This is a genomic window from Floridaenema flaviceps BLCC-F50 (assembly GCF_041929275.2).
Taxonomy (GTDB): domain Bacteria; phylum Cyanobacteriota; class Cyanobacteriia; order Cyanobacteriales; family Aerosakkonemataceae; genus Floridanema; species Floridanema flaviceps.
This window is the reverse complement of record NZ_JBHFNR020000002.1, coordinates 1,457,798-1,688,483: the sequence shown is the minus strand read 5'-3', so window position 1 is coordinate 1,688,483 and position 230,686 is coordinate 1,457,798. Positions and strand designations below refer to the sequence as shown.

The window sequence follows — 230,686 nt, the reverse complement described above, 5'->3', positions numbered from 1 at the left end:
AAGTAAATTCCGTTAAACCCATACTGTTGCCGATAAGACTGAAGTTGCACTAATAAAGCTTTTTTGGCAATGCCATAAGGTGCATTTGTTTCTTCAGGATAACCATTCCAAATGTCGTCTTCTTTGAATGGTACTGGGGTGAATTTAGGGTAAGCACAAATTGTGCCGACACAGACAAATTTTTGGACTCCAGCTTGATAGGCGGCATGAATTAATTGCGTACCCATCATTAAATTGTCATAAAACAATTCGGCTGGTTTAATCAGATTTAAACCGATACCGCCAACGTGGGCTGCTAGGTGAATGACGATATCTTGTTGATCGACTGCTCTTTGACAAGCTTCTAGCGATCGCAAATCGTAATCACGAGATCTTGGTACTGTAATCTTTTGCGGATCTGCACCAGCTTGTGTTAATTTTTGCACCACTTGGCGGCCTAAAAAGCCTGCCCCGCCAGTGACCAAAATCCGTTTATCTTTCAAATCTAATTCTGTCATAATGTTGACCTCTGCTGTCGGGGCTGAAACTGCTTACTCAATCATCGCAACTGCATCTTGGCGAACGGTAGCAATATCTCGTGCTGCTTTATGTGAATGACCATTTGGTAATTCCAAACCTAAAGCTTGCAAATCTGCTTCTACCATTATCTCTACTAATTCTGGGAAAGTTACGGAAGGTTCCCAACCTAATTTTTGTTTAGCTTTAGTAGGATCGCCAATCAGGATATCTACTTCCGCAGGACGCAGATAACGTTCATCAAATTCTACATATTTCTGCCAATCTAAATTGACAAAGCCAAATGCTAAATCTAAAAACTCTTTGATGGAGTGAGTTTCTCCCGTAGCAATTACATAATCATCTGGTTGGTCTTGTTGCAACATCAACCACATAGCTCTGACATAATCTTTAGCGTAGCCCCAGTCCCGTTTAGAATCGAGATTACCTAAGTAGATTTTCTTTTGTTTTCCAGCTACAATGCGTGCGATCGCCCTGGTAATTTTGCGTGTCACAAAAGTTTCGCCACGACGTGGACTTTCATGGTTAAACAAAATTCCATTACAAGCAAACAAACCGTAAGATTCACGATAGTTTACAGTTTGCCAGTGACCATACACTTTAGCGCAAGCATAAGGGCTTCTGGGATAAAAAGGTGTTGTCTCTTTTTGGGGAATTTCCTGTACTTTACCAAACATCTCCGAAGAACCTGCTTGATAAAAGCGAACTTGAATCCCTGTCCGATGTTGATAGTCCCGAATCGCTTCTAACAGGCGCAAGGTTCCCATTGCCACGCTGTCAACTGTATACTCTGGAGAGTCAAAGCTGACGCGGACGTGGGATTGTGCTCCTAAGTTAAAAATTTCTACTGGCTGAACTTCTTCTAAAATGCGGCGTAGAGTCACGCCATCAGTTAAGTCGCCGTAGTGCAGAAATAACCGCGCTGACTCGTTATGTGGATCTACATAGATATGATCGATGCGATCGGTGTTAAACGTAGAAGTCCGGCGAATGATCCCATGAACTTCATAACCCTGTTCCAGTAAGAATTCACTTAAATAAGAACCATCTTGACCTGTAATACCAGTGAGTAGGGCCCGCTTTCTGTTAGTCATCTTCTTTAATTTCCTTGAACTTTATCTGATGGTTTTTCACTCCTTAACTTAAGTTAACCCAAACTCTGTGAGCAAATTAACAAGTCTATGTGTAAAATTTGCAAATTTTTTGCAAATTTCTTAAATTTTCATAGATTAGCCATTAAGCCTCAGAGCTTTTACGTAAAAATGAGTGAAAAATAATTACTTATTCTACCCCTACTTACAGGTAAACTCAATCGAAGGGGAAAAAAGAATATTTTAACCTTTCCCCTTTCACTTTTAACTTAGTCTCTACTGTCGAAAAAAGCTCAACTAATTTTTCAGTAAGCACCGTTATTTGTAGGAAACAGCACTACACCAATCGTCTTGAAAATCACCGATAAATCTAATAAAAGATTGCGGTTATTGACATAGTAAACATCAATTTTGACTCGTTTATCGTAAGGAATATCATTCCGTCCTGAAACTTGCCAAATCCCTGTAATTCCTGGTTTTATAGTCAATACCTTATCGATATATCTCCCATACATAAACAGTTCATCAGGTACTAGCGGTCTTGGCCCAACGACGCTCATTTCTCCTTTTAAAACATTCAAGAATTGCGGAAATTCATCCAAACTTGTGACTCGGAGAAATTTACCAATCCAGGTAATTCTTGGGTCATTTTTTAGTTTGAAATTATCTGCATATTCTTGGCGAAGTTCTGGGTGTCTGGCTAACATATCTTGCAAAACTTCATCGGCATTAGTAACCATAGTGCGAAATTTTATACACTTAAAAGGTCGGTGATTTTTACCAATGCGTGTCTGAAGATAAAAAATTGGCCCAGGGGAAATGATGGCTATCAACAAAGCCAAAAGCAGGTAGACGGGCGCAAACAAAATCAATACAGCGAGAGAAAAAACAATATCAAAGCTGCGCTTGGCAAGATCCCGAGAGAAAATCTTTACAGATAGATTTCGGTTTTCGCCTTCGAGCCGGAGTGGCTGGAAACTAAGCTTCCTCAACCCCCGAAATAATCTGGGGGAGACAAAAGGGCTTTCGGCAGTCATTGTACTCCTTACACTACTTCACACCACACACAGTCCACATCATAAAGCTAAGACTAGGAAATGGGAAATAGGTGGCAGGGAGCAGGGGGGCAGGGGGGCAGGGGGGCAGGGGGGCAGGGGGGCAGGGGGGCAGGGGGGCAGGGGGGCAGGGGGGCAGGGGGGCAGGGGGACAAGGGGACAAGGGGACAAGGGGACAAGGAGACAAGGGGACAAGGAGACAAGGGGACTCTTGAAATCAAAACTCAAAACTTAAAACTCAAAACTTTCTTGGAGCCTTTTGCTTTCGGCTACAACAACGATCGACATATTCCAAATAACGCTGTTTAAAGATGTCTGGGGAGAACTTGGCGGCTTGATCTCGCGCTACTTCAGGATTAAACTTCCCTTCGTAAGCAATAAAGGTCTTAACTGCGTCTATTATTGCTGTGACTGATTGTTCGGCAAACAATATCCCTGTGCCACTGTCAGGATGTTGGCGAATATCCCGCACTGTTTCGGAGGTACCTCCTGCGCCAAAAGCGATCGCTGGTGTGCCGCAAGCTTGCGCTTCTACGGGAGCAATGCCAAAATCTTCATAAGCAGCGTATACAAAAGCTTTAGCATTAGCCATATACTTTTCTACTACGTCATCTGGCTGAAAACCCAAAACCTGTACATTAGGCTGTGCTAGTTGGCGCATTTTTGGCAATTGGGGCCCGGTACCAATTACGATTAACGGTAGTCCTAGCTGATTGAAGGCTTGAATAATTAAACTGACTTTTTTGTAACTAACTAGGCGGGAGACTATCAAATAATAATCTTCTTTTTTGGTTTGGTAGGGGAAGCGATCGATATTTACAGGCGGATAAATCACTTCTGCTTTCCGGCGATAATAACGCCAGATTCGATTAGCTGTATGCTCAGAATTAGCAATAAAATAATCTACTCGATTTGCCGCTAAAACATCCCACTGGCGGAGTCTATGCAGCAAATAGCGTGTCATCATTCCCTGAATACCTTGCCCCATAAAACTTTGAGCCAGATAATCAAAAGTCAAATCCCAAGCAAAACGCATTGTGGCATGACAGTAGCAAATATGTAATTGTTGGGGAGTGGTAATTACTCCTTTAGCAACGGTATGGGAAGAAGAAAGAATAATATCGTAGTTTCTTAAGTCTAATTGTTCGATCGCCAAAGGTAAAAAAGGCAAATATTTCTGTACCCCATTTCTCGCCAACGGGAAATTTTGTAAAAAAGTCTTACCTATAGAACGCCCAAATAAATAACTTTCTGGATTTGTCGATTCAAAATCAATTAAGGCATAAAGATCGGCATCAATATACTTTAAAATTTCTTTAACAACTAGTTCTGAACCCCCAGTAGCTTTGGGTGTCAACCATTCATGGACAAGGGCATAAGTTTTAGTCATTTAAGTTGCTAGTAGAGGCAGCAGACAAGAAACTTTTGAGTTTTGAATTAACTTAAAACTTAAAACTCATAACTCATAACTCCGAAAGCGGGGGAGAGCGATCGCAAGAAATAGATGAGCAGAGAGAATCTGTTCATCTATTTAAAGTTTTATTGATAAATTCGGGCAACCGAAACCAGGGCTAAAGAAAAATGTATCCAGTAAAGAGTTACGGAGCAATTCTTCCACAGCCAGATCGTCGAACCAACAAGTCCTTAGAGCGATCTCAATAACCGACTCCTTACGGAGTCGGGAGCAAATTAAGGATTTGTGGTTTGTGCAGCCAAACGCTGCTTGAGCTCTTCCAATGCGGAAGCCCAGCGTGGATCGGGTTGGACAGCATCATTGTTGGAACTATAAGTCTGCGTATTACCACCGCCTCCAGAGGGACGACGAGACTTTTTATTCCGACGTTTGCCTTCACCAGAACCACCACCAGCATTATTGGTATTTGGTCTGGGAGTGCTGCTAGCTGCTGCTGGTTGTTGTTGTTGGGGTGCTGCATCCTCGTCACTTTGCCCTTTGGTGCGAGGTAGTGCCTTTTCGATTTTCAAAGCACTGTCTTTAAAAACAAAACCGTTAAACTTACCAATGATTTCATCGGCTTGTTCATCATTTTGGACGGTGACGAAACCAAAACCGCGACATTTTCCAGTTTTCCGGTCTTTAATGACTTTGGTAGAAATGTTGCTACCAGCTTCGGCAAAAACGGCTTGTAATTCTTGGCGATCGATTTCTTCTTTCGGCAAATTGCCTACATACAAACGAATTGACATATTAAAAATCCCTCCAGACTTTGGTTCAAACAAACTTGCTTGTCAGCGCTCCTATCTTGCTGGTTGAGGAGAAACTGGATTGACAAATGCTCACACAAAACTACTTCTGTGTCTTTCTGGCCAATTACCATTAAACAGCTCACCACGTCAAAAAACGCTTGGTTTCTCATTCGGTGCCCAAAATTTTACACCTAACTTTGCAGCATAGAAGTCTACATCACACATCTGATAATCAGATGTTTGGCTCGGATGTTGCTTTTCTAAGATGTTAACGCCATTCATTAAGGTATCACGACCAACGATCAGTAACCAGTTCTGTGGATAGATTTCCGTTCTAAATTTGGATTTCCCACAGGTGAAATGCAGTTACCCAGAACTCTCATCCTTTTAATAGGCACTGTTTCAAATTGTACCTGTATCCTGAGCTATGTTGCTCAAAAAGTAGCAAACAAAAACCAGCCTATGCTTCTCGGCTGGTTCAGCTTGCTGTGTTGGGAGGAGGAAATCCTGATACCAAGGCTTTCAAGCAATGTCAAACTAATCAATAAGACTACTTGAGTCAAGTCTTTGGTTAAGAAGTTCCTGTAAATAAATGTAACATTTTCTCTGGCACTTCGCAACTTTTCTTTACAATTCGTTGGTTTCTGCAACTAGCCGCCTTGATAAATTATGTAAGCACCCCAGAGGGCTGCTGCTAATGCCAGGATAAAAGACCAAGTTGGGTGGCTACTATTAATGGTTGTGCCTGTTTGGGTGCGTAAAGTTCTCACATCTAGCCAAGGGGTAGCGCCACGATGGAACCAACCTGTAATGGTGACGTTACGGTTTACCATTTCGCTAGGACGCGGTTGAGAGAATAGGTTTCCTAGAGGGCCAAACCAAGAGAAGTGATGTAATTTAATTAAGCCTGTGGCGGTTTGTAGAATTAGGTCTTGACAAAACCAGTTACTTACGCCGTAATGACCTAAAAGTTTTCCTTCCCAGGTAATTGGTTGTGTATCAATTGGGAGTGTGGCAGGATTAGCTAAAAGTTGAGGTAGGTTGGGGGATTTTTGTTGAGATGGGGTTTTGCGATCGGGAAAAAAAGCATTAAGCCGGAGTAAAATGCCTAAACTAATGCCGATTAAAAGACAACCGTAAATTAGTGACCAATCTCCCCACATCCAATCTAGTAAAATTTGTTTTAGTTTGATTCGATTACTAATTCCGCCTATTAGCCAAAGTGTACCGCCTAAAGCTAAGCCTAAAAAGATCCCCAAAAAAGGCAATCCTTGTAGTAAAAGCTGAAAAACTTTGCCTCTTGGTGCAGGTTCATTAGGAAAGTTTAGCTCAGTTTCTAGCTTCCAGTATTGAGCATAACGATTTAAGATTCGCAACCTTTCTCCTAAGAGAAGATGGGAGTTATTTATTGTTAGCCAACGTCGATAAGGATTGAGGTAATCCCAAGTTAAAATGGGTTCTAAGGGAGTCAGCGGATACAGACTACCAAAAGTGACTGCTTGCTGAGTTCCGACGATGTTTAATGGGGAAAAACTTTCTAATAAATAACTAGTTTCTCTTTGTTTTTTAATGTTTTCAGCGATGCCAATGCAGCTTTTTAGTAAGGCGCGTGTTAGTGCGTTGGGATTTCCGGTAATTTCGCAGGCTAGCCGATCGCTAAAGTTAATTCTAGCTCTAGATAACCATAACATCGGCCAGCGAAAACACCAATATAAACCGTAAGCTAAGGCTGCGATCGCACCACCAATAAACCGCACTATCCCATTCTCACTATCGTCAGCTGATTGACTAAATTGATAATAAACGACGTAAGGTAACAAACTAACTAAAACTCCCCAAGACATTAAGGCAAAATCCCAGTAAACGAGATGCGCTAATTGAGTCGCATAAATAACAGCTATTTCGTCATCTGTTAGTTGTTCGAGTAATCCCTGACTGACAACAATTCGCGCATTGATTCGGGAATTTCCGTAAGTAAAAGCTAATGGGGCGCTATCACGTAAAACAAACAATTGGGGTATGGCTAATTTTCTTTCTCGACAAACCCGTTGCATTACTCTGGATGCTTCTGGACTTGTTTCGCCAATACTTGTTAAAGGTAATGGTTCTAAACCGCCGATCGATTTTAGCAGTATATCAATGAGCCAAGGAGTTCCTACAATTAGCCCTATAATAATAATTACTGTGATTGGTGTTACATAGCGCAGATGGTTATATGGCTCGTTTTCATTATAATAATAAAACCTTAGTTTCAGGAAAATATCATTAATTTTGCCGAGCAGGAATGAAGCGGTATTACTGATTACCCAAAATAAGGGAATGGTGATGGCGATCGCGCTAAGTACCTGCACTCCCCAAAGTTGCGTTATATCGAATCTAAAACCCAGATTTACTGGCAATTTATGCCATTTTTTTGCCCTTCCTGCTAGTTTCCATTCTGGTTGATAAGCCGGAATATTTACTTCTTCTTGCTGATTGGAATTGACTGATTGGCGATCGCGAATCTCACTTTTAGCAACAGGATTTACAGGAGTTTTTTGTGGTTTATTTGGCTGTACCGCAGATTCTCTAGTTGGTGATGATTCTGATTTTTGACTTGGTTCAATTGGTGTAAAACCAGTCGAAACATTTGGGTTTGATTTAGGAGTTATATTTGATAAATTTGCCGATATTCTTTGTGTAGAAGGAGGCGGTAATTGATCTAAAGGTACAAAACCGCTGTTAGAATTTGGCGGAGTATAAGCTGTTTTTGGTTTTGTTTGTTGGGGGTAATTTTCCTGAAGATAATCCAACATTTTTACCGCCCATTCTTGTACTTTTGAGTTAGTACTTTCACTTAACTGCTGTGTTAAATTAAATGCTTTTTCTACTTCATTCACCCCTTCATAAGCAGCCACCAAACCCATCTGTGCTTTTAGGAGAATGATTTCATTGAGTTCATTTTGGCAGACGCTTTCTAAATGCGCGATCGCAGATAGATAATCTTTTTGTTTTAAAGCCGTTAATCCAGCTTCTAAAGGAGATTCAGGAACAGATGCCATAGTTTACTTTACTCGTTTACCCGGCTTTTCCCAAGATACCCAGATTTTAGCCTTTAGGTAACAGTTAAGCAGATCTAGTTAGAAAAAGAAACATTCAAATGGCTTTTGGCAGAAAGCAGTGATCTTTTTTACCTATAGCTTTCTGCTTTCCACCTTTTTTCTCTATAAAGATTCTGGTTCTTGTCCGGCAACTACGGGCGCAGTATTATTTAATTTTAGTGATGGGTGATCGCCGAGTACTTGTTGTAAATTCCACTCATTTTTAAACAACAGTACAGGTCTTCCCCAGCTATCTTTCACGGTGATGGTGTTAAATAAACGCCCCACTTTTTCTAAGGCTTCCCAACCACCAGCTACCCAACGAGCTAGACTATAAGGTAAATAATCTAGGGTAGTTTCTACGCCATATTCGTTTAACAACCGGAATTGCACAACTTCCAATTGTAATTGACCGACTGCGGCTAAAATTGGGTCGCGTTTTGCTTCATCAACGGAGTACATAATTTGGACTGCACCTTCTTCCCGCAGTTCGGAAACTCCTTTGCGGAATTGTTTAAATTTAGAAGGGTTGGGATTTCTTAAATAAGCGAATAATTCGGGAGAAAAACAAGGGATACCTTCGTATTCTAATTTTTGACCTGTGTAGATGGTATCACCGATCGCAAACACGCCCGGATTATTCAAACCGATCACATCTCCAGGGTATGCTTCTTCGATTGATTCTCTATCTTGGGCAAATAATTTTTGTGGTCGAGAAAGGCGTACAGTTTTTCCACTACGCGCATGATTTACGACCATATCTTTTTCAAATTTTCCGGTACAAACCCGGACAAAAGCAACTCTATCCCTGTGTTTCGGGTCCATATTAGCTTGTAGCTTAAACACGAATCCCGAAAACTCTGGATAAGTTGGCGGAATTTCACCGTTACTACTATTACGAGAACCAGGTTTTAAAGCATAGTGCAAAAAGTTGTTTAAAAACAATTCTACGCCAAAGTTAGTCATGGCACTGCCAAAAAATATGGGGGTCATTTGACCTGCGTGAACTGCTTCCAAATCTAAATCTAGACCTAATTCTTGGAGAACTTCTATATCTTCTTTTAGTTGATAGTAAAGGTCTTTTTCTAATAAGTCCTCAATTCTAGGATCGCCTAAATCCACAATAGTATCTTTGGCTTCTCTGCTACCATGTGCAGTACGTTCAAACAGGTGAATTTGTTGTTTTTGTCTGTCGAATACGCCTTTAAATCGATCGCCCATTCCTATAGGCCAGTTTACCGCATAAGTTTGTAAACCTAATTCCTTTTCAATTTCATCGAGTAATTCTAAAGGTTCTCTTCCTGGACGGTCTAACTTATTTACAAAAGTAAAAATAGGCAAACTTCGCATCCGACAAACTTCAAAAAGTTTGCGAGTTTGTGGTTCCAAACCTTTAGCAGCATCAATTAACATTACAGCATTATCCGCTGCTGCTAAAGTCCGATAGGTGTCTTCACTAAAATCTTGGTGTCCGGGAGTATCCAACAAATTAATCTGACAACCGTGATAAGCAAACTGCAACACCGTAGAAGTGATGGAAATACCCCGTTGTTGTTCCATCTCCATCCAGTCAGAAGTTGCTTTACGTTGTGCCCGACGCGCTTTCACTGCACCCGCTTCGTGAATCGCACCTCCGTAGAGTAACAGCTTTTCTGTTAGAGTGGTTTTACCTGCGTCTGGGTGAGAGATAATCGCAAAGTTGCGACGCTGTTCTACAGCTGTTTGGAGTTCTGGTTGAAGTTCTGTTGTCATGCTGGCTGGTGGTCAGAAATTAGAGTTGGGCAAACCTTAAGTTTAGCAAATTACCAATACTAGGATAGCGAGGGAAGCAAAAATATTCTTGTTTATTCCTGAAAACTATGATGGTTGAGATCCCGCAAATTTGGTACGGTAATTTCTTCTGTCAAGCAGTTTATTGGATATGATAACTTCAAATTAAGCTTAGACCTGACTAGATCAGGGGGTACTTAAATGTACGATAAAACATACGACATGGACAAACGCAAGTTACTTTCTGCATTGTCTCATGGTTCAATTTTCTTCAGCCTTTTAGGGATTTCTATTGGTATCCCGATCGCAATTTTATTTGTATCGGATGACCCAGTTGTCAAAGATAATGCTAAAGAAGCTCTGAATTTTCACCTGAATGTTTGGCTCTATGGCATCATCTTTGGGGTTCTGACTTTGATTTTAATCGGTTTCCTGCTGTTAGGCATTCTGCAAATTGTCAACATGGTAGTGCCAATTTTAGCAATTCTTCATTGCCTGAGTAATACTGAACAACCCTACCGTTATCCGTTTATTTTCCGTTTATTGTAGAAGGGGACTGGGGTAGGGGCGATTCATGAATCCCCCCTACGACAGGGGACTGGGAACTGAGAAATGTGTAAGTTCTAAGTTAAGAACTTTTCTTGCTCCTGTGTCCCCTAGCTTTTTTTGCTATAAAATAACCCTACGGCTTAATAGCAGTAGGGCTTTTAGGACAGTTAAACGCTTATCTTCTAGTGTCTGCAATTTCTAGGCTGGCGAAAGCGTGGTTTGTGACGATTTATATACTGTCTGTTGCGATCGCTAATCTAGAATTTTACTGTCCAGGCTGTCCAGATCCTCCAGATCCCCGACTTCTTCAAGAAGTCGGGGATCTAGAGGGATCTAGATTTAGCCTACAAGGATAAAGCAATATTTCGTGCAATCCACCCCAGTAGAAAGCCAGATAGAGAAACAGCAGATAAAATAAAAAAAGCTTGCCAGTCTTTCAACCCGATCATTGCCATATCTAGTCTAGCTCGCAGGGCGCTGGCAACCAAAAGAACTATATAAGCAACAAAATTAACCCAAATTATTAATATTGATGTCAAAAAAGCTAAGGTAATTAAGGCAAGAAAAGCTCTTGTGTCGGATTGAAAAGTCAAAGATAAAATTTTTCTCAAGTTGGAAAGGGGTGCAGCGAGAGTTTCAGCTAAAAGTAGAATTAAAGCTCCCGTTAATATCAGTACCCACCATTTACATTTAAAAAAAAAGGTTAATCCAAATAACTGACCATTACATAAACCCCATCCAGCCGTGTTTGTATGCAACACCCAGCCTAAAATCATGTAGGTAACAAAGAGCAGGAATAGGGATAGCAAGGGAGAACTTCTGACCTTCTGCATAGAATAGAGAGCCTCTTCAAGCCGAGTTGAACAAAGTCTAGTTCTTGATCGGGAAATTGCTGCAATCCAATTGTCCCGTGAAAGTGGCAAGCTGTAGCCCCGATCTCTTCGATTTCCTTCTGCCTCCTTGTAATAGTTGCAGAAACTGATAATCTTATGAGTAAATTTTAGTAAACATTTGTAAACTATTAAGAAGCGCTTTCCGAGTGTCACCTATCTAGAGGAGTCTTTATGAAGCAACTTGTTATAGTCGAGCGCTTTTGTCTAGCTGGACATATTTTATCGATGATTTTTGGATGGGCTGGGCTGCTTTACGTTTTACCGCGTCCAGAACTGATTGCCAGTTTACCAGATGCTGGACAAGCCTTCTTTGGGTTGAGTATGGCTTGGGGTGGAGTGATTAATATCATTCTGGGAGCGATCGCAGTATCTATATATGCTTATCGTACCTGGGGAGTTTGGCCTACTTTAAGCTTCATGTTTCCGGCGATGATGATTTCCGTAAGCAGCGAATTGTTAGGAACTAGTACCGGATTTCCTTTCGGGGATTATCATTACCTCAGTGGTTTAGGGTATAAAATTGCTGGATTAGTGCCGTTTACGATTCCGATTTCTTGGTTTTACATGGGGATTGTTTGTTATACGATCGCTCGTGCTGGAGTCAGATTAGCAGAAAATCCGAACTTTCTCCGTCAACTTGGTGCGATCGTCCTTGGTGCTTTAATGTTCACCTCTTGGGATTTTGCCCTAGAACCAGCTATGAGTCAAACGATCGTACCTTTCTGGTATTGGGAAAAAGCAGGAGCTTTCTTTGGTACACCTTACCAAAACTATGCCGGATGGTATGGCACCAGCTTTTTGTTCATGAGCGTAGCCGCAATTTTCTGGAACTTCAAGTTTGGCGCAGGAAAGCAAAACTTAACTAGCAACTTCACTCAAAATCAACTGGTTTTTCCCTTAGCTATTTATGTGAGCAACTTCGCATACGCTGCCGTGTTAAGCTTGGGTTCTGGTTTTGGGATTCCAGTTTTACTGGGCGTATTGGTAGGCGTGATTCCCACATTGGCACTTTATCAGTTAGCACCTAACGGCAAAGCTTTATTTGCTACTGAAGAATCAGCTACCATTAAAACCGAAATTCCAGTGGCGGCGGTAAAAGTAGGAATCAAGTGAATCAAGATTTGTCGATCGTGGCGGGTGCTGTTTGTTTTGGGTTGTTACTGTTACAAGTACCAGCCACATTAATTCTGCTTTCCCGCCTTTTCAAAGGGCCATTTCGTCAACCTCCCCTTTCCCCCCTTTCCCCCACACCAGATCTAGTCGGCGCAGTCAGTGTGGTAGTTCCCACCCTCAACGAAGCAAAGCGAATTTCTCCCTGTTTAGCTGGGTTAAGTCGTCAAAGCTACGAAGTGAGAGAAATTATTATTGTCGATAGTTACTCTCAGGATGCTACCCCTGATTTAGTCAAAGAAATTCAGAAAAAAGACCCTAGATTTCGGTTAATTAATGACGATCCTTTGCCAGAAGATTGGGTAGGAAGACCTTGGGCTTTACACAATGGTTTTCTGTACAGTTGTGAGCAAAGTGAGTGGATTTTAGGAATTGATGCGGATACTCAACCTCAACCTGGATTAGTAGCAAGTTTAGTCAAAACTGCCGAAGCGCAAGGTTATGATTTAGTGTCTCTTTCTCCCCAGTTTATTTTGCAATATCCTGGGGAGTGGTGGCTACAACCTGCGCTTTTAATGACTTTATTGTACAGATTCGATCCGGCAGGAACGAATAATCAAAGCCCGGAAAGGGTAATGGCAAATGGGCAATGTTTTTTGTGTAGGCGATCGGTTTTAGCAGCTTTGGGCGGTTACACTAGCGCCCGAAGTTCTTTTTGTGATGATGTAACTTTAGCCCGTTATGCTGCTGTTCAAGGTTACAAAGTCGGCTTTTTAGATGGTGCGAAAGTTATTAAAGTCCGAATGTATGAAGGGATGGCGCAAACTTGGACAGAATGGGGCAGAAGTTTAGATTTAAAAGATGCTGCTTCTTTTACACAAATATTGGGTGATTTATGGCTGTTGTTGAGTGTGCAAGCTTTGCCTTTAATAATAGTTTTCACCTATTTGTTGATTTCTTCCTTTTTCTCCTTCTCTGCTTTTCCCTTTGTGCTGTTGTTGCGGTTGAATTTATTTTTGGTGGTAATTAGGTTTGCTTTGTTGTTTGCGATCGCGCCATCTTACGATCGTACAAACAGCAAATCTAATTGGACTTTTTGGCTTTCCCCCCTAGCAGATCCCTTAGCTTTTTTACGAATTCTGCTATCCTCACTAAATAAACCTACTCAATGGCGAGGAAGGATTTATCAGAAAAAGCAGAAGGCACAATAAATCTCTGGTTTTAGTAATTGAAAATGTTCTGATTACTTTAGCTATATGTGGAACAATCCTTCAGTTGTATATGGGCTTTTGGGCAGTTTAGGTGCTGGTTTAGCAACAACAATTGGCGCACTGCCCATTTTTTTTATTAAGCAAGTTACTGAAAAAGTTCAAGGAGTAATGTTAGGATTTGGGGCAGGAGTAATGTTAGCTGCTACCTCTTTTTCTTTGATTATTCCAGGGATTGAAGCTGCTAGTTCTGCTACTGGAAATAATGTAACTGCTGCTTTAATTGTGGCGATCGGAATTTTATTAGGTGGGGCTTTTTTATGGTTTACTCATCGCAATTTTCCCCACGAACACTTTATTAAAGGTTCTGAAGGAAATCAGCCGAGTAATTTAGCGCGAGTTTGGTTGTTCATTTTGGCGATCGCACTCCACAACTTCCCCGAAGGATTAGCCGTAGGAGTGGGTTTTGCTAGCGGCGAAGTCAGTCAAGGATTAACTTTAGCAGCGGGAATTGGTTTACAAAATATCCCTGAAGGTATGGTAGTTGCTTTATCCTTAATTGCGGAAAGATACTCAAAATTATATGCTTTATGGATTGTATTACTTACTGGTTTAGTGGAACCTTTTGGCGGTTTAATTGGTGCTGGTGTAGTTTCTTTAGCTAAACCTTTAATTCCTTGGGGACTGTCTTTTGCTGCGGGTGCAATGTTATTTGTAATTAGTGATGAAATTATTCCCGAATCTCACCGTTTGGGTTATGAAAAGCAGGGAACTATTGGTTTGATGTTGGGTTTTGTATTGATGATGCTGTTAGATGTGGTTTTGGGATAGAAAATTATAGAAGTTTTATGGAAATTGTGAAATATTTTTTGCTTTGGAGGTTTAGCTGTAAGTAACAAAAGGAAATAAGCTATACTGACAAGAGAATATGGCTAAGGCGATCGCTATGGCTATGGAAATTAAACTTAACTTATCTGACAGCCTATTAGAGTCAGCGCAACATCTGGGAGAAGCAACCCAAGAAGATGTATCAACTATCCTATTGAATATTTTAGAGGTGTTATTACCCACTCTAGAAACTTTGGTAGATAATGACTTCTATCCAGTAGTAGCTAATCTTTCTGATTCTCAAGTAATGGCTTTAGCCGATGCTAAAATGGATCGGATTTCTCATCAACGACTAAGGGAACTGCAAGAAAAAGGGAAAATTACCGAACTTACCCAAACAGAACGCGACGAACTGCTAACTTTAATTTCCATTTATCAACTCGGACAACTGCGAAAATCAGAAGCCTTAGTTGAAGCTGTAAAACGTGGTTTGCTTTCTCCCTTGCACCCATGAGCAACCTTTCGGAAAATTTACGCGCCTCAGTCAGAAAAAGAGCAGGAAATAGGTGCGAATACTGCCTAAGTCATCAAGACTATATTATGGGTTGGCTTCAGGTCGATCATATTTATCCTGTTGCTAAAGGGGGAGAAGATACAGAGGATAACCTTTGTTTATCTTGTGAGTTATGCAATCAATATAAATGGACAAAAACAGAAGAATTAGACCCTGAAACTGGGGTAAAGATGCAATTATTTAATCCTCGTCAGCAAAAGTGGCAAGAACATTTTGCTTGGAGTGAAGATAGCACAAAAATTATAGGGATAACTGCCTGCGGTCGAGCAACAGTTTTAGCTCTAAAACTAAATAATAGTTTAGCGGTAACTGTACGTCGCAATTGGGTTAAGGCGGGTTGGCATCCACCAATTACATAAGATCAATGTAAGGAACCAATATTAACGCAAGTTGCTAGTTATGAATTATTTCCTGTTCCCCCCTTGAGTAAGGGGGGTTAGGGGGGATCTTCGGCTGTGATTACTAGGTTTTGATCCCCCCAACCCCCCTTATTAAGGGGGGCTAAGAAACAGCCAGACTTATAACTAGCAACTTGAGTTATTACTCAAATTAAACTCTATTGGCAATTATAAGAAATTCTGCATATTCAGGTGAGTTTAATCCCTCTTGTAACACTGTTAAAACTGTTGCCATATTTCCTGATAATAATTCATTGACTGCTAACCAAAGTCCCGGAAATACCTGACTTTTTATCACACCATTTTCATCAGGTTGCAATAATATATAGTCACCGTTTTGTAAAGAGAACCAATCTAATTTTTGCTCAAAAACTTGCCAAACTAAATATTCTTGGACAGCATTTCGCTGATAAGCTTGCTTTTTATCATATAAATCATAAGATGCACTACTAGCAGCAATTTCTACTACTAATTCTGGCGCACCTTCGATATAATCATCATCCGTAACGCGAGAATTTCCGCCTGTTTCAATTCGCAAAAAAGCATCAGGTTGAGGTTCATTATTTTCATCTAATCTAACAGTTGTGTTGTCACTCAAAGCAACACCAGAAGTTGCTGCTTCATAAACACCCAACCATGTAATAATTTTGCTATGTGGTTGACCGTGACTTTTGAAACGAACTGCTGCTGCCATGTAAACTACTCCTTCAATCAGTTCAGCTTTTTTAATGTGAGGAGATGCGGCATATCTGCGTTCAAATTCATCGCGGGAAAGGCGATCGCCTCCTTCCAAAGGCGGAACAATTAGCTTTTGAGTCACAGCCATTTTTGATTTCTCCCTTTGCTGACTGATTTTATTTTAAGGTATTCAAAAAAGTACGTTGTTGCGCTTTAGCGCTAGCTGGCGCTGAAGCGCAACAACGTACCTAGAAAATTCTTTAAGTACCGATCAACAATGCTGCTGGGAAATGTTGCAATGCTTCACCAATATAGAGGGTGTTATCGCACTTCACATCCTGCAAAGTAATCGCATTTTTCCAAGCTGTTGGCATTCCTTCCGGTAATTCAATGCTGGTGTCTTCCCAAATGTCTTTACCTAATGGTAGTTCTCCCGGTTGAATTACTTTTGTTAATAAGCGAGTTGCTAGGGTAATTGCTACTTTGTTTTCATGAATTCTAGCGAAGGCTATTATGCGATCGCTAAATTTACCCTTCACCATTAATGGTTTATAATCACCATCTAGGAAAAGTTGCAAATGTTCTTTTCTCGCTTGCAGCAATTGATAAGTCAAGAACATTTTAATTCTGCCATCTTCTTTGGTAGCAAACAAATCTTTAATTAATTGCGGAATATCTGCATTTAATCTCTCTTTGATTTCTTGCAGATATTTTACTCGCAGTTCGTAATCAACCGGACGACGATTATCAGGATCTACCAAACTTAAATCCCACAATTCATTACCTTGATAAAGGTCTGGAACTCCGGGAGAAGTGTTTTTCAAAAGGATTTGAGAGAGGGAATTGAAAATCCCATATTCAGCAATTTTTTGTTGGAAAGGACGCAGCTTTTCTAAAAACTCATTAGATTCTGGATCTGCTAAAAGCCGATCAACAAAATTGAGATATCCTTCTTCATAAGCGCTATCAGGTCTTAACCATGCCGTATGAACTTTAGCTTCTCTCACTGCTTTAATTACAAAATCTTTCACCCTTTGGACAAACTGGGGATACTCACTTTCATTGAATGGAAAAGCACCAATCAGTGTTTGATAAAGGAAATATTCGTCGTTTGTATCTGGTACAGGTTTGTTTTTAATTACAGTTTTCTTGGCGCGATTCATTTCACTCCAAGTCCAGATATTTTCTTCCCATTCTGATGCTAATTCCGGCAAAACGTTAATTCTAGCTCTGGTATCTTCACCGCGTTTGGTATCATGAGTTGCAGTAGCATTCATTGAATGTAACCAATGACTACTTCTTCTGAGATTAAACTCATGAAATTCTTCAGGAGTAACGCCAAAACTTCCGGGATTTCCTCCTACTTCATTGAGAGAAATTAGGCGATTATAGTTATAGAAAAGAGTATCTTCTACACCTTTTGCCATCAAGGGGCCTGTTAATTGCTGAAACTTCATGACAAAGTGATGGCGATCGGCTTTTTGTTCCTCATTCAAATAGCTTTCATCTTGGCGTAACAGCAATTTTTCTAAATACCCAAGTTCCTTCACCAACAAAGGTACACGACCTTTGGCTTTTTCAATTGTTTCTTTGATGTAAGTGGTATCTTCTGGTCGCACATCTGGCGAAGAAGTGTAAGTCCGATAAACTGGAAATAATGCCAATACCTCGGTTAATACTCTTTTCAAACCATTAGCAGTAAAGTCGCTTCCTTCCCTAGTTTGACCGGAAATATGTTTGAGCTTTTGGGCTAAATTATCTACATCACCCAACAAATTTTTCTCAATGATTAGATGCTTTTTCTCGGTTACTAAGTCGTGATATGGTGCATTCGATCCGGTGAAAGCAGAGTAAATATCTTGAAATTCTTGTTCGCGATCGCAACAGCAGAAAAGACCATTCACATAGTTAAGATAATCATAACCGCTCGTTCCTTGAATAGGCCAATGATGCGGTAAATCTTCACCAACTAATTCTAAAATCTTTTCCGCAGTAATGTAAGTATCTCCGACTTTTTCTCGGAGTTTTTCTAGGTAATCATTGGGGTTATAAAGACCGTCAATGTGATCGATTCTTAAACCCGTAAATTTCCCCTCTCTGACAAATCTTTCAATCAAGGAATGAGATCTACCCAATACTTTCATTTCTTCCACTTTTACAGAAATCAACTCGTTGACTGTAAAAAATCTCCGATAGTTGATTTCTTCTGCGCCAACTTTCCAAAAAGATAAACGATAAAATTGATCGGAAAGGATGCTATCTAGCATATTAAAGCTTTCCGATTTTCCTGGTTCTCCATTGAAAAAGTGAATATTATGATCGAAGAATTCTTTAACAGATTCGTTTTGGGTGTAAAGTTCCCACAATAACCCTTTAACAAAGGCAAGTTGGTCGTATCTTTCTCTTCCCTTGACTTCTGCTGGCAGGTTTTTAATTAGATAAACTACCCCCAGTAACTTAACAAAATCTGGATGTCTTCTGCCTAATTCTCTACCCAATTGTCCGAGATTTTGAGTCAAAAAACGGGTGTATGATTCGATTCTAATTGGCAAGTTTAAGCCAAAATAATCAATGCTTAATCCTGTTTCATCGTAGTTTAATTTGATATCGCCATTTTCTAGGCATTCTCCATAATAAGTACCGAGTAAAGGTGCGAGAATTCTGCCCCTAAAGCTTTCGTAAGCGTGATTCCATTCAATATCAAAGAAGTCAAAATATTCTGAATCTGGGCCATTTTCTAGCACATCCATCAGCCATTTATTTTCGCTATCATAAGCCATGTGGTTAGGTACAATATCTTGTAACCATCCCATATTATGACTTTGTAAATCGCTCAATAATTGCTCAAATTCTTCTGGTGTTCCTAACTCTGGATTTAATTGAGTTGGATCGACTACATCGTAACCGTGTGTGCTACCTGCCCTAGCTTTGAAAATGGGCGAAGCGTAGAGATCGGAAATGCCCAATTCTGCCAAATAATTGACTATTTTTTGGGCGGAGGCGAAGGGGAAACCGCTATGAAATTGAATGCGGTAAGTTGAGGTAGGAATTCTCATATTAATCTGGGTTTATGCTTGGTATAGTACGAAACTTTTGGCGGGCATTGTGAGTAATTCACCAGGGATTAGTTTGTCGGGCATGGTGGCACCTGGCCCCATCCATTTAATGTCAGCAGAATCGAGGAGTTTTTGCCAACTTCCGCTGGGTGTGTCAATATCGAAGGTGAGAGTGCGATCGCTAAAATTCATCACATAAAACACCTGATTTTCATCACTGTAGCGACGCATCAACAACAATTTTTCCTCTTCCCGACTCGATACTTCTAATTTCTTTTTATCCAGAACTTTCAAAGCTTCATTGATTCGGCGCAAGAAAATTAATTCTTGGTAAAAATCCCACAGAACTTTGTGTTTATCTTGATATTGTTGTTCCCAATTTAAAACGCACTTGTTAAACGTTCCCGGATCTTGCGGATCTTGGAAATCTTTCTCATGTCCAGCTTGTAAAAACTCATCTTTTTTGGATTTTCTCACTGCTTCAATTAAATCCGGGTCTGAGTGACTAATAAAATAAAAGAATGGTGCTTCTTCTCCATACTCCTCACCCATGAACAGTAAGGGAATAAAAGGCGAAAGGATCAGCGTTCCTGCCGTTAACTTTAACCCTTCAAATGAAGTGAGTTTTGTCATTCTTTCACCCAAAATTCGATTACCCGTTTGGTCGTGATTTTGAGCACAAACAATAAACTTATAAGCAGGTTCTTCCGCAGATGAATTTCCATGACGGCGTTTTCTATCCGGTGAATATTGTCCCGAATAAACAAAGCCTTCGCGCAAAGATTTTTCTAAGTCTTTACACTTGCCAAAATCCTTATAATATTTCTGTTGTTCACCAGTAATTAACGTATGCAGCGAGTGATGGAAATCATCGCACCATTGGGCATCAAGTCCATATCCGCCCACCTCTTTCGGACGAATGATTCGCACATCATTAAAGTCGCTTTCTGCTGTGAGATAAAGCTTCCTACCTTTTTGTTGTGAAAGGGCATGAACTCTCTCAGCTAACTCTTCTAAAAAGTGTTTGGCACTCAGATCGTAAATGCCCTGAACTGCATCTAATCTCAGGGCATCAACGTGAAAAATATCCAACCAATATAAGGCATTTTCGAGGAAATACTCTCGCACCCCATCGCAATAAGCAAAGTCTAAATTGGGTGCATCTCCCCAATCACCGAGATACTTTTTCGTAAAGTAAGGGCCAAAATTAGGTAGATAATTTCCCTCTGGGCCTAAGTGATTGTAAACTACATCTAAAATTACCGCGATTCCTTCTAAATGACAGGCATTAATGAGTTTTTTGAATCCATCTGGCCCACCATAGCTGTCCTGAACTGCGTAGGGATACACGCCATCATAACCCCAGTTTCGATCGCCTGGGAACTGTGATACTGGCATGATTTCAATAGCATTAATTCCTAACTCTTTTAACCGAGTTAGTCGGGGAATAACTGCTTCAAAAGTTCCTTCTGGGGTAAAAGTGCCAATGTGTAATTCGTAAATTATGTAATCTTCTAAACGAATGCCTTTCCAATCGCGATCGGTCCAATTAAATGTACTATGATCGAATACTTCCGAAGGTTTATGTACACCTTCCGGTTGAAAATAAGAAGCAGGATCGGGAAATTCTTGAGTTCCTTCTAATTGATAAACATAACGGCTACCTGGTTCTATATCTTCAGAGGTAACTTGCCAAAAACCATATTCCAACTGTTGCATTGGTAGCAATTGTTCATTAGGTGAAACAATTTTTACTGCTACTTCTTTGAGCAAGGGTGCCCAAACTGTAAATTGACAACGAGCATTTCCTAAGTAATTAGCGCCTACTTTTACCATTGGCTGCTTTTATCTCTCATTCGCTCTCCTTAAATTACAATTAACTCAACTGTGGGGAATCTGTCGCAGAGTTGATTTTATGAGTACGTTGTTGCGCTGTCTTCGCTCTTATTACTACTCTCGTTAAGTAGGTAGATCTAAATAAAGTAAAACAAGGGCGGGCAAGATGCCCACCCCACAAGAAAGCTGAAAATCTTGTGGGGTGGGCATCTTGCCCGCCCCATTGATAGATAACTATTTTCACTTTATTTATTTACACCTACATAAGAGCGCCCAAGCGCAACAACGTACCTAATCTTAATTTCAAAAATTAGCCCTCTTACACTATTTAGTGCAAGAGGGACAAATAGCAATTTATTTTTGACAGAATTACAGCTTTTCCAGATAACTGAGGAGATCTGCCATATCTTGTGTTCCTGGTTGAAATTGTGGCATTGGTGGAGTTTTGCCACTGATCACCTGCTGAATTAAGCTAATTTGTGATTTACGCTTGGAGATACCTTGCAAGCTGGGGCCAACTCGACCATCTGCTTCTAAACCATGACATCCAGCACAGTTCATTTGAAATATCGCATGACCCCTAACTGGATCTCCTGTCAGGGACATAACACTCTTAATATATGGATCGGACATTTGCCACTGATGAAAAATCACCATCCCTAAAAAGATTGCCAGCACTAGTGCGAGCACCCATAATGTGAGTTGTCCAATCAGGGCTTCTGGTTTAATCAATTGTTTATCCACATGGTTGCCTAGAAAAGTGAGAATTACAAACAATGTTTTTAATGATATACATAGCTTAAGATTTCTAGACAATTCAGGCAAGCTACCGGAATGGGCTAGAGGTCGCTTCCCGAAAGTGATTCAGCCTCATCCTCCCAGTTTTAAGTTAATTTTTGCTTTACATTTAGTTAATGCTAGTGGTCGCAGTCCCTAGTAGGATAATGAAATAGAAGTAATAAACGTTAACATTCAAGGAGATCTGACGTGGTAGAACCCCTACTTTCAGGAATTGTGCTGGGCTTGGTGCTAGTAACCCTGGCTGGGTTGTTTGTTGCTGCTTACTTGCAGTACAAGCGCGGTAATCAGTTGGGAATCTAAAAGCTGTTAGATTAGTCCGGTTAAGTAGGATAAATAAAGTGATAATAGTTATCTAAGAATGGAGCGGGCTCTCCTGCCCACCCCACAAGAGTTATAGCTTTCTTGTGGGGTGGGCAGGAGAGCCCGCCTTGGTTTTCACTTTATTTACCTATACTCAGATCTTGCACTCCTGAGCAGAGCCTCCATTCTTCGTTCCCAGGTTGAACCTGGGAACGAGGACAAAGGAGGTGGAACCTCCCTTGGTGCAATATCTGAGTATACCTACTTAATCAGACTTACTATCCTTAACCCAAAACTTTGTAGAGACGTTATATATAACGTCTCTACAATTTTGCTTTCATCTATTAACACAAAATTGTTTAGTGCCGCATCTAGCTAACGTTATGTTTTTGATTATGTTATAAATATCACTCTCGAAAGATCCTTTTTTACTCCTTAGTTATTCATAATAGCTGATGAAAGATTAAATCATTTTTTGGAGGTTATTATGAGCGTTGAAGATCGTTTGAATGCAGTTGCTAAAAATATTGAGGGCAAAGTTCAAGAAGGAATGAGCGAACTAACAGGTAATCCTCAAGATAAAGTAGAAGGTAGAGCTAAGCAAAAAGAAGCTGCTGCAATGCACGCTAAAGAAGATTTGAAAGATCAGGCAAAAAGAGTTATCGACAGAGCTTAATATGTTTTGTTAAGCTAGATCCCCGACTTCTTCAAGAAGTCGGGGATCTGTTAAGTATCTGTTAAAGGGTTTTTGCTATTCTTTTGAGGTACAGGGCTTTTACCATTCAAGCTGCGGAAGTAAAGTCCGCCAATCGAGAGTAAGAATAGTACGTAAGCGATCGCTTGAACCTGATAAAGTTTGTCGGTGTAACCGAAAAGAGTTCGTAAAATTAAACCAGGGAATTGACTTTGGGGGAGAATTTTACTCAGATCCCAAACCATTGGGCCTAAAATACAAGAGGGGTTTTTGGCAAATCTTTCATAGTAGAAACAAAAACCTTCTGATTGACGATTCATTTGGGAGAGAGTTCTCATTCCTTCGTTCAAATCTCCCAATGCAGAAATTACTAAACCTGCAACAATTAGGAGTAACAAAACTCCCATAATTTGAAAGAAGCGGCGGATATTAATTTTGATTCCCCACCTAAATAAAAGTACACCAATTCCAGCGGCTACTGCTAATCCGCTAAGTGCGCCAATGGCGGGAACTAAACCTTGTTGAAATTTGCCGATAATAAATAGAACGGTTTCAAAACCTTCGCGCAAAACGGCGATAAAAATTAAGGTGAAAACTCCCCATCCCGCAGCTGTGTTTTTTTGCAGGGCGGCGTTGACTGCGCCTTCTACTTGGGATTTCATGGATTTTGCTTGCTGTGTCATCCAGATTAACATCCAGCTGAGCATGGCGATCGCACCCAGCCCAAAACCCGCTTCTAAAAAAGGCTCAATTACAGCCCCATAAGGCGAATTAGAAGCACTTAATAATTGAAAGATCCAACCTATTAGTAAACCGACTAATCCACTGGCAATAATTCCTGCGCCAATGCCTAAATAAACCCAACGGTTAAGTTTAGTTTGTTTGGCTTTTTTCAACAAAGCCAGGACGATTCCCACTACTAAAGCGGCTTCTACTCCTTCTCTGAGGGTAATTACAAATGTTGGTAAAGCAGCACTAAAATCCATAATTTAATAATTGTTGTTGGTTATTCGTCATTTGTCATTTGTCATTTGTCATTTCCCTAACTTAATGACTAATGACTAATGACCAATGACTTGTGACTATTAGCTAAAATCCCGCAACATTTTTTTGATTTCTAAGTTGTGTAATTCTTCTTGTCCAATCATTGTGCGGGCGAATTCTTCCAGATAAATACTGGCATTCTCTACTGTTTCCAGGAGTGACTTATACAAATTTAGCGCTCTTTTTTCGTGATTGAGGCTTTCCTCCAAAATGTCTTTTACTGTGTGTTTGTAGGTTTCTTCAATGGGGGCAATTTTCAAGGTAGGATGACCTTCTAAGCCAGTGAGAATTTCTCCTACTTGTTGGGAGTGAAGTAAAGATTCTGTGGCTTGGGCTTTGAAAAATTGCACGATCGGGATTCGATTTGGCCCTGTTACCATTAGAGAGTAGTGAGTATAGCGCACTACGCCTGCTAATTCAAATTCCATGATCGAGTTGAGTATGCCGATCGTTTTTTCTTGGTCTAGTTCTCTCATCAGTCGTCGCTGTAATTTACTAGTTGTCACTTAATAATAAGTAATTGATAACTGAGAAATTGTATTTATTATTTTCAATTATCTATTACTTATTACCAGTTAACCATTACTAGTTATTTTTTGGCTATTTTGTTCTATTGTTTTAATTAATTGCGAGACTTGGGTGGGTGTTAATACTGGTGTAGCAGGGGGAATAGCAGCAGGCCAAGCTTTGAGCAGTTGTGCCATACTAGTTTCGATCGCTTTATGCACTTCGGGATTTTGTTTTGCCATTTGTGGGGCTATTCCCTGATAGAGGGTATTAGCGTAGTTAACAAAACCGCGAGAGTCTTGATATTCGATCGCTGCGGAAATTTTACCATTGGCGATCGCTGCCCCATACTCCGAATTAGCCGCATCTAGCAACCCATTGATTACCTTTAACACAAATTGCGGCGAATTTCTTTGAGTTTCCGGTATTCCTTGAATTGCGCCATCTACCGCTTGCATAGAATTAGTAAATTCCGTAGCAATTTTAGTATCTTTCGGTTTAGATTTTACTAAGTCTTGCAAAGTAACTAAAGTAGTTTTGAATTCTTTCACATTTCTTTCGTTTAGCTGATCTTCAACATCCACATAAATTTCTTCTACAGGATGTCCAATATGCGGTTCGGCTTGTTTTGGTTGTTGTTGATCTAATAGTTCTTTTGCTACCAAAAGATGCCCTTTCATTAACCCCAATTTGGTCAGATAATCTACATCTTTGGCTTCACCAGTGAGGACAACATCCTCGATTGTCACCATGTCTTTAATTTTGTCGAATTCTGGTTGAGTAATTACCTGTTTGGTGACTAATTCTTCAGCGCTTCCATAAGGGCGACTGGCTTGAATTTTATTAGATAATCCCGGAATTCCTAACTTGGCTTCTAACTTATCTAATTCTGACAAAATCGCGCTATTAATGTTAATTTTTGGCTTGTTACTGCTATGACCATTATGATTTGTAGCTTGGGTTGTAGTAGTGTTAGTAGCAACTGTAGTAGCTGAGGTATTTTCTTTACTTTCAGTAGTGCTACAGGCAGAGATAGCAATCAAACTGAGAAGAGAAACAGCAACGGACAAGGAACGTAAAACTTTCATGACTTTGTGTTAAATAGATGTTCGTTGTGAACACTTCAGTGTTCATTTCGATTGAGGAATGTACGACTAAAGTCGCTACAACAAACCGTTCGTTGTGAACACTTCAGTGTTCATTTCGATTGAGGAATGTACGACTAAAGTCGCTACAACAAACCGTTCGTTGTGAACACTTCAGTGTTCATTTCGATTTAGGAATGTACGACTAAAGTCGCTACAACAAACCGTTCGTTGTGAACACTTCAGTGTTCATTTCGATTGAGGAATGTACGACTAAAGTCGCTACAACAAACCTAAGTTTCAAGGACGTTAAATAAACCCATGCAGCCATTTTCTGCGAGGGTATCTTGATGGGGATGAAACATATATTTACCTGGATAACGATAGGTAAATTCCAAAATGTGACGTTCAGCTACTCCCATTGTGATGACATCGGTTGTTTCACTTGGTTTGCGAGTCATTCCGGTGCGATAAACGTCGAAAAAATTGGCGTGGATATGAAAGGTTGCTGCGGCTTCATATTCGATCATGTTGAGAACGTACAGCCGAACTAATTGATCTTTATAGATAGGAATTGGGTAGCGCATATAGTAATGTGGCAACCCATTAAAGGCGTAAATTTCATTACGACGATCGTCATTAATGTCGTAACCTCCCATTACCATTACCATTTCATCAGCAGGCGATCGACCTCCTGGCGGATCGACAATAAATAAACCGTAAAGTCCCTTGGCAATGTGACGAGTTATCGGTTCAATGTGGCAATGATAAAGGTGTAAACCGTAAGGTTCGGCATCGAATTCGTAAATTGTGGCTTTGCCGTTGAGAACAGGTTTTACACCATCGCTTTCGGCGCGGTGAGTGCCGTGAAAATGCAAGGAGTGGGAATGTCCACCTTGGTTGAAGAATAGTATCCGCACGCGATCGCCTTCGCGAGCACGTAAAGTTGGCCCTGGCACTCGCCCATTGCAATTCCAAGTGTTGAAAGAGACAGCGTTGTTTAGCTGGACGGTGGAACTTTTCGCAGTTAGCCGAAATTCGCGGATTGTTCGCCCATTTTCCCGTTTTACGGTGCCGTAATCGAAATCTCGCAGCGTCACCAGAGGGCTAACGCCGTTGCCAAAGTCAGGTGTGTCGCTGGGAATTGGTGGCACTAACACCTTTCCCTTCGATCTAACTATGGAAGTTTGCAGTGCCAGGGCTGCACCTGTGATTCCCACACCGCCCAGAAGTCCTAGTTTTAGGAGTTGTCGGCGGTTCCAAGGTTTTCCTTTCTCTGGCCAAAAACGATCGCTCATTCTCTATGTCAAAAGTTCCCAGTTCATTATTGCAAATAATTTGCAAAGAATTTCAACAATTTAGTTTTTCCATGATTGCCGCTATGTTCTTTGCCGTGAGATTTGATACTCAATGCTAGTTAACGTTTCCAGCCATGCCAAGGGCTTACTTGCAGAATGCCTTGACGGGTAAACACCACTTTAAATTTACCAATTGCTGTATTGGCAGCTGCTTTCACTTGGTTATTAGTTCCATGAGGAAGAGAAGACTGAAGTAACTTTGGTAAGGGAGTTTCTGGTAAGTAAGTTTCGGCGGCGGCAATGAGTGGTTTATAACTAGCGATCGCACCATCTGGAGTTACTATTACTTGATAAGCTAAATGCTGCTTTAGCGATCGACCACCTTGCCAAAGTTGAGCAATTCGAGCGTATACTTTTTGATTCAATTCCTTAATTTGAACCGGATCGGTAATTTCCTCTGTTACTATTTCCTGAGTTACAGGTGTCAAGGAAATAGCTGCAACAGAACTTTCCTGATTATTATTAGCAGCAGGCACAATAGCTATTGTTTGACTAGGCTGATTTTCTTCTATATTAGTTACGCTATCAGATTTGTATGGAGTACCAGCAAACTTTTCACTTTGACTGACTCGCCAGTAAGCAATGGGAAAGCTAATACCAAACAAAAATAAAACACCTGCTAGTGCCAAGACGTATTTGTGTAATTCTTGAGAATTTGAGAATTTAGTTTCCATTCGTGATGTCCTCCCTAACTAAAATTTTTTGGTTAATTTTCTGGCATTAATGGTAAGTATGGGAATAAAGGATGCCAAGTCATCACCGTTGCTGCTACGAAAAAGATAAACATCCAGAAAAACATTGTCCGGGGTTTAATGTTTTTTTTGTGCCAAATTAGATGAAGAAGTAACCAACTACCCAACCAGCCAATTAACAAGATAGTTTGTTTTCCTGTATAGCTGTCAATTGCGCCGTACATTTTATCATTGCTATGGCTTCCTGGTATCCAACTACCAATCTGACAAAGCATTCGATCGAATGATTCTGATGTCTCAACCAAATGATGAAATATCATCATTAAAAAAGAACCAAAACCAGCACTAATTAAAGCGGCAGCAGCAGGCCCAGAAACTTTTGGTGGGTTTGGCGAACCCTCTGCTAAAACCTTGGGGAAACTTTTCAAACCATCCCAAACTCGACTGTATATGGGTTTATTTGCTTGTTCATTACCTCGATTTAACGATCGATCGCTCACTCTTCACCCTCACAACTTGTTTACTTTAGAGATTTCTCGTTTCCAGGCTTTTTTTCCTTTAAGAATTATGGATTTACTTATAACCCGTGAACTTTAGACAACGCTAATCCGGTTACTAATCCACCTATATTGAAGAACATTATTGCCATTAAAGCAATACAACTACCTGCTAAAACTTGACTGTTTTGTTTTTCTAAAATAGCGTCACCATAAGAGAACAAAATCCAGGTACAAGCCGTTCCTAATGGCAAGGTAAACAACACGCTAAATATGTGATATTGCATGAATATATAGTGAGCTAAAGGTGTATTTTCTTCAAACCAAGCACGAGAACCACCGTATTCTGCGCCAGCAACATATCGCATATAAGCCAAATTACCAGAAGCGATAGATAAGAATGTAATTAAAGTTGTCCAAAATGTGAGAGTACGCATTTGGGGCAGAACTTTTACCGAACCTCTGAGTAAAGGAAAAGCTAAATGTCCGGCATAAACCGCGACAATGCTCGACAATATAGCAGCTAAACTGTGAATTGTACCTATATTTCGCTTCCAAGGATTCGGGTGCAATAAGTTAATTAATGGTAAAACTAGAAATAGTGCTGCCGACATAAAACTGAGTCCATAGACGCAGACTTTAGCAATATCTAACCGTTTCGGATATGTTGATATAACTGGCTCGGTATGTGGTTTTTCCACTAGAATTTGTCCTTAATTATGGTGGTCGCTTCAGAGTAATTAATAGGCACTCTAATTACCAAATTAGCAAATCATCCTTGGGATAGAGTTACCATCAATACCAAATAATGAAAATATTGATGGTGATTCGTTAATTGGTTTACTTGTTCAACGAGAAAAATAATTGGTCACGCGAAAAATGATTTTTGGCTAAACATAAAATTAGCTAAAAATCAAGGAATAAACTCTTAAGTTTGTACGCGCAAAGCCAAGAGTTTTCCTGAACTAATAGTCAACAATAAGGAATTACTTGGGTTACTCCTTACACTACTATTACTTCCGTGTCTTCTTTCCCATTAATGCAATTTATTTGCAATAAACAAATGATATAGCTCAGAAATTCTCCGTCAATAGCTCCTTTATATTTTTTAATATGTTGACAAATTTGTTAACAAATTTTCGGCCTAGCTTGTATTTAACTAGGGTTGCTGAATAAGTCTGTTGGTGAGGGTAGGGACACGGCATCATTAATATTTGCAACTCCTGCGTTATCTTTTGAATGCCGTGTCCCTACAATTTTCCTGAAAAAGGCAAGGTTTTTGCACTGAAAGATTGTGATAAACAAAGCACTTATTGTGGGCAAAAAATGGGTAAAACCCTTGCATATCTTACTCTCTACCTTTATTCAGCAAGCCCTAACTAAGCTTGGCTTCAAACCAAAGAAGAATTAATCAAAACTGACGCAGTACCTCTAAATGTAGGAGTAATTCATGAATTACCCCTACATTTGGATGTTTCTACATAACTACTGTTAATGTTGATGACGAGTCACTTCTTGCAGGGTTGGGGCGACTTTGTGAGGTTCATCTGCAAGTAAACAGTAGGGGCGACTGTAGCACAGAGGCGCTTCTAAAGAATGTTGAATTAAGAATTCTGAATTGCTCATTACTTGCTCAGTTTTGCCATCAAAAACTACTTCGCCTTGACTTAAAACAACTGTGCGATCGCAAATTTCCAACGCCAAATCTAAGTCATGGGTAGCTATTAGTTGAGTGATGGATAAACCTTTTAATAAAGTAATTAATTCCCGGCGAGAACGGGGATCTAATTGGGCGGAAGGTTCATCTAATACTAATACTTGGGGGTTCATTGCTAGCACTCCGGCGATCGCAATTCGTTTCTTTTCCCCACCGGATAAATTATCAGTATTTCGCTTGCCATAATATTCGGGATCGATGCTAACTGCTGCCATTGCTGTGAGGACTCTTTCGCTTAATTCGCGATCGCGCAAACCTTGATTCATTGGCCCAAAAGCCACATCTTCCCAAACAGTTGGCATAAATAGTTGATTATCGGGATTTTGAAATACCAACCCCACAAAATTTCGCACTTTTTGTAAATTTTCCGTGTTCACTAACCATTCCCCAATTTTTACCTGTCCTTCTTGGGGCAAAATAATCCCATTTAAGTGTAATTGTAAAGTAGATTTTCCCGAACCATTAGCGCCAATTAAAGCTACTCGTTCATTAGCTTTAATGGTTAAGTTAATGTTTTTTAGTGCTTGGGTGCCGTCAGGATAACTGTAGCTGAGGTTTTCAATGAAAATGGGATTGTGGTGCATTTGGAGAATTGTAAAACTAAGACTAAATGATATAAATTGCTTGTCCTAATAATGCCAAAATTATGGTGAAAGTTAAAGCTACAATATCGCGTTTGCCTCCAGCAGGTAAATCAAACACAGGCGGTACTCCCTGGTATCCTCGCGCCAACATTGCTTGATAAACGCGATCGCCTCTTTCATAAGTGCGAATAAATAAAGCCCCAATCATATTACCAATAACTTGTCTTTGCCAACTACTATTTCCTGCCAGATTTCGCGAAGCAGCAGCCCTACGCATCGCGTTAAACTCTCCCATTAATACATTAATGTAGCGATACATAGAAGCCAAGATTGCTACTAATAATGGCGGCGTTTTTAAAGCAATTAAACCGTTTAATAAAGCCGGAACAGAAGTAGTTAAAGTTAACATATTTAACATTAACAAAGATAGCAAAGCTTTAATTGTGACGCTACCCAACACATTCAGACCTTTAGAGGTAATTTGGATGATTCCCCAAGACCAAACAATTTCCCCGCTACTGTGAAATAAAGTGCTAAAAAGAATCACCGCAACGAAGGCAAACTCCACAGCTAAACGTTTAAATAACACTGGCAAAGTTACTTTAGTGATTAACACTAAACAAAGTACACCTATACCATAAATTGCCCAAGTCCACCATCTACCGTTAGGAGTTAAAGCAATAGCAAACACTGAGAGAAGAGTGCAGAGAACGCGAGTTTTTGGGGCTAGAGAATGCCAAAAACTAAACTGTTTGCTATCAATATCTAAGTGAAAGGCGTTAACGTGAAGTAGCATTGTTGATTAAAGATTTCGGATTTGTGAGTTTTAATGAATTGAAAATTTGATATTGGCAAAAAATCCCAAATCCAAAATCTGACAATTGGCTTAAAGGGAATTTTCGGAAGCATCAGGAGAATCAGGGGTTATGGCGATCGCTAATATCCCCCGAACCAGAACGGCGAACTACTAATTTACCGATGCCCCAAGCCAAACCAAAAGTTGCTAAAGTACCGATTAAACCTGCCAACGGAGTAGCCATTCCTTTTGGTACACCTCGGACGGCGTATTCATTGAAAACTCCATAGAAAGGTAACTTTTTCGCTGGGGCATCCTCAATTGCTTTATGGTCAAATTTTAAATCTTGAGAAACTCGATCCAAACCATCAGGATTGGAACTGGCAAAAGGGGAAAGGAAAACAGCAATTAACAGTGCTATCCCTAAACCACCTATGATTAAAGCCCGGTTACGTACTTGGGAATTGTTACTAGTCATAGCGCATTTATTAACGAGGTGTTAGAGAACGAGAAGCAGTAAATTTCCGAGGTGGATGGTAAATTAAATCTGGTCTAGTTCGCCAAATAAAGCTTACGGCTGCTAATGTGATTAAGGCTTCTCCAATGCCAATCAAAATGTGCCAAGAAGCCATTGCCGTTAAAGCAATTCCTAACGGTACAGTGCCAGATAAAGCTAATTCAAATGAAGTTAAAATTGCAGCTACAAACACACTTAACCAACTAGCAACTACAACACCAACGGCTACTCCTTTCCAAGTATCTCGACCTATGGCATAACGAATTGTGCGATACACATAATAACCGCCAAAAGTGCCAATTAAGCCCATATTAGTAATGTTGGCTCCTAATACTGTCAATCCTCCATCTTGAAAGATTGTTGCCTGAACAATAAACACTACTACCATTACTAAAGAGCCTGCCCAAGGGCCTAACAAAACACCTGCAAGCGTGCCTCCTAACAAGTGTCCAGAAGTGCCTCCCGGAATAGGAAAATTTATCATTTGTGCGGCGAAAATAAATGCGGCACAGACTCCCATTAACGGGACTGTTTTTTCTTGATATTGTACTTGGACTCTATTTAAGCATAAGGTAATTAAAGCGATCGCTAAAATCCAAGTTAGCAGACTAACGGGTAAACTTAAAAACCCATCGGGAATGTGCATGGCTAATTGTGGTTGGATTACCCAATGTAGCCAGCTGGAAAATGAAATACCAAAGGACGCGAATGAACCCATATTCAGTAACAAATTTTGTCACCCTGATTTTAAGGTGTAACTTCATTGATAAAAGCTTTTTTTTACAAAAAATTCAATCCTATGGGGGGGTATGTTGATTAAATGTATGCTGAATCACTAATAACCTTTGTAGTAAATATTCCCTAAGAAAGATGATAAATCTATTTAAAGAATTATTCCCTTATTTAGTGGGAAAGTGAGTCTTTCTTAAGGAAATCTTAAGTCCAAGCCCGGAAAAAAGTGTTATCTTCCCAAGCCGCTGCGGTTCGCTGTTCAATTTCTGCGATTTTACTTATACTTAACATTAGAAATTATTGTGCTACTTTCACATTGGATTCCAATTGTTCTACATTTTCCGCAGCAATAACAGCACAATTTACCCCTGGTTGCGAAAGTGTATAGCCAAAAGCTTGGTGCATTCCATCTAAAACAATGGGTTTAAATAAATTTCCATAAGCAGGAACTTTCATCGCCATAACAGTCAGATTCAAATGAAAGTAAAGAGCCTCGACAGGAGGTAGTTTCACCATTGAAAGCGTTAAGAGACGAATTGGGTTTAACTCAAGAGCAATTTTGTAGAGAACTTGACTTACGGTTGGCTCGGTAAGTCGCTGTGAAAGAGGTTGTCTGAGTTACTGCTAAATATGGGTCAAATCAAAAGGTTTGAAACTCTATTGAAGCGGCACGGCAAAAGCTTCAGCGATTTACCCGATTCGCTTAAAGATCCGATTATCCGTTTTAGAGCAGGTAAACAACGAAGCTGCTAATAAACCAGTGCAGCAGGGCGGGATTTTCCCGCATTTGAATATCTTCCCTAACCCCTAACCCCTAACCCCTAACCCCTATTGAATATTTGCGACCCGAAAACCCATTTGACACTGATACTGATCGGGTTGATTTTCAGAAAGTTTGCGAACTGCTTGACCACAACAAAGGCGATCGCCTCTCCAGCGAGGTTGACCACTGCGATCGGCTAGTAAACAGCTTTGGCATACTGTTTGCGGAGCAATAACTTGATCTTCCATCAAAATAACTAGCATTTGGCAACTCCAGCGATCCCCATCTGCACTGAATTTATTTTATGTCAAGTTTTTTGCCAGAAAGTGTGGAAACATACAGTCCTTAACAACTTGCAGCATAAGTTTAACTATTAAGTTGGTAGTTGGTAGTGGGTAGTGGGTAGTGGGTAGTGGGTAGTTGGTAGTGGGATTTCTACCTATTTATGGCGATTGAAATACGTGCTACGCACACGCTACGCGAACGCGGCTACACAAAACTTAGTCCGCTTGACAAGGACTAAAGGATAACGGGGGTATTTAAGCCGGATTTGGTATTAGATGCGTGAGAGCTTTCCCATTACCAACTACCAACTACCCATTACCAACTACCAACTACCCACTACCAACTACCCATTACCAAAGAATTTCCTAAAGCTGCCTTAGTCCCGATCGAACAGCGTTATGATCGAGTACGCATTGAATTTATAATGGAAAATTTTCTGGGAATTGCTTCGTGACACAATCTAACTTAGAATTTTTAGCTCAATCCGATCCCTTGGTTGCAGAATTAATTCAAAAAGAACTCCAGCGCCAACGCGATCACTTAGAATTAATTGCCAGTGAAAACTTTACCTCGGCTGCTGTTTTGGCGGCGCAAGGTTCAGTTTTAACTAACAAATACGCTGAAGGATTACCTGGGAAGCGTTACTACGGTGGGTGTGAATATATCGACCAAATTGAGCAAATAGCGATCGATCGCGCCAAACAACTCTTTGGTGCCGCTCATGCTAACGTTCAACCCCACTCTGGCGCTCAAGCAAATTTTGCTGTATTCCTGTCTTTACTGCAACCAGGTGACGCATTTATGGGGATGGACTTGTCTCACGGGGGACACCTGACTCATGGTTCGCCAGTTAACGTATCAGGAAAATGGTTTAAAGTTTCTCACTATGGCGTAAGTCGGGAAACTGAGCAGTTAGACTATGACCAAATTTTGGACTTAGCTAAAGAACATCGTCCTAAACTAATTATTTGCGGTTATTCGGCTTATCCCCGCATTATTAAATTTGACAAATTCCGCGAAATAGCAGATGCAGTGGGCGCTTATTTAGTGGCGGATATTGCTCACATTGCCGGATTGGTAGTTACCGGGCATCATCCTAACCCAATTCCTTACTGTGATGTTGTCACCACCACGACTCACAAAACTTTGCGCGGACCAAGAGGTGGTTTAATTTTGACTCGTGACCCTGATTTGGGTAAACAGTTGGATAAAGCTGTATTCCCTGGAAATCAAGGTGGACCATTAGAGCACGTTATTGCGGCGAAAGCGGTTGCTTTTGGGGAAGCTTTAAAACCTGAATTTAAGACATATTCGGGACAGGTAATTGAAAATGCCAAGGCGATGGCTAATCAATTAGTAAACCGGGGCTTTAAGATTGTTTCTGGTGGAACAGATAACCACTTGATGTTGGTGGATTTAAGATCGATCGGCATGACTGGCAAACGTGCAGATCAATTAGTCAGCGGTGTAAATATTACAGCTAATAAAAATACAGTTCCGTTTGATACTGAATCACCTTTTGTTACTAGTGGTTTAAGGTTGGGTTCACCTGCAATGACGACAAGAGGAATGGTTTCCGCTGAATTTACAGAAATTGCCGATATAATTGCCGATCGATTGCTAAATCCAGAAGATGAAGCAATCGCTCAGGATTGTCGCTTGCGGGTAGCATCGTTATGCGATCGCTTCCCCTTGTACCCTCACCTCTCGATTCCAGTACCAGCAATGGTTTAAAAGCAGAAAAGGTTTGCTAATTCTGCTTTGAGTCAAAATCCCTGGAACCGTGAAGCTCTGAAATGTAGTAGACTCTGCCTGACGCTTGTTTGTCGAACTCCTACTGATTTCAGATGCCTTACTTGTACCATCTGATTGCCTTTCTAGTCTCCGCTTTTGTTGTCCTCGGGACTACGCCAATTGTCAAAAAATTTGGCCTCAAAAGCGGATTATTTGACGTACCAGATAAACGTAAAGTTCATCAACGCCCGATGGTGCGCTTAGGTGGCGTTTCCATCTTTATCGGTACCTTAACTGCGCTTCTAGTTATTTGGTGGTCTGGAGGTTTTGTAGACGCGAAAGGCGCAATCCTACCTCCCAGTGAAGAATATGAAATCTGGGGAGTCACTCTTGGGGGTTTAGCTTTCTTCCTGATCGGTTTGGCAGATGACTTATTTGGTTTGTCTGCTTTTAGCCGATTATTAGTGGAAGTAATTGTGGCTGGCTTAGCTTGGAAAGCTGGTGTTCAAATCGCTTTCCTCTCTATGCCCTTGATCGGCATGGTGAATTTGCCTCCCTGGATTAGCTTAATTATCACTGTGATTTGGTTGGTGGGCATGGTAAATGCTACCAATTGGATCGATGGTTTGGATGGATTAGCGGCTGGCGTTTCCGCAATTGCAGCGGTGGTGATGTTGGTTGTCTGCCTATTTATGGGACAACCATCAGCAGCCTTAATTGCCGCTGCCCTCGCAGGCGGATTAATTGGCTTTTTGCGCTATAACTTTAACCCCGCCCAAATTTTTATGGGGGATGGGGGTGCTTATTTTGTGGGCTTTACTCTGGCTGGTGTGGGGGTAATTGGCTTAGTCAAAACTACGGCTGTAACTTCTGTGGTGTTGCCTTATTTGATTTTGGCGGTGCCAATTTTGGATATGTCAGCGGTAATTCTCGATCGCCTACGTCGCGGAAAGTCGCCGTTTAAACCTGATAAACGTCATTTACACCATCGGTTACTAGAAGTCGGTTTATCCCATCGCATGACGGTGGTATTTATCTATTCTCTGACTGTTTGGGCTGGTAGTCTGGCGCTGGCTTTTGCTGGCATACCTTTTGGAAAAATTTATGCGTTGGGTGCGACTTTGCTGCTAATATATTCGGCTCTTAAAGTGTGGCAACAGATCGCCAGAATGAAGAAAGAAGGGTGAAAAAAGCATGGCTGCGGAAATTATTTGTGTGGGAACTGAGTTATTGCTGGGCGATATTTTAAATACGAATGCCCAGTTTTTGGCGCAGCAGTTGGCTGATTTGGGTATTCCTCATTACTACCAAACGGTGGTGGGAGATAATCCAGAACGGTTAAAACAAGTAATAGCTATTGCTAGCGATCGATCGCAAATCCTCATCTTCACAGGCGGCTCGGGCCCAACTCCTGATGATTTGACTACAGAAACGATCGCAGACTTTTTCGGCAGCCCTTTAGAGGAAAAACCGGAAATCATTGCCGATATTACCCAAAAATACGCCCGTAGAGGGCGCGAAATGACCCCCAGTAACCGCAAGCAAGCCCTAATTCCCCAGGGTGCAGATATTCTACCTAATCGTTTGGGCACCGCACCCGGTATGATTTGGCAACCTCGCCCCCATCTAACTATCTTCACTTTTCCCGGTGTACCTTTGGAAATGCACCAAATGTGGCAAGAAACTGCTGTCCCTTTTCTCAAAAGTCAAGGTTGGGGAAAGGAAATTATTTACAGTCGTCATTTAAGATTTTGGGGAATTGCCGAATCTGCTTTAGCGGAAAAGGTTTACCATTTACTCAACCTACCTAACCCAACCGTTGCTCCTTATGCGAGTAAGGGAGAGGTAAAGTTGCGAGTTTCAGCGAAAGCGGCATCTGCTCAAGAAGCCGATCGCTTAATTCAACCAGTGGAAGCGGAAATTCGCCAAATTGCTGGTTTAAACTATTTTGGCGCTGATGATGATTCTTTGGCTTCGGTGGTTGGTGAGTTGCTACAAGCAAAAGGGGAAACTCTTTCTGTAGCTGAATCCTGCACTGGTGGCGGTTTGGGAAGTATGCTGACTAATATTCCTGGCAGTTCCGCTTATTTTATGGGCGGTGTGATTTCTTATGATAACCAGGTAAAAACTTCGCTGTTGGGTGTGAGTCCAGAGGATTTGGCGCAAGTGGGGGCGGTGAGTGATATCGTAGCCAAACAAATGGCTGTGGGTGTGCGAGATCGCCTGAACACTACTTGGGGACTGAGTATCACAGGCATTGCAGGCCCCGGTGGTGGAACCGAAACAAAACCCGTTGGTCTAGTTTATATTGGGTTAGCAGGGTCAAATGGTTTCGTGCAGAGCTTTGAACATCGCTTTAATTCCCTGCAAGACCGCGCTCTCATTCGTCACATTAGCGCTTGTACTGCGATCGATCGCCTGCGACGGCAACTTTTGTCCACAAATTGAGAAATTATTAATAAAGCTTAATCTAATTGAAATATTGGTTATCATGAAAGAAACCGCTTAAAACAGAGTTTACCTATTTTTTTTCGGGTAAGCAGAATTTAGTATAGTTGTATACTGAAAACTATCTCGTTTTGAGCAGATAAATACAGAGTTAACACCGCGTCTTCCCTGGCATCAAGCCAAGCACTAAATATAGTATCGAAGGAGTCATCGGTTCAATGGACTTAATAGAGGAACTACTGGAAACGTTGAAAGAATGGGCGCGTAAAATCATGGATTTGGTTCTAGGGCCCCAAGCAGAACCAGAACCGGAACCGATTCCCATTCCAGTAGAAGAACCATATCGTCGTCGTTAATCCTTATAGAAGTCAAAAGTCTAGACATTTGCAAGAGCTTAGTATATTAGTACTACACGGCCCCAACCTGAATCTCCTGGGAAAGCGTGAACCAGGAGTTTATGGGACTGTAACTTTGGATGAAATTAACCAACTGTTAGAAAGAGAAGCAGAAGCGCTAGAGGTGAAAATTTCGCCTTTGCAGTCCAATCATGAAGGCGCGTTGGTTGATGCGATTCATGGTGCAATGGGGCAGCATCAAGGGTTGTTAATAAATGCTGGGGCTTACACGCATACTAGTGTGGCGATTCGAGATGCGATCGCAGCCGTAGCAATTCCAACGGTAGAAGTTCATTTAAGTAACATTTACAAACGAGAAGAATTTCGCCATCATTCTTATATTGCGCCAGTATCAATTGGACAAATTAGTGGTTTTGGTGCCCAAAGTTATTGGCTGGGATTAATTGCGTTAGTGAATCATTTAAAAAAATCATAAACAAAAGTAAACTAGATCCCCGACTTCTTCAAGAAGTCGGGGATCTGGGTAAATTTGCCTGCTATACTTCCCCAGGAAAAGTTATTGTAAAGGTTGAAGCCAATACCTAGTTCGGAAACAACCTTAATTTCGCCTTGTAAAAGTTTGATTAATCGAGCAACGATCGCTAATCCTAAACCTGTACTTTGCTCATCTCGACGATGAAGATTAGAACTTGCTCGCGTAAAGGGTTCAAATATCCGAGTTAAATCTTCTTGGGGAATACCAATTCCGGTATCACTGATAATAATAGACCATTGCCGATCGACATTGCTTAAACATTCTAATTGGATGAAACCTTCGTCTGTGTAGCGAACTGCATTACTAAGAAGATTAGTTAAAATTTGTTGTAAACGAAAGATATCTGTGGTTACTTTATTCGGGGTGCGATCGCAATCTATTTTTAATTCTAAATTCTTAGCTTGAGCTAATGGTTCAATGGTGGCAACTACATCTTTTATTACTTGTTTAACATCGATACAAGCAAGATTTAACTGGATTTTCCCAGCCTCCGAACTAGACAATTCTAACGCATCATTAATTAAGCGCAACAATAATCTACCAGATTGTAATACTCGCTCAATATTCCGCAGATTTGGCACTGTGAGTTGAACATCTACAGCTTGCTTTTGCTGACGCAGAAATAAGTCTGAATAGCCAATAATTGAAGTTAAAGGTGTTTTTAATTCGTGAGCCATATAAGCTAGACTATCTTTACTAGTACGGAGCAAACGAGTCAGTTCTTGGTTAGTCAGAATTAGCTGACTTCTTAGCTGTTCTAGCTCTTTAACTCGCTGTTGCACATAACTTGTATAACATTGAGAAATTGCTTCATCTATTACGGCATCAAGGGTGCGAATAGTTCTGAGAATTTCTTCAGGAGAACCTTGCAAAAGCTGAGGTTCTAAAACTGAAAAAATAATTCGGCGCAATATTTGGTATTCCCAGGCAATTTCTGCGGCATTATATCCTTCATTAGCACGGGCACTACCATGCTCTAAACTAGCAGAAGCAACGATTTCATAACTCTCGCTTCCCTGATGAGCTAATGCTTTTACCATTCCGTTTAAAAGTACTGGCATAGAGTCTTTTAATGCTGTTTCTGATAAATCGGCTGAACTTTCTATGCGCGAGTCTTGACGAACAGCAGCTTCCCAACGTTCTAAAATTGTATCAATTTGGTCAGTGAGTATTTCGCTTGCGTCAAACATTTCCCCTGTATTGATTTTAAATTTCTGTGTAATTTTAGGCTAAACTGTGGAAATAAGAGAAAACTTCTGGCAAAAGATAGGTCTTTGCCAGAAGTAGATGAGCTAGGATAAGTGCAGTGTCTTCTAAGAGTTGCTAGTTAAATAAGATTGATGCGGTACTCTCTCTTAAGTAGGTTTCGAGGTGCTTTTTTGGGCACTGTATTTGGAGAAATTTTGGGTGCTTATGGTGATTGTTGGCAACTAGGCACAACACAACAGAATCAAAAACCCTCCAGTACAGGACGCTTGGTTGTGCGTGGTACTGAAGGTTTGATTCGGCGTGGCAGATTGGATTTAGCTGATTGGTGTGAAGCTTCAGAATCAACTAATCAGAATGAGTCAGAAAAACGCCAGGGAATTTTGGTAAAGGAAACTAATTTGGCGGGTGTTACTACTCCTGCTTATCCGGGAATCAAAAGAACTACTGGTGATATTAGGGCGATTATTTCCACAGTACCAGTGGCGCTGTTTTTTCATGAAGATGAGGCGAAGTTAAGGCAGAATTTGCAACAGGTGGCGGATGTTTGGCAAGATGATTCGGTGTTGAAAGATGGGACTTTAGCGATCGGATATGCGATCGCTCTAGCCTTAAAAGAAAAACTTAATCCCGACACCTTAATTACGGAAACTATTAATTATTTGGATGTGGAAACTTCCCTAGTTCAGCAACTTAGACAAGTAGAAGTTTTATTAGCCCAAGGTGCGGGATTAGAAACTACTTTAAAAACTTTAATTCCTCGCGGTTCAACTGCGCCAACTCATACTCCAGTAGCGTTAGCTTTTTATTGTTTTTTAAGTACGATTGAAGATTTGAGACTTTCGGTAATGCGTGCGGCGAGATGTCCGAAAGCACAGGTGACAAGTGCGATCGTAGGTGCATTATCTGGCACATTCAACAGTATAGCAGGCGTGCCTGTAGCATGGCGCTTGGCATTAGGAAAACAACCCGTAGATAACTCGCCTTTAATGCAACTTTGGGGACTAAATTCGGAAGCTGAATTATTAAGATTGGCGGCGCGTCTTTTAGCAGCTTGGTCAGGGGTTTATAATGCAGATAAGTTTCTTATCGATCCCACACAAGTTCCCGCTATCGCTGCACCAAAAGTAATCAAACCACGTTAGAAAGGGCAGAAGGTTAGGAATTTACTTTTAGATTTACAATTTAATTGTTGAGTGTTTTTTAAAGGAAAAGAGTTACTGTGTCAGAAGAAAGAAATCCACAACTTCCTCCTACTACTGCTATCCAAAACTTGCTTCAGATGACTCCTGGCGCTTGGTTTGAATATCCGGTAAGAGTGCAACCACATCATACTGATTATAGTGGGGTTGTCTGGCATGGTTCTTATATTGCTTGGCTGGAAGAAGCTAGGGTAGAATGTTTGCGATCGATCGGCGTTGATTTTGCTGATTTAGTTGCTTTAGGTTGCGATTTACCAGTTGTAGAACTTTCGATTCGCTATCATCGACCATTAAGATTAGGAATGACCGCAGTTGTCAAAGCAAAAATGGCAGAAATCGATGGTGTAAGGTTGAATTGGGATAACCAAATTCAATCTTTAGATGGCGAAGAATTGTATGTTACAGCGAGGGTAACTTTGGTAGCAATTGACAAAGAAAAAGGTAAGATTATGCGTCAATTACCTCCGGCTGTAGAAACTGCTTTGGCGAAGTTGACTGGAAAGGTTTAATTTGAAAAGGGCAGAAGGCAGAAGGATTTATACTCATATCTTGCACCTGCCGTTTTAGCCCGCCTGCGAATCAATTCGCAGGCTAATAGCTTAAGTCCACTTAAGTGGACTGAAAGCAAATTAATTGTAAATATTTAGTCCTCTTCAGAGGACTTTAGCTATTAGCCAGGGACTTGAGTCCCTGGCGGACATTGCAACAGGTGCAAGAGATAAGTCTTGTTATTTTATCTACTGTTTTATGCGGTTAATTATTGATTTGGTTGCTGCCAAATTAGTTGGGGAAGTTGGATAATTTTTTGCCAAATTTGATTAGGACCAATACCAAAGACTATTTGTAAAATTAAAACAAGTAGGGCAATAGTAAGGGCAGTTTGAACAGTTGCTTTGACAACTTTAATTAACCAAGTAAATACTAAGAATGTAACGATTAAGGCGGCGATTAAAACAATTAATTCTATTGGCATGGGAATTTTTTAATTAATTCTTGTACTTGTTGATAGAAAGTTATTGGCTAAGAAGTACATCAGCTTCCTGCATAGTCGGGATTTGCTGTGTTAATTGCTTCTTCAAGGGATGAATATTGCCCATGCTTTACCAAAGCTTCAAGGATTTGGGTTTGCTCTTGGCTTAATGTAATTTGCATTTTACCTCTGATTGCTTCTGCTTAAAGTTTTGCCAAAATAGCGATCGCTCTTTCCCCATTTTACTCTGGATAAAAGCGATCGCTACTCTTACCCCATAATCTCAGTAACTTCTTGCAAAACTTGAGTGATTCCAGGTTTAAGAGAAAAGATTACGTCATTTAGTGGTAAAGATAAATCATTAGGGACTTATCAGGAATGTGCAACTATGGCAAAATTTCCGAATGAACTTGAGGAAATTATCTGGCAGTTGAAACGCCAGCTGTTAGATATCATTGATACAGCAACAGCAGCAGAATTGAATCTATTTGAAATGTTTGGAGAAACGAGTGACACGATGCCATTTTTGGATGAACTCAAAAGTGTTGCTGAACGTGCTGCACCTTGGTTTTCTCGGTTGTCTAATTTTCAGTTACGCATTGCTGAGGCTCAACCAACGATAACGGCTGATATGCTAAACTTAGTAAACCAATCTATTGAACGCATCCAAATGGAAATTCCAGCGATGACGCGGAGCATTCAAGAAGTAAAAACTGAGTGGAATTTGCCATGACTAACCAACCCCACATTCCTGATGCTGAAACAGCTAAGAGATTATTAGCTAATTTGCGCCGCAGTCGGTTAGCAATGGAAGCAGCTACCTTGGAATTAGAAAACATCACGATGCAGTTGGAAAATGAGAACAGACAAAGGCGTTTAGTACGACTAAAGCAGGCGATTAAGAATGCTGAAAATGGGCTGATTGTTTGACATTAATTAAGCTCTAATTCCTGATGCAAAGCTAAGTAATGACGGTAATCATTTGCCCATTCTATAAATAGAGCATCATCTGGCAATAATCCCTGATTATATAGGTTAAAGAATTCTTCTGAGTTCATTTTTTGCTGATTCTCGTACAAGCTTAGTCGTTTGGCAACAGCAACTAAGGCATCTAATGGTGATGTATATTGAATAGTTTGTTTACGCATTGGCTTTTTTCAATTTATCTCTAAAATAGCGATCGCTCTTTCCCCATTTTACTCTGTAGAAAAGCGATCGCTATTTTAAAACTACTTATTAATTTTCATCTCGAAGATATCTGTGCAACAATTGGCTGATTTTGACTGACTAACTTACTAGCTGCCAAAACTTCTTGTCTCGCCCATTGATCTGCTGCTAAAATGTCATCTAACGAGGGGTTTTGTTGATGATCTGTGCGATGGCGATCGCAAACCCACTCAATACACTTGGGAATATCTAAAAAGCCAATCTTTTCATCTAAAAATAACGCCACAGCTTGTTCATTTGCCGCATTTAAAACCGCAGGCATTGAACCACCAGCACGACCAGCCGCATAAGCTAACTGCATACAAGGATATTTTTTATGGTCTGGTTCGCGGAAAGTTAAACTGCCAGCTTTTACCAAATCTAATCTTTCCCAATCTGTATAAATTCTCTCAGGCCAAGACATCGCATAAAGCAAAGGTAAACGCATATCAGGCCAACCTAATTGCGCTAAAACCGAAGTATCTTGTAACTCAATTAATGAGTGAATAATACTTTGTGGATGGATGACAATTTCGATATCATCGTAACCCAAACCGAACAAATAATGCGCTTCAATTACTTCTAAACCTTTGTTCATTAAAGTGGCAGAATCAATGGTGATTTTGCGACCCATTGACCAGTTAGGATGTTTCAAAGCATCGGAAACTTTTGCTTCTGCTAATTTTTCTACAGGCCAATCTCGAAACGCACCACCGGAAGCTGTTAAAATAATTTTCTTTAATCCGCCTTTGGGAACTCCTTGCAAACATTGGAAAATTGCCGAATGTTCTGAGTCTGCTGGCAACAGTTTTACGCCGTGTTTCTCGATTAAAGGATTTACTACAGGGCCGCCAGCAATTAAGGTTTCTTTATTAGCTAAAGCGATGTCTTTGCCTGCTTCAATGGCAGCAATTGTGGGTAACAAGCCAGCACAGCCAACTATTCCTGTAACTACTGCTTCTGCGTCGCCGTAACGTGCAACTTCAATGATTCCGGCATCCCCAGCTAATAAAATCGGTTGGGGGTCGAGGTCAGCGATCGCCGCTTTTAGTTCGGGGAGTTTGTCTTCGTCGCAAATTGCTACTATTTCCGGTCGAAATTGGCGAACTTGCTGCGCCAACATTTCCACATTCCGTCCAGCGGCTAACCCGACAAGGCGAAATTTGTCCGGGTGCTGGGAGACGATATCGAGTGTTTGAGTACCGATCGAACCTGTTGAACCAAGAAGTGTAATCGCTTTCACAATGTTTTAATAAACCGCAACTTCAATCCACTATAAAGGTTATTGTGTCCAGATCCCCTCCAGATCCCCGACTTCTTGAAGAAGTCGGGGATCTAAAGTGTCCAGATCCCCGACTTCTTGAAGAAGTCGGGGATCTAAAGATCTAAAGCACAAAGTTACTCGTTGACAAGTGACGCTTGATACGAAAATCTTTAACTTATGTCAAGATTTAGTGAAATTTTTAATCTTTTCTCATATCCTGACAAATATCTCTCATTTATTTTTGCCGGATTTAGGGTAGGTTATAGCACCTACACCAACAATTGAGTCGCCAGTAATTAGCGACTTCAGGAAGATTTTTTGCACCAAAATTTAACAAAGGCGAGGTAAATTATGTCTCAAGAATGTGCCATTAACTCTCAAGAATGTGCCGCACGCTTTTTTAAAGCTATTCAACAAGATGATGCTTTGAAAGCAAAACTCAAGGCTACAGATGATCCAGAAACCTTTGTAAGTATTGCCGCAGAACGGGGTTATAATTTCACAGTTGAACAACTGCAAGCGGAAATTGAAAATTTGTCACCTGAAGAAATGGCATCTGTAATTAATCCTGGTGTTGGCCCTCGGCGGCATTTAGTACCAAGATAATTTGTAAAATATTTTAGAATTCAGAATCTAGAATCCAGAATTTTTTCGCTTGTGAGTTTTAGATTCTGAATTCTTTAGTAAATGCCAGGAATTGCTTATGTCAGTGATGACTAAAGAGGTAAATCATTGCCTAAATTATCGGGTTGTTCACGCAATACCCGGACGCATTCGCATTCGCATTCCGCGATTAGTTGATGATGCGGAATATGCGAATAAACTTAAACATTTAATCGAGGCGTTGGATTTTGTTAGTTATGTGAGGATTAATCCGACGGCTAGTTCTTTGGTAGTGGAATACAATTATAATTTTCATCAAAGCTTTGTAGAGAAAATTGAAGAACGAATTTTGAGGACGATCGCTTCCGTTGAACAATTACCAAATCAAGTGGAAGAAATTGCATCGGAAGAGTTAGCTGCTGTAATTAATCCCGGTGTTAGCCCTAGACATCATTTGAGGCGAAGATAAAAGTAATGGTACGTTGATGGTACGTTGTTGCGCTTGGGCGCTAAAATTTAGCGCCCAAGCGCAACAACGTACTTAAGATTTACTAATTTTTGACGATCATTTTCTCTAATGCTATTTGTAAATCTTGAGTGAGATCGTTTACAGCTTTGCGACGACTAGCTTTATAAGCATCCCAACGATCGGAAACTGAAAGAGGATTTCCGATCGCTATTTCCACTCTTTGTTTACCTAATTTGGGACGTTTAAAAGGATTACCTCCTTTGATGCGAGTTAACATATCCCATAATAGTAAAGTTGTTTCAGCAAACCTTTCTACAGAAGGTTTTTCGTAAACATATTTACCTGTGACGGCGACAAAACTTTCTACTAATCTCATGTGCCACATTCGTCGAGATGCTTCTTCAGCAATGCGATCGGCTAAACCTTTTTCTAGGGGTGATAATGCTTCTAAATTCTTGATATCTTCGCGATAAATCCAATCCCATCCTGCTTGTTCTAATCTGCGACAGCGATCGATCACATTGCCTTTAGTGGGGATGTTAAAACTTTCCTCTGCTACTTTCAACGCTGTGTCTAATAATGCTTGTAACTTCAAAAATAAAAGTTCACTGGGGTTACTAACTGAAGATGGGGGAATTTCCGGGAGACTTTTATGATAAAACTTGGTGTAAAAATCCTCCATTAATCCAAGTATATGAAATCCCAAACGATACAATCTTTTATATAAAATCGCTTCTCTTTCGCTAGTAAATTTTACCCCATCTGTGGGAACATCAACTGCTGAATTTTCGGATAAACCGCTATCAATTTCTAATTGAGTCAGCAACTTTTCTAAAGATGCCCAAGGCGGATTTATATAGTGATATTGAATTCCTATTGGCACCAGGAAAACTTCTTCAGTACGTTTCGCTGCTAACAAGTCTTCTACACACCAAAAACCCATTTGGGCAATTCCGGGTTCAATGGGACTAACAATTTCATTATGCCCATTTGTCGCCCCTTCTGGAGATGCCATCATGGGAAATTGTCCATCAACAAATAGTTGTCTAATTGAACGTAACGCCGCCCGATCTAATTTACCTCGATGGATAGAAGTTCCACCTAATTGAGAATAAAGCCAACCGACAAAAGAACCCGCCCAAAGGGGAATTCCGCGATCGTAAATAAAATGTGCGATCGTCGGTTGTTTTAATGATATACCCTGTTGTTTAGCTGCTTTGGGCAACAATTTGGTTAGGAGATACATTAAAGAGTAAGGATCGTCAACGCTGGGGTGACGAAATGCCATTAAAAAGCGAATTTTGTTTGACTGAAATTTCTGGTATAAATCAATTAAAATATCTAAGTTTTCGGCTTTGATTTCGGCTATATTGGTGCGCGATTGCAACCATAATGGCAATACTAATTCGCAACTTTGGAAAACCAAAGGATTGAAGTTTGGCGGAATAAATTCTAAGGGTGGTTGAACTTGAATATTAGTAGTCATTGCTAGTTTTAATGTAAATTATTCCCAGTTTTGTAATTCAGTAATCCAGTTTCTTAATAAAGTTGTTAGCTGTTCTCTACGAGTTTCAAAGTTAGCAGCTATCCAAATAAACACAATGCCAACCAATAAACCGATTAACCATTTAAAAAATGAGTAACGGAAGTTAAGAATTACTAACTGATTAAAGGCATTGATTAAAAAGGTGATAGTTCCAATATACAGAAAAGCGCGGGTTCTGAGAGCTAATCCGGCGAAAATTGCTACTATACTTAGGATACCAGAACCTAGCCCCGTCCATTGTTCTGTCCACAGGGAAACTAAACAAATTGTACCAATTCCTAAACAGCGTAAGTAATGACGGTTTTCTCTTTGTTCTGGTTGGTTTAAAGTTGGATCGACTTGGGCGATATATAGCAAAGATAAACCAACAGGAATAACATACCACAAAGCATTTGTAAGTCGTAAATCTAAAAACCAACGCCACAATGTCCAGTTAATTAATGCTGCGCTAATGTAAGAAAAACGGATTTGGCGATCGAGCCAAGCAATGATAATATAAAATCCGGCAGCAACCAGTAAACTAACTGGGTGGACAATTAAGCGAGTTTCCCAAATAATTACTAAAGGCCAAACAATTGCTGCTACTAACCAAGGTCTTTTAGACCAACCCCAATTTTGCCAAGGTAAGATATAGAAAAAGTATGCCACAATACAAGCGATCGCCACTCGAAAAGGTTTCAAAGGATCGGAAAATAACACTTCTACTGGCGTACCTTGCCAATAAAATCTAATCGCCGCCGCTTCTAAAAGTCCCAAATAAACCCAAGCTTCTGCCAATTTTAAGTTAGGATTATTGCGCCCTTGTAAGATTGCATATTGAATCAAAAACAAACCTACACCTAATCCGATAAATCTGCTACCTTGAATTGGGTTTATAATAGCAAACATTAATAAAAAGCTACTCCAAACCCAATGCAAATGAGCAATTATTTTTAATTCTTCAGGTGTAATTGGTAAATAACGCAACAACCAAGGCGATAACACTCGATAAGCGTACATAATACCAGTACCAAGCGCCGCCATTGCAATTAAACCATCGCCAAATCCTCCTTTATCTGATTGTAAAAGTTGATAAAATAGTAATTCATAAGCTGAAGCGGAAACACCGAATAAACCCAAATAAAGTAAAGGTTTGAAATCTGCTTTGCGTCTACCGATTCCAATAGCAATTAAAGAAATTGCCATTGAACTTAAACCTGTCCAATTTGCCAAATTACCCGAACGTAAAACACCGCCTAAAATGCCATAAATTAACGGAACGATATGCAAACTTACAGGGAATCTTTCTGCGCCAACTTTGCGTCGCCACCAATCACCTAAAAGCTGAGTTGTTAAACCTAATGCAATATTAGCTATGCTTAAATTGATTAATGAACGACCAACAAAACCAATGATTTGGGCGGTTAAAAGTTCCAAACTCCAAGCTAAAGCAAAGATTGCCAAATTAGTAGGTTGTTGCCAATTTCGATAAGCAATAGCAATAAAAATGAGAATTATGGCGATTAAAACGGGGATTGAAGGGGGAAGAAATCCTGAATAAAGGCTGGCGGAATGGAAAGTTAGCAGCAATAGTTCAAAACCACAAAGAACAGTTGCCCATTTGTCAGTTGCTTCGGTGTAAACTCTGGCTAAAGTAGTGCTTTTCTTAGCAAGAAAGCTGCGATATAACCATAGTATATTAATAGCGATCGCAACAGCAATCAACCAAGCTGGTATCGACTCTCGAAATCCTAAAACTCTATCCCAAAGCAATTGGGTACAGAAAATTAATCCAAAACCAATAGTAATTATTGCTGCTAATAAATATTGTAAATATCGAGTATTTACAAACATCAATACAGTCGCTAAACCTAAACCAAATAACCTGGTTTCGGGAAAGGGAAACAGTAAAACTTGCGCCAAAACATTAGCAGCTATACTTAACGAAGCAGCTAATTCTCGGCGCGAACTTCCGCCAAAAGTTGCCACGCCAGTCAACGCCAAAGGTGTAATTAACCATAGCAAACTCGGTATAGGATTACTGTCATTAATATTAAGGGGAATTACATAAGTCAACGCTGCTAAACTTAAACCTAAATCCCACGAACTGCGCCGCCAATTTTGTTGGGGACTGGGGATTGGGGATTGGGGATTGGGGACTGGGGTATTGTTGATGCTAAATATAAATTCTGTTACCATTAAACCTTGTAAAATTGCCATCCAGATATTTACATTTAAATTTGGCAATAGATAGTCAATGGTTGAGGTTATTGTTAGTAACCCAGAAATGTGAGTTAGGTAAACTAAAGCTGTGCGGGGGCGTTTTTGAGTGACAAATGCTAAGGTTAGGGTGGAGGCTAGGAGGTTTAGCGATCGCAACAAAGGATTGAGTAAACTAATTAAAGTCAATATCAAACCTAAAAATAAAGCTATTCCTTCGCCAAACCTTACTAAATCGGGCTTCTGACGTTTATCTAACCAATTAGTCACTCCCACAATAAAAATTACATAAGGGAATAACACCACACCTAACAAAGTGTAAGAGTGAGTTTCTGCATTAGCTAATTGCAGGGCTGTATTAACTAAAGTTTGTTGAATGTTGACAGGAACTAACCGCCAAAACAAGAAAATTGCCTGAAAACCGATTAATAAAAAAGCTGCTAAACTAAACCTGCCCCAAAAGCGTTTTAACCGATTATCAAAAAACCATAAACCAATTCCACTTACTGCTAAAGCTTGTCCGGGAAAGTCAATTACTGAAACCAGCCAACCTAAAAATAATAAAATTCCTCCCAATAATTCCCAATTTACTTGCGAAAAAGGCGGTGCAGAAGTTAAAGGATTTGGTCTTTGTTGCGACAGCCAAGCTAAAAGCCAGCCACAAATTCCTATTGCTAAACCTAACTGAGTAATTTCTACAGGAGTTCTGCTTAAGAAAATTGCCCGAATTAACAAAACCGCCACTGCATAAATTACCGCTGTAGTTACTCTTTGAATATTGGCGATCGCTAACTGATTATTCTCCCCTGATTCTTCTCGCCTTCCCCAATTCCGATAAGTATAAACTGTCGCCAAACTAGTACCACAAATCCCTAAATAAACAGCAATTAAGGGAAAGCCGGAAAATCCCCAACCCCAGTGTAAATAACTTAATCCTAAATAGTTAATTAATCCCAAACGGTTATGATAGGAACGCTGAGGTTGTAAAATTAAAATAGTAATTCCTGTAAGGGCAACAGAAGCAATTCCTACTGTTAGCCATTCCCATAAATTTCCCCACAAACGAAAACCATCCATTGCCCAAAAATTTACAGGTACTAAACACAAAGTTACCGCCTGCAAAGTTTGGGCTGTTAATCGTAAATTACTTTGTTTACCCGCCCAAAAACTGACTAACCAAAAAATCAAAGTATAACCTAGTAAAATTCCGTACTGTCCAAAAGAGGGAAATTTTTCCCATTGAGTAGCCGCCAACAGCCCGGAGGAAACTACCACCATGAAAACACCTAAAAATAGCAGCCACCTGACGCTAAGTTCCGCCATGAGTGACTGTAAAATGAGGTTAATTCGGCTTGGTGGTTCCTGAGTCGTCGCTTTTGTTCTGCCAGTTGCAGTTTCCGCAGCCACAGGAACAACCAGATCTGACTCATTGCGGCTGTTCGTTGCAGGAACGGTTGCTGTCGCAGTTACTTGTGGTAAACGACAACTCAAGTATTGCCGAGATATTTGTAGGACTTGGGCATCAGTCAGCAAACCCAAGCGCAACAAAGCATCTAAACCTGCCAAAAGTTGTGGATCGGAGGAACTGGCGGTGATTTCTATTTTTACAAAGCGGGGATTTGAGGATGACATGAGATGGCTACCACAGCTAGAAACCCAATCATGACCTTATATCAAAAGATATTGGCTGTCTTTTGGGAGAGCGCGACTTTTACTATGCCAGTTACATAGCTGTCTGAAATTTAGTTTCAGGATAAATTGGGGAAAATACGTATAAAGTGAGCATAGTTATCACACTTCGTTGCATCAGTATTATCTATGCGTTACCAAAGTCTCCCTATAATTACCCGGATTGTAGAGTTAATCATTTGAATACTTACGATAAATAACAGCATAATTATCTAGACTCTTCTTAGCAAAATCTTTATAAAGCTCGGTAATCCGGGAAAAATATTTAAAGTTTTCGTAAAATCTCACCTTTTAGTGATTGTGAAACTTTGGGGAATGTAGTACACCTTTATCTATACTGTTGCACCTGAAGGTTGAAATAGCATTACCTATTGTGCAAAGGTGCATCTGTGTATTATTTTTGGCACGTTTTGTAGAGAATCGGTATGCTTTCAGACCTAACTTATCCAACCCAAAATACAGATAAAGCGTTCAAATTCTTAGAAAAGAATACTTCTTTTTTACGCTCCTTGGTAGCCAACTGCCAAAATGATATAGATCAATTAACAACAATTATAGAGCCAATTTTAAATGCTCCTAAACGTTGTGAAATAGCGCCTTTTTATATTCAGGCTGTGAGTACAGGGAAGTCAACTTTTTTAGTAACTAATCTTTCCCATGCGGAAACTGTTCAGATTATCGATCATTCTGAACGATGGATAATTGGACGGAGTAAATCGGATTGTTCGATCGCCATTCCCGAACTCTCCATCTCTCGTTGTCATGCTATTCTAGGTCACGAAGCTGGAAACAAATTTTTTATTAAAGATGCTGGCAGCAGAAACGGGACTAAAGTTAATAATCAAAGGTTAAAGAGTCTAGAAAGTTGCTTGCTTAAAGACGGCGACTTAATCGAATTTGGATTAATTCAAGTAGAATTTTTTATCACTAGTTTTATAGAAGAAAATGATGATGTTTGGGTGAATAGTGAAAATGTTATAAATGAACGTTTATTGGTATAAAAGCAAAACGCAGAAGGTCGCTGTTAAAGCTTTTTCTGCGTTGGCTAACTACTTTGTATAACCAAAGTTTTCATCATAAATTTTGTTAACTAGCGGTTGCTTGTGCTGTTTGATCGCTGGTTTCTTCAAACTTGATTACATCAAGGCGCGGATCGACGTAGCTGACGCGAACATCTAAGCGATCGCCCAACTGAACCGATCGCCTAAAGCCCATTGGCAACTCTAAACCCAAATCTTCCAACAAAATCAAACCTAACCTGTCATCTTCCCTTAACCAACGCAACAACAAAGCCTGCCAAACTTGTCCAGGGTTACGCCGCAAATATTCTAACGCCCAATAACGATGAGTTTGCCGTTCCACCAAACTAGCTTCTTGCGTCACCATTGACACACTCATCATCACTTCCCTTAATTCATCTGCGGAAAAAGGCAAGGGTTCCCCCCGCAAATGCGCTTTAATTTGGAAATGCGCCAACAAATCGCTGTAACGGCGAATCGGAGAAGTTACCTGACTGTAGGTATTCAACCCTAAACTAGCGTGACGTGCCGGAGTAATGCTAATCTCGCTGCGAGGCATACAACGCCGCATTGCACAAGCACGGGCAGGCCCAGCCGGAAGCAGCAATAACTCTTCTTCTGAGGGTAATTCTGGTTGTGGCTGACCGCGAAAAGGCAAAGCTAACCCATGTTCTTGACCATAACGGGCGGCTACTTCCCCAGTCAAAATCATCATTTCCGCGACCATAACACGAGATTGCGAGTCATCCAACACATGAATATGGATCTCGTCATCTTCCACCTTAATCAGTCCTTCGGGCAAATTAATTGTAATTGCCCCTTGAGACTGTCGCCAAGCTTGCCTGATTTGGGCGGCTTTGGCGATCGCAGTTAATTCCGGTTCTGCTGGTACTGCCAGATCCAGCATCTCATCCACATCTTCGTAAGTCAGCCGATAAGTAGGCTTAATAATTGCCGGATGAATACTGTACTCTTGCACTGCGCCAGTTTCATCCAAAATTACCCCAAAACTGAGGGCGTTACAAATTTTCCCCTGTACCAAACTCATTGGCCCTGTCGCCAACTCTGTCGGGAACATGGGAATCATTCCTGTAGGCAAATATAACGTAGTGCTACGCCGTCTTGCTTCCAGGTCTAATTCATCACCTGGCATTACCCAACGACTAGGGTCAGCAATATGTATCCACAAACGTCCCCTACCATCGGGAAGTTTTTCCCAACTTAAACCATCATCTATTTCCGTAGTACTCTCATCATCAATGGTATAAACCTTGAGATGGACCAGATCCAAGCGATCGCTATCCGGATCTGGCGGTGGAGTATCAATACGCAGCTGAGCCACTTCTAGCACCTTATTTGAAAAGTGAACTGGAATCTGACTGCGCCGGAGAAACAGGTTTTCATGGTAACTCCACAATCCCAATTTCACCAACAAATCAAAAGCCGCTTGAGGGTTTGTTGGTAATTCTAGAGCAGCCAAAGTTTCCTGGGCTAAAGCTCGCCCAGTAGCTTCCTCTCCTAGTATGACGTACCTTTCTAACGCATCAATCCGATTACGATATCTAGGTTCAGAAAATGCTTCTCGGACGCTACTGTATGATTCTAATGGTTTGCCAGAGATTATTTGTTGTACCAGAGTCAAAAACTCTTCTGATTCCCGTTTCCGTTGTTCAGCTACTTCTATTTGGTGTTTAATTTCTCCTACCAAAGTTGCCGAACGTGGTTCGTAGCGATCGTTCTTTTGCTTAAAATAAATCTTGTCTTCCGAGAGGAGGTAATATGCTGCATAACACTGAGCTTGATTTTGCTCAGAAAACAGCAACATTGCCATCCCTGGAATATTTACACTTTCTCCGGTTTCTGACAAAATTTCCCAAGCCACTTCTAAACTCGTTGGGTCGAGATAGGTTTCTACCTCTTTGCGAAACTGCGGAATTTCTTTTGGTTGGTAGGTTGCACCGTTAACTTCATAAGTGACTTGTCGGGGATGAATATTGTAAGATTGTCCGCGATCGTCAACTACAATCCAGTTAGTTTTGCCATCTGGACGTTCCGCAACAGCTAAACGCCGTTCTCCATGTAATCTAAATTCAACCAGCCTTCCCTTTTCCACAATTGCCAAAATCCCCAGATTGCAAATATTGGGAGTTGTGAGTTTTGAGTTGTAGGGGCGGGTTTAGTCATTATCATTGTTTGGTAATCAACAACTTATTTCCAAAACCCGCCCTTACAGCATTTTGATCTGCAAAACTCATCACTCATCACTCATCTATTTTTGGTTTAACCTTCTTGGTTAATAAATGGCAATAATGCCAGAATTCTTGCCCGCTTGATGGCAATAGTCAAATCTCTTTGCTGTTTAGCAGTCAAACCAGTGATTCGGCGGGGCAGAATTTTACCGCGCTCGGTGATAAACTTGCGGAGCAAATCCACATCTTTATAATCGATGGGTTCGCTAGGCTTAATCGGAGATAGGCGACGACGAAAATATGTCATGGTCAATTTTCCTTGGCAATAGTTGCTTGGGTCATTGGTCGCTAGTTAGAGGTAACTATGACTAATGACTATTTGATTTCTTTGTGAGCGGTATGTTTGTTACAGTGGGGGCAGAATTTTTTCAGTTCTAGCCTCGCCGTCGTATTGCGACGGTTCTTTTGTGTGGTATACCGAGAAACACCGGGCGATCGCTTTTCCGGGTTCGTGCGACATTCGGTACATTCCAATGTCACAATGATGCGAACACCTTTAGCCATAATTTTACAAACTCTAAAGTCTGGGCAGAATTAAACACAAATATCTATCATTTCATATTTCGGGTAAGTTCAGCAACTAGACGCTTCACTTTTAAATCCCATGCTATCAGTCCAACAAGCCGAACAAATTATCGCCAACTCAGTCCACCCCCTCAATCCTGAGAGGGATATAGAGATTGTAGACCTTTTGGGCGCATCCGGGCGGATTCTGGCTCAAGAAATCACCAGTCAGTTAGACTTTCCCCATTGGGATAATTCAGCGATGGATGGTTACGCTGTCCGTCATACCGATGTCGCTGGATGTAATGCCGAAAATCCGGCAATTTTAGAGATTATTGCCGAAATTCCGGCAGGAAAAGCCCCGCAAAAATCAATTTTACCCGGACAAGCAGCGCGAATTTTCACAGGCGCAATGATGCCAGCAGGGGCGGATACTGTAGTCATGCAGGAAGTGACGCAGCGAGAAGGTAATTCTGTCACCATTTTAAGTGAGCCTGCACCTCAAGCTTTCGTTCGCTACAAAGGTTCTTTTTCCCAAGCGGGAACACCTTTACTTTCTCCGGGGATTAGCATTGGCGCAACCGAAATTGCTGTCCTCGCTTCCGCCCAATGTACCCAAATTCCAGTTTATCGCCGTCCGGTGGTGGCAATTCTTTCCACTGGCGACGAACTGGTAACGCCTGACCAACCATTAAAACCCGGTCAGTTGGTAGACTCAAATCAATATGCTTTGGCGACTTTGGTGACACAAGCTGGCGCAATACCCCAAATGTTGGGAATTATTCCCGACGATCCAGAACAGTTAAAAAATGCGATTTCTCAAGCTTTAGAATCTGCGGATATTGTAATTTCTTCGGGCGGTGTTTCCGTGGGAGATTATGATTTTGTGGAGCAAATTCTCTCTTCATTAGGTGGAGAAATTCACTTTCGCGCCATTGCGGTTAAACCCGGAAAACCTTTGACTTTTGCTAGTTTTAATTCTGGTAATGAGCGATCGCCAATTCTGTACTTTGGTTTACCAGGAAATCCTGTTTCATCGTTAGTAACTTTTTGGCGATTTGTACAACCAGCAATTAAAAAAATGTCGGGAATTTCGGATTTTTGGCAACCAATATTTGTGCAAGCAAAAACTCAACACAATTTGAAATCTGATGGCAAAAAAGAGTCTTATTTTTGGGGAAAATTACTTTTAGTAAATGGGGAATATGAATTTACTCTGGCTGGTGGTAGCCAGAGTTCAGGAAATTTGATTAATTTGGCACAAACTAATGGGTTAGCTGTTTTACCAGTGGGAAAAACTTTGGTAAATGTAGGAGATTTGGTGCAAGTTTTACAAGTACGATAGTTTTTCTCTGTGGTAAGGGAACGACTGAAGTCGTTACAACGGACGTTAGTTTTTCTCACTGGTAAGGGAACGACTGAAGTCGTTACACCGGAGTTTGTAATAGTGGGGATTTTTCGGGTGCTTTGTTTGCTGCGATGAAGCCTGCGATCGCATCTTTCACCAAAGGCCCACAATCGTTTCTTGTATAATAGGTGCAACCCTTTTCAACGTATGCTTTTGCCGCCGCCAGTGCATCGTTGATATATCGATCGCTAGCATCATCAATTGCTTCACTCAGTGGCTGTTGAGTAAACCTGTTAATTCGCTGATCTTTGCCGACTAATTCGCGAGTATCTTTATAAGTTTCGTTCGCTTTAGCCCTGAATTTTTCATTTAATTCAAACTCAAGCCTTAAATAACGTTTTGAGAACGCTCCTCCCATAATTTGCCGACAAATTGTAGTGGAAATTTCAGCGTTAGGTTCCATAAATACATCAACAATTTTTTGCGCCCAATCTAAAGGTCTCCACTCTTTTGCTTCTTCATAAAGATATGGTTCTCCACTGCGCCCAGTGCTCACAGAAAGTACAGAAATGTCTTCCAATTTGAGATTATCAAGTTTATATTTTTGCTTGATTTCTAGCGGCACATCTGGGTTTTGACTAATCCTTAAAGCTAAACTAATTGCCGCTAAAGATGGGTTATTGGCAGAGACTCCCCCATCAATATGGGGAAAAGACCAATTGCCAAAAATTTCCGTTTTGTAGGGTTTTAATAGATATGGAGGGAAGTAAGTCGGTGCGGAAGATGAGCTAACGCAAATTTCCCAAAGTGGGGTATCGTCGTACCATCGCGCCCCAATATCTGGATGACAATTAGTGAAAAAAGTAGTGTTCCGATACAGCAAATCATAAGCGAGAATTAAGATCATCGGATGTTGAATTTGGCTAATTCTGATGATTCCTAACTCTGTTCTTAAAGTCTTTATCAAACCTTCATGACTATATCTAGAAGAGGAGAAGAGATCAATAATTGGCTGTAATGCTGGCAGAAAGCTTGGCGGAAAAATAATTTTTCCTTTGGTTCTATAGAGATTAACCAATTGTTGAGCGGTTTTTCCAGTAGCAATTGATGCGGCTAGTATTGATCCGGTAGAAGTTCCGGCTATCAGGTCAAAATATTGGTGTAAGGGTTTACCTTCTTTCTCTTGAACTTGTCTTTCTACTTCTTGAAGAATGCGAGCCGAAATAATTCCCCGCATTCCGCCACCATCTAAGCTGAGAATTTTGAAAGTCATAGTGAGCTACTCCGCATAATTTCTGTCAGATTTGGCTAGCTGATGTTGATTCACGCAGCCTCAACCAAGGGCATTTCATGTTCCACAACGAAGACATTGGCGTAAAGATTTGCCAAAATTTGTTTACCTTCCTGGGTTAATTCCAAATGTCTGAGTGCTTGATCGATATAAGGATAAACCACATTCCAGTAGAACTTGGCGTAATTATGGCGTACATCTCCGGGATGGCGGTAGCCGAGATTTTTGTTCACGCCTGTTTCTTCAAATTCGTAATAAAGTGCGCCAATTTTTTTCAAATATCTGGGGTCGCTTAATTGACCAATCAAATCAGCGGCGCGAACTAAACCGGGACAGTTTCCTTTATCTTGATGGTCTTCATCGTTGGGTACTGGGAAACGAGTTAATTCAATATTACATTGTATGGTTGAGGCATCAATGAGTTTGTGATAGCCAAAGCGTTCTTGAATAAACTGTTTACCTCGGTCTACATGATAAGGGGCTAAACTGGCATCAGAAGCTCCCGGGTTTAATCTGACCATTTCGCCGTTGATTCCGGTGGCGTATAAGTTTTCTAGTGGTTTATCTTGACGACAAACACCTTTAACATAGCCAATGTCATGGCACAACAAAGAAATGATGCCATGTAGCCAATCTTCGCAGGATATTCCACCTTCGCGGATGTGCTTACCCCGCATGATTTCTTGTCCTACGAGAGTGACTAAGATAGTGTGTTCAACGTTGTGGTAAAGGGCATCACTGTTGGCAATGTTTTCTAATGCCATGTTTCCCGCCCAAGCGATGATATCGGCGTAGTCTGGTTTCCATCCATAAATCCGCCGATAACCTTCGCGTAGTTCTTGGACGAAGCGATCGATAATTAATTGGGTAGCATCAAACATGATCGAATTCTTCTACTTGCGAGACATGACAGGTACTAGGGCAATTCAGATAATGGTTAGCTGTTGTGCTCTAGATCTATGTGAATATAATGAGCGGTTTTCTTGAAGAGCAGGGTGACAGTAGGCGTTTGTGGTTGTGACTTGAGTCTCAATCGTCTGAAATGTGGACGGTGAGTGCGGTATGAGTTTTTGTAGATTGTGTTAAGTGCCAAAGAAGCAGTTTTTTGGTTAAGATGCGATCGCAATCCGTCCCAAACCTTTGAGAATCTGCAACACATCATATAGTTGGTTGCGCCGAGGTAGGAGAGAAAATACATTAGATAATTCATATTGGGGAAATTCTTGAATTTGCAGTTTGACAAAGATAAAATTTCCGCCATTTGTTACCATCCCGAAAACTGGTCGTTCTGGATTGGGATTTGCCTGCATATAAGCTAATGTTTGTGGCAAAGCAAGTTCTAAAGAAAAGCTGGTTTCTTGGGATTCTATAACTACAATCCAAAGCTTTTCTTGCAGAATAAGTGCATCGATACGCCCTCGATAAATTACATCATCGCTTTTTACTGCAATTTGCACGCTTGTTTCAGTTTTAAACCGAAAGGGAGGCTCAAAAAATCCAGCTAAATCTAATAAGGGAGAGAGAACAATTAGTTTAATGGTTTCTTCTCCGAGTTGACTATCTGAGAGTTGGTAAAAGTATTTTTGCTGAATGGCATCAAGTGTTTGTTGTTCCTTTTCTGTTAGTTCAGTGTCAATATTTAGCCATTCAGGGAAAAATTGCTCGTTTGTGCTGCGTTGGAGATTGAATTGAGTTTGCAGTTGACTAAATGTTTTGAGGGTGCGCTCGATCGGGAAAGTTTGGGTCATGATTATTGTGCTGATTCCGTTTGCGGTTGAAAAGTTCCTTTGATTAAATCCAAAACGACTTGAATTGTACAAGCTATGCCTAACACAATCATTAACATTACTGGCGAAAATTGTGTTCCTGCAATGGCGATCGCTAAAATAAATGCGGCAGAACCTAGACGATAAGCGGCTAAAATTTTTCGTTTTCTAACTGTGCCTAAAGTGCAGGTAATGAGATGAATAATTGCCAGGGAAACTAGGCAGATAATGAGAGAAATGCAAATAAACCATCTCTCTTCGCTGGGCAATATTGTGGCTTTTTTGGCAGAGACAATAATATGTTCTACTCCTACACCAGTACCAGCAATTCCAATTGCTAAAGGGAGATGGGAATATAGCCAAAGTAAACCTTTTCCCACGTTTCCAGTACCCATTGCCCGTAGGGGAGAACCATCTACACTATCAAAATAAATCCACCATAAACAAAAGGCTATTAGCATTCCTAGTAAGGCGACTGCGGCTGATGCTATGCCCCATTGTAGTTGGGCGACTCCTCTAACTACGGCTATTACTGCTTCACCTAATACAATGATGGTAAATAATCCTAAACGTTCGGGAATATGGGAAAAATGGGGGGGAATTTGGGCGACTAATTTTCCGGCGGTTAGGGGTGTGCAAAAATCAATAATTAATGCTACTACCCAAAGTGTAAATCGCCAAGGAACTGGGATAAAACCTGATATTAACCAGATAGCAGCGGCGATGCCAAAACCTTTGGCGTACCAGTTGGTTAATTGTCTTGCTTGGGGGATAAAATGTCCGGCGCAAAGATATTGAAAGATTAAAATACTTCTAACAGCTACGTAGGAAAGGGCAAAGGCGATCGAGTTTTCTCCTAGTCCATCATGGACGTTGATAGCTAAGATGGCGATCGCTACCATCTGTATTAATGTCAATACTCTATGGGGAATATTTTCTGTATCAAATCTGGTGGCGTAAAATGTTGCACCTACCCAAGACCACCAAATTGGGACGAACATTAGTATGTAGCTAAAAAAGCCGGAAACTGTGAGATGACCGTGTAGATAATGGGCGACTTCGGCGATCGCAGCGACAAAGATTAAATCGTAAAATAGTTCTAGCCAACTAGCACGTTTTTCTTTATCCTGTTTCTCACTCAATAAATGTGGTCGTTGCCATAAGCTTTTCGACATTTGTGGATCTCCATGCTTTGCCAAAACAATTTTAATCGGTAAAGCTGCGAAATTTTTGTTATTAGGATATCACTTTAGCCAAGGTGATTTTATATACTCATTTCTCACTTTTTGTTTTCTGTTGTTGATTCATGGGAATTTCAATCATAAATTCTGTACCTTGTCCTAATTCTGATTCACAACTTAACATACCACCATGCTTGTCTACTACGATTTGATAACTAATAGATAATCCCAAACCTGTTCCTTTACCTACTGGTTTAGTGGTAAAAAATGGGTCGAATAGTCGCTTTTTCGCTTCGGGAGTCATACCAGGGCCATTATCAGCTATTTTGATTAAAACTCGCTGGGGATTTTCTGTTGTTCCTTCGCCGATAACGGCGGTTAAAATTTTAATAAGACTGGGTTTATTTTCAATTTCTTGGGGAGAACGCTGTTCGTTGTAAGTATCTAAGGCATCGATCGCATTACTAATAATATTCATAAATACTTGATTGAGTTGTCCGGCGTAGCATTCAATTTTGGGCAATTTCCCATATTCTTTAATTACTTCAATAGCTGGATGATTGGGTTTGGCTTTTAAGCGATTTTGTAAAATTAATAATGTGTTATCTATGCCTTCATGAATATCTACCGCTTTCATATCTGCTTCATCGAAGCGCGAGAAGTTGCGGAGACTTAATACAATTTGCCTGATCCGTTCTGCGCCGATTTTCATAGAAGATAACATTTTTGGCAAGTCTTCGACTAAAAAATCTATTTCATTAGTATCATAGTAGTCTTGAATTTCTGATGCCGGATTGGGATAATGGCGCTGATAGAGATTAATCAGTTCGATTAACTCTTGGATATAGTTGTCGGTATGTGATAAATTGCCATAAATGAAGTTGACTGGATTATTAATTTCATGGGCTACTCCGGCGACTAATTGACCCAAACTAGACATTTTTTCGGTTTGAATAAGTTGGGTTTGAGTTTTTTGTAATTCTTTTAATGTTTGCTTTAATTGATTGGCTTTTTCCCGTTCTCTAGCTGCTAGTTTATGTATGGCTGCTTCGGTTTGTTTGCGCTGAGTAATATCGTTGTTTATTTCCAACATGGCGATCGCATTTCCCCGCTCATCTCTTTGTAGAGTCCAACGACTTTCTACGGTAATTTCTGTACCATTTCGCTTAGTATGAATTAACTCACCTTGCCAATATCCTTTTGCTAAAAATTCAGTAAAAACTTCTTCACGAGATGTGGGAAAAATGGTTTGCAATAATATATGAGTATACTGACCAATACACTCAGATCTTTTCCAACCATAGAGCCTTTCTGCGCCTTGATTCCAATAATTAATTCGGTTCTCTAAGTCACGAATAATAATGCTATCATTAGCTAAGTCCAGTATTTCCATATTTTTCTGTAAATCTTGCAAAGTTTCTCGAACTTGTTTGGCTTGTAATGTGCGTTCAAAAACTAATTTTTCCACTTCCGAAGTGTGATGTAATGAACTTAGTAAATAAGCAGTAACAAGCCCAGTCAAAATTAAACCACTAAACAGCGTTACCCAGGATCTCCAAAAAGCTTGGATGCCTACATACTCGGCTTGGGGAATTAGCAAAAGTGACCATTGGCGATCGGCAACATTCAGGGTACGAGTACAGAAATTGTAGTTACAGAAAGACCCAGTATTGATATGTTCTGAAACTGTGCGATCGATATCAGTTATTATTTGTTTGTTACTCGAAACATAAAAAGATAAAAAACGTTCTTCATCGGTAGCAGAATTATCCAACAAATAAAAGTCGATATTATTTAACTGCACTCCGGCTAAAGCAGCTTTCACAATATCATAAATTTGAAAAACCGCTATGGTAACTCCTTGGAAATTCTTCTGGCGAGATTCTAAAGTATTCAGAGTAGCACCAGGGCTGTAAATAGGTTGAAATGTTAAAAAGCCAAGTTGTTTTGTAGTAAAAATTTTAATTCTCTCTGTAGCCGCCATTTTTCCTGTATCTCTGGCTTTTTCTAAAGGAATACGACGAGAAGATTCAGAATTTAAATCATAACCTAAAGCTCCAGCTTGGCTTTGTCTAGCTTCTATATAAGTTACGGGAAAATATTCTGGGCGCTCTTTGGCTCTAAACATTTTACCGTTGGCTCCACGTTCGACAATTTCAAAGTTAGGATAACCTTCGGCTCGAATTGCTTGCTCGTAAGTTTGTCGCTCAGCTGCTGATACCCGACGTGACCAACTAAATGCTAAAATACCCGGATATCTAGTCATGAAATCTTGAACAAAAGTAGAAAATTCTTGTCGCCCAACTTTTTCTGATGCTGCATAAAAGCTACCAGTAGCACGGAGCATTCCCAAGTTAGTATCGATACTTTGTTGCATCGCCGTTGTTAAATTATCTGCTTGGTTTTTGAATTCAGCGCGGTGGGTTTCTTTTTCCCATTTTGCTACAGTGAGGGCAGCAAAAATTGATAGAAGCGTACCCACAGCTAAAATTAACCATGCGGGAGTGTAGCGGCGCTTTTCTGGTGAAGCCATATCGATCGGTTTATTGTTTAATAAATACTATTCTGTATTAATATTTACTCAAATGTAATCAGTAAGATTGCTATTCTATACCACAGGTAAACACTAGGGCACAAACATCTCAAGAAATTAAGCTGATTAAAACTATTATTAAAATCTATGAGAGCCAAAATAATTTAACCACTGTAAATTAGCAATGTGCCAAGATGGGAAAAGTGTTTACTCAGTTCGCTACTAGATGACTTCAACCGATCCTTTGTTAAATTCAACCTTGCAACGCCTGCGTGAGTTACGGCAAACGCTGTTGCGTCTTCACAAGGCATTACTCGATTCTGAACGAGTTGAATACGAACAGTTCCACGGACGCATTAAGTCAAGCAACGAGTTTTTTCAATTAGTGATTGGCGATGAGTGGTTTAGCTGGTTGCGTCCTATCTCTCAATTTATTATTCAGATTGATGAGTTTTTGGGTTCTAAGGAACCTGTGACTTTGAATGAAGCTAATCAACTTTTAGAACAAGCACGAGTTCTCATCCAACCATGCGCGGAAGGAACTTTGTTGGAAAAGCAGTATTTTCGCGCTATTCAACGCGATCCTGACATTGCTTTCATGAATGCAGAAGTGACAAAAATGTTGGCGAAATAAAGGCAACGGGGACTAGGGGACTAGGGGACTAGGGGACTAGGGGACAAGGGGACAAGGGGACAAGGGGACAAGGGGACAAGGGGACAAGGGGACAAGGGGACAAGGGGACAAGGGGACAAGGGGACAAGGGGACAAGGGGACAAGGGGACAAGGGGAAGAAAGAGAATTTTTATCTTCTGCCTTCTGCCTCCTACCTTCTGCCTCCTGCCTTTTGCCTTATAAATAAAAGAGCCTGGAGGCATGAGTTCCAGGCTTTTTTTCTGTTAGTGTGTGTGTGAGGAGCAATACGAAACTTATTTTTATATTGACTCTTTGAGTTGTCAAAACTGTGACGGTGGTACGTCAATCTGATGAACTCGAAGAACCAAGTCTCCAATATTTTTTCCCTACACCCTAACCCCTACCCCCTACCCCCTGCCTTTAAAGATCGCTTTTCGGTCTTCTCCCAGAAGTTGTGGTTTTCGAGCTATCTTAAAGCAAGACCCCGATTGCACAAGCTTATGTCCGACTCTCTTTCTCTGCGCGATCGCTATTTCGCTTTAATTGATGAGATTGTTCAAACTACCTTGAAGGGAAAAATTCGCTCGAAACAGCAGGTTTATCAGATGTTGCTGCGCGGTATTACTGCGGGAACGGGAGAAATTTTTGAGCAATGTTTGAGCGATCGCGTTAACGCCACACAGTCGGAAATTGACAATCCTACGGATGAGCTCAAGCAAGCAAAAGCGACTCGCGTTTTGCGGGCTCTGCAAACTATTGAAGGCGAATGGCAACGGTATCACCAGGAAAATCTGGTGGCTTCGGCGATCGCTACGTCTACGAGTGCTATTGTGAATGCTGAGGCTGACAATCGCTTAATTGCTTTGTTGCAAGCGATCGATCCCAATCAAGCTCAACCTTTAAATTTAGACCAAATTCAGCAGTTAGCAACTTCTCTGCAAAAACAAGCGCAAAATTCTTCTAATTCTGAATTAAATGAACAACTTCAGCAATTAGCTTTAGGTTTAACTGAGGGTTTAAAATCTTGGGGCAAGTTACAAGAACATTTGGTTAGCTGGATTTACGATCAAGGTCGAGGTAAATTAGGTTTTGAAGGTGTTCCTGGGGATAGTGGCCCTTGGAGTTTATGGGCTTCTTTAGTAGATAATCCCTTTCCGAAAGCGGTGTTTCAAAGTTTAGCATTAAATCAGTCTGTCACGGAATTTGTTTTTCGACAAACTGTAGAAGTTTCGGCTTTTGTGGAATTGGCGGTAATTTTACAATGTTTACAAAGAGGTTTGGTTAATTGGTTTGACAAACTGGTTTATGATGCTAAATTTGGCGCAAAGCTTTCGATTTCTACTTTTATTACTTTTGCGTTAATTTGGTCACAGTTGGCTAGCGGTTTTAGTGCGAGAAATACTTTAAGTAATGGCTGTTTTCAAGTAACGTTGCAAATTCTCCGAACTTTCGCTCAACAGAAGTACTTTCCTTTGTACGGTGGTATTTTTGCTTCTTTTAGTGGCGATTATTTGCGATCGGCAATTAGTTATTTAGATGAACCTTTGCGAAGGGTTGAGGGTACGCAAGAAAAGGCGCGAATTCTCACTTTGTTGGGTTATTCTTCCGGTGCGATCGGACAATACGATCGAGCGATTTCTTTCCACGAACAAGCTTTGGTAATTGCGCGATCGGCAGAGGATCAACCTTGCGAAATTGCCAATTTTAATCATATTAGCCGGATTTATGTAGCGCAAAAAAATTACTCGGAAGCGATTAGTTACAGTCAAAGGGCGTTGATTTTAAGTCGGCAAAGTGGCGATCGCTTGGGAGAAGCTAACGCTTTGGCAAATCTCGGTTACAGCGAGGTTTTTCAAGCCCAAGAATTAGATCGATTAAACACAGAAGTTTATGAGGGCGCAATTAATTATTTGCAGCAAGGTTTAGAGTTATTAGAAAGATTGAGCGATAGCTATTTGGCTGGATATACAATCCAACAAAGTAAAGCTTTTTGTTGTACAAGTTTGGGGATAGCTTACATTGTTTTATCTCAACCTCAAGCGGCGATTTCTTACTTAGAAACTGGCTATCAAGCGGCGGGAATTTCTGGAGATTTGTATTTACAAGGGTTGAATTTGGCTTATTTGGCAGAAGCTAATTATAGTTTACATGAAATCGAAAAAGCGATTTACTATGGTGCAACAGGGATGTATCTTTTAGAGCGCATTTCTTCTCCGCAATGGCGACAATCAGCAGGATTACTGACTATTATTAAAGGACAAATTGGTGCAGATACGTTCCAAAGTGTATTGGAAAAAAATCGATCGCAATTTCTCCGGCAAATAGGGGTAGATGGATATGATTACATACCGCAATTATTGAGAGAATATCAAGGTTCGTAATCAAGGTGAGGTAAGATGGAAAATAGTTTTGCTGAGGCGATCGCTTTTTACCAAAAGTCTATTGAATTAAATCCTCAAGATTGGGAAGCTTACAAAAATCTAGCTAATCTTTGGGCAATTAATGGTAATTTAGACAAAGCAATTACTTATTACCAAAAAGCCATTAACTTAAATCCCAATTTAGCCGAAGTACATAACAATTTGGGTAATTGCTTTTTGGCGAAGAATCAGTTAGAGAATGCGATCGCAGCATATCAAAAAGCTGTCACCCTCAATCCTAAATACCCGGAAGCTTATTATAATTTGGGTAATGCTTGCAAAGCTAAAGGTGATTTAGCAACAGCGAAAAGTCATTACCAAAAAACCATTTCTTTGAAACCTAACTTTCCCGAAGTTCATAATAACTTAGGGTTGATTTTGCAAGAAGAAGGTTATCTGGCAGAAGCGATTAATTGCTACGAACAAGCAATTAAATTAAAACCTGAATATGCAGAAGCACACAACAATTTAGGTAACGCTTTTGAAGAGGAGAATAATTTAGAAAAAGCTATTGCTTGTTATAAAAAATCTTTAGCTTTAAACCCCAATTATATTGATGCTTATAATAACTTGGGTAATGTATTGCTAACTCAAGGTGAAGTTGAGAAAGCGATCGCTTGTTACGAAAAAGCTTTAGAATTAAATCCTAACTACGTGCAAGCACATTATAACTATGCTAATGCGCTCAAAGATCAAGGTAAAGTAGAGGAAGCGATCGCCAAACTACAGTATATCTTAACCTTAGATCCCAACTTTGCCGAAGCCCATAGAAATTTAGGCATCTATTTATTAATAATTGGAGAATTTGCCAGTGGATTTGCGGAGTATGAATGGCGCTGGTATACTAAAAAATATCGCAAAATTACTTCCTTAGAACCACTTTGGCAGAGTGGAGATTTACAAGGCAAAAAAATTCTCCTCCTTTGCGAACAAGGTTTTGGCGATAACATTCATTTTATCCGGTACGCCCCTTTAATTGCTCAACAAGGCGCACATATAACATTAGCTTGCTATCAAGAATTATACCGATTATTTAAAACTGTTTCAGGCATTGAGCAAATAGTAACTTCGGGAACAACAGTTAAATATGATTATTGTGCGCCCACAATGAGTTTACCCTATCTGATGGGGACTACCGCCGAAACAATTCCGACAAATATTCCCTATTTATTTCCCCCAAAAACATCTTCGATTATTTTAGAATCAGCCCGAGACATCAATCTTAAAATTGGTATAGTTTGGGCGGGAAATCCAGGGAATCCAAACGATCATAATCGTTCTTGTAGTTTACTACATTTTCTCCCACTTTTAGAGATTCCAGGCATTACTTTTTATAGTTTACAAAAAGGTACGAAAGCGCAGGAGTTAACAGCGTTAAATTTAACCGGGAAGATTCAAGACATTGGCGAAAAAATTAATGATTTTGCTGATACTGCGGATGTGATAAGCCAGCTAGATTTGGTAATATGTGTAGATACATCAGTTGCACATTTAGCTGGCGCAATGGGCAAAACTGTATGGGTTGTATTATCAAAAGTAGCTGATTGGCGATGGATGTTAGAAGGAGAAAATAATCCCTGGTATCCAACTTTACGCTTGTTTCGCCAAACTAAATTAGGAGATTGGCATCCGGTATTTCAAAGAGTAGCTTTTGAGTTAGAAAAATTGGTTAATCAATTAAAAAATAAAGCGATGGAAAATAAATTACCTGAACAAAGTTTACTTCCTGCTAATGGATTTAACAACTTGAAAAAATGCCGTCACGGAGTTTTACTTTATAATATTAACGATTTGGAAGTAGGCAAATCTTTGTCAGCTTACGGCGAATATAAAGAAGGCGAGATTGAACTGTTACAACAAATCATTAAACCTGAAGATTTAGTAGTAGAAGTTGGTGCAAATATTGGAAGTCATACGGTTTATTTAGCTCAAGCAGTTGGAAAACAAGGAACAGTTTTAGCTTTTGAACCGCAAAGAGTGATTTTTCAAAATCTTTGTGCTAATTTAGCACTAAATAGTATTACTAATACTTACGTTTATAATGTGGCAGTTAGCGATACATTTTCTGCGATAAACCTGCCTGTATTGGATTATAGCAAACCTCATGATTTTAGTAAATTAGATATTAGTGAAGAGGGGGAAAGTGAAGTTGCCCAGACTATTACGCTTGATAGTTTAAATTTGCCGCGCTGTCGGTTAATTAAAATAGATGTTGCCGGAATGGAGTTGGCTGTTTTACAAGGTGCAATTAACACAATTAAAGCGTTGAAGCCAATTCTTTATATTAACTACCAACCTAAAAATGATAAAAGTTTAGTAAATTTTTTGGCTGAGTGTGGTTACAAATTGTATTGGCATAAAATCCCAATTTATAACCCAAATAACTATTTAGGAAATCCCGAAAACCTTTTTGGTAATGCTGAATCAAATAGTATTTTTTGTGTTCCGCCAGACTTCGAGTTAAAATTGGATAATCTGAAACCAGTTAAAGTTAATAAATAACAATCGAATTAAAGCCCTCTGAGGAAGAAACTATGAACCTTCCACCGATCGACCTATACGAAACTGACTTTTATGCTTGGACTCAAAAACAAGTTCAGTTATTACGTCAGCGTGACCTAAATAATCTAGATATTGACAATTTGATTGAGGAAATAGAATCTTTGGGTAAACAGGAAAAACGAGAATTAGTTAATCGTCTAGGAGTTCTAATTGGACAGTTATTAAAATGGGAATATCAACCCAATAAAAGGTCTAAAAGTTGGCTTAGAACAATTCGGGAACAGCGCCGAAAAATTACTGATTTACTGCAACAAAATCCTAGTTTAAAGCCTTACTTAGATGAAGCGATAAAAAAAGCTTACCTAGATGGAGTTGATTTAGCAGTTGAGGAAACAGATATCGGAATACAAGCTTTTCCAGCAGAAATTTCCTATACTTGGGAACAAATAGAAAACCAGGACTTTTTACCAGGACTTATTAGTGAAAATGACCAAGATTGGCTCAAAAAAAGCTATGGAATTTGACATAAATAACTGCAATTCAGCGAGGATTAAAGCGACATTAGTTAGGAATTTGCGTTAATATTAATAAATAGGAGATAGTGAGATGAGAACAACAGAAATAACCAAAGAGTTACCGATTCCGGCGCACTTTGATGCTAGCAAAGTAGGGGAAGTTTGGCGAGTACCTTACCAAGAAAGAGCAGCAGAAGCAAAAAGTTGGGCGAAACAACATAATATTCCCCCTGCATTAGATGATAAAAAGCGGATTTGTTTATTAATTATCGATCCCCAAAATACATTTTGTATTCCTGAGTTTGAATTATTTGTGGGTGGGCGTTCTGGTAAAGGCGCAGTTGAAGATAATATTAGATTATGCGAATTTATTTACCGGAATTTGGGTGTAATTAGTTCGATCGCACCCACAATGGATACCCATACCGCCATGCAAATTTTTCATCCGATATTTTGGGTAAATGCAGCAGGCGAACACCCCACACCAGCAGCAACAATTATTACTTTAGATGATGTCAAAGCCGGAGTTTGGCAAGTTAACCCAGCAGTCGCTTACAACATAGCAGATAACGATTACGAAAAATTACAACAACACGCCTTTCACTACGTAAAAAAACTTAGCGGCGATGGCAAATATCCTTTAACAGTTTGGCCTTATCATTCTATGTTAGGTGGTATTGGTCACGCCTTAGTTTCCGCAGTGGAAGAAGCGTTATTTTTCCACAATATTGCTAGGTGTAGTCAAACGATTTTTGAGCTAAAAGGTAACAACCCTTTAACGGAAAATTACTCAGTCTTACGCGCCGAAGTTTTAGAAGATACTAATGGTCAACCGATTGCCCAGAAAAATGTTAATTTAATTAAGCAACTTTTGGAGTTTGATGCGGTAATAGTTGCAGGACAAGCGAAAAGTCACTGCGTTGCTTGGACTGTAGAGGACTTGCTGACAGAAATTAAGGCACAAGACGCGAAAAAAGCCAAAAAAGTCTACTTATTGGAAGATTGTACCTCCCCAGTAGTTATTCCGGGAGTAATTGATTTTACAGAACAAGCAGATGCAGCATATCAAAAGTTCGCTGAGGCGGGAATGCACATCGTTAAATCTACAGATGCGATCGCCAATTGGCTAGATTTGTAAACTTTTATTTTGCTCCTAGACCTTAGTTTTCACTCACAACTAATCCCATGACAGAATAGGAATTACAGGCTAATTAACTCTGGCAAAGTCAGAATTTCCTACTGAGCAAGTTTTGCCAGTAGTCAAAATAAGGTTGTGATTACAAATGGGATGGATTTGACACTCACCGAGCCTAAAGGCACGGTGATTCTTCATTCACAGACTCAGCTTGCTTTGACAGGATTGCTCCAGCCAAAGTAGAGACCAAATCTCCTGAAGCGTTCAGATCGTTCGACTGAGCGCTCACGCCGAAGTCTAAGATCCAAGTTCCGGTATGCCCTACCGTACTCAAGGCTACTTTTAGAATATTGATTGCCGCGTTCCAATCCCTATCTAATACAAATCCACATTTACAGACATGGGTTCTGGTTGACAGAGACTTTTTGACTATTGCGCCGCAGCAAGAGCATTCTTGGGAAGTTAGTCGCGGATTAACTGCAATAGTTATCTTGCCAAACTTCACCCCAAAATACTCCAACCATTTTCTAAATTGATACCAACCTGCATCATTAATAGAAAGGCTGAGACAATGATTCTTGACCAAGTTCTTTATCCTCAAATCTTCGTAGGCAATCAAATCGTTAGATTGAGCTACGCAACGCGCCACTCTTTTGGCGTGTTCTTCACGTTGCCTACTTATTTTGAGGTGTACTCGCCCTAATCTATTAATGGCTTTTTTCCGATTGGCAGAGCCAATATTTTTACGAGAAACCCGCTTTTGTCTAAACTTTAAGCGTTTCTCACCTGTTCGATAAAATCTGGGATTAGGTTCACTATGCCCGTTGCTGTCTGTGTAGAATTCTTTCAATCCCACATCTAAACCAGTAGCTTTACCTGTTGGATTTGTTTCTACCTTGTTATCTAAAGTAATTAGAAATTGAGCATAATACCCGTCAGCACGACGCACCAACCTAACTCGTTTTATCTGTTCTATTTGATAGAAGTTTAAGTCCCACGTCCCTTTTAGTCTTAACTTGCCAATTCCCTTTTTGTCGGTGAATGTGATTTGTTTCCTAGTTTCCGAAAGCGACCAACCAGAAGTTTTATACTCAACTGAGCGACAGTTTTTCTGGAATTGTGGATAACCTTTCTTTCCCGAAACCTTCTTTTTGCAGTTGTCATAAAACCGAGATATTGAGCTATAAGCCCTTTCTATAGAGGCTTGGCAAGCACTAGAATTTAGAGCATTAGCAAAAGGGAACTCATGCCTAATAGCCTTGCTTAGACGATACAACTCTTTTTGTCCTACATTTTTATTGTCCATCCAATGACGAATGGCTTTGTTGCGGATAAATTGAGCCGTTCTTATCGCCTCATCAATGGCTGCATATTGAGTTGTTTTGCCCTCTACTTTAAATTCTAAAGCGATCATTTGCGTGAATAACTCCTACGCAAAATATTATAACGCCATCAAAGCCGTCCTGCAAGGACGGGGCTTTAAACCCAATTTTCTTGGTAAATTCCATCTGGGTGCTTAAAGGGCTGGGTTACTCTAGCCCTTATTTATATTTATGCCAGAATGAAATTACCAGTCATAATATCAACCATGCAAAGGGAACTAAAGAAGGATGACAACAGTCAGATCAAATTGTCATCCTAAATTTATAGAGTACAACGAAAGTCTTTACTGTCTGGTTCTGACGATATTAACTGTGAGCAATAGCGGGAGCAGCTATTATGTCAACAACCGGAACTTTTTCACCAAAAAGTATATCAGTAACTAGAGAACAGTCAAATGAACTTAAAAACTATAACAACTACTACCATTATCATTGGTTTAGGATTAAGCGAGCCATTGTCTGCCGAAACTATAGAAAATGCCAAACAGACAGTAGCTAATGCCAAACCAATCAAAGTGGATTTGTCAAATTCTAGCTTACCCAGTGCCAACGCCAAACAGTTGTACATTCGATTTGGTATTCAGCCATATTATGTCAACCCACTTTATTGGTCTTGGGGTCTGTTTTTTGGCGATTACTACGACGATTACTACAATCCTAACTTTTTGGGTTATCGCTATTATGACGATCGCTATTATGGCGATCGCTATTATGATGATGACGATCGCTACTACGGACGGCCCTATCGTCGAGAATACAACTATTACTATTCGGTCGATCGAATCGGTGATATCTACCGCGAAGTTCTCGGACGTGAACCTGATTATAGAGGGTTAAGAACTTGGTTAGGAGAACGCAGAAGCGGAGACTCTTTGCGCGACATCCGACGTGATATTGCTCGCAGTGATGAAGCAGTCGCGAGAATTAATCAAATTTACCGAGAAGTACTAGGTAGAGATGCCGATCGAGAAGGAATTAGAACTTGGACAAATCGTTTAGCTTCTGGTGCGAGTTTATCAGAAGTGCGGCGCGACATTGAAAATAGTCCCGAAGCTCGTTCTTTCAGAAATAGACGTTACCCAGCGTACAATCCATTTTTCAACAATGTACAACCCGGAAGGTACATACCACCCAGAACTGTTTACCCACCGACAAGAAGCTTACCTGGGAGAAATTATTCTGTACCCGTCCAAACTTTCCCCAGAAACATTGTACCCACAGTGACTTATCCCAATAGAAGCTTCCCACCTGCTAACTTTTCACCATCTCAGAGAACTCCTTCTCAAAGAAGTTTACCCGCCCAAAACTATCAGCAACCTACAAGGAGGTATTCACCTGCAAGAAATAATTCACCCACAATAGATTATTCAATACCCAGCAGAAGAAATAATGGTTCTACTTTCTCACCGTCAATCCAAGCTCCTCCTCGGGGTCTAAAATAAACTCCACTCTGAGGAGCCAGCAAATTCCATTTATTCATTCATGATAGGATTTACGCAGAAAAACCCGGTTTCTATCCAAAATCGTGGGTTTGGATCGGCAAGGTTAACACTCCAAACCGGGTTTTTGAGCCACCCTGCGTAAGTCCTGCATTAAAGAACACTTGTTTTAGTTTGAGATCGCTTAAAATGAAACTACAAATTCTCACAGCTAGTTTGTTACTTTCCACCTTGGGATTATCCTATTCTGCACAAGCCCAAGATTTTCGAGATGTCCGCAGATTGATTAATACTGGTAGTTGTCGCAACTGTGACTTGAGAGGTGCAGATCTCAGAGGTCGCGATTTAAGAAATGCCGATTTACAAGGTGCGGATTTGGAAGATGCTGACCTGAGAAATGCTAATCTCACAGGCGCTAATTTAAGAGATGCTAACCTCAGAGGTGCGGATTTAGGAAATGCAAATCTGAGAGATGCGATTACCCGCAATGCAATTTTTGATAATGCGAATTTGCGAGGAAGCGATCTGGAAGGTCGATTTGGCGATCGCTACAGCGATCGCTACAATGACCGATCTAGAGATCGCTACAATGACCGCAACGATCGCGATCGTTTTGGTAGTCGCGGCAACAACTATTATCAAGAAGACATTCGCCGAATTTACCGGGAAGTTTTAGGTCGTGAACCTGATTCAGAAGGTTATAGAACTTGGTCTAATGTCTTAAGAGATGGTACTTCTGTTAGCGATGTTCGCTCTCGAATTGCTAACAGCGACGAAGCAAGAACACAAATCAATCAAATCTACCGGGAAATCTTAGGTCGTGATGTTGATTCTAGCGGATTAAGAACTTGGAGAAATCGTCTTGCTTCCGGTGACTCATTAAATGATATCCGCCGCGATATTCGTAATAGTCCAGAAGCTAGAAACAGACCAAATCAACCTTTCCCGCCAACTCGATCGGATTTTCCACCCTCAGTTACTCCAGGACCAATTCAAGCACCACCGATTCAAAGATAATTGCTTCCGGGACTAGGGGGTAGGGGGTAGGGGTTAGGGTGTAGGGAAAGCGATGGAGAACTTTTCCCCTTTAAACCTGACTCTTTTCCCTACCTCCTACCCCCTAACGCCCACACCCTACACCCCGTCCGTCCATACGGCGGGGTAGTTCATGTCAAAAGGAAAAATCCCGCACCACTATCTTGTTGAGCAACTTGTAGAGAATTTACGCCCTCCACAGCTGCAACCAAATCTCCTAAATAGAAAATACTCAGACCGCTAGTGCGATTTCCTGTGACACCAAACGCACCTGTAGTAGTAGTATAGTCATTTGGTGAACCTGCTAATTGCAGAATATCTTTTCCTGATTCAAAACCAACGATGTAAGCATAATCGTTATTTCCTTGACCAAGATAAAACCTTTGAATTGTTGAGTTAGATCTACTTCTGCCAAAACCTACGCCAAATCTATCCGATCCGCTATTACCAATTAAAACATCTACTTCGCCTGTTCCTAAACTTGTAGGAATTGGATCTGGACTACCTGTAACTCTGGCATTAATATCTACACTAATACCTACTATGGCAGTTCCTGAAGGCCCCAGTCCGGTAATAATATCACTACCTCTAGTTCCCGAAAAGAAAGGTGTATATCCTTGAAATCTGCCCTCACGATTGTATTGAGCAATTGCGGAACTAAATTGTCCTAAAAGTACTGCCCGCGACACATTAGGATATAGTCCATAGTAATAGTTTTCGTTAAATCCCGGTGTCGGCTCTACTATGGAGGCACCGGGTCGCCGTTCGGTTTCTCCAAACAAAATAAAATGTTGTAAACCTGACGAAAACGCTCTGCTATTTACAGCTGCTCTGACATCGGGGTTAGCATTTAAATATCTTTGTTCATCCCAAGAAGATGATACAGCAGTCCGACCTTCCCCTAAACCAATTAATTGAAAATGTTGCAATCCTGAAGCAAAAAATCCTTGGGAAACTGCCGCTCTAACATCAGCATTATTTGCCAAGTAAGTTTGTTCATTAAAAATAGCGAAAGTCATTTGATTCACCCCTAATTTGCTGTGATTTTATTCAGAAAATTTGCAGTTGTTAAACATTAATTGCATCTTTAATGGTAATTTGTCAAGGATTAGGAAAATTATTTAAAATGGTTTTTTTGTAATATTTTTGATTTAGCGATCGCCTTTAATCAGGTCACTTTTTCCACCCAAGCAAATTTTAAACAGCCCTTGAGATGGGAGTTTTTTTTAATCGCCAATCGCCAATCGCCAATCTAAAATCAATAGACTGCTATTATCAGCTAAATGGGAATTTTGCTTATGAACAGAAACATTTTCTTCACTGTATCCTTGTTAACCTCCTTAATTTTAGGATTAGGGACTTGGGCACAAGAAATCGACCCAGTAGAACGACTATTAAACACAAAAGAATGTTCCGGGTGTGACTTAAGCGGAGAAAATCTGAGTAATTTGGATCTGAGTAATGCGAATCTGAGTGGAGCCGATTTAAGCAATGTTAATTTGAGAAATAGTACGCTAGCTGGTGCTAACTTGAGCTATGCTACTCTTAGAGGTGCTAATCTTACCCTAGCCGTACTAATTGGTGCTAATTTGAGTGGTGCAGACCTCAGTTACGCCAATCTCACGGATACTAATTTGTTCAGAGCCAAATTTACTGGAACTACAGGTGCAGACTTTACGGGTGCTACTTTTAAAGCCACCATTATGCCCAATGGTACAGTCAAAAATCCAGTAACAAACGCTACTCCCCAACCTGAACCAATGCTAACCCCGCCCAAGCAGTCACCTGCTCCACTGCGCTAGGATGTAAGTCCAAAGGTATATTTTGGAGTTAAATTTTCCCGTCTATTCGGTTCGCTCTCACCCTTTTTGCACCAAATCACAGTGCTAGCTAAACTTTCTGGTAAATTAAGTCACTTATTGTCTTATTGGCAACGTCCCAACAATTCGCCAATCAGCTATAAACCCGTAATTTTGGCAAGTATTGGTGTAACAGCATTGATACTTGGGTTACGACAAGGGGTGACTCTTTCGTTACCTCGAATGCGGTTAGCATTAAAAATCGAGGCGTTGGAGTTAGGAACTTACGATCAGTTTGTGCGATTTGCCACGCGATCGACTAATGTAGAATCGGAGGAAGCAAAAAAAACTGACCCACGTTTATTAGTAGTAGCTGTCACCGAACAAGATATTCAAAACCTGGGACAATGGCCGATTCCTGATGGGAAAATGGCTCAGTTACTTAGCTTACTGGAAAAACATAAACCGCGTGTAATTGGTTTAGATATATACCGAGATTTACCAGTAGCACCGGGACACGATAAGTTAGTGAAATATTTACAGAAAAGCGATCGCTTAGTAGCCATTTGTAAACAAAGTGACTCCAACAGTCCCGGAGTCGCACCTCCGAAAGCATTATCTCCCAAACAAGTAGGCTTCAGCGACTTAATAATTGACACAGATGGGGTAATCCGCAGAGCCTTATTATTTGCCAGAAAAGAACAGGGAAAATGCACCACATTTTCGGCTTTTAGTTACCAATTAGCCAGTAGATATCTTGCCTTTGAAGGTATAGAACCTTTCAAAGCAACATCACAGGGAGATTTAGGATTTCGCAGCCGCAAAACAGCGGCAAAGGGAACAAAAATTAAGCCTGTAGTTTTTCAGCCGTTAGATGCTAATGCGGGTGGTTATCAAGGCGTAGATGTGGGTGGTTATCAAATTTTGCTCAAATATGATGCAGAGGAAAATGTAGCGCGACAAGTCACCCTGACACAAGTTTTAAATCAGCAAGTGCCAGAGGAATGGATACGCGATCGCGTCGTGTTGATCGGTGCCGTAGCTGGCAGCATTGACGACGCATTTTATACACCTTATAGCGCTGCCCAAACCCAACAACATAAAATGGCAGGAGTGGTAGTTCATGCTCAAATTGTCAATCAAATTATTAGTGCAGTTTTAGATGGTCGTACTTTACCCTGGTATTGGCCTAATTGGGTAGAAGGTTTATGGATTTGGAGTTGGGCAATAATTGGCGGCGTGGGTGCTTGGAAACTCCGTCATCCCCTGGTTTTGGGAATTTCGGGAATTGCCGCTTTTGGGGTTTTAAGTAGCGTTTGCTATGGTTTTTGGTTGGATTCTGGATGGGTGCCTTTAGTTCCAGCCGCATTAAGTATGGTGACTACTGGCGGAACAGTAGTAGTAATTGCTGCTTACCGAATGCACCAAGAACGAGAAAAAATGCTCAATTGGGTAAAAGAACGAGAAGAAACAATTGCCCTTTTATCCACCATGTATAAAGGTAATCTTACCAATAATCAACCAAATTCTCAGACTACTGAAACCGCAACAACTGCGGCGACTGTCCCGATCTCCTCTGCCAAAAATATTAGTGCAATTTCGGCCCAATTTAGTGAGCGTTATCAAATTATTAAAATTTTGGGTCAAGGTGGTTTTGGCAGGACGTATTTAGCCAAAGATTTGCAAATTCCAGACAATCCAATTTGTGTAGTTAAACATTTAATGCCAGCCAGAAGAGATACTAAATTTTTAGAAGTAGCGCGGCGTTTATTTCAAACTGAAGCGAGAATTTTAGAAGTGTTAGGGCAGCACGAGCAAATTCCGGCACTGATGGATTATATCGAAAAAGAAGGCGAGTTCTATTTAGTAGAAGAATATATTCCCGGAAACGCGCTGAGTGAAGAATTGTATGTGGATCGGCGGTGGGAAGAAACGAAAGTGTTCGATTTACTAGAAAATATTTTGCCGATTTTAGATTTTATTCATCAACATCATGTAATTCACCGGGATCTGAAACCGGGAAATATTATTAGACGGACTTCAGATGAAAAATTAGTGTTAATTGATTTTGGTGCTGTGAAACAAATGTTACCAACAGAAGGTGGGAAAACGGAAAGTCAAACGGTAGCGATCGGTACGAGGGGATATGCGCCCCCAGAACAATTAGTGGGACATCCGCGCCCAGCAAGCGACCTTTACGCATTGGGAATGATTTGTATTCAAGCACTGACAGGAATTCAACCCCATGATTTATTGTTACTGCAAGATCTGGAAACGGGGAATTTGAATTGGCGACATTTAGCTAGGATTAGCGAGGAGTTAGCCCTAATTTTGGATCGGATGGTGCAGTATCATTTTAGCGATCGCTATCAGTCGGCTTTAGCTGTACTGACCGATCTCCATTCGATCGATCGTTCTAAACTCAATCCCATCCCGATAGAAGCTGATTTTAACGAAAAAACTGCCGTTGTACCCACCACAGAATCAGATCCCACCTCGATAATGCCAGGGTGGAACCATTTCCCAGCTAATAACCAATCAAATAACGCCCAAGAACAACTAGATAATCATCCGACAAAGCTCGATCGAGAAACCAACCGAAGTTAAAGTTTGATGGTCGATACTCTGTGGCACAATGAAAAACGATTGGGTCATTGGTCATTTGTCATTGGTCATTAGTCATTTGTCATTGGTTATAACAAAGGACAAATGATGCAATTTGCCAAAGATTCATCTAAAAAATTATCTCCTTCACAAATCACAAATGACCAATGACGCATGACAAATGACCCACAGATCTGGCAGCAATGGAGGTAGAACCTCCTTTGATCCTCGTTCCCAGGTTCAACCTGGGAACGAGAAACAGAGGCTCCGCCTCTTGGTGCAAGATCTCAGAATGACAAATTGAGCACTTTTGAGGGAACCGCGTTGAGTCTGACTGCTACAGCGAGCACAAATAATATTAAACCAGCCACGAGACGGGTAGTTTTCCCGTTTACGGCTATTGTTGGTCAAGAAGAGATGAAATTGGCACTGCTATTAAATGTAATTGACCCTTACATTGGCGGTGTGATGATTATGGGCGATCGCGGTACTGGTAAATCTACCACGATTCGCGCCTTGGCTGACTTACTCCCAGAGATCGAGGTGGTAGCTGACGATCCTTTCAACAGCCATCCTGAAGATCCCGATCTCATGAGTGATGCGGTACGGGAACGCATAGCGCAACAAGCGTCCATTCCCGTAGCTAAGAAAAAGGTAACGATGGTTGATTTGCCTTTAGGGGCAACGGAAGACCGGGTTTGCGGTACGATCGACATTGAAAAAGCACTTTCGGAAGGTGTGAAAGCCTTTGAACCAGGATTATTAGCTAAAGCTAATCGTGGTATCCTCTACGTTGATGAAGTCAACTTGTTGGACGATCACTTAGTAGACGTTTTGCTGGACTCAGCGGCTTCGGGATGGAACACTGTGGAAAGGGAAGGAATTTCCATTCGACATCCAGCACGTTTTGTTTTGGTAGGTTCAGGAAACCCCGAAGAAGGGGAGTTGCGTCCGCAGTTGCTCGATCGTTTTGGAATGCACGCCGAAATTCGCACAGTTAAAGAACCTGCACTGCGAGTTCAAATTGTGGAACAAAGAGCAGAATTTGACCAAGATCCACCAAAATTTACCGAAAAATACATCCAAGAACAAGAAGCTTTGCAACAAAAATTGCTCAAAGCCAAAGATTTATTACCATCAGTAGAAATTGACTATGATTTGCGGGTAAAAATCTCAGAAGTGTGTTCTGAATTAGATGTTGATGGCTTGCGTGGTGATATTGTAACTAATCGCGCCGCTAAAGCACTAGCAGCTTTTGAAGGAAGAACACAAGTAACGGTTGATGACATTCGCCGAATAATTCGCTTATGTTTGCGTCACCGTTTACGGAAAGATCCTTTAGAATCAATTGATTCAGGTTATAAGGTGGAAAAAGTTTTTAATCGGGTGTTCGGTTTAGAAGTTACTCAATAACTTCGCAGCTTGAATAAAATTAATTGTTAGTGGTTAGTTTTGACTATTTAGCCACAACTAACTACTAACCGATTTTTAGAAAAATCAAAATTTAAAATTAAAAGTCGATATGCGTCTTTGGCAATTTTGGTGTAATAGTTTATTTTCTTCTACTCAATCCGATCCTCCCAGGTTTGTAGAGGTAATTATGCTACTTTTAGCAATAGCTTTACTGGGACTTTGGGGAATTACTGAAATCTGGGGTTATTTAGCTTTAAGCTTAAGTTATGTAATTTGCTCATCTGTATCAGTAATAGTTAGGGAGTCGATGGCACCTTCAACCTATCCCAGGTTAACTCAAGTAGTAGCATTTTTGTTGTTGATTATTAGCATTTATAGCTTTGCTAAGTTAATTTATCAAAGCTAACTAACGGTTTGATTGATGAAGAATTAAGCGATTACCAGCAGGGTCATAAGCATAAATTTCCCTACCATGAGAAGCAGTAGTAATTTCCCCTGGTGGTGGGTATCCTAATGCGGTGAGATGTGCGATCGCACTCGACAAACTTTCCACCTCCAAACACAAACTCATCCCACTTTGATGGGAGTTACTAAACTCCGCAGAATGCTGCGTTTTCGGTTGAAAAATCCCCAAACGTAACCCACCAGTCAACCGAAATTCACCATAAACATTAGGGATGTAAGGTTGAGGTTCCTGATTAAATAACTTCCGATAAAAATCAATTACCTTGGGAAAATCTGCAACTCCCAAAGTAACAAAAGCATCAGTCATGGCGGGGATTGGGGACTGGGGACTAGGGACTGGGATTCCTGATAAATCAAGCATTGCATCAATTAATCATGTTTACTTGTCACTTTATGTACGAGAGAGCCAATTTTTCCGGTTTTGACGCACAGGACAAACCATAAGTTTACCCAAAATTAATAACTAGGAACTTGATTTAATATTAAACTTAATTCTTTCCCAGTCCCCAGTCCCTAGTCCCCAATCCCCAATCCCCGAACATTTGTAGGTGAAAAAACCGCACCCCATGAATCGGAAAAGATTTTCCACAATGGAACTGTAAGAATGGAAATTTACCCAAATATTATGAACATTTTTGAGCAGAACGAACAAAACCCGGAATTTTGGGATGGTCATGGTTGCGCGTTGTGTGAAAATGAAAAATATGGCGAAGCTTTAGCAGCTTTTGAGAAAGCAATAGCGATTAATCCGAATTATTGCCAAGCGTGGAATAACCGAGGAAATGCTTTTTGTGGGATGAAACGTTATGCAGAAGCATTATTCTCTTACGACAAAGCTGTAGCGATTAAACCAGATTATCATCAAGCATGGTTTAATCGGGGGTTATTGTTAGCAGAAATGCAAGCTTATGGAAATGCGATCGAATCTTATGAAAGAGCGATCGCAATCAACCCAGATCCGCGTTATATTCACGCAAGAGAAAAAATTTGGTTGAACAAAAAGCTACACACAACAGTAGAAGCATAAGCAAAAAAGTTCGTTGTTCCCACTTGAGTGGGAGTAGCGCTCAAGCGCTTACAACAAACCTTTGTTCGTTGTTCCCACTTGAGTGGGAGTAGCGCTCAAGCGCTTACAACAAACTTTTGTTCGTTGTTCCCACTTGAGTGGGAGTAGCGCTCAAGCGCTTACAACAAACAGAAAAAGTTCGTTGTTCCCACTTGAGTGGGAATAGCGCTCAAGCGCTTACAACAAACAGAAAAAGTTCGTTGTTCCCACTTGAGTGGGAATAGCGCTCAAGCGCTTACAACAAACCTTTGTTCGTTGTTCCCACTTGAGTGGGAGTAGCGCTCAAGCGCTTACAACAAACCTTTGTTCGTTGTTCCCACTTGAGTGGGAGTAGCGCTCAAGCGCTTACAACAAACAGAAAAAGTTCGTTGTTCCCACTTGAGTGGGAATAGCGCTCAAGCGCTTACAACAAACAGAAAAAGTTCGTTGTTCCCACTTGAGTGGGAATAGCGCTCAAGCGCTTACAACAAACAGAAAAAGTTCGTTGTTCCCACTTGAGTGGGAATAGCGCTCAAGCGCTTACAACAAACAGAAAAAGTTCGTTGTTCCCACTTGAGTGGGAATAGCGCTCAAGCGCTTACAACAAACAGAAAAAGTTCGTTGTTCCCACTTGAGTGGGAATAGCGCTCAAGCGCTTACAACAAACAGAAAAAGTTCGTTGTTCCCACTTGAGTGGGAATAGCGCTCAAGCGCTTACAACAAACAGAAAAAGTTCGTTGTTCCCACTTGAGTGGGAATAGCGCTCAAGCGCTTACAACAAACAGAAAAAGTTCGTTGTTCCCACTTGAGTGGGAATAGCGCTCAAGCGCTTACAACAAACAGAAAAAGTTATTTATTGAGCAGGTCGATAAATTCTTGGAGATTTTCTGGCAAATAATCGAAGCGAGTGTTTAAGCGTTGTCTGATACTGGAATGAACCTTAATATGGGTTCCGCGAATCCGTCGCCATTCCTCCCCTCCTAAGATAAAAGGAAAGGTAAGACTATTGTCAAAATCGATTAATGGTTCAGGATAAATCCCAAATCTTGTCGTTTTTCCTTCTGAATCAAAGTCACGCTCGATTTTGCTTCGATCGCATTCTAATTCCACTTCCTTGGCTCTTTCTATCATCCAGGCTAAAGCACAATCGGATAAACCTTGATAACCTTTAGTTCCACCGCCTACACAACCATGCTCGCCGATAAACCAGACTTCTTCTACCCTTTGGTTGGGATTTTTGCTATTCTTATCCATTCTGGTTGAAGGAAAACTTTTGCGTTTTTCATCAATAGCAACTGCTTGAAAAGCATTTTCCACAATTGGACTAAGTTTAGCATCGTAGAACAGATATTTTTGATTAATCATTTTCTCTATAGGCAACCAAGGAATTATATCGGGCATACCTAATGCTCCAACAGTATCCCAGCAACCCAACATTTTGATTGGGACTCGATTCTCCATATAGAATGGTTGCTCAGAAGTCTGCTTAGATTTAGCAGATTTAGCGTAATTTTTCCGAAAATCTTTCGCTTCTTGATCGTCGGGATGGATTTGGCGATCGCGGTAAATTTTATACGCTTTAGGGGTTTTCCGAATGTGTTCGCGATGTAATAAACCCGAACAATAAATCATCCCCGCTAAACAACGAACAATATATGCGCCTCGACTAAAGCCAAACAAATAAATTTCATCTTCGGCTTGGGTATTGTAATTAACACATAAAAAACGATAGGCATCCTGAATTAATTTGTCAATTCCCCAGCCAAAAGCTCCTCCGCCTAAAGTTTGCCAAAGACTACTGTCTTCTGTGCCTAGTCCTTGTTGATAAAATACAATTTGTGGGGTTCCATCGTCAGCAATATATTTTACTGATTGAGCTAATTTTACGACATTTGTCGGGTAAGAGCTTCTCAGTTCGTTCCAAGTACCGTCACAACAGACAACCAGGCGTTTTTTCATAAAACTCTCCTCTTTATATTGGGCGATTTTTGATTTTTATCTTTAGCTTTAGCCACAAGTTTTCTCACCTGAACTCCGCAACAGCTTATGTCGATTACCAAAATGTTTGCTCCAGATGCTTTGTTGGAGCGGGTTTTGACTTCAATCTGATTGCTGGGCATTCAAAGGTTTTGGCCCCTCCCGCCCCTACAGATTTGTATCATTTTAGCTCTGATGATATTCTCTGTATTACTTAAAATCGGAAAAAAAAACTATCTATACTCTGTCTTAAGAGAGACATAAGTTAATCTAAAACATAGCCACAATCAGAAATAGAAGTCTTGAGGAAAGCGTTATGACAGCGACATTATCTGTACCCAGTTTTCTAGAGTCTTTGCTGGGAGAAGAGACAGAAGACCTCCTCAATTATAAAGCGAAAGTTTCTCAGGATTTGTTACATTTACCTGGGCCGGATTGGGTCGATCGCATTTTTGCCGGGACCGATCGCAATCCCCAAGTTCTCCGCAGTCTGCAACAATTGTATTCTACAGGTCGTCTTGCCAACACTGGTTATATTTCTATCTTGCCTGTAGACCAAGGAATTGAACACTCTGCTGGCGCTTCTTTTGCACCAAATCCAATTTATTTTGACCCAGAAAACATCATCAAATTAGCAATTGAAGGCGGATGTAATGCAGTTGCTACTACTCTCGGTGTTTTGGGGATGATGTCCCGTAAATATGCCCATAAAATCCCGTTCATTGTGAAAATAAATCACAACGAATTACTGACATTTCCCAATCAATTTGACCAAGTAATGTTTGCTTCCGTCGAACAAGCTTGGAATTTAGGGGCGGTAGCAGTGGGCGCAACAATTTACTTTGGTTCCGAACAATCAACCCGACAAATTCAAGAAGTAAGTAAAGCTTTTGCTCGTGCCCATGAATTAGGAATGGCGACAATTCTCTGGTGTTATTTGCGAAATAATGCCTTTAAACAGGATAAAGATTATCATCTTGCCGCAGATTTAACCGGACAAGCCAACCATTTAGGGGTGACAATTGAAGCCGATATTATTAAGCAGAAATTACCTGAATGTAATAACGGTTATCAAGCAGTGTCGCAAGCAATGGCGAAGACTTACGGGAAGACTGATAAACGAGTTTACACAGATTTAACTTCCGATCATCCGATCGATCTAACTCGCTATCAAGTGCTCAATTGTTATTGTGGCAGAGCAGGTTTAATTAATTCTGGTGGCGCTTCTAGTAAAAATGATTTTGCCGAAGCTGTTCGCACTGCAGTAATTAACAAACGTGCTGGTGGTTGTGGTTTAATTTCTGGTCGGAAAACATTTCAACGTCCTTTTGAGGAAGGTGTTAAATTGTTTCATGCAATTCAAGATGTTTATTTGTCGGAAGAGGTGACGATCGCGTAGAGGATATTTGAAAAGATGCCCCTGCGACTTTAGTCGCAGGCTATACAGACAAAACCGCCGACCCAGGTTAGAAGTCCGCGTAGGCGGACTTTGTTTGTATAGTTGCGGTTTTAACCGCCTTAACCGATCGCTATCTCCTATTTCCCCTGCTTTCAAACAAATTCATCTTTTTACCGGATCGGCTTAGAGAGACTCCGAATAACTATTTAAGGCATTTAATTTCATCAGAATTAAGTAGCCATCTGTAAAGTGAACCTCGGACTATTACTTTACTTAAAAGTGAAATTTCTATCGAGGTTTATCTTACCGAGATCTAAAAAATAAACCAGCAGCGATCGCAGATTTTCAGAAAAGTGCTAAACTCTGTTTGGAGCAAGGAAACTCTAGCTGCTACAAGGACGCGCAAAACTCGATCGCTCAATTCCAAAAACCTGACGTAGAAACACTAGTTCTTCCGTAATTGGTGCGATCGGTTTATTTAAAACGCAAGTTTCTAGTTATATTCCCTTTAAATTTTGGTGCAACTGAGGTGGATTTGGAACTCCCAATCCCCAATTCCTCACCCTCCTGTCAAACGAGGTTTTACGTATTTAGCAAAATTCTCTTTTCCTGATTCTAATTGTGGGGGAATGCCATTAGGATATTGTTGAGAAATCAGTTCTTTTAGACGTTCTACGCGGTTTTCTGGGTTAGGGTGAGTGCTTAAAAATTCTGGAGGTTGACCACCTTGACGAGTTGAGCCAAGTATTTGCATTAATTGGACAATTCCTTGGGGATTGTAACCAGCTTGGGTCATAAAACGAAAGCCTAAGCGATCGCTTTCCAACTCATCATCTCTACCATATCTTAAACTTACTAATTGATTCACAGCTTGAGCTAAAACTTGCGCTTGTCTAGCCCGTTGTTCGCTATCACTTGCTGCTACTCCCACCGCAGTAACTAAAGTTGCACCTAACTGTTGTTTCGCTAAATGTTCTGCACCATGACGTGCTACAACATGACCAACTTCATGTCCTAAAACCCCTGCAAGTTGCGCTTCGGAAGACAAACGACTTAACAAAGCAGCAGTAATAAAAACTTGTCCTCCTGGTAATGCAAAAGCGTTAATTGTTTTAGGATCTCGTAATAAATAAAATTCAAAAGGATAAGGAGATTTAGAAGCATCTGATTCTCTGACTACTTTTTCCCCTACCTGCTTGACATATTGTTGTAGCAAGCTGTTAGGATATAAACCACCATGTTTAGCTGCCATTTGTTGTCGTGCTTGTAAACCTAACGCAATTTCTTGACGTGGTGAAAGTTGAATGCGTTGATTTTCTCCAGTGATGGGGTTTTGTACTGTGCTAGTGCAATAGGTAATTAATCCAAATAGTGCGACTATAATTCCAATCCACAAACGATTTAATCCTCTCACCGCTTTTCTCCCAACCACTTGGACAGGAGAGGAGCTTATCACAATTTTATTCATAATTCATCTGTATAATGTTGGATAAAATATGTGTTAAAGATAGCTTTAATTTACGACAATACCAAGCTGCTTTAGAAGCTTATCAGCAAGCTTTGGCCTTCGCCCGCGATCCCAAAAATAGAGGATACTATTTAACACAAGAACATCTGATCCGTCAATTTGGGCAAGAAGAATATTTCCGGCGGTTGAGAATACCATATCAAAAGCCGGAGCGAGTGGCAATTCTTAACAGTATTAGCGCAATTTATGAAAAGTTAGGACAAAATCAAACGGCGCAGGAATATCGCCAGCAAGCTTTGGCATTGCAGAGGGAAATTAGCGATCGCGCCACTCTCCGCGATGTAGAATCTTGGTCATTACCCAAAGTAGATTTAATCGTACTGAGTGCTTGCGAAACTGGTGTAGGCGGAAAGTTAGGAAATGGAGAAGAAATCCTCGGTTTTGGTTTCCAAATGCAACGCACAGGCGCGAGAGCAGCAATAGCCTCACTTTGGCCCGTTTCAGACGGTGGCACGCAAGTTTTGATTAATGGGTTTTACAGCATCTTACAAAAAGGCAACATCTCCAAAGCCGAAGCCTTACGCCAAGCACAAATCGCCTTAATTACCGGAAATCATCGCGCCTTCGGTGAAGCACGAGGAATAGTCACTGCTCAGACCATTCCCCAAACACAAACCTCGAAGTTAAATCATCCCTACTACTGGGCACCGTTCATTTTAATTGGCAATGGGCTTTGAGGGACTGGGGAAATGGGGAGATAGGGAGATAGGGAGATGGGGGGATGGGGGGATGGGGAGAAATTTTACCCTTTAACCTTTACGCTTTACCCTTTAACCTTCTTTTCCTTCTGCCTTCTGCCCTCTGCCTTCTGCCTTTCCAATGCAAAAAGGTAAAAAGATCACAAATCAAAAGAGCGATCGTGAGTTAGTCTGAGAAACTAGAAAATTGCCGCAATGGAAACGATTAATCATGCAGTTGGCAGCACGAGTTAGTCAAGTTACGCCTTCGATCACGTTAGCTATTTCCGCCAAAGCTAAGGCAATGAAGGCTGAGGGAATAGATGTTTGTAGTTTCAGCGCTGGTGAACCAGATTTTGACACGCCAGAGCACATTAAAGCTGCTGCGAAGCAAGCTTTGGATGCTGGTAAGACGAAATATGGCCCGGAAGCAGGGGAACCTAAGCTCAGAGAAGCGATCGCAAATAAGCTAAAAACAGATAATGGATTAGATTACAAACCGGAGAATGTAATTGTTACTAATGGCGGTAAACATTCTCTGTTCAATTTGATGTTAGCTTTAATTGATCCAGGAGATGAAGTAATTATTCCCGCTCCCTATTGGTTAAGCTATCCTGAAATGGTGAAATTGGCAGGTGGTGTACCTGTAATTGTCCAAACTGATGGGAAAAACCAATATAAAATTACTCCAGAAGAACTGGGAGCCGCAATCACACCAAAAACAAAATTGTTTGTGTTGAATTCTCCTTCTAATCCTACAGGAGTTGTTTACACTCCCGCCGAAATTGAAGCGTTAGCAAAGGTGGTGGTAGAAAAAGATATTTACGTTGTTTCCGATGAGATTTACGAAAAAATCATTTACGATGATGCTCAACAAGTAAGCATTGGTGCTTTTGGGCCAGAAATTTTCCAACGCACATTTATTAGTAATGGTTTTGCCAAAGCTTACTCAATGACTGGTTGGCGAATTGGATATTTAGCAGGGCCATTAGAGGCGATTAAAGCTTGTAGTAAAGTACAAGGTCATAGTACTTCTAATGTTTGCACTTTTGCTCAATATGGTGCGATCGCAGCTTTAACCAGTCCCCAAGATTGTGTGGAAGAAATGCGCCAAGCTTTCGCCAAACGTCGTCAAGTAATGTTAGAAAGAGTCAGCACAATTTCTGGTTTAACTTGTCCCAAACCTGATGGTGCTTTCTATCTATTTATTGATGTCAGCAAAACCGGATTAGCGTCTTTAGAATTCTGCGATAAGTTCTTAGAATCTTACCAAGTTGCAGCGATTCCCGGTGTTGCTTTCGGTGCAGATGATTGCATTCGTTTATCTTACGCTACCGATTTAGATACGATTAATAAAGGCATGGATCGGTTGGATAAATTTGTGCGATCGCTAATTTAACTTCGGGGTTTTTAAACCGCAGATAAACGCAGATAAACGCAGATAAACGTTTATCTGTTTTTTTTATTTTAAAATAAAGGTACGTTGTTGCGCTTGGGCGCTATTCCCACTGAAGTGGGAACAACAAACTTATTTATAAAATTTGAGGAAACCATCATGTCTGTTCAGTTGCAAAAAAGGTTATTTACAGTTGATGAATATTATCGAATGGCTGAGGCTGGTATTTTAAGTGAAGATGACCGAGTAGAATTGATTGCAGGAGAAATTATTAAAATGTCGCCAATAGGTAGTCCTCATTCAGGTTGTGTAAAGCGCTTGAATAGGATTTTTTCAGTCAGGTTAGGCGATCGTGCTATATTATCTGTTCAAGATCCAGTAAGATTAAGTGAAAGAACGGAACCGCAACCTGATATCGCTTTGCTGATACCTCGTGCAGATTTTTACTCTCAAAGACATCCCCAACCACAGGAAGTTTTACTAATAATTGAAGTATCTGATACAACTATTGAATATGACAGAGAGGTGAAAAATCCTCTTTATGCAGCAGCGGGTATTGTGGAAGTTTGGATAGTAAGTTTAGCAGAAGAATTGATTGAAGTTTATCGTCAACCTTTGGCGAATAGTTATGCAGAAATTCGCCAATTTAGAAGAGGTGAAAATGTTTCGTCGTTGAGTTTTTCTGATGTGCTTTTAAGTGTGGATGAAGTATTGGGGTAACTGAAATAGGGAAAGTTAGACTATGATCCGAGAACTTCCCCCCTTGGTAAGGGGGGCTAGGGGGGATCTAGGTTTCAGGCAGAGAGTGCGTAAGTCCTATTATTGTTAAATACCAGGCAAATTATTGGGATCGATACCCTGCGATCGCAAATAAGCCATCAACCTTTCTTTTTCCTGACGTTCCTGTTCAGCCAGTTGGCGTTCCTGTTCAATTTTTTCTACTGCCCAAGGTAACAAATTACCATCTCTATCCCACCACCTTAACCAATACCCAGTTCTTCCTTCTTTTGTTCCTTGCCAAGTTCCTAAAAATAATCCCATTGCTTCAATCCAATGACGACCATTTTCATCTGGGTTTTGCAATTCATAACGCCGATTTTCTAACCCATAATATTCTAATAACCCGCCATCTGGAGCAAAGATAACGTAAATGGGAATTTGCAAAATCTGTTCGTAAAAAAACCATTTTCCAGGGGGATAGGTGCGTTTCACAGAATACTCAGTACCATCTTTATCTGATAAAAATTCAATGACTATGGCTGGTACTTCCCCTTCTAAATTGGGTGTATAACTTTTGCGTTCTGGTAAAACTTCTTTGACTGAAGCCACATATAACCAATCTGGTGCTTTAGCGACAAATTGCTCGTTTATTGTGGCACAAAGACCAAAGTTAGAAGCGATTAACATCTGTGGTTGAATGAAACCTATGAGTTCTAAACTTTCCCTTAAAGCACCTGCTAAAAGCGGTTGTCCGGTATTATCCACTGGTTCATCCTCTAACTGAAAATCTTCGGGTAAAGCTTCCCAAGAAATTACCATGCCTGGGGGTGATTTGGTTTGGTTGAGTAGGGTTGACATAAACGGTACTTTTAGTTAATTTTTGCCAGAGTTTCTGTCTTCAATGAAGAGTTATTGATAAGTTAGATTTATCACAATATTCGCTCCTTTAGCTTCATTACGATTGTAATGGGCAGAGCAATGTAAGCGTATGAACGTACATTCATAATCAAAATTGTTCTTTTAATTTGCTTAGAAGAATTTTTCAATAATTTGGTCAGACAAAATGCTTCGCTAACTATGCTCATAGCAAAACCTAAGCCCATAAATCCAACCACACCTAGCAGTTGCACGATGTTGATATAGAAGGGTACATCCCAATCAGGGAAAGGTTTCCCAGCGGTAACGTCTGGATTGATTGCCCCGACTGTAATTAATAAAAAGACACTGCAAAATAACCCACAGAACCAGATTATTCCCCAAGCGAATAAATTAAATATCCACCCCTCAATGGCTAGAGATAGATTTTGTGTGATTGGAAATGTCTGGGTGGAAAACAATAGCAATATACTGTACCCAATCCCTAATGGGAGCCAAGTTGCACCGTAGGGCAGCCCGGAAATACCAATGATAATGATTACACCCATCATCAAAGAGCAGAAATTAGCCAAAGCGGTATAAACAATTGCTTTACTCAATGACACAGCTTCTTTTTGAGAGAAGATGATAGCTTCCAATATCACAATGGCAATTAAGCTAAAGCCGTAGGTGACGATTCCTGTGATTAAGGGAATTTGCAATAACCCGATTGCCATCGGAGGCCAACTATTCGCCATTGCCGGACTACTGCTGCATAACCAAAATCCAAGGGCTAAAACAGCGATCTGAATTAAGGGGGACTGACACAATTTTTTATTTTCCATAATAGGAAAAATAATTAAATAATGATTAATTAGGGTTAATTGCTATCGAACACTTTTTGATCTTATATTAAAGGAGAAGATGCGATCGCATTACGTACAAGCTATGGGATAAGTACTACGCACAGGCTAAGCGTAAAGCGAATCGCATATCCTTGAGACAAAATAGCAAAAGTGTAATTTTGCATTGTCATTTTATTTATTCATTGGGCAATAATCAGAACAATTAATAGCTTGTGAAGTTAGAGCAATAGCAGGATTTACAGCACATCGCAAATAAGGATTGTTTGTAAAGTAACGACAATTTTTACAAGGAACTTGCTCCAAATTTTTCATTATGGAAATCTTATGTTTGGCGAACTTTAACAAATCCGTAGAGATAATCAGGTACATCAACCAAAAGGTAAAAAAAGTAGTGGGAATTATATATAATGAAGCAGCAGAAATATCGGGTAAGTTCGGTCTATTTACATAAGGTTCCGATTTAATCGATTGAATTGGTTTTACCTCAGTTATAGCTGACAGCATCGGTTCTGAAGTAGAAAAATTAAGGGAGCTTTCAATTGACATTTTGTTTACCTCTGTTACTAAAAGTTTACACAAAAATTTCCTTTAAGGATGATCCCAGGAATTATTTTATCCTACTCTTTTTTTGGAGAATGTTTAAACTGGGCACCTAGTAATGCCAAACTTAATCCAGTCTCCCCAAAAAATATTATTATTTTGAAACCCATTATCTGTTTAACAAAAATTTTGGCTCTTTTTCACCTGTCTTAAGGATTAAGTAAGAAGTGTAGATTTGTTGTTCTCCGAAGGAATTCTAATAATAATGACTTATTCATACACAGCAATTGGCAGCAATAGTTTAGTCTGCATATCACCAGGCATATCTAATTTTATAGATTTCCAAATATTACATCTATCTGCGGTTAAATTCAGGGCAGGTAATTAGTTTAATTGATAAACTTATCAAAACTGCCCCAGCTTTGCAACTATTTTGCTTAAGGAATTACTTCGCTCAAGCTATGTCAGTAGATTTTTGGCTGATTTAAACACTTAAATCCATTACCTGCAAGCGATCGCAGTTAATCGTATCTGCCAAAATTGTAGTTACTTTAGCGCTGGTATGAACTTCTAGCATACCTTGGAGCGGTGCTTCAAATAGCAAAGCTTCTCCGGGAAAAACCACTTTCTCAAAATACCAGTTAGGAACATTCCCTATTCGCAAAATTTGTAACTTGCTAGAGACATTTTTATAATGGCATAAAGAAAGTTCTATTGAACTAAAGTTATCTTCTGTGAAACTGGATGAACTAATCATGAAAAAACACCTGAATTAAAAAATCATCTTTTAAAGTATCTTCATAAAAAATTATACTATATAAACATAAGGATTTTATAAAAATTTAATTTTGCTAGATTATTATAATAGCAGCCCACTCTCTTAAATTGTTGCGTTGAGGGAATCAATGAATATGCAAGAAATTGTCAATAATGCGTTAACTTGGATCGATCAACTTGGCGCTTGGGGAGCGATCGCATTTATCCTAATATACAATCTCGCCACCATACTATTTATACCAGGTTCTCTCCTGACCTTGGGAGGAGGTGTCATTTTTGGTGTATTTTGGGGTTCAATCTATGTATTTATTTCCGCAACTATGGGAGCTACTTTTGCCTTTCTCATCGGCAGATATTTAACTCGTGATTGGGTAGCGAAAAAAATTGCCGATAATCCTAAATTTCAAGCTATTGATAATGCCGTTGCCAAAGAAGGTTTCAAAATAGTCTTACTAACTCGCCTTTCGCCAGTCTTTCCCTTCAACCTTTTAAACTATGCCTTGGGGATTACAAAAGTTTCCTTAACCGACTATATTCTAGGATCTATTGGTATGATACCAGGAACAATTATGTATGTTTATATTGGTTCCTTAGCAGGTAACATTGCCATGATTGGTGCCGGAAATATACCAACAAATTCTCAAGCAGAAACCGCTCAATGGATAATTCGGATAGTTGGTTTTATTGCCACAGTTGCCGTCACAATTTATATGACTCACATTGCCAAAAAAGCTCTCCAAGAGAGTGTTCAGTAAGGAGAAAATTCCATGTCTCAAACCGAAAAATTAACTCTTTCCCCAATGGATGTATATAATCAAAAATTAGTGTCTCAAGTACATCCCCAAAATTGGGTAAATCCTCAACCAGCAGAGCGTTATAACTTAGTTGTAATTGGTGCGGGAACAGCGGGATTAGTTGTTGCCGGAGGTGCCGGAGGTTTAGGCGCAAAAGTAGCTTTAATTGAGAAAAATTTAATGGGGGGAGACTGTTTAAATGTTGGTTGTGTACCTTCAAAAACCATAATTCGTTCTGCTCGCATTGTTGCTGATATTTCTCAGTCTCAACAATTTGGTGTGTACGTTCCTGATGGTACAGAAGTTGATTTTGCCGCAGTCATGGAACGGATGCGAAAAATCAGATCTGATATCAGTCATCATGATTCAGCAGAGCGGTTTAAAAATGAATTCGGGGTTGATGTTTTTTTGGGTGAAGGTCATTTTTCTGGCAACAATTCCATTGAAGTTGCTGGTCAAACTTTGCACTTTAAAAAAGCTGTAATTGCTACAGGTGCTAGAGCAACAAATCTCGATATTCCTGGGTTACAAGAAGCTGGCTATCTCACCAATGAAACTGTATTTAACCTGACTGAAAAACCGCAACGGTTAGCAGTAATTGGTGGGGGGCCAATTGGTTGTGAATTAGCACAAACTTTTCAACGTTTGGGTTGTCAAGTAATTTTGTTGCATAACAATGAACATATTCTCGATCGCGAAGACGCAGACGCAGCAGAAATTGTCCAAAAGGTATTTATCCAAGAAGGCATTAATTTAATTTTGAATTCAAAAGTTAATCGAGTAGAACAGCAGAATGGCGAAAAAGTTATTTACTACGAATCTCAAGGTAAAGAAAACTCTGTCACAGTCGATCAAATTCTGCTTGGTGTGGGGAGAAAACCAAATGTAGAAGGATTAAATTTAGAAACTGTTGGCGTTGAATATGATGACAAAAAAGGCGTTTTCGTTAATGATAACTTACAAACAACTAATCCTAACATTTACGCCGCAGGTGATATTTGCATGAAATGGAAATTTACTCATGCTGCTGATGCTGCTGCGAGAATAGTGATTCAAAATTCCCTGTTTTTAGGCACAAAGAAATTAAGCGCACTCACTATGCCTTGGTGTACTTATACAGATCCAGAAATTGCTCATGTGGGAATGTATGAATCAGAAGCAAAGGAACAAGGCATTAATGTAGACACATTTTTTATTCCTTTAAGTCAAGTCGATCGCGCAATTGCTGATGGAGAAGAAACCGGATTTGTAAAAATTCACGTCAAAAAAGGTAGCGATAAAATCTTAGGCGCAACCATTGTAGCGCGTCATGCCGGAGACATGATTAGCCAAATTACTTTAGCAATGGTTAACAATATTGGATTAGGAAAAATTGCTTCGGTAATTTATCCTTACCCCACTCAAGCGGAAGCAATTCGCAAAGCAGCAGACGCATATAATCGCACTCGTTTGACACCATTTGTCAAAAAATTATTTACTGCTTGGTTAGCTTGGGGTAGATCGTGAGGAATGATGTCCTTTTGATTACCCATAACTCAGATCTTGCAGCAAGGGAGGTAGAACCTCCCAGATCCTCGTTCCCTGGTTGAACCTGGGAACGAGGAACGAGGATCTGGGAACGAAAAAACCCTTGTGCTGCCGTTGCAGTGCTTAAGTCCTAACGACTTCCTGTTTTATCTGTCGATCGTACTCCACCATTTTAAGTAGGTAGATATAAATAAAGTGAAAACTCTCGTCAGGCAGGATGCCCACCCCACAAGAAAGCTGCAACTCTTGTGGGGTGGGCATCCTGCCTGCCCCATCCTTAAATAACTATTATCACTTGTATTTATTTACACCTACTTAATTGCCCATAAGACTTCCGCAGGTGAAACAAGTCTCAAAAGTGATCTTAGTCAATCATCCTGATTATCTAGGTCACGAAACAGCTTTAATTGAATCACTCATGTTGTTGATTTGCATCAAATAAAAATATGATTTATATCAAAGAAAAAACCGAAAAAAATCACAAATTTTACCGTTTTTTATCACTAATTTATCCCAGCAAAGGCGGCATTATTAAAAGTGTCAGCACCAGAGAAAACCAAAACAAAGGGGAAACAAATTATGCAACTAATTTATCGCGGTCATACCTACAATTACACTCCCGCTGCTCCTAAAGCTTATGTCAAACCTCGCGCTTTAAATTGGCGCTATCAAGTAGCAGGTGAAACTTATGAACCCACTTCAGAAAGTATTAAATATGTAAAACCTCGTGCTATTAACTGGCGCTATCAAATGTCTCTAGCAATCTAGTGCAATCAGACAGAAAACAACGGGCAGAAGGAAAGAAGACTAACAACAAAGCTTTTTTACTTGCTTTTAACTGTAATAGTTATTTCTGCCGCGCTAACCATGTAACTTTCGTTCTTCAATTGTATCAATAAATCATTCAAAAACAGCAAATGCTTTTTGGAGGAACCGCTATGCAATTCGTAAATCTGAGTGTTAGCTATTCTGATACATCTTTATTATTACAAAATAATACCCGGCTTTGTTATCGCGGTGCTAAATATTTCCCTACAATTTCATCACCCCAAAACAATATTCAACTTTCTTATCGAGGTAATAAATATTTCCCCGCAGGTTCTCCAGCGATCGAACCAGTAACAACCCAAAAGCTCACCTATCGTGGTACTACTTACTATCGTGGAGATGCAATTGGCACTTTAAATTAGTCGTTGCTAGGAATGACATGGTTTTGATGAGAGTGGCAGCGATCGCTCTGTTTCCAGAATTAGAGCGATCGTCTTTTTATAGAGTAGATAAATTCTTTACGCAAATTTCCTAACAGAGTGTATGCAATTGATTAACTAATTGCTACTCAGGTATTAGCTGAATAACGATCCTAATTTTGGTTATTCATGAATTCCTAATCTTTATTAATCGGTAACTCAATAGTAAAAGTTGCTCCTTTACCGGGAGTGCTGCTAGCGGTAATATTACCATTGTGTGCTTCGACAATTCGCTTGGCGATCGCTAAACCTAAACCTGTGCCATTACCGGAACGAGAGCGATCGGTTGTATAAAATTGTTCAAAAATATGTGGCATATCGCTTTCGTTAATACCTACTCCTTGGTCACTAATTTTTAGGATAACTTTGTTGTTTTCTATCTGTCCAATAATCGAAACTTCCGAGTTAGCCACTGAATACTTAATCGCATTATCTAAAATATTTAAAAAAGCTTGTAAAAGTCTTTCAGGATCGCCATTAACTTTCACATCAGGTACATCTAACTTAATTTCCACATTACCAGATTGCAATCGTAATTCTACTGCTCTAGCAGCACGTTCAACTAAAGACTTTAAGCGGAAATCTTTATTTTCTAGTTGAGTCACCCCTGCTTCTAATCTGCCTAAATCTAGCAAATCGTGAATTAATCGAGATAAACGTTTCACCTCTTCTTGTGCAGTGCTAATAAAGCGATCGCGTATTTCTGGTTCTTCATCTGCGCCACTTGCTAAAGCTTCCAAAGTCACAAAAACATTACTCACCGGAGTTCGCAATTCATGAGAAACATTAGCTAAAAAAGACCGTCTTTCACTATCCAGCGAAGCTAATCTTTCACTCATTCGATTTAATTCAGAAGCTAATTGTCCTAACTCATCATCTTGACGAATATTTAATTTATCACCAAAATTACCCCCACCCATTCGCACAGCAAAATTACACATTGATTGGATCGGTCTAGCAATGCTCCGAGTCAAACATTCACTGATAAAAGCACAGAGTAATACAGTAACAATTAATGTTATAAAAACTGACAAAATTAATCTTTGAAACTGACGCTGGAACTGCTCAAGAGTAATTGACATTCGCAACACACCTAATAACCGACCATTGCGAATTATAGGTTTAGCAATGTACAAGCGATCGTCATTAGATAAAAGACCTTTTGCTTTGCCTTGAACAGCTTTATTTTGCAGCGCTTCTTTAACTCCCGGAACCGCTAACCAATTAGTTATTCTTTTGTCAACATCAGGCGCAGAAGTTGTTAATAACCGACCTTTAGGATCAAAAATCCGTAGCGTAATTGAATCTGGTGCACCATAACGTTTTACAATTATGTCTACCCGTTCTACATTCTGTTTTTCTAATGAGTCAGCCACAGTTTCACTAAGAGCAGTTGTCCAGCCATCTAAATCAGATTGCCTGGTTTTCATAAAATAAGCTTGAAAAGAAAACAAAATGTAACTTGCTAAAACTGATGTACCTAAAGCAGTAAGTGCTAAATAAGTAGTAAATAACTTTGTGTGAATTGAATTCCATTTAATACGAATTAGCTATGCACCTCCTGGGTTTTGGGTACTGGGGACTGGGGATTGGGATTTCTTTAAAAAGTTAGTTTTGATTTCGATGAGGTTTTAAATTGCTTCGGTAGTATCTGCTTTTTTCTCATCTCTACGACGACGGAGAACAGCTTTAATTCTAGCTAACAATTCGCCAGTGCTAAATGGCTTGGTAATATAATCATCTGCACCTGCTTCTAAACCCCAAATTTTCTCAATATCTTGGTCTTTAGCTGTGAGCATAACTATCGGAACATCAGAAAATGCTCTGAGTCGCCAGCATACTTCCATACCATCTATTCCTGGCAACATTAAATCTAATAAAATAATATCTGGTACTTGTTTATGAAATTGTTTAAGCGCCGTCATTCCATCACCCGCAGTCGTCACCATGTAACCTTCTTTTTGTAAGGTGTACGTGAGACTTTCTCGCAAAGCTTCTTCATCATCAACTAATAAAATGTGTGGCATCCTCTATTATCTTGACGAAAGTACATCACTCTGCTAAGTAATTTAAATTGTTTCTGTAGCAGTTCACAAGTTATGGAAATCAATTTTAATTTCTATCTTTAAGCATAGAAATTAAAAACACTCAAAACTTCTATCTAAAGAATGAAATCTGCTATTCAGCTAACTTTATAAAGTTATTATTAAACTTTTTACTTTTAGAGGATATTTGACTGATAGATTGGTTAAATAATCAATACAGTGATGGTTCGGGACTTATTGCCTGACTTTGAAACGCTAACTATAAAAAAATAGGAAAGTAATTATGAGTGTTACAACTGAGCAAGTAAAAGCTGGGCAGGCTGTTTACACCAAGCAGACTCTCCCCATTTATGACTTCGTTGTGCTTGGTGTTTCCAGCCACTTTATTTGGAAGTGTCCGACTCAACAACTCTTAAACCACTATAACAACTATGTTACAGCGAATCATCTAGATGTTGGAGTAGGCACGGGTTACTTCCTGGATCGATGCCAGTTTCCTTCGCCCACACCGCGCATTGCATTAATGGATCTCAACTCCAATACATTGGAGTTTTCCTCCCAACGCATTGTCCGATACAAGCCCGACACTTATTGCCGAAATGTTTTAGAACCTATTTCCTTAGATGCAGAACAGTTCGATTCAGTGAGCATTAACTATCTGCTCCACTGCATTCCCGGCTCCATTGAGTCTAAGTCGGTAGTCTTCGATCATCTCAAAGCTTTGATGAACCCCAACGCAGTTCTTTTTGGTTCAACTCTATTACAGGGCGGTGTTCGGCGGAATTGGTTGGCGAAGCGTCTGATGGATGTATACAACAAAAAAGGGATTTTTTCAAACCAAAGTGACGACCTTGAGGGCTTAAAGCGATCGCTTAAGCAGCGGTTTAGAGATGTCTTTGTTGAAGTAGTGGGCTGTGCCGCACTGTTTTCAGGTCGAGTATGAAGCCCAAAAAATTGTTCCCATATTCCGCATATCAATTTGTAGTAACTAGAAGCGAAAAAATCCCCAACTAAAATCTCCGATTTAGTTGGGGTGCGTTCCAAACCGAATTTCCCAAGGAAACTCGGTTTTTAAAGATATTAAAATTTACCTAGTGCAGCGTGGCAGAAATAGCTATAGATTTCATTTAAAAACAAGTGAAAAAGCTTTGAGTTAGCCTTCTTTGCTTTTGCCTTCTGCCTTCTTACACTAGTCAATGCTAGGCATGGACAAAGCTCGATCGACAGATTTAACTTTACCGAGTAATTCGTGTAAATCTTCACCTTCAATCACTTCTGTATCCAAAAGTTTCATCGAGATAGTTTCGAGCAAATCGCGATTTTCCTTGAGAATATGTAAAGCTTGCTGGTGGGCAGATTCTACGATGTCTTTGACTTCTTGATCGATCGCCTGAGCAGTTTCATCAGAAACCATGCGTCGAGGATTCATCATATCAGCATTCCCCAGGAACGATTGCTGATTTTTGTCGTAAGCCAAAGGCCCTAAAACCTTGCTCATGCCGTAGGATGTGACCATGCGTTCGGCTAAATCTGTTGCCCGTTGTAAATCATTGGAAGCGCCAGTGGTAATGCTGCCAAAAATGATTTCTTCAGCGGCGCGTCCACCCAAGAGGGTCGCAATTTCGCCCCGCAGTTCGGCTTCATCCATTAAAAAGCGGTCTTCTGTGGGCAGTTTGAGAGTGTAACCCAAAGCTGCCATACCACGAGGGACGATCGAGATTTTCTCAACCTTACCGCTACCAGGCATTAGATAACCGACTAAAGCGTGACCAACTTCGTGATAAGCGACAATTTTCTTTTCCTTATCGTTGAGGACACGGCTTTTCTTTTCTAAACCTGCAACCACCCGTTCGATCGCTTCATTAAAATCCTCTTGCGCCACAGCGTCCCGTTTATTTCGCGCCGCTAACAAAGCCGCTTCATTGACTAAGTTTGCCAAATCTGCGCCAGCAAAACCGGGGGTACGAGTGGCGATCGCCTTCAAGTTAACATCAGGCCCTAATTTTACCTTTTGGGCGTGGATATTAAGGATTTCTTGCCGACCGGACAAGTCAGGACGATCGACTAAAACTTGACGATCGAAACGTCCCGGACGTAACAAAGCTGGGTCTAAACTTTCTGGGCGGTTAGTCGCAGCCAAAACAATTACCGTTGCGTCACCTGCGGCAAAACCGTCCATTTCGGTAAGTAACTGGTTAAGAGTTTGTTCCCGTTCATCGTTACCGCCGTAGAAACCGCCACTGCTGCGAGATTTTCCGATCGCATCCAACTCATCAATAAAGATGATACAGGGAGCTTGCTTTTTCGCTTGTTCAAATAAATCTCTTACCCTTGCCGAACCTACACCGACAAACAGTTCCACGAACTCGGAACCAGAAATGCTAAAGAATGGTACGCCTGCTTCGCCAGCCACAGCTTTAGCTAATAAAGTTTTACCCGTTCCCGGAGGCCCTACTAAGAGCACGCCTCTGGGAATTCTTGCCCCAATTTGGCGAAAACGACCGGGATTTTTTAGGAAATCGACAATTTCGACTAACTCAGTCTTAGCTTCTTCTACACCAGCGACATCAGCAAAAGTGATTTTAGCTGACTCGCCTTCCACATAGACTTTAGCTTTACTCTTACCGATCGAAAGCGCACCTTGAGGCCCACCACCACGACTAATGAAAAACTGCCAAATCGCAACAAAAATTAGTGGAGGTATCACCCACCCTAACAGACTAGTAAACCAGCCATTCTTCGGTGGAGGGGCAGCAGCAAACTCAACCCCTTTTTCCTCCAACCGTTTTGGCAATTCTAAGTCAAAAATGGGAGTCGTCTGTAAAACTAAAACTTGTCCTGGCTGATCGGCTTCCGGTTTCAGCTGATAGCGAATTTCGTCTTGTCCAACAGAAACTCGCGCCACTTTCCCATCTTGCACTTGATCGATAAACAAGCTATAAGGTACTCGTGGCACTGAAGGGCTAAACAAATTCGGTAAGAACAAGTTCACCAGTAGGAATATGCCAGAAATTAGCAATAAAATATTCCCTATCTGGCGAGAACGAGGAGGTTGAGGCTGGTCTTTAATTGCCATTAATCTTGATACTCCTTTGATGCGAACTGTCGCATAACCTAATGTTTAGCAGCCAGCTACTCAAATTGAGTTAACGTGACTCAACTCTGGGGCTAATGCCCTGCAACTGAGCAATTTATTTATCTAACTGTTACAAGCTTAACAGTTAGGTATATTTAGGGAAGGGTGATCATCTTTGCGGAAAACCCCCATAGCTATGGGCGGCTTTCTTACTCAATCTTCGTTTCCTCTAGTTCTGATAATGGAAGAAGTACGGGGAAATCCTGATTAAGGTTGTAACTCAGAGAATTTAGAAGACATACTCTTGTAGATGGAGATTGAAGGTTGGACTGTTGGGACTAAAGTCGGTTAGCTCTAATACTGTTTACTCGTACTAAAAGTTCTCTGATTTTTTTATGTCAAAGTATTGGACAATTTTTACTCACGATCGTCATTACAAGGAGGCGACTGTTTGAGTTGGTAATCATGAAGACCCGCGATAAAATACTGAACGCTATCATTGAGCATCCTGGTTTGACTACAAGAGAGATTATGGCGATCGCCCAACTCTCCCGAACAAACACAAGGGAACATCTGCAAAAGCTAGAAAGCTTGGGCTTAATTTATTCCGAAGCAGATGACCAAAATGCGAATAAGCACCGTTACTTTGCTACCAAAGACAAGGTGGAGTTTTAAAGCTTTTTAGATCCCCGACTTCTTGAAGAAGTCGGGGATCTGAGAGGATCTGAAAGATTAAGCGGTAACTGGAGTAGCTACTTCTTGCTGCTGTTTGGCGATTTCTAAAAGACGGCGAATCCGTTCTGCAGTAGGGGGGTGAGTGCGGAAAAGTGACTGTAAACCTTCTCCTGAGAGGGGGTTAATAATCAGAAGAGGAGACATGGCTGGATTACCGTTCATGGGAATCTGTTTGCCGATTTCTTCCAGTTTTTCTAAGGTTTGGGCAAGTGCTTGGGGATTCCCGGTAATTTGTGCCGAGCCTAAATCCGCTGCGTATTCACGAGTACGGGAAATCGCCATTTGAATTATGGCAGCGGCTAAAGGGGCTAGGATGATCAGAAACAATACTGCTAGAGGATTTCCGCCCCGACGATCGTCACGAGTGGCAGGATAATATAAAGCGCCAAAAGTGAGAATTCTGCCTAAAAAAGTGATTGCACCTGCGATCGTTCCTGCCACAGCTTGAGTCAAGGTATCCCGATTCCGAACATGAGTCAGTTCGTGAGCAATCACACCTGCTAATTCTTCTTTAGAAAGCAGATCGACAATTCCTTGAGTAACTGCTATTGCTGCGTGTTCGGGATCTCTGCCTGTGGCGAAGGCGTTAGGAGATTTAGTTGGTACAAAAAACAGCTTCGGCATGGGAATTTCTGCCTTAGCTGACAAAGAAGCTACCAAATCATAGAGTTCGGGCGCTTGTTCGCGGGCGAGTGGCTGTGCTTGATACGCCATTAACGCAGCGCGATCGGAATAATACCAAGAACTAAAACTAGTGAATGCTGCAAAAGCTAAACCTAAATAAAGTCCCTGTTCATTACCGACAAGATAATAGCCAGCTAAAACTAATAAACCACTAAGTAATCCCAGCAAAGCTGCTGTTTTAATTTGATTGATTCCCCGCATAATCAAAGTTGCACTAGGTTTTATAATTTTTATTCCAATTGTTATAAAGTTCTCAGATTTGCTAGGTACAATGTCTCTATCTGATGAAAGAAAGCCCTCTATCCCTGATGACAGATACTACAGTAAAAGCTAATGTTGTGTTGTATAATTCCTTTGAATAAGCTGATTCAATTCCCAATTTAACCATATTTATCGCCAATTCCGGTTACTTAGACCCTGCATCTTCTTTCTCTTCTCTTCGCGCTCTTCGTGCCTTCGTGGTTCAAAAAAAATAGTTTATTATTGCCATTATTTAGTATAATAATAAAAGTAAATAACCATAGATGTTTTGAGTGATAGAGCGCCAGAGGGAGATTAAATATGCCGCAATATACTTTAGCAGAAGATCCAACAGTAATTTTAACAGTGCCGGGTAAAAATGACACAAAGAAAAATCGAGAATCAGCTATAGAACAATTACTAGAATTAATGGATTCAGGAGAATTAAACATAGATTTAAAAGATGGTTTTGGGCCGGATCAGTTAATACTGATTAAAGATGGTAAAGCTGAGGGAAATGTCAATTTAAAAGAAAGTACAGGTGAAGATTCTGGGGTAGTGCAAGCGGTGCAAGTTTTAACGCAATTTGCCAGCTTACGCCAAAGAGTCGAGGAGTTACGTCCAGCGGCGCAAGAAGCGCGATCGCAAATTGATTTATTATTTGCAGGAGAAGTGACAGTAGACCAAATTCAACAAATCAAAGAAGGCTTAAAATCCCTGAAAAACTTTGCTCAAGTTAACATTCAATTTCGCGAATCAATAGCCGAAGCCGAAGCCGCCAGAAAAACTTTAGATGAAGCATTAACAACCGCAGCCTTAGAAAAAGCTGCGATCGAAAAAGCTGCGATCGAAAAAGCAGCAGAAAAAGCCACAACAACGGAAAAACTAGACTTACCAACTTAATTAAATCTCTTAATTAATTCCCAGTCCCCAGTCCCCAGTCCCCAACTGATATATGACTGAAATATTTACTAATCTCGAACTACCTCCGCCTTTTCCCGACCACACTCAATTACCGGAAGAAGATGGGACATTTGTGAAAAATTTTCAAGAACATCCCCAGAGCATTATTCTGACAGATTCATTGGGCCTTATTTTACAACGACTTCATCCTGATGGACAATATGCGATCGGACAAGATTGTGGTATTTATTGGCGAGAAACTGAGCCTCCCGAAAAAGGAGCAGAAGCACCTGATTGGTTTTATGTGCCTAATGTTCCACCTTTAGTAAATGGTGAAATTCGGCGTTCTTATGTGCTGTGGCGAGAATTTATGGCACCATTAATTGCGCTGGAATTTGCTAGTGGGGATGGTTCTCCAGAGCGCGATCGCACACCTTTATCTTATTCTGGAGAAGTTAGTAAACCGGGAAAATTTTGGGTATACAGTTAAATAGGGCTTGCGGAAAAAGAGGGAAAAGCGTAGGAAATACGATCGCTACCATATCCTTAATAATATTCGGCTTAAGAGTTTGAGCATTAATATTTGATTTTTGCTCCTTAAAGGCTTTCGCCAAATCGGAAACAGCTTTGGCTGCTTCAGCGCCAGTCTTAGTTCCCTCGGTAAGTTGTCCCCAGTTCAAATCTCTAACATCGGTTGTCAAAAATTTCCACAGCTTTATCGCCATTGCTGATTCTCCTTGCCTACATTATAAATTTTGGCAAAAAAATCAAGTATCAACAGCACATTTTTTCGCTAGGTATAGTTGTTAAGTCGGGGTGAGTTTTGGAGTTTGTGTTGCATCCAACTAAAGCTAAAAGAGTGACTCTCGGTGATAGATTAGCGATCGCTTTAAACACAAATTAACCTGATTTGGGAAATTTTGGGAAAGCCTGAAAATCCTCTCCCCTGCTTCCCCGTTCCCTTAATTATTACTCAGGCACAAAAGTTTGTCCCCATTTAACCTCTACTGTCCCTTTGGGCGAGAAGACAACTTTAAGTTCAGCGACAGGCTGAACATCTGTGTTGTTAGGTTGATTATTTGTCTGTTCTGGTAATAACTTAGCTAGAGGAGTTGTTGCTGCCAAACTCCTTGATACTTCATTCAGGGGTTCGTAGGACATGACAATTCCATTTTTATTCACTAGCACTCGATAAACTAAATCATCAGTTAAATTCGTTACTGTGGAATTGGCTTTAGAATTGATTAAGGTTTGCCAAGTTTGGGAAATTTCTGTTTGCAGTTGCTTTTGTAATTGAACGAGGGTTTCCTTGTCAGTAATTGCTGGCAGTATTAACGCTTTGGTGAAGTCTAAACTAGAGAGAATCTGTGAGGGAATCTGCGGAGGTAGATCCTTGAGTAGGAGCGGTGGTTTAAGATTATTGCGATCCAGATCGAGGGTAGTATCAAGCAACTGCTTAACAGGTTTCTGGTCAGATTGGGTGAATAAGCGATAGGGGAAGGATTGATATTGATATACTCTGGAAACCTTGCCTTCAATGACTGCGATCGCGTGAGCAGCTGCTTGATAACCCTCAGCACTGTGCGATTCATCGACAATAGATTGTAAAGGTTCCTTGGGATTAAGAAGTTGATTGGCAAAATCGCGAGTTAAGGGAACAATGCCAAAGACCTTAACTTTTTGACTCAAACCTAATTCCTTAACCGCCTGAATTGCCAATCTGGTCCTTAATTCATTGGCTCCCCACAACACATTAATATTAGGGTTATCCCTCAGCATTGTCTTGACTTCTTCTGCAGTTGTGGCATTGGTTGATGCCGTGTAGTTCCAACGAATACCCGTATTTTTTATTCCTGCTAAAAAACCCTGCAAATAAGGAAACAGGCGAGTAGAATCTGCACCATCCACAAATCCGATATTGACTGCTTGACCTGGTAACTCTTTTTTTGCCCAATTTCCCATATATTGACTAATGTCGTAACCCATTTTGTAAGAATCACTTTCATAACAAGCAAACACCACATTTTTTGCTTCTGAAGATAGGCAATCGCCGATAGTAATCGGCACAACACCAGCGATATAAGCTGTCAGAATAGCAGTGGTAGATTTTTGCGGATCTCGTGGTCTTAAGACGATCGCATCAACATCTTGAGCGAGTAATTGCCGAATCCCTTCGGCTTCACCTTGGGGATTATCTGCTACTTTCAGGGGTATAACTTCAACATTTTGATGTTCTTTAGCAAACTTCTCAATTCCTTGTTGATACAATTTATGAAATGAAGCGTCATTAGGGAGCAGGAATCCTATTTTATAACTATCAATCCCGGAATTAGCAATTTTCGCTTCCCAATTTTGGTCTTTGATCGCTTTTTCCCAATTGTAGGCTCTTCTTAATTGATCTGCTGACCAAAACTTAGCTCGCTTCAGGTCAGCCCCTTCCAGATCGGCTCCAATCATGATGGTTCCATTTCGCAAATCCGCATAGCGAAGTAACGCTCCGTCCAATTTTGCTTTGTAAAGAATAGCTCCTTGTAAGTTCGCCCGACTCAAGTTGCTGTTTTGCAGATTAGTTTGAATCAATTTCGCACCCGCCAAATTTGACCAGAGCATCCCAGAATGAACGATCGAGGCTCTGGTTAAATTAGCATCCTGAAGATTGATGCGACTCATGAAGCTACCATCGAGGTTAGCTGACTCTAAATTTGCTCCCTCTAAGTTAGCCATTCGCAGATTTGCCCCCTTGAGGTTTGCTCCCTTTAAATTAGCTCCTTTAAGGTTCGCGCCTGCTAAATTCACGCCTTCTAAGTTCGAGCCTTCTAGATTTATGCCTGCTAAATTCGCTCCCTTTAAATTCGCGCCTGCTAGATTGCTCTGAGAAAGGTTAAATCCTTCATACTTAAACAACTGAGGCGGCCATTGGGCAAGGGATACTTGCCCCAAGTCAAACTTATAGCACTTATTGATCTCAATACCTTCCAGATTTGCCTTGGCAAGTTGTTCACCTAAGAGACTTTCACACATTTGATTGAGGCTCTGGATGGCATCAATTCGAGATTGCGAATATTCCACATCATTTTGAGCGCGAATTTCTGCCCTGGCTGCACTAATTGCTTGCTGCTGTCGCTGGGGCCCTTCGAGAAAGTAAGCTCCCATTGCTGCCAAAAGGGTAAATTGACCAATCACAGTGGCTAAGCTGTAGATTGAGAGATTTTCACACCATTTGACTATATCTCCCAAGCGTTGGTCAAAAAATTTGATAGGTTTGAGCAAAGGAGAATTAAAAGTTTTCGCGGAGCTATTGCTCTGATACGTTTCAAACATCCGCCGATAGCTTTCTACTGGGATATCAAGTCTTTTAGCTTCTTTAATTAATTCGTACTCTTGTTGAACTGAATCTTCAAAGGCAGCTACGATACTAAAGCTCTCATCTAAACTTATTAAAACGTTTTCTAGTTCGGAAATGTCCCCACTTTCATTGAGGAAATCTTTTATTTCTGCTGCTTTTTTTCTCTCTAATTCTTTGTTATTTATCCCCATTTTTAAGCTCCTGAACAACTTAGAAAAATGGCTTGTTTGTCAACTACCATTTTTACTCGCAGATGACCCGGAAGAATTATATCACTCTTTCGGTAAAATAATATCCCTATCAATTTACATACTCATCATTACCAATATGCCATAGTTTGATCCTAATTTTCGAGGGACTGGCTAAATAGAAGTGATACTAAGACGCTTTTATAGGAATCTCAATGATAAATTCTGCTCCCTTTCCCGGAGTAGAAATACAGGTGAGTTTACCTTGGTGTTTTTCCACTACAACTGCATAGCTAATTGCTAACCCGATGCCTGTACCTTTGCCCACAATTTTAGTAGTAAAAAATGGATCAAACAATCGGCGTTGGGTTTCTTCGGGAATACCAGGGCCGTTATCCTTGATGCTAATCCTTACATAATTATTGTATACTACTTCGGTGTGAATTTCGATCGTAGGTGATAAATATTTAGAATCCTCTTTTCCCCAATTAACTGATGAGCGGTTTTCGATTCCCTCTTCTAGAGCGTCAATGGCATTAGCTAAAATATTCATAAATACTTGATTTAGTTGACCAGCATAACACTCTACTTTGGGTAATTTGCCATATTGTTTGATTACGTCAATCCCGGTACGATTGGGGCTGCATTTTAAGCGATTACTCAAGATTAACAGTGTGCTATCTATTCCTTCATGAATGTCTACAAATTTCATTTCACTTTCATCAAGTCGGGAGAAGTTCCGCAGTGCTAAAACAATTTCCCGAATCCGTTCGGCTCCCAGTTTCATAGAAGCCAAAAGTTTCGGCAAGTCTTCCACCAAAAAATCTAATTCTACTTGTTCTGCCTTTTCGGTAATTTCATCTCCAGGTGCCGGGAAACATTTTTGATATAAATTCAGCAGGTCTAGCAAGTCTTGTGTATATTCATCAGCATGACTTAAATTACCGTAAATAAAGTTAATTGGGTTGTTAATTTCGTGGGCAATACCAGCTACCATTTGTCCCAAAGCTGACATTTTTTCGCTTTGCACTAACTGAGTTTGGGTACGCTGAAGTTCTTTAAGTGCTTGTTCTAATTGAGCGGCTTTTTCTCGTTCTCTGGCTTCCGATTCTTGCAAAGCTGCATTTAATTTAGCCAGTTCATCTGCTTGGCGCAGGACAATTTTAATGATGGCATTTCTCAGTTCATGTACAGCTTCTATTTCGCATTCTTTCCAAGGTAATGATTTAAATTTAACGATTTCTTTCCACAATTCAAAGGATTTACGAGGCGAAAGACGTAAGCTGCCATCTTCCATAATTTTAGTGATTTCTGCTGGTTCATAAGGATTACCTGCCCAATTCACTGTTTGCACAACTTCAGGTCGGAAACATAAAACATAATGATTCTGTGTTTGGGAAAGGGAAATTCCAATTAAGCCGCTAGCCACATCCTTATATTTTTCTGCTTCTGGATAAAGTTTTGCCAAGGAATCTGTATAAAAAACATCTTGCTTAAAGTTATTACCTATCCACTCAATTAAGCTTTTAAGTTCGCTTAATGATGGGGTTTTACCAATGATTCTACATTCCCGATCTAAACAAACTGCGGCTCCTTCGGCGCTGACTAATTCTAATAAATTAGGATAGTGTTTGAGTAATCCGTCTATTACATTTTTTTCCCTGGACATATATTCAATAAATCTAGAAATCAGGGATTTTAGTTTAATTTGATAATCGTAATTTTCGCTATCAGCTTTTGAGGAGAGTTCCACGGACATTACTTGTCCTAAAAATTTGCAAGCTGTGCGAGCTTCATAACTAATATATTTTGGTGAATAATGATGACAGGCGACAAGCCCCCATAGTTTTTGGTCTTTCATTAAAGATATAGACATTGAAGCACCAACCCCCATATTTTGCAGATATTCTATATGTAATGGGGAGACACTTCTTAACCCGGAAAAACTCAAATCTATGGGATTACCAGTGACAGGATTATTAAGAGGTGTAATCGCAACTGGCTGATAGTTAACATTGGCAATTAATCTAATCCAATTTAAGGCATATAGTTTTCTTGCTTGTTTAGGAATATCTGTAGCTGGGTAGTTTAAGCCTAAATAGCTGTTTAAATCTTCTCGTTTATCTTCGGCAATTACTTCTCCATGACCTTCGGGGCTAAATCTGTATACCATGACTCTATCAAAACCAGAAAGATGCCGCACTTCTGTAGCTATGTTTTGGCATAGTTGCTGTAAATTAGGTGATTCCTGAATTTTAGAAGCGGCTGTTCTAATATAATGATAAAAACTAAAAAAAGGCATATATTCTATAGAGGCTGCCACTTCCAATTCTAGGATTAATAATCCATTTACCCGATGAATTATCCCATCGAAATAGGCAGATTCTTTGTTAGTTTTTATAGATAATTTAATGGGATTAAACGATTGGATTTCTTCATTAGATAAACATTGTTTGAGGCAGTTAAGTTGTAAGTCATCAAGTAATATACTCAAGTTATTACTAATCAAAGCTTCAGCTTTAATTCCCAAAAATTCCAGAGTGTTTTCACTGGCTTGTAAGATGGTAAGAGCGGGTTCTTGTAATACTAATATAACGCCATGAGGCTGAATTGAACCCGGAATGTGAATTGGTTCGTTCTCACAGTTAGTTAGACCAGCTTCTTCAGCTATAATAATTTTGCTCGTTGTCATGTTAGTAATTTTTCCTTAAAATAGAAAAAAAATGATACTAGGATGAGATTAAGTATAGATCTTTCTTCTTAATGTTGCTGATGATTATGGCGATCGCACCGGAGCGCCGCTGTTATTTCTGAAAAAACTACTCCTATCCTTTAAACTATTTAACTAACTCATACTAAGATGCCCAGAAGAACTATTAATTATGCAAATTTTGTATATTATTAATAAATTTTAATAATTTCCGAAAAATACTTTTAAGAAATATAACTTATTAACTATTTTAAGCGGATCTACCACTTTCGCCCTGTATTATAGCGGCACCAATTAAATGTGCAAGGCGCAAAGCTTCTGGAACATTACCACAGTCTGTCAATCTTTGCAGTACCGCACTGATAACTTCTGGTGTTTCGCCACAAACTTGAAAATAGAAAGGTGGAAAGGCATGAATTGTACCTGCACGTTGCAGTATTTTTAAGCGTTTTTCTGGTTGGGGAAGACGGCGCAAAGCAGTTTCCATTGCGCTCAGGTTTGGGAGATGGCGCATGACGGAAACACAAGGAAGTGCTAGTCGCTGGGAAAGTAGCGGCAGGTCTATGATATTGAAGCCACCAAAGGCGATGCCATCAAGTAGCAAAATATGTAATTGTGGTAAAAATTTGCTGCCAATAAGTAACTTACAAATTGTGTCTGTAGCGTTCCAGCCATCTTGTCGGACATACCCCCAAACCATGCCTTCAAAACGGGTATTGGCACAGACAATTCCAGAGATGGGTACGCGGCTTCCCCGACGACGTTGAAAGGGTGCATCATCAAAACCGATGACACGAATTGTGCGGTTTAATCTCAGTAGAGATGCCAGATTCATGAGTGATTATTTACCATAAAATATGTACTGATTAGAATATTGATAATTTCAGTTTATTCATAGTCGCGATCGCTAATTTACCACTAAATTCTCTCTTTAACTCATTAGTCTAACCACACAAACATATCTTTACGATTGAAATTACTGAACGGCATATTTTCATCAATATCCCGGTGTCTCTTTTCTGTTCTCGGTTGAGTTTTTGGTTGAGTTTTTGGTTGTTGGTAAAAGTTGTTACCGTTTTTCTGAATAGAGCAAGATGGCGGATTTTGTGGGTCAGGATTGGCCGGGGAAGTGAGGGAAACGGAAGTGTAGGTATGTGAACGTAGATGCTGATGAGCTTCGTTGATTTCTTGCAATTTTTTATGAGCTTTTTGTTGCAGTCGTGGATGATTGGGAAAACGGTCTGGATGCCATACCATAGCCAAGTCTTTATACCCCTGGTGAATTTCTTCTAAGGAGGCTCCCGGCTCTAGTTCAAGTACTTTGTAGTATTCCTCTAGTTTACTCATTGATGACTCCCTACGGTCATTCCAAAAATAGCGATCGACCCACGTATTTTTAGTTTGAAGTGAGTTGCAAGTAATGTGTTCTTTTTAAAGACATAGTTTTAAAAAAATATGTTTAGATATTTTCCTTAACTTAAATTAATTTTTATTAGAGTAACTACTCTATTTCCCTACCTTATTAAATTGAGCAAGAAAATCAGTTAAATAAGTTACATTCTTATCTACCAATCTCGTCCTTTAATTTCAAAATTTGTTAAGCCTTGAGGTTGTTCGTATTGAATAGCTACGTTTTTCACCTCGGCTGTGCGGCTTCCTTGATGACACCAACTAACTATTTGCTCAACCTCTGCTTTTTCCCCTTCAAAAACAGCTTCTACACGACCATCGGGTAAGTTGCGTACCCAACCATTAATACCTAACTGCTTTGCTTGATTGTAGGTCGAGTAGCGATAACCTACTCCTTGAACAAGTCCAGTAACAATAACATGAACACGAATTAAGTCTGTGTGTAATTCTTTTGTCATAATTCTTTAACTTACAACTCTTCTATGCAAAAGTTCGGCTACATGAGTATGAATTACTTCGTTTTCCCAATAATTAGGATAATTATAGTAATTATTACTCATTTCAATGGCAATATCCTCAATTGCTGGATGACCACCAAATAGAGGACTAATGGGAAAGGCTGATAGATCATCTATACCATAAAAAACTTTCCAAATAATTTCTTGAGTCTGTTCAGGAATGCCAATTTCATCAATTGATAAACTTTCTTGATTGGCAAAGGTATCAACTACCCGTTGGGAACTTAGTAGTAAAAGCGGAAGTTGGGATGCCATAGTAACGATCGATCCCAATTCTAAATGTTTTTGGAGAGCAGCGACACGCCAAAATAAATAGCGTTCTACTGTTTCCTGCTTTTCCTCTGCCAAAATATGACTGCTAGCAATTGTTGGTTCTTTAGCTTGTTCTGGGTCATTTTTGATTCGGTTGCCAATTTGGGAAAATAACCCATGTAAGAAATCGTTAACTATATTTGTACCTAAACCGCTACTAATGGCGTGTAATCTAATTTTAATAGTTGTTTCTTTTTTAGCTAAATTTCTCTCAATTTGATGACGATACTTTTCTAAAAGCTCTAAAATTTGACTGTAAACTGCTAGTTGTAGGGCAATTTTTCCCTCAATTCCGCTATAGTAAATAGCTGCACCGATTGGGTGTGACCAAATTAGGTTTTGTAGGGGGTGAAGTAGCGATCGCCACCAAGGTTGTAAGTTACTATTAGTAATAGCTTGGGATTTCGCTCTACAATTTAGTTGGTTAGCAATAAATTCTTCTGCTTTATTCAGCCTTTCATCTAATCTTGCTTCCTCTGTATCTGCCAAATAATGACCCCAATTTACTGAAATAATATCATCTATGCGTTCAAATAGCTTATGCTGTTTCTTAACTGGTTCCCAAAGTAAATCATATAGTTTCGTTTCCGAAAAATTTGAACTATGGGGAATTACCCCATGTACAAATAAGAGGATGTTAATAGTTTTAACTTTAATGTCTTTTGGCTTATTTTTAATACTAAGTTCGCTTGGTCGTCTAATAATAAAATCCTTTAATCCCTCTAGTTCTTCATATTCGACTGTCACAGCTTTGACTACTGCATCAGGACTCCCTCGGTAACACCAACGAATGATTGCTTCGACAAGTTCTTTATTTCCCTCAAAAACAGCTTCTACTCGTCCATCGGGTATTTCTTCCACCCAACCCCCGATTCCCCATTGGTTTGCTTTGTCCCAAGTAGCTAGGCGATAACCTACTCCATGAACAGTTCCAGTAATGAAAACGTGCGCTCTAACCTTTTCCGAAGATGACTGTTTTTCCATTAAATTTATATTACATAACTACTGTTAATTGATTTTTATTCTTCACTTTACCACTAGGAGGTTCCCTTGATGTTTTCTTTAGATTTATTAAACCTTTTTCACAAGCTCGCTTGGCGAATTAATACGGCTTTTTCCACATTCCCAACAATTAAAGCTTGGTTAATTGCGATCGTATTATTACTCATACTAACTCTCTTTTGCTTGCCTATAGGTTTGTGGTGCAATTTCTTGAAGATTGAAAATATGAGAGCGCCAAAGACAATAATTTTTACTATTATAGCAGGTTCTCTGCTATTCCCGGCTATTTCGGAAGAGTTATTTTTTCGAGTTTTATTACTTCCTCATCCCCAAGAAAATGTGACGACAGCAACAGTCTGGTTTTGGGGAAGTCTGAGTTTAGTACTTTTTATTATTTATCATCCACTCAATGCAGTTACTTTCTTTCCTGCCGGACGGAAAACATCTTTTAATCCCGTCTTTTTATTATTAGCGGCAGTTTTAGGAATAGTTTGTAGTGTGGTTTATTTACAAAGTGGTTCTCTGTGGTTGCCAGTAATTATTCATTGGTTAGTTGTAGTAGTTTGGTTAGTATTTTTGGGAGGATATAAGCAATTGCATGACGAAGTTTGATGGGCTAAAATCAGAATCATATAATTTCCAGTTAAGCAATTACGTTTTTAACTACATAGCTATGATGACTACTACTTTGGACAAAAGTGCTAACCGAGTTGTGCTAGAGAATATTAGCTGGCAAACATATCAAGATTTGTTGCTAGATTGTGCAGAACAACCAGGAATTCGCTTGACTTACGATCGAGGTAAATTAGAAATTATGACACCGTTAGATCCACATGAAAGTAACTCGGAAGTGATTGGTCGTTTTGTGACAGCAATAACAGAAGAACTGAATATAGAAATTCGGAGTTTAGGTTCAAGAACTTGTCAACGTGAAGATTTGGCACGCGGACTTGAACCTGATAAGTGTTTTTATATTCAAAATGAAGCTATTGTCCGCAGTTTAGAGCAAATCGATCTGAATGAATATCCGCCACCAGATTTAGCCATTGAAATTGATATTACCAGTAGTTCAATGAATAGATTAGGAATTTATACAGCTTTAGGTGTTCCTGAAATTTGGCGTTATGATAATGGACGGTTGGTGATTTTGCGGTTAGAAGATGGGGAGTATAGGGAGTGCGATCGATCTCCGAGTTTACCTCTATTAACGTCAGCGGAAATTATGCGGTTTTTGGAATTAGGAAAAACGATGGGAGAAACAAGTTTAATTCGGTTGTTTCGGGAATGGGTGAGAAATCAGCTGAAGGCAGAAGAGTGAAAAAACCAATTATCCAACACCTGTTAATTTTAAATAGTCATTGGAAGTAGGACTATTTAAAAATCCTTGCTCTTGAGCTTTTTGGAACCATTTATTAGCTTCTATTGGATTTGCTGTTATACCTTCATCACCAGAAAGATAAATTGCTGCTAAGTTGTTGGAAGCGATCGCATAACCTAACTCCGACGATTTCATGTACCATTTAATTGCTTCTAAAATATTTCTTTCTACACCCAATCCTAAATGGTGCATATTTGCCATAACACATTGCGCTTCTGCATTTCCCTCATCTGCTAAGGGTTTTAATAAGCTAAGTGCTGTAGTGTAATTTTGGGAGTAAAAAGCAGCTAAACCTTTTTCTAAATCTGACATTTTATTTCCACCTTTTTGCTTAACAAAATTATGGCCCTGGAAAGTTTCCCTCAAAAGAAGGAGGACAAGGCTTATCTTTCGGCCAAGGGAAAGTGGCTAGAGCGCCGTATCCCTTACATCTATAGGCGCAAGTTTTCAATGGATTTTTAGGGTCTGGAGAAATGAACTCACCAAAATACTCGCATCTTTTTTGCGGAGACTCACTACCATCACTATTATTAAGAGATTTTTCATCCACGCTTGCATACCCTAGATGCTAATTTTAATATCTTACCAAACCCTAAAACAACTTTTTCAAAAGCTAATTCACCATTGAACACTGACAACCTTTGCAAATACCTCGCTGAACAATACCCAGCTGAATTTATTAGTTGGTTATTTCCATCAGAAAGTTCTAATGTCCAGGTACTCAAAACGGAACTCAGCCAAGAACCAATTCGTGCTGATTTTCTCACTTTATTACAAACTACAAACTTAATCTTCCACCTGGAATTTCAAACTTTACCAGCGTCAGATCCGCCTTTGCCATTTCGGATGTTGGATTACTGGGTGAGACTGTATCGCCAGTACCGTTGTGAAGTCGAACAAGTGGTAATTTTTTTGAAAGCTACTACCTCAGAAGCAGCTTTTACTAACGAGTTTAATGCTGCTAATACTTCACATCGTTATCGAATTATCCGAATGTGGGAGCAAGATCCTGCGCCACTTCTGGCAAATCCTGCTCTTTTACCACTGGCGACACTAGCACGAACTGATTCACCTCAAAGTTTACTTGCTCAAGTTGCCGATCGAGTAGCTAATATTGAAGAAACCCAGCAACGACAAAATGTGGCAGCCTGTATCTATGTTCTTGCAGGTTTGCGCTTTGACAAAAGTTTGATTCGCCAACTATTCAGAGAGGAAATTATGCTTGAATCTGTCACTTATCAAGATATCCTAGAACAAGGACAGCGACGAGGAGAAGTATCCTTGATTATACGTCAGCTTACTCGTCGAATTGGTTTGCTTACTCCCGAAATGCAAGCGAGAATTCAAGCTTTATCGATCGCACAATTAGAAGACTTAGGAGAAGCACTATTAGATTTCTCTCAACCAACTGATTTAACTCTTTGGTTAGAATCTCATCATTCATAAACAAAATTTTGAGTCCGCACAAGCGGACTTTCTCTCCCCAGGTTTTATTAGCTCAAGTTGCCGATCGAGTAGCTAATAAGTAGGTGCAAATAAATAAAGTGAAAATAGTTATCTATCAATGGGGCGGGCAAGATGCCCACCCCACAAGATTTTCAGCTTTCTTGTGGGGTGGGCATCTTGCCCGACGAGAGTTTCACTTTATTTAGATCTACCTACTTATTGAAGAAACCCAGCAACGGCAAAATGTGGCAGCCTGTATATATGTTCTTGCAGGTTTGCGCTTTGACAAAAGTTTAATTCGTCAATTATTCAGAGAGGAAATTATGCTGGAATCTGTCACTTATCAAGATATTCTAGAACAAGGACAACGACGAGAAGCAATATCAATGATTATCCGGCTGCTTACTCGTCGAATTGGTGTGGTTACTCCCGAAATGCAAGTGAGAATTCAAAGTTTATCGATCGCACAATTAGAAGACTTAGGAGAAGCACTATTAGATTTCTCTCAACCAACCGATTTAACCAATTGGTTAGAATCCCATCAGTTATAAATAAGCAAAAAAGTCCGCGCATGCGGACTTCGTTTGTGTAGCCCCAGATTTCCAATCAGAGGGAATTTATGAGAAAAAAAATCAGGAGAAGTAACCCATGAATTTAACAGAAAGATTAGAAGGACATTTGACTCAAATTGTGCGCGATCGCGATCCCTACCTCTCATCAGCAGCTCATTTTTACGTACAGCAATATATCCGTGAACAATTCCAACAATGGGGAGAAGTGGAAACTCACGAATTTGCTATTAGAGGTCAAACTCACCAAAATTTGATTTTAAATTTACCACCTTTAACTAAGAATCAAGAAAAATCTCCGCCACTTTTAATCGGCGCACATTATGATGCTGTACCAAATTGTCCGGGTGCAGATGATAACGGTACGGGTGTTGCTGTATTGTTGGAATTAGCAAAAGAATTTGCGGCTAAACCTTTGAAATATCCTGTGCGATTAGTTGCTTTTGATATGGAGGAATATGGTTTACTTGGTAGTCAGGAATATGCAGCTAAATTAAAGCAAGAAAATCAACGTTTGCGCCTGATGATTTCTTTGGAAATGTTGGGTTATTGTAATAACGCGCCTAACTCTCAACGTTACCCTGCGGGATTAGAAAAGTTTTATCCAAATACAGGTAATTTTATTGCTTTAATTGGCAATTTAACGACGATTCCCGATTTAATTAAACTGAGTCGAAATATCCGCAAAAGTGGTACGCCTGCGGAATGGTTGCCAGTGCCAAATGGAGGTAAACTCGTGCGGCAAACTCGCTTGAGCGATCATGCTCCTTTTTGGGATAATGGTTATCGAGCGATGATGATTACGGATACAGCTTTTATGCGAAATCCTCATTATCATCAAGTTAGCGATCGCATCGAAAACCTAGATTTAAATTTCCTCACAGGAGTTTGTCAAGGCTTGGAATTTGGCTTAAGAAAATTATGATTGATTTGGTTGAGATTTTTTCTCCATTTCCTCCCGATATTTTTCTAAATATAACCGGATTCGATATAAACTTGTACCTTTAGCTAACACATTTTTCCAAATTTCTAGATTTTTTCGATCGACGTTGCGACCTAACACTTCTTGATACATTTGATTAATCGCTGCTTCGGCTTCTCGACTATAAGCAATTTCACGGCGAATATCGCAAAGGGTCCTGTACCGCTCTAATTCTTTTGTCCAAGTTACTATGCCTTGGAAATCAACTTCTCTCCCCAATACTTCAATGTAAATTTGATTAATTTGCTCGATGTCAGAAAGTTTTCCTAAATGCCCCTGGCGTTCCCGTTCTGGGTTTCCTCTTAATATTGGAGAAAGGATTTGTTGCCAACCACAGTCAAGTGCTTGTACTGGGTTATCTAAATTAGTTGCTAACAAAAAAGCAGAAGTAGATATGAGTAAATTAGTAAAAATTTTTGCTTTCATGGCTAACTTTTTCTGATTTGTTATCTTCTGTTTCTGGCTTCTGGACTGCGTTCGATCGATCGTTCCACTTCCCGCAAGCTTTTACCTCTAGCTAATTCTGATTGCCAAGTCCTTAAACCATTTCGGTCTACATTTCTCCCCAAAACTCGCCGATAAATATTATTAATTGTATTTTCTGCTTCTTGACTGTACGCCAGTTCGCGCCGAATATAGCTCAACGATCTACCTCTTTGTAACTCTCTTGACCAAGTTCTTAGTCCGTCATAATCAGCATTTCGCCCTAATACTTGGCGATAAAGTCTGTTAATCTCATCATCGTACTGGGAACGCCGCCCCCCGTCGTATCTGTCCCGATCGTACCGATCCCGATCGTACCTGTTTCGATCGTACCTGTCCCGGTCATACCGATCGCGATCGTAATCATATCTTTGTTTATTTCTTAAGTCTGAATTGCTGCTCTGGTAGGGCAAACTGAAAAAGTTCTTGTCTTTCTGAAGAATCTCTTGAGCATTCACTGATTCTGCTAAACTAAAGTATGTTAATGCGATCGTAGTTGCTAGTGCTGCTCTGGCGACCAAAGCTAATCTCATGTCTTTATCCTTCTTGAATAAAAATTATCTAACTTGAGTTTAAATTATTTGTGGATCTTAAATTATTTTGTTTTAAATACTTATCAACAACTCAGCCATTGGGCTGAAGTTCAGTTTTTACTTGACTTTACCTGAAATAGCTCATATACTTAAATTAAGCACGCTAAGTAATTCTTAGGAGGCTAAATGCCTACTCCATCTGTGGAACAGAAGTTATCGAGGGGGTGGCAAGAGGTTTTAGCACCGCACGGTATGGGATACCGAATCAAGCTACTATCTCAACTGCTAGCACGTAAATTTCAAGAGCGACTTGACCCTTACGGTTTAACCCCTTTTCACTGGGTTGTGTTGTGTTGCTTATGGCAGGAGGACGGTTTAGCGACTTCTAGCATAGGTGACAAGCTGCAACAGGTGGGCGGCACTTTGACGGGAGTGCTCGATCGCATGGAACAGCGGGGACTAGTGCGCCGGGAGCGAGATACCAGAGATCGTCGAGTTTGGCGAATTTGGTTAACCGATGCCGGAAGAGAGTTGAAGTTCGTCTTACCGCCTATTGCCGAGGAATTACGGGAAGAAGCTTTTCAAGGCATCCCAGACACCCAGCGCCAACTACTTTCGGAAATGCTGGATTTGGCGATCGCTAATCTTTCCTAACCTAACTCGTGGAAGATTAGTTGATATGACTAAGGGATGACGCTCTTGTTGTTTAATTTTTGTAAAATAGTACGTATACGAAATGAATAGGTTCGTAGTTAAAGATAAGCACGCTAAATATTCAAGATTACTAACGAATTTACCAACAGACTAAAAGAGACAGAATTATGAAACGCACAAACACTGCTGTACTGAACGGAAAAAAACCAGTTGTAGAACCAGAGTTAGAGCCGACGACAGATTTAACGGTGAGAGAACAAGAATTGTTAGCACCGGAGAGAGAAGAATTAGAAAAGAGGGTACAAGAACCGCTGCCTCCCCAAAAAGCGCCGAAAAAAGGGTTCAAGAAAGCAATTTTGGCAGCAGTGGGTATTGGTGCGATCGCCACAGCGGGTACATTTGGTTATAACTACTGGCAATTTGCTTCCACCCACGAAGAAACAGACAACGCCACCGTTGCCGGACATATTATTAATGTGAGTAGCCGGATCAACGATACCGTAAATGACGTATTGGTAGATGATAACCAACCAGTACAGAAAGGTCAGCTATTAGTTAAACTTGACCCCCGCGACTTTGAAGTGAAAGTGCAAAGTAGCCAAGCCGCATTAGAAGCCGCACGCCGTCAAGCTAACGCCGCCCAAGCCAATATCAGTTTAGCCGCCCAAACTACCCAAGGCAAAACAGCCACAGCGCAAGGAGATGTGCAAGCAGCTGTCGCCGCAATTTCCACCGCCCAAGCTGCATTAAGAGAAGCCCAAGCCGGAGTTCCGCAAGCCCAAGCCATTGTCACCGCTGCCCAAGCGGGTATTCCCAGCGCCCAAGCCGCAGTTAGGGAAGCCGAAGCGGGTGTAGGATCGGCACAAGCGCAATTAGCAAATACAGAAGCGACTTTACAAAGAGCCCAAGCCGACTATAATCGTTACCAAGCTTTGTTTCAGCAAGGTGCAGTTGCCAGACAACAGCTAGAATCTGCCAGAGCAGCTTACCAAGTAGCCGTAGCGCAAAGAAACGCCGCCCAACAAGGAATTGAACAAGCTCAAGCGAGAGTCGCCCAAGCAAATGAAGGTGTAGCCACCGCCCAAGCCAAACTAGATGAAGCGAGAGTGGGAGTAGCCAGCGCCCAAGCCCAAGTCGCCCAAGCCCAAGAACAAGTAGTGCAAGCCCAAGCGAAATTAGCTGCATCTCAAGGCGGACTGCAACAAGCAACAGCGGGAGGTCAACAAACTGAGGTAAATCGCAGACAATTTGAAGCAGCACAAGCAGCCATTTCCCAATCGGAAGCTGCCCTCAGAGATGCCCAGCTGCAATTATCTTACACCCAGATTACGGCTCCTGCTGATGGCAAAATCGGTCGGAAGTCGGTAGAAGTTGGGCAAAGAGTCCAAGCCGGAACTCCTGTGATGGCAATAGTCAGTGATGATTATTGGGTAACTGCCAATTTCAAAGAAACACAGCTGGAAAACATGAAGCCCGGACAAGAGGTAGAGATTAAGCTTGATGCTTTCCCAAATCATACTTTTAAGGGTCGAGTTGATAGTTTTTCTCCGGCTTCTGGCGCTGAATTTGCTTTGTTACCTCCTGATAATGCCACAGGTAACTTTACTAAAGTTGTGCAACGCATTCCTGTAAAAGTAGTTTTTGATTCTGAAAGTATCAAAGGCTATGAATCTCGCATTGCTCCAGGGATGTCAGCTGTAGTGACTGTGGATGTGAAGGGGACTAGGGACTAGGGATTGGGGACTGGGGACTGGGGATTGGGGACTGGGGACAAGAAGACAAGAAGAGTTAAATTGTACCTTGCCCCTCTGCCCCTCTGCCCCTCTGCCCCTCTGCTCCTCTGCCCCTCTGCCCCTCTGCCCCTCTGCTTTCTGCTAGCCTCTAATAAGTAGCGATTTCCAGAACTATGAAATACCATCAATTGGGCAACAGTTCTTTAAATGTTTCCACCATCGGATTAGGGTGTATGGGAATGTCGGAATTTTATGTCGGTGGCGATGAACAAGAGTCAATTGCTACCATCCATCGCGCCTTAGATTTAGGTGTGAATTTCCTCGATACTGCGGATATGTATGGTGTAGGAAAAAATGAAGAATTGGTGGGAAGGGCAATTAAAGATCGCCGGGATGAAGTGATTTTAGCTACTAAGTTTGGCAATGTTCGATCGCCTGATGGAGGTTTTTTAGGTGTGAATGGAACACCTGAATATGTCCGTCAAGCTTGTGATGCCAGTCTACAACGTTTGGGAATAGATGTTATAGATCTTTATTATCAACATCGAGTCGATCCTAATGTGCCAATTGAAGAAACTGTAGGCGCAATGGCAGAATTAGTGCAAGCGGGAAAAGTACGTTTTTTGGGACTTTCGGAAGCTGCGCCGGGAACAATTCGACGGGCAAATGCAGTGCATCAAATTACAGCTTTACAAACAGAATATTCTCTTTGGACTCGCGATCCTGAAGATGAAATTTTACCAACTTGTCGAGAGTTAGGAATTAGTTTTGTTGCATACAGTCCTTTGGGTAGAGGTTTTTTAACCGGACAATTTAAAAGTATTGATGACTTAGCACCAGATGATTGGCGACGTTATTCGCCTCGCTTTCAAGGAGAGAATTTCCAAAAGAATTTGGATCTAGTAAAAAAGATTGAAGAATTGGCAAAAGCAAAGGGTTGTCAACCTTCCCAATTAGCTTTAGCTTGGCTGTTAGCTCAAGGTGAAGATATTGTACCAATACCGGGTACAAAAAGAATCAAATATTTAGAAGAAAATGTGGCTGCGGCAGAAGAAGTTGCTTTAACTTTGGAGGAGTTGGAAGCGATCGATCGCATTGCTCCCAAAAATGTCGCTTCAGGAGAACGTTACCCAGAATATGCCATGAAAGCTGTTAACCTCTAACCAGGAATAGTATTTCATGTTTGGTTGATTACATATATATTAAACTGTAGAGACGTTATATATAACGTCTCTACAAAATTTCTGGAGATTCTTACTTTAGTTATAAATTAACTCTTCAAATGCTCACAAAACCAATTTTTAAGTAATAATTAAAAGAAATGTTACAAGCAAGCAAGTATGGCTATTAGTGCAAAAAAGTTAATTCCCAATATACCAGCATTTAAATCGAGAAATTATCGTCTTTTCTTTGCTGGACAAGGTTTGTCATTAATTGGCAGTTGGATGACTCAAGTGGCTACAATTTGGCTAGTATATAAACTATCCACATCACCTTGGTTATTAGGAATAGTGGGATTTTCTAGCCAAATACCTAGTGTGATATTTCTGCCCATTGCTGGCGTATTTGTAGAACGCTGGAATCGCCATCGAGTGATTATTGCCACACAAGTATTAGCAATGATTCAGTCATTAGCTTTAGCTGTGTTAACTTTATTCGGAGCTATTGATATTTGGCATTTGATATTACTCAGCTTATTTCAAGGGACAATCAATGCTTTTGATGCGCCTGCACGTCAAGCTTTTGTTCCCGAAATTGTGGAAAAAAGGGAGGATTTGGCAAATGCGATCGCGCTAAATTCTGCTATGTTTAATGGAGCCAGATTAATTGGTCCCGCTATTGCTGGTATAGTATTAGCAACAGTAGGAGCAGGTTATTGTTTTCTCATCGATGGACTTAGCTATATAGCTGTAATTGGTGCTTTATTAGCAATGAAACTCAAGCCTCATGTTGTAGGCTTAAATGCTAAAGGAAATTCCTTGCAAAGGTTAAAAGAAGGATTTGTTTATACTTTCACTTTTCCTCCCATTCGTGCCATCATCTTACTACTAGCATTAGTTAGTTTCATGGGAATGCAATATACAGTTTTAGTACCGATTTTCGCCACAAAAATTTTGAATGGTGGCGCAGATGCTTTAGGATTTTTAATGGCAGCATCGGGAGTTGGCGCATTATTAGGTGCAGTGTATCTCAGTATGCGGAAAAGTGTGGTGGGATTGGGTAAAATAATTGCCTATTCTCCAGCAATTATGGGCATAGGTTTAGTTGCATTTGGTTTATCCCGTGTATTGTGGTTTTCCCTAATCATGATGTTTTTGGTTGGATTAGGTTTTATTTTACAATTTGCCTCCAGTAACACCTTATTACAAACCATTGTCGAAGACGATAAAAGAGCCAGAGTACTCAGTATTTACACATTAGCATTTTTCGGAGTTATCCCCTTTGGTAACTTATTCGCTGGCGGATTAGCTAATTACATTGGTGCGCCCAATACAGTCATAATCAGCGGTATCTTTTGCATTTTAGGTTCCTTATATTTTGCCCGACAACTACCAAGTCTCAAACCATTGGTACACCCTATCTATGCAAAAATGGGCATTCTTCCACAAGCCAAAAATTAAAAAATTCGTGTGAAAACCCATGACAAAGTAAAAGCCTGCCTATAATTTTGCAGATAGAACTTTGTAGTCTACTCACTTATAGGCAGTTCTATGAAACATAGACGCTTAATTAATTATGGTTTTTCTGCGGCTTTGAGTGCAAAAAAAGGCAGAATGTTTAAATTGGTAACTAGTCTAGTGATATTATCTGCGTTGGGTTTGATTCCCGATCGCAAAAAAGCTATCTTTTATTCTATTTCGGATTATAAGAAAAAATATGGCGATCGCTTTCGTGAAGATTTGGGCAAACTGCTAGAACTACTCAAAGAAAATAAAATCAAACCAAAAATCGGGGAAATAATTCCTTTGATAGAAGCGCAACGTACCCATGAATTGCTAGAAAAGTCAGCAGTTATGGGAAAACTCGTCTTAATCTGTAACCAATTATAAAAACTATGACTGAAATATCAAATGGAAAAATGCCGCAAAGTGTGCCATCAAATCAGGTGCCTTTAAGAGTCTGGATTGGGGTTTTTGGCGCAATGGTAGGCGCATTTATGGCAGTTTTGGATATCCAAATTACTAACGCTTCTTTGCGGGAAATTCAAGCAGCTTTAGGCGCAACCTTAGAAGAAGGTTCTTGGATTTCTACTTCTTATTTAGTAGCAGAAATTGTTGTAATTCCCCTAACTGCTTGGCTATCACAAGTATTTTCAATTCGTTGGTATTTGTTGGGAAATTCTGCCTTATTTATCTTATTTTCAATGGCTTGTGCTTGGGCTTGGGATTTAAATTCAATGATTTTATTCCGGGCTTTACAAGGCTTCACTGGTGGCGTTTTAATTCCGATGGCCTTTACCACTATTTTAACCTCACTTCCGCCAGCAAAACAGCCAATTGGAATTGCCATGTTTGGTTTAACAGCTACTTTTGCTCCTTCAATTGGGCCTAGTTTAGGTGGTTGGTTAACGGAAAATTTTGGTTGGCAATATAACTTTTATCTTAATTTAATTCCTGGTCTTTTGATGATAGGTGCAATTTGGTACGGAATTGCCCCACAAAAATTAAAATTGGATTTATTAAAAGGCGGTGATTGGTGGGGAATTCTTTCTATGGCAGTTGGCTTAGGTTCTCTACAAGTTATTTTGGAAGAAGGAACCCGCAAAGATTGGTTTAGTTCAGATTTTATCATTCGTTTTAGCATAATAGCAGCAATATTTTTCCCACTTTTCCTATTTATTGAATTTACCCGTAGACGACCTTTTATCAATCTTAGATTATTGGGAAGGCGTAATTTCGGATTATCAGCCATTGTTAATGTTACTTTAGGTGCAGCAATGTATGGTTCGCTGTATCTTTTACCCCTATATTTAGGGCAAATTCAAAACTATAATGCTATGCAAACAGGGGAAGTTTTAATGTGGGCAGGAATTCCCCAATTATTTATTATTCCATTCCTGCCAAAATTGCAGCAAAAAATAGATGTGCGCGTCATGGTAGGAGTGGGAATCACTGTATTTGCTATCAGTGCTTTTATGAATTCTCACTTAACCAATTTAACCGGATATGAGCAATTAAGAACATCGCAAATTGTGAGGGCGATGGGACAACCTTTGATTATGCTTCCTTTAACTTCGATCGCCACATCTGGCATTGAGAAAGAACAAGCTGGTTCTGCTTCTGGTTTATTTAATATGATGCGGAATTTAGGTGGTTCTATAGGAATTGCCATATTAGGAACTTTACTCACCAGAAGGGAACAATTTCATTCTAATCGCTTAGGAGATGCAGTTTCGATTTATAGCCCAGAAACTCAAGAAAGAATTAATCAATTAACTCAATTTTTTGTAAGTAGAGGTGCAGATTTAGCCACAGCACAAAATCAGGCATTAGCAGCTATTAGTAACGTTGTGCGTCGGGAAGCTTACATAATGGCTTTTAATGATTGTTTCTATTTGGTTGGTTGTGCTTTATTACTAAGTGGAATTGCTGTGTTATTCTTTAAAAAAGTTAAGGCAGGTGGTGGTATGGCTGCCCACTAAATACGAAGCATGAAAAACTTCTCAAATTTACAACGTCACTTACCCTTAGAAGGTAGCTATAATATCCGCGATATTGGAGGTTATCTTACTGCTGAAGGTTATCAAACACGCTGGAAAACAATTCTGCGTTCAGATAGTTTGCATCGTCTTACACCAGCCAGTCAACAAGCACTAATTGATTACGGGATAAAAACAATTATTGACTTACGCTATGCTTCTGAAGTTAAGAATAGACCTAGTATTTTTGCCAAATCAGAACAGATAAAATATTTGAATATTCCCTTGTTTGGAAATGAACTATTAGAACAGTTGAAACCCTTAAAAACTCAGGCGGAAAACTACTATATTTGGTTAGATAGCTGTCAAGCACAGTTTCGGAAGATTTTAGAAACTATTATTGAGAGTTTACCATCACCAATTTTAATTCATTGTACTGGTGGAAAAGATCGCACTGGTTTAACTATTGCTTTATTGCTGAGTGTGGCGAATGTACCAGTAAATACTATTGTGGAAGATTTCGTTTTAAGCGGTGATTATCTCGCTCCGATGTTTGCACCTTTGTTACCAAAAGCCAGGGAACTTGGCAATGCTTATATGTTTGAATGTCGTGCAGAAACTTTGTTAGATACTTTTAAATATTTAGATGAAAAATATGGAGGAGTAATTGGTTATTTGCATACAATTGGGTTAACAGCTGCTCAACTAAGTCTCTTGCGTGATTTGCTTGTGGAAGAGCGGCTAAATTAAGTAAAATTAAAATTAGTTCAATGATTACTAATACTTAAATAAGCAACGTAAGCCATGACTCAAACACCCCGAAAAATTCCCCGTCGTCGAGGCAGATTATTCCCAGAATTTACAATACCCCCAGAAGAACTAGCCAGACGTAAAGCCGAAAAAGATGCACGTTGTCAGCGTTACCGGGAAATTTTTCTACGAGTTAGCCCTGAATTGATCGGAAATCATTACGACTGGTTTATAGTTATTGAAGCAAACAGTGGTGATTATTTTATCGATCCCGATGAAGAAGTAGCGGTTCAAAAAGCTCGTCAAAAGTATCCTACTGGAATGGTTGGCATTATGCGTCTTAATGAAACAGGAACTTGTGGAATGATATGATTTCAGGCAAGTTCGGTGAGATCGGCGAGCTAATTTTTGAAATTGATTTAATCGCTGCTGATGGAGAAATATTTACTATCGATGGGCTTTTAGATACAGGATTTACAACAGGCTGGCTGGCACTTGATACCCAAGATGTTCTCAGTTTGGGGTGGGCTATGATTGAAAGTGAACGAGCAATGCAGATTGCACGGGGCGAGGCATTTTTTGACATATATGAAGGAAGAGTTGTACTGGATGGGCAAGAGTACGTAATTCCTGTTTTAGCTGGGGATGGAATTCCCGAATCTTTGTTGGGTTTACAATGGTTGAAAATGCTGCCTCTGACGGTGAATTTTGCTGCTGGATTGTTGACTTTGGGGTAAATAGGAAAACTCTACTAATTAACCTCAATAGCTGGATGTTCTCCCATTGGCACCTGAATGCCTAAATTTTCCATTAATTCCCTCAGCGAAATCTTTCTAATCCCTGCCAATTCCACTAAATGTTCTATTCGTTGTGTTTGCAATTTCTCTATTTGTTCAGTTAAGTTTAATAACTCTTTATGCTCCTCTGTTGTGAGAGTTTCAGCTTGTCGTTTCACAACTAATTCATCATATTGCTTTTGTATATGTGAAGGAATTCCTTGATTAATTTTCAGCAACAATTCTGCTTCACTTTGGGGCAAATTATTAGCTCTGCGTTGTGCTTGTAATGCAATAACTTGAGAGACAAATTGTTCTAAATCTGGTAAACTTAGTTGGGAAACAGCTTTTATTAATTCTTCTGAAGACATTTGAATTTCAACTTTGACTGTTGACATTTTTGCTTTCTCCAGACAGTGTATTAATATCTTATCACAAGGATTTTCAGGAGACTTGGAGTTTCCACTCCTTAAAATACGATCGCTCTTAAAACATTAAACTAGTACCCAGCTACACCCTTTTTTTCAGGATGATAAGCGGTAATAGCTACCTTTTGATCCGGTGTATAAATCGCTTCTACTTTTGCCCATTTGTAGTGATACCAATCTACCTTAATTCTGTCACCTTCAGCTGGCTGGCTACTAATACGTCTGTAGCCAGCTTGCTGCATAATCTCTTCAAATTTATGGGTAGGTAAGGTTTTACTAGTAATCTTACCTATGCCGTCAATTTGATGTTTATCGAGGGTCATAGTCTCCCTGATAGGTGCTGTATATCCGGTATCCCGGTAATACTAGCGCCAAACCAGCGAAACTATGTATTGTGCCGGGATAGCTTTTTTCTGCTTTGCTACCACCGATGCGAAAATTCCACGAGCCAAACCAAGCATATATTCCGGGAACTAGAGCGTCCATGCTGTATGCGATCGCTCTTTTCTTCTCCCCTGGAATTGGTTCTGCTTCTTTAAATGAACGCTCGCGATCTTTGTAGTGATAGGCGCTATTTAAAGCCAGCATTCGATGTCCCTCTTTGTTCATTAATAATGATTTCTTAATCTTTCTAGATTTAGAGAAAGTAGTTGTCTGTTTCAGTCGTTTACCTTTTCACTCTAGCAACAATTCTTGTAAAGAAGAAGTCCCCCTTAACAAGGGGACTTAAAACTTAATGGGAGAACTCTGTAACTAATTCCTTAAACAGCAGTCTAACTGCTTTGGCGCAACACCTGGATCGAACTAACTTTATCGGTCTACCAGCCGACTTTTCCACATCCATCGCCGCACCTAAAGATTTACCGATCGCATTTTTGAGCCTGCACCTTTCTGGCTCAATCCTGGTAAACAACCATTGCCATAATGCTTTCCGGCACAAGTCAGAGCCACCAACGATTTTATTGCGGGATTTATCGCCAGAGGATTCCAGCGTCGGGGAAACACCGAGCGCTTTCTCAAATCGGCGGCGGGAGAGGTGGCGCTTAGTTGGTTTACCAGATTTTCTGCCTTTGCGGATTTTGATGTCGGGTTTGCCGTCGGGGTTGAGGAAGTTCTCAAACGGGTAAATCTGACTGAGGATAAGTGCTTCCACTCGTTGACCAAAGCCGAAACGGGCGAACACTTTACGGTAAGGAAGGAAGCGCGGGTCAGCAATTAGTTCTTTGAGTTCCGCCTCGATGCTCATTTCCTCACGCTGGAGGTCGCACAACCTAGAAGCGTGATGATGAACTGTTGGTGATAAACCTAGTCCGACCGTGTTGGCATAAAGGTTATCGTACTTTTTTGACTTCCTTTCCCCGGCAAACCCAACCCCAAAGCAGCGGTACGTTGTCGCTCGCTCGGACCGATCGCACCAGAGCAACTTCAGGAAACTGCCACGCTAAATCTTGACGCAAGCGATTGATAATGGGGGACTGCACTCGGTTGAGGTGCGCTAGTCGTAGTACCAGTTCTCTGATTCTGACAATCGTGTAGTCGCGTTCTTGCAGAAACCGCCTTGGGTTGTCTAAATAGTCAAAGGCGTAACAAGCAAGCGCCAAAGCATCAGCGTCGTCATCCTTATCGGGTAGTTCTAAGTGACTTTCTCGGTAATAGCGTAATTGGGTGTGTCCGACTAGCAAGACTTTGACTCCGGCACGGGCGAGATGGGTTCCCCACAATTTAGCGTAGTTAACGCCTGTCGGTTCCATCACCGCGATGTCGGGTTTTAGTTCCAGCAGTTGTTTAATTCCCGCTGCGTCAGCATAGATTTTTAAAAACTCAGCATCGAAATAAAATTGTCGAGGTTCAGCTGGTCGCTCTGTTAACAAGACAGCAGCAACCGAGGACTTGCAGATGTCAAGCCCAACAATAGATATCATTCCGTTTTCTCCAGGGTGAGGTTTCCAAATTCCCAATAGTGCAGAGTCTACGAATCACCCGAAGGCCAGAAACCTACTTCACTCTCAAGACCTGAGATTTAATGCACTCTTGGACGGTAACGAGTGCAGCCGAGCCTATGAAAATACGAAAGCCGTTAAGCCTGTTTCCTTCTCAAAGCCCTAAGCTGCAAATTGTGTTACCGTGCGGATGATTTGGACTCGATCCGCGACAGGGGAGGGATTCCCCTGTTTCGGCTAGGGAGTCAGGCTAGCCATCATCAGGCGGGATTTTTGCTGACGCTTTGAGAGATCGCATTTTAAACAGGTGAAATAAAAGTTTAAAATACAGACCCGAACTGTTAATCTTTGAGTGCGTAATATTTTGCCTGCCAGTAACAAGGCTTGTCATTTATTGTTGAGAAATACATAAAAATTTGGCCTTGCCAAGTAATGATATCTGGAGGTAACGCGCAAGGTATATCAACTTCTTTAATCTGCTTTCCTTTTCCCGTGCATAGAATTATTTTCACTGATGTCGTATGCGAATTGTGGTAAGATTGTTGTTATTAGTTAAGTATTTTTGTACATAAAAGCGATCGCACTTGGGACTCGTAGTGCGATCGCTTTTTAATGACTATCGTTCTATTAATCTTTCAAATTCCGGGAAAGCCTTTTGTAATTCATCAATTACGGCTGACATGGTTTTCCCCTTAAAAGAATCTATTGCTTGTTCAGCCAATTGCTCTCTGAGCGTTTTCAAGTCAGTTTCAGGAGAAAATTTTTGCAACTTTTCTGTCGCGATGGCGAAAGCTTTCATGATCATTGCAGCTTCAAGTGCCTCTTGTGTGTCCCTTTTTTGACGCAGTTTGACAACAGGGGTGATTTTCTTAGAAAGTAGTTCTAAGTGCATTTCTCGCAGTACTAGCATGACAATATAACTGTCTCGCAATTCATCGCATTCTATTTCAGCTACAGCATCACCACCCTGATCGACTATTACTTGTAGGTATTCCTGCAACTGCGTTTTGACCTTGCCTACGTCCATTACATCTATTTGAACGCCCATGATATTTGGTTCCTCAAATTAGTAGGGTTAAATTGTTTGTTTGACGGTTACTTTTCTGCGTTCGGCGGCTGCTACTTGATCGTTGTAAAGTTGTACCGCTTTATGAACGCGATGGGAAACTAAATCATATAGCTCGGAATTCTGGCATGGCATTACTTGGAATGAACCACCGCGATAGGGTGTCCAAGCTACAAAATAAAGGTTGTTTGTTTGGATGTGTTCTACCATCAACAAATCTGGTTTTTGGGAAAACTTAAAGTTTTCGCCTGATTGATTGAGTTCTCGCTTGATTAAACTAATTAAGTGATGTGTCAACATAATGCACCCTTATTTTTTGTTCCATCTGGCATCTATTCTGATAGCGATAAAGGGGCAGGGATAAATCCAAAAGATTATTCCTCTGCCTAAATAGACGGGTTGGAAGTAAACCCCGATCATTAGGTTTCTCCAGCTACATTCGATGTCGAATCTTTGGCTCATTCATTTGTTAGTAATTAACGGTGTAGGAGATCGATATGACTACCAACGTGCGAACTGTTTGGGAAGAAATTGCGATCGATCTAACCTAATCGGACCGATCGCAATAACAGGATCATGTGTTCTTCAGTTAGTAGAACTTGGACGCGGCTTAATTACTCATAGATTGCACCTCAACTCAACACCCATCCTCAACAAACAGCCCTCCCTGGTTATGGCGGACGGGGAGATGGGGAGATGGGGACACAGGCAGCACGGAATTCGCGGATACCTTCTAGCCAGTCAAGTTGACGGTGGAATAGTGTAAACCTGCTCAAGCGATACAGTAGCTTGGGTAGTGGCGAATCGCTCTCTACCCAAACACCTTGAGGGTTTTTGCGGCGAAACCTGTAGTGGGTTTTCTTGCCGTAGGTAATTTCGTAGTTGCCAGTTTCAGCAAGGATGGGTAGATTTGCCTCAAAGTGTTGCTCTAGGGCAACTAGCCCAGGTGATTCTCGATCGCTTGTCGCCACTGGGAGTAACACCTTCTTTGGCTGCTAGTTCCTTGAGTTCCTTGGTTGATAGCTGTTGTAGTTCTGCTAGTTTCATGGGCAGGTTGTCTCCTCAAGTTCACCCGGATTTTGCGTCAACACCAGCGTGTGAATTCTTTGTCGAACGTGGGAAGCCAAAAGTCAGGGCTGTAAACTCATCAACTAAAGTCTCAATATCTTTTAACCAAGTTTGTGTTTTTTTAGCTTTCTCTTCCTCTGTTTCCGGCTCGGCTTCTTCTTCCTCTTCTGGTTCTATTCCTGATTCCTTATCTAACAAGTGGTTAAGATATTCCTCTTTGCTCATCCCAGCATCAAGAGCCATTTTCTCTAGGCGTTCGTAAGTTTTGGCATTTGTCCGAATAGACTTTTTGGTGTTTTCTTCACCGTCAATAATTGCTACTACATGATTAGCAGTAATGCCTTTTTTTGGCGGCGCATTATCAATAACCTCCTGCCATTTATCAAACATTTCATCGCAGCAATAATCTCCTAAAACTGGGTCATTTTCTGTTAGGTATTTTGTGAGAGGTCTTGCTTGGGTTTCGCAGGTTGGTAAGGTTTTAAAGCCTTGACGAACTAGTGCCATACAGACTTTGGCAGCTTTGATGACTCGATTGGCGTACCAGCTACCTCTACCGATTAGTTGTTGGCAGAAGTCGCCAAATTTGTTGGCTTTGCGATGCCAGAGGTGTTTCCATTGGCGGAGTCTATTCAACCAAATGCCCGTTACTACATAGCCAAACTGACCATATTTGGCAGCTTGAGAACACCAGTAAAGAGCGTTTTTTTCGTTGGCTGCAGTGCGGGAAGATACTTCTTCCTGCCCCAGTAAATCGGCAATCACTGAATCTTCTACATGAGTGAAGAATTCCGATGGTGATGCTCGGTAGTCATCCCATTGATTTTGGGAGTTTAACAGTTGTTCGGTGATGTCCATGTTGTTTGAACAAACCAATGTTTTGGGCGTTAGGTTTTTCCCGTTACAAAATTTATTTGCAGGGGATTTCCTATTGCTTCCATTGGCAGGAATATATGGATGGGCAGTTATGCTTTGACGCACCCTGATTGGTTGTCTTGGGGTAGCTGCCCTTTTTTGTGTCTACCACGTACAACTATAGTTGTATGGTTTCTGAAAGTCAACAACTTTAGTTGTACAACTTTTGTTGTACAATGAATAACGAAGAAAATCCTAGAACCCTTGAAGAAGTAATGAAAGCTGCTGAGGTCAATCAAGCCGAAATAGCACGACGGTTGAGAGTTTCAACTAATACTGTCTCAGCTTGGTTTACGGGCAGGAAAACTCCGAAGGTCGACAATTTTTTTGGCTTGTGTCGTGAGATGAAAGTTTCACCAAAGGAGTTAGCCCGTCTACTTCGGATTGACATTCTCGGTGTGCCGGATGATGGTTCGTACTAAACGGTGTAGAGGTTGAAGGAGGTGACATAACAACAACCAATAAAGCAGTGCAGCAGGGCGGGAAATTCCCGCCTTTGAAATTAGGAGATGGTTTTGATTTTTTTGGGACTGGTTCGGGTGCTCCATGACCAGGTTGTACAAAAATCCGCCCCAATCCAAATACCTTTAAGCGACTGTGGCTACCTGGGCATACAGGGGGAGGCTACTACTGAAATTAGCAAATGGGGGTTGGCCCAAAGTGCCGAAAACTGTCGAGTTTTAAAAAACCTTACCAACATCAACGACCATGACTCAAGCCAAACAGCAATACTGCAAAGCCTGCGGACAACCAATTCGCTGGGTAAAGACACAGAGCGGAAAATTTACACCGATTGACCCAGATGGGGTATCTCACTGGGCAACCTGTCCTGAAGTTGAGCAGTTCCGAAGTGCCCTGACCAGCAAGAAGAAAAACCCAGACGTACTGTAGCAGAGCATCAAACGCCATTTAAAAGGCGTTTGACACCGTGAAATTAAACTATGTTTCCCTTTCAAACTGAGTTGTAACCAATGACCAACAAAATACCAGAATTTAAACCAGGGCAAAGAGTACGAACCAGGGCAGAAATCCATTATGAGTTCGCTCAAATTGTCGACAGAGACTACGGGGTGGGAATAGTTGAATCAGCACGGTTTTTTCATGGGATGCAAATATTAATCGTCTCGTTCAACAACGGCGATGTTATTAAAAAACTGCCGTCTGCGTTCTGCGTTCCCGTGCTGAAAGAACCACGTTAAATGACAGGAAAATCACCAGTTTTAAGCAACAATTCCACCCAAAATAAAAAGCTTATGACCACCGAAAGTGAAATTGCAATTTCAACACCTGGCCTTGAAGAATTACCAGTCATAGAAACTCACAACTGTTACACGCTCTATGAACTGGATGAGGATGGCAGCGAGTGCGAAGAAAAACTTTTATCTTTCTCGCGCCCCCAGGACTGGGCAGATCCGAAGCGCTGGCATTACCACTACTGCAAAATTGAACTTACCTACAAGGGCACTCACTACATTAACCATTGCCACATTTGGCAGGGGTGCGATCGCAAAATTTTTGAAGCGTGTAAAGCCATCGCCCCCAGCTTATTCATGTTTATGCAACCAGGACAACCAGTAGAACTTTGTGCCAATACCCACCTAGCAGAAGAAGATTTTTGGCTCAACGAATGGGGAGAAGAACCACCAGTATTTATTGATGAAACCGACGAATATTATGAGGAGGATTATTAACCATGTCCAAACCACTTGATGATGATGTATTGAAAGAATTTGTCCCAATCCCAGCAGAAGACTTTGAGGACTTTGGTACTTGCTGTGTCTGTGGCTGTGATTCATCACCTGAACGCCCAGTCAGAAACTTCATCTGCCTCGACTTTAAACAACCAGTACCTGGTAACGGCTGGGGATGTGCAATTTGTAATTTACCGCTAGAAGGAGCAGTCGCAGTAATTTGCGACAGATGTTTAGAAGAAGAAAATTTCAACTATAAATTCATCGTTTCTGGAGACATGAGCGATAAAAGTCGCATTCCTTACCCAGAAAACAGAGAACATTTTGCTCACGACGAATCCAAACATCAGGAAATGGAAAAAGAAGTCATCGGGATTTACAAAGATCCTGAATGGGATTACCGGGATGTATGGAATCAATTGAGCAGAATCTTTCAGGACTTATCTAGACTGCAGTCCTACATTATGGATCAAGAAACTGGCACAGTTGATACTGACATTCATATCTACAACCGCCTAAGTAAAACAGCAAAAAAACTCAACGTGATGGCTGACTTACTCGTTCATCCGATAGAGGAAGCTGACGAATTTTAAAAAAGAAATGGGTTCCTAGTAATAGGAACCCATTTTATTAGCACAGGTTGCTTTGTTGAGCGATCCAATGTTTTACACTTTAGCCCAATTAATTAACCAATGGACAATCCCACATTATTCGATTTAAAGCCATACTCAAAAGACATTATTTACCATCCAGACTGGGAAGATATGCAGGGGGAAGACGAAGTAATTTTACCCCGTTCGCACGTTGAAGAAACTCGTTCGCACGTTGAAGAAACTCGTTCGCACGTTGGAGTAACGTGCGAACCAAATCAACCAACGTGCGAACAACCTTACCAGTGGGTAGAAATTTATCCTGTTAAGCAGGAAAATTTTTATTACCGCTACAGCTACATCGACAGAAGCGATAGGATTCACCGCGTAGTTAAACATCATATCCCCGGTGGTAATACTGCCTCACCTTTGGCGATAAACAGAATGAGGGAGATCGAAAATGCCATTAGTTGTGGCGCTCAACCATCACAAATAGAAGCGATGATAAAAGCATGGAGAAAACACACCAAAATTAGTGGTAATAAATAATTGGGAAGGAAAGGGCATGAATCTAAAAGGGGAACTGGGGAAATTGACGACAGCCCCCGCACCATTCCCCTGTTCACCAAAATCACTTTACTAGACTCACAGCTAATACAAATTGCCATGAAAGTTGAAGGGAAAAGTAAAGCCCAGGTGATTATAGAATCTCTACGGATAAACTTAAGCAAGTACGCCATATATACTACCGATGAAGGGTTAGACCCCTCAAATAGCACCAGTACAGATAAATAGTAAGATATACTGCCTTTTTTAAAGACTCTCAAAAGATTTTATCTTCTGTATTGATAAGTGGGAATCAATGAAGAAAGATAGTAACAAAAGCGTTACAAGTTATCACATTAATTATGAAAGCTTTATTAATCGCCACAGCAAACAAACAGCCAGATATTGATATTCCGTTACCCGACAGCACTACATCTCCGGTGGGTGACATTTTAGTTAGTGGCAGCATCGGATTAGGCTTAGGAGTCTTAATTGTCAGAGAAATCGTTAAGTCCGTTTCGGACTGGTGGCAGCACAGGTTAGAACTTTCCAAAGCTGAAGAAATGGCTGAGATTGCCGAAGACCAGGCAGATCGAGCGATGCTGCAAGAAATGATTAAAGACCTCAGAGAACAGAACAAAGTACTACGCGACCAGAATCAAACCCTAGTGTTAGAGATCTGTCAACTGCGTAGAATGATGGAAATGTCAGGCCCGGTAACACCGCCATTACCCAAACAGTCATAGTTTGTCGCCAGCAATAATGGTGGTGCGGAAGATGTAATTGCGATCGGTCCGGTAGCGCGGATCGGCCTTCACCCATCCCATAAATTGTCTGTGGCTTTCCCGGCTTTGACCAACTAAACAACCAGCGCTGGCAGCACCGACATTTTTCATGTCATATCCCCAGTGTTGGTTAATCCCAAACAAACCAGTGTGGACTTTATCCCCAGTCCTAACCCCATCCTTATTTAAGTCCCGACACACCGACACCGGGGTAACTTGCACGAGTGCCTCGTGTGGCTGAGAACCTCCATGAGTTCCAACGCGCCAAGCTTTGTACTGTCCGAACTGAATTCGCGCTGCTCCATTGCGATTCATTGGCTGCATGGTGTATTTCCGTCCCGGTTCGGTAGTGGCGATGTACTTACCTACAATGGCCGGATTGCCAAACTGAAAAGTAATGACAATTCTCAAATCATTCCACTCATCCAAACGATCGGCATTTATCGTACCGTCGGGGTTAACGCCCTCAATGTAAACAATGTTGACCTGACCGGGTTCTGTGGAAATTCGATAATCCTTATCGGTCATGTACTTGATAATACGTTGTGCTAAGTCCATTATGCTGCTACCAAACTTGTATTAAAGGAAGGGAGTGAGGCGATCGCTTTTTTTAGTCGATCGCCATTTGGCTTAATATACCCAGCGAGTGTAGATAAACTACGATGCCCAGTAAGTTGCTGGATAGTGTGCAGGTCGTATCCCTGCTCGTGCAACGTGGTGATGAATGTCAACCTAGTTGAGTGTGTCGAGATGCCTTTATCAGACAGTCCGGCACGTTCTAGAACCTGACGCAGCATTTTGTCAGCTGTTGAAAAGTCAATCGGTTGCTCTGGGTTGTGGGGGGAAGGAAAGAGCCAACCTTGCAGCGGCGGTTGATAAGCTAGCAAAAGTTCCTTAAGTGCTGGATGAACAAACACTTGACGAGTATCGCGCTTGCCTTTACGAGTAGCGGCGGTAAAAGTTATTTCGTCTTGCGGTATAGAGTTTTTGGCATCTTTGTAAACATATTTCACATCAAGTTGAATAATCGCTCCCCAGCGCTCACCTGTGTAAAGTGCGATCGCAAAAATTAGCCGATCTCGTGGCGTGGGTAAATGCTCTCTAATTAACTTGCAATATTCTGGGGATAAAAATTCTGCTTTACCATGCCTGTCAATTTTCATAATTCCTTCCCACTTTTATTTAATAAAAATTCCCAAAAATATCGACTTTCGCTTAATTGTTGGAAATCCCTTGTTACTCTCCTTGTGAAGAGTTAATTAAATAGTATATCCTGACAGGCTTTGAAGCAATCAGTGAAAACACAGAACATATCGAACTTCTGCATAAAAGTGGGAATTAATGTGAAATGGAAGTAGAAACCTGGATTGACGGGCCTTCATCACCAATACCTAACCCATTACCAGCAGACTTTCAATATCAAGAAGTTTTACCTGTTGGTTATATGGGGATTGCTAATTCGTCAAGGAAAGGAGGAATTAGTGCCAGGATGGGTGGAAAAAGGGTGTTTGGTACGCTTTTTCACCCCTATATTGTGGGAGGTCGCTTTGCTTGGTGTAACGGTGTTTGGTTTGTTTTAACTTGCCTAGAAATTCCTACGATTGTGGCGAGAATCGGTTATTGTAGTCCAACAGGCGGACTAATTTCAGGCAAGAAAACTACATATAACATCGTCCTTGATATTGCATCAGCTAATTACTTTGACGATTCTATTGAATCACACTTTGCGTTTTTAAACCCTGCTTATTTTGCCTGGATTTTATTAAATTATTCCAATGATTATTCTGTTAATCCAGCTACCTTCCCTTATCCACCATTTACGGAGTCAAGTTCTGTACCTGCGCCATATTATGAAGTTAATCTTGGTGTTGGTGCCCCAGTAAAAAAAATAGCGTCATCAACTTTCAACAATCTAAACATCACGGGATTAAATCAATTAGATTATATTGAAATATTTCCACGTCCCTACTGCTGGAGCGCTCTAACCCCGTATTATAAAGATGGTGAGCGCTTATGGTCTTTTACAGAAGGTGATTTTTTTGAAATTTACAAATTTCTAGCTGCTTTTTCTTTCCAAGAAGCCCAACCTTACATTAACAATCAGCTTTTGTACAAAGCTCATTATGGGACTGTAATGGATTTAGTTTTTACGATAGCAGTAACCAGGACAACTTATTACACCTTAAAAACACCACAACTACCCGATCCCTCTTGGACTGGCATCAAAAAGACTCGTACTAGAACCATAGATGGATACAACTTTATCGAGTACGCTTTCGAGGTGAAAGCCCAGCCTTGTGATATAGAAATCACCATAGATCCAGCAGTAAGTTCAACGCGCACTGATGCTTTTTGCTTGGATTATGCAGACTACAACCAACTGCTAAATAGATTTGACAATATCGAGCAAAGATTGAACGAATTACCAAATTAAATTAGGGGGAAATATGCCAGGTTTTGAGTACGATACCATCATCACCAAAGTTGATGGAGTTGGGCAGAAAATTGATAACGAACTTGCTGATAAAAAATTTGAGTCGGGGGATGTGAACGGTCCTTTTGATAATATTTTAAGCGATTTAGGTCCAGCGATGGCTGTATTAGGAGGTTTGGCGATTGCTCCGATAGTAATGCCGCTTCCTGGTAATGCAAATAATGTTGTTTCCCTCGATAGCTTTCGCAAATTAAAAGAGGCAACTACCAGTTTAGAAAGTGTAAGTCAAGCTGGTAAAGCCGGGACTGGTGGGATGCTTCAAGGTGGGATACGCAACCTTTTTAAATTTCGGTAAGGCTATTCTGCCTTTAATCGCTCAGGTGGTGGCAGTAATTGCGGCACTGGCGTTTACTGCTTGGGAAATTTGGACTACTTTCGACACCATTGGGCAGAGCGTTTCGCACCTTTATGAAGCCAAAGCAGAGCTAGAAGTAAAAGTCGGTTCGTTTGAAGCCAAAATAGGTCGGATTGAAGCGGAAAACAGAGCGCTAAAAAGTGGGCTGGCGACGCTAGAAAGAACCACAAATCAACAGCTTCAACAACAAGCAACAAAAATACAGAATTTGGAGGCAGAAGTGGCGGGATTAGAAACTTTAATAAAAAACAATCACGCTCAGTCAATGCAACAGCTTAATACTGTCGCTAACAACGTAAATGCTGTTAAAACTGACACTTCAGACATCAAAATTGAGCTTAACAATGGTGTCGGTATGTTATCGCGGGATATTGGCACTTTAAACAGTACATTTTCCACAAAGCTTAACAGCATTGAGACCAAACAAACAACAATGGATGAATATGCCAAAGCTAAGTGGGATTTGAATGAGTTTTGGCAGGTAAACAATCGCGCTGCGGTAACTGCTACGCTGACTGCTGCTGCCATTGAAGCACCAGGCAGACCATTAGATTCTATTCGATCTTCTGTTGCCACCACTCAAGCCAAATTACAAATAGCGACAGAGGGAGTGCCATCTAATGCAGCACAAGATACTGAATATACAGCTGCAATTGCAGGTGGTACAGCGATAGCCGCTGGAACTATCGGCTATGCAACCTGGAAAGGAATGAACGGTGGTTTTAAAGATATGAAAACGAAGCTAGGAAAAATGATAAATGTCGGGGAAATAATGCAAGCTTTGACCCTCATTACAACTTTTCACAATGCAATAAATCTCAGCCGTGATATCGGAGTGACGCTGTTTTCAGTGGTTGATAACTCTATGAATCTAATCCTTAAATCAATGGGAGTAGCTGACGCAGATGGAGAAGAAATCAGTACCAGTAAATCTGTTAGTCAATTTCTAGATAACACAATGAAAACTATTTTCGGCGTGCAACTCTGGACTGAGATTAAAGCAGACTGGGCAGCTGCAAATAGAATCGTATCGGCGGGTAATACCCTACTTTGGTCAGTTCGAGAACTTGGTGATAATGTTGGCTCTTTAGCTACTTTAGCTTGTGAAAATACCGGGAAAATTGGTAACAGTTTAAGAAAAGCCGGAGTGATTTTTAATGGTGGACCTTGGTTTCCTGAAAACTATTCTAGAGGAAACACTTGGGGGATTCGCATGACTAATTTCTTAGAAGGCGTGCAGAATACCGCAGAGGTATTTGAACAGCTAACCTCTACTGCTTTATCTGTGCAACAAAATATAAATGACATCAAAGAGAATAACGAGAAATTCCAAAAAACTCTCAAAGAAGACCTGCCCAAACTAACCGAAAACAATAAACCAATTAGCGACGCGGAAATTCTGGCTGCACTTAATAGCGTAGGCGTGCTAATAGAACCCGAACACCTAAAAAATCAGGATGAATAAATATGCCATTACCAGAGGGTTTTGATGATTGGCAACATTTGCAAACTCAATTAAAAAGATTGCACAATGCCAGAGTTAATAAATGGTTCAAGTCAGAAGAAGGCAAAGAAGCAGAAATCGTCACCGGACCTGCTTCTTTAAAACTTGCTTGTACTATTAGTAGTCGCGATTCTGCAATTATTGCTCTTCTAAGGATGTGGCTTTTTGATATCAATATTGGAGCGGCGGCTAAATGGCAGCCCGCTTATTATGGATACCCAATCCAAACTTTCCAGGAAAGAAATGAGGTAACTTATCACCCGCAGGTACATTTATTTTTTTCTCAGGATAAAGCAGCTACCCCTGACGATTATCGACCTATGGAAGCAGAAATATCTTTTCGGTTAATGGATGAAACTTATAAAACAATGACTGAAACAAAAGCTGCTAAATTGGCTAGAGATGTCAAAGCAGCAATGGGGACGCGAGAAAATCCTTTTAAGTGGAATAAGGGCAAGACTAAATTCACTTATTTGGATAATGAGAATGGGTATGACTTGCGGATCTTAGCTCAGTCAGAAATAGAAGCTATCAATGTCTGTAGAAAGATCGTTGGCATCCGCGACCACGCTTTCAATGAGGAAAACTTTAAAGAACATATCCCCCATAAAGCTTCTATCAACGTGCCGAGCACTGAAACAGTTTATGGCGAGATGCGGCGTAAGCGACGGTGGCGACCGACTGGGACGGTTAAGTTCCGATGGGCTTCCATGTCGCTCTATGGAGTAGACAAGGGCCTATTGCTTTATGACCCATTTAGTCGGATCAATGACTACCCGCTCGTTAGGTAATTCAATTGATATCTCGAATTTATTTTGAGTCTATCTCCGAAGCACGGAGAACTATAGTTTTCCTCCTAGCTTTGTAGCCAAGGTGCAGATGCTACGGTGATTTGAGTTGAATTTTTGAAAATTTGTTATGCCAAACCCGAAAGAACTATATAAGCTCAAGGTTGGAACTGACCAAGTTGCTTTATTGCGCCGACAAAAGGATAACATCCAAAACGTCATCTCAGATCTCGGATGGACGGAAGTAGCAGCGGATGCAGAGATCTCTGAGGCAATCGTGGCTGAAGGGGCAGCAGAAGCGATGGAAAGAGGTTGTTTTCCCGTTGCTATTACCTACCGCGTCAATGCCACAAAGAAACAGCGTACAATTATGCTGTGTTCCCCAGAGAAAGCTGATACCGCGTTAGATTCTTTGATTGGAAAGACTTATGCTGGCAAAAAGATTGTTAAGGCGACACCAGTGCGCCGTATCAATTACGAGTACTAATAGATAATTTTTATTAGTCCATTTAATTAGGAGAAAAAAAGAAAATGGAAAAATTTGCAATTGTTGCAGTTAACGAAAAAGGTGAGGCGGTTGAGTTTTTCAGTGGAGCAACCTTTGTCCCAGATCAAAAAGCTCTTGCTGTCTTTGATGATAAATCGAAGGCCAAATTTTATCTCGGTCGGGCATATCAGTCTTTTACAGACAAGGAACTTAAGTTAATTTCGATAAACGTGGAACTGTCTCTCGATGTTCCAATAGCAACTGCTCCTGTACTTGTAGTAGAAAATGCTTGATATCTCTAGCGCTGGTTTTATCTTGCGAGAAACCATCACCGCTAATGGTGCGAGTAATGATGAGGATAATCCAGCGCTGGGAAGTTTTCAATTTACCCAGCCTTTACTTTTGATTAAGGCTCAATGCACTCATAGGAGGACATGGATTAGGTGTGGTTGGCTCAAGACCAAGCATTCTACTCAGGCTGGGGAAGCAACGGGCGAAATCAGGCAGTTATTTATTGGAGAGAAACTTTATCGCTTTGCTGATGTGGTTCCGTTCCAAGTTGAGTTTGTGGCTCACATTTGGATCGGAACTGCAACTATTCAATTGTGGGAGTACGCACCGTAAGTTACCCCAGCGATGGAATCGCGGGGCTTTCAGTAGCCCTAGAATTAATATCGCAAGATAGTAATTCTGAGCCTCTAGGCAGACTTACACTCCGCCCCAATAGCGCAATCATTTTAGAGCCGTTCTCGTCAGCATCCCCGATCCAACCACAAACTTTGTTGCTGCATTTGAACTTTTTGTCAGTTCTGATTCCAATATGCAAGCAACAGTTGCAAGTTTGAGAAGTGTAAGCAGGGTTAACAGCAATAACTTTTACCCCTTCTTTAATGCCTTTGTATTCCAAGAAAGTTCTTAACTGATAAAACGCCCAAGAATTAGTTCTTCGGCGTTCAGTTTTACTTCTTGGCAACTCATTCAAATCTTCTCTAATCCCAGTCAGATCTTCAATGGCTACAAAGGATTGGGTATCTCTAGCTTCTAAAATGATTACCTTGCTGATGTTATGGTTTAGCCAAGCTTGATATCTTCTCTCTCTTCCCGATAACCGTTGCAGAATTTGACGGCATCTACGCCGTGTTGTTCTTGTGCCTTGGGAAGCTTTTTTCTGCAAAGAAGTTCTTGCTCGACTATATCTATCTCGCACACTTTGAATATGTTTACCTGACCAAGATTTGCCTGTACTGGTAACAGCATTAAACTCAGTGAGACTGTCACCAGTCCCACTGGTCTTCAAAACGGAACGTGAAAGTTTCCCTTCATTCCGCTCCTCTGTGATATGGTGCTTTTCACGCATACCTCATTACCCATTTATCCTCGACTTTTTCAAGTCTCCTGGTGGGCTTAGGTTCGGTACTATTGCAACCGGATTTTTTGCCCAGACTACTATCGTTGGTAGTCTTTGTGTCGTGGCAATGTCTGTGTAGAAGTTGCCAGTTATCGTATGAATCCTTTCCACCTTGCGATTTGGGGATTCTATGGTCAACTTCCATTACATCGTCTTCTCGGAATGTTAGTCCACAGCAGGTACACTTCCCTTTCTGTTTCTTCAAGAGTGTTGAAACCCTCTTGGGTATTTCAGGGCTGTTTCCCATTCTTGTACTCCAGTAAACCAGGTTTCCGTCGTATGGTGACGATTCGCCTTTAACTTTTACATGGCGCTTGATTTCGGTGGCGCTATGTTTTAGTAACCGCATTGGGTTTTTACCCTCTGACCTGGTTGCGAATACCCAATTTACGCCTCCTATTGTTTGCCAATATTTCTTTGCCACCCATCCTAATGATTTGTTTGGGTGTCGGCGTTTTGCCCAAGCGGTAAGTTTAAGGTAGGCGAGGTTGTCTAAATCTGAAAATGCCTCACTGCTTACTACGGTTGAGTAATATTTAGCCCACCCCTTGATGATGGGGTTTATTCGACTGATGAGCGCCGCTTGAGGTGCTGTCTTATGGGCTTCAATTACTTCTGCTATTTTTTTGTAATGTACCTTAATCTTCTCTTTACTTGGGGTGATGATGGTTTTAAAGCCTAGAGGTCGGTTTCCTCTTGAGGTTTTCCCAGTATGGTATTTTCCCACTGGAAACTGACGTATATTAAAACCGAGGAAGTTGAATCCTGGTTGCTCTTGCCCACATTGACTAAGGGTGTGGGCAAGCCTTGTTTTGCTTGGCTTTAATTCCAGTCCCATGCCTTTTAACCATTCAGAGATAATTTCCCTGCATCTTTGGACAACGGTTATGTCTTCGTGGAGAATCACAAAGTCATCGGCGTAACGAATAAGGTTGAGAGCTTTTCGGTTGTCTCTTTTGCCAAAACCACCTCTGGTGGGTAAAGTATCGGCAAATTCTTTTACTCGTTCTTCCATCCCGTGAAGGGCGATATTTGCCAATAGTGGAGATATGACCCCCCCCTGCGGCGTTCCCTCAGATGTATCAAGGTACTGTATATCATCCATCACTCCCGCTTTTAACCACGCTCGTATTTGTCGGCGAAGGGTGGGGAATGTATTTAATTTGTTGAGCAGTGCCTTATGGTCGATGCGGTCAAAACATTTGGCAATATCGGCATCCAGCACAAATTTAGACTTGCAGTGGATACTTTTGTAAATTGCCTCTATCGCATCATGGCATGAGCGTCCGGTTCTGAACCCGTATGAATTCGGTTCAAATCGCGCTTCCCATTCTGGCTCTAATGCCAGCTTGACTATCGCTTGCAAGGCACGGTCTTTCATTGTAGGTATACTTAGAGGTCGTTTCTCATCCGTTCCCGGTTTTGGAATCCATACTCGTCGGGTCGGGCTGACCTTAGTCCCCAGTTTTAATTCACCTGTTAGAGTCAGACGTTGCTTTGGGGTTAGACTCTTCTGCCCATCCACACCTGCCGTCTTTTTCCCTTGGTTATCTTGGGACACTCTACGAACCGATAATGCTCTTGCTGACCAGGACTTCATCAGTATCTTCTGGAGTCCACGAACTAACTTCACATCGCCACGTTGAGAGGCTTGATAGATGCGTTTTTGTAATTTAAAGACTTTACGCTCCAGCTTGCGCCAAGGTATCGCCTTCCATTCAATCATCGGAGAAAATCCCCGTGCTTTTGACATTTCCATTACTACTTGAACCTCTATCTTCCATTTCACCGTGAGTCTGTCTGCATATCCTTAGAGTTACCCAAGGCGTTCGCTTCTGACTCTATCTTTCCTACTCGCGGCATCCGGTTAGCACCTACTCAGGAAATCGACCATCCTGAGAGCATACGAGAGGTTACTTCGTTCCTGATAGACATTGTTTGAACCTTTAGAGTGACACTGTACACCGGGTTTATTGGAAGTGCATAATGGTCAGGATATCACTGCCATTTCCCTTATCCTTTGCCTTTTGGCTCCAGCGCATAAGCCTTATTTCGCTGGTTACAGCCTGACGATGTTTACCGTGTCTTCACCTTATGTTACTCATGGGTTCTTGCTCGAAGGGAACCAACTTAGGCTGTCAGTTTTACCTCCTTTCATCCCCGCTTTACGGATTGATGGCTAGTCGCTACCGTAGGGGAAGTGCTTTCACCACTGCACCTGTGGGAAAGGACTTGAGTTTTCTAGGATACTTCCTCTCACCTTCATGTCTATCAAGTTGTCAAGGTATAATTAACCTAGCGACTAATCCCCCGAATCCTTGGTATGAACTGGTTTCTAGTCAACGAATCGCACAATATCCCTTCTTCCAAAATCAACCCCAATCACATTATTTGTTTTTAATGGTTCTGGAGATTCTGATTTTAGCTGGATATGGACATACCATTTACCATCTTTGTGCAAACAAACTTGGGCCGATGTTGGCTCTTGTCCTGTTAACTTACCACGATGATAATTGCTTGCTTTTAATGGGATGGTAGCTCTTTTACCAATTGTGCTAACACTTACACTCCAATCTTTTTCGATAAAACGGAATGTTCGAGCATCACAATCAAAACTGGTGGGTTTAAAACCCTTAATTTTCCTGCCTTTTTGCTTGGCTGTTAGTCTATTTGCTCCTACCCTGGCACAAGCTCTAACTACGTGGTTTGCCGTTAATCCAAACTTTGTCTTTACATCTCGGTAGCAAACTGCTTGAATCGAGTTTCTGTTGGTTAGGTTTGGATTAACTGTTTCGTTAATCCAGTTGCAAGCTGACGCAAAAGCATTTGATGTATCCGCCAACAATTTATGTTGTTCTTCGGATACATCAAGTCTTACAACTAGCGTCAATACTTGTTCCATAACCTCAACAAACTCACAAATATGAGTAGATCACAAAACTTGACTGCGGTTAAAACCGCTAATCGCGTTCCTCCCCATGTCTAAAGCCAGGGGCTTCCCGCTCGTTTTCTGGTGATCCTCGAAGAACTGCTACATAACATCCAAAAAGTTGCACCGACTCCACCCGGTCCGATCGCATCTTTTGAAGTTACTGGCCTCACGGTTCAAGACATCGTAATTCTGGCTAGCTCCACTAGCGAGGGATACAGCGCTGGAGATTTTACCGTTCTGTCTCCTTCCTCGATAGGCGACGTGGTAGGCGAAAAAGACACTTTGACGCTGGGACAATATCAATACGTTTACGTCAATTCCAATAATTTCAAGCTAAGAATTGACCCTAATTTCTGGCTGACGAATTTAAACATTAAAATCTGGAAAGGTAAACCTGATATACCTTTTTCATCAGTAGGCGCTAATTCTGGAAATGTTACTTTACCTAAAAACACGCCCGTTCCTGCAACAACTACCACAGCAGTAACTACAGCCAAAAATATTGCTAATGCTAGAACCAATAGAACTAAACTTACTATCTACAACGACAGTAATGGAACGTTGCTAGTTAAATATGGTGGGACGGTTAAAAATGAAAGTGGTGGATGGGATGACAAAATCAAACCCTATACCATTTTTGAATTCCCCGGACCGGGAACACCTCCTGATACGTCAATTTCAGGAATATGGATTGCTCCTAGTAGCGGAACTTTAACCGGAAATTGTACAGTTTGTGAATGTGTAAGTAGTAACTAATATGCCTTATTCATCTTCAACAGATGTTGACTTAACTCCAATTGCTGCTCAACTTAATGTGTTAGAAACAAAAATCAGTCAAATTCCCACTACTAATTTATCAACAGTAAACACAAAACTTGATAATATTTTGAGTCAAATAAGTACTATTAAACAAAATAATGCCACAATTCAATATAGACAATTAACGCTAAACGCTTCTTTTCTACCGGGGGGAGTGTGGGCATCAGCACCTACGAATCTTACTGCTATTACTGATGGTGATGAATCAACCTCAACAAATTTATTTCAAACGGCAGATGGAGCTTGGGCTGAAGGGTGGGTAGATGTAATTCCTTCGGTGACGTTGCCCGCGCTCACCCAAATAAAAACCAAAATTTTGATAGCTAATTCAGCCTCTATGAGGAGTTATTCTGAGGTTTCAGTTTTTAATTCTGCGAGTAATTCTTTTATTCCCATTTGGGCAAACGAAGATCCGGTTTCTGCTAGTGGAAAAATTGTAAATATCGATATTATTATGCCTGTCTCTTATTCAAAAATCAGATATAGAATCATGGATACGACGCAATATTACCCTCGAATGAGCATCTATGATTTAAAAATCTTCGAGCTATTTGTGGCTTAATTTAACTATTGAGCGGGCGGCTGCAAATATGACTATGACAGATGATGGATCGGTTTTTGACTTTGAAACAGTAGCGGTGGAATGTACCTGCTTTAGTGGTTGCAATTTGTGTTGGTGGTCGGGAGTCAGGTACATTACTTGGCGCATTAATCGATCGGATGATGAAATATCTGATATTGACGATAAAACCATTCCTAGCGATCGAGTCAAGCCGACACTGCTAAGGGAAAGTTAGTCTAAGCGAAGGGTCCCAAAATGCGCGATCGCACTTTTCCTAAACTTCACGTTGGGGATTCAACATAACACAGTGTTACACGCGATTAAATAAATATTTGCAATCATTATGAAAAGTTCCTACTCTTGACATAATTAGCTGTGAAGGTTATGTGAGTTTAGCAAAAAATTAAGGAAACAATCAGATCGTGCATAATGAGAGAAAAATGCACGACCTGAAATTTTCCTCTAGTTTAGGAGTCAAAAATGACGACTGCCATCTGGCATCGTGGCTCCTGTTAAAATAGCCTCTTGCAATTGATTTTCTGTAGCTTCCATTAATGCACCGCGCAAACTAGCACCCCGCAAGTCTACTTTACTCATTTGCGCTACACGAAGGTTGGCTCCCCATAAGTAAGCATCCCGCAAACAAGTTTCAGTTAAATCAGCATCGCTCAAATTAGCCATATTTAAATTCGCGCCTGTTAAGTCAGCTTTGCTCAAATTTGATTGACTCAAATCAGCTTTACTTAAATTAACTGCACACAAATCAGCTTTAGTTAAATTAGCAGCAGTTAAATTAGCTGCATGAAGATTTGCTCTAGTTAACATGGAAACACGCAATTGAGTATTGCTTAAATTACTAGCTAATAAATTAGCTCCACTTAAGTTAGCACCACTTAGTTTTGACTGACTTAAATTAACCCCTTCTAAATCTACACTATTTAGATCTACACCATTTAACCAAGCATTACTTAATTTTACTCCGTTGAGTAATGCTCCCCGCATGATTGCGCCACTGAATTTTGCTCCGGTAAGATTAGCCCAACTAAAGTTAACATCTACTAAGTTGGCGGAACGAAAGTTAATTTCTCGTAAATCTGCGCCACAAAAATTTACGCCTTCTAAGTTGGCTAAACGTAAGTTAACTGCGGTGAGAATTGCGCCGCTTAATCTGGCTCCTTTGAGGACAGATTTAACTAAATAAGCTCCTTGAAGGTTGGCTTTTGTTAAGTCAGCATTTGTTAATAATGTTTCATTAATTTTGGCAAAGGTTAAATCTGCTCTGTGGAGGAAAGCATTAGTTAAATTGCTGCCGTTTAAATGCGATCGCTTGAAGTTGGCTGCTGCTAAGTAGGCACCGGAAAGATTGATGCCTGTTAAATCGGCTTCTTCCAAATCAACACCAATTAAATTAACTCCGCTAAAGTCCCTTTCTCCTGCTGCGTAGCGTTTTAGTAATTCGTTGGCTTCCATTATGATTAATCTCCATATATGGCTAAAAATAGTCTCTAGTTATAGCTTGCCCAATATATACTAAAAAAAATATTAACTTTTTTGTTGTCAATCATAATTTTACTTGCTGCAACGTGAAGAATTTTTACTTTTTTTACTAATACTAGCGAAAGCAACTCTCTTTTAGGAGAACTTTACCTGCAATAGCTTTGTAGTAAAGACTTCAGTCCTAGCTTTATTTAATTAGTGTAATGGTGCGTTACGTTGGCACGCTTCGCACCCTACATTAAGTCAAATTTTATTAGGCTTGCATATATTCAACGTTACCAGCGTTAACGGTAATTCAGCTTGGCATTTCACAGCGTCTTGATTAAAGAATAGCAGAGTGTTATGTATATTACGAATCAGAAAGCTATTTGGATGTTGGATTAATATATGAAGTCTTTCAAGCAATACTGTCTTTGTCTTTTCGATCAAGAGTTAATGCCAACAGCTGTAAAAGTCGCGGCTGTAGTTGGGACAATTTTATTTCTCATAAATCATGGCTCTGCTGTAATTAAAGGAGAAATGAATCGCGCTCGCTGGATTTCTGCGGGATTAACTTACATAATTCCTTACTGCGTCAATATTCACGGACAATATGTAAGCCGGACGCGAAGGCGCTAAAGAGATTGGTTAGTCAGAAATGATGGGCAATTTGAAGCTAGGGAAATTTTAGATGATGCTGTAAATTTTAGTTCTCCCTATCGCCTTTATCGCTTCAAGAAAAAAATACTTTTTGGCGACGCTCTGATGATGTTAACTTGCCTAATTTTATAGAAAAAATTGGTGATTGCATTTTGTCAGCGGGAAATATTATTTGTTTGATGCCGGATGCCATTCATCATGTAGAAGCGATCGCCAATACACCCACAATCAGCTTTAATTTATATGGTGAAACTAATTACGAACAAAGGTTTGAGTACGCTCCTTTTAACTGCTTAGTTAATAATTTTTAATTGAATAATCCTTAATTAAGGTTACTAATCATGCAAAGTACCATCAGGCATTGTTGCACCAGTTAAAATTGCCTTTTGCCAGCCTGCACCATGTAAATAAGCACCTCTTAGGCTGGCTCCTCTTAAGTCTGCTCCGCGCAATTCTGCTACATTTAAATTAGCTCCCCACAGGTAAGCTTTCCGCAAACTGGCATTGGATAAATTAGCTTCACTTAAATTAGCCATGTTTAGTTTTGCTCCTGTTAAGTCGGCTTCTATTAAGGTTGCGGTAGTTAAATCTGCTTTGTGCAAATTTGCTTCACATAAATCAGCTTTATAAAGTACCGATCCGGTTAAATTAGCAGCGTGCAAATTTGACCTAGCTAATAATGAAACTCGCAATTGGCAATTACTTAGATTAGTGGCTGATAAGTTAGTTCCTGTTAAGTTTGCACCACTTAATTTGGATTGACTAAAGTTAACTCCCTCTAATTCCATCCCACTCAAATCTACACCGTTGAGTAAAGCTTGAGATAACTTTATTCCCGTAAGTGATGCTCCTTGGAGTAATGCACCACTTAATCTAGCTCCGGTGAGATTAGCCCAATTTAAGTTAGCATTGATAAGATTTGCAGAACGTAAATTAACTCCGCGTAAATCTGCGCCACATAAATTTATGCCCTCTAAGTTAGCTAAACGCAAGTTGACTGCGGTTAATCTAGCTCCACTTAATTTAGTTCCTTTAAGTATTGATTTAACTAAATATGCTCCTTGCAAATTAGCCTTAGTTAAGTCGGCATTTGTTAGCACTGCTTCGTTAAGTTTAGCAAAGCTTAAGTTCGCCCGATGTAAGAAAGCACCTTCAAAATTTACTCCTGTTAGTTGCGCTCGACTTAGGTTAGTTGCTGCCAAATATGCTCCTGAAAAGTTGGCTTTTGCCAGGTTAGCTCTTTCTAAATTAACACCGATGAGATTGCTCCCACTAAAGTTTCTTTCTCCGAGGGCGTAACGTTCGATTAATTCATTCGCGTCCATTTCTTTGCTCCTTAGTGAAGCCTATATTAATCAGTCTAGATTTATTTATGCTTAATCTCCACAGTAAACCTACGTGAAAAAATTTTTTTACTAAGTTTCAATATAGTTTCTTTGCAAAATATAAATAATTTTTAACTTGGAACGATCGCACAGGCTATGATTGAAACGACGATTGCAACTATTATTAGTGTGAATAAGGTTACTTTTGCTGCTACGATAATTTATGGCACTAGATTTTCGCTATTTCTTGTATTGATGAATGCTTCTGCGATCGCTCCTGTACAATTTCTCCAACGTCAAGCGGCTTCTTTATTGCTGTACCAATCTGTTTTGAACGATCCCCCAGGTGTGGCTTTCCTCAATTTACTGCAAGCTTTAAGACATCGCGATGCAGATGGACTAAGTTACTTACAAGCTTATGGGCAATGGGTAAAGGCTTTAGCTAGTGAAAATCAAAGTTGGCAAGAACATTTATTAAGCAAAATCCTCCGGGATGAAAATCCTTTTAGCCAACAAGCACAATATCACAAATTAGCAGATTTACCACCTGCTTTGGTAGCTGCTGCTAGACAAGATTTGCAAGCATTACAAAGTCTTTATGAATGTAGTGGTGCTGATATTAGTTATTGGATTCAAGAAGCGGCTCAATTACCTTTAGCTCCGGTTGTTTGGTATTTAGAATCAGATCCAGCAATTCCTCGATCGACTCAAGAAATGGAGTTAATCGCCACTTGGCAAGAATTAGAAGATTGGACAGAGATTTTGTCAGATTTAGCTAATTATTATCGAGAGTTTGGCACTGGTATCTTCGCTGAATATCAGGCGTTTCGTTGGCTAGGGGGAGAATTAGTTGGGATTTTGTATCCCGATCCAATTAATTTAAAAGAGTTAGTTGGCTATGAGTTACAGCGAGAAGCGCTAATTAAAAATACTCAGTTTTTACTAGCGGGTTATCCGGCGCTTCATGTGTTACTTTATGGGAGTCGAGGGACGGGAAAATCTTCTTTGGTGAAAAGTTTGTTGAATGAATATGGCGATCGCAACCTCCGCCTCATAGAAGTCGGCAAAACTGAACTCAAAGACCTACCATCTATTGTCGAGAAGTTGCGAAATTTACCCCAGAAATTTATTATCTTTGTTGATGACCTTTCCTTTGAAGAAGACGACGATGCTTTCAAAGCTTTAAAGGTAGTTTTGGAAGGAAATTTAACCGCCAGACCGCAAAATGTGGTGGTTTATGCTACTTCTAATCGACGGCATTTAATTCGAGAATTTTTTGCAGACAGACCTCGACCAAGCGACAATGAAGAAGTCCATGCTTGGGATACGATGCAGGAAAAACTTTCCTTTAGCGATCGCTTTGGTTTAACCTTAACTTTTGAACCAGCAGATCAGAAAACCTACTTAAATATTGTGCAGCATTTAGCAAACCAAGCTGCCATAAAATTACCAGCAGAAGAGATAGAACAAAGGGCATTACAATGGGCGACTCGCCATAATGGTCGATCGGGACGTACTGCACGCCAGTTTGTAGATTTCTTAAGAGCAGAATTGGCAATTTCGAGTTAATAGTTATATCGTTTACCCAAATGATTGATACAAATAAATGTAGGGGCGGGTTTAGCCAAAAGCCTACAATACCCAGCCATAAGATTAAAATCAAAACCCGCCCTTTCCCAAGCATCTTTCGCAAACATTTAGGTAATCGATATTAGATCCCCCTAACCCCCCTTCAAAAGGGGGGAAACAGCGGAAGCTTCGCTATTGAGATCATGAAGGGAACTGGATTCAAAGTCCCCCTTCTCAAGGGGGATTTAGGGGGATTGCCTACGGCACGCTACGCGAACGAAAACTCAGTGAATTAGTTTCTAATTTAGTCGGGCAACATGAAAAGCAGAAACATAAGATAATTCAACGGTGTCGCCGTTTTGTTCTAGCACCTGTCGCAATCCGGCAAATAATTCTTGTTTCTGCTCTGTTTCTAGTTTCAAATGAGGCGAATAAGTATTTAATAACATCAAATATCGATCCACTGAGTAGGTAACTTCGACCTCTATATGTCCAGATACCATATCCTTGAAGTAACCGGATTCGATCGCCATTTGCCCCAATTGATCGAGAATCGCCGCTTGCGTGGCGCTATCTTCGTAACTACGAGTTAGCGATGGTGCAACATTTTGATAAACCGTTAATAACTGCTGATACAACTCGTAGCGGGGTTGAAGTTCTTTATTCCACAACAAAATCAAATGTCCCTCTGGACGCAATGCTGCTGCTGCTTTCGGATAGCCGATTTCTGGCACAATCCAATGAAAAGAACTAGCTGCTAATACCGCATCAAACCCTTGAGGTTCTAACTCCCATTCCTCAAAAGAGCAATTTTGTAGTTCTACATTGGGGTAAGGTTCGCAGGTTTGTTGTGCCAGATGAAAGAAATCGGGATTAGGTTCGACACAAACCATGCGACAACCAAGAACGGCAAAGGCAGGAGTAGCGATCGCAGGCCCACATCCCACCTCCAGCAAGGTTGAGTCTGAGGAGAGTTTAGCCAAGTCTATAACGCGATCGACTATTTCCTTTGGATAGCGCGGTCTTGCCTGCTGATAAGCTTGGGCGGCGTGAGAGTACCAATGTTTGCGTTGTTCCAGGTCTTTACCATAGCACTCTTTTTGGAGAATCTGCTTTAAGTTTTGCATGAGCAATTCAGGGAAAATATATTATTAGGACTTACGCAAAGCCTCTATAAGTAGGGTGCGTTAGTGCTAACGTAACGCACCATGCCTCTATATAACTAGAAACAACTATGAACATTCAACTAAAAGCAGAATACGAGCAATTTATCCAAACCCGAATTGCCACAGGTAGATATGAAAATGCTGAAGATGTAATTGTGAAAGCATTGAAACTGCTGGAGGAATGGGAGAAGAGTTATCAGGAATGGGAAGAAAAAACTAAGGAAAAACTAGCGGCTGGGTTGGCTTCTATCGAACGTGGAGATGTAGTAGATGGTGAAGTGGTGATAGCAAGATTGGAGGAGAAATTACGCTAGCTGAAAAAAGTTCTATCTCAGGTTAGTGTTAAAAACTTGTCAAATCATGTAATTTATTATAATTTCAACCAGCGTGAGCCAGATTTGCCTTGAGGAACGGTTCCATTCTAAAAACAAGCTACCAGAAATACCATCGTTATTTTATGGCTATCGTTGCTAATACGATCGTCATAATTTTGACATGGTTTTTGAAACCCATACTTACACCAACGCTTTTTGCCCTATTTTATGCCTCAATTACCCTGACTTCCCTTTATGGTGGAAAAGAGCCAGGGATACTAGCTACAGTATTAGCAGGAATTAGCTTCGTATTTTTTTTCGTTTCGCCAGTTTACTCCTTAAGTTTCTCTTCACTAAGGGAAGTATTTCGGCTAGTTATACTGTTGTCAGTGGCTTTGTTGTTGGTGTTTGTCAGTGCGGGTTTGCGAAGTGCGAAGTTACGAGTGGAAAAGAATTTCCAAAAACTGCAAGAAACTCAGCAGTTGTTTGAAAGTTTTATGAGTCATAGCCCGACAACGGCATATATTAAAGATGAAACTGGACGTTATATTTATGTTAATCCGACAGTTGAACGTATATTCGATCGCAAATTTAAAGATTTTATCGGAAAAACTGACTTTGATTTTTTACCCTCCGAGATAGCACAGCAATGGCGCGACAATGATTTAGCTGCTTTAGGATCAAATCAAGGGATAGAATTTATTGAAACTGCTTTACAACCAGATGGGGAACATATCTACACTGCATTCAAATTTCCCCTTCCCGATGGTCAAGGGAGAAAGTTAATAGCAGGTATATCATTAGATATTACTGAATCCCAACGCATTAAGGAAGCATTACACGAAAGTAACGAACGTTATCGTTTATTAGCGGAAGGTTTGTCTCAATTTGTGTGGATTTCTGATGCTAATGGTCAACTAGAATATTGCAATCAATGTTGGTACGAATACACAGGTTTAAATCGAGAACAAACTCTCAATTCTGGTTGGGCTACGGTTGTTTTTCCTGATGATGTAGAACGGTTAATTCAGCGATGGAATGAAGCCGCACAAACCAAGGAAAGCTACGAAATAGAATATCGTGTTCGTAAAAATAATGGAGAGTATCGCTGGTTTTTAGGCTCTATTGCTCCGATTCATGATTCTCGCGGTAATGTGATTAAATGGGTGGGAAGTGCGATCGAAATTCACGATCGCAAACAAGCAGAAGCAGAACGGACGGAATTTTTAGCCGCCGAACAAACAGCACGTCAAGAAGCAGAACAAGCAAGAACACAAGCAGAGATAGAACGTTCTCGACTGCAAGAATTTTTCCGTAAAGCACCAGCATTAATTGCTGTTACTAAAGGACGGGATCATATTTATGAATTTGTGAATACTGCTCATCAAGAAGTTGTAGGTCGTTCGGAAGCTGAATTAATTGGTAAACCAATTAGAGAAGTGTTTCCCGAATTGCAGGGACAAGGTTTTTTTGAAGCTTTGGATGAAGTTTATCAGACGGGAATTCCTTTTGTAGCAAATGAAATGCCTGCGGTGTACGATCGCTATCATAACGGCACTAATTATCAAGGTTTTTTCAATTGTGTTTACCAACCTTTGTGGAATACTGCTGGCGAAATAGAAGGTATATTGCTTCATGCAGTAGAAGTAACTGAACAAGTATTAGCCAGACAACGAACTGAGGAATTACTGAAACAATTAGAATCAGAAAGAGGACTTTTAGAAGCAGTTTTACAACAAATGCCGGGAGGAGTAATCATTGCCGAAGCTCCTTCCGGTAAGCTAATTTTAGGTAACAAGCAAGTAGAAGAAATTTGGCGAACTCCGTTTATCCCTTCGGATAATGTGGAAGAATACGATCGATATTCTGGGTTTCATTTTGATGGTAAATTATATCAACCAGAAGAATGGCCTTTAGCTCGTTCTCTGGCTACAGGTGAAGTTATTACAGGTGAAGAGATTAAGATTTTACGGGGTGATGGGAGTTATGGTTTTATTGAAGTAAGTTCGGTACCAATTTGCGATCGCACTGGTAAAATCGTTGCAGGTGTGGTAACTTTCCAAGATATTACCGATCGGAAACAAGCGGAAAAAGAGCGAGAACAACTTTTAGCGCGAGAGCAAGCTGCTAGAGAAGAATCAGAAGCCGCCAACCGAACAAAAGATGAGTTTTTAGCGGTACTTTCTCACGAATTGCGATCGCCTTTAAATCCCATTTTAGGCTGGGCAAAATTATTAAGAACTCGGCAAATGGATCGAGAGAAAACTGCTCAAGCATTAGAAACAATTGAGCGTAATGCTAAACTACAAGCACAATTAGTCGAAGATTTACTAGATGTTTCCCGAATTTTGCGCGGCAAGCTCAGTTTAAATATAAGTCCTGTAAATTTAGCCAATGTAATTGAAGCCGCAATAGAAACAGTCCGTTTAGCAGCTGTCGCCAAATCAATCCAGATTAAAACAATTTTTCCGGCTCATGTTGGCTTAGTTACAGGTGATGCTAACCGACTGCAACAAGTAATTTGGAATTTGCTTTCTAATGCAGTCAAGTTTACCCAAATTGGCGGCGAAGTAGAAGTAAAATTAGCAGAAGTTAATCATCAAGCGCAAATCCAAGTAATTGATAATGGTAAAGGAATTCAACCTGATTTTCTCCCTTATGTTTTTGATTATTTTCGCCAAGGTGACAGCACGACAACTCGGAAATTTGGTGGTTTAGGTTTGGGATTAGCGATCGTCCGTCAAGTGGTAGAATTACATGGCGGAACTGTATTTGCCGCAAGTGAGGGAGAAGGCAAAGGCGCGACTTTTACTGTTAATTTGCCTCTATTGAATAGGGTAAATAAAATTGTAGAGTTAAAAAACGATAGCGATTTATCAATTAATGTTAAAGCTTCACCTTTGGCAGGCGTAAAAATTTTATTAGTAGATGATGAAGCAGATGTCAGACAATTAATGGGTTTCGTTTTGGAAGAATACGGCGCAACAATTACAGTAGTTTCATCAGCAAAAGAAGCGTTAACAGCATTCAATGAATCGCTTCCAGACATTTTAGTTAGTGATATTGGAATGCCAGAAATGGATGGTTATATGTTAATTGAAAAATTGCGTTCTTTGCCTGTAGAAAAAGGTGGAGAAGTTCCCGCGATCGCACTCACCGCCTACGCCGGAGAAGTGAATGAACAAAAAGCACTCTCCAGCGGCTTTCAAAAACACATTGCTAAACCTGTAGAACCAGAAACATTAATGCAAGCAATTACCAATTTGGTTAAACCTACTAATCTTAGTCAACATATCCTTTAAAAAGGTACGTTGTTGCGCTTGGGCGCTCTTGTCCCAGTAGCGCCCAAGCGCAACAACGTACATAGAAAATTTACTAAGTATTATTGCTTGTCACTTATTTTTGGAATTCCTCTGGAAAAATTGTTGCTCGAATTGGTGCAAACCTGTTCCGAAGTGCTACAATGACAAAAGAGATTCAAATATCGGTTGCAGCATTTGTTTTTAGTATTAACTAGTTTCCAAGTTTTTGCATTGACAGACTTCTCTCCGAAATTTCACTCTCCGCATTCCTTAAATTTTGGAGACAAACTATGTCAATCTATGTAGGCAATCTGTCTTATGACGTTACAGAAGCCGATTTAACATCTGTATTTACAGAATATGGATCGGTAAAGCGAGTTCAGCTACCCACCGATCGCGAAACAGGTCGCAAGCGCGGCTTTGGTTTCGTGGAAATGGGTGCCGACGCTGAAGAAACCGCTGCCATTGAAGCACTCGATGGCGCAGAGTGGATGGGTCGTGATTTAAAGGTCAATAAAGCAAAACCTCGTGAAGAACGCGGTGGTTCATTTGGTGGCGGACGCAGAAATAACAATTATTCCAATCGCTACTAAATGTTAAAAGCTAATAATTAGCTTTCAAACATAGACCAGCATAAATTTAAAGGGTTCAGGCATTTCTGTCTGACCCTTTTTTTACTGGCAACTTACAACAAGTAAAAGATGTTGAATAATTTAGTTTAACCGGGAACCAACTGCACAATTAATGACCCTTTATCCAAGGATTGAACTTTACCCGCTTGAGATAGGTCTGTAACTATTCTTTCTAGCAAGTCTAAGGCGCGATCGCGATTTTGATGTTCCCGTCCACGTAAACGGATCTGAAATTTGACGGAATCACCTTTTCCCAACCATTCGATCGCTCTAGTAATACGCAAGGTGTAATCTGATTCACCAATATTAGGACGCAACCTGACTTCTTTAACGGTAGTTCTTGCACTAGAATGCTGGCGTTTTTTCTGCTGGTATTGATGTTTACCGTAGTTTAAAATCTTCGCCACTGGGATCTCTTTACCCTCAGAGACTATCACCAGATCGAGCTCTACATTTTCAGCAAGTCTGAGGGCTTCTCTGGTGTCTGTTAAACCAAGGTTGTTATTCTCATGGTCAATCAGAAGAACCTGAGCGGATTTGATTTGCCGATTAATCAGTTGTTTTGTAGCGATAATAATTTCCTCTGAAAATTGGGTATGATTTGCCTAACAATACTATAATAACATTTTTTCCAGTGATGTATTAATTATATGTACAAAAATTTCTTTTAATAAATTATCAGAAAATAGAATATCCCATAAAATTACACTTTCCAAAGAGTGCGCGATGATAAAAACACATTGCTAAACCCGTAGAACCAGAAACATTAATGCAAGCAATTACCAGTTTGGTTAAGCCTGTAATATCTCAATAGCTGTTTGTGCAGCTTGGCGAACATCGGGATGAGGATCTTTTAGTAAAGGATTTAAGTAATCAATAGCTTCTGTTATCTCCAATTCTCCAAGTTCATCAGCCGCATTTTCGCGCACTATAAAATCGGGATCTTTTAATGCTTCTACAAGTAAATTAAAAGCAATTTCTGGATACCAACGCCGCAGAAAACGCAGCACACTCGCCCTTACATAAGGCGAAGAATGTTCGCGTAAAGCTAATATATAATCTAAAGTATCTTTTGCTCCTAATCTACTTAAAGCGTCAACAGCTTCCATCACAATTATCGAGCGATGATCTTGAAGATAGGAGAGTAACAAAGTTTTTAAATCTCCATCTTTTTGTTGAGAGTTACTTAAAGCAAATAAAATACCTTGCAACTGCGAAGTATTTGCCGTTTTGATGGCATTTTTCAGAAAATCTATGGCTTCTTCGCCTCTTTCCTGAATTAATTGCCCTATCTCTTGATAATAAACAGTAGCATATTCTTCTCCTTCCGGTGGAGAAGCACAGAAGCGCTGCTTTAAGTCTTCGACATTAAGTTGATCGAATTCTGTATAAAAGCTCATACTTTATAATATCATTCTTCATACGATCTAATTTCATTGAGCGTCAATTCACGAAACTCGCCAGGAAACTCTTCATGCAGACGCGCCGGAAGATTAGTAATCTTAATTAATCCACTATCGCGCAAAAGGTTAAGTTCGGCAATTTTTCGGGGTGATAGTCGCAACTCAAATTTATTCGCTAAACGTTCATACTGGGTCAGAATCTTAATAGCTTTTTTCTGCTGTGGTGTCATTTGTACCTCTAGGTAAATCTTATTACCCAGACTGGAAATTGACTTCGTAAGTAGTGATACTTCGCAACAACTCCAAGATAACCACAGCTTTTTCCAACTATATGCTGAAGCTGGTATTCTGGCCACCATATCAACGCACCATTCTCGGTGTTTGAGAATGATATGCGAATTGAACTAATAGTTACTTATAGGTAACTGCTAGTATTATATGGAGTTGAGCAGTAACTCTACCTAACTAAATTTCTCAGTCTAGGCAAGTTTTTGCAGTAATATGCCAGAACCCATTACTTCAGCACTTCTACATTTTGGCCTCACTTCCTCTCTTCAGCCTGTAAAATTTATTATGTGTGCTTCTTCGCTATGTTGTTCTGTTTGAAAAGAGGCGTAATTATATTATAGCAAACTTGTGATGTAATAGGGGTAAGTAACAAAATAGCTAATAACACGGTATTTTTATGGCGTGTTGTAAGAAGCTTGCTTGGCTAATAATTTTCTAATGCCTTCAGACATTGATTTACCTGTACCACCACGCCGCACTAAAATTAATTCGGCACAAATACTAACAGCTATTTCTTCGGGCGTTAAAGCACCAATTTCTAAACCTATCGGCGCATAAATATTTTTTAGTAACTGGGGAGATATTCCCGCTTCCTGCAACTTTTGATAAACCAGCTTTACTCGTTTTTCGCTGCCAATCATACCAATATATTTGCAGGGAATAGCACGATTTAAGAGAATATGCAAAGCTTCCAAATCATAAATATATCCTCGCGTCACCAAAGCTACATATAAGTGAGAAAAAGCAGCGAAATCATTGATGATTGAGTTAATTGGCTGGTTTATAATGAGATTAGCTTGAGGAAAATTTTCACCATTAGCAAATTCCGTTCTGTCATCTTGAATCGCGATTTCAAAACCAATCAAATGAGCAAACTTTGCTAATTGCTCTCCCACATGACCTGCACCTATAATTAGTAAAGTCGGTGGTGGGTTGATTTGTTCAACAAAGGCGTTTTCTAATTCAGGAATTGGCGAAGAGTTATCTAATAAATATGGTTGTTTTTCAGGAGTGAAAGGAGTAATTAAAGTCACGGATTGACCAGCTTTAAGTAATTGTAGGATGTTTTGGGAGAGTGCGATCGCACTTTCCCCAGACCAACGTTCCAACCAAACTTGCATCCTCCCCCCACAAACACCTTGAGTTTCCCGTTGCGGCGCACCAGATAAATCAATTTCCACAAATTGTTTTTCGCCAGTTTCTAACACCTCCATCGCCTGACGAATCACCTTAGCCTCTCCCGCACCTCCGCCAATAGTATTAATAATTGAACCATCAGCGCCGACAATCATTTTTGCGCCCACTTCTCTAGGAACCGAACCTTTAATATTAGTCACAGTAGCTAAAACTGCTGCACCTTTGGTTAGTAATTGCGCTAATTGTTGATAGAGTTCAAAGTTCATTAGCTGAAATTCCCCTCAATAAAATTACTCCCAAAAAGTCCGTGAAAACTCTCGTCGGGCAGGATGCCCACCCCACAAAAAAGCTGTAACTCTTGTGGGGTGGGCATCCTGCCCGCCCCATCTTTAGATAACTATTATCACTTTATTAATTTACACCTACTTAAAAATTGGACTTCGGAAAACATCTCCCAAGTCCAATTTAAAAATAAGCTTAAAAAACTGTACTAAATGAATTACATTTGACCAGTAGCTTCTTGCTTAGTCAAGCTACCATCATTATCTTTGTCGAGTTGCTTGAACTTTTTCTGGGCATCTTCTTTGCTAAGTTTGTTAGCAGAGTCAGCTTTTTCAGTGTAGTAACCCACAAAATCTTCAACAGTAATTTTACCTGCTTTATTAGCATCAATTTCTTCAAAAGCAGCGGCAGAAATTAACTCAGGTTTACCAGCTTCGGGAGTGCTAGAAGCAGTTGTAGAATCAGTAGTTGCAGCCGGAGACCCAGCGGTAGTGCTAGCAGTGGTAGAATCAGCAGGAGTTGGGGCGCTAGCTGTAGCATCAGCAGATGGAGAAGAAGGGGAAGCCGCTACGGTAGATGTAGAGTTGCTGGCAGTGGACTCGGCGGCGGGAGATGCAGTGTTAGCTGAAGAGTCTGCAACGGGAGAAGCATTGCTGGTGGTGGAAGAAGCAGCTACAGGAGACACAGCGCTAGGAGTGGGAGAAGTTGCTTCTCCAGAAGTAGGGGTTTCGGTTTTTTGACCACAGCTTGACAATAAAGCAGCAGAGATAACAAAACCAAACAATGCTGAACCGACAAAAGAAACCTTACGTATCATATTAACCAGCGTTTTTTTAGCGTTAAACATCTTTGTGGAAAAACCTGAAGGCATGAGAAAAACCAAAAGCATCCTCATTACCCAAAAGCCCAATATTTCATTAAAACATAACTTAACATAATTTATTAAATATATATATTTTTCCTAAGTATTATTACGAAACATATAAACAAAGCGTATACTGAGATCTTGCACTAAGAGGCAGAGCCTCCATTTCTCGTTACCAGGTTGAACCTGGTAACGAGGGTTGGGAGGTTCTACCTCCTTACTCTGCAAGATCTCAACAAAGCGTATACTTTTCGAGTAATGGCAATTTTTTGGCTTTTAACCTTTGCCTTCTGCTATGTATGCTAATTCGCCAGCAATGTAAGTTGCCCGAATTGTTCTATCATCACCAAGTATCATCATAGTGAATGCTTTTTCGGCAATTTCTGCTTTAGTTTTTGCAGGGGGAGTTTGGGAATTCCGTAATGCCATTAAAGGAGTTGATTGTAAATCCAAAACGATAAAATCAGCCTCTTTTCCTACATCAAAATTGCCGATTTTATCTTCTAAACATAATGCTTTGGCACCGCCCAAAGTTGCCAAAAATAAGGCTTTAAATGATGAGAGTTTTTCACCTTGTAACTGTATTATTTTATAAGCCTCATTTGTGGTTTGTAACATCGAAAAACTCGTGCCACCACCAACATCTGTACCTAATCCAACTTTGACCGGATTTTCTATAGATTTAGCTTGAAAAAGTTTAAACAATCCACTGCCTAAAAATAGATTAGAAGTAGGGCAGAAAGAAATAGCAGACTTTGCTTCGGATAATCGTTTAAATTCATCATCTCGCAACTGTACACCGTGAGCAAAAATTGACTTTTCTTTAACTAATCCCGCTTGGTCATAAACATCTAAATAACCTTTACTCTCCGGGTAAATTTGAGCAACTAATTCAACTTCTTTAACATTTTCTGATAAATGAGTATGTAAATAAACATCGGTAAATTCCTCTAACAACTTTCTCGCCATTTCCAGTTGTTCGTCTGTTGAAGTAACGGCAAAACGAGGAGTAACAGCATAAAGTAATCTACCATTTTTATGCCATTTTTGAATTAGTTTTTTACTGTCTTGATATGAACTTTCAGCAGTATCTCGCAAAAAATCTGGCGCGTTGCGATCCATCATTACTTTACCCGAAATCATTCGCAAATTGCGCCGACTTGCTTCTTCAAAAAAAGCCTCAACTGATTGGGGAAAAACGGCAGCAAAAACTAAAGCTGTAGTCGTACCATTTTTTATTAGTTCATCCAAAAAGAAAGAGGCGATTTTTTGGGCATAATCTTTATCTTTAAACTTTCCTTCTACAGGAAAAGTATATTTATTCAACCATTCTAAAAGTTGTTCGCCGTAAGCAGCAATCATTTCCGTTTGGGGGAAATGAATGTGGGTATCAATGAATCCTGGCATAATTAAGCAGTCGGAATAAGCAGTTATTGGCACTGCTGCATATTTATCTTTCAGTTGTTCATATTCACCCAATTCTTTAATGTAACCATTTTCCAAAATTAGTAAACCATCAGGGATATAGCGGGCGCTTTCTAATTCGTCCGGTACAAAAAAGGGATCTTCGATAAAATCAAGGAAACTACCTCTAATCGCTTTCAAGGATGTACTGTAAGGTTGTGTTTGTAGAGAAATAGTAGACATTTTCTGATTTAGTTAACAATAATTATTGGCAAGGGATGGGATAATTTACAATATATCACTGGTGAGAAAATGTGTCTAAAGTAACAATTTTTTGGCAAATAAAGAAGTAGGATTGAAACTTTCTCATATCAATTTTTTCTTGGGAAGTTTTAGGTAGTTGAAATGAGCAGAAATATGGATGATTTGAGTGAAATAGAATTAACTAGGCAGACTGAACCATCAGAGGAACCAGAATTAATTGGATGGCAAGGTGCGATCGCCAAATTTTTCAAATTTCGAGAGTACAACACCAACTTTCGCACGGAAATTTTAGCAGGGCTAACCACCTTCATGACAATGGCATATATTTTAGTGGTCAACCCGTTAATTCTTTCCGATGCAATTTTTCTCAGTCAACCCAAAGATTTATTCACCGAATTAGTTGTTGCCACCGCTATTTCTGCCGCCATTGGTACTTTGGTAATGGCATTATACGCCAACTATCCGTTTGCGATGGCACCAGGGATGGGATTAAATGCTTTCTTTGCCTATTCCGTAGTTATCACATTAAAAATTGACTGGCGTTTAGCGTTGGCAGCAGTGTTAGGTGAAGGGCTAATTTTTATTGTTTTAACTCTCACCAGCGTCCGGCGGCAAATTGTTAACGCCATTCCCTTAGTGATGAAATCTGCTACTTCGGTAGGGATTGGTTTATTCATTGCTTACATTGGATTATCAGGCGATCCAAAAGTGGGAGGCGCAGGGATAATTGTAGCTAATCAAGCTACTAAAACTGGTCTGGGTAACTTAAAAGAACCAGCCACTTTAATGGCAATTCTCGGTATTTTTATTGCCTCTGCTTTTCTGGCGCGGCGTGTTAAAGGTGCTTTACTTTGGGCAATATTGGCAACAGCATTATTGGGGTGGATTTTAGGTGTTACTCCTTGGCCTCAAGGAATTGCTCAAATCCCCACATTTCCGAAAGATTTATTTGGACAAGCAATCATCGGAATCACAGGGCTAAATGCTAACAATTTGCTGGATTTCCTAGCAGTTTTGCTAGTGTTTTTATTCGTGGATATTTTCGATACAGTTGGCACTCTTTCCGGTGTGGGAATGCGGGCAGGTTATATTAATGAAAAAGGCGAAATGGCGCGTGTTGATGAAGCTTTGCTTGCCGATGCAGTTGGTACGACAGCAGGCGCAATTATGGGGACTTCTACTGTTACGACATTTGCCGAATCTGCTGCTGGTGTAGAAGTAGGAGGACGCACAGGTTTTACCGCTTTAATTGTGTCACTGTTGTTTATTGTCTCAATGATTTTCATCCCAATTTTTAAAGCAATTCCGCCTTATGCTACTACACCTGCTTTAGTAATTACTGGGGTGTTAATGATGTCTGCGATTACTAGTATTCGTTGGGGAGATCCAGCAGAATCAATTCCAGCATTTTTGACAATCTTTTTGATTCCTTTAACTTATTCGATCGCCACAGGTTTAGCAGCAGGTTTTATTACTTATCCCATAGTGAAAAGCTTCCAAGGGAAAGTGCGGGAAGTGTCGATCGCCACTTGGATTTTAGCTGCTGTATTCGTGGCAAGATTCGTGTTTATGTCTACAAGATTTGGTTGATTTTACGGAACGTTTAACCGCAAAGAACGCTGCATAACGCAAAGGAATAGTTCAGGACTTACGCACTGACACTAAATATGGTGGGATGGTGCGTTACACGCTTCGTTAACGCACCCTACGCATAGAGGCATTGCGTAAGTCCTGTAGTTTTAAACCGCAGAGATAGGGTGGTAATTTTCCACCTTATTGATTTTTAATCACAGATGTTTATTTCTTTTCTTCTTCTCTTCCTTCGCGTTCTTTGCGTCCTTTGCGGTTCAATAAAAAAAAAGATTCAGGCAAACAGATTGAGTATTATCGGGAAAGGGGATAGGGAAGAAACCTTTATTCTTCAGTTTTCCCAATCCCCTATCTTGTAGGACAGGCATCTTGCCTGTCATTTCCAATCCCTAAATCACAGGTTGCGGATCGACCTTCACATCTGCTAAACCGATCGCATGACCATTCCCATTCCCATTAGTTGAAAACAGAGTTTCATCAACCACTGGAACACCTTCATAAGCATCTTCCAAAAGTTGCTTCAAGTCGGTAATTAATGGATAACGAGGATTAGCACCTGTACATTGATCGTCAAATGCTTGATCTGCTAAATGTTCCACCTTCGCATAGAACTCTTGAGGACTTTCTCTGATCGCCTCTTTAATGGAGGTAGGAATATCTAACTCACGTTTCAAACCTTCCACCGCTGCAATCAAACTGTTAACTTTCTCTTCTTCCGTTTCTCCCGGTAATCCTAAATAACTTGAAATCCGGGCATAACGCCATTTCGCATTAGGATATTTGTATTGTGAGAAAGTAGCTTGTTTGAAAGGTGCGTCGGTTGAATTGTACTTGATCACATGAGAAATCATCAAGGCATTAGCTAAACCGTGAGGCACATGGAAAGTTGCCCCTAATTGGTGTGCCATTGAGTGACAAATTCCCAGGAAGCTGTTAGCAAATGCCATCCCTGCCATTGTCGCGGCATAGTGTACTTTTTCCCGCGCTTTCGGATCGTTGGCACCATTTTTGTAAGCACTTGGCAGATATTTAAACAGTAAGCGAATTGCTTCTAAAGCCATACTGTTTGTATATTCGGAAGCTAACACAGAAACGAAGGCTTCTAAAGCGTGAGTTAACGCATCAATCCCACCGTAAGCTGTTAGTTTCTTGGGCATATTTAACACCAATTCTGGGTCAACAATTGCCATTGTTGGTGTCAAAGCATAATCTGCCAAAGGATACTTGATGTTGGTGCGGCGATCGGTAACAACTGCAAATGGTGTTACTTCTGAACCAGTTCCCGATGTGGTAGGAACGGCAATCATAATTGCTTTATCACCTAAAGGTGGCAACTCATAAACCCGTTTGCGGATATCCATAAACCGCATTGCCAAACCTTCAAATTCGATTTCTGGATGTTCGTACAACAACCACATGATTTTCGCAGCATCCATCGGTGAACCACCACCGATCGCTATAATCACATCAGGTTGGAAAGTATTCATCAACGCTAAACCACGTTGCACTGTTTCCAAAGAAGGATCGGGTTCAACATCATAAAAGGTGTCAAATTTTAAACCGATTTCTTCTAATGCTGCTTCTAGTGGTGCAGTTACACCTAAGTCATACAATGGTTTGTCAGTAACAATAAATGCGCGACGTTTTCCGGCTAATTCTCGAATTGCTACTGGCAATGCACCATACTTAAAGTAAACTTTTGGTGGAATGCGGAACCACAACATATTTTCCCGTCGTTCTGCTACAGTTTTGATGTTTAGCAGGTGTTTTGGTTCGACGTTTTCACTAATTGAATTACCGCCCCATGTTCCGCAACCTAATGTTAATGATGGATCGAGACGGAAGTTGTACAAATCTCCGATCGCACCTTGCGAAGATGGCGTATTAATCAAAACTCTCGCAGTTTCTACTTTATCTTCAAACCGTTTGATATGTTCAGTATTGGAAGGTGCGGTGTAAAGAACTGCGGTATGTCCTCTGCCTCCAAATAATACCAATTGTTCGGCTTTTTCTACCGCATCTTCAAAGTCTTTGGCGCGATACATTGCCAAAATTGGCGATAATTTTTCAAAGGCGAAAGGTTCATCAGTACCGATTTTTCCTACTTCACCAATGATTACTCTGGTATCTTCAGGAATAGTAACTCCGGCTAATTCTGCTAGTCTGCTAACAGGTTGTCCGACAATCTCCGCGTTTAACCGCCCGTTGACGATGATTAATTTAGCAAATTTTTCCCGTTCTTCGGGGTTGAGGAAATAAGCACCGCGATCGATAAATTCTGCCCTTACTTCGTCATAAACATCATCTAGGACAATCACTGATTGTTCACTAGCACAAATCATCCCATTATCGAAAGTTTTACTCAGAATAATCGAGGAAACTGCCATTTTCAAATGAGCAGAAGAATCGATTAATGCTGGGGTATTTCCTGCGCCAACTCCTAAAGATGGGTTGCCTGAAGAGTAAGCCGCCCGTACCATTCCGGGGCCACCTGTCGCTAAAATCAGGTTAATGTCAGGATGCTGCATTAACCCTTGGGAAAGTGGCACCGAAGGTTCATCAATCCAGCCGATAATATCATCAGGTGCGCCTGCTGCCACTGCTGCATCCAGAACAATTCTTGCTGCTTCGATCGTGCAATCTTTCGCCCTGGGGTGAGGAGAAAAGATAATCGCGTTGCGGGTTTTTAGCGCAATTAAAGCTTTAAAAATTGCGGTAGAAGTTGGGTTAGTTGTGGGAACAATACCTGCCAAAATCCCCACTGGTTCGGCAATTTTCTGAATTCCAAATGCTTTGTCTTCTTCAATTACACCGCAGGTTTTTTCCGCTTTATACTTGTTGTAGATAATTTCCGATGCAAAGTGATTTTTGATTACTTTGTCTTCTACTACACCCATTCCCGTTTCGGCTACTGTCATTTTTGCCAAGGGGATACGCGCAGCATTAGCTGCTAGTGCGGCTTTCTTAAATATGGTGTCAACTTGTTCTTGAGTATAAGCTGCGTATTTTCTTTGCGCTGCTTTCACTCGTTGGATAAGTTGTTCTAGTTCTTCATTATTTGTGACTTTCATGGCTACCTCTGGGTAATGCCTCAAACTTTTACGATCCAATCTTGAGAGTTTTGTATTGCAGAAAACTTTTGAGATTAGTAAATACTAAGAGATAATTTTTAGTATTACTGCTTTTGCTTGGTTGTGGAATGTACCTAATTGAAAGATTTCCTTAAAATTTAGCTGCTGTCGGTTGTAGTGCTTGATGCAATTTCTTTAGCTGACATCTGTATGATAGGTTTCATGCTGTTTTCAGAACTTCCTCTGATTGGTTCACCCAAGAGGATGAAGCAAAAGTAAATTTTCTGGAAACTAAACTGAACAAAACTACTATACTTTATCTTCCCAACTCAAAAATTTAGCTATTTTTTCTCATTTCTTAAGATTTTCAACTAATTACTTGAATGAAGGGTAAAGCTTTTAGGTTTTTACATCTCCAATGCAATAATTTTACTGATATTCGGCTCTGAATTTGGCTAGTTGCAGTTGAACCTTTATTCATTATTAACCCTTTTGCAACCTTTCCTGCTTCTACATTTATTCAAGCAGATTTGATTTTTTGAATAGCAATCACCGCAAGCAATAAGAGATACTTGTGGTAAGTTAATTGCTAGTTGATTGTACTTTTTTAGCTGCTTTTCTTTGAGAAAGCAAGTTGAAGTTTTTCAGTTGAGTTTTGGAAAATATCTGTTAAAATTGTTTTCCATTTCCTATTTATTTAACTCACTGCATTCATTCTATCTCTCTTGATTTAAACTTGCTGCCCAGCCTCTATCTTAAGAATGAGTCTTAGATATTACAAAAATGCAGAATTTAAATGGGAATATTACTGAACTGTTAAGGTGCAAGTGACTACACATAATCAATTTTTTTACTCATCTCCCCTAACTATTCCCGCGTAAGGGGTTACTGTCTCTGCTGAGTGTCTTTGTTAAGTAATTATGAACAGTATTGCAGTTATCCTTTACACTTTGACTATACTCAACGGGCTGAAGGGATGGCAGAATTGAGGCGATCGCACGCAGTTAATATAACGTAACATCTGCCTAAAATAAGAAACAGGAGTTATCGGAAAAGTTACTATGTATCTGACCTGGTTGGACAGTAATTCTTGGTTAATTGAAATTGGTGGTCAAAAAATTTTACTTGACCCTTGGCTGGTGGGGTCGTTAGTATTTGGTAATCAGGAATGGTTGTTTAAAGGTTCGCGGAAATGCGATCGCCAAATTCCCGAAAACATTGACTTAATTCTACTCTCTCAGGGTTTGGAAGACCACGCACACCCAGCAACTCTGAAACAACTCAACCGTAACATTCCGGTTGTCGGTTCTCCCGGTGCTGCTAAAGTAGTGCAAGAGTTAGGTTATCAACAAGTAAAAGCCCTAACTCACGGAGAGACTTTTAACTTAAATAATAGCGTAGAAATTAAAGCGGTTCCAGGTTCTCCGATCGGCCCGACTACAGTGGAGAATGGCTACTTGTTGAAAGAGTTAGAAAGCAGTTTTACTTTATATTATGAGCCTCACGGTTCCCATTCTCCAACTTTAAAAGAAGTCGCGCCAATTGATGTAGTAATTACGCCAATAATCGACCTAGCTTTACCTTTAGTTGGGTCAATTATTAAAGGAACAAAAAGTGCTTTGGAAGTTGCCCAAATGGTTAAACCACAAGTAATGTTACCAACAGCAGCAGGTGGTGATATCGAATTTGATGGTTTGCTGCTAAAATTCTTAAAAGCTGTGGGAACTACAGATGAGTTTCGGGCTAAGTTGGCAGAAAATAATTTGGCAACTAAGGTGTTGGAACCTCAACCTGGCGATCGCATTGAATTGCCTTTAGAACGTCGAGTTACTAATAGTTTTGCAGCTTAATTCAAGCCAGATCCCCGACTTCTTCAAGAAGTCGGGGATCTCTGTACCTCACAACGCAGATAAGAAGAAGGTTGTTGATGAATATTGCTATCATTGGTTGCGGTTATGTCGGTTATAATGTTGCCCGTCTTTGGCAAAAAGAGTTAGGTTTTTCGGTGACTACAACTACAACTAATCCAGAACGAGTTAAAGAATTAGAAGCAGTTTCTCAAAAGGTTTTTGTAGTTCGCGGAAATGACGCGGAAGGTTTAGAAAAAGTTCTGCAAAATCAGGAAGTTGTATTGTTGAGTGTGGGCGCAAAGGGAGCAAATACTTATGAAGAAACCTACTTACATACTGCCAAAACTCTAGTTCCACTTTTACAAGCAAATTCCAGCATTAAGCAACTTATTTATACTGGAACTTACTCGGTTTATGGTGATAAAAATGGTGAATGGGTGGATGAATCAACGCCGCTTTCACCTACTACCACAAATGGGCAAATTTTAGCGGAAACTGAACAAGTTTTACTCTCAGCATCTAGCGATCGTCTCAAGGTTTGTATCCTCAGATTAGGCGGGATCTTTGGGCCTAATAGAGAACTGCTAAAAATATTTAGTAGGGCTGCTGGTACGACTCGTCCGGGTAATGGCGAGGATACTACAAATTGGATTCATTTGGATGATATTGTGGGTGCGATCGAATTTGCCAGAAAGCATCAATTATCAGGTGTTTATAACTTAGTAAATGATGCTTATTTACCTAGTCGAGAATTGCTCGATCGCTTATTTGAAACCCACAATTTACCCAAAGTTTCTTGGGATGCTTCCCAAAAAAGTAATCGACCGTACAATGTTAAAGTATCCAATCAAAAAATCAAACAAGCTGGTTATCAATTAATTCATCCACAGATGAGTTTTTGATTCAAAGGAAACAGGGGGTAAGAGGGCGAGTTTTGCTTTAATTTTAGATCTTGCACCAGTCCCAAAATCCGCCTGCGAATCAATTCGCAGGCTAATAGCGAAAGTCCTCTAAAGAGGACTAAATATAATACCAATTCTCTGTAAAATTGAGCTTAATCATTGCCCCTCCCTGTAGACGGGCAGGGGTTTGGGGTGGGGAAATTTTAAGCGCATCTTCATAGAGAATTGGTATTAGTATTTAAACGCTTTCAGTCCATTTTAATGGACTTGAGCTATAAGAAAAGCGAATTGATTCGCAGGCGGGCTAAGACTACAGGTGCAAAATCTCAGTTAATTCTTATGGTGGGATTACAGTATTATCTGCTAAACTCACCCCTACAATTCACAATTTTCCCACTCCCCAGTCCCTCATTCCCCGCTAATTTGCAAAAAAACAGTCCTTTTCCTCGGCCCATCCAAATCAAAAAATAACACAGATTGCCAAGTACCTAAAGCTAATTTCCCTTCAACAATTGGCACTACTTCGCTAGTACTTAACGTCATCGACATTAAGTGAGAATGGGCGTTCATTGGTTCATCTTCTGGTACAACTCTCAGGTGTAAATCATTATGCAAATATTTGTCTGTTTCTGGGGCTAACTTTCTTAAATATACTTTCACATCTTCCAGCAATCTTTCTTCATTTTCATTGATAGCTAAAGCTGTAGTTGTGTGTCGAGAAAAAACTAAAATTTGACCGTTTTTTATCCCTGTATCTTGCAAAAATTCATCAATTTGGGGTGTAATATTAAAAATGCTGATTCCTTCGCTAGTTTCAACTTCAATAATTTTATGGATAATCGGCATAAAAGTATTCTGTGACCATGACTACATTGTTATTATGACAGTGCTTGGTATCGGAAATGAATAATCAAAGTAAATTTGATGCTTGAAAGCAGAAAATTATTGTAAAATGAATAAGAAGCGATCGCACAACTAAAATGTTTACCCAAGACGCAGTTACTCAACTACGAGAAAAGATTCAGCGAAAGGCGATCGCCACACCTTTAACTAAACAACCAATCTCGACAGCATATATCCAAGCAGGTAAAGGTGGAATTCCCATTTTGTTATTACATGGTTTTGATAGTTCGCTGTTGGAATTTTATCGCTTGTTCCCTTTATTAGCTGCTAAAAATGAAACTTGGGCGATCGATTTATTAGGTTTCGGATTTACAGATAGAATCAAAGGTCTTGATTTCAATCCAACTACTATTAAAACTCATCTCTACTGTTGCTGGAAATCTCTGATTGATCGACCAATGATTTTGTTAGGTTGTTCTATGGGAGGTGCAGCAGCAATTGACTTTACTACCACCTATCCCCAAGCCGTAAAAAAGTTAATATTAATTGACAGCATGGGTTATTCTGGAAGTACCTATTTCGGAAAATATCTCTTTCCTCCCTACGATTATTTAGCAGTAGAATATTGGCGACAACGCAAAGTTCAAGCCTTAAATATAGTTAAACTGATTAATAGTAATTACAATGATTTATTAGCACTTAAATCTGTCACCTTACATATTGAAATGCCCAGATGGGTAGAGGCAATGATTAGTTTTACTAAAAGTGGTGGCTACAGTTGGTTAGGTGATAAAATTGCCCAGATTGACAAATCAACACTCATCCTTTGGGGCGAATCTGATGAAACATTAGGAAGAGAAGATGCTAAGAAATTTCAGCGAGATATCGCCCATAGTAAACTAATATGGATTAAAGATTGTGGTCATGCACCGCAATTGGAACAACCAGAAATAGTCGCCGAACATATTCTCGCTTTCGCCCAAGAATCGGACTGACACATCTTTTGTTAAAGATTTTTGTAATTATGGCTAACCAAGAGAAACTGCGCCAAGAGTTAATCAGATTAGATGGACGTGGATACAAAGCTTTCCAAGATATTCAAGGAAGTTACGATTTTTCTGATTTTACTTTAATAATCGATCGCGTACAAGGCGATCCTTTTGCTAGTCCCAGTAACATTCGAGTTAAAGTTCCGATGACAGTCGCTAAATTTCCAGCGGAACTTTACCAAACTAAAAGCAGAGAAATCGCTTTACGAGATTATTTAACTCGCTATTTTGATGTTTGTACTCAGAAATTCAAACAAAAAAGAGGCACAGGAAATAGTGGATTAATTTCTATTTTACCTGTCGGTCAAGAAGTTTTAGAACGTAGTTCTGTAATTATAAATAAAGAATTTGTTGAAGTACGTTTTGTTGTGGGATTACCTGCTGGAGGACGGAGAATTTTAGGCTATCAAGCGATCGAAATGCTTTGCGATCAAGTCCCGCAACTTGTCAATTTAACACTTAAATATCAGCGTTTAGATGCCAAGAAAATTCAACGTCATGTAGAAACTATTGAAGATGCAGATTGGCTAAGACAGGAATTAACAAATAAAGGTTTAGTTGCTTTTGTTGCTGATGGGGCGATTTTACCTCGACGCAGTGGAGTTGACGATCGACCTTTGGCGGAAAGTGCGATCGCTTTTCAATCCCCAGAATCTTTAAAAGTTGAATTCTATCGTCCCAATCAAGGTTTAATTACTGGCATGGGAATTCCCGCAGGTGTTACCCTAATTGTTGGCGGTGGATATCACGGCAAATCTACCTTATTAAGGGCGATAGAAGTAGGAATTTATAATCACATTCCCGATGATGGTAGAGAGTTTGTAGTTACGAATCCAGCCGCAGTAAAAATTCGTGCGGAAGATGGCAGATCCGTTGCTAATGTAGACATTTCACCGTTTATTAGTAACTTGCCGCAAGACCGTTCTACCACTAATTTTTCCACCACAAACGCCAGTGGTAGCACTTCCCAAGCGGCAAATATTATGGAAGCTTTAGAAGCGGGTAGCAAAGTATTATTAATAGATGAAGATACAGCCGCTACAAACTTCATGATTCGCGACCAAAGAATGCAAGCTTTGATTGCTAAAAATCAAGAACCAATCACCCCATTTATTGATAAAGTCCGACAATTGTACGCTGACTATAATGTGTCTTCAATTTTGGTAATGGGCGGTAGTGGCGATTATTTTGAAGTTGCAGATACAGTGATTGCGATGCAAAATTTCCAGCCGCAAGATGTGACAGCAAAAGCGAAAGAAATCGCCAATCAATATGCTAACCAAAGACAAGCTGAAGGTGGGGAAAAGTTTGGTCAAATTATGCCACGAATTCCTATTCCTGAAACGATCGATCCTAGCTATCGTCAAAAACAAGTAAGATTGAAAGTCAGAGATGTTGATGAAATGGTATTTGGCGGCGAAGATATTGACTTATCAGCAGTAGAACAAATAGTGGATAAAGCACAGTCAAGGGCGATCGCAGAAGCTATGGTTTATGCCGTCCGTCAATATGCGAATAAAACTGCTACTTTGCCAGAAATTCTCAATCAAATTATGGCAGATATCGAGTCGCGAGGGTTGGATATTTTGACTCGTTTCCCGCAAGGAGACTTGGCATTTTTCCGCAAATTTGAGTTAGCAGCGGCGATTAATCGATTGCGATCGCTAAACTGCCAAAAATCAGACAAAGCTTTACACTCCCCAAAGTAACCAAACTTCACCCAAAAGTGTGAACCAAGCAATAGTAACTTCAGGCTTTAATAAAAGTACAGTAGATGCACCCTGATGAAAGCCCCTCGAAAAGAGGGGTTTTTTATTTATTAGCTTCCCAAAACCTTACAGATTAATTACAATAATTGCTAACAAGTAAATATTTTGCGAATATTGAATTAAGCAACATAACTTACTTTTAACTAGAAATTATGATTCAGTTCTTACGTTTTGTAGGCTTGACTTCACCATTATTAGCAGTTCAAACCTTAGCTTTGATGTCCGTTCAAGTTCTGGCTGTTTCCTTTACGCCAACAGCAACAACTAGGAACTCTCAGGAAATATTAGTAGCAAATCATGTGCAAATTTTGCAGATAATTCCTCAATTAGATGGTAATGCCTATTTAATGGGTAACGGTGGTACATTCGTCGGCTTAGTTTCCAGCGATCGCACCGCTAGTAATTCTATTTGCAATCCTTCAGGGCCTTTTGGTAGTCGAAATGGTCTATTAAGTATTAGAAACCGTTCAGGAAATTTAGGTAGTTTGTTTTCCCAAATAAGTGCTTACAATAGTAATGCAAACCAGCCACCCATTTTAATTTTCCAAGGCAAAAGGATGGTTTTTTTAACTAAAAATGCCAGGTTACGTAAAACACTCGATCCAGATTTACTGTTGAATACTTTGTGTCCCAGAAATTCCATATAAATCAAAATAGGGTGGGATTAACCACCCTTTAATTAGTAGGATTATTCTAAAAATATGCCCTTTACTTATAATCGTACTATTCGCTTTCAAGACACTGACGCAGCTGGTGTTGTTTACTTTGCTAATGTATTAAAAATTTGCCATGAAGCTTATGAAGAATCCCTAAATGTATCTAACATTAATCTTCAGCTATTTTTTAGAAACAACGATTTTGCTATTCCCATTGTTCATGCTAGTGTAGACTTTTTGCGCCCGATGTTTTGTGGCGATCGCATATCAATCAACCTATCCCCTAACCAATTAAACCCCCAAAAATTTGAAATTAACTATCAAATTCTCACCCCAGAAAACGAGATAATATCTAAAGCAATTACCAAACACATTTGTATCGATCCAACTACAAGAACCAGAAAAGAATTACCATCAGAAATGATTCACTGGTTACAAGTTACTTAAAACCGGGTACGTTGTTGCGCTTTAGCGCTCTTCCCGATAGCGCTGAAGCGCAACAACGTACCTTCCATTAATAGTTGACGATTGATCTTTCCTTGTGCATTGCGTGGCAAACTTTCTACAGCAATCCACTTTTTAGGATGCTTAAATTTACTCAATTTATCTTCAATAGCTATTTTTAAATCATCAATATTAATATCAGGAATTTTAGGAACATAAATTGCTGTAACTATTTCACCCCATTGAGAATCAGGTAAACCAATTACACAAACATCCTCAACCATTTGAGTAGCAATTATCGCAGCTTCTACCTCATTAGGAAATACATTTTCTCCCCCAGTGATGATTTTATTACTGTTACGTCCAACAATTTTTAAGTTACCATTCTCATCAATATATCCCAAATCATCTAATTGAAATTCTTCTTGAGTGGGAAATAATTCTGGATAATAACCTAACGTTAAAGAATCGGCTTGAATATTAATAATACCTGTTTGATTCGTACCTAATATCTCTCCATTTTCACCTTTAATTATTACTTTGGCATGGGGAAGAATTTGACCACTGGTATTATTTCCTGCTAGAAAAGCTTCAGGTTTTAAAGTAGCAATTTGAGATGCAGTTTCAGTCATTCCATAAGTAGGCGCTAAACGAATCCCGAAATTCCTCGCTGTTTCTAAAAGTTCTAACCAAGCTGGTGCGCCGCCTAAAAGTGTTGTTTGAAAGCGAGATAACCAAGTAGTTAATTCAGGTTTCTCTAGCAAGCGTTGTAATTGAGTGGGAACCAAAGATATAAAAAATTCTGCTGGTTCAATATCATACTTTTGACTGTTTTCTAGTGACTTTAAAGTAGAAATGACCAATTTACCACCGCTAGTAAAAGAACGCATAAATTGCATTAACCCACTCACATGATAAAGTGGTAAAATACAAAATGAATTGACTTGTTCTAAATTAAAATATTGCTGAAATCCTCTTACTGATGCCATTAAACTTTCCCAAGTGTGCATGGCAAAACGGATTTTTCCCGACGATCCACCTGTGGGAATCATGATTAAAGATGATGGATATTTAGGTAGAGATGGCGTAGTTGTTATTTGGGGTTTTTTATAGTCAATTCCTGGCACATTTCCCCAAATTATATCCGGTTGCACTAAATTAAAAACCTGTTCCCATTCAGCTTTTACCCAATCTGGATTACATAGAAAAACATGGCTATTAGCAGCAGTTGCAGCAATGAAACTGGCGAGTAACTTTATCGGTTGTCGTTCAGCTATGACAATTTTTAAGGGTGTTTTTAAATTAGCATTTTGAGTAAGTTCTGAATATAATTGTTGAGTCAATAAAGTAAATTCACCGCTATCATAACCAATTAGCCAATTATCATTAGCACGTTTTTCTAAATAAGTTAAAGGTGATTCTATAGAGATGCTAACCATGTTTCTTCATCTTCCTTAAACCAGTGATTAATACCAAAACCTAAAGCGCGATTCTTTGAGGGAAGTTCTGTAGCTAATTTTAATGCAGCTTCTCTCCCAATAGTGGTTTCAAATACGGAAGAAAAAACAATATCTAAGTTATTTTGTTGACAAAATTCCCGCAGATGAAATGGTGAACCAGCAATACAGGGTTTAATTACAAAAATACCGCGCCAACCAAGTTGATAACAAACTTTTAATTGTTTAATTGTTGCTACTGATTCATCTAATGCTAGAGGTGTAGAATGTGTTTTACTTAACTCTAACATTGCCTTTTCTTCACCTACAGCTAAGGGTTGTTCTAGGAATTCAATTTGCCAACGATCGCAAATTTCTAACCACTCGATCGCGTTTTCCCAATTTAGTCCCCCGTTAGCATCTAATCTTACTTTTGCTTCGTTAGGTAATGCTTGAATTAGCTGTTTAAAAAGGTCTATTTCTGCGGTTATTGGTAAAACGCCGATTTTCCATTTAAAGGTGCGATATCCTTCTTGCCAAAGTTTTTGCCAGGTATGTAAAGCTGCTTCACCTGTAGGTAATAAAGCACTAAATTTCAGGTTTACAGTAAGTTTTTCGGGATGTTGAATTGCTTCCCAAGCTGACTGGAAAGCGAATTGACAAGCGGGTAATTCGTCGGGAATTGAAAAAATAGTTTCTGTGGTAATTTCCTTCCCTAGTTGGGTGCAAAAATCTAACGCCTCGGCTAAAGTTTCTGAACCAAACCAGGGAAGAACCGCAATTTCTCCCCAACCAATTACGCCTGTTTCATCGATTAATTTAATGATGATTCCCTCTCTTTTTTCCCAGTTACCATGACTGGTAGAGAGCGATCGCACAAAGCAGCGCTGATAAGGACGAAATTGCAACTGATAAACCATTAAAAACCCGGAATTACAAACCCCAAACCTAACAATAAACCACTCCAAAAATGAAGAGTAACTGCAATGAATTTACAGTTATTTACTTTATCTGGTTGGTCGTGAAATTCAGCAACATGGCGAACTAATTTGACGGCAAATGGTAGACTAATGAAAATTAGTAAAGTCCAAATGGGAAAAATTTGCCCAACTACAAACATGATAGTTAGTGCGTAAATGCTACCGCAAACCCAAGGTAATAATTGTGAGCTTTTTTTAGTACCAAGTCTGACAATTGGCGATCGCTTTCCCGCAGCTAAATCATCTGCAACTTGATGAAAGTGGGAACAAAATAAAATTAAACTAGTGGTAATTCCCACAATTACCGAAGCTGCTATACTGGTCAGAGAAAAGGTTTGAGTTTGGCTATAGTAAGCTGCGGCTATTGCCAAAGGGCCAAAACAGATAAAACAGATGATTTCTCCTAAACCTTGGTATCCTAAACGGAAAGGTGGCCCTTGGTAAGTGTAGCCTAAGAAACAGCAAAGAATGACTATGCCAATTACAGTAAAGTCATGTTGCAGCCAAGCGATCGCGAATATTCCCAAAATTCCCAAAGCTAAAAATAGATTCCCCAGCCAAAAAATTAACGATTTATTACCTGTTAAATTTACCAGAGAATGAGCTTTATTTTCATCAATGCCTGTTTCGGAATCAAAAACATCATTACTCAGATTAATCCAGGCTACAATTAAAATTGCTGATATTAAAAAAGTGGCAAATATTCCAGCATGAATTATTTTTGTCTCAGCAAAAGCGACAGCTGTACCTACCCAAATAGGGATAATGGCAACGCTATACATAGGTGGTTTAATTGCAGCGTACCACAACTTACTGTTTGTCAACTTGATGGAATTGGTAGTCATCAGACAAAATCAATTTGAGTTTCACAATTTTAATCATTTTATGATTTTAATGTAGCAATGGTACACTCAATTTGGAGCGTCGATCGTGCAAGCATCAGCAAACGCCTCCCGCCTAGCAATGCTGGGACTTGAGGCAGAGTGCTAACTTACTAGAGATATGCTCATTAATTCGGTTTTGGCAACCAAACTTAAAAAAAATTTGCAAACTTTTTTATCCATGCCAATCATACAGCATCATGCAAATCTGATTCAGGATTGTCAGGAACTAAATCAGTTTCTTTCTGCTTGTAAACAAACGTTAAGTGAAAAAAGACCATCCAAAATTGTCAGTATTTCCTGGGAAGCAAAATCAATCGATCCTCTAGCGGTACTGGATAGAATTTGCCAACCAGATGAAATCCATTTTTATGGGGAAAAAACGAAACAAGTGGAGGCGATCGCAGCTTTTGGCACAGTAGTCAAATTTAAAGTAGCAGGAACAAATCGCTTTTCCCAAGTGCAACAGTTTATCGAATCATGCCTTGCCAATACTACTGCTATTGGAGCCTTAGATTTACCATTTTCCGGGCCACATTTCTTCTGTAATTTTACCTTTTTTGACGAAGATAATCACAGCGATTCGCCATTTCCATCAGCAATGGTATTTTTACCAAAATGGCAGATTTCCAGTCAAAAAAATCGCTGTATAATTATCAGCAATATTTTCGTAGATAAAAACCTTAACATAGAAAGAACTTGCGAAAGTATATGGGAGAAATACCAGCTAATTAAATTAACCAAAAGCTTAAATTTTGCCAATTTTGATGAGTATAAATTGACTTTGCAGACTAAAGATGTTACTGATAGAAAAAACTTTTATTCATCAGTATTATCAGCCTTAGAATTAATTCAGCAAGAGCAGATTAACAAAATAGTTTTGGCTCATGCGATCGATGTCAAAGCACCCAGACCTTTTAATCTAATTCATTCCCTACATAACTTGCGACAAAAATATCCTGACTGCCAGGTATTTTCCCTGAGTAATGGCAAAGGTAAAAACTTCATTGGCGCTAGTCCCGAAAGACTAATTAAAATTCAAAATCAAGAATTAAAAACTGATGCTTTAGCCGGGTCAGCACCCAGAGGTAAAACTTTAGTAGAAGACGCTTACTTCGCCGAAAAATTACTCACCAGCAAAAAAGACAGAACTGAACATCAAATTGTCAGTGACTTTATCTTTCAACGCTTATCAAACTTAGGCTTAAACCCACATAAACTTCCCATCCCTAGCTTATTAAAACTCTCCAACATCCAGCATTTATGGACACCAATTCGAGGTAAAATTCCTCTAGGAATTCATCCTTTAGAAATCCTAGCTGAACTGCATCCTACACCCGCAGTTGCTGGCGTTCCCAGAGAGATTGCCCTCAAACAAATTCGCCGTTATGAAAAATTTAACCGTTCCGTTTATGCAGCACCAATAGGTCGGATAGATCACCAAGGAAACAGCGAATTTATAGTAGGAATTCGTTCCGCATTAATCGAAAGCGATCGCGCTAGACTTTGGGCAGGTGCAGGAATTGTCGCTGGGTCCGATCCCGAAAAAGAACTAGCAGAAATCCAACTAAAACTCCAAGCCCTTCTCAAAGCCCTAATTTAAAAAAATCTCCCCTCTTCCTCTGCGCTCTCTGCGTCTGAAGCGGTTTATTAACTATTTCCATGTCCTTAGACTTTCGTAACACCAACACACTCTGGGCTTCCATTATTACCGAAACCTTAAAACGTCTCGGACTAAGCACAGCAATTATTTGCCCAGGCTCACGTTCTACCCCTTTAACTATCACCTTCGCCCAAGAAAAACAAATAGAAACCATCCCCGTATTAGATGAAAGATCGGCAGCATTTTTTGCTTTAGGAATAGCCAAAAAAACCAATTTACCAGTAGCCTTAATCTGCACTTCTGGAACTGCTGGCGCTAACTTTTATCCGGCAATTATCGAAGCGAAAGAAAGCCGAATTCCCCTATTAATTTTCACAGCCGATCGACCTCCAGAATTGCGAGATTGCCATTCAGGACAAACAATAGATCAAGTAAAAATGTATGGCAACTATCCCAACTGGCAAACCGAATTAGCGACCCCTTCCGTAGAAATAGGCATCCTGAATTACTTACGGCAAACTATTGTTTTTGGGTGGGAGCGATCGCTTTTCCCCACCCCAGGCCCAGTTCATTTTAACATCCCATTTCGTGACCCCCTCGCCCCCATTCCCGACCATAATACTAATTACTTAAAATCCCAAATTTCCTTAAAAATTTTCTTCGATTCCCTGGCTAACAAACAACCAGAATTACCAAACTATGCTTCATATTCCATCTTGCATCATTTACAAGAATGGCGAAACTTTGAACGAGTAATTATTATTTGTGGTACTGCCAGTCCCCCATTTCCCCAAGAATATTGTCAAGCAATTTCTCACCTTTCCCAAACCTTAAAAGCGCCCGTTCTTGCCGAAGGACTATCGCCATTAAGAAACTATAACCAATTGAATCCTTATTTAATTTCAACTTATGATTTAATCCTACGAAATCAACAAATTGCCCAACAACTAACACCAGAAATCGTCATTCAAATCGGAGATTTACCCACCAGTAAAGAACTGCGAACTTGGCTAGAAACAACTCAACCAAAAAGATGGATAATTGACCCCAGTCATCACAACTTCGATCCATTGCACGGGAAAACAACTCATTTACGAATTGCGATCGAACAATTAGCTGATCGTTGCCAAATAGAAGTGAATATTAATAGTAAATATCTGCAAATTTGGTGTGACATTGAAGCCAAAGTCAGGCAACAGATTAACCAAGAAATGACAGCTACAGAGAACATATTTGAAAGCAAAATCCCTTGGTTAATTTCCCAAAGTTTACCAGCAGAAACGCCCATATTTATTGCTAATAGTATGCCTGTGCGAGATGTGGAATTTTTCTGGCAACCAAACAACTCGCGCATTCAACCTTTTTTTAATCGAGGTGCTAATGGCATTGATGGCACTTTATCCACCGCTTTAGGCATTGCTCATCGGCAAAAAAGTAGCGTTATGCTAACAGGAGATTTAGCTTTATTGCATGATACAAATGGCTTTTTATTGAGAAATAAATTTATCGGTCATCTGACAATTATCTTAATTAATAATAATGGTGGAGGAATTTTTGAAATGTTACCTATTGCTAAATTTGAGCCACCTTTTGAAGAGTATTTTGCTACGCCACAAGATATAGATTTTGCTCAACTTTGTGCTACTTACAATGTGGAATATGAGTTAATTAATTCTTGGCAGCATTTACAGGAAAGATTGAATCCTTTACCAGAAAAGGGAATTCGAGTTTTGGAAATCCAAACCAATCGTAAAGCGGATGCTAAATGGCGACAAGAGAATTTAAGAAAATTCGCTATGTAGGTACGTTGTTGCGCTTTAGCGCTAATAAGAGCGCTAAAGCGCAACAACGTACCTTATGCTTTGGGTAGTTTTGCTTGTTGAAAAAGTTGCTCTGGGGTAAGTTCTAAACCTTCAAAAAGCCGATCGCTCAACTGCATTTCTCCTGTATAATTCCGAGGTCGAGAATCATCATAGAATACAGTGATGCTTCTTGCTTGATAGTCAACTAACCAAACTCTTTGTACACCTGCTTCTAGGTAAGCGATCGCATCTTCCACCAACTCCCTAAAGCTTCTTTCACCAGGCATAATATTAATAATTAACTCTGGTGAAATAGGACAAACTTCATTTTGCAGCGATTCAATAGGCAGATTTTCGTAAGAAATAAAAAGTAAATCCGGCGTTGATAACCAATCTTCACCTTGACGACTTAAATTTATTTCCCATTTTATTCCCACTTCTCCTAAATCATCAGCCCATTGGCTCATAATTTTATATAAAGCGCCAGTAACTCTGCAATGAACAAGTTTCAGAAACATCTGCGTTACTGTTACCAGTTGTTGATTAGACTCAAAATTGCTCTCTACTAAAGGCAAAGAAACTTCTTCTGACACCAGAATTGGCTCTATATTGTAACCAGCTATTTCCAGCTTATCCTCAGAAATTTCTTCATTTTCAATCGCTAAATTTTCCTGATTATTTAGTTCTAAATCGGGGTGTTCATCCTCCAATACTGCACTATTTTCTGTGAGTTCTTCATTATTAGCCTCTATTTCCACTTTTACCTCGTAAATTTCTTCATTTTCAACCGCTAAACCTTCCTGATTATTTAATTCTAAATCTGATTCTTTATCCTCCAAGACTGCAACATTTTCTGTAGTTTCTTCAGCAACTTTCACTTCCGGTAATTCGGCAACTACGCCATTTTTATCAGCTTCTCCATTTTCATTTAATTGCTCATTTGCCCAATCTGAAGTACCATTTTCAATTGGTTCCTGTATGGCTACAACTGCGGGTGATTCTTCCAAGTTTTCATTAGGTGCAATTTCTGCCAAAGAATTTTCTGACGAAGTATGAGCAACTGGTTTATTATCATCTTTTTCCATTATTTCTTCCGCTTCTTGGATTACTTCTATAGGTTTCGCTTCAGAAGCTGACTCTTTCTGCTGTTTCTTAAATCCATCAAGTATCCATTGAATAAACTTTTGTCCCCCATTGAGATTAACTAATAAGAAAACTAAACCTATACCACCAAAATATAAACCAATTACCGCTCCTGCTAACAAACTTTGCGTTAAAGGATCGGTAGAAGGTGTTAAAATCGCTCCCAAAACTACCCCACCCATCAACACATATCGCCATGCAGAGAGCATTTGTTTAGCACTTACAATCCCAATAAATCCTAAAATTATTTGAATTACGGGAACTTGAAATGCTAAACCCGTACTTAATAAAAGCAACAACACAAATTCAAAATATCTATCAATTGACCACAACTGCTCTACAACATCTTCCCCATAATTGATGAAGAAATTAATTGCAGCTGGAATTAATAGCTTATAAGCAAATACTAATCCGCCTAAAAATAGAAAACTAGAACCTAAAACTACTGGCCCTAAAATCCGCCTTTCCCCACGAGTTAACCCAGGCAAAACAAACAGAATAATTTGGTACAAAATAAACGGACTAGCTACTAACAAACCGCTATATCCGGCAACTTTCAAAGATACAAAAAAGAACTCCCCAGGAGCCAATTGCAGAAACTTAATTCCTTGAGCCGGAACTTCTAATAATTGAACGATGGGCTTGACAAAAAAGAAACAACCTGCTATTCCCACCGCTACGGCAATCAACGCATAAAAAATCCGTTGGCGTAACTCCTCCAAATGGTCGAACAGGGACATTTCCACTTCGTCGGGGAGTTCCTTGAGGTACTGATCCTCTTTGCGATCGCTCCCTGGTGCAACTTTGCTGCTAGCTGTTTCCTGAAAATCTGGCTCTAAAGCGGTACTTAACTCTGGTGAAGGCATTGCGGGTTCTTTCTAGTCTAAGACTTTAACCATTTTATCTATCTTCCACAACTATAGGGCGTTTAAGCCAGGGAGAAGGCTTTAATCGAAAATCGATTTTCGATTGACCCTTGTGAAAATTTATGTAACACTGCTCCGAAATGAGTAATTTGTCTAGTGAAGTTACTGTTTTAAATAATATGCTGCCAGATTTTGATTTTGCACTTATTAAGTTAAAATCACACAGGGAAGAAAGACAAATTAACAATAATCCAACCAAGGAGTAGCCAAATGCTTAAAATTTGTTTGTACATGAAAGATAACCAGGAACAAAAGTCAAAACAACAAATAATTGAATTTAGTAGAATTCCTAATATGGGAGAATTTATCGACCTTGGTTATAATCTCTACCGAGTTTTTTTAGTTTGTCATAGCCCCTATAATGCTGAATATCAAGCCACAGTCGCAGCAGTAAAAACCGACTGGCATAGTTGTGAGACATTAATCGATCAAAGCCAAAGATTATAAAAAATACTATGGTTTGATGATATGCCATCTCCAAAAATAAATATGGAAAATCTGAAGTATGAAGGAGCAATTGTTATTAATCCTTCATACTAATGGGAGGAATAATCAATAGTTTTAAGAGCGAACTTCTGCATTAGGACATCAAAACACCTCAATAGCTTTGTTACCGATATACACAATAGCAGGTATTGAGGTGGGTTCCGATTAATTGCGATTTCCGGTGATTTATTACTTTTTGGAGCTATCTAATGCTACGGTATGAAACGACTTATGACCGTATTGAGTGAGCATTTGAGCTATTTCGGGATTGTACAACCGTAAATAATTCCAGTAGTTTTCAAATACGTGCTCAACGTAGCCTTTGGTTTCTGGAAAAGGAATATATTCCACAAATTCATCTGGGTCTGTAAATCCCAACTCATTGATCCATTTAGACACATTTCCCGGCCCTGCATTGTAACTGGCAACTGCTAACAATGAGTTATTGTTGTAAGTCTCATGGGTATGGTCTAAATACCAAGTACCTAACCTGATATTATCGTTGGGATTCTCCAAGTTATAATCTTTCACACTGATTTGTTGAGCCACCCATTTACCAGTATCAGGCATAATTTGCATTAAGCCTACCGCACCAGCAATAGAACGAATATCAGTTTCAAACCGTGATTCTTGTCGCATTAAAGCGGTGACTAATAAAGGATTCAATTGATGCTTTTGCGACCAAGTTTCTGTATATTCCAAAAATGGGAAAGGATAGAGAGATTTCCAATAAATTGGTTGTTGCTTAAAAGCAGTAATTTCTGCTTCTTCTTCGGGACTATCTCGCCACCAACTGAGGCTTTCTATCTGATTAATTCCGCGAATATTTTCACTTACAGTTAGCAGCAAAATTCCATCAGTTAATTGTTCTGCTACTGTGGGTTTAATGAAGTTGTCAAACTCAGTTTGCCAAAGCGTCCAAGCATCTTTATCCTGACCTAATTGATGCAGTTCTTGTAATGCTGGCGATCCGGTAGGTAACTTTGGTCTTTCTTGGGGGCGGACTACTTGGGGTAACTTTTGGCGCACGGTGTTAAAATCCCCCACATCTAAGCCCAGCATGGTAGCGGAACGCCAAGCGTAGAAAGAGCCAGGATATTTGGAGAGGACAAATTCAAAGGCAGTTTTGGCATCTTGGGAACGTCCCAAGCGCTCGGCCCATTTGCCTATCCAAAAACTCGCTTCTGGGGCTAATTCATGGTCAGGATTTTGTTTAGCAATTGGTTCCGCCCACTGCCAAGCTGATAAGTAATCACCTCTTTTGGCAATTTCTTTGGCTGATTGCCAACGAAATTCTGCTACTGCATCAGAATTACCGTATTTGTTTAATACTAATTTTCGGATTTGGGAAGCTGATTGGGTACTTCCTAACCTGTCAAGAATTTTGGCTTTTTCTAATAGAGCTTGACCAGCATGATCGGGGAATTTGTCGATAACTTTATCGAGATAAAATATCGCATCTTCTGGCTTACTACTCATCTGCGCCATGCGAATCAAAGCTAAACCTGTGTCTTTAGCTTCTGGGAAAGTATTAATTAATCTTTGATAGCCTGCGATCGCACCACTCCGATCGCCTCCCAGTTGTCTTCCCCGCCCCGAACGGTATAAATTCATCGGCGTAGTTGGCGCACTAGCATAAACCATTCCCGCCTGAGCATACTCACGCCTTTGCCAATAGGTAAAAGCGATTACTTCCCAATCTTTTGCTGTTAATTGCTCCCGGAATTTAGTGGTTAATTGATTGATTGTCTGACTAACTACTTTGTCATCATGAGAATAATGTAGTAACATCCTCCACAATGGCAATTGTGTAGGGTCTTTTTTCAACCGCTCACTCACAATTTCCAAAGTCCGGGGATGATTGGGAAATTTCGCGATCGCTTGTTCCCAAAGTTGGGCATCATTGCGCCCCAAGGCAAACAACGCCTCCGCTGCTACCGGATTATCTGGATAATTTAAGAGCAATTGTTTCCAAGCTGCATTAGCTTTCTTTTGATCTTTAATACTCTCATAAGCTTGAGCGCGTTTCAGAGCAATATGCGGCGCTAAAACTGGATATTCTTTTTCCAACCCTTCCAACCAATCAAGCGCTTCTTTACCTTGTCCACGCTCAATTAAATCACTCGCCAACAAATAACGCGCTCGACTGCGATCGGACGTTTGTGCTGCTGTCAATGCTACCACTGGTACCGATGTATTCTGACCAATTTCTAACAGTTTTGTAACTCTTTGTTCTGGTGTTAAACTAACTAAAGGTAAAATTTCTGACTTCGGTTCTAAATTAAACTGACTAGTCGTTGAGCCAGACTTTTGCCAATCGCTCCATTTGTTGGTGACAACACCAACTCCCATGAGTAAAGCAGACATTCCTACTCCAATAGCCAGAGGAATTGGGTGGTTTTTCAGTGGCTTTCGCATCTTTAGTTCTCGCAACCCAACAATCACAGCATCTTGTTTTGATTCAATATTCAATATCCAAAAAACAAGATGGGAGTAAGTCTACATGATTATGGTTTGTTAGGGTAGAGAGTAAAGATACCTCAAGTTGATCGATACTGTTACAGGTAGTAAATAGGTGGTATAAGCAGAATGGAATTTCCGAAGTGCGATACTGGGCGTTTAGACTGGTCTGGGGATGGACTGGCAATTGGATTTTTTGAAGATGCGGTAGAGTTAACCGGGGATCTAGCAGAGCTAGATCAAAAATTTTCCGGTGTCTTGCAAGAATTAATTGCTGAGACCGAATTTAAGGGCAAAGTCAACAGTAGTGCTGTCACTCGCGTTGGCAGCAATAGCCCTGTTCGTAAGTTAATCTTGGTGGGCTTGGGTAAGGCCCAAGAACTGGAATTAAATACTTTAAGGCTAGCAGCAGCAACAGTGGCTCGGTTAGCGAAAAAGGAAAAGTGCAAGACTCTGGGAATTAGTTTACCAGTGTGGCAAAATGACCCAAGTTTAACGACTGGTGCGATCGTAGAAGGAGTAGAATTAGCACTTTACCAAGATCTTCGCTTTAAATCAGAGTCAGAAGATAAAGGTTTACAACTAGAACAAGTAGACTTAATCGGATTACCTGGTCAAGAAGCGACGATCGAGCAAGCAAAAAAAATTACTTCTGGCGTTAACTTAGCACGGGAATTAGTAGCCGCACCAGCTAATGCTGTGACTCCCATAACTTTAGCCGAAACCGCCCAAAACATAGCCAATGAGTATGGTTTAATTGCCGAAATTCTGGAAAAAGAAGATTGTGAAAAATTAGGTATGGGAGCTTTTTTGGGTGTAGCCCAAGCTTCTGATTTACCACCTAAGTTTATTCATCTGACTTATAAACCTGAAGGCAGTCCCCGGAAGAAATTGGCAATTATTGGTAAAGGTTTGACTTTTGATTCTGGTGGGTTAAATATTAAAGGTGCAGGTAGCGGCATCGAAATGATGAAAATCGATATGGGTGGTGCGGCTGCGACTTTGGGTGCGGCACTTGCGATCGCTCAATTAAAACCAGATGTGGAAGTTCACTTCATTTCTGCGGCTACAGAAAATATGATTAGCGGTCGTGCTATTCACCCAGGCGATGTGTTAAAAGCTTCCAATGGTAAAACTATTGAAGTTAACAACACCGACGCAGAAGGACGTTTAACTTTAGCCGATGCTTTGGTGTTTGCGGATAAATTGGGTGTGGATGCGATCGTTGATTTAGCTACCCTCACAGGTGCCTGTGTCATTGCTTTAGGTGATGATATCGCTGGTTTGTGGAGTCCTGACGATAATGTAGCAAATCAGTTGTTAGCAGCTGCCCAAACAGCAGGCGAAAAAATCTGGCGAATGCCAATGGAAGAAAAATATTTCGATGGGCTAAAATCTTTAATTGCAGATATGAAGAATACTGGCCCTCGTGCAGGTGGTTCCATCACTGCCGCTTTATTCCTCAAGCAATTCGTCAAAGAAACACCTTGGGCACATTTAGACGTTGCAGGCCCGGTTTGGACAGAAAAAGAAAACGGTTACAACAATGCTGGTGCGACTGGATACGGTGTACGTACTTTAGTAAATTGGGTGCTTAGTTAATCTAGCGAGATCCAGCGAGATCCCCGACTTCTTTAAGAAGTCGGGGATCTGAGAGTTGTTAAAGTTGCTACAGATAAATAAAATTTTATTGCCAGTTAAAGATTTTCAGATCGAGGGAAAATTAGCCCACAAATTCGCCAATTTTTTCAGGAAAATGTTATTTATTATAGAATCCCAAACAACAACTTATTAGATGCTAATCTTAAGAGTAGCGAATTTCTGGAATATCAACCTGACCACTGCTAACCCCGTATGTACTATTAAAGGGTGTTGTTCTGATTAATAATAAAGCAGTTTGGTTTATGTTTGTGAATCACGCCTAAGTTTTACCCTTCTACCCTCTGCCAAAACATTTAGTGCAACCAAACCCAACATTGATTCGTCAGCTTATGAAAAACTTCCCAGATTTTTCTAAACAAGGTTATCAAGTGCAGAAAGAGTTAGGCCATAATCGTTCTTGTGGTCGAGTGACTTATTTAGCAGTTGATACAAAAACTTATCTGCCTGTAGTAATTAAACACTTTCAGTTTGCTCAATTAGGTGCTAGTTGGACAGACTACGAAACAGTGGAAAAAGAAATTCAATTATTGCGCCACCTGAATCATCCGAGTATTCCCAACTATTTAGACTCGTTCCAAACACCTTCCGGTTTTTGTTTGGTGCAAGAGTATAAACAAGCGCCATCTCTAGGTCAACCACGTTACTTTAATCCCAGGGAAGTTAAAGAAATTGCTGTAGCAATTTTGGAAGTTTTGGTATATTTGCAACAGCAAAACCCACCAATAATTCATCGGGACATTAAACCAGAAAATATTTTGGTCGATCGCCAAAATGAATTCAAAGTTTACTTAGTAGATTTTGGTTTTGCTCACATTGGCAGCGGTGAAGTAGCGATTAGCAGTGCCGTAAAAGGTACACTAGGCTTTATGCCACCGGAACAATTGTTTAATCGTCAGTTAACAGAAGCTTCCGATCTCTACAGTTTAGGTGCTACCCTAATTTGTTTGTTAACTCAGACAAAATCAACCCAAATAGGCAATTTAATAGATGACCATTATCAGATTAATTTTAAGCATTTGGTGCCCCAACTCAACCCAGAATTTATTGAATGGTTAGAAGAAATAGTTGCACCGAACTTGAACGATCGCTTTGACAATGCTCAAGATGCTTTAGAAGCACTCCAATCTATCGACGTACTAGTTCACGACTCTACCAAAGAATCCGGCACTGCCCTAAAATTGCACAAAAAAGCAATTCCAGTACTAGCTTTTGGAGCTTTTTCATTAGTCAGCTTCTCTCTAGCAACTTATTCCAAAGTAACAGCCGAGAATCAGCGCCTTAAACAGCTAAATGTCCAACTCAAAGATCAAGTATATAATAGCAAGCAATCAATGATCGATTTGCTGCTAAAAACTCGTCAATGTCCCCAATGCGAGTTAGGAAATACCTATTTAGTTGGTGCCAACTTAGAAAATGCAGCTTTAAAAGGCGCTTACTTGGTAAATGCTAACTTGGAAAATGCCAATTTAGAACGCGCTTCTTTAGCAGGTGCAAATCTCCAAGAAGCTAATTTGAAAAATGCTAATTTAGAAGGCGCAAACTTAGGTTACGCTAACCTACTATCCGCCAAAATAGAAGGCGCTGATTTAAGAAAGGCGAATCTTTGGGGTGCTAAGTTAGGCGGCTACGTTAACTTTAGAAGTGCCAATTTAGAAGGCGCAAATTTAGGTTACGCTCACCTTATAGGTGTCTACTTCGGCAATGCTAACTTAAAAAATGTTAACTTTTGGGGTGCTAATTTAACAGGTGCTTTCTTAGGAGGTGCCAAGTTAGGCAATGCTAAGTTAAAAGACACAAATTTAGCAGGTGCTAACTTAGCCGATGCTGACTTAGATGCTGCTTATTTGGAAAGAGCAAATTTAGCAGATGCAAAACTATTAGGTGCTTATTTAGAAAATGCAGATTTAACCAAAGCTGACTTAGATGGTGCAGATTTGCGAGGTGCTAATCTGAAAGGTGCTAATTTAAGTAACGCAAATCTTCGAGGTGCCAATCTGCGAGGTGCAAATTTGCAAAATGCAAATCTGCAAGGTGCAAATATCCGCGAAGCTCATCTAAAAGGTGCAACTATGCCTGATGGATCGACATATAAATAAATCGCTTTTTCTGTTTAGTTAAAGTTTTAAAAGCATCCATTTAGGATGCTTTTGTTTTTTAGGTTTAGGTTACAATTGTACAAAAGAAATTCTCAAAAAAAAATTATGGCTACAGAACGCTGGGATGATGAAAGATTAGACCGTTTGGCAAGCATAGTAGAAAATAATGCTCGTTTGGTGGAAAACCATTCTCTTATGATTGAAAGCAATGCTCGTTTGGTAGAAAATAATGCTCGTCTGATTGAAAGCAATGCTCGTGCGATTCTAGCATTAGCTAATGCGGCAGCAGAAGCGAGGGAAGAACGCGATCGCTTATTTCAAAGAATGGATCAAGCACAAGAAACTATTGTCCAACAACAAGCAGAAATTGTCGGCTTAAGAACTCAAACAAATCGTCTTTTGGATCTTTTACTCAATCAACGCAATCAGGATGATAATCCTAGTAATTAATCAATTAACTAATCTATTGCATAGAGAAGAGGCAAAAAATTATGACAACAGAACGTTGGGATGATGAAAGATTAGATCGTTTGGCAAGCATAGTAGAAAATAACGCTCGTCTGGTGGAAAGCAATGCTCGTTCAATTCTAGCATTAGCTAATGCGGCAGCAGAAGCGAAGGAAGAACGCGATCTCTTATTTCAAAGAATGGAGCAACAGCAAGCAGAACGCGATCGCTTATTTCAAAGAATGGAGCAACAGCAAGCAGAAATTGTCGGCTTAAGAAGGGAAACAAATCGGCTTTTAGATATGTTACTTAATCAACGTAATCAGGATGATAATCCTAGTAACTAATCAAATACAGGCTTGGATGTTATAACTATGAGAGAGCCTACAGAATTGGAAAAACAACAATATCAGCGGATGATAGAACTTTCCGATTTAGCTAGAAAACGCTACCTAGAAGCAGGGGGAGATTCTCGACGTGCAGCAGATGATAAATATATGACTGCCCAAGAGAAAAAAGAATTTTTGGAGTTGGGGCGAATAGTTTTTGGTGTGGGAATTAGAGATGATGAAGGAAAGCGCCAGTCTGTTAGTTCTTAATCGAAATAGCGATCGCATCTCTATGCTACGTTAACATCAACTTAGTCAGTGCGATCGATCAAAAGCGCCACAGTTCTAGGCGATCGCTAAAACTGCAACCCTCATATTTTTTAGCATCTCAGCTACAATAGGTTATAGTTATCTGCTTAGTCATTATGAATACTACAGACATTCGCGAACAAGCAAAGGAATATGTAGAGCAACTGTCAGCAGAAAAACTCCTTGTAGCTGTTGACTTTTTAGCCTATTTATTAGAGCGAGACAGTAATGAAGCCACGGAAGAATTATTGCAAATTCCCGGTTTTCAAGAAACTTTTGCCAAGGCGAAAAAAGATATAGCAGCAGGTAAGGTGATACCAGTTGACCAACTCAAACGAAAATACTGATTTATATACAGTTGTCGTTAGTTCTGACGCGCAAGAGTTTTTTGAAGCAGCTTCGGCTCAATTGCAACGCAAGTTAGATAGATGCTTTGAGATGCTCAAAATTAATCCTCGCAGTCATCCAAATATTAAGGCTCTTAAAGGGGATTTAGCTGGATATTATAGATATCGAGTTGGAGATTATCGAGTAGTTTATTCAATAAATGATGAACGACAACTGGTAATTGTCGCTATTATTGCTCATCGTAGTGAAGTTTATTAATACGATCGCATCTCTTGCTACGTTAACATCAACTTAGTCACTGCGATCGATCAAAAGCGCCACAGTTTTAGGCGGTCGCGCTTCTGTACAACCCTCATATTTTTTTAGCATCTACTCAAACCGATTTTTAGACTCTGCATGACTTCTGGGAATGCTAGAAATAGGTTCACTTTTCTGAGCTAACACACTTCCTGATTAACCAACTAAGCAAACATCAACCTACCTTTTGCTTCAGGAATTTGACGACCTAATTCTTGAGCAGTTTCAATCCATTCTTGCATCACAATGTTAAATTAAATATAATATATTTAATTTATAAAAGGCCGATTAATTTTTTTACACTTATTTCAGAAGTAAAAATGATAGTTAGAACCTCGGAAAAAGTTTCATTACAAGAGTTTCTGCAATTACCGGAAACCGAACCTGCTAGTGAGTACATCTATGGAGAAATTTATCAGAAACCTATGCCACAAGGAGAACACAGTATAATTCAAACTGATTTAGCAACTACTATAAATCAAATTGGAAGACCTCAAAAATTAGCTTGCGCTTTTACAGAATTGCGTTGTTCTTTTGGTGGTGGTTCGGTTGTTCCAGACGTTACGGTTTTTGAATGGTCGCGCATTCCTCGTTTAGCTAACGGCAGAATTGCTAATCGCTTTGAAATTGCCCCTGATTGGACAATTGAAATCCTCTCTCCCGAACAATCTGCTAGTCGGGTGATTAAGAAAATTACTTTTTGTTTAAATAATGGGACAAAAATCGGTTGGTTTGTCGATCCTGATGATGAATCTGTAACAATTTTTGAACGCGATCGCACTCCATCAGTTAAATCAGGTGATGAAATTTTAACTGTTTTAGATGTGTTAGGTGATTGGCAGTTTTCGGTTAATAACTTATTTGAGTGTTTGTATTTAACTTAATAAAAAAGTGGCGAAATTGTACCAACAGACTGGATGTTATAACTATGAGAGAGCCTACAGAACTGGAAAAACAACAATATCAGCGGATGATAGAACTCTCCGATTTAGCTAGAAAACGCTACCTAGAAGCAGGGGGAGATTCTCGACGTGCAGCAGATGATAAATGTATGACTGCCCAAGAGAAGAAGGAATTTTTGGAGTTAGGACGAATAGTTTTTGGTGTTGGAATTAGAGATGATGAAGGAAAACGCCAGTCTGTTAGTTCTTAATCGAAATAGCGATCGCATCTCTTGCTACGTTAACATCAACTTAATCACTGCGATCGATCAAAAGCACCACAGTTCTAGGCGATCGCTAAAAGTACAACCCTCATATTTTTTTAGTATCTGCTCAAACTGATAAACAAAACAGTTTATGGCAAAGGTAAATAAACAATTCGATCTTGATATTCATTATCCTCAGAAGCGAGGGCAGCTAAAATCAATTCCTCCAAATTTTCGCCAATACTTAAATTAGGATTGAGGATAAAAATCCCTGGTATATGGCGACCTAGTGCGATATGATCGCTCAAATGAACTGGCATCGAAGTACGGTTATTAGTCACCAGTACAAATTGACGCTCCTCACACCAGCAAAGAATTTCAGGATCGAGTGTGCCTTTTGGTGGTGTTTCGGGTTCTCCTACTACTTGGATAACGATACCAGGTTCTCGCCGTCTAATTTGATTAGGATACAGAGGATTTACGTTTTCATCAATTAGGTATTTTAGAGCCATCGCTTTATTTTTGGGCTTGTCTAGTAGCTCTCAATTGTCGAAGTTTTTCTGATACGGGTGGAGGATTTAGGCGTTGTTGTTCTCTCATCCTGTGACCATGTTCTATCCAATTTTTCAGGTAATTACTGATAGTTTCTGTGTTTTGCAGGTAATAGAGAATTGTGGCATAAACTTGTTCTAAGGTAAGGGAGGGGTAGGTTTGGGCAATTTCTTCTGGACTGTGACCGCGATCGATATATTCATAAAGTATGGTTTCGATGCCGATTCTTGTTCCTTTTAGCCGAATGTCATCAGGGGAGAGAAAGTTGAAATAATCTGTTATTTGTGATGTTGACATGGGTTAAATCCTCATCGTTGGGAGCGATCGCATCTCTTGCTACGTTAACATCAACTTAGTCAGTGCGATCGATCAATTGCGCCACAGTTCTAGGCGATCGCTAAAAGTCCAATCCTCATATTTTTTTAGCATCTACTCAAACCCATTTTTAGACTCTGCATAACTTCTGAGAATGCTAGAAATAAGTTCACTTTTTTGAGCTAGCACACTTTTGATTAATCAACTAAGCAAACATTAACCTACCTTTTGCCAATGCTACCAGATCGGTTCAAGATTCAACACAAATCCTGGTAAAAGATCTTCTCCTGATAAACTAACAGGAGATTCTAAAACTTCAACTTCTCTACCTTGTCGGTAAATTTCTACTCTTCGGGAAGCTCGAACAATCAACCACCCCAAACGAGTACCATTTGCTAAATACTCCCGCATTTTTTCTTGAGTTGCACTTAAACTGTCACTGGGAGAAAGTAACTCAACTACAAAATCAGGACAAAGGGGAAGAAATCTTCTCTTTTGTTCAGCAGTTAAAGCTTCCCAACGTTCTAAAGGTATCCAAGCAGCATCAGGAGAACGAATGGGCGTAGCCCACGCTTCGCGAACGCCACCATTTGGTAATTTAAAACCTGTAGAAGAATCGAAAGCAATACCAGTACCATCAACATCTGTCCAATTAAATAATTGTTGGGTCAATCTACCATTTCGATTTCCCGTTTCTCCTCCCGTCGGTGGCATAATAATTAATTCTCCATTAACATTGCGTTCAAATCTCAAATCGCGGTTATCCTGACAAAGCTGGAAAAATTGCTCGTCTGTCAGTTTAATGATGGAATTGAAGTTAACAGTGAGAGCATTCATATTGAGATTTTACATTAGGTAATGTTTCTAATTACTATTTTATTCTGGTTATTAATGGTTTGTGCGTTCGCGCAGCGATGCGTAGCATTATCGCAACTATAAACATACTAACTTCACGGTGCGTTCGCGCAGCGATGCGTAGCATTATCGCATCTTTTGCTACGTTAACATCAACTTAGTCAGTGCGATCGATCAAAAGCGCCACAGTTCTAGGCGATCGCTAAAAGTACAACCCTCATATTTTCTTAGCATCTGCTCAAACCGATTTTTAGACTCTGCATGACTTCTGGGAATCCTAGAAATAGGTTCTATTTTCTGAGCTAACACACTTCCTGATTAACCAACTAAGCAAACATCAACCTACCTTTTGCTTCAGGAATTTGACGACCTAATTCTTTAGCAGTTTCAATCCATTCTTGCATCACAATTTCTACATTTTCCAAGGCTTCTTGATAAGTTGCACCATCAGCAGCACAACCTGGTAATTCTGGTACTTCAGCAATAAATGCCTCATCTTCGTTACTCCAGTAAATAATAATTTCATAACGTATGTTCATCTTGATTCCCCAGTTGATACTTCAGAATTACTTCGCGGACTTGTTTAACTTGGTAAGCTTTGGCTTTTCCTCGTTTGGGTTGAAGATTTAATATTTCTTCAACACCATCTCTATTAAAAATATGGACACATAAAGTGTTTTTCTTTGTTTATTGTTTCAAACAACTTAAAAATTAAAAAAACATAAAAATTTTAGTTATTACTTGCAAAATTTACTATGATCCTGGTGATTTAATAACTGGAATTTAGACTAATTCTCTCGGACGCTACAGTAGGGGTTCTTTAATAGACAAAAATCTATTGGTAGTGTCCGGGAGAACTAAAACCCAATAAGTAAGGCTATTTAGTCTAAACTTCAGTTAATAACTAAAATTGCTGTATTTATTTTAGGAGTAAGTAATATGGCATCTAATAACCAGAATCCAAGCTTCAACAAGTTTACGGCATTCTTAAAAGAGTATTATAACCTTGCAGCATTAGTAGCACCCATAATTTTAGTTCCAGTTACAAATATTATAAGTCTATCTTACAAATCTCAAGCTCTATTTTTGATGACTTTTAGTTTCTTAGCTTGTCTTGTGTGTATTTGGCTGATCTTCTCACTAAGAAATAATATAGAAAGTAAATTGTTTAATTTTTTACCATATATTTTTATTTTTATAGGTTTTTTATCTATTGTTTTTTACTATTCTTTTTTACAAGAATCTATCAAGGAAATGAAGATAGTCCTTAACGCAGCGAAGGAAGCAGCGAGTATACATGGTCACTTTACACAAGAATCTGTCCGCAACTTGAATGATAAGTTTGGAGAAAGCATAGCTAAACAAATAATGGAGGGTCAGGTAAATTATTCTGATAATTCATTTATTTTAAACAACACTCAAATGGATGCTATACCTAATGGCTTAATTTTACTGCTCTTATTTATTGCTATATTACTGTGTTTTGAATCAACATTTATTTTGTTAACGCTTAGAGACTTCGTTCGTTCAGATAGACAAAGCAATTAGAGCAGTATTTACATTTGAAGTTTAAATTAAGGTAGAGGCAGGCATTTTGCCTGCCCCTACAGCTACTATTCTACGCCTTCAATTCGATCCTCAACCTCCTGATACAACTGGCGCAACAAATCCAAATTGCTTTCATTTGTTTCCCAATAACCACGACCATTCGCTTCCAACAAAGTAGTGACAACTTTGCGGAAAGAATGGGGATTTAAATTCATCAAACGATTCCGCATTTCTTCATCTTTGATGAAAGTGCTGTTAGCATCCTCATAAATCCAGTTATCCACAGCGCCAGCAGTTGCACTCCAACCCATTGTATTTACTAAACGTTTGGAGAGTTCCCGCACACCTTCGTAACCGTGAGAAAGCATACCTTCGTACCACTTGGGATTTAACAGTTTGGTACGCGCATCTAAACGCACGGTTTCTGATAGTGTCCGCACCTGTGCATTGGCGGTTGTGGTATCAGCAATGTAGGATACTGGTGTCTTACCATCACCGCGTAACTTGGCGACAACTTTGGTCGGGTCGGAATCGTAATAATGGGAAACGTCTGTTAAGCTAATCTCGGAAGAATCGAGGTTTTGGAAAGTTACTTCCGCAGTTTTTAAGGAAGATTCAAAAATCTTTCTTGACTCTTCCATCATCCCCGGATTATCTGCACTGAAGGCGAAAGATTTGCGGTTGAGGTACATTTCCTGTAACTCTGCTTCGTTTTCCCAAGTGCTGTTTTCTACTGCTAGGTTGATGTTAGAAGAATAGGAACCGGAAGCGTTAGAAAATACGCGAGTTGCAGCTTGACGCAAATTAATTCCCATTTCTTCTGCTTGCTGCAATGCGTGTTTGCGAACAAAGTTCATTTCTAAAGGTTCTTCTGCTTCCGCTGCCATCTTAATTGCTTGGTCTAGCAGGTTCATTTGGTTGATGAACAAATCGCGGAATACACCGGAACAATTGACTACAACATCAACTCTGGGACGACCTAATTCTTCTAAAGGAATTAGTTGCAATTTATTCACTCTTCCTAAAGAATCAGGAACGGGTTTTACACCCACCATCCACATAATTTGGGCGAGAGATTCGCCATAAGTTTTGATGTTGTCAGTTCCCCAAAGTACGCAAGCGATCGTTTCGGGCCAGTTGCCGATTTCTTCTCTTTGTCTTGCCAACAATCTGTCAACAACAACTTTGGCAGCTTTCACTGCTGCTGCTGTAGGAATTGATTGGGGATCTAAGGCGTGAATGTTTTTACCAGTTGGCAAAACATCGGGGTTACGAATTGGATCTCCGCCGGGTCCCGGTAATACATATTCGCCTTCTAATGCTTTTAGTAATCCGCCTAATTCGTTATCAGCGCAAACTTGTTTTAAGCAGAATTCCAAGTATTCAAACAAGGGTTTAATTGCTTCGGGATCTACCTTGGGATAACCTGCTTGTTGTAATGCTTCGATCCAAGGTTCTTTCTTACCCATGTTGAAGAAATTCAACTTGGAAACTAGGGAAACTCTGCCATCAGCATCGGTTTGTTCTTTGACTAAAGCAGCAACGGCGGCGCGAGTGGCGAGGGTGATTTCTTGTAATAACTGAACGTCTCCTAAAACGCCTTTGTCGCTATTAACATAAATCTCGTCAATATTGCGTCCGATGCTGTTAGCAATAATCCGAGGTAAGCTGAGGATTTCTTCTTCGTTTCTGTCTAATGAGGCGATGTTTACTAAAGTTGCGATCGCTTCTTCTGCACTAGGCGGTTTCCCAATAACGTGCAACCCACAAGGTAATAACCGCGATTCAATTTCCATCAGTTTCCGATACACCAAACCGACGATATTATCCCGTTCTTCGGCAGACATATCCTTGGCATCTGTTTCTGGCAATTCAATGTCTTTATCCAAATTCACCAAACGGCATTTATCCATGATTGTATTCACAATTGGAATACCCCGTCCGGTATCTTTTAAAGTTTGGTAAGAACCGATTAATTCGCTTAGTTCTTTTAACCCTTTATAAAGTCCGGCATTTTCCGCAGGTGGTGTCAGGTAACTGATAGTTTCGGCATAACTCCGACGTTTGGCAATTGTTGCTTCGCTGGGGTTATTGGCGGCGTAATAGTAAATATTTGGAATCGTGCCAATGAGATTGTCTGGGTAACATTCGCCTGACATTCCCATCTGTTTTCCAGGCATGAATTCCAGCGATCCGTGAGTGCCAAAGTGCAACACAGCGTCAGCTTCCCACACTCTTTCTAAATAAGTGTAATAAGCGGCGAAACCGTGATGGGGACTGGCAGAACGAGAGAACAACAACCGCATTGGATCGCCTTCATAACCGAAGGTTGGTTGTACGCCAATGAAGACATTTCCGAACTGTTTGCCGTAAATTAACAGGTTTTGTCCGTCACTATTTAAATGTCCTGGCGGTGGCCCCCAATTTTCGTGCAATCTTTCGGAATAAGGTGTTAATTCTTCATATTCTGGCACCGACATCCGATAGGCAATATTTAATTCGGGAGTGCTATATTGTGCCTGGGCATCGTGGATTACTTCTTGCATCAGTTTTTCCGCTGATTCGGGCAATTCAGGCAAGTCGTAACCGTTATATTTAAGGGCTTTCATTACCTCATAAATGGAACCGAAAACATCTAAATATGCTGCGGTTCCCACGTTGCCTTTATCAGGTGGAAAGCTGAAAACTGTGATGGCAATTTTTTTATCTAGTTTGGGTTTGCGGCGTAATTTTGCCCATTTTAAGGCGCGTTGAGAAATTGCTTCGATCCGATCTTGTAATGCGATCGCCTTTCCAGTCGCCCCATCTCTTCCCGACAAAATAATCGGTTCGATCGCACCATCTAACTCAGGAATTGCTATCTGTAACGCCACCTGAATTGGGTGCAAACCTAAATCGCTATCTTGCCATTCTTCCGTAGTTTGGAACACCAGAGGTAACGCCACCATATAAGGGCGATTTAACCGTTTTAGGGATTCGATCGCCTTTGGATGATCTTGTCTAGCAGGCCCACCAACTAAAGCAAATCCTGTTAAGGAAATAACTACATCTACTATTGCAGAAGCAGCATTTCCATTCACCGTTCCGCCAAAGTAAGCATCAACTGGTTTGGAAAAATCTAAACCTCCCGCAAACACCGGAATAACTCTTGCACCCATCGCTTCCAATTCTTGGACTATTGCTACATAATGGGCATCATCACGAGTTACCAAGTGAGTCCTTTGTAGCACTAAACCCACACAAGGAGCTAAGGGATCTTTTAAGTCCGCAGAAATATCTTGCCGACTGTTATACCAGTTGAAATATTCTTTGACATCCTCAAACATTGTGGGTGCCATCGGATGCCAAATTCCCATATCGGGATAAGTTACAGGGTCTTGAAATTTCAGTTTTTGATTCCCTTTGAAAACATATTTATCTGCTAACATCAGCAGAAAGTTTTCCAAGTTTTCTGAGGAACCGCCTAGCCAATATTGGAAACTAAGCATGAAATTTCTCGCATCCTGCGCCTTATCCATTGGTAAATATTTCAGGACTTTAGGCAGAGTTTGCAACAACTTCAGCATTCCTTCTTGGAAACCGGAACCTGACTTTTCTTTGCGCTTCCGCATGAATTGAGCGATCGCACTTTTTGACTGTCCCAACTGTGCCATTGAAAAACTGCCCATTTTATTTAGGCGCATCACTTGTGGCATCGAAGGAAAGACAACAGCGACATCTAAATTATCGCGATGTGGTTCCACAGCAGCGACAACTTTTTCGGCTAAATCTTCAATGAAAATCAGCGAAGCGATAAAGACATTAGCATCAGCAATATCGCGTTTAAAATCCTCGTAGTTTTCTCGATCGCGCAACTCTTCGATTAAATAACCACTAATTTCAATTGCCAAATCAGGGTTATTTTTGTTAATCGAATTTACTGCCGCTGATAGCGTACTCTGATATTGCGGCTCAAGCACGACATAGACCACCTTGAGTAAAGACCGCCCCATGAGGTTGTCTGGTGTAATGCGTCGAATGGTGGACTTGACGTGGGTAAACATTCAGTTAGGCTCCTTATGGTTGGGCTAGCTAGTCATCAATCATTAATCAGCTAATCCTTGGCTGTTGGGCAGCGGGCATCAGTGGCATCTCACCCAAACTCAAGACCCCAGACTCGCTGAAATCTCCGTCCTTAGTGTCACTCTTTATTCAAAGAGGCACATTAGTTGGTTTTACCAAAAAATGCTTACTAAATGCGGCTTTTGGCCCCCTTCCGATACAAATTGATAAAAATTTCGTAATTTTTTGTTACAAATCTTGACAATTGCCGAAGTATTACTTCTTTTTTTGTCTTTTGTTTTAATTTTTAATGATAAAAAATTGCCAACAATGCCCCAATCGGAAAAATTTTTTGTAACTATTGATTAATTTAAAAGCAATTTTTTCCGAGAATTATATAAAAATTAATAATTACAGCTATTAACAAGATTTATAGCATTTCCCTTAGCTTGTGAGGAAACTACCCAAAAATTGGGGTAAATAAATTTAACTAGTTTTCCCGAAAATTACTATTTCTGAAAAAAAACACCCTCAAAACTAGCGATCGAATTTAATTAACTATTACCTTAAAACTCAGGACAAATCTGATTAAAATTGAAAAACTTTTCCTTGGTCTTGCTCAGACAGTGTTTTTCCATAATATTTTATTTAAAGCTAAGGGCTGTGGTATATTTGGGAGAAATTTAAGAGGAGCTAAATCTAGAAGGAGTTTCAACAGTTAGAGAAAGCTTGAATAATATTTCCTTAGCAATACCTAGTTAATGTTAATTTGAGTGTGAGGAAGCATGGCTTATTTCAACCATTTTTCGGAACCATATTATCTGGCTATTTACCCAGATGTTAAGGCATCTGTATATACTTCTAAAAATTTCTCTTCTGGATTCGATCACTTTTTATCTTTTGGTCTACAAGAAGGTCGCACCTCTGTATCACCCTTTTTTAGTGAGGAAGGCTACTTAGCGCTATATCCAGATGTAGCAAGGGCAGTAACATCAGGGTTCGTTCGTTCTGGAGTCGAACATTTTGCCTTATATGGTGCTAATGAAGGACGTTACTCCCCCATAGGCACCTTTGACTCAGAACAAGTTTATTTACAGAGAAACCCCGATGTAGCAGCAGCGGTAAGACAAGGGGTGTTCCGTTCTGGGTACGACCACTTCCTGCAACTAGGACAATTCGAGGGTCGTGTACCAGGCTCGTTTAATGAACGGGATTATCTCCTGTTTAACCCAGATGTAGCAGCAGTTATCGGCGTTCCTGACCAAGAAACTGGTGAGATAACTTTTATTTCTGGTTTTGAGCATTACGTTCAGGTCGGACAGTTTGAAGACCGACTTCCTTTGTTTAGCGGCACTCGTGGTAATGACATTGTAACCAGTTTTGGCGAAAGCCAAACTCAGCTGATCGGGGTTGAGTATATACCTTTATCTGCCACGACAAGCCCATTTGATTACGTACTGGGAAGCACCGGACTTGGTGAAATCGATATCCTAATCGGTGGCGCACAAGAGAATTCATTCTTGCTAGCTCTCAGAGGAAACCGACAAAATCCCAACCCCGTGCAATTGTATGTTGGTGGTGGCAGTGCTGACTATGCTGTAATTAGAAATTTTGTCAGAGGTGCTGACGAAATCCAATTATTCGGTTCGATCGACAATTACACGCAGCAAGTTAGTGGTCGCAATCTGGCTATCTTCACCAATAATGGAGATCTCGTTGCTATTGTGGAAGGCATAAATACTCCTTTGGCTACGGTTTCTACTTCAGCAGACGGCTTTTTCTTACTCGGTTAGTAACCATTAGCGACCCTACAGGATCAGCAGATATATTTTCCTACAGCTAAATCTAGAAGAGATTTCCACAGCCAGATTATGCTTGAATAATATTTATCAAGCAATATCTAGTTAATCTTAAATAGTGTGAGGAAAGCATGGCTTATTTTGAACACTTTGACGAAGCATTTTATCGGGCTAGTTATTCAGACGTTAGAACAGCTATAAATACTCCCCGAAGTTTCGTTTCTGGATTTGAACACTTTTCGCTTTACGGTCTAAACGAACGCCGCACCCAGGTATCACCCTTTTTTAATGAGGGAGCTTATTTAGCGCTATATCCAGATGTAGCAAATGCTGTAAGATCGGGAGTCTATCGTTCTGGAGTAGAACATTTTGCCTTACGTGGTGCTGATGAAGGACGTTACTCCCCGATAATCACCAATGACTCAGAACAAATTTATTTACAGAGAAACCCCGATGTAGTAGCAGCGGTAAGAGCGGGGGCATTCCGTTCTGGGTACGACCACTTCCTGCGAAAGGGTCAATTCGAGGGTCGCGTACCAGGCTCTTTCAATGAGCAATCTTATCTGTTGCGGAACCCAGATGTAGCAAGAGTTATCGGTGTTGCCGATCCCACAACTGGTGTTGTAGAGTTTAATTCTGGTTACGAGCATTACATTCGGTTCGGACAGTTTGAAAACCGAACTCTTTTCTTTAGCGGTACCTCCGGTAATGACGTTGTTACCAGTTTTGGTGGCAGCGGAAACACAAGTTTAGTAACAGGGGTTAACTATGTGCCTTTGTCGGTAAACCCAATTGATTACACTTTCAGAAGTACTGGAGTTGGTGAAATCGATACTCTAACAGGCGGCTCAGAAAGAAATCAGTTCACGCTAGGTTTCGGTAGAAGCCCATCAAATCCCAACCCCGTGCAGTTGTATGTTGGTGGTGGCAACGCTGACTATGCTCTGATTCGCAACTTTACTAGAGGATTTGATACCATCCAACTAACAGGTTCTATTAACGATTACAACCAACAAGTGAGTGGTAACAACCTTACCATCTCGACCAGAAATGGCAACGATTTAGTAGCCATTGTCGAAGGCATCACATCCCCCCTGAGCTTAGCTGGTGCAAATGCTGTCAATACTACCACAGGTGTTTTCGTAATAAATTAGAACATTGAACTTTAAGTAAACTCTAAGTAAAGGTTCTCTAGTTCGTGGAAATTTAGGACAGAGATATTTTGGCGGGAGTTCTTGAGGACTCACCGCCTACTTAATTTTTTATAATTAAATAATGTTTATGCAACCATCTGATATTTTAATTCTTTCTAATGGCCCCGGAGAGTTAGCTACTTGGGTGCGTCCAGTGGTTAAATCTTTACGGCAAGTTTTGGGAAACGATCGCTCATTACACCGCATCTCCCTAATTTTATCCCCCTGTCCCAATGCTAGCGGCAAAGAAGTGGAAATTGCCCAAAGTTACCCGGAGATCGATCGCATCCAAGCCCCCGAACACTTTTTCTCCTTTCTCTTAACAGGTAAAACCGCTCAAAATTGGGATTGGCGAAAAAATGGCGTAGTTCTCTTTTTAGGTGGCGATCAATTCTACACTGTAATTATTGGCAAACGCTTAAATTATCGCACCGTTATTTATGCCGAATGGGACGCACGTTGGCATCAATGGATTGACAGATTTGCCGCCATGACACCCAAAATCATCGCTAAATCTCCCCAAAAATATGCTGATAAAATTACCGTAGTTGGTGATTTAATGGCAGAAGTTCAGAGAGATGGGGAGATGGGGAGATGGGGAGATGGGGAGATGGGGAAAAAAGTAGAATTGATTGGGTTGTTGCCGGGATCGAAGCCTGCTAAATTGGCTCAGGGTGTGCCTTTGGGTTTGGCGATCGCTCAACAAATCCACACCTTAAGACCAACCACCAAATTTATCATCTTTGTTGCTCGAACTTTAGATGTTCAAACCTTAGCTAAATTCGCCGATCCTCAACAAAATCCTATCATTAAAAAGCTGGGTTGGTCAAGTGGTGAATTAGTCTTTTCTCCAGAATCAAATCAATATTACCTCAAAACAGAAAGCGGTTTGACTGTAGAATTATGTACAGAATTTCCCGCATATAAATTATTATCTCAATGCCGTCTTTGTCTGACAACAGTAGGAGCAAATACCGCCGAATTAGGTGCTTTAGCCCTGCCAATGTTTGTCTTAATTCCCACCCAACAATTAGACGCAATGCGAAGTTGGGATGGTTTACCAGGGTTATTAGCAAATGCGCCCATAGTCGGTTCTATTTTTGCTAAATTAATTAACTGGTTAGTCTTACGAAATAAAAAATTATTTGCTTGGCCTAATATTTGGGCAAAAGCCGAAATTGTTCCAGAATTAGTGGGAAATTTACAACCGGAAACTGTGGCTAAAATGGTGGTAGATTATTTAGAAAACCCAGAAAGATTGCTTGAAATGAGCGATCGTCTCCGAGCCATCCGAGGACAATCAGGCGCAGCCAACAAAATCGCCCAAATAGTTCAACAAGAGTTAGCAGAAGCCAGAGGCGTACAGGAGAATGGTGAAATTTAACTCTCCTTGTCACCCTGTCACCTTGTCCCTATTTCATCCCATCTCGGCGACCTAATTCATAAATTCCACAACCAACACAAGCCAACATTCCCATACTAATCGCCCAACTGCTACCTAAAGTAAGTTCCACGCCATAATTACAGAGTCCACCAGCTATTAAAAAGGGAACAATACTAAAGATAGATGCGTAAAAAGCGTTTTGTGATTCCCTAGCCCGACGAGTCTTTTCAAATTCTGATTCTGAAGTATAGAGACTGCGTTCAGCAAAGTTGAACCAGCGTTTCAATTGATCCATAATCCATTCGCTGAACTGCCAAAAGCCTAAATATAAAGCTAGTGACCATAAACCAGCACCAGCGATCGCAGTAGTATTAATAGTTAAGCTGAAAGGAAACAAGTCATTGAGCATAGTATCAACTGCCAAACTGAAAGTGAGAAGGGATTTCAAAAGGGAAATTTTAGAATACTCCAAATTGTAACGGAATTTTCCCTAAAAAGCTTTACATTAACGCAGCTAATAATTATCTTCCCCAACTAGCAGAATGTTTTGTTTTGGACAAAGGACAGCTTGGCGGTTAAATCCCGCTTCCAACTTATTAAGTCTGTAAGAATTATCTTGACCATACAAATCTCTTAGCTGTTCAGGATTCAAGCTCTGTTTTTCAGCAGTAGATAAACATTCAGAGGAAAATTCCCATTTCCAATCCGGGTGATTTTTTATCTTTTCGATCAAAGCCTGTGTTTCCTGAGATGTTAACCCTAAAACAATAGAACTATATCCCTCGCCAAAGAAATTACTTGCAGACTTAATCTCTATAACTTTGGCATTTTTCGGCATATCTATTTTTGTAATCTGCTTCACTCGTTCTTTTAGATTAATCCGAATATCAATCTTATTGATTTCATCTAAAAACGGCGTAAACAAAATTGTAGCGATCGCCAAAACAAACAAAATCGCCGCACCAGGGATGACTAACAACAATACTTTCAATGGTTTCATGATGATTCCTAAAAATTAAGCCTGGTGTAGAAAAGTCGATCTACCCAGGCTCATGCTGTTTAAAGAATTTATTAACTTAAAGTTGATCCATTTGTCTTTTTAGTTCTTCCAAATCCTTATCAACTGCCGAACTTGAAGGACTGCTCCCAGAAGTAGTGGTAGATTGAGTAGTACCAGGCAAAGCCGCTTGATTAGGAGCAGAGCCAGCCAACTGAGCCTTCATCCTCATCAACTCATCATCAACATCGCTACCAGCTTCCAAAGCCGCAAATTGCTGTTCTAAATTGCTACCAGTCAATTCCTGCGCCGACTGAGCACGAGCTTCCATCATCAGCACTTTTTCTTCCATGCGCTCAAAAGCGCCCATTGCTGTGCTCGTACCCAGCTTACCAACAGCATTTTGGATTTGCTCTTGTGCCTTAGCAGCAGCAATCCGAGACTTGAGCATATCCTTCTTAGTTTTAGCTTCAGAAATCTTGCTTTCCAAAGCAATCAAATTACGCTTTAGGGTATCTACAGTAGTCGTTTGCTGATCTAAAGTGCTTTTTAGAGCAGTAGCAGTTTCAGTTTGAGACTTTTTCCGTTGTAAAGCTTCTCTGGCGAGATTTTCATCACCTTTAGTTAAAGCCAGCTGAGCTCGTTGCTGCCAGTTATTGGCTTCAGTTTGAGCTTGATTATACTGTTGCTGGGTGCGTTTTTGAGTAGCGATCGCCTGAGCAACTGCTTGACGCAACTGCACCAGGTCTTCCTGCATATCAATAATTGACTGTTCTAGAATTTTTTCCGGGTCTTCAGCCTTACTAACTACATCGTTCAGATTGGCCCGGACTACTCGGCTAATGCGATCAAACAATCCCATAACTTTACTTTTCCTTTCGGGGTGTACAAGGGGCAATTAAAACAGACTGTTGGCAAGATTCTAACCTGAGCGAGAATTCAGTTGGCTATCTGCCAAATTAATTCAGCCACCAAACAACTATATAAGTTCAAGTGTAAGTCGCTTCTTCCAGGGAATTACACAACAAATTAACATCGTGACTGAAAAAAGGCTGCCCTAAATCCAGTGTAACTACTCTAGACAACAAGCTTGTCTGTCCAATTTAGGAATTCTTCAGCCGAAAGCTTAGTTGTTCTCATTCTGCATCAAAACCTAACTTTTTGGCAGCAGCGGACTGACCAGCCCCAGGTAACTGAGTCTCACCATGACTAGCAATTCTTTGCTTCATTTCGGCTAACTGGGTATCAACATCATTTCCCGTTTCCAAAGCCGCAAACTTATTTTCTAACTCCCGGCTGCCCATATTCTCAATTACCTCTGAGCGTGCTTCCAATTGCAAAATCTTCTCCTCCATGCGCTCAAAAGCCTGGAGAGTCCCACTAGGATTATATCTATCCAACAATTCATTCATTTTCACTGCCGCCTGAGCCGATCGCGCACGAGCAATATACATATCTTTCTTCATTCTCGCCTCAGCAATCTTGCCCTCCAAAGTTCTCAGGTCTTGCTTGAGCTTAGTAATAATAGTGTCTTGAGAAGAAAGTTGCCCTTGTAAAGCTTGAGAAGTTTCCCAGTAAGATTTACGTCGGACTAAAGCTTCTCTAGCTAATTGTTCATTTCCCTTTTCTAGCGCCAATTGAGCGCGACTATACCAAGAATCAGCATGATATTGAGCATGATTAACATCTCGTTCCGTGCGTTTTTTAGTCGCAATAGCCGCTGCTACCGCTTGTCTGAGCGCAATCAAATCCTCCTGCATCTCCAGAACCGCCTGTTCCAGAATCTTCTCAGGATCTTCCGTCTTATTAATTAAATCATTCACATTTGCACGAATCACGCGCACGATGCGATCGATCAATCCCATCACCGCTGCTCCCATAAATTCCTAATTCTTATGCTAAGCCCACTGAGCAGGGGAGCAGGGAAGCAGCGGTGCAGCAGTGCTCTTTTGAGTTTTTCCCTAACCCCTAACCCCTAACCCCTAACCCCGTCCTAGTCCCCAGTCAAGAGTCCCCGACTAAAGCCGATAGACTCTTGCCGAGATTCCCTGCTTTCGCAAATCCTGCACTTTCTTTTGCGCGGCTTTTTCATCAGGAAAAGCAGATAATTGAATTGCTCTACCTTGACTTAGTTGGCGTACCAAAGCCTGTGGCGCAACTTTGCGGGCTTGGGCTAAACTGCGATCGCCACCATAAGACACGATCACCAAAAACTTATTCTCAGCCTTCTTCGTAGCAGTAGGCTTTTTCGCCGGAGTTTTATTAGTAGCCGCTGCCTTCGGTGAACTCACAACTCTCGGCGCAGTCGTCGGAATCGGTGGTTGTCCTAGCTGTGAAGGAAGAATACCCGATTGCACCGCAGGCGGGATCAAAGCCGAAGGTAAATCCAACCTATTAGTAACCGCCGGACTGGGTAACGGCGCAGGAGGATTTACAGGAACTTGAGTTTTTGTTGCCCCCGGTACCACTTGACTAACAGCAGAACCCCTTGGATTCACCGTACTTAGCGTTTTCAGATTCAATTCCACAAACTCTTGTTCCGATAAATTAGGCGTATTCGGAATTCCACCAGCATTCTTGCCACCAGAAGCCGCTGTTATAGAAGCATTCTCAGACTGCTTATTTCCAGCCAAATGGCTAATCGTAGCCGGATTCATCGCCACATAACCCAAAGTAGCTGCTCCCACCAACAACAGCAGCATCGAACCAATCCCCAAAGGAGTCATCAGCTTATTATTGGGGGTTGCCGTTGATTCAACAAACTCATCATCATCGAGATTTTTCAGCAGCGCTTCCGACGATTGTAAATACTCATCCGGCAACTGTTTCGCCACCGCAGGGTTTCTGTAACCCAGACTAGGACTTGGCAATTCTAGTTTTGCTTCCCCTGCCACAAAAGCTTTTCCATTCAATACAGTTGCAGCAGTAGCAGTTTCCTCACCATCAGGTAAAGGCGTTGTGTTTACCTCAGCTAAATCATCATTTAATAACGGCTGCGCCACAAACTCTTTTACTGGCAAAGTAGGTACTTGTACCGAGCTTTCCCGGGCAGGAACAGAAATCAAATCCAAACCTTTGTTACCAACATTACTCCTAGTCGCACCTCCCTGACGCACTTGTTTGATCGATCGTTTACGGCGGTACTGAGCTATTTCTTCCTCTAGCTGCACATCTAAACAGCTAAGTACACCCTGAACCACCGGAGAGCAAGGTTGGTTCAGGGTTGTTTTTGGCAATGGCTCAACAGGTGAAAGCTTACTCATGGCTAAACTTCTTCGGTAGTAAGGACAATTATCGTAGATAAAACTGCAAACTGTTGCTAGTTCAGCTTATACAAGTTACTCTATGACCGCGTACAGTATGACCTACCTGAATTTTCCTACCAAAAGTAACCTCCGATTAGACAACCTCTAGAATCCCTTCAACTTTAGTCAGGAAAGTGTCAATTTACACTCAGTATAGACCGCATCTCTTACTTAAGTATGATTTTTATTAATCAGAGATTTGCTGTAATTTACACTAACTTAACCTAAATTGGCTTTTTTGGGTCGGTAAAACTAGCGAACAACACAGAACTATTCCCCAGTATTTACCCGATCCCCAAATACCATTTCTCATTTTACTAGATAAAGTAACTGAAAAAACTTTCTTGAGCAATATTCCGGCATAAGTTTATTTATAAGTGTAATCTCTAGAGTAAAGACATTCAACTATGATAAGACAGCCACTTGAGGTTTGCATTGATCCCGCGTTTGTTCTTATAGAGATTAACCGAGTTCTCACTTACATTATGTATAAGTTTATTAACGTAAAAATGAAGAGAATCTAAAATTTAATTTGTCTTTGGGATCGCTAGAACCCTGACAGGATAAATATTTGAAGCCCAAATTTGTCTTTTGGCAATTTGCGATAACTAGATCAGAAATAAAGTTCCGCAGCGATCGCTGCAAAGAAGTAGAGAAATCAGATGGCGCTCAATCCTGTTACTTCAGCCTGTAAGTCTTGTCGGTTTTACACCCCAGAAGGAAGACGTGGTGGAAATTGCCAACAGCTTGGTGTTCCCGTTCGAGGTGGCTGGAAAGCCTGTTCCTTAGCTCTACCTCCGTTCGCCACATCTTGGGAAAGCTTAGAAGAAATCTTCAATTTGCAGAGCGAGGTAGTAAAAGTAACAGAGGTCATGCCCATAGAAGCTATTCAACCTTCTGGGCTAGAGGAGCTAGAACCAAGCTATGTTGACAGCTACAAAGCTTCACACATTGAAACAATGTCTGTTTAACTATCTAACCTGTTTATCACTTAAGAAATAAAAATTTAGTAAATCACAATTTGTCCTTTAAAGTGCATCTACCCCCAAATAAAATCGCACCACCCTTTTGTTCAGGAGGTGCGATTTTTATCATTAGAACAGGGAACTCCTCAACAGGGAACTCCTGAACAGGAAACAGCAGAAGGCTCAAAGACAGAAGGTAAGAAAGGGTAAAGGGTAAGGAAATCAATTCAAAGTCTGTAAACGGGTTTCTACCTTACCATTCTTGTGCAAAATCAACAGAATTTCGGGAGTTCTTCCTCCGTCAACGGGAGAAACAAAAGGTTCACCCTTCAAAGGTATTTGGGTCCGATCTAAGTAAATTTGTGCTACTTGTCCTCGCGGAGTTACTTGCTTAATCGTACCGTCAGCATTTAGAGCTAAAGTGTACTCAATTTGATCTTGAGTCAAACTAGAAGGTGGTTGCCAGCGTTGCTGAAAAAACTGTCTCGCTTCCGCCACCTGTGGTATTTGATCGAACAGAGAATTACTATTGCTAGCATTCCCCGCAGAGCTATTTTTGGGAGTAGTGTCAGCACTCAAAGCCGCCATAGTCGAAGTCCCAGAAGTTTCCGTAGCTGTAACTTCCGAATCCTTTTTATCTAATATTTCCGTAGCTTGACCATTTTGCTGTGCTCTGAGTGTATTAGAAAGCAAAGATTCAGCAGTAGAATTTCCCAATTGATGACCTAATCCAGCCATCTGAGGATTTTCCTTTGGCTTTAGCGTTGCGGTGGGAGTAGGCTTCACCTGAGTCTGAGTATTTGGCTCAGAAGCAGAAGCTAGGGGATTTATAGCTAGTGGTGCAGAAGGTAGGGGAGTGGCAGCTAGTGGTGTAGTCGAAAGGTTGGATAGTACTGGTGATAGTGGGGCTGGTGTTTGTCTGGGAAACATCTGTACAACAGTTGGGCTAGGGGGAGTACTTCTAGTTTGTGGAGTACTTCTAGTTTGTGGAGTACTTCTAGTTTGTGGAGTACTTCTAGCTTGTGGAGTACTTCTAGTTTGTGGAGTACTTCTAGTTTGTGGTGTTACTTGAGCTATTGGTGTGGGATTGACAGATGGTTTTTTGGTGCTAGCCGTTGTGGGAGTGTTATTCACAGGGATACTAATTGTTCCCTGTGATGTAGTAACGGGATTAGGAGGAACGCTGGGTACGCTAGTAGGTGTGCTACCAATGCGATAAGTTCCTAGTGGCAATCCTCCGGGGGGAGTCGGAAGTGGGCTATTATTTCCTGTCGGGGATGTGGGAGTGTTAGGAGCTACCGCCACAGTTGGGATTTGGGTAGGAGTAGCAGGGGTGCTGCTTCCTAGCGGTGGTGTAGCAGTAGGGTTAGGAGTTTGGTTGCCTAGTAGTCCGGGTGGAGATGGTAGAGTTTGAAGCGAAGTTGTAGGTGGAGTTGCTACTCCAGGCGTTGGGGCTGGTAAAGGTGAGGGAACAGCAGCAACTTCTGGTTGTGGCTGTAGCGCATTAGGATTGGTTTGATTTGGGTCGGTTGTAGTTGTAGGGTTAATAACGGCAGGAGTAGCTTCTGGAGGGCGTTTCCCTTGGTCTAGCATTTTGGCAATACCTGCGGTTAAGCCAACTGTTACTGTTACCATTGCGGCAGAAATTGCCCAGTAGGGAGGAAGTTTACGCTCAGAGGTGCTGCGGCTATTGGGTAAACCTTTTTGTTCGGCTTTGTATTCTTCCAGGGCTGTGGCTAAGTCGAATAATTGCAGCAAACTAAGGTTAATTGCTGACCCTGATTCTGGGGTAGCTAGAGAACCCAGGAACAAATCGTGGGAAAGTAAATTGCGAGGCTGTAAGTAAATGCCGCTATTTGTTTTCGGGAAATGCAGGTTTTGGGGGGGTAAATTGGTTGTGCTAGGGGTAGTGATTGGTTGATAATTCTCTTGGGTGGGATGAGACTGGTCTGTTTCGGCTATTTCGGCTGTTTCTGGTGGTTCGCTGGGGATATCCTGCTGGCTAGAGATGGTGATAATCTCTTTTGACTCTGGGTTTAACTGAGTTATTTCGCTTTGTGTTTCGGCTTCGGTGGTGGTTGGTGTTTGTTCTTGGGTGGTGAATAGTGAGTGCCATCCGGGGAAGTTTTCGGGTTTTTCGATTAAAAAATGCTGGATGTAGGCTTTTACTTCTTGGTGAAGTGTTTCTAATTGGTCTTTGTTACCCTGAATGGTGATTCGCTTTTCTTCAGGTAGTCGTGGATCGTCGAAGTTGAGGGAAAAGTTGAGGTGTTTATGGACCGAACGACCAAAAGAGCGAAATAGGGGTGAGCTTTGGGAAACTATTTCTAGGGTGCAGGTAGGTGGGGTGTAGCGTCGCAGAACTGAGTTGGAGGACATAATGGCAATTTTTGAGTTTTGAGGTTTGAGTTTTGAGTTTTGAGTTAATTAGTGAAAACTCAAAAGTTTTGGAGTTTGTGGTTTATTAGCGTGTTTTTTCTAAGAGGGAGTACCAGAGGCGCTGATGTCCGCTGGATGTACTGTAGAAAAGTAAATCCATGATTTTTTTAAGTGCTTGTTGAGTTAAAGCATCGGGTGATAATGTCTGTTGGTGTTTCATGCCCTCAGAGTATAGCTTGCTGAAGGTTTTGATGTAGTCGTCTAGCAAACTGGAGGTGTTAAGTTGTCGTTTTTCTTCTGTTAGTTGTTCTAGGAGGGCGACGGCACGACGAATTAGTTCTTGGTGTTGTTTGGCTAGATGGCTGATAATTAAGACTAGCGATCGCAAATCTTCCTCATTCAATCTTTCACTCTCCTCTACCTCAACACTTTCACTCACAGGCTGGTGTCTTGACCACAGGTTAATTCTCTCCTGGGCTGTTGATTGAATATTTAACGCATTTGCTGCTGCCAATATTGCCTGTTCATCAACTCCGGCTAATGCTTCCAAAGCTATAAAAATTTCATCCAGTTGGCAATTCATGTTGTCCAACTGCACTGGGTCTAATGAGGAAGTTAAGGTTAATTCCTCTCTTTGGCTAACTAGTCTAGGCGATAATCCTTTTAATTGCATAAATCCACAGTGGGAGACAACATAAAGGAATTTTAATGAAAACTAAAGGGAAGGCAACAGGGCAGAGGGGCACAGGCGCAGAGGGGAAAGGCAAAATTAAATTCCCCTTGTCTGCCAGTCCCCAGTCCCCAGTCCCTAGTCCCTAGTCCCCAGTCCCCAAATAAATCAGCAAATTTTAGCAAAGTTGCGACTACATTTCTCTTCTCTGGCTGGTTTCGACTAAAATCTTAAAATACTGCAAAAGCTTCCCTTTACTGCCGCAGTTTGACCCTATTTCAACACGGCTCATTCACTATGGCTATTGGCTACCTCGCCCTTGTTCTTCATGCCCACTTACCTTTTGTGCGGCACCCTGAGAGTGATTATGTCTTAGAAGAAGAGTGGCTTTATGAAGCCATTACAGAAACTTACATTCCTTTGTTACGCATATTTGAGGGATTAAAACGAGACGGTATTGATTTCAAAATCACGATGACGCTGACACCGCCTCTGGTGTCAATGCTGCGTGACCCTCTGCTACAAGAACGTTACGATCATCACTTAGGCAAATTACAAGAACTGGTCGAAAAGGAAATCGAACATAACCGTCATCATGGTCATCTCCTGTACTTGTCAGAGTTCTACGCTAAGGATTTTCAGAACACTCGCGAGTACTGGGAACGTTATGACGGCGATTTGGTGAAGGCTTTTAAGCAATACCAAGATAGCAATAACTTGGAGATCATCACTTGTGGGGCGACTCACGGCTACTTGCCTTTAATGAATATGTACCCGCAAGCTGTTTGGGCACAAATTAAGGTTGCTTGCGAACATTACGAGGAAAGTTTTGGTCGTCCGGCTAGAGGGATTTGGTTGCCTGAATGTGCTTATTATTATGGTTTGGAGCGGATGCTGGCTGATGCTGGTTTACGCTATTTCATTATTGATGGGCACGCGATGCTTTATGGTCGCCCTCGTCCGCGTTTTGGGACTTATACTCCGGTGTTTACGGAGTCGGGTATTGCGGCTTTTGGTCGGGATCATGAGTCTTCGCACCAAGTTTGGTCTTCTCAGTTGGGTTATCCCGGCGATCCCGAATATCGGGAATTTTACAAGGATTTGGGTTGGGAGGCGGAATATGAATATATCAAGCCTTATATTATGCCCAATGGTCAGCGCAAGAATACGGGGATCAAGTACCATAAAATCACTGGTCGGGGCTTAGGTTTGGGAGAGAAAGCCCTTTACGATCCCTATTGGGCGCGGGAAAAGGCTGCGGAACACGCGGGTAATTTTATGTACAACCGCGAGCAGCAGGTGAAGCATTTATATAATGTGATGCAGAAAAGACCGATCGTACTTTCTCCTTATGATGCGGAATTGTTCGGTCACTGGTGGTACGAAGGGCCTTGGTTTTTGGATTCTCTGTTTCGTAAGACTTGGTATGACCAAAGTTCTTATGAAATGACTCATTTAGCTGATTATCTGCGGAAATATCCAACTCAACAAGTGGTTCGGTTGGCTCAATCTAGTTGGGGTTATAAGGGTTTCCATGAGTATTGGTTGAATGAAACTAATGCTTGGATTTATCCTTATTTACATAAAGCTGCTGAAAGAATGATTGAGTTGGCTAAGCGGGAACCTGCTGATGAGTTGGAATGGCGGGCTCTAAATCAGGCGGCGCGGGAGTTGTTGCTGGCGCAGTCTTCTGATTGGGCGTTTATTATGCGAACTGGGACGATGGTTCCTTATGCTGTGAGGCGGACGCGATCGCATTTGATGCGCTTTAATAAGCTTTATGATGACATCAATGCTGAGAAAATCGATAGCGGTTGGTTACAAAAAGTTGAAGGAATAGACAACATTTTCCCCAGTATTAACTATCGCACTTATCGATAGATTTAATTGCTGTTTTACGGTTGGCGAATGCTACGACAGGCTACGCAAAAGTGCTTTCTTGACATTTAAAATTTAAGCAATTGGGTTTCTATTTCATTGCCAGAAACCCAATTTTTTATCAGCGGAGATTGTTAGAAATTCGTAGAATATGCGATCGCTCTAATTTTGCCAATCAAGAATTAGAATCAGAACTGTTACGAATACGTTCAACAAACTCAGGATAATTATCTAAATCTTCGGGTGATTCTAATGGTGGCATTTCCACCCAGGTAGCTTCTGCGTGTAGTTTGTCTACATAAGCATAAAACGCTTCTCGATCGTCTCGGTGAGCAAGAACGTAAGCTTGTAAATCTTTCTGACTCATTGCTTGGAAATTAGGTTTGCTCATCTTACATACCTCCATTGACCGTTGGGGTAGGTCTCAATAATATTTTCGTCACCAGCCAAAAAGAAAATATTGCCTGTGCGATCGTCTATTCGCACTATGTTAATAGGCAAATACAGCTTGCTGAACCAAACACATAAATTAAAGCATTGTGTTTTTTGCTCTGGTGTAGGAATTCTTGTCACGCTACGATCTACTCTAATCAATATTAAGTCTAACACTGAAGTCTTTCGATAAAAAAGACGGGCAAATTACCCGTCTTGTTAGTTATTTTCCCAATAGACTCGAAAGCCAAATTTAGAAATTCATTTCTGCGGCTTGTACTTTTTCGATTTGTTTCTTCTTCAAAACGAGGAAAGTTTGGGAAAGCATAATTGCTGCAAAGAAAGCCATTAACCATTTAATGCGATTAGGATCTTGCAGAACAATTTCGCCGTCATCTTGACCAAAACCACCAACGTTGGGATTATTGGTTAAAAGTGCGCCTGCACTTACGGTTTCGCCTTCAGTAACGATTAATTCAGGGCCAGCAGGAATAGTTTCGGTTACAGTTTGACCAGATTCGGTTTTAATGGTTACTTCGTAGCCACCATCTTCAATTGTGGCAATCTTAGAGATTGTGCCAGCAGCCGAAGCATTGTAAGCGTTATTATTGCTCTTATCACCTGTGGGGTAAACTTGTCCGCGTCCGCGATTTCCGCCTACGTGAACGGCATATTTACCGAAGCGAATGTTTTTGTCAGTTTTCGGATCGGGAGAGAGGACTGGGAAGACAATTTCTTGATATTGATCGCCGGGTAATGGCCCGATGATGACAACGTTTTCTTTGTCTTCGCTGTAGGGTTGATAGTATAGCCCTTCGACTTTTTCCTTCATTTCTTCGGGAATGCGGTCTTCTGGGGCAATTTTGAAGCCTTCAGGTAACATTAACACAGCGCCGACGTTTAAGCCGCCTTTAGAACCATCACCCAGTACTTGTTGTGCTGAGGTGTCGTAGGGGACTTTAACGACTGCTTCAAATACTGTGTCTGGGAGAACGGACTGAGGAACTTCGACTTCTGTGAATTTAGCTGCGAGGTGACAGTTAGCGCAAACAATGCGTCCTGTAGGTTCGCGAGGAGTTTCTGGTGCGGTTTGTTGCGCCCAAAAGGGGTATGCAGCAGCGGATTGAGGTACGACAAGATCGGAGGTCAGGAAAAGTCCTACGGTGGCGATCGCCACTAAGAACATTTTGGCGATCGCTTTTTGGCTATTCACCAAGGTCGCCGTTAAACAAGCTTTTTTCATCTGTTACAAATAGATCCGTGACAAGCTTTTAATCAATACATTGAAGGCTTCAATTCGTAAATTTTAGATTTTTGACTTGCTCAATCAATCGAAAATCCCAAATCTAAAATCTAAAATTTCTATGCCCACCAAGGTTCTTCACCAGTGCGGAAATCGGTTTCTGTCCAAGGTGTAAAGCTAACTTTGTCATCTTCTACCTTGGCGTGAACCAATGCTAGAGACAAAGGTGCAGGGCCTCTGACTACCTTACCAGTGCTGTCATACTGGGAACCATGACAGGGACATTTAAATTTGTTTTCGGCGATGTTCCAAGGAACGACGCAGCCTAAGTGAGTGCAGATGGCGTTGATGCCGTAATCTGCGATTTGCTTGTCTTGTGTCACCACAATGTAAGTGGGATCGCCTTTGAGTCCTTGTGCCAAAGAGCGCTCGCCTGGATTGTGAGAACTCAGGTATTCGCTTGCGGCGATCGCATTGCCCAAAGCATCTTTAGCAATTACGCCGCCACCAGCACCACTTTTAGTTGGAGGAATAAAGTATTTGACGACTGGATACAGTGCCCCCAACGCTGTTCCTGTGATAGTGCCGAAAGTTAGAAGATTCATAAACTGACGACGACCCATATCAGGCACGTCAGCAGATCCCGAAATTTGAGCCATAACCTATGCTGGAGTCTGTATCTTTTAATTAACAACCTTGTAGTTCACACCCCAAAACTTTTCAGAATTGGGATGGGGAAGTGTAATTTCCCGTGAGGGCAATCTCCCAAAAATCCTTTGAGAAACTGGTTTACAACTTTCATCTGGTATTATTACATTTTTTGATGCCCCTCTCATAATTTCTTGACATTAACCGATAAAGCCTTTAATTATTAAAGTAGGTCATGACCGGAGAAAATTTACGTCAACTATTGCTCAATAAGTGGGGACGCTCTTACGATATACAATTAAGGCGGACTCAAGGCAAAATTTTTGTCCAAATAATGTGGAAGTATTTAGAGCAAGCTTCCTTCCCCCTAACGGAAGCAGAATACATGGCACGTTTAGATACGGTGGTCAGCTATTTGCTAGCCTGGGGTGCCACCTTACAAGTGCAAGATTTTATTGAACAAACACGCGATCGACCCCGTTTAGGCAAAGCGGTCAGTATTCCGATAGATTTAGGCGAACTTTCTTCAGAGTGGTTGATTGAGGATATGTAATGCTGATTTTTGCCTAATTCCTAAATGTTCATTACTAGAAGAATGTCAAACATGATACAAAAAATTGATGTACAAGAGTCATTCGCCACACCTGTTAAACCAAAGGAACCGATTCCTTGGCGAAGACTGGCGACGGGTACGATGTTTGTATTGTTGGGATTGGCGGCTGCTAGTATCGGAGTTAGTTTAATTTCCTACCGACTGGCACATTATATTGTCGAAAATGGCTTAATTAATGGTCGGACTACGGAATTACGCTCTCCGATAGATGGCAATGTGAAAGCTTTTTATGCAAGACCGGGTGTATTAGTGCGATCGGGACAAGTATTAGCCCGCATTGGTGTCGATCCGAGTCCTCAGCAAGAACAAATTCGCCTGCAAATCGAACGCACCCAAGAAGAGCAAAAACAACAACAAAATCAGTTTCAGCAAGAACGCTTGCAAATTGAAGGGGAACTACAGACTAACCTCAGCCAATTAGACTCTGCTCAACAAACTCTAGCAATACTGAAAAGTCAATTATTAGACCTAGACCAACAGTATAATTCGCTAGGTAAGGTGAATGTACAACTGGCCCAAAAAGAAGTAGCTCAAGCTAGTGCAGCTTTAGAGGCAGTAAAAGCGAAAGCGACTGCGGCTCGTTTAGATTATGAACGCTATGCACAGTTAGTCAAAGATGGCATTGTCCCGCAGCAAAAAGTCGATCAACTACGTTTTGCTTGGCTCTCAGCAAGCGCCGAAGTTCAACAAGCACAAGCAAACTTGACCGCTGCTAAAGATTCTTTGCAAGCTTTCCAAACAGGCGTAACCTTGAATAACAACAGCACCAGCCTGTTGGATCAGCGCACTAAGTTAATGCAGTTAATCCAGACCCAAACGGTGCTAGTTACTACACTAAAAACCCAAGTAGATAATAGCAGGGAACGACTCAAGCAAACTCAAGCGTTTAAACCAAGTTCAATTCTACAACCAGTCAGCACGACTAGACGCTATATAGCTAGACAAGATCACGAAGTAGTTGCACCAACTGCGGGAATTGTTTACAAGACCGATCGCGAAGCTGGAGAACAAATCAATCGCACAGAATCGATCTTGACCATGTTAGACTGCAACGAACTTTGGGTAGAAGCAGTAGTCCCCGCCAACGAAGTCAGCAATTTGCAAATGCAGAAACCCGTTAGCGTAGAAATAGCAGGTTATCCCGAAATTATTGCCGGAGAAATTGACTTAATTCAACCTATTAGCGGTCAAGGTATCGCGCAACAATTACCATCTACTCAGGCGCAAGCTCTCTCACCGAGCGTCCCTCCTAATTTAGCAGGACAGCCTCTAGCAAGAGTCACAGTCAGAATTCCGCCACCACCCCAATACAGCCAATCTAACCAGTTTTGTGGCGTGGGACAGTTAACTCGTTTAACTTTTCAGAAAAAATCCTTCAATTTACCCAACTGGCAAAGCTTGGGATTAAGTAATTTCCGCTTACCTGGTCAAAGTTGATTGGGGACTAGGGACTGGGGACTAGGGACTGGGGACTAGGGACTGGGGACTAGGGACTGGGGGGATGGGGGGCTTACCTCCCCACCGTTCGGACTTCGGCGTGAGCGAGAGTCGAACGCTGACGGCTCACGGAAGTCTCCCTAACTCTCTATTTCTGTACCTCTGCCTGGGAGCCGATCCAAATAGAAAAGGGATTAGGTAATCTTACAGATCTGCACAGACTACTGTCTGAAAGCCATCCTTAATAAGCACTTCATCCCTGTATAAACATAGTATTCATTTTAACGCATCTAACCAGAGAAGCCAAATCTTTTTCAGGCTACCAGCCCAAGCCGGGATTAGGGAAGAGGAAATATTCGTTTCCTCTTCCCTTTTTTGAGCAAAATTTTCTACTGAAATTTATTTTAATTTTGCTGTATAAAAGTTTATTGGAGTTCCTAATCCGAAAGTACAAATTTTCCAAATAAAGGATAGAAACTGAGCATAAACTAAACCAGTTAATATTAACTATAAATTAGAAAAATCTACCCAAAGGAACAAATTGTGAGAAATAATGTTATTCTTACTATAGTAGTAAATCTCGCCATAAGCTCATCTATAAATTATTTTTTCAGGTTTTCTAGACTTTCTCATACTCCGGGTGATTCGTAAACCTAATTAAATGGCAAAATGCGTGAGTTCTCAGGGGTACTAGTCCTGCTCGCCTGATTATCAGGGAAGTACAGCCCCCAGCCCCAGTCCTTAAACCAGGGTTTCTTAGTAACTTGATTTCGGTCTTACATCTGCTGAAAGATAGATTTAATTTGCTAATTATTCGCAAATTTATGCTGAAAAAAATCCTTTGTCAAAGATTTTTTGTGCTGAAGTTATTGTTTTTTGGTAATATTAAAAAATAGTAAAAATCACATTTAACTATTTGCGTAAACTCCCTTATGCCTTAAGTAATAGTGAAGAACATACTGTCTGTAATCTAGTGTTTTAAAGTACTTTAATTGTGGATTTATTATGAATCAGTCTTAGCAGGAAGAAGCAAAATATATTTTTTTCATGAAGAAGCAGAAAAAAGTTAACTATAGGTAAAAAAATCCAGTAATCTTACTTCAGGTACACAACAAACAGTCTGAAACTAATCAGACAAAACATTTCATCCCTGTATAAACATAGAAAAGGTGCCATTATGCGAATTTTAGTTTGGGGCTTAGGATACGTAGGTACAGTCGTATCAGCTTGCTTTGCCGAAATGGGTCATGAAGTTATTGGTGTAGAAACTAACAGTGAAAAAGTGAAAGCTTTTAACGAAGGGCGGAGTCCGATCGTGGAACCAGAACTAGATGATTTGATTGCTACGGGAATCAAAAAGGGCAACTTGAAAGCAGTCAACAGCGGCAAGGAATTTGTACCTTGGGCAGATGTGTCATTGATTTGCGTGGGAACACCTAGCGCCCCAGACGGTTCCCCTGTGATGACCTACATCGAAAGTGCGGCCCGTGAAATTGGCGAAGGATTAAAAAATTCTGACAAATATCATGTAGTGGTATTACGGAGTACAGTATTTCCCGGAGTTTCCCGGAATCTGTTAACTAAAATCGTCGAGAAATATTCTCAAAGCAAAGCAGGAGAAGATTTTGGTATAGCGATTAACCCGGAATTCTTACGAGAAACCACAGCTGTGAGAGATTTTTACGAACCACCTTACACAGTGATTGGAGAATTAGATCCTGCTAGTGGTGATTTTGTAGCGGCTTTGTACGAAAGTATTAAAGCACCTATTTATCACGTTGGTTTGGAAGAAGCGGAATTGTTGAAGGTGATTAACAATTCGTTCCATGCACTGAAAGTGGGTTTTGCTAATGAAATCGGTCGGATTGGTGATGCTTTAGGTTTGGACAGCCATGCGATTATGCAATTGGTCTGTGCAGACTATAAGCTGAATATTTCACCGAAGTATTTGATGCCGGGATTTGCGTTTGGTGGTTCTTGCTTACCCAAGGATTTGCGATCGCTAGCGTACAATGCACGTCGTTTAGGTGTAGAAGTACCAATTGTCGATTCGATTCTGCCTTCTAATACATTGCACATTGAGGCAGCACGAGTTAAAGTTCATGAAATGAAAGCCAAGAAGATCGCGATTTTGGGCTTAAGCTTTAAGGGTGGTACAGATGATTTGCGGGAAAACCCGATCGTGGCGCTGATTCGTGATTTGTGGCGTGATGGTGTGCCAATGATGGTTTATGACCCAGATGTGCAAATTGATAAAATGTTAGGCAGCAATCTGGAGTATTTGGAACGGCAGTTACCCCAAATTCATCAGTTGGTAAGTTCGGATTTGAATCAAGTGTTGACGGAATGTGATGGAATTGTGCTTTCTAAGCAACATCCTGTGTTTAGTGCCGCGATGTCTTCACTTTATGGTCGGATGCCTGTTTTAGATTTGTCTCGTTGGGAATTGCATTCGACTACAGAGGTCGAGGAGTCAGTTATTTCTTTAGTTGCTGCTGCTTAGTGTAGGACATTTCTAACAGCTGATGAGGGTAATTCTTCTTCCTGTGCAATTGTAATTCGATCGCCACATCCGAAACAGCCGAGTCGAGAACTGAGGGCTAGAAAGCCATTATGAGTAAATCTGCAAATCTTTGGACAACAGCGAAATTTTACCTCAATTTACTGGCATTACTGTTGATCTGTGCCTGTGGATTTGCTGGACTCTATTACTTAAGTCCTCAGCTACAAATAGCAGTCTATGGTGAATGGGCAGCAGTAACAGTAGGAAGTTTGGGTGCTGTTCGCTGGAGTTGGTTTGGCTTTCAGTTACTTCGGAGTTGGTATTATCGCAAATGGGTATTTGCTCGTTGGCGACGCAAAGCTAACAGAATACCCTTGTCAGAATTACCCACAGCTTGTTTGATTGCACCGACTTTTAGAGAGCAACCTTGGATTACAGATAAAGTATTTCGGGCGATCGCAGATAATGCAAAAAGTCTGATTAATCCGACAATTGTGATTGTAGTTACCACGCCCGAAGAAATTGAAGCGATCGGTAAAATCCTCGACGAAGAAGACCCAGAACACAAGTACATTAAATATCTGCCCATGCTTGACCCAGCTGGGGGGAAACGCAAGGCATTAGCAGAAGGTTTAAGATTACTCGCTCGTTCCAACCCACCAAAAAACACCATTGTTGGTTTAATGGATGGAGATGCAGTAATTAATCCGGGTGTCCTCAAAGGTTGCTTACCATTCTTTAATATGTTCCCTAAAATCGGTGCATTAACTACCGATGAACGTGCCACAGTTTTAGGTTCCAAGTTTTTTGAAGAATGGTTATTTTTACGATTCGCCCAAAGACATTTGTATATGTGTTCGCACGCACTTTCTAAGAAAGTGTTGTGTTTGACAGGTCGTTTCTCCTTATTTAGAGCCGAAGTTGCACTCAATCCTAGCTTTGCCGATTTGCTAGAAAAGGATATGCTCAACGACTGGTTGTGGGGCGAATTTAAATTCCTGTCTGGTGACGACAAAAGTACTTGGTACTGGACGCTAAAAGCTGGGTACGACATGATGTATGTGCCAGATGCGATGGTTGATACGATCGAAACCATCTCTGGTTCTGTACCGATGCGTGCTTATCAAAATATGCGGCGTTGGTTCGGAAATATGCTACGTAATGGTAGTCGTGCCCTTGCTCTTGGCCCAAATAAAGTTGGTTGGTTTATTTGGTATTCTATTCTCGATCAAAGATTGAGTATTTGGACTTCTTTGATTGCACCTGGATTATTAATTCTTTATGCTCTCTCAGGTCAGTGGATAGAATTTGGTTTAATCTTTTTTTGGCTTGTCTTTACCCGCGCTTTGAGCTTAATCATCTTTTCCCTGGGTAGAGATGATTACCTGCGACCAATTCACATTTTATATATGCCTATTTCCCAGTGGAGTTCATCACTGATCAAAATTTATACCCAGATGAACTTGGCAAAGCAAAAATGGTCTAATCGTGGCAACCAAAAGAGTGATATTGCAGGTACAGGTTTTGGTAAATGGTTGAAACTGAGCACTTCTAACTTTCTTTACTACGCACAGTTGTTTGGCTTTACCATTTTCTTATGCTCAATGGCTAGGGTGTTCAGTCCAGCTTACGATCTTCCGAATTTTGTGTGGCAGGTTAATGTGCAAGCTAAACCGACACCAACGGAAATTGTCGAAGCTATTGACTACGGTGTTATACCTAATGATGGTAAAGATGATGGTGCGGCACTGCAAAAATTGATTGATAATTTACCTAAAAAAGGGATAATTCAGATTAATTTACCCATTGGTGAATTAGATTTGTTCCGTCCTGTAGAAATTAACCACAGCAATATCATTATTAAAGGTCAGGGTGCTGGACGCACAGTAATTAAAGCTCATGTAACTGAAAAAGTTCCCGACTCTTTTATAACTATCAAACCAGCAAACATTACTAAAGATGTTAAGGCTAGTAATTCCAATATCGGGACAGTTTCAGCAGCTAACTCATCTATTGGCAGATTACATAATATTGAATTGAGTCGTTTTTCTCTGCAAGTTGTTCCCCCGAAGCCAGAATCAGAGTTGAACTACAAAGTAGACAGTATTGTGCTAGAGCGAGTGGAGAAAGTGACGCTGAAAAATATTCAGTTTGAACAGAGTCAGCCTCACGCTTTAGTGCTCAACAATACCCAGAGCGTCCATGTGGAGTATATAGCTATAGAGGGCAATCGGAATTGTGTAGATTCTGGAACAGGAAATGATCTGGCACAAAATCTCTGTTTAGATGAACAAATTTCGCAAAAGAATGCGGTCAATACAATTATTAAAGGTGTAAATCTCCCCGGAAAGTTATCTTGAAAACAATTTGTCAAGTCTTTCGACTAAGTATTGCGAACAAATGGCTCTCTTGTACTTAGGGCGATCGATAAAGAGTGATTAATTTCTGAAAGGCTTGATCTGTAAGGAATCCCATTGGTAAGCGCGATTGATTAATCGCCCGTACAGTCCTCTTGGGGTTTTCCACCGTTCGACTGAAGCCACAAGTAAAAGAGAGCCTGGTTGATAAATCAGCAAATTAGTTGAAAGTTGCAGGTGAATTATGGAATTTCAATTAGGTTCATTAACCGATTACAACAAGCAGAGTGATGTTGTTAGTAGCTCCGATCCCACTGATTTATATAAGTTCAGTTTGGGACAACAACAAACTGTCAGTATGTTTCTCAGTGGTTTGTCAGCTGGTACAAAAATAGAACTGCTTGATAATAACGGAACACTGATTGATAGTTCAGTCAATTCAGGCACTCTTTGGACGGCGAGTAATAGTGGGGCAACAGGGGGATTAATTACCAAAACTTTAGCTGCTGGTGATTACCAAGTTAGAGTTTCTCACGTCGATCAAATCACTGGTAATCCACTTTACGATCAAGGAGAAAAGTATAGCTTAATCTTCCAGCCGCATGACGCACCAAATACAGTGACGGTTGCATCTTCTACGACCAAAAATAAAGGTGGTGCTGACATTTTAACTGATGGTACTAACGACCAAGTTGAGATTAATAAAGCGATCGAACAAGTTGGCAAAGCTGGTGGTGGAACTGTACTTTTATTGGATGGAACTTTCAATATTACCGACAACATTTTAACGGTGTATGACAATGTTACTTTGACAGGAATTGGTTGGAGTACTGTTCTTAAACAAGGGAACAATGTTGTATTTAGTAACGCTGGAATGGTTCGTTCTGCTGCTGATTCAGGCCAAGGAAATATTGCTAAACCAATTTATTATAACCAGCATTTTCGGCACATGAGTTGGGATGGTAACAAAGCCAATCAAACCAGTTACAAAAATGCTTACGGCAACTTCGGATTTTACGAAGATAGTAGCTTTGAAGACTTGCGAGTTCATAGTTTCAAGTACTACGGTTTAGATCCTCATGAAAATAGTGATGCTAAAGTATCAACACTGAGATTAACAGTTAAAGACAATTTAGCCGATCACAACGCTCAAGATGGAATCACATTAGATCACATTTTCAATTCAGTAGTTGAAGGTAACATCAGTGATGCAAATACCCGACATGGCATAAATGTAGTTACCGACTCTGACAATAACATTATTAGAAATAATGTTGTTACTAATAATGGTTATCGGGGAATTGTTGTTCAGTCAGGAACAGAAAAAGAGAGAACTTCTGATAACAACTTGTTAGAAAACAACATTGTTAAGTTAAATAAGCAAGATGGAATTTATTTAGAATTAGCAGAAGGTACAAAGCTTAAAAACAACAACGTCGAAGGAAATGGTCAAAGCGGTATTCATTTGAAAGGTGCATCTAACAGCACAATTTCGGAAAATCAATTGCTGAATAACTCCCAATCTAAGCACCAAGGTTACAGTGAAATACTGATTAACCATTACTTGAATACAAGCACAAACCAAACTACTTACTCAACTAAGAATGTCGCCGAAAACAATACTATCCTGAACAACAAATCAGTAGTTGCGAAGTACGGAATTGAAGAAAAAGCTCCGGGTAACGACTACAATACTTATAGAGATAACACAATCCAAGGGACATACAAAACAACCCGAATTCAAGGGCTAAATTCTAAAGAAAGTTACAGTGTTAATCAAACAGGCCGAACTCTTTGGAACCCAGCAGCAGGCGATCCTTTAGCGGGAATTACGCAAGCTCCTCAGTATGTAAAAGTTGACTACAAAGCTAACGATGGTGCTGGTAATACTAAGGAAGCGGCTCGTGATATTGGCAATTTAACTGATTACCAAAAATTCACTGATTATGTGGGAGAATTAGATGCTAATGACTTCTATAAGTTTACTCTTGGTAAGCAAGAAACTGTGAGCATATTCCTGAATGGTTTAGCTGCGGGAACTACCCTTGAACTGCTGAAGAGTGATGGTTCTGTTTTGAAGTCTTCGACTAATAAAGGTACTACTTGGACGGAAAGTGATAGTGGAAAAACTGAAGGTTTAATTAGCGAAACTTTGGTAGCGGGTACTTATTTTGTCAATGTGAAACCAGGGCAAAAGACGGGTAATCCGATTTACGATAATGATGAAAAATACAGTGTGATTTTCCAACCTCATGATGCGACTAAGACAGTTGCGGTGGCGGCGAAAGATACTGTAAATAAAGGTGGTGCTGATTTCACTGCTACTGGTACTAACGATCAAGCTGTGATTAATCAGGCGATCGCACAAGTCGGAAAGAATGGTGGAGGTACAGTCTTACTTTTACCTGGAACTTTCAACATCTCTGACAATGTTTTGCTTACCTACGATAATGTTAATCTCTCTGGTGTCGGTTGGAATACTGTTCTGAAACAGGCAAATAATGTGGAATTTGACGATGCGGGAATGTTGCGTTCTGCACTACACTCCCAAGAAGAAAACTTAGCAGTTCCTCGCTTCTACAATCAAAATATTCGTCACCTGAAATTAGACGGTAACAAGAAGAATCAAACCTCAACTCGGAACGCCTACGGTAACTTTGGCACTTATGGCAATAGCAATTTTGAAGACTTGCGCGTAACTAACTTTGCTTACTACGGTTTTGACCCCCACGAAAATGCTTATGCTCCTATTCCCACAGTTGCATTAACAATCAAAGATTCATTATCAGACCATAACGGTCAAGACGGAATTACCATTGATAATCTAGAGTATTCTTTGGTTGCGGACAACATTGCTGATTCCAACAAACGTCATGGTATTAATGTTGTAACTGCGACTAAACATACAAACTTCTTTAACAACGTTGCTACCTACAATGGTACTGGTGGGAGTGGTAACGGAATCACAGTTCAACCAGGGGCAATAGATTTATCGCGCACTTCTGATTACAATTTGTTTGAAGGTAATATTTCCAGATACAACAAAGCCAGCGGTATCTACTCTTATCTAGGTGACAACAACCAATACAAGAACAATATTGTGGAATATAATTCCACTTATGGAATTCGCCTCCGGTCTTCTGCTAACAATATTGTCAGCGGTAACAAACTGCTAAATAACTCGCAAGCACTTAAGGGTGGTTACGCAGAAATTTACATTGATGATGATCCTACTACCTTCTCTAAAGGAAATACTGTGTCAGGAAATACGATCGTCAATAACCCAATTGACCAAGCAAAATGGGGTATTGCAGAAAAGAACGTCTCTAATTCTGGAAATACGATCGCCGGAAATGTTATTCAGGGAATCACCAAACCATATCGAGTTTACTCTGCAATTTCTTAAGTTTAACTAGGAATTGAAAACTTAAATAAAGAATTAGGATGCAGGCGAATTTCTCCTGCATCCTGATTTATTTTTTATCTAAGTACGTTGTGGCGCTGTCTTCGCTAATAAGAGCGCTAAAGCGCAACAACGTACATTTTTTTAGTTAGTAATTCACGGAAGATACAGAGAAGTTGGCAAAGTCTGCATAGACATCTTTAGGTGTTGCCCAAGAAGGATCTCCACCACCGAAAAAGGTGGAAAAAAGAATGCCTTCAATTTTTAAATCATTGGTAGTGCGAAAAGTTAATTCATCCTGCTCTAGTACTTGTTTTCCATCTAACCAAACCTTAATTCTGCCATTATTTTTTCCTGGTTGATTGAGGATGACTTCTTGTTCAATAAAGTGCCAATTTCCTGGTTTAAATTGCCAGTTACCTCTACCTAATGAAGTCCCATGTTCGCTACTGGTAGGGAGATAGGCATAAACTTCGCCATCACCGTTGCGCCGCCACATATAGCGTGTGGAAAATCCGTTTGTTCCGTCAGGAATTTTGCCTCCGGTGTTAACAGTACCACCAAATAATCCGGGTAATTTGCCACCTTTCACAAAGTCGAAATTATGGGAAAATCTTACGTAGTAACTTAAGCGCAAAGCATCGCGAGGTTGCATATTTAAGTTAGCGAAAAATTGAGCGCCGCCTACAGGTGCATTGTCTTTTCTACTTACTGTGGGACTTGCAGATTCTTGGGGATAACGTACTCTCAGATATTTAGTAATTTTGCTTTCGGAATTTTCCATGACTTCGATGTTTTTTAAGCCCCAAGAAGCACGTTTTTTTACTCCCCATTCTTCCATCCAATTAGTATTGGTGAAGTTATTTGCCCAAAGAGATGCTTGGCGCTCAGAGTTTTGGTTTTGAGCGATCGATGAAGGTCGAGCAAGAACTGTTTTTGTTTCTGTAGGGTTACTGCAACTGAATAAAGTTAGAGAGAGCAAGCAAATACTTAAAAATCTTTGCTTTTGGCTGGTAAAAAAATTGAGTTTTGTTTTCATAAAGTTACTTAAAGAGTTATATATATTTTATGAGTAATTACGGCTTGATTGATATCTATAAAAAGAGGGAAAAGGCAAACCTTGTCTTTTCCCTTTCTTGAGTAGTTTGATGGTTTTAACTACCAATTAAGTTATCTAGCTGGTCCAATTGAGGGTAGCTGTCTTATGAGCCGTTTAATTAAGGATAAGATGGGCTGAAATAGTTGTTTTAAGATTGGTTTTCTTTCGATACCTAATGCGCGATCGTAACTGTTATATGCTTGTTTATAACGATCGAGACGCTGTAAAGCAACTCCGTGCATCACCCAGGTTTCTGAATCTTTTGGGTTGAGGAGTAAAGCGCGATCGCAACTTGACAATGCTTCGGTATATCTTTCGAGAAAAATCAAAACTGCTCCCCGAAATGCCCAAGCTTGTTGATGTTGCGGATCTAATGCTAAAACTTGGTCAAAATATGTAAGTGCTTCCTGATAATTTCCTCGATCTAGTAATAAACATCCCTGATTGTGCAACACCTGATAAGTTTCTGTTCGATCGACACCTGTTTGGGAATTTTGGTGAGAGATTAACATTGCACTACTCCTGGGGATAAGTTTTAATCAGAATTTGATGATGTTTCTATTTTCAAATTGTTGGGTTGGGCTGACATCGTGAGAAATGGCAGCTTGACTGGGGTTGTTTTTCCGTACATCCTCAGATCGCGATCGATAATTGCTCTGTGTAGTTGTTCGGAGCTAGAATTTACCTATTGACAAATTGTAAATTTCGTGATCTGAAAAGTTTGGGCAAAATTTTTAGCAGCAGGGGAGGTAGAACCTCCCAATACTCGTTCCCCGGTTGAACCGGGGAACGAGAAACTCCAGGCTCCGCTCAGGAGTGCAAGATGTGAGTAATACTTTAATTTGAGTCAATAATTAGAATCATCTATGCAAGTTGAATGGCAAACTGTCAAAACCTACGAAGACATTCTGTATCACAAAATGGACGGGATAGCTAAAATTACGATTAATCGTCCTCATAAACGTAATGCCTTCCGTCCAAAAACTGTTTTTGAACTTTACGATGCTTTTTGTGATGCCCGTGAAGATAGAAATATTGGCGTAGTACTTTTTACTGGTGCGGGGCCGCATACTGATGGGAAATACGCTTTTTGTGCGGGTGGCGATCAAAGTGTGCGGGGAACTGCGGGTTATGTTGGTGATGATGGTGTGCCGCGATTGAATGTGTTGGATTTGCAACGTTTAATTCGATCGATGCCGAAGGTTGTGATTGCTTTGGTGGCAGGATATGCGATCGGCGGTGGTCATGTTTTACACATTATTTGTGATTTAACAATTGCCGCAGATAATGCAATTTTCGGTCAAACAGGGCCGAAAGTTGGTAGCTTTGATGGCGGTTTTGGTGCTAGTTATTTGGCTAGAATTGTGGGGCAGAAAAAAGCTAGAGAAATCTGGTTTTTGTGTCGGCAATATGATGCGAATCAAGCTTTGGAAATGGGGTTAGTTAATTGTGTTGTTCCGGTAGAAGAGTTGGAGGCGGAAGGGATTAAATGGGCACAGGAGATTTTGGAAAAAAGTCCGATCGCAATTCGTTGTTTAAAAGCTGCTTTCAATGCTGACTGTGACGGACAAGCGGGTTTACAAGAACTAGCTGGCAATGCCACGCTACTTTATTATATGACCGAAGAAGGAGCAGAAGGCAAACAGGCATTTTTGGAAAAACGTAAACCAGATTTTCGGCAATATCCTTGGTTACCTTAAAGGAATTAGCTGTAAAGGTGTTTATTGCTGTAGAGACGT

At 40.5% G+C, this 230,686-nt stretch carries 219 protein-coding genes and 10 pseudogenes (1 of these 229 only partly in view); 116 read left to right on the top strand and 113 right to left on the bottom strand.

The features are described from left to right. The 7 genes from ACE1CI_RS27785 to prfC form a co-directional block, all read right to left on the bottom strand. Positions 1–497: the 5' portion of a GDP-L-fucose synthase family protein gene (locus ACE1CI_RS27785; RefSeq protein WP_413262263.1), read on the bottom strand. 448 nt of this gene lie to the left of the window's left edge; only the first 497 of its 945 coding nucleotides appear in the window; its start codon is at positions 495–497; its stop codon lies off the left edge, out of view. A gap of 33 nt (positions 498–530) precedes the next feature. Then, a complete protein-coding gene (gmd, locus tag ACE1CI_RS27780; RefSeq protein ID WP_413262264.1) occupies positions 531–1,610 on the bottom strand; it encodes a GDP-mannose 4,6-dehydratase in 1,080 nt (359 codons plus the stop codon). Between the two features lie 302 nt (positions 1,611–1,912). Beyond that, the gene (locus ACE1CI_RS27775) at positions 1,913–2,644 is read right to left on the bottom strand and encodes an undecaprenyl-phosphate galactose phosphotransferase family protein (protein WP_413262265.1); all 732 of its coding nucleotides are present in this window, start codon (positions 2,642–2,644) and stop codon (positions 1,913–1,915) included. A 256-nt stretch (positions 2,645–2,900) separates the two neighbouring features. Then, positions 2,901–4,052: a glycosyltransferase gene (locus tag ACE1CI_RS27770; protein WP_413262125.1), complete on the bottom strand. Its 1,152-nt coding sequence runs from the start codon at positions 4,050–4,052 to the stop codon at positions 2,901–2,903. A 299-nt stretch (positions 4,053–4,351) separates the two neighbouring features. Then, complete coding sequence (locus tag ACE1CI_RS27765; protein ID WP_413262124.1) at positions 4,352–4,867, bottom strand: RNA recognition motif domain-containing protein; 516 nt, start codon at positions 4,865–4,867, stop codon at positions 4,352–4,354. Positions 4,868–5,517: 650 nt separating this feature from the next. Continuing rightward, on the bottom strand, positions 5,518–7,908 hold the full coding sequence (locus ACE1CI_RS27760) for a M48 family metalloprotease (protein WP_496615869.1): 2,391 nt from the start codon (positions 7,906–7,908) through the stop codon (positions 5,518–5,520). Positions 7,909–8,070: 162 nt separating this feature from the next. After that, positions 8,071–9,699, bottom strand: a complete 1,629-nt coding sequence (gene prfC, locus ACE1CI_RS27755; RefSeq protein ID WP_413262121.1) for a peptide chain release factor 3 — start codon at positions 9,697–9,699, stop codon at positions 8,071–8,073. Positions 9,700–9,918: 219 nt separating this feature from the next. On the opposite strand from prfC, the gene ACE1CI_RS27750 reads away from it, so the two are divergent. Then, positions 9,919–10,266, top strand: a complete 348-nt coding sequence (locus ACE1CI_RS27750) for a DUF4870 domain-containing protein (RefSeq protein WP_413262120.1) — start codon at positions 9,919–9,921, stop codon at positions 10,264–10,266. Between the two features lie 344 nt (positions 10,267–10,610). On the opposite strand, the gene ACE1CI_RS27745 is transcribed toward ACE1CI_RS27750, so the two are convergent. After that, positions 10,611–11,099, bottom strand: coding sequence for a hypothetical protein (locus ACE1CI_RS27745; RefSeq protein WP_413262119.1), 489 nt, complete (start codon positions 11,097–11,099; stop codon positions 10,611–10,613). Positions 11,100–11,330: 231 nt separating this feature from the next. On the opposite strand from ACE1CI_RS27745, the gene cruF reads away from it, so the two are divergent. From cruF to ACE1CI_RS27720, 5 genes are all read left to right on the top strand, one after another. Continuing rightward, complete coding sequence (gene cruF, locus ACE1CI_RS27740; RefSeq protein ID WP_413262118.1) at positions 11,331–12,272, top strand: gamma-carotene 1'-hydroxylase CruF; 942 nt, start codon at positions 11,331–11,333, stop codon at positions 12,270–12,272. Further along, entirely contained in the window at positions 12,269–13,480 is a 1,212-nt protein-coding gene (gene cruG, locus ACE1CI_RS27735) for a 2'-O-glycosyltransferase CruG (RefSeq protein ID WP_413262117.1), read from the top strand. Before cruF ends, cruG begins: the two co-directional genes overlap by 4 nt. Before the next feature lie 45 nt (positions 13,481–13,525). Further along, entirely contained in the window at positions 13,526–14,308 is a 783-nt protein-coding gene (locus tag ACE1CI_RS27730) for a ZIP family metal transporter (RefSeq protein WP_413262116.1), read from the top strand. Positions 14,309–14,405: 97 nt separating this feature from the next. After that, on the top strand, positions 14,406–14,819 hold the full coding sequence (locus ACE1CI_RS27725; protein ID WP_413262115.1) for a hypothetical protein: 414 nt from the start codon (positions 14,406–14,408) through the stop codon (positions 14,817–14,819). Then, complete coding sequence (locus ACE1CI_RS27720; protein WP_413262114.1) at positions 14,816–15,238, top strand: HNH endonuclease; 423 nt, start codon at positions 14,816–14,818, stop codon at positions 15,236–15,238. Before ACE1CI_RS27725 ends, ACE1CI_RS27720 begins: the two co-directional genes overlap by 4 nt. 190 nt (positions 15,239–15,428) lie before the next feature. Here ACE1CI_RS27720 and ACE1CI_RS27715 read toward each other — a convergent pair whose 3' ends face one another. The 4 genes from ACE1CI_RS27715 to ACE1CI_RS27700 form a co-directional block, all read right to left on the bottom strand. Next, complete coding sequence (locus ACE1CI_RS27715; RefSeq protein WP_413262113.1) at positions 15,429–16,103, bottom strand: Uma2 family endonuclease; 675 nt, start codon at positions 16,101–16,103, stop codon at positions 15,429–15,431. A 112-nt stretch (positions 16,104–16,215) separates the two neighbouring features. Then, positions 16,216–19,011, bottom strand: a complete 2,796-nt coding sequence (gene treY / locus ACE1CI_RS27710; RefSeq protein ID WP_413262112.1) for a malto-oligosyltrehalose synthase — start codon at positions 19,009–19,011, stop codon at positions 16,216–16,218. A gap of 12 nt (positions 19,012–19,023) precedes the next feature. Further along, positions 19,024–20,847 carry a malto-oligosyltrehalose trehalohydrolase gene (gene treZ, locus ACE1CI_RS27705; RefSeq protein WP_413262111.1) on the bottom strand — a complete coding sequence of 608 codons (1,824 nt, stop codon included), beginning with the start codon at positions 20,845–20,847 and terminating at the stop codon, positions 19,024–19,026. Between the two features lie 369 nt (positions 20,848–21,216). Then, on the bottom strand, positions 21,217–21,591 hold the full coding sequence (locus ACE1CI_RS27700) for a c-type cytochrome (RefSeq protein ID WP_459564134.1): 375 nt from the start codon (positions 21,589–21,591) through the stop codon (positions 21,217–21,219). Positions 21,592–21,607: 16 nt separating this feature from the next. Between ACE1CI_RS27700 and ACE1CI_RS27695 the strand changes: the two genes are divergently transcribed. The 3 genes from ACE1CI_RS27695 (at position 21,608) to ACE1CI_RS27685 (ending at position 22,624) form a co-directional block, all read left to right on the top strand. Further along, the gene (locus ACE1CI_RS27695; protein ID WP_413266924.1) at positions 21,608–21,784 is read left to right on the top strand and encodes a hypothetical protein; all 177 of its coding nucleotides are present in this window, start codon (positions 21,608–21,610) and stop codon (positions 21,782–21,784) included. A 50-nt stretch (positions 21,785–21,834) separates the two neighbouring features. Next, complete coding sequence (gene petG, locus ACE1CI_RS27690) at positions 21,835–21,948, top strand: cytochrome b6-f complex subunit V (RefSeq protein ID WP_073592562.1); 114 nt, start codon at positions 21,835–21,837, stop codon at positions 21,946–21,948. Between the two features lie 487 nt (positions 21,949–22,435). Beyond that, the gene (locus ACE1CI_RS27685; RefSeq protein ID WP_413266923.1) at positions 22,436–22,624 is read left to right on the top strand and encodes a CsbD family protein; all 189 of its coding nucleotides are present in this window, start codon (positions 22,436–22,438) and stop codon (positions 22,622–22,624) included. A 50-nt stretch (positions 22,625–22,674) separates the two neighbouring features. Here the strand turns inward: ACE1CI_RS27685 and ACE1CI_RS27680 are convergent, their stop codons facing one another. From ACE1CI_RS27680 to ACE1CI_RS27620, 13 genes and pseudogenes are all read right to left on the bottom strand, one after another. Then, a complete protein-coding gene (locus ACE1CI_RS27680; protein WP_413266922.1) occupies positions 22,675–23,628 on the bottom strand; it encodes an FTR1 family iron permease in 954 nt (317 codons plus the stop codon). A gap of 99 nt (positions 23,629–23,727) precedes the next feature. After that, positions 23,728–24,162, bottom strand: a complete 435-nt coding sequence (locus ACE1CI_RS27675) for a ferritin-like domain-containing protein (protein WP_413266927.1) — start codon at positions 24,160–24,162, stop codon at positions 23,728–23,730. 99 nt (positions 24,163–24,261) lie between these two features. Further along, positions 24,262–25,281 carry a 4-helix bundle domain-containing protein gene (locus tag ACE1CI_RS27670; RefSeq protein ID WP_413266921.1) on the bottom strand — a complete coding sequence of 340 codons (1,020 nt, stop codon included), beginning with the start codon at positions 25,279–25,281 and terminating at the stop codon, positions 24,262–24,264. Positions 25,282–25,571: 290 nt separating this feature from the next. Next, the gene (locus ACE1CI_RS27665) at positions 25,572–26,576 is read right to left on the bottom strand and encodes a multicopper oxidase domain-containing protein (RefSeq protein WP_413266920.1); all 1,005 of its coding nucleotides are present in this window, start codon (positions 26,574–26,576) and stop codon (positions 25,572–25,574) included. Between the two features lie 119 nt (positions 26,577–26,695). Next, positions 26,696–27,310: a hypothetical protein gene (locus ACE1CI_RS27660; protein WP_413266919.1), complete on the bottom strand. Its 615-nt coding sequence runs from the start codon at positions 27,308–27,310 to the stop codon at positions 26,696–26,698. Between the two features lie 32 nt (positions 27,311–27,342). Continuing rightward, positions 27,343–27,828, bottom strand: coding sequence for a hypothetical protein (locus tag ACE1CI_RS27655; protein WP_413266918.1), 486 nt, complete (start codon positions 27,826–27,828; stop codon positions 27,343–27,345). A gap of 77 nt (positions 27,829–27,905) precedes the next feature. Beyond that, positions 27,906–28,532 (bottom strand): hypothetical protein, encoded by a 627-nt coding sequence (locus ACE1CI_RS27650; protein WP_459564133.1) that lies wholly within the window; start codon positions 28,530–28,532, stop codon positions 27,906–27,908. 784 nt (positions 28,533–29,316) lie between these two features. Next, a complete protein-coding gene (locus tag ACE1CI_RS27645) occupies positions 29,317–30,126 on the bottom strand; it encodes an energy-coupling factor ABC transporter ATP-binding protein (protein ID WP_413266916.1) in 810 nt (269 codons plus the stop codon). Between the two features lie 22 nt (positions 30,127–30,148). Then, positions 30,149–30,922: a cobalt ECF transporter T component CbiQ gene (cbiQ, locus tag ACE1CI_RS27640; protein ID WP_413266915.1), complete on the bottom strand. Its 774-nt coding sequence runs from the start codon at positions 30,920–30,922 to the stop codon at positions 30,149–30,151. 121 nt (positions 30,923–31,043) lie between these two features. Beyond that, on the bottom strand, positions 31,044–31,400 hold the full coding sequence (locus ACE1CI_RS27635) for a PDGLE domain-containing protein (RefSeq protein ID WP_413266914.1): 357 nt from the start codon (positions 31,398–31,400) through the stop codon (positions 31,044–31,046). A gap of 10 nt (positions 31,401–31,410) precedes the next feature. Next, positions 31,411–32,157, bottom strand: coding sequence for an energy-coupling factor ABC transporter permease (locus tag ACE1CI_RS27630; RefSeq protein ID WP_413266913.1), 747 nt, complete (start codon positions 32,155–32,157; stop codon positions 31,411–31,413). Between the two features lie 218 nt (positions 32,158–32,375). After that, a pseudogene (locus tag ACE1CI_RS27625) lies at positions 32,376–32,645 on the bottom strand (aldo/keto reductase); the annotation flags it as partial. Positions 32,646–32,999: 354 nt separating this feature from the next. After that, a complete protein-coding gene (locus tag ACE1CI_RS27620; RefSeq protein ID WP_413266911.1) occupies positions 33,000–33,197 on the bottom strand; it encodes a hypothetical protein in 198 nt (65 codons plus the stop codon). Between the two features lie 472 nt (positions 33,198–33,669). Here ACE1CI_RS27620 and glyA point away from each other — a divergent pair, with 472 nt between their 5' ends. The 5 genes from glyA (at position 33,670) to aroQ (ending at position 38,232) form a co-directional block, all read left to right on the top strand. Further along, positions 33,670–34,953 (top strand): serine hydroxymethyltransferase, encoded by a 1,284-nt coding sequence (glyA, locus tag ACE1CI_RS27615; RefSeq protein WP_413266910.1) that lies wholly within the window; start codon positions 33,670–33,672, stop codon positions 34,951–34,953. A gap of 113 nt (positions 34,954–35,066) precedes the next feature. Continuing rightward, on the top strand, positions 35,067–36,140 hold the full coding sequence (locus tag ACE1CI_RS27610) for a glycosyltransferase family 4 protein (RefSeq protein WP_413266909.1): 1,074 nt from the start codon (positions 35,067–35,069) through the stop codon (positions 36,138–36,140). Between the two features lie 7 nt (positions 36,141–36,147). Further along, complete coding sequence (locus ACE1CI_RS27605; protein WP_496615868.1) at positions 36,148–37,401, top strand: competence/damage-inducible protein A; 1,254 nt, start codon at positions 36,148–36,150, stop codon at positions 37,399–37,401. 218 nt (positions 37,402–37,619) lie between these two features. Continuing rightward, a complete protein-coding gene (locus ACE1CI_RS27600) occupies positions 37,620–37,757 on the top strand; it encodes a hypothetical protein (protein ID WP_413266907.1) in 138 nt (45 codons plus the stop codon). Between the two features lie 28 nt (positions 37,758–37,785). After that, positions 37,786–38,232 carry a type II 3-dehydroquinate dehydratase gene (gene aroQ / locus ACE1CI_RS27595; protein ID WP_413266906.1) on the top strand — a complete coding sequence of 149 codons (447 nt, stop codon included), beginning with the start codon at positions 37,786–37,788 and terminating at the stop codon, positions 38,230–38,232. A gap of 11 nt (positions 38,233–38,243) precedes the next feature. Here the strand turns inward: aroQ and ACE1CI_RS27590 are convergent, their stop codons facing one another. Continuing rightward, positions 38,244–39,482: an ATP-binding protein gene (locus ACE1CI_RS27590; protein ID WP_496615867.1), complete on the bottom strand. Its 1,239-nt coding sequence runs from the start codon at positions 39,480–39,482 to the stop codon at positions 38,244–38,246. A gap of 150 nt (positions 39,483–39,632) precedes the next feature. Between ACE1CI_RS27590 and ACE1CI_RS27585 the strand changes: the two genes are divergently transcribed. Both ACE1CI_RS27585 and ACE1CI_RS27580 read left to right on the top strand, forming a co-directional pair. Next, positions 39,633–40,643: an ADP-ribosylglycohydrolase family protein gene (locus ACE1CI_RS27585; protein ID WP_413266904.1), complete on the top strand. Its 1,011-nt coding sequence runs from the start codon at positions 39,633–39,635 to the stop codon at positions 40,641–40,643. Positions 40,644–40,720: 77 nt separating this feature from the next. Continuing rightward, positions 40,721–41,209: an acyl-CoA thioesterase gene (locus tag ACE1CI_RS27580; protein ID WP_459564132.1), complete on the top strand. Its 489-nt coding sequence runs from the start codon at positions 40,721–40,723 to the stop codon at positions 41,207–41,209. Positions 41,210–41,457: 248 nt separating this feature from the next. Here ACE1CI_RS27580 and ACE1CI_RS27575 read toward each other — a convergent pair whose 3' ends face one another. Then, positions 41,458–41,673: a hypothetical protein gene (locus ACE1CI_RS27575; RefSeq protein ID WP_413266903.1), complete on the bottom strand. Its 216-nt coding sequence runs from the start codon at positions 41,671–41,673 to the stop codon at positions 41,458–41,460. A gap of 385 nt (positions 41,674–42,058) precedes the next feature. On the opposite strand from ACE1CI_RS27575, the gene ACE1CI_RS27570 reads away from it, so the two are divergent. Both ACE1CI_RS27570 and ACE1CI_RS27565 read left to right on the top strand, forming a co-directional pair. Further along, a complete protein-coding gene (locus ACE1CI_RS27570) occupies positions 42,059–42,403 on the top strand; it encodes a hypothetical protein (RefSeq protein ID WP_413266902.1) in 345 nt (114 codons plus the stop codon). Beyond that, positions 42,400–42,600, top strand: a complete 201-nt coding sequence (locus ACE1CI_RS27565) for a hypothetical protein (RefSeq protein WP_413266901.1) — start codon at positions 42,400–42,402, stop codon at positions 42,598–42,600. Before ACE1CI_RS27570 ends, ACE1CI_RS27565 begins: the two co-directional genes overlap by 4 nt. Before the next feature lie 2 nt (positions 42,601–42,602). Here the strand turns inward: ACE1CI_RS27565 and tumA are convergent, their stop codons facing one another. Together tumA and dxr are read right to left on the bottom strand one after the other, a co-directional pair. Beyond that, positions 42,603–42,818: an antitoxin TumA gene (gene tumA / locus ACE1CI_RS27560; RefSeq protein WP_413266900.1), complete on the bottom strand. Its 216-nt coding sequence runs from the start codon at positions 42,816–42,818 to the stop codon at positions 42,603–42,605. A gap of 95 nt (positions 42,819–42,913) precedes the next feature. Further along, positions 42,914–44,119, bottom strand: coding sequence for a 1-deoxy-D-xylulose-5-phosphate reductoisomerase (dxr, locus tag ACE1CI_RS27555; protein WP_413266899.1), 1,206 nt, complete (start codon positions 44,117–44,119; stop codon positions 42,914–42,916). Between the two features lie 372 nt (positions 44,120–44,491). Here dxr and ACE1CI_RS27550 point away from each other — a divergent pair, with 372 nt between their 5' ends. Then, on the top strand, positions 44,492–44,746 hold the full coding sequence (locus ACE1CI_RS27550) for a Nif11-like leader peptide family natural product precursor (protein ID WP_413266898.1): 255 nt from the start codon (positions 44,492–44,494) through the stop codon (positions 44,744–44,746). 97 nt (positions 44,747–44,843) lie between these two features. Then, positions 44,844–45,212: an HMA2 domain-containing protein gene (locus ACE1CI_RS27545; protein WP_413266897.1), complete on the top strand. Its 369-nt coding sequence runs from the start codon at positions 44,844–44,846 to the stop codon at positions 45,210–45,212. Positions 45,213–45,294: 82 nt separating this feature from the next. On the opposite strand, the gene ACE1CI_RS27540 is transcribed toward ACE1CI_RS27545, so the two are convergent. Then, complete coding sequence (locus ACE1CI_RS27540; protein WP_413263450.1) at positions 45,295–46,698, bottom strand: 1-acyl-sn-glycerol-3-phosphate acyltransferase; 1,404 nt, start codon at positions 46,696–46,698, stop codon at positions 45,295–45,297. A gap of 18 nt (positions 46,699–46,716) precedes the next feature. Then, entirely contained in the window at positions 46,717–50,589 is a 3,873-nt protein-coding gene (locus ACE1CI_RS27535; protein ID WP_413263449.1) for a hypothetical protein, read from the bottom strand. Between the two features lie 482 nt (positions 50,590–51,071). On the opposite strand from ACE1CI_RS27535, the gene ACE1CI_RS27530 reads away from it, so the two are divergent. Continuing rightward, positions 51,072–51,647 carry an FHA domain-containing protein gene (locus tag ACE1CI_RS27530; RefSeq protein ID WP_413263448.1) on the top strand — a complete coding sequence of 192 codons (576 nt, stop codon included), beginning with the start codon at positions 51,072–51,074 and terminating at the stop codon, positions 51,645–51,647. 85 nt (positions 51,648–51,732) lie between these two features. Here ACE1CI_RS27530 and ACE1CI_RS27525 read toward each other — a convergent pair whose 3' ends face one another. The 3 genes from ACE1CI_RS27525 to rpmG form a co-directional block, all read right to left on the bottom strand. After that, a complete protein-coding gene (locus ACE1CI_RS27525) occupies positions 51,733–53,778 on the bottom strand; it encodes a ribonuclease catalytic domain-containing protein (RefSeq protein ID WP_413263451.1) in 2,046 nt (681 codons plus the stop codon). 167 nt (positions 53,779–53,945) lie between these two features. Further along, positions 53,946–54,161 carry a 30S ribosomal protein S18 gene (gene rpsR, locus ACE1CI_RS27520; RefSeq protein ID WP_073594967.1) on the bottom strand — a complete coding sequence of 72 codons (216 nt, stop codon included), beginning with the start codon at positions 54,159–54,161 and terminating at the stop codon, positions 53,946–53,948. A gap of 68 nt (positions 54,162–54,229) precedes the next feature. Then, positions 54,230–54,418 carry a 50S ribosomal protein L33 gene (rpmG, locus tag ACE1CI_RS27515; protein ID WP_413263447.1) on the bottom strand — a complete coding sequence of 63 codons (189 nt, stop codon included), beginning with the start codon at positions 54,416–54,418 and terminating at the stop codon, positions 54,230–54,232. A gap of 100 nt (positions 54,419–54,518) precedes the next feature. Between rpmG and ACE1CI_RS27510 the strand changes: the two genes are divergently transcribed. Further along, on the top strand, positions 54,519–55,763 hold the full coding sequence (locus ACE1CI_RS27510; protein ID WP_413263446.1) for a molybdopterin molybdotransferase MoeA: 1,245 nt from the start codon (positions 54,519–54,521) through the stop codon (positions 55,761–55,763). 82 nt (positions 55,764–55,845) lie between these two features. Here ACE1CI_RS27510 and ACE1CI_RS27505 read toward each other — a convergent pair whose 3' ends face one another. The 5 genes from ACE1CI_RS27505 to ACE1CI_RS27485 form a co-directional block, all read right to left on the bottom strand. Beyond that, positions 55,846–57,039, bottom strand: coding sequence for a patatin-like phospholipase family protein (locus tag ACE1CI_RS27505; RefSeq protein ID WP_413263445.1), 1,194 nt, complete (start codon positions 57,037–57,039; stop codon positions 55,846–55,848). Between the two features lie 50 nt (positions 57,040–57,089). After that, positions 57,090–57,938 carry an Npun_R2479 family HD domain-containing metalloprotein gene (locus ACE1CI_RS27500; protein ID WP_496615866.1) on the bottom strand — a complete coding sequence of 283 codons (849 nt, stop codon included), beginning with the start codon at positions 57,936–57,938 and terminating at the stop codon, positions 57,090–57,092. Between the two features lie 228 nt (positions 57,939–58,166). Beyond that, on the bottom strand, positions 58,167–58,805 hold the full coding sequence (locus ACE1CI_RS27495; RefSeq protein ID WP_413263443.1) for a type I restriction endonuclease subunit R: 639 nt from the start codon (positions 58,803–58,805) through the stop codon (positions 58,167–58,169). 2 nt (positions 58,806–58,807) lie between these two features. Beyond that, complete coding sequence (locus ACE1CI_RS27490; protein ID WP_413263442.1) at positions 58,808–59,998, bottom strand: low temperature requirement protein A; 1,191 nt, start codon at positions 59,996–59,998, stop codon at positions 58,808–58,810. Between the two features lie 97 nt (positions 59,999–60,095). Then, positions 60,096–62,537 (bottom strand): CHASE domain-containing protein, encoded by a 2,442-nt coding sequence (locus ACE1CI_RS27485; RefSeq protein WP_413263441.1) that lies wholly within the window; start codon positions 62,535–62,537, stop codon positions 60,096–60,098. Positions 62,538–62,763: 226 nt separating this feature from the next. Here ACE1CI_RS27485 and ACE1CI_RS27480 point away from each other — a divergent pair, with 226 nt between their 5' ends. The 5 genes from ACE1CI_RS27480 to ACE1CI_RS27460 all read left to right on the top strand — a co-directional run bounded on the left by ACE1CI_RS27480 (position 62,764) and on the right by ACE1CI_RS27460 (position 69,746). Then, the gene (locus ACE1CI_RS27480; protein ID WP_413263440.1) at positions 62,764–63,171 is read left to right on the top strand and encodes a hypothetical protein; all 408 of its coding nucleotides are present in this window, start codon (positions 62,764–62,766) and stop codon (positions 63,169–63,171) included. 500 nt (positions 63,172–63,671) lie between these two features. Then, on the top strand, positions 63,672–65,552 hold the full coding sequence (locus tag ACE1CI_RS27475) for a tetratricopeptide repeat protein (RefSeq protein WP_413263439.1): 1,881 nt from the start codon (positions 63,672–63,674) through the stop codon (positions 65,550–65,552). A gap of 15 nt (positions 65,553–65,567) precedes the next feature. Then, positions 65,568–68,093, top strand: coding sequence for an FkbM family methyltransferase (locus tag ACE1CI_RS27470; protein ID WP_413263438.1), 2,526 nt, complete (start codon positions 65,568–65,570; stop codon positions 68,091–68,093). Positions 68,094–68,125: 32 nt separating this feature from the next. After that, on the top strand, positions 68,126–68,617 hold the full coding sequence (locus ACE1CI_RS27465; RefSeq protein ID WP_413263437.1) for a DUF29 domain-containing protein: 492 nt from the start codon (positions 68,126–68,128) through the stop codon (positions 68,615–68,617). A gap of 82 nt (positions 68,618–68,699) precedes the next feature. Then, the gene (locus ACE1CI_RS27460) at positions 68,700–69,746 is read left to right on the top strand and encodes a cysteine hydrolase family protein (RefSeq protein WP_413263436.1); all 1,047 of its coding nucleotides are present in this window, start codon (positions 68,700–68,702) and stop codon (positions 69,744–69,746) included. A 172-nt stretch (positions 69,747–69,918) separates the two neighbouring features. Here ACE1CI_RS27460 and ACE1CI_RS27455 read toward each other — a convergent pair whose 3' ends face one another. Next, positions 69,919–71,157, bottom strand: coding sequence for an RNA-guided endonuclease InsQ/TnpB family protein (locus tag ACE1CI_RS27455; RefSeq protein WP_413263435.1), 1,239 nt, complete (start codon positions 71,155–71,157; stop codon positions 69,919–69,921). Positions 71,158–71,520: 363 nt separating this feature from the next. Between ACE1CI_RS27455 and ACE1CI_RS27450 the strand changes: the two genes are divergently transcribed. After that, positions 71,521–72,567: a DUF4214 domain-containing protein gene (locus tag ACE1CI_RS27450; protein ID WP_413263434.1), complete on the top strand. Its 1,047-nt coding sequence runs from the start codon at positions 71,521–71,523 to the stop codon at positions 72,565–72,567. Between the two features lie 186 nt (positions 72,568–72,753). Continuing rightward, a complete protein-coding gene (locus tag ACE1CI_RS27445) occupies positions 72,754–73,581 on the top strand; it encodes a pentapeptide repeat-containing protein (protein ID WP_413263433.1) in 828 nt (275 codons plus the stop codon). 149 nt (positions 73,582–73,730) lie between these two features. On the opposite strand, the gene ACE1CI_RS27440 is transcribed toward ACE1CI_RS27445, so the two are convergent. Beyond that, positions 73,731–74,618, bottom strand: coding sequence for a hypothetical protein (locus tag ACE1CI_RS27440; protein WP_413263432.1), 888 nt, complete (start codon positions 74,616–74,618; stop codon positions 73,731–73,733). Between the two features lie 279 nt (positions 74,619–74,897). Here ACE1CI_RS27440 and ACE1CI_RS27435 point away from each other — a divergent pair, with 279 nt between their 5' ends. The 4 genes from ACE1CI_RS27435 (at position 74,898) to ACE1CI_RS27420 (ending at position 79,821) form a co-directional block, all read left to right on the top strand. Then, positions 74,898–75,401 carry a pentapeptide repeat-containing protein gene (locus tag ACE1CI_RS27435; RefSeq protein WP_413263431.1) on the top strand — a complete coding sequence of 168 codons (504 nt, stop codon included), beginning with the start codon at positions 74,898–74,900 and terminating at the stop codon, positions 75,399–75,401. Positions 75,402–75,482: 81 nt separating this feature from the next. Next, a complete protein-coding gene (locus ACE1CI_RS27430) occupies positions 75,483–78,005 on the top strand; it encodes a CHASE2 domain-containing protein (protein ID WP_413263430.1) in 2,523 nt (840 codons plus the stop codon). Between the two features lie 321 nt (positions 78,006–78,326). After that, entirely contained in the window at positions 78,327–79,415 is a 1,089-nt protein-coding gene (gene bchI, locus ACE1CI_RS27425) for a magnesium chelatase ATPase subunit I (protein WP_413263429.1), read from the top strand. A gap of 109 nt (positions 79,416–79,524) precedes the next feature. Beyond that, a complete protein-coding gene (locus ACE1CI_RS27420) occupies positions 79,525–79,821 on the top strand; it encodes a hypothetical protein (protein ID WP_413263428.1) in 297 nt (98 codons plus the stop codon). Here the strand turns inward: ACE1CI_RS27420 and ACE1CI_RS27415 are convergent, their stop codons facing one another. Then, a complete protein-coding gene (locus ACE1CI_RS27415; protein WP_496615865.1) occupies positions 79,822–80,241 on the bottom strand; it encodes a VOC family protein in 420 nt (139 codons plus the stop codon). Positions 80,242–80,484: 243 nt separating this feature from the next. Between ACE1CI_RS27415 and ACE1CI_RS27410 the strand changes: the two genes are divergently transcribed. Then, positions 80,485–80,907, top strand: a complete 423-nt coding sequence (locus ACE1CI_RS27410; RefSeq protein ID WP_496615864.1) for a tetratricopeptide repeat protein — start codon at positions 80,485–80,487, stop codon at positions 80,905–80,907. An 867-nt stretch (positions 80,908–81,774) separates the two neighbouring features. Here the strand turns inward: ACE1CI_RS27410 and ACE1CI_RS27405 are convergent. Then, complete coding sequence (locus tag ACE1CI_RS27405; protein ID WP_413265352.1) at positions 81,775–82,884, bottom strand: T6SS phospholipase effector Tle1-like catalytic domain-containing protein; 1,110 nt, start codon at positions 82,882–82,884, stop codon at positions 81,775–81,777. A 334-nt stretch (positions 82,885–83,218) separates the two neighbouring features. Between ACE1CI_RS27405 and ACE1CI_RS27400 the strand changes: the two genes are divergently transcribed. Next, positions 83,219–84,301: a class I fructose-bisphosphate aldolase gene (locus ACE1CI_RS27400; protein WP_413265351.1), complete on the top strand. Its 1,083-nt coding sequence runs from the start codon at positions 83,219–83,221 to the stop codon at positions 84,299–84,301. A 559-nt stretch (positions 84,302–84,860) separates the two neighbouring features. On the opposite strand, the gene ACE1CI_RS27395 is transcribed toward ACE1CI_RS27400, so the two are convergent. Continuing rightward, the gene (locus ACE1CI_RS27395) at positions 84,861–85,769 is read right to left on the bottom strand and encodes a M48 family metalloprotease (protein WP_413265350.1); all 909 of its coding nucleotides are present in this window, start codon (positions 85,767–85,769) and stop codon (positions 84,861–84,863) included. A gap of 320 nt (positions 85,770–86,089) precedes the next feature. Between ACE1CI_RS27395 and ACE1CI_RS27390 the strand changes: the two are divergent. From ACE1CI_RS27390 to ACE1CI_RS27380, 3 genes and pseudogenes are all read left to right on the top strand, one after another. Further along, a pseudogene (locus ACE1CI_RS27390) lies at positions 86,090–86,506 on the top strand (CHAT domain-containing protein); the annotation flags it as partial. Positions 86,507–86,738: 232 nt separating this feature from the next. Next, on the top strand, positions 86,739–87,905 hold the full coding sequence (locus tag ACE1CI_RS27385; protein WP_413265348.1) for a pyridoxal phosphate-dependent aminotransferase: 1,167 nt from the start codon (positions 86,739–86,741) through the stop codon (positions 87,903–87,905). A 156-nt stretch (positions 87,906–88,061) separates the two neighbouring features. Next, the gene (locus tag ACE1CI_RS27380) at positions 88,062–88,622 is read left to right on the top strand and encodes a Uma2 family endonuclease (protein ID WP_413265347.1); all 561 of its coding nucleotides are present in this window, start codon (positions 88,062–88,064) and stop codon (positions 88,620–88,622) included. A gap of 105 nt (positions 88,623–88,727) precedes the next feature. Here the strand turns inward: ACE1CI_RS27380 and ACE1CI_RS27375 are convergent, their stop codons facing one another. From ACE1CI_RS27375 to ACE1CI_RS27360, 4 genes are all read right to left on the bottom strand, one after another. Further along, positions 88,728–89,480 (bottom strand): Uma2 family endonuclease, encoded by a 753-nt coding sequence (locus ACE1CI_RS27375; RefSeq protein ID WP_413265346.1) that lies wholly within the window; start codon positions 89,478–89,480, stop codon positions 88,728–88,730. 71 nt (positions 89,481–89,551) lie between these two features. Next, positions 89,552–90,322 (bottom strand): hypothetical protein, encoded by a 771-nt coding sequence (locus ACE1CI_RS27370; protein WP_496615863.1) that lies wholly within the window; start codon positions 90,320–90,322, stop codon positions 89,552–89,554. A gap of 192 nt (positions 90,323–90,514) precedes the next feature. Further along, positions 90,515–90,889 (bottom strand): hypothetical protein, encoded by a 375-nt coding sequence (locus ACE1CI_RS27365; RefSeq protein WP_413265344.1) that lies wholly within the window; start codon positions 90,887–90,889, stop codon positions 90,515–90,517. A gap of 478 nt (positions 90,890–91,367) precedes the next feature. Further along, positions 91,368–91,640 carry a DUF1830 domain-containing protein gene (locus tag ACE1CI_RS27360; RefSeq protein WP_413265343.1) on the bottom strand — a complete coding sequence of 91 codons (273 nt, stop codon included), beginning with the start codon at positions 91,638–91,640 and terminating at the stop codon, positions 91,368–91,370. 127 nt (positions 91,641–91,767) lie between these two features. Here ACE1CI_RS27360 and ACE1CI_RS27355 point away from each other — a divergent pair, with 127 nt between their 5' ends. From ACE1CI_RS27355 to ACE1CI_RS27340, 4 genes are all read left to right on the top strand, one after another. After that, the gene (locus ACE1CI_RS27355) at positions 91,768–92,415 is read left to right on the top strand and encodes a TVP38/TMEM64 family protein (protein WP_459564082.1); all 648 of its coding nucleotides are present in this window, start codon (positions 91,768–91,770) and stop codon (positions 92,413–92,415) included. A gap of 12 nt (positions 92,416–92,427) precedes the next feature. Then, positions 92,428–93,960: a mercuric reductase gene (locus ACE1CI_RS27350; protein WP_413265341.1), complete on the top strand. Its 1,533-nt coding sequence runs from the start codon at positions 92,428–92,430 to the stop codon at positions 93,958–93,960. A gap of 600 nt (positions 93,961–94,560) precedes the next feature. Next, entirely contained in the window at positions 94,561–94,749 is a 189-nt protein-coding gene (locus ACE1CI_RS27345) for a hypothetical protein (RefSeq protein WP_413265816.1), read from the top strand. A gap of 170 nt (positions 94,750–94,919) precedes the next feature. Then, entirely contained in the window at positions 94,920–95,171 is a 252-nt protein-coding gene (locus ACE1CI_RS27340; protein WP_413265817.1) for a hypothetical protein, read from the top strand. A gap of 194 nt (positions 95,172–95,365) precedes the next feature. On the opposite strand, the gene ACE1CI_RS27335 is transcribed toward ACE1CI_RS27340, so the two are convergent. Both ACE1CI_RS27335 and ACE1CI_RS27330 read right to left on the bottom strand, forming a co-directional pair. Continuing rightward, on the bottom strand, positions 95,366–96,658 hold the full coding sequence (locus tag ACE1CI_RS27335) for an ATP-binding protein (RefSeq protein WP_496615862.1): 1,293 nt from the start codon (positions 96,656–96,658) through the stop codon (positions 95,366–95,368). 201 nt (positions 96,659–96,859) lie between these two features. Then, positions 96,860–97,255, bottom strand: a complete 396-nt coding sequence (locus ACE1CI_RS27330) for a response regulator transcription factor (RefSeq protein ID WP_413265819.1) — start codon at positions 97,253–97,255, stop codon at positions 96,860–96,862. Between the two features lie 301 nt (positions 97,256–97,556). Here ACE1CI_RS27330 and ACE1CI_RS27325 point away from each other — a divergent pair, with 301 nt between their 5' ends. Then, positions 97,557–98,216: a class I SAM-dependent methyltransferase gene (locus tag ACE1CI_RS27325; RefSeq protein ID WP_413265820.1), complete on the top strand. Its 660-nt coding sequence runs from the start codon at positions 97,557–97,559 to the stop codon at positions 98,214–98,216. 246 nt (positions 98,217–98,462) lie between these two features. Here the strand turns inward: ACE1CI_RS27325 and ftsH4 are convergent, their stop codons facing one another. Further along, positions 98,463–100,349 carry an ATP-dependent zinc metalloprotease FtsH4 gene (gene ftsH4 / locus ACE1CI_RS27320; RefSeq protein WP_413265821.1) on the bottom strand — a complete coding sequence of 629 codons (1,887 nt, stop codon included), beginning with the start codon at positions 100,347–100,349 and terminating at the stop codon, positions 98,463–98,465. 465 nt (positions 100,350–100,814) lie between these two features. Here ftsH4 and ACE1CI_RS27315 point away from each other — a divergent pair, with 465 nt between their 5' ends. After that, a complete protein-coding gene (locus ACE1CI_RS27315) occupies positions 100,815–101,024 on the top strand; it encodes a winged helix-turn-helix transcriptional regulator (RefSeq protein ID WP_413265822.1) in 210 nt (69 codons plus the stop codon). A gap of 57 nt (positions 101,025–101,081) precedes the next feature. Here ACE1CI_RS27315 and ACE1CI_RS27310 read toward each other — a convergent pair whose 3' ends face one another. Next, positions 101,082–101,969 carry a M48 family metalloprotease gene (locus tag ACE1CI_RS27310; protein ID WP_496615861.1) on the bottom strand — a complete coding sequence of 296 codons (888 nt, stop codon included), beginning with the start codon at positions 101,967–101,969 and terminating at the stop codon, positions 101,082–101,084. Between the two features lie 360 nt (positions 101,970–102,329). Between ACE1CI_RS27310 and ACE1CI_RS27305 the strand changes: the two genes are divergently transcribed. Both ACE1CI_RS27305 and ACE1CI_RS27300 read left to right on the top strand, forming a co-directional pair. Further along, complete coding sequence (locus ACE1CI_RS27305) at positions 102,330–102,911, top strand: hypothetical protein (protein WP_413265824.1); 582 nt, start codon at positions 102,330–102,332, stop codon at positions 102,909–102,911. 52 nt (positions 102,912–102,963) lie between these two features. Continuing rightward, a pseudogene (locus ACE1CI_RS27300) lies at positions 102,964–103,395 on the top strand (Uma2 family endonuclease); the annotation flags it as partial. Here the strand turns inward: ACE1CI_RS27300 and ACE1CI_RS27295 are convergent. The 7 genes from ACE1CI_RS27295 to ACE1CI_RS27265 all read right to left on the bottom strand — a co-directional run bounded on the left by ACE1CI_RS27295 (position 103,367) and on the right by ACE1CI_RS27265 (position 112,379). Continuing rightward, a complete protein-coding gene (locus ACE1CI_RS27295) occupies positions 103,367–103,636 on the bottom strand; it encodes a hypothetical protein (protein ID WP_413265825.1) in 270 nt (89 codons plus the stop codon). The pseudogene ACE1CI_RS27300 and the gene ACE1CI_RS27295 overlap by 29 nt on opposite strands. Positions 103,637–103,880: 244 nt before the next feature. After that, on the bottom strand, positions 103,881–106,448 hold the full coding sequence (locus ACE1CI_RS27290; protein WP_413265826.1) for a pentapeptide repeat-containing protein: 2,568 nt from the start codon (positions 106,446–106,448) through the stop codon (positions 103,881–103,883). A 187-nt stretch (positions 106,449–106,635) separates the two neighbouring features. After that, positions 106,636–109,137 carry an ATP-binding protein gene (locus ACE1CI_RS27285; protein ID WP_413265827.1) on the bottom strand — a complete coding sequence of 834 codons (2,502 nt, stop codon included), beginning with the start codon at positions 109,135–109,137 and terminating at the stop codon, positions 106,636–106,638. Positions 109,138–109,405: 268 nt separating this feature from the next. Then, positions 109,406–109,990, bottom strand: a complete 585-nt coding sequence (locus tag ACE1CI_RS27280) for an endonuclease dU (RefSeq protein ID WP_413265828.1) — start codon at positions 109,988–109,990, stop codon at positions 109,406–109,408. A 104-nt stretch (positions 109,991–110,094) separates the two neighbouring features. Beyond that, positions 110,095–110,502 carry a J domain-containing protein gene (locus ACE1CI_RS27275; protein ID WP_413265829.1) on the bottom strand — a complete coding sequence of 136 codons (408 nt, stop codon included), beginning with the start codon at positions 110,500–110,502 and terminating at the stop codon, positions 110,095–110,097. Between the two features lie 218 nt (positions 110,503–110,720). Continuing rightward, positions 110,721–111,023 (bottom strand): acylphosphatase, encoded by a 303-nt coding sequence (locus ACE1CI_RS27270; protein WP_413265830.1) that lies wholly within the window; start codon positions 111,021–111,023, stop codon positions 110,721–110,723. Between the two features lie 6 nt (positions 111,024–111,029). Then, on the bottom strand, positions 111,030–112,379 hold the full coding sequence (locus tag ACE1CI_RS27265) for an acylphosphatase (protein WP_413265831.1): 1,350 nt from the start codon (positions 112,377–112,379) through the stop codon (positions 111,030–111,032). Between the two features lie 69 nt (positions 112,380–112,448). Here ACE1CI_RS27265 and ACE1CI_RS27260 point away from each other — a divergent pair, with 69 nt between their 5' ends. Then, the gene (locus ACE1CI_RS27260; protein WP_413265832.1) at positions 112,449–113,009 is read left to right on the top strand and encodes a CPBP family glutamic-type intramembrane protease; all 561 of its coding nucleotides are present in this window, start codon (positions 112,449–112,451) and stop codon (positions 113,007–113,009) included. 61 nt (positions 113,010–113,070) lie between these two features. After that, on the top strand, positions 113,071–113,715 hold the full coding sequence (locus ACE1CI_RS27255; protein WP_413265833.1) for a Uma2 family endonuclease: 645 nt from the start codon (positions 113,071–113,073) through the stop codon (positions 113,713–113,715). A 9-nt stretch (positions 113,716–113,724) separates the two neighbouring features. Here the strand turns inward: ACE1CI_RS27255 and ACE1CI_RS27250 are convergent, their stop codons facing one another. Next, positions 113,725–114,087: a tetratricopeptide repeat protein gene (locus tag ACE1CI_RS27250; RefSeq protein WP_413265834.1), complete on the bottom strand. Its 363-nt coding sequence runs from the start codon at positions 114,085–114,087 to the stop codon at positions 113,725–113,727. Between the two features lie 312 nt (positions 114,088–114,399). Between ACE1CI_RS27250 and ACE1CI_RS27245 the strand changes: the two genes are divergently transcribed. The 3 genes from ACE1CI_RS27245 (at position 114,400) to ACE1CI_RS27235 (ending at position 116,715) form a co-directional block, all read left to right on the top strand. Beyond that, positions 114,400–115,221, top strand: a complete 822-nt coding sequence (locus tag ACE1CI_RS27245; RefSeq protein WP_413265835.1) for a DUF4351 domain-containing protein — start codon at positions 114,400–114,402, stop codon at positions 115,219–115,221. A gap of 323 nt (positions 115,222–115,544) precedes the next feature. Next, the gene (locus ACE1CI_RS27240; protein ID WP_413265836.1) at positions 115,545–115,772 is read left to right on the top strand and encodes a DUF4351 domain-containing protein; all 228 of its coding nucleotides are present in this window, start codon (positions 115,545–115,547) and stop codon (positions 115,770–115,772) included. A 97-nt stretch (positions 115,773–115,869) separates the two neighbouring features. Beyond that, complete coding sequence (locus ACE1CI_RS27235; protein WP_413265837.1) at positions 115,870–116,715, top strand: M20/M25/M40 family metallo-hydrolase; 846 nt, start codon at positions 115,870–115,872, stop codon at positions 116,713–116,715. Here ACE1CI_RS27235 and ACE1CI_RS27230 read toward each other — a convergent pair. Beyond that, positions 116,710–117,198 (bottom strand): hypothetical protein, encoded by a 489-nt coding sequence (locus tag ACE1CI_RS27230; protein ID WP_413265838.1) that lies wholly within the window; start codon positions 117,196–117,198, stop codon positions 116,710–116,712. The two genes, ACE1CI_RS27235 and ACE1CI_RS27230, sit on opposite strands and share 6 nt — an antisense overlap. 20 nt (positions 117,199–117,218) lie before the next feature. Beyond that, positions 117,219–117,788, bottom strand: coding sequence for a DUF4214 domain-containing protein (locus ACE1CI_RS27225; protein ID WP_413265839.1), 570 nt, complete (start codon positions 117,786–117,788; stop codon positions 117,219–117,221). Positions 117,789–117,974: 186 nt separating this feature from the next. Here ACE1CI_RS27225 and ACE1CI_RS27220 point away from each other — a divergent pair, with 186 nt between their 5' ends. The 9 genes from ACE1CI_RS27220 (at position 117,975) to ACE1CI_RS27180 (ending at position 126,301) form a co-directional block, all read left to right on the top strand. Further along, complete coding sequence (locus tag ACE1CI_RS27220) at positions 117,975–118,442, top strand: MarR family winged helix-turn-helix transcriptional regulator (RefSeq protein WP_413265840.1); 468 nt, start codon at positions 117,975–117,977, stop codon at positions 118,440–118,442. Positions 118,443–118,609: 167 nt separating this feature from the next. Beyond that, a complete protein-coding gene (locus ACE1CI_RS27215) occupies positions 118,610–120,175 on the top strand; it encodes an HlyD family secretion protein (protein ID WP_413265841.1) in 1,566 nt (521 codons plus the stop codon). A 173-nt stretch (positions 120,176–120,348) separates the two neighbouring features. Further along, positions 120,349–121,338: an aldo/keto reductase gene (locus ACE1CI_RS27210; protein WP_413265842.1), complete on the top strand. Its 990-nt coding sequence runs from the start codon at positions 120,349–120,351 to the stop codon at positions 121,336–121,338. Between the two features lie 177 nt (positions 121,339–121,515). Beyond that, a complete protein-coding gene (locus ACE1CI_RS27205; protein ID WP_413265843.1) occupies positions 121,516–122,796 on the top strand; it encodes an MFS transporter in 1,281 nt (426 codons plus the stop codon). A gap of 90 nt (positions 122,797–122,886) precedes the next feature. Beyond that, positions 122,887–123,225, top strand: coding sequence for a zinc-binding dehydrogenase (locus tag ACE1CI_RS27200; protein ID WP_413265844.1), 339 nt, complete (start codon positions 122,887–122,889; stop codon positions 123,223–123,225). 5 nt (positions 123,226–123,230) lie between these two features. Then, the gene (locus ACE1CI_RS27195; protein WP_413265845.1) at positions 123,231–124,817 is read left to right on the top strand and encodes a DHA2 family efflux MFS transporter permease subunit; all 1,587 of its coding nucleotides are present in this window, start codon (positions 123,231–123,233) and stop codon (positions 124,815–124,817) included. 9 nt (positions 124,818–124,826) lie between these two features. Then, a complete protein-coding gene (locus tag ACE1CI_RS27190) occupies positions 124,827–125,564 on the top strand; it encodes a tyrosine-protein phosphatase (protein ID WP_413265846.1) in 738 nt (245 codons plus the stop codon). A 54-nt stretch (positions 125,565–125,618) separates the two neighbouring features. Continuing rightward, entirely contained in the window at positions 125,619–125,936 is a 318-nt protein-coding gene (locus ACE1CI_RS27185; protein WP_413265847.1) for a hypothetical protein, read from the top strand. Beyond that, on the top strand, positions 125,933–126,301 hold the full coding sequence (locus ACE1CI_RS27180; RefSeq protein ID WP_413265848.1) for an aspartyl protease: 369 nt from the start codon (positions 125,933–125,935) through the stop codon (positions 126,299–126,301). The genes ACE1CI_RS27185 and ACE1CI_RS27180 overlap by 4 nt, the downstream gene beginning before the upstream one ends. A gap of 14 nt (positions 126,302–126,315) precedes the next feature. On the opposite strand, the gene ACE1CI_RS27175 is transcribed toward ACE1CI_RS27180, so the two are convergent. The 9 genes and pseudogenes from ACE1CI_RS27175 to ACE1CI_RS27135 form a co-directional block, all read right to left on the bottom strand. Continuing rightward, positions 126,316–126,738, bottom strand: a complete 423-nt coding sequence (locus ACE1CI_RS27175) for an STAS/SEC14 domain-containing protein (protein ID WP_413265849.1) — start codon at positions 126,736–126,738, stop codon at positions 126,316–126,318. 101 nt (positions 126,739–126,839) lie between these two features. Then, positions 126,840–127,091: a hypothetical protein gene (locus tag ACE1CI_RS27170; RefSeq protein ID WP_413265850.1), complete on the bottom strand. Its 252-nt coding sequence runs from the start codon at positions 127,089–127,091 to the stop codon at positions 126,840–126,842. Further along, positions 127,078–127,356: a hypothetical protein gene (locus ACE1CI_RS27165; RefSeq protein WP_496615860.1), complete on the bottom strand. Its 279-nt coding sequence runs from the start codon at positions 127,354–127,356 to the stop codon at positions 127,078–127,080. The genes ACE1CI_RS27170 and ACE1CI_RS27165 overlap by 14 nt, the downstream gene beginning before the upstream one ends. 145 nt (positions 127,357–127,501) lie before the next feature. Further along, positions 127,502–128,690, bottom strand: a pseudogene (locus ACE1CI_RS27160) (IS110 family transposase). Positions 128,691–129,324: 634 nt separating this feature from the next. Further along, positions 129,325–129,756, bottom strand: coding sequence for a hypothetical protein (locus ACE1CI_RS27155; RefSeq protein WP_496615859.1), 432 nt, complete (start codon positions 129,754–129,756; stop codon positions 129,325–129,327). Between the two features lie 27 nt (positions 129,757–129,783). Next, the gene (locus ACE1CI_RS27150) at positions 129,784–130,074 is read right to left on the bottom strand and encodes a hypothetical protein (protein ID WP_413263699.1); all 291 of its coding nucleotides are present in this window, start codon (positions 130,072–130,074) and stop codon (positions 129,784–129,786) included. A gap of 371 nt (positions 130,075–130,445) precedes the next feature. Next, a complete protein-coding gene (locus ACE1CI_RS27145) occupies positions 130,446–130,745 on the bottom strand; it encodes a hypothetical protein (protein WP_496615858.1) in 300 nt (99 codons plus the stop codon). After that, a complete protein-coding gene (locus ACE1CI_RS27140) occupies positions 130,690–130,821 on the bottom strand; it encodes a hypothetical protein (RefSeq protein WP_496615334.1) in 132 nt (43 codons plus the stop codon). The genes ACE1CI_RS27145 and ACE1CI_RS27140 overlap by 56 nt, the downstream gene beginning before the upstream one ends. Before the next feature lie 21 nt (positions 130,822–130,842). Next, on the bottom strand, positions 130,843–131,700 hold the full coding sequence (locus ACE1CI_RS27135; protein ID WP_496615857.1) for a hypothetical protein: 858 nt from the start codon (positions 131,698–131,700) through the stop codon (positions 130,843–130,845). A gap of 233 nt (positions 131,701–131,933) precedes the next feature. Between ACE1CI_RS27135 and ACE1CI_RS27130 the strand changes: the two genes are divergently transcribed. The 7 genes from ACE1CI_RS27130 to ACE1CI_RS27100 all read left to right on the top strand — a co-directional run bounded on the left by ACE1CI_RS27130 (position 131,934) and on the right by ACE1CI_RS27100 (position 135,330). Next, the gene (locus ACE1CI_RS27130; RefSeq protein ID WP_496615856.1) at positions 131,934–132,179 is read left to right on the top strand and encodes a helix-turn-helix domain-containing protein; all 246 of its coding nucleotides are present in this window, start codon (positions 131,934–131,936) and stop codon (positions 132,177–132,179) included. Positions 132,180–132,465: 286 nt separating this feature from the next. Next, entirely contained in the window at positions 132,466–132,648 is a 183-nt protein-coding gene (locus ACE1CI_RS27125; RefSeq protein WP_413263681.1) for a hypothetical protein, read from the top strand. An 80-nt stretch (positions 132,649–132,728) separates the two neighbouring features. Further along, positions 132,729–132,956 (top strand): hypothetical protein, encoded by a 228-nt coding sequence (locus ACE1CI_RS27120; protein ID WP_413263682.1) that lies wholly within the window; start codon positions 132,729–132,731, stop codon positions 132,954–132,956. A 54-nt stretch (positions 132,957–133,010) separates the two neighbouring features. Then, positions 133,011–133,448 (top strand): hypothetical protein, encoded by a 438-nt coding sequence (locus tag ACE1CI_RS27115; RefSeq protein ID WP_496615855.1) that lies wholly within the window; start codon positions 133,011–133,013, stop codon positions 133,446–133,448. A 2-nt stretch (positions 133,449–133,450) separates the two neighbouring features. Beyond that, positions 133,451–134,041 carry a hypothetical protein gene (locus ACE1CI_RS27110; RefSeq protein ID WP_496615854.1) on the top strand — a complete coding sequence of 197 codons (591 nt, stop codon included), beginning with the start codon at positions 133,451–133,453 and terminating at the stop codon, positions 134,039–134,041. 99 nt (positions 134,042–134,140) lie between these two features. Beyond that, the gene (locus ACE1CI_RS27105; RefSeq protein ID WP_496615853.1) at positions 134,141–134,587 is read left to right on the top strand and encodes a hypothetical protein; all 447 of its coding nucleotides are present in this window, start codon (positions 134,141–134,143) and stop codon (positions 134,585–134,587) included. A gap of 359 nt (positions 134,588–134,946) precedes the next feature. After that, positions 134,947–135,330: a hypothetical protein gene (locus ACE1CI_RS27100; RefSeq protein WP_413264858.1), complete on the top strand. Its 384-nt coding sequence runs from the start codon at positions 134,947–134,949 to the stop codon at positions 135,328–135,330. Here ACE1CI_RS27100 and ACE1CI_RS27095 read toward each other — a convergent pair. Together ACE1CI_RS27095 and ACE1CI_RS27090 are read right to left on the bottom strand one after the other, a co-directional pair. Further along, entirely contained in the window at positions 135,325–135,927 is a 603-nt protein-coding gene (locus ACE1CI_RS27095; protein ID WP_496615852.1) for a hypothetical protein, read from the bottom strand. The two genes, ACE1CI_RS27100 and ACE1CI_RS27095, sit on opposite strands and share 6 nt — an antisense overlap. Next, the gene (locus ACE1CI_RS27090; RefSeq protein ID WP_496615326.1) at positions 135,927–136,532 is read right to left on the bottom strand and encodes a tyrosine-type recombinase/integrase; all 606 of its coding nucleotides are present in this window, start codon (positions 136,530–136,532) and stop codon (positions 135,927–135,929) included. Before ACE1CI_RS27090 ends, ACE1CI_RS27095 begins: the two co-directional genes overlap by 1 nt. A 185-nt stretch (positions 136,533–136,717) precedes the next feature. Here ACE1CI_RS27090 and ACE1CI_RS27085 point away from each other — a divergent pair, with 185 nt between their 5' ends. The 7 genes from ACE1CI_RS27085 (at position 136,718) to ACE1CI_RS27055 (ending at position 141,621) form a co-directional block, all read left to right on the top strand. Next, positions 136,718–137,803, top strand: a complete 1,086-nt coding sequence (locus tag ACE1CI_RS27085) for a hypothetical protein (protein WP_413266877.1) — start codon at positions 136,718–136,720, stop codon at positions 137,801–137,803. Between the two features lie 13 nt (positions 137,804–137,816). Beyond that, positions 137,817–138,158: a hypothetical protein gene (locus ACE1CI_RS27080; RefSeq protein WP_496615851.1), complete on the top strand. Its 342-nt coding sequence runs from the start codon at positions 137,817–137,819 to the stop codon at positions 138,156–138,158. Further along, on the top strand, positions 138,127–139,683 hold the full coding sequence (locus tag ACE1CI_RS27075) for a hypothetical protein (RefSeq protein WP_496615850.1): 1,557 nt from the start codon (positions 138,127–138,129) through the stop codon (positions 139,681–139,683). The genes ACE1CI_RS27080 and ACE1CI_RS27075 overlap by 32 nt, the downstream gene beginning before the upstream one ends. Before the next feature lie 2 nt (positions 139,684–139,685). Then, positions 139,686–140,513 (top strand): hypothetical protein, encoded by an 828-nt coding sequence (locus tag ACE1CI_RS27070; RefSeq protein ID WP_496615504.1) that lies wholly within the window; start codon positions 139,686–139,688, stop codon positions 140,511–140,513. A gap of 127 nt (positions 140,514–140,640) precedes the next feature. Continuing rightward, on the top strand, positions 140,641–140,997 hold the full coding sequence (locus ACE1CI_RS27065) for a hypothetical protein (protein WP_496615849.1): 357 nt from the start codon (positions 140,641–140,643) through the stop codon (positions 140,995–140,997). A gap of 44 nt (positions 140,998–141,041) precedes the next feature. Next, positions 141,042–141,290: a hypothetical protein gene (locus ACE1CI_RS27060; RefSeq protein ID WP_496615848.1), complete on the top strand. Its 249-nt coding sequence runs from the start codon at positions 141,042–141,044 to the stop codon at positions 141,288–141,290. Further along, positions 141,283–141,621 (top strand): hypothetical protein, encoded by a 339-nt coding sequence (locus ACE1CI_RS27055; RefSeq protein ID WP_496615847.1) that lies wholly within the window; start codon positions 141,283–141,285, stop codon positions 141,619–141,621. The genes ACE1CI_RS27060 and ACE1CI_RS27055 overlap by 8 nt, the downstream gene beginning before the upstream one ends. A gap of 1 nt (position 141,622) precedes the next feature. Here the strand turns inward: ACE1CI_RS27055 and ACE1CI_RS27050 are convergent. From ACE1CI_RS27050 to ACE1CI_RS27040, 3 genes and pseudogenes are all read right to left on the bottom strand, one after another. Continuing rightward, positions 141,623–142,252: pseudogene (locus ACE1CI_RS27050) on the bottom strand (RNA-guided endonuclease InsQ/TnpB family protein); the annotation flags it as partial. Between the two features lie 94 nt (positions 142,253–142,346). Continuing rightward, complete coding sequence (gene ltrA, locus ACE1CI_RS27045) at positions 142,347–144,158, bottom strand: group II intron reverse transcriptase/maturase (RefSeq protein WP_496615598.1); 1,812 nt, start codon at positions 144,156–144,158, stop codon at positions 142,347–142,349. A 600-nt stretch (positions 144,159–144,758) separates the two neighbouring features. Then, a pseudogene (locus tag ACE1CI_RS27040) lies at positions 144,759–145,307 on the bottom strand (nuclease/transposase family protein); the annotation flags it as partial. Positions 145,308–145,418: 111 nt separating this feature from the next. Between ACE1CI_RS27040 and ACE1CI_RS27035 the strand changes: the two are divergent. The 3 genes from ACE1CI_RS27035 to ACE1CI_RS27025 are packed head-to-tail and all read left to right on the top strand — an operon-like array spanning position 145,419 to position 146,953. Continuing rightward, the gene (locus ACE1CI_RS27035; RefSeq protein ID WP_496615846.1) at positions 145,419–146,093 is read left to right on the top strand and encodes a hypothetical protein; all 675 of its coding nucleotides are present in this window, start codon (positions 145,419–145,421) and stop codon (positions 146,091–146,093) included. A gap of 1 nt (position 146,094) precedes the next feature. After that, positions 146,095–146,718: a hypothetical protein gene (locus ACE1CI_RS27030; RefSeq protein WP_413263974.1), complete on the top strand. Its 624-nt coding sequence runs from the start codon at positions 146,095–146,097 to the stop codon at positions 146,716–146,718. A gap of 28 nt (positions 146,719–146,746) precedes the next feature. Then, entirely contained in the window at positions 146,747–146,953 is a 207-nt protein-coding gene (locus ACE1CI_RS27025) for a hypothetical protein (protein ID WP_413263973.1), read from the top strand. Positions 146,954–147,192: 239 nt separating this feature from the next. Here the strand turns inward: ACE1CI_RS27025 and ACE1CI_RS27020 are convergent, their stop codons facing one another. Continuing rightward, complete coding sequence (locus ACE1CI_RS27020) at positions 147,193–148,188, bottom strand: pentapeptide repeat-containing protein (RefSeq protein ID WP_413266535.1); 996 nt, start codon at positions 148,186–148,188, stop codon at positions 147,193–147,195. Between the two features lie 414 nt (positions 148,189–148,602). Here ACE1CI_RS27020 and nrtS point away from each other — a divergent pair, with 414 nt between their 5' ends. Both nrtS and ACE1CI_RS27010 read left to right on the top strand, forming a co-directional pair. Further along, positions 148,603–148,833 (top strand): nitrate/nitrite transporter NrtS, encoded by a 231-nt coding sequence (gene nrtS / locus ACE1CI_RS27015; RefSeq protein WP_413266536.1) that lies wholly within the window; start codon positions 148,603–148,605, stop codon positions 148,831–148,833. Positions 148,834–148,970: 137 nt separating this feature from the next. Continuing rightward, complete coding sequence (locus tag ACE1CI_RS27010) at positions 148,971–149,165, top strand: hypothetical protein (protein WP_413266537.1); 195 nt, start codon at positions 148,971–148,973, stop codon at positions 149,163–149,165. A gap of 24 nt (positions 149,166–149,189) precedes the next feature. Here the strand turns inward: ACE1CI_RS27010 and ACE1CI_RS27005 are convergent, their stop codons facing one another. After that, entirely contained in the window at positions 149,190–150,179 is a 990-nt protein-coding gene (locus tag ACE1CI_RS27005) for a pentapeptide repeat-containing protein (protein ID WP_413266538.1), read from the bottom strand. Between the two features lie 255 nt (positions 150,180–150,434). Here ACE1CI_RS27005 and ACE1CI_RS27000 point away from each other — a divergent pair, with 255 nt between their 5' ends. Continuing rightward, the gene (locus ACE1CI_RS27000) at positions 150,435–151,748 is read left to right on the top strand and encodes an ATP-binding protein (RefSeq protein ID WP_413266542.1); all 1,314 of its coding nucleotides are present in this window, start codon (positions 150,435–150,437) and stop codon (positions 151,746–151,748) included. 299 nt (positions 151,749–152,047) lie between these two features. On the opposite strand, the gene ACE1CI_RS26995 is transcribed toward ACE1CI_RS27000, so the two are convergent. After that, positions 152,048–152,875 (bottom strand): class I SAM-dependent methyltransferase, encoded by an 828-nt coding sequence (locus tag ACE1CI_RS26995; protein ID WP_413266539.1) that lies wholly within the window; start codon positions 152,873–152,875, stop codon positions 152,048–152,050. A 107-nt stretch (positions 152,876–152,982) separates the two neighbouring features. On the opposite strand from ACE1CI_RS26995, the gene ACE1CI_RS26990 reads away from it, so the two are divergent. The 4 genes and pseudogenes from ACE1CI_RS26990 (at position 152,983) to rbp (ending at position 157,123) form a co-directional block, all read left to right on the top strand. Then, entirely contained in the window at positions 152,983–153,228 is a 246-nt protein-coding gene (locus tag ACE1CI_RS26990; RefSeq protein ID WP_413266540.1) for a type II toxin-antitoxin system ParD family antitoxin, read from the top strand. Positions 153,229–153,371: 143 nt separating this feature from the next. Then, positions 153,372–154,430: pseudogene (locus tag ACE1CI_RS26985) on the top strand (PAS domain-containing protein); the annotation flags it as partial. After that, positions 154,407–156,530 (top strand): ATP-binding protein, encoded by a 2,124-nt coding sequence (locus ACE1CI_RS26980; RefSeq protein ID WP_496615901.1) that lies wholly within the window; start codon positions 154,407–154,409, stop codon positions 156,528–156,530. The pseudogene ACE1CI_RS26985 and the gene ACE1CI_RS26980, both read left to right, overlap by 24 nt. 290 nt (positions 156,531–156,820) lie before the next feature. After that, positions 156,821–157,123, top strand: coding sequence for an RNA-binding regulator (rbp, locus tag ACE1CI_RS26975; protein WP_413262315.1), 303 nt, complete (start codon positions 156,821–156,823; stop codon positions 157,121–157,123). Between the two features lie 125 nt (positions 157,124–157,248). On the opposite strand, the gene infC is transcribed toward rbp, so the two are convergent. The 6 genes from infC to guaD all read right to left on the bottom strand — a co-directional run bounded on the left by infC (position 157,249) and on the right by guaD (position 162,784). Then, positions 157,249–157,716 (bottom strand): translation initiation factor IF-3, encoded by a 468-nt coding sequence (gene infC / locus ACE1CI_RS26970; protein WP_496615900.1) that lies wholly within the window; start codon positions 157,714–157,716, stop codon positions 157,249–157,251. A gap of 237 nt (positions 157,717–157,953) precedes the next feature. Continuing rightward, entirely contained in the window at positions 157,954–158,562 is a 609-nt protein-coding gene (locus tag ACE1CI_RS26965) for a HEAT repeat domain-containing protein (RefSeq protein ID WP_413262316.1), read from the bottom strand. An 11-nt stretch (positions 158,563–158,573) separates the two neighbouring features. After that, positions 158,574–158,795, bottom strand: a complete 222-nt coding sequence (locus tag ACE1CI_RS26960; protein WP_413262317.1) for a hypothetical protein — start codon at positions 158,793–158,795, stop codon at positions 158,574–158,576. A gap of 453 nt (positions 158,796–159,248) precedes the next feature. Further along, positions 159,249–160,256: an XdhC family protein gene (locus ACE1CI_RS26955; RefSeq protein ID WP_413262318.1), complete on the bottom strand. Its 1,008-nt coding sequence runs from the start codon at positions 160,254–160,256 to the stop codon at positions 159,249–159,251. A 233-nt stretch (positions 160,257–160,489) separates the two neighbouring features. Further along, positions 160,490–161,089, bottom strand: a complete 600-nt coding sequence (locus tag ACE1CI_RS26950) for an EF-hand domain-containing protein (RefSeq protein WP_413262827.1) — start codon at positions 161,087–161,089, stop codon at positions 160,490–160,492. 324 nt (positions 161,090–161,413) lie between these two features. Then, entirely contained in the window at positions 161,414–162,784 is a 1,371-nt protein-coding gene (guaD, locus tag ACE1CI_RS26945; protein WP_413262828.1) for a guanine deaminase, read from the bottom strand. 162 nt (positions 162,785–162,946) lie between these two features. On the opposite strand from guaD, the gene ACE1CI_RS26940 reads away from it, so the two are divergent. After that, complete coding sequence (locus ACE1CI_RS26940) at positions 162,947–164,395, top strand: NCS2 family permease (RefSeq protein ID WP_413262829.1); 1,449 nt, start codon at positions 162,947–162,949, stop codon at positions 164,393–164,395. 389 nt (positions 164,396–164,784) lie between these two features. Here ACE1CI_RS26940 and adhE read toward each other — a convergent pair whose 3' ends face one another. After that, positions 164,785–167,466 carry a bifunctional acetaldehyde-CoA/alcohol dehydrogenase gene (gene adhE / locus ACE1CI_RS26935; RefSeq protein ID WP_413262830.1) on the bottom strand — a complete coding sequence of 894 codons (2,682 nt, stop codon included), beginning with the start codon at positions 167,464–167,466 and terminating at the stop codon, positions 164,785–164,787. A gap of 1,061 nt (positions 167,467–168,527) precedes the next feature. On the opposite strand from adhE, the gene ACE1CI_RS26930 reads away from it, so the two are divergent. Together ACE1CI_RS26930 and ACE1CI_RS26925 are read left to right on the top strand one after the other, a co-directional pair. Then, on the top strand, positions 168,528–169,316 hold the full coding sequence (locus ACE1CI_RS26930; RefSeq protein ID WP_413262831.1) for an MBL fold metallo-hydrolase: 789 nt from the start codon (positions 168,528–168,530) through the stop codon (positions 169,314–169,316). Positions 169,317–169,357: 41 nt separating this feature from the next. Beyond that, on the top strand, positions 169,358–170,218 hold the full coding sequence (locus ACE1CI_RS26925; protein WP_496615899.1) for an NAD-dependent epimerase/dehydratase family protein: 861 nt from the start codon (positions 169,358–169,360) through the stop codon (positions 170,216–170,218). 408 nt (positions 170,219–170,626) lie between these two features. On the opposite strand, the gene ACE1CI_RS26920 is transcribed toward ACE1CI_RS26925, so the two are convergent. After that, positions 170,627–171,064: a secondary thiamine-phosphate synthase enzyme YjbQ gene (locus tag ACE1CI_RS26920; protein ID WP_413262832.1), complete on the bottom strand. Its 438-nt coding sequence runs from the start codon at positions 171,062–171,064 to the stop codon at positions 170,627–170,629. Positions 171,065–171,198: 134 nt separating this feature from the next. Here ACE1CI_RS26920 and ACE1CI_RS26915 point away from each other — a divergent pair, with 134 nt between their 5' ends. The 4 genes from ACE1CI_RS26915 to ACE1CI_RS26900 all read left to right on the top strand — a co-directional run bounded on the left by ACE1CI_RS26915 (position 171,199) and on the right by ACE1CI_RS26900 (position 174,982). Then, complete coding sequence (locus ACE1CI_RS26915; protein WP_413262833.1) at positions 171,199–172,056, top strand: alpha/beta fold hydrolase; 858 nt, start codon at positions 171,199–171,201, stop codon at positions 172,054–172,056. Positions 172,057–172,085: 29 nt separating this feature from the next. Next, on the top strand, positions 172,086–173,819 hold the full coding sequence (locus ACE1CI_RS26910) for an ABC-ATPase domain-containing protein (protein WP_413262834.1): 1,734 nt from the start codon (positions 172,086–172,088) through the stop codon (positions 173,817–173,819). Between the two features lie 212 nt (positions 173,820–174,031). After that, the gene (locus tag ACE1CI_RS26905; protein WP_413262835.1) at positions 174,032–174,526 is read left to right on the top strand and encodes a hypothetical protein; all 495 of its coding nucleotides are present in this window, start codon (positions 174,032–174,034) and stop codon (positions 174,524–174,526) included. 54 nt (positions 174,527–174,580) lie between these two features. Next, positions 174,581–174,982 carry an acyl-CoA thioesterase gene (locus ACE1CI_RS26900; RefSeq protein ID WP_413262836.1) on the top strand — a complete coding sequence of 134 codons (402 nt, stop codon included), beginning with the start codon at positions 174,581–174,583 and terminating at the stop codon, positions 174,980–174,982. Here the strand turns inward: ACE1CI_RS26900 and ACE1CI_RS26895 are convergent. Genes ACE1CI_RS26895 through menA form a run of 3 tightly spaced genes read right to left on the bottom strand, consistent with a single transcriptional unit; the run spans position 174,979 to position 178,240 of the window. Beyond that, positions 174,979–176,418 (bottom strand): 2-succinylbenzoate--CoA ligase, encoded by a 1,440-nt coding sequence (locus tag ACE1CI_RS26895; protein ID WP_413262837.1) that lies wholly within the window; start codon positions 176,416–176,418, stop codon positions 174,979–174,981. The genes ACE1CI_RS26900 and ACE1CI_RS26895 overlap by 4 nt on opposite strands. After that, entirely contained in the window at positions 176,400–177,335 is a 936-nt protein-coding gene (locus tag ACE1CI_RS26890) for an o-succinylbenzoate synthase (RefSeq protein ID WP_413262838.1), read from the bottom strand. The genes ACE1CI_RS26895 and ACE1CI_RS26890 overlap by 19 nt, the downstream gene beginning before the upstream one ends. After that, positions 177,335–178,240 (bottom strand): 2-carboxy-1,4-naphthoquinone phytyltransferase, encoded by a 906-nt coding sequence (gene menA, locus ACE1CI_RS26885; protein WP_413262839.1) that lies wholly within the window; start codon positions 178,238–178,240, stop codon positions 177,335–177,337. Before menA ends, ACE1CI_RS26890 begins: the two co-directional genes overlap by 1 nt. 217 nt (positions 178,241–178,457) lie before the next feature. Between menA and ACE1CI_RS26880 the strand changes: the two genes are divergently transcribed. Both ACE1CI_RS26880 and menD read left to right on the top strand, forming a co-directional pair. Next, a complete protein-coding gene (locus ACE1CI_RS26880; RefSeq protein ID WP_496615845.1) occupies positions 178,458–179,879 on the top strand; it encodes an isochorismate synthase in 1,422 nt (473 codons plus the stop codon). Positions 179,880–179,938: 59 nt separating this feature from the next. Further along, entirely contained in the window at positions 179,939–181,681 is a 1,743-nt protein-coding gene (menD, locus tag ACE1CI_RS26875; RefSeq protein WP_413262841.1) for a 2-succinyl-5-enolpyruvyl-6-hydroxy-3-cyclohexene-1-carboxylic-acid synthase, read from the top strand. A 53-nt stretch (positions 181,682–181,734) separates the two neighbouring features. Here menD and ACE1CI_RS26870 read toward each other — a convergent pair whose 3' ends face one another. Beyond that, positions 181,735–182,199 carry a Uma2 family endonuclease gene (locus ACE1CI_RS26870; RefSeq protein ID WP_496615898.1) on the bottom strand — a complete coding sequence of 155 codons (465 nt, stop codon included), beginning with the start codon at positions 182,197–182,199 and terminating at the stop codon, positions 181,735–181,737. 687 nt (positions 182,200–182,886) lie between these two features. Beyond that, positions 182,887–183,690: pseudogene (gene tatC, locus ACE1CI_RS26865) on the bottom strand (twin-arginine translocase subunit TatC); the annotation flags it as partial. Positions 183,691–183,960: 270 nt separating this feature from the next. On the opposite strand from tatC, the gene ACE1CI_RS26860 reads away from it, so the two are divergent. Next, positions 183,961–184,197: a hypothetical protein gene (locus ACE1CI_RS26860; protein WP_413263198.1), complete on the top strand. Its 237-nt coding sequence runs from the start codon at positions 183,961–183,963 to the stop codon at positions 184,195–184,197. Positions 184,198–184,425: 228 nt separating this feature from the next. Here ACE1CI_RS26860 and ACE1CI_RS26855 read toward each other — a convergent pair whose 3' ends face one another. After that, positions 184,426–186,708 (bottom strand): transglycosylase SLT domain-containing protein, encoded by a 2,283-nt coding sequence (locus ACE1CI_RS26855; RefSeq protein ID WP_496615844.1) that lies wholly within the window; start codon positions 186,706–186,708, stop codon positions 184,426–184,428. A gap of 117 nt (positions 186,709–186,825) precedes the next feature. On the opposite strand from ACE1CI_RS26855, the gene ACE1CI_RS26850 reads away from it, so the two are divergent. From ACE1CI_RS26850 to ACE1CI_RS26820, 7 genes are all read left to right on the top strand, one after another. Further along, positions 186,826–188,298: a leucyl aminopeptidase gene (locus tag ACE1CI_RS26850; RefSeq protein WP_413263200.1), complete on the top strand. Its 1,473-nt coding sequence runs from the start codon at positions 186,826–186,828 to the stop codon at positions 188,296–188,298. A 389-nt stretch (positions 188,299–188,687) separates the two neighbouring features. Next, positions 188,688–190,454 carry a pentapeptide repeat-containing protein gene (locus tag ACE1CI_RS26845; protein WP_413263201.1) on the top strand — a complete coding sequence of 589 codons (1,767 nt, stop codon included), beginning with the start codon at positions 188,688–188,690 and terminating at the stop codon, positions 190,452–190,454. A gap of 105 nt (positions 190,455–190,559) precedes the next feature. After that, positions 190,560–190,904 (top strand): hypothetical protein, encoded by a 345-nt coding sequence (locus ACE1CI_RS26840; RefSeq protein WP_496615843.1) that lies wholly within the window; start codon positions 190,560–190,562, stop codon positions 190,902–190,904. 41 nt (positions 190,905–190,945) lie between these two features. Beyond that, a complete protein-coding gene (locus tag ACE1CI_RS26835; protein ID WP_413263203.1) occupies positions 190,946–191,248 on the top strand; it encodes a hypothetical protein in 303 nt (100 codons plus the stop codon). Positions 191,249–191,275: 27 nt separating this feature from the next. Then, entirely contained in the window at positions 191,276–191,500 is a 225-nt protein-coding gene (locus ACE1CI_RS26830; protein WP_413263204.1) for a hypothetical protein, read from the top strand. A 155-nt stretch (positions 191,501–191,655) separates the two neighbouring features. Beyond that, positions 191,656–191,886, top strand: coding sequence for a hypothetical protein (locus tag ACE1CI_RS26825; protein WP_413263205.1), 231 nt, complete (start codon positions 191,656–191,658; stop codon positions 191,884–191,886). After that, the gene (locus ACE1CI_RS26820) at positions 191,861–192,145 is read left to right on the top strand and encodes a type II toxin-antitoxin system RelE family toxin (protein ID WP_413263206.1); all 285 of its coding nucleotides are present in this window, start codon (positions 191,861–191,863) and stop codon (positions 192,143–192,145) included. Before ACE1CI_RS26825 ends, ACE1CI_RS26820 begins: the two co-directional genes overlap by 26 nt. Positions 192,146–192,348: 203 nt before the next feature. Here ACE1CI_RS26820 and ACE1CI_RS26815 read toward each other — a convergent pair. Further along, a pseudogene (locus ACE1CI_RS26815) lies at positions 192,349–192,432 on the bottom strand (type II toxin-antitoxin system HicB family antitoxin); the annotation flags it as partial. Positions 192,433–192,504: 72 nt separating this feature from the next. Here ACE1CI_RS26815 and ACE1CI_RS26810 point away from each other — a divergent pair. From ACE1CI_RS26810 to ACE1CI_RS26800, 3 genes are read left to right on the top strand one after another with little or no spacing between them, the layout of a single operon-like run. Further along, positions 192,505–193,068 (top strand): Uma2 family endonuclease, encoded by a 564-nt coding sequence (locus ACE1CI_RS26810; protein WP_413263207.1) that lies wholly within the window; start codon positions 192,505–192,507, stop codon positions 193,066–193,068. 44 nt (positions 193,069–193,112) lie between these two features. Then, positions 193,113–193,337 carry a hypothetical protein gene (locus ACE1CI_RS26805; RefSeq protein ID WP_413263208.1) on the top strand — a complete coding sequence of 75 codons (225 nt, stop codon included), beginning with the start codon at positions 193,113–193,115 and terminating at the stop codon, positions 193,335–193,337. Further along, entirely contained in the window at positions 193,303–193,467 is a 165-nt protein-coding gene (locus ACE1CI_RS26800) for a hypothetical protein (RefSeq protein WP_496615904.1), read from the top strand. Before ACE1CI_RS26805 ends, ACE1CI_RS26800 begins: the two co-directional genes overlap by 35 nt. 13 nt (positions 193,468–193,480) lie before the next feature. Here the strand turns inward: ACE1CI_RS26800 and ACE1CI_RS26795 are convergent, their stop codons facing one another. The 5 genes and pseudogenes from ACE1CI_RS26795 to ACE1CI_RS26775 form a co-directional block, all read right to left on the bottom strand. Continuing rightward, positions 193,481–193,843, bottom strand: coding sequence for a DUF5615 family PIN-like protein (locus tag ACE1CI_RS26795; protein WP_413263209.1), 363 nt, complete (start codon positions 193,841–193,843; stop codon positions 193,481–193,483). 4 nt (positions 193,844–193,847) lie between these two features. Continuing rightward, positions 193,848–194,180, bottom strand: coding sequence for a DUF433 domain-containing protein (locus ACE1CI_RS26790; protein WP_413263210.1), 333 nt, complete (start codon positions 194,178–194,180; stop codon positions 193,848–193,850). A 255-nt stretch (positions 194,181–194,435) separates the two neighbouring features. Beyond that, on the bottom strand, positions 194,436–195,035 hold the full coding sequence (locus ACE1CI_RS26785) for a Uma2 family endonuclease (RefSeq protein ID WP_413263211.1): 600 nt from the start codon (positions 195,033–195,035) through the stop codon (positions 194,436–194,438). A 344-nt stretch (positions 195,036–195,379) separates the two neighbouring features. After that, complete coding sequence (locus ACE1CI_RS26780; RefSeq protein ID WP_413263212.1) at positions 195,380–195,592, bottom strand: type II toxin-antitoxin system HicB family antitoxin; 213 nt, start codon at positions 195,590–195,592, stop codon at positions 195,380–195,382. After that, a pseudogene (locus ACE1CI_RS26775) lies at positions 195,576–195,716 on the bottom strand (type II toxin-antitoxin system HicA family toxin); the annotation flags it as partial. The gene ACE1CI_RS26780 and the pseudogene ACE1CI_RS26775, both read right to left, overlap by 17 nt. A gap of 276 nt (positions 195,717–195,992) precedes the next feature. Here ACE1CI_RS26775 and ACE1CI_RS26770 point away from each other — a divergent pair. Continuing rightward, complete coding sequence (locus tag ACE1CI_RS26770; RefSeq protein WP_413263213.1) at positions 195,993–196,601, top strand: hypothetical protein; 609 nt, start codon at positions 195,993–195,995, stop codon at positions 196,599–196,601. 65 nt (positions 196,602–196,666) lie between these two features. Here ACE1CI_RS26770 and ACE1CI_RS26765 read toward each other — a convergent pair whose 3' ends face one another. After that, positions 196,667–200,644 (bottom strand): magnesium chelatase subunit H, encoded by a 3,978-nt coding sequence (locus ACE1CI_RS26765; protein ID WP_413263214.1) that lies wholly within the window; start codon positions 200,642–200,644, stop codon positions 196,667–196,669. Positions 200,645–201,427: 783 nt separating this feature from the next. On the opposite strand from ACE1CI_RS26765, the gene ACE1CI_RS26760 reads away from it, so the two are divergent. From ACE1CI_RS26760 to ACE1CI_RS26750, 3 genes are all read left to right on the top strand, one after another. Next, positions 201,428–202,435, top strand: coding sequence for a hypothetical protein (locus ACE1CI_RS26760; protein ID WP_413263215.1), 1,008 nt, complete (start codon positions 201,428–201,430; stop codon positions 202,433–202,435). Between the two features lie 137 nt (positions 202,436–202,572). Next, the gene (locus ACE1CI_RS26755) at positions 202,573–203,595 is read left to right on the top strand and encodes a hypothetical protein (protein ID WP_413263216.1); all 1,023 of its coding nucleotides are present in this window, start codon (positions 202,573–202,575) and stop codon (positions 203,593–203,595) included. Between the two features lie 127 nt (positions 203,596–203,722). Further along, positions 203,723–205,018: a glycosyltransferase family protein gene (locus ACE1CI_RS26750; protein WP_413263217.1), complete on the top strand. Its 1,296-nt coding sequence runs from the start codon at positions 203,723–203,725 to the stop codon at positions 205,016–205,018. 28 nt (positions 205,019–205,046) lie between these two features. Here ACE1CI_RS26750 and ACE1CI_RS26745 read toward each other — a convergent pair whose 3' ends face one another. The 5 genes from ACE1CI_RS26745 to ACE1CI_RS26725 all read right to left on the bottom strand — a co-directional run bounded on the left by ACE1CI_RS26745 (position 205,047) and on the right by ACE1CI_RS26725 (position 209,278). Beyond that, positions 205,047–205,427: a hypothetical protein gene (locus ACE1CI_RS26745; RefSeq protein WP_413263218.1), complete on the bottom strand. Its 381-nt coding sequence runs from the start codon at positions 205,425–205,427 to the stop codon at positions 205,047–205,049. A gap of 105 nt (positions 205,428–205,532) precedes the next feature. After that, on the bottom strand, positions 205,533–206,018 hold the full coding sequence (locus ACE1CI_RS26740; protein WP_413263219.1) for a hypothetical protein: 486 nt from the start codon (positions 206,016–206,018) through the stop codon (positions 205,533–205,535). A 76-nt stretch (positions 206,019–206,094) separates the two neighbouring features. Continuing rightward, positions 206,095–206,877 carry a PspA/IM30 family protein gene (locus ACE1CI_RS26735; RefSeq protein ID WP_413263220.1) on the bottom strand — a complete coding sequence of 261 codons (783 nt, stop codon included), beginning with the start codon at positions 206,875–206,877 and terminating at the stop codon, positions 206,095–206,097. Between the two features lie 274 nt (positions 206,878–207,151). Beyond that, the gene (locus tag ACE1CI_RS26730; RefSeq protein ID WP_413263265.1) at positions 207,152–207,880 is read right to left on the bottom strand and encodes a PspA/IM30 family protein; all 729 of its coding nucleotides are present in this window, start codon (positions 207,878–207,880) and stop codon (positions 207,152–207,154) included. 153 nt (positions 207,881–208,033) lie between these two features. Next, positions 208,034–209,278 carry an SPOR domain-containing protein gene (locus tag ACE1CI_RS26725; protein ID WP_413263221.1) on the bottom strand — a complete coding sequence of 415 codons (1,245 nt, stop codon included), beginning with the start codon at positions 209,276–209,278 and terminating at the stop codon, positions 208,034–208,036. A gap of 704 nt (positions 209,279–209,982) precedes the next feature. On the opposite strand from ACE1CI_RS26725, the gene ACE1CI_RS26720 reads away from it, so the two are divergent. Further along, a complete protein-coding gene (locus tag ACE1CI_RS26720) occupies positions 209,983–210,291 on the top strand; it encodes a hypothetical protein (protein ID WP_413263222.1) in 309 nt (102 codons plus the stop codon). A 216-nt stretch (positions 210,292–210,507) separates the two neighbouring features. Here ACE1CI_RS26720 and ACE1CI_RS26715 read toward each other — a convergent pair whose 3' ends face one another. Next, positions 210,508–212,664 carry a DUF4335 domain-containing protein gene (locus tag ACE1CI_RS26715; protein ID WP_413263223.1) on the bottom strand — a complete coding sequence of 719 codons (2,157 nt, stop codon included), beginning with the start codon at positions 212,662–212,664 and terminating at the stop codon, positions 210,508–210,510. Positions 212,665–212,749: 85 nt separating this feature from the next. Then, on the bottom strand, positions 212,750–213,337 hold the full coding sequence (locus ACE1CI_RS26710) for a DUF3038 domain-containing protein (protein WP_413263224.1): 588 nt from the start codon (positions 213,335–213,337) through the stop codon (positions 212,750–212,752). A gap of 294 nt (positions 213,338–213,631) precedes the next feature. On the opposite strand from ACE1CI_RS26710, the gene ACE1CI_RS26705 reads away from it, so the two are divergent. Continuing rightward, entirely contained in the window at positions 213,632–215,215 is a 1,584-nt protein-coding gene (locus ACE1CI_RS26705; protein WP_413263225.1) for a glycoside hydrolase family 57 protein, read from the top strand. Positions 215,216–215,387: 172 nt separating this feature from the next. Here ACE1CI_RS26705 and ACE1CI_RS26700 read toward each other — a convergent pair whose 3' ends face one another. The 4 genes from ACE1CI_RS26700 to petC form a co-directional block, all read right to left on the bottom strand. Continuing rightward, positions 215,388–215,603 carry a DUF6887 family protein gene (locus tag ACE1CI_RS26700; RefSeq protein ID WP_413263226.1) on the bottom strand — a complete coding sequence of 72 codons (216 nt, stop codon included), beginning with the start codon at positions 215,601–215,603 and terminating at the stop codon, positions 215,388–215,390. After that, positions 215,600–215,785: a DUF6888 family protein gene (locus tag ACE1CI_RS26695; RefSeq protein WP_413263227.1), complete on the bottom strand. Its 186-nt coding sequence runs from the start codon at positions 215,783–215,785 to the stop codon at positions 215,600–215,602. Before ACE1CI_RS26695 ends, ACE1CI_RS26700 begins: the two co-directional genes overlap by 4 nt. Before the next feature lie 112 nt (positions 215,786–215,897). Then, positions 215,898–216,887 carry a cytochrome f gene (gene petA / locus ACE1CI_RS26690; RefSeq protein ID WP_413263228.1) on the bottom strand — a complete coding sequence of 330 codons (990 nt, stop codon included), beginning with the start codon at positions 216,885–216,887 and terminating at the stop codon, positions 215,898–215,900. Positions 216,888–217,006: 119 nt separating this feature from the next. Further along, positions 217,007–217,546 carry a cytochrome b6-f complex iron-sulfur subunit gene (gene petC, locus ACE1CI_RS26685; RefSeq protein WP_413263229.1) on the bottom strand — a complete coding sequence of 180 codons (540 nt, stop codon included), beginning with the start codon at positions 217,544–217,546 and terminating at the stop codon, positions 217,007–217,009. A 224-nt stretch (positions 217,547–217,770) separates the two neighbouring features. Between petC and ACE1CI_RS26680 the strand changes: the two genes are divergently transcribed. The 5 genes from ACE1CI_RS26680 to ACE1CI_RS26660 all read left to right on the top strand — a co-directional run bounded on the left by ACE1CI_RS26680 (position 217,771) and on the right by ACE1CI_RS26660 (position 227,851). Further along, positions 217,771–218,088, top strand: a complete 318-nt coding sequence (locus tag ACE1CI_RS26680) for a DUF3067 family protein (RefSeq protein ID WP_413263230.1) — start codon at positions 217,771–217,773, stop codon at positions 218,086–218,088. Between the two features lie 51 nt (positions 218,089–218,139). Then, complete coding sequence (locus tag ACE1CI_RS26675) at positions 218,140–219,585, top strand: HlyD family secretion protein (RefSeq protein ID WP_413263231.1); 1,446 nt, start codon at positions 218,140–218,142, stop codon at positions 219,583–219,585. 1,177 nt (positions 219,586–220,762) lie between these two features. Beyond that, entirely contained in the window at positions 220,763–222,088 is a 1,326-nt protein-coding gene (locus tag ACE1CI_RS26670; RefSeq protein WP_496615842.1) for a nucleotide sugar dehydrogenase, read from the top strand. A 110-nt stretch (positions 222,089–222,198) separates the two neighbouring features. Further along, positions 222,199–224,448 carry a glycosyltransferase gene (locus ACE1CI_RS26665; RefSeq protein ID WP_413263233.1) on the top strand — a complete coding sequence of 750 codons (2,250 nt, stop codon included), beginning with the start codon at positions 222,199–222,201 and terminating at the stop codon, positions 224,446–224,448. A 241-nt stretch (positions 224,449–224,689) separates the two neighbouring features. Then, the gene (locus tag ACE1CI_RS26660) at positions 224,690–227,851 is read left to right on the top strand and encodes a right-handed parallel beta-helix repeat-containing protein (RefSeq protein WP_413263234.1); all 3,162 of its coding nucleotides are present in this window, start codon (positions 224,690–224,692) and stop codon (positions 227,849–227,851) included. A 145-nt stretch (positions 227,852–227,996) separates the two neighbouring features. On the opposite strand, the gene ACE1CI_RS26655 is transcribed toward ACE1CI_RS26660, so the two are convergent. Further along, complete coding sequence (locus ACE1CI_RS26655; RefSeq protein WP_413263235.1) at positions 227,997–228,887, bottom strand: polysaccharide lyase; 891 nt, start codon at positions 228,885–228,887, stop codon at positions 227,997–227,999. Positions 228,888–229,018: 131 nt separating this feature from the next. Then, the gene (locus ACE1CI_RS26650) at positions 229,019–229,459 is read right to left on the bottom strand and encodes a tetratricopeptide repeat protein (protein WP_413263236.1); all 441 of its coding nucleotides are present in this window, start codon (positions 229,457–229,459) and stop codon (positions 229,019–229,021) included. A 354-nt stretch (positions 229,460–229,813) separates the two neighbouring features. On the opposite strand from ACE1CI_RS26650, the gene menB reads away from it, so the two are divergent. Next, a complete protein-coding gene (gene menB, locus ACE1CI_RS26645; RefSeq protein ID WP_413263237.1) occupies positions 229,814–230,647 on the top strand; it encodes a 1,4-dihydroxy-2-naphthoyl-CoA synthase in 834 nt (277 codons plus the stop codon). Positions 230,648–230,686: the final 39 nt, after the last annotated feature.

Coding starts and splice junctions, on each gene's coding strand:
- gmd (WP_413262264.1), bottom strand. CDS start 1,610: ATGACTAACAGAAAGCGGGCCCTACTCACTGGTATTACAGGTCAAGAT.
- ACE1CI_RS27775 (WP_413262265.1), bottom strand. CDS start 2,644: ATGACTGCCGAAAGCCCTTTTGTCTCCCCCAGATTATTTCGGGGGTTG.
- ACE1CI_RS27770 (WP_413262125.1), bottom strand. CDS start 4,052: ATGACTAAAACTTATGCCCTTGTCCATGAATGGTTGACACCCAAAGCT.
- ACE1CI_RS27765 (WP_413262124.1), bottom strand. CDS start 4,867: ATGTCAATTCGTTTGTATGTAGGCAATTTGCCGAAAGAAGAAATCGAT.
- ACE1CI_RS27760 (WP_496615869.1), bottom strand. CDS start 7,908: ATGGCATCTGTTCCTGAATCTCCTTTAGAAGCTGGATTAACGGCTTTA.
- prfC (WP_413262121.1), bottom strand. CDS start 9,699: ATGACAACAGAACTTCAACCAGAACTCCAAACAGCTGTAGAACAGCGT.
- ACE1CI_RS27750 (WP_413262120.1), top strand. CDS start 9,919: ATGTACGATAAAACATACGACATGGACAAACGCAAGTTACTTTCTGCA.
- ACE1CI_RS27745 (WP_413262119.1), bottom strand. CDS start 11,099: ATGCAGAAGGTCAGAAGTTCTCCCTTGCTATCCCTATTCCTGCTCTTT.
- cruF (WP_413262118.1), top strand. CDS start 11,331: ATGAAGCAACTTGTTATAGTCGAGCGCTTTTGTCTAGCTGGACATATT.
- ACE1CI_RS27730 (WP_413262116.1), top strand. CDS start 13,526: ATGTGGAACAATCCTTCAGTTGTATATGGGCTTTTGGGCAGTTTAGGT.
- ACE1CI_RS27725 (WP_413262115.1), top strand. CDS start 14,406: ATGGCTAAGGCGATCGCTATGGCTATGGAAATTAAACTTAACTTATCT.
- ACE1CI_RS27720 (WP_413262114.1), top strand. CDS start 14,816: ATGAGCAACCTTTCGGAAAATTTACGCGCCTCAGTCAGAAAAAGAGCA.
- ACE1CI_RS27715 (WP_413262113.1), bottom strand. CDS start 16,103: ATGGCTGTGACTCAAAAGCTAATTGTTCCGCCTTTGGAAGGAGGCGAT.
- treY (WP_413262112.1), bottom strand. CDS start 19,011: ATGAGAATTCCTACCTCAACTTACCGCATTCAATTTCATAGCGGTTTC.
- treZ (WP_413262111.1), bottom strand. CDS start 20,847: ATGGTAAAAGTAGGCGCTAATTACTTAGGAAATGCTCGTTGTCAATTT.
- ACE1CI_RS27685 (WP_413266923.1), top strand. CDS start 22,436: ATGAGCGTTGAAGATCGTTTGAATGCAGTTGCTAAAAATATTGAGGGC.
- ACE1CI_RS27680 (WP_413266922.1), bottom strand. CDS start 23,628: ATGGATTTTAGTGCTGCTTTACCAACATTTGTAATTACCCTCAGAGAA.
- ACE1CI_RS27675 (WP_413266927.1), bottom strand. CDS start 24,162: ATGAGAGAACTAGACCAAGAAAAAACGATCGGCATACTCAACTCGATC.
- ACE1CI_RS27670 (WP_413266921.1), bottom strand. CDS start 25,281: ATGAAAGTTTTACGTTCCTTGTCCGTTGCTGTTTCTCTTCTCAGTTTG.
- ACE1CI_RS27665 (WP_413266920.1), bottom strand. CDS start 26,576: ATGAGCGATCGTTTTTGGCCAGAGAAAGGAAAACCTTGGAACCGCCGA.
- ACE1CI_RS27660 (WP_413266919.1), bottom strand. CDS start 27,310: ATGGAAACTAAATTCTCAAATTCTCAAGAATTACACAAATACGTCTTG.
- ACE1CI_RS27645 (WP_413266916.1), bottom strand. CDS start 30,126: ATGCACCACAATCCCATTTTCATTGAAAACCTCAGCTACAGTTATCCT.
- cbiQ (WP_413266915.1), bottom strand. CDS start 30,922: ATGCTACTTCACGTTAACGCCTTTCACTTAGATATTGATAGCAAACAG.
- ACE1CI_RS27635 (WP_413266914.1), bottom strand. CDS start 31,400: ATGACTAGTAACAATTCCCAAGTACGTAACCGGGCTTTAATCATAGGT.
- ACE1CI_RS27630 (WP_413266913.1), bottom strand. CDS start 32,157: ATGGGTTCATTCGCGTCCTTTGGTATTTCATTTTCCAGCTGGCTACAT.
- ACE1CI_RS27620 (WP_413266911.1), bottom strand. CDS start 33,197: ATGCTAGTTATTTTGATGGAAGATCAAGTTATTGCTCCGCAAACAGTA.
- ACE1CI_RS27610 (WP_413266909.1), top strand. CDS start 35,067: ATGCCTTACTTGTACCATCTGATTGCCTTTCTAGTCTCCGCTTTTGTT.
- ACE1CI_RS27605 (WP_496615868.1), top strand. CDS start 36,148: ATGGCTGCGGAAATTATTTGTGTGGGAACTGAGTTATTGCTGGGCGAT.
- ACE1CI_RS27600 (WP_413266907.1), top strand. CDS start 37,620: ATGGACTTAATAGAGGAACTACTGGAAACGTTGAAAGAATGGGCGCGT.
- ACE1CI_RS27590 (WP_496615867.1), bottom strand. CDS start 39,482: ATGTTTGACGCAAGCGAAATACTCACTGACCAAATTGATACAATTTTA.
- ACE1CI_RS27585 (WP_413266904.1), top strand. CDS start 39,633: ATGCGGTACTCTCTCTTAAGTAGGTTTCGAGGTGCTTTTTTGGGCACT.
- ACE1CI_RS27575 (WP_413266903.1), bottom strand. CDS start 41,673: ATGCCAATAGAATTAATTGTTTTAATCGCCGCCTTAATCGTTACATTC.
- ACE1CI_RS27570 (WP_413266902.1), top strand. CDS start 42,059: ATGGCAAAATTTCCGAATGAACTTGAGGAAATTATCTGGCAGTTGAAA.
- ACE1CI_RS27565 (WP_413266901.1), top strand. CDS start 42,400: ATGACTAACCAACCCCACATTCCTGATGCTGAAACAGCTAAGAGATTA.
- tumA (WP_413266900.1), bottom strand. CDS start 42,818: ATGCGTAAACAAACTATTCAATATACATCACCATTAGATGCCTTAGTT.
- ACE1CI_RS27550 (WP_413266898.1), top strand. CDS start 44,492: ATGTCTCAAGAATGTGCCATTAACTCTCAAGAATGTGCCGCACGCTTT.
- ACE1CI_RS27545 (WP_413266897.1), top strand. CDS start 44,844: ATGTCAGTGATGACTAAAGAGGTAAATCATTGCCTAAATTATCGGGTT.
- ACE1CI_RS27540 (WP_413263450.1), bottom strand. CDS start 46,698: ATGACTACTAATATTCAAGTTCAACCACCCTTAGAATTTATTCCGCCA.
- ACE1CI_RS27535 (WP_413263449.1), bottom strand. CDS start 50,589: ATGTCATCCTCAAATCCCCGCTTTGTAAAAATAGAAATCACCGCCAGT.
- ACE1CI_RS27530 (WP_413263448.1), top strand. CDS start 51,072: ATGCTTTCAGACCTAACTTATCCAACCCAAAATACAGATAAAGCGTTC.
- rpsR (WP_073594967.1), bottom strand. CDS start 54,161: ATGACATATTTTCGTCGTCGCCTATCTCCGATTAAGCCTAGCGAACCC.
- rpmG (WP_413263447.1), bottom strand. CDS start 54,418: ATGGCTAAAGGTGTTCGCATCATTGTGACATTGGAATGTACCGAATGT.
- ACE1CI_RS27510 (WP_413263446.1), top strand. CDS start 54,519: ATGCTATCAGTCCAACAAGCCGAACAAATTATCGCCAACTCAGTCCAC.
- ACE1CI_RS27505 (WP_413263445.1), bottom strand. CDS start 57,039: ATGACTTTCAAAATTCTCAGCTTAGATGGTGGCGGAATGCGGGGAATT.
- ACE1CI_RS27500 (WP_496615866.1), bottom strand. CDS start 57,938: ATGTTTGATGCTACCCAATTAATTATCGATCGCTTCGTCCAAGAACTA.
- ACE1CI_RS27495 (WP_413263443.1), bottom strand. CDS start 58,805: ATGACCCAAACTTTCCCGATCGAGCGCACCCTCAAAACATTTAGTCAA.
- ACE1CI_RS27490 (WP_413263442.1), bottom strand. CDS start 59,998: ATGTCGAAAAGCTTATGGCAACGACCACATTTATTGAGTGAGAAACAG.
- ACE1CI_RS27485 (WP_413263441.1), bottom strand. CDS start 62,537: ATGGCTTCACCAGAAAAGCGCCGCTACACTCCCGCATGGTTAATTTTA.
- ACE1CI_RS27480 (WP_413263440.1), top strand. CDS start 62,764: ATGACTTCAACCGATCCTTTGTTAAATTCAACCTTGCAACGCCTGCGT.
- ACE1CI_RS27475 (WP_413263439.1), top strand. CDS start 63,672: ATGTCCGACTCTCTTTCTCTGCGCGATCGCTATTTCGCTTTAATTGAT.
- ACE1CI_RS27470 (WP_413263438.1), top strand. CDS start 65,568: ATGGAAAATAGTTTTGCTGAGGCGATCGCTTTTTACCAAAAGTCTATT.
- ACE1CI_RS27465 (WP_413263437.1), top strand. CDS start 68,126: ATGAACCTTCCACCGATCGACCTATACGAAACTGACTTTTATGCTTGG.
- ACE1CI_RS27460 (WP_413263436.1), top strand. CDS start 68,700: ATGAGAACAACAGAAATAACCAAAGAGTTACCGATTCCGGCGCACTTT.
- ACE1CI_RS27455 (WP_413263435.1), bottom strand. CDS start 71,157: ATGATCGCTTTAGAATTTAAAGTAGAGGGCAAAACAACTCAATATGCA.
- ACE1CI_RS27450 (WP_413263434.1), top strand. CDS start 71,521: ATGAACTTAAAAACTATAACAACTACTACCATTATCATTGGTTTAGGA.
- ACE1CI_RS27445 (WP_413263433.1), top strand. CDS start 72,754: ATGAAACTACAAATTCTCACAGCTAGTTTGTTACTTTCCACCTTGGGA.
- ACE1CI_RS27440 (WP_413263432.1), bottom strand. CDS start 74,618: ATGACTTTCGCTATTTTTAATGAACAAACTTACTTGGCAAATAATGCT.
- ACE1CI_RS27435 (WP_413263431.1), top strand. CDS start 74,898: ATGAACAGAAACATTTTCTTCACTGTATCCTTGTTAACCTCCTTAATT.
- ACE1CI_RS27420 (WP_413263428.1), top strand. CDS start 79,525: ATGCGTCTTTGGCAATTTTGGTGTAATAGTTTATTTTCTTCTACTCAA.
- ACE1CI_RS27415 (WP_496615865.1), bottom strand. CDS start 80,241: ATGCTTGATTTATCAGGAATCCCAGTCCCTAGTCCCCAGTCCCCAATC.
- ACE1CI_RS27410 (WP_496615864.1), top strand. CDS start 80,485: ATGGAAATTTACCCAAATATTATGAACATTTTTGAGCAGAACGAACAA.
- ACE1CI_RS27405 (WP_413265352.1), bottom strand. CDS start 82,884: ATGAAAAAACGCCTGGTTGTCTGTTGTGACGGTACTTGGAACGAACTG.
- ACE1CI_RS27400 (WP_413265351.1), top strand. CDS start 83,219: ATGACAGCGACATTATCTGTACCCAGTTTTCTAGAGTCTTTGCTGGGA.
- ACE1CI_RS27395 (WP_413265350.1), bottom strand. CDS start 85,769: ATGAATAAAATTGTGATAAGCTCCTCTCCTGTCCAAGTGGTTGGGAGA.
- ACE1CI_RS27385 (WP_413265348.1), top strand. CDS start 86,739: ATGCAGTTGGCAGCACGAGTTAGTCAAGTTACGCCTTCGATCACGTTA.
- ACE1CI_RS27380 (WP_413265347.1), top strand. CDS start 88,062: ATGTCTGTTCAGTTGCAAAAAAGGTTATTTACAGTTGATGAATATTAT.
- ACE1CI_RS27375 (WP_413265346.1), bottom strand. CDS start 89,480: ATGTCAACCCTACTCAACCAAACCAAATCACCCCCAGGCATGGTAATT.
- ACE1CI_RS27370 (WP_496615863.1), bottom strand. CDS start 90,322: ATGGAAAATAAAAAATTGTGTCAGTCCCCCTTAATTCAGATCGCTGTT.
- ACE1CI_RS27365 (WP_413265344.1), bottom strand. CDS start 90,889: ATGTCAATTGAAAGCTCCCTTAATTTTTCTACTTCAGAACCGATGCTG.
- ACE1CI_RS27360 (WP_413265343.1), bottom strand. CDS start 91,640: ATGATTAGTTCATCCAGTTTCACAGAAGATAACTTTAGTTCAATAGAA.
- ACE1CI_RS27350 (WP_413265341.1), top strand. CDS start 92,428: ATGTCTCAAACCGAAAAATTAACTCTTTCCCCAATGGATGTATATAAT.
- ACE1CI_RS27345 (WP_413265816.1), top strand. CDS start 94,561: ATGCAACTAATTTATCGCGGTCATACCTACAATTACACTCCCGCTGCT.
- ACE1CI_RS27340 (WP_413265817.1), top strand. CDS start 94,920: ATGCAATTCGTAAATCTGAGTGTTAGCTATTCTGATACATCTTTATTA.
- ACE1CI_RS27335 (WP_496615862.1), bottom strand. CDS start 96,658: ATGAAAACCAGGCAATCTGATTTAGATGGCTGGACAACTGCTCTTAGT.
- ACE1CI_RS27330 (WP_413265819.1), bottom strand. CDS start 97,255: ATGCCACACATTTTATTAGTTGATGATGAAGAAGCTTTGCGAGAAAGT.
- ACE1CI_RS27325 (WP_413265820.1), top strand. CDS start 97,557: ATGAGTGTTACAACTGAGCAAGTAAAAGCTGGGCAGGCTGTTTACACC.
- ftsH4 (WP_413265821.1), bottom strand. CDS start 100,349: ATGGCAATTAAAGACCAGCCTCAACCTCCTCGTTCTCGCCAGATAGGG.
- ACE1CI_RS27315 (WP_413265822.1), top strand. CDS start 100,815: ATGAAGACCCGCGATAAAATACTGAACGCTATCATTGAGCATCCTGGT.
- ACE1CI_RS27310 (WP_496615861.1), bottom strand. CDS start 101,969: ATGCGGGGAATCAATCAAATTAAAACAGCAGCTTTGCTGGGATTACTT.
- ACE1CI_RS27305 (WP_413265824.1), top strand. CDS start 102,330: ATGCCGCAATATACTTTAGCAGAAGATCCAACAGTAATTTTAACAGTG.
- ACE1CI_RS27295 (WP_413265825.1), bottom strand. CDS start 103,636: ATGGCGATAAAGCTGTGGAAATTTTTGACAACCGATGTTAGAGATTTG.
- ACE1CI_RS27290 (WP_413265826.1), bottom strand. CDS start 106,448: ATGGGGATAAATAACAAAGAATTAGAGAGAAAAAAAGCAGCAGAAATA.
- ACE1CI_RS27285 (WP_413265827.1), bottom strand. CDS start 109,137: ATGACAACGAGCAAAATTATTATAGCTGAAGAAGCTGGTCTAACTAAC.
- ACE1CI_RS27280 (WP_413265828.1), bottom strand. CDS start 109,990: ATGAATCTGGCATCTCTACTGAGATTAAACCGCACAATTCGTGTCATC.
- ACE1CI_RS27275 (WP_413265829.1), bottom strand. CDS start 110,502: ATGAGTAAACTAGAGGAATACTACAAAGTACTTGAACTAGAGCCGGGA.
- ACE1CI_RS27270 (WP_413265830.1), bottom strand. CDS start 111,023: ATGACAAAAGAATTACACACAGACTTAATTCGTGTTCATGTTATTGTT.
- ACE1CI_RS27265 (WP_413265831.1), bottom strand. CDS start 112,379: ATGGAAAAACAGTCATCTTCGGAAAAGGTTAGAGCGCACGTTTTCATT.
- ACE1CI_RS27260 (WP_413265832.1), top strand. CDS start 112,449: ATGTTTTCTTTAGATTTATTAAACCTTTTTCACAAGCTCGCTTGGCGA.
- ACE1CI_RS27255 (WP_413265833.1), top strand. CDS start 113,071: ATGATGACTACTACTTTGGACAAAAGTGCTAACCGAGTTGTGCTAGAG.
- ACE1CI_RS27250 (WP_413265834.1), bottom strand. CDS start 114,087: ATGTCAGATTTAGAAAAAGGTTTAGCTGCTTTTTACTCCCAAAATTAC.
- ACE1CI_RS27240 (WP_413265836.1), top strand. CDS start 115,545: ATGCTGGAATCTGTCACTTATCAAGATATTCTAGAACAAGGACAACGA.
- ACE1CI_RS27235 (WP_413265837.1), top strand. CDS start 115,870: ATGAATTTAACAGAAAGATTAGAAGGACATTTGACTCAAATTGTGCGC.
- ACE1CI_RS27230 (WP_413265838.1), bottom strand. CDS start 117,198: ATGAAAGCAAAAATTTTTACTAATTTACTCATATCTACTTCTGCTTTT.
- ACE1CI_RS27225 (WP_413265839.1), bottom strand. CDS start 117,788: ATGAGATTAGCTTTGGTCGCCAGAGCAGCACTAGCAACTACGATCGCA.
- ACE1CI_RS27220 (WP_413265840.1), top strand. CDS start 117,975: ATGCCTACTCCATCTGTGGAACAGAAGTTATCGAGGGGGTGGCAAGAG.
- ACE1CI_RS27215 (WP_413265841.1), top strand. CDS start 118,610: ATGAAACGCACAAACACTGCTGTACTGAACGGAAAAAAACCAGTTGTA.
- ACE1CI_RS27210 (WP_413265842.1), top strand. CDS start 120,349: ATGAAATACCATCAATTGGGCAACAGTTCTTTAAATGTTTCCACCATC.
- ACE1CI_RS27205 (WP_413265843.1), top strand. CDS start 121,516: ATGGCTATTAGTGCAAAAAAGTTAATTCCCAATATACCAGCATTTAAA.
- ACE1CI_RS27200 (WP_413265844.1), top strand. CDS start 122,887: ATGAAACATAGACGCTTAATTAATTATGGTTTTTCTGCGGCTTTGAGT.
- ACE1CI_RS27195 (WP_413265845.1), top strand. CDS start 123,231: ATGACTGAAATATCAAATGGAAAAATGCCGCAAAGTGTGCCATCAAAT.
- ACE1CI_RS27190 (WP_413265846.1), top strand. CDS start 124,827: ATGAAAAACTTCTCAAATTTACAACGTCACTTACCCTTAGAAGGTAGC.
- ACE1CI_RS27185 (WP_413265847.1), top strand. CDS start 125,619: ATGACTCAAACACCCCGAAAAATTCCCCGTCGTCGAGGCAGATTATTC.
- ACE1CI_RS27180 (WP_413265848.1), top strand. CDS start 125,933: ATGATTTCAGGCAAGTTCGGTGAGATCGGCGAGCTAATTTTTGAAATT.
- ACE1CI_RS27175 (WP_413265849.1), bottom strand. CDS start 126,738: ATGTCAACAGTCAAAGTTGAAATTCAAATGTCTTCAGAAGAATTAATA.
- ACE1CI_RS27170 (WP_413265850.1), bottom strand. CDS start 127,091: ATGACCCTCGATAAACATCAAATTGACGGCATAGGTAAGATTACTAGT.
- ACE1CI_RS27165 (WP_496615860.1), bottom strand. CDS start 127,356: ATGCTGGCTTTAAATAGCGCCTATCACTACAAAGATCGCGAGCGTTCA.
- ACE1CI_RS27155 (WP_496615859.1), bottom strand. CDS start 129,756: ATGGGCGTTCAAATAGATGTAATGGACGTAGGCAAGGTCAAAACGCAG.
- ACE1CI_RS27150 (WP_413263699.1), bottom strand. CDS start 130,074: ATGTTGACACATCACTTAATTAGTTTAATCAAGCGAGAACTCAATCAA.
- ACE1CI_RS27140 (WP_496615334.1), bottom strand. CDS start 130,821: ATGAAACTAGCAGAACTACAACAGCTATCAACCAAGGAACTCAAGGAA.
- ACE1CI_RS27135 (WP_496615857.1), bottom strand. CDS start 131,700: ATGGACATCACCGAACAACTGTTAAACTCCCAAAATCAATGGGATGAC.
- ACE1CI_RS27130 (WP_496615856.1), top strand. CDS start 131,934: ATGAATAACGAAGAAAATCCTAGAACCCTTGAAGAAGTAATGAAAGCT.
- ACE1CI_RS27125 (WP_413263681.1), top strand. CDS start 132,466: ATGACTCAAGCCAAACAGCAATACTGCAAAGCCTGCGGACAACCAATT.
- ACE1CI_RS27120 (WP_413263682.1), top strand. CDS start 132,729: ATGACCAACAAAATACCAGAATTTAAACCAGGGCAAAGAGTACGAACC.
- ACE1CI_RS27115 (WP_496615855.1), top strand. CDS start 133,011: ATGACCACCGAAAGTGAAATTGCAATTTCAACACCTGGCCTTGAAGAA.
- ACE1CI_RS27110 (WP_496615854.1), top strand. CDS start 133,451: ATGTCCAAACCACTTGATGATGATGTATTGAAAGAATTTGTCCCAATC.
- ACE1CI_RS27105 (WP_496615853.1), top strand. CDS start 134,141: ATGGACAATCCCACATTATTCGATTTAAAGCCATACTCAAAAGACATT.
- ACE1CI_RS27100 (WP_413264858.1), top strand. CDS start 134,947: ATGAAAGCTTTATTAATCGCCACAGCAAACAAACAGCCAGATATTGAT.
- ACE1CI_RS27095 (WP_496615852.1), bottom strand. CDS start 135,927: ATGGACTTAGCACAACGTATTATCAAGTACATGACCGATAAGGATTAT.
- ACE1CI_RS27090 (WP_496615326.1), bottom strand. CDS start 136,532: ATGAAAATTGACAGGCATGGTAAAGCAGAATTTTTATCCCCAGAATAT.
- ACE1CI_RS27085 (WP_413266877.1), top strand. CDS start 136,718: ATGGAAGTAGAAACCTGGATTGACGGGCCTTCATCACCAATACCTAAC.
- ACE1CI_RS27080 (WP_496615851.1), top strand. CDS start 137,817: ATGCCAGGTTTTGAGTACGATACCATCATCACCAAAGTTGATGGAGTT.
- ACE1CI_RS27070 (WP_496615504.1), top strand. CDS start 139,686: ATGCCATTACCAGAGGGTTTTGATGATTGGCAACATTTGCAAACTCAA.
- ACE1CI_RS27065 (WP_496615849.1), top strand. CDS start 140,641: ATGCCAAACCCGAAAGAACTATATAAGCTCAAGGTTGGAACTGACCAA.
- ACE1CI_RS27060 (WP_496615848.1), top strand. CDS start 141,042: ATGGAAAAATTTGCAATTGTTGCAGTTAACGAAAAAGGTGAGGCGGTT.
- ACE1CI_RS27055 (WP_496615847.1), top strand. CDS start 141,283: ATGCTTGATATCTCTAGCGCTGGTTTTATCTTGCGAGAAACCATCACC.
- ltrA (WP_496615598.1), bottom strand. CDS start 144,158: ATGTCAAAAGCACGGGGATTTTCTCCGATGATTGAATGGAAGGCGATA.
- ACE1CI_RS27030 (WP_413263974.1), top strand. CDS start 146,095: ATGCCTTATTCATCTTCAACAGATGTTGACTTAACTCCAATTGCTGCT.
- ACE1CI_RS27025 (WP_413263973.1), top strand. CDS start 146,747: ATGACTATGACAGATGATGGATCGGTTTTTGACTTTGAAACAGTAGCG.
- ACE1CI_RS27020 (WP_413266535.1), bottom strand. CDS start 148,188: ATGGAAGCCAACGAATTACTAAAACGCTACGCAGCAGGAGAAAGGGAC.
- nrtS (WP_413266536.1), top strand. CDS start 148,603: ATGAAGTCTTTCAAGCAATACTGTCTTTGTCTTTTCGATCAAGAGTTA.
- ACE1CI_RS27005 (WP_413266538.1), bottom strand. CDS start 150,179: ATGGACGCGAATGAATTAATCGAACGTTACGCCCTCGGAGAAAGAAAC.
- ACE1CI_RS27000 (WP_413266542.1), top strand. CDS start 150,435: ATGAATGCTTCTGCGATCGCTCCTGTACAATTTCTCCAACGTCAAGCG.
- ACE1CI_RS26995 (WP_413266539.1), bottom strand. CDS start 152,875: ATGCAAAACTTAAAGCAGATTCTCCAAAAAGAGTGCTATGGTAAAGAC.
- ACE1CI_RS26990 (WP_413266540.1), top strand. CDS start 152,983: ATGAACATTCAACTAAAAGCAGAATACGAGCAATTTATCCAAACCCGA.
- rbp (WP_413262315.1), top strand. CDS start 156,821: ATGTCAATCTATGTAGGCAATCTGTCTTATGACGTTACAGAAGCCGAT.
- ACE1CI_RS26965 (WP_413262316.1), bottom strand. CDS start 158,562: ATGAGCTTTTATACAGAATTCGATCAACTTAATGTCGAAGACTTAAAG.
- ACE1CI_RS26960 (WP_413262317.1), bottom strand. CDS start 158,795: ATGACACCACAGCAGAAAAAAGCTATTAAGATTCTGACCCAGTATGAA.
- ACE1CI_RS26955 (WP_413262318.1), bottom strand. CDS start 160,256: ATGAACTTTGAACTCTATCAACAATTAGCGCAATTACTAACCAAAGGT.
- ACE1CI_RS26950 (WP_413262827.1), bottom strand. CDS start 161,089: ATGATACGTAAGGTTTCTTTTGTCGGTTCAGCATTGTTTGGTTTTGTT.
- guaD (WP_413262828.1), bottom strand. CDS start 162,784: ATGTCTACTATTTCTCTACAAACACAACCTTACAGTACATCCTTGAAA.
- ACE1CI_RS26940 (WP_413262829.1), top strand. CDS start 162,947: ATGAGCAGAAATATGGATGATTTGAGTGAAATAGAATTAACTAGGCAG.
- adhE (WP_413262830.1), bottom strand. CDS start 167,466: ATGAAAGTCACAAATAATGAAGAACTAGAACAACTTATCCAACGAGTG.
- ACE1CI_RS26930 (WP_413262831.1), top strand. CDS start 168,528: ATGTATCTGACCTGGTTGGACAGTAATTCTTGGTTAATTGAAATTGGT.
- ACE1CI_RS26920 (WP_413262832.1), bottom strand. CDS start 171,064: ATGCCGATTATCCATAAAATTATTGAAGTTGAAACTAGCGAAGGAATC.
- ACE1CI_RS26915 (WP_413262833.1), top strand. CDS start 171,199: ATGTTTACCCAAGACGCAGTTACTCAACTACGAGAAAAGATTCAGCGA.
- ACE1CI_RS26910 (WP_413262834.1), top strand. CDS start 172,086: ATGGCTAACCAAGAGAAACTGCGCCAAGAGTTAATCAGATTAGATGGA.
- ACE1CI_RS26905 (WP_413262835.1), top strand. CDS start 174,032: ATGATTCAGTTCTTACGTTTTGTAGGCTTGACTTCACCATTATTAGCA.
- ACE1CI_RS26900 (WP_413262836.1), top strand. CDS start 174,581: ATGCCCTTTACTTATAATCGTACTATTCGCTTTCAAGACACTGACGCA.
- ACE1CI_RS26895 (WP_413262837.1), bottom strand. CDS start 176,418: ATGGTTAGCATCTCTATAGAATCACCTTTAACTTATTTAGAAAAACGT.
- ACE1CI_RS26890 (WP_413262838.1), bottom strand. CDS start 177,335: ATGGTTTATCAGTTGCAATTTCGTCCTTATCAGCGCTGCTTTGTGCGA.
- menA (WP_413262839.1), bottom strand. CDS start 178,240: ATGACTACCAATTCCATCAAGTTGACAAACAGTAAGTTGTGGTACGCT.
- ACE1CI_RS26880 (WP_496615845.1), top strand. CDS start 178,458: ATGCCAATCATACAGCATCATGCAAATCTGATTCAGGATTGTCAGGAA.
- menD (WP_413262841.1), top strand. CDS start 179,939: ATGTCCTTAGACTTTCGTAACACCAACACACTCTGGGCTTCCATTATT.
- ACE1CI_RS26870 (WP_496615898.1), bottom strand. CDS start 182,199: ATGTTTCTGAAACTTGTTCATTGCAGAGTTACTGGCGCTTTATATAAA.
- ACE1CI_RS26860 (WP_413263198.1), top strand. CDS start 183,961: ATGCTTAAAATTTGTTTGTACATGAAAGATAACCAGGAACAAAAGTCA.
- ACE1CI_RS26850 (WP_413263200.1), top strand. CDS start 186,826: ATGGAATTTCCGAAGTGCGATACTGGGCGTTTAGACTGGTCTGGGGAT.
- ACE1CI_RS26845 (WP_413263201.1), top strand. CDS start 188,688: ATGAAAAACTTCCCAGATTTTTCTAAACAAGGTTATCAAGTGCAGAAA.
- ACE1CI_RS26840 (WP_496615843.1), top strand. CDS start 190,560: ATGGCTACAGAACGCTGGGATGATGAAAGATTAGACCGTTTGGCAAGC.
- ACE1CI_RS26835 (WP_413263203.1), top strand. CDS start 190,946: ATGACAACAGAACGTTGGGATGATGAAAGATTAGATCGTTTGGCAAGC.
- ACE1CI_RS26830 (WP_413263204.1), top strand. CDS start 191,276: ATGAGAGAGCCTACAGAATTGGAAAAACAACAATATCAGCGGATGATA.
- ACE1CI_RS26825 (WP_413263205.1), top strand. CDS start 191,656: ATGAATACTACAGACATTCGCGAACAAGCAAAGGAATATGTAGAGCAA.
- ACE1CI_RS26810 (WP_413263207.1), top strand. CDS start 192,505: ATGATAGTTAGAACCTCGGAAAAAGTTTCATTACAAGAGTTTCTGCAA.
- ACE1CI_RS26805 (WP_413263208.1), top strand. CDS start 193,113: ATGAGAGAGCCTACAGAACTGGAAAAACAACAATATCAGCGGATGATA.
- ACE1CI_RS26800 (WP_496615904.1), top strand. CDS start 193,303: ATGATGAAGGAAAACGCCAGTCTGTTAGTTCTTAATCGAAATAGCGAT.
- ACE1CI_RS26795 (WP_413263209.1), bottom strand. CDS start 193,843: ATGGCTCTAAAATACCTAATTGATGAAAACGTAAATCCTCTGTATCCT.
- ACE1CI_RS26790 (WP_413263210.1), bottom strand. CDS start 194,180: ATGTCAACATCACAAATAACAGATTATTTCAACTTTCTCTCCCCTGAT.
- ACE1CI_RS26785 (WP_413263211.1), bottom strand. CDS start 195,035: ATGAATGCTCTCACTGTTAACTTCAATTCCATCATTAAACTGACAGAC.
- ACE1CI_RS26780 (WP_413263212.1), bottom strand. CDS start 195,592: ATGAACATACGTTATGAAATTATTATTTACTGGAGTAACGAAGATGAG.
- ACE1CI_RS26770 (WP_413263213.1), top strand. CDS start 195,993: ATGGCATCTAATAACCAGAATCCAAGCTTCAACAAGTTTACGGCATTC.
- ACE1CI_RS26765 (WP_413263214.1), bottom strand. CDS start 200,644: ATGTTTACCCACGTCAAGTCCACCATTCGACGCATTACACCAGACAAC.
- ACE1CI_RS26760 (WP_413263215.1), top strand. CDS start 201,428: ATGGCTTATTTCAACCATTTTTCGGAACCATATTATCTGGCTATTTAC.
- ACE1CI_RS26755 (WP_413263216.1), top strand. CDS start 202,573: ATGGCTTATTTTGAACACTTTGACGAAGCATTTTATCGGGCTAGTTAT.
- ACE1CI_RS26750 (WP_413263217.1), top strand. CDS start 203,723: ATGCAACCATCTGATATTTTAATTCTTTCTAATGGCCCCGGAGAGTTA.
- ACE1CI_RS26745 (WP_413263218.1), bottom strand. CDS start 205,427: ATGCTCAATGACTTGTTTCCTTTCAGCTTAACTATTAATACTACTGCG.
- ACE1CI_RS26740 (WP_413263219.1), bottom strand. CDS start 206,018: ATGAAACCATTGAAAGTATTGTTGTTAGTCATCCCTGGTGCGGCGATT.
- ACE1CI_RS26735 (WP_413263220.1), bottom strand. CDS start 206,877: ATGGGATTGTTTGATCGCATTAGCCGAGTAGTCCGGGCCAATCTGAAC.
- ACE1CI_RS26730 (WP_413263265.1), bottom strand. CDS start 207,880: ATGGGATTGATCGATCGCATCGTGCGCGTGATTCGTGCAAATGTGAAT.
- ACE1CI_RS26725 (WP_413263221.1), bottom strand. CDS start 209,278: ATGAGTAAGCTTTCACCTGTTGAGCCATTGCCAAAAACAACCCTGAAC.
- ACE1CI_RS26720 (WP_413263222.1), top strand. CDS start 209,983: ATGGCGCTCAATCCTGTTACTTCAGCCTGTAAGTCTTGTCGGTTTTAC.
- ACE1CI_RS26715 (WP_413263223.1), bottom strand. CDS start 212,664: ATGTCCTCCAACTCAGTTCTGCGACGCTACACCCCACCTACCTGCACC.
- ACE1CI_RS26710 (WP_413263224.1), bottom strand. CDS start 213,337: ATGCAATTAAAAGGATTATCGCCTAGACTAGTTAGCCAAAGAGAGGAA.
- ACE1CI_RS26705 (WP_413263225.1), top strand. CDS start 213,632: ATGGCTATTGGCTACCTCGCCCTTGTTCTTCATGCCCACTTACCTTTT.
- ACE1CI_RS26700 (WP_413263226.1), bottom strand. CDS start 215,603: ATGAGCAAACCTAATTTCCAAGCAATGAGTCAGAAAGATTTACAAGCT.
- petA (WP_413263228.1), bottom strand. CDS start 216,887: ATGAAAAAAGCTTGTTTAACGGCGACCTTGGTGAATAGCCAAAAAGCG.
- petC (WP_413263229.1), bottom strand. CDS start 217,546: ATGGCTCAAATTTCGGGATCTGCTGACGTGCCTGATATGGGTCGTCGT.
- ACE1CI_RS26680 (WP_413263230.1), top strand. CDS start 217,771: ATGACCGGAGAAAATTTACGTCAACTATTGCTCAATAAGTGGGGACGC.
- ACE1CI_RS26675 (WP_413263231.1), top strand. CDS start 218,140: ATGATACAAAAAATTGATGTACAAGAGTCATTCGCCACACCTGTTAAA.
- ACE1CI_RS26670 (WP_496615842.1), top strand. CDS start 220,763: ATGCGAATTTTAGTTTGGGGCTTAGGATACGTAGGTACAGTCGTATCA.
- ACE1CI_RS26665 (WP_413263233.1), top strand. CDS start 222,199: ATGAGTAAATCTGCAAATCTTTGGACAACAGCGAAATTTTACCTCAAT.
- ACE1CI_RS26660 (WP_413263234.1), top strand. CDS start 224,690: ATGGAATTTCAATTAGGTTCATTAACCGATTACAACAAGCAGAGTGAT.
- ACE1CI_RS26655 (WP_413263235.1), bottom strand. CDS start 228,887: ATGAAAACAAAACTCAATTTTTTTACCAGCCAAAAGCAAAGATTTTTA.
- ACE1CI_RS26650 (WP_413263236.1), bottom strand. CDS start 229,459: ATGTTAATCTCTCACCAAAATTCCCAAACAGGTGTCGATCGAACAGAA.
- menB (WP_413263237.1), top strand. CDS start 229,814: ATGCAAGTTGAATGGCAAACTGTCAAAACCTACGAAGACATTCTGTAT.